Origin of the sequence: Pontibacter silvestris (genome assembly GCF_020907275.1) — a bacterium.
GTDB classification, from domain to species: domain Bacteria; phylum Bacteroidota; class Bacteroidia; order Cytophagales; family Hymenobacteraceae; genus Pontibacter; species Pontibacter silvestris.
This window is the reverse complement of sequence record NZ_JAJJWI010000006.1, coordinates 57,672-227,422: the sequence shown is the minus strand read 5'-3', so window position 1 is coordinate 227,422 and position 169,751 is coordinate 57,672. Positions and strand designations below refer to the sequence as shown.

The window sequence follows — 169,751 nt, the reverse complement described above, 5'->3', positions numbered from 1 at the left end:
TTGATCGTAGTAGAGATGTAGAAAGAAACCTGATTTGTTGGAGGAGCAATATTCAATATGCCATTATTACGCTCTTCTATATTACATCCTATTATGTAGGTTCCGTCTGCAGGATATGTGTACTCCCAATAGAAGACTTCTCTATCTGTTTCGTTACCAATATCTGAGATAGAATATCGATCTACTCGTTGTGTTGTGCCATCGCCATTAGCAATAGTAACCTGTTCATCAAAAATAGGAGATCCCTGGTCCCTGTAAATAGTCATGGTAAAGAAGAAGCGACGGGGATTTGGGTTAGGCGTTGTGTCTCTTTTTGCCGTGATGTCTCCTGCTCTAAGGTGTGTCGCCTGAGCCTCTGTAAGAGAGCCCAGCAGCAAGATTACTATCCACAACAAACAACCTTGCAGCAGACACTTCTTACGTAAACTGTATGGCATATATGTAGCGTTTGACGGTAAACAAGATATAAAGTAAACTAAATATTCCTGTTTTTTAGTATCAACAGACTATTATTCTGCAGGTTGATGTGATTGTAGTTCCTTGTGGTACGAATAACAATTTAGATTGATTCGAAATATGATATTAAAATTGTTTTATAGGAAGGCCACCACTACCTTTGAGAATTAAAAACGCTCACATATTTAACCTTTAACAAATACAGATGAATTGGTTTACTAAAACGTTTTCCAGTACAATCGGCCGAAAAATCGTTATGTCTATAACGGGCCTTTTTCTGTGCTCTTTTCTGGTAGTCCACTTGCTCGGTAACCTTCAGCTCTTTAAAGATGACGGAGGTGCAGCTTTTAACATTTACTCCGACTTTATGGCGCATAACGGTATTATCCGGTTTATGGAGATTATCCTGGTACTAGGGTTTCTCTTCCATATTTATGATGCTATAGTACTAACCAGGAGAAACAAAGCTGCCCGCCCAATCGATTACGCAGAACAGCGTCCGCAGGAAAACAGCACCTGGTCTTCCCGAAATATGGGTTTGCTTGGAACTGTTATTCTTGTTTTTCTTATTATCCATCTTTGGAATTTCTTTGTACCTGCCCGTTTTGGAGGCCTTGAAGGAGTTGTGATTGAAGATGTAGAATATGAGAACCTTTACCTACGCGTAATGGAGTCTTTCAATGTTTGGTGGTATGTAGCGATCTATGTTATTTCTATGGTAGCCCTGGCTTACCACCTGATTCATGGATTTCAAAGTGCCTTCCAGACACTTGGTCTTGATCACAAGAAATATACTCCTTTCATACAGGGTTTTGGATACTTTTTCTCTGTAGTGGTTTGCCTTGCTTTTGCCGCCATTCCGCTGTATTTCTTTTTCTTTAAATAAAAACTAACTATTATAGTTGCTATGATATTAGATTCAAAAATCCCGGAAGGCCCTTTAGCGGAGAAATGGGACAAACATAAATTTGACGTAAAGCTGGTTAACCCGGCCAACAAACGTAAATACGATATTATTGTTGTAGGTACTGGTCTTGCAGGAGCTTCTGCTGCAGCAACTTTTGCCGAATTAGGCTACAATGTTAAATCATTCTGCTACCAGGACAGCCCAAGACGAGCACACTCTATTGCTGCACAGGGTGGTATTAATGCTGCTAAAAACTACCAGAACGACGGAGACTCTGTATTCCGTCTTTTCTATGATACTATCAAAGGTGGAGATTACCGTTCCCGTGAAGCGAATGTTTACCGTCTGGCACAGGTATCAGTTAACATCATTGACCAATGCGTAGCTCAAGGCGTGCCTTTTGCACGTGATTACGGTGGGTTGCTGGCAAACCGTTCATTCGGTGGAGCGCAAGTATCCCGAACTTTCTATGCCCGCGGCCAAACTGGTCAGCAGCTGTTGCTAGGAGCTTATTCTGCTCTTAACCGCCAGGTTGCTTATGGTAAGATAAAAGTTTACCCACGTACTGAGATGCTTGACTTGGTAATGGTCGATGGCAAAGCCCGTGGTATTGTCACCCGTAACCTTATTACAGGTAAAATTGAGTCTCACAGTGCACATGCTGTCGTACTAGCAACTGGTGGTTACGGAAACGTATTCTTCCTTTCTACCAATGCTATGGGGTCAAACGCAACAGCTGCTTGGAGAGCATATAAAAAAGGTGCATACTTCGCGAACCCTTGCTATACACAGATTCACCCAACCTGTATTCCAGTATCTGGAGGACATCAGTCTAAACTGACACTAATGTCTGAGTCGCTTCGTAACGATGGTCGTGTTTGGGTACCGAAAACAGTAGAACTGGCTCAAAAGCTTAGGAAAGGTGAAATCAGAGTAGCTGACATTGCTGAAGCAGATCGCGATTACTACCTGGAGCGTAAATACCCAGCATTCGGTAACCTGGTACCACGTGACGTGGCTTCCCGGAACGCTAAACTCGTGTGCGACGAAGGCCGTGGTGTTGGCTCATCTGGCCTAGCTGTGTATCTAGATTTTGCTGATGCTATTAAACGTGATGGCCTGGCAGCTATCAGTGCTAAGTATGGTAACCTCTTCGATATGTATGCTAAGATTACGGATGAGAACCCGTATGAAGTACCAATGCGTATCTATCCTGCTGTACACTACACCATGGGTGGCCTTTGGGTAGATTATAACCTAATGACAAACCTTCCTGGTTTATATGCTGCCGGAGAGTGTAACTTCTCTGACCACGGTGCAAACCGCTTAGGAGCATCTGCCTTGATGCAAGGTCTTGCGGATGGATATTTTGTGCTTCCTTATACTATTGGTGATTACCTGGCCAAAATGCCGTATGATAAAGTAAGTACTGACCACCCAGCTTTTAAAGAGGCTGAGCAAAATGTAATGGACATTACGAACAGGCTCCTTTCTATCAAAGGTACACGCACAGTAGATGACTTCCATAAAGCCCTAGGACACATTATGTGGGAATACTGCGGTATGGCACGTAATGCAGAAGGCTTACAAATAGCTAAACAGGAAATCCGTAAGCTGCGCAATGAGTTCTGGAGAGATGTAAAAGTGGTAGGTGTTAACGAAGAGTTGAACGTCACACTGGAAAAAGCACATCGTGTAGCAGACTTCCTGGAGCTTGGTGAGTTGATGGTAGAAGATGCCCTGCAGAGAAATGAATCGTGCGGTGGTCACTTCAGAGAGGAATCTCAGACACCAGAAAACGAAGCATTACGTGATGATGAGAACTTTGCTTATGTTGCAGCATGGGAGTTTGCAGGTGTTGATAATGCCCCAGTGCTACACAAAGAAGACCTGAAGTTCGAAAACGTTAAACTAACGCAGCGTAGCTATAAATAAAAAATTAGAAATTAGAAATTATGAGTTAGAAATGAATGTTGAGTAAACAGTGCTCCTTTAACTAATTCGTAATTCGTAATTCGCAATTCATAATTTGAGATAAAATGGCTGGAAGTAATCCAAATGCTAAACCAATGGACCTAACACTAAAGGTTTGGCGCCAAAAAGATAGAAATACACCAGGCCAACTGGTAACATATCCTGTAAAAGGAGTTTCTCCAGATATGTCTTTTCTGGAGATGCTTGACGTGCTTAACGAAGACCTGCTGCTTAAAGGGGAAGAGCCTGTGGCTTTTGACCATGACTGCCGTGAAGGTATTTGCGGTATGTGTAGCTTGTTCATTAATGGTCGGGCACATGGCCCGGAGCGTGGCACTACTACTTGTCAGCTTCACATGCGCCACTTTAATCACGGTGATACAATTACTATTGAGCCTTGGAGAGCAGCAGCTTTCCCCGTACACAAAGATTTAGTTGTTGACCGTTCTGCTTTAGACAGGATACAGCAAGCTGGTGGATATATATCAGTAAACACAGGTGGTGTTCCTGATGCTAACGAAATTCCAATTCCAAAAACTATTGCTGACAAAGCTTTTGACGCTGCTACCTGTATTCAGTGTGGTGCCTGTGTGGCAGCTTGTAAAAACGCTTCAGCCATGTTGTTCGTAAGTGCAAAGGTGTCTCAGCTGGCTCTGTTGCCACAAGGAAAAACAGAGCGTAAAACTCGTGTTGAGAACATGGTTGCCCAAATGGATATTGAAGGTTTTGGAGCATGTACGAACACAGGTGCCTGCGCTGCAGAGTGCCCTGTAGGTATCTCTCTAGAAAACATTAACATGCTTCGAAGAGAGTTCATCGCAGCTAAAGCTACTTCAGAGAATGTATAGTATAAGCTAGTTCTTTTTTTAACAGTAAAATAAAAAGGCGAGGCATTTACTGCTCTCGCCTTTTTATTTTACTGAAAGACAGAGCTTGTAATGTCGTAGATTTACATGTCACATAGCAGATTGCTTTATACCAAAACAAGAATTATAAAGTAACTTGTAAAAACATTGAAATATGATTACACTTGTTTCAAGCACAAACAGACCTAACTCAAAAACAAGGGCAATTGTAGACCTCTATGCCTCCCTACTAAAGGAAAAAGGTATTTCTTATCAGGTATTAGATTTAGCTGATTTACCGGAAGATTTTACTGTATATGCCCTGTATAGTTATACCGGTAAAAATGAGCAGTTCAACAAACTCACCAGCATGGTCTCTAACTCGGATAAATTCATCTTTGTAGTGCCAGAATATAACGCATCTTTTCCTGGCGTGCTAAAGGCTTTTATTGATGGATTAGACTATCCTTATACTTTTAAAAATAAGAAAGCAGCTTTGGTAGGTATTTCTTCCGGAATGCAAGGCAGCAACTTAGCCTTAAGCCATCTTACCGACATTTTCAACTACTTGGGTATGCATATTCTCGCTCTTAAGCCGAAGTTAGCTCATATTGAAAAGAACTTTGATGGGCAAATTATAACCAATAAACTATATCAGGAATTGATAGAACAGCAGATAGAGCAGTTTCTGGAGTTCTAAGATGCACGATAAAAGCAAAAGAGGCTGTCTTTATTTATTAAAGACAGCCTCTTTTGCTTTTATCGTGTGATTAGTACAGACAATCAGTCAACATTATCGTGTAAGAAACGATTATCACCTAATATTTCATTATCATCATTCAGATTAAAGCGGGAAATATTACGTTCTGATGAGTGCACAACTTTATCCAAGGCTACATTACGGCGCAGATAAGCCGGTACATCCAGCTTCTCTTTGATAGCCTCCGACGTAATTTCAGAGCTTAACATACGCAGGCGCTCCCGGCGCTCCTCTGCCCGGCGTTGCATTAACTCACGCTCTTCTGCCAGCCTTGCTGCCTCACGGGCTGCACGATCATCTTCACGAGATGTATAAGAATTATTATCGTGTGTGTTCCCATCAAGTTCAAAAACGATACGCTGCGGCTGCTCTATTGGCCTTCGCACCTCAGGCTGTTGCTCCTGTGCATAATACTGTTGAGACTGAGATGGTGCAGCAGGTGGCGGCGTAGGAGTAGGTGCTGGCGTAGGTGTTGCTACTGGCGCTATTACAGGCTTCGGCACAAATGCAGCAACATCGGCAGCCTCTGGTTTAGCAGGCTCAGTTACCTCTATTTTTTTTTGGCTCTCTAAGTCAAAAACTGTTTTTTTAGGTTCAATAATACCTTCAGAAGCACTTGCAAAACCTGTTGCAATAACTGTAACACGAATGCTTTGTCCTAAGGTAGAGTCTATACCATGTCCAAAGATAACTTCAGCCTCTTGTCCGGCCTTATCCTGGATGTATTCTGTAATTTCAGTCAGTTCATCCATTTCAAGCTCAGCCTGCTCACCTGACATTATAGAAAGCAATATTTTCTGTGCTCCATGAATATCGGTGTTGTTAAGTAACGGAGAAGAAAGAGCTTCTTCGGCAGCACGTAATGCACGACCTTCGCCTTCTGTAGTGGCAGATCCCATTACGGCAGCGCCTGAGTCCTTCATTACTGTTTTCACGTCTTCAAAGTCCACGTTTACTTCAGCAGTAACCGTAATGATTTCTGCAATAGACTTCGCAGCAGTTGTTAATACGTTATCTGCTTTGGCAAAAGCTTCGCGAATGGTTAAGTTACCGAACATTTCGCGTAGTTTGTCATTCAGAATTACCAGAATCGTATCGCAATTTTCGCTCAGGTCTTTTACTCCGTTTTCGGCAGCTACCTTTTTCTTTTTACCCTCAAAAGCAAAAGGCGCTGTAACTATACCCACTGTCAGGATGCCAAGCTCTTTGGCTACTTTAGCAATAACCGGAGCGGCACCAGTACCGGTACCACCTCCCATACCTGCTGTAATGAACACCATCTTTGTCTCGGCGCTCAACATCTCGCGGATTTCCTCTTTACTTTCTAAGGCTGCCTGTTTACCTTTCTCAGGGTTGGCACCAGCACCAAGTCCTTCGGTCAGGTTGGTTCCTATTTGTAATTTGCTAGGTACTGCGCTGCTTTTCAAAGCCTGTGCATCAGTATTACAAATGATGAATTCTACATCTTTTATACCCTGATTGTACATGTGGTTCACAGCGTTACTACCACCGCCCCCGACGCCAATCACCTTGATGATGGACTTACTGTTGGTTGGTAAGTCAAAAGTGTACATTGAAGTCATGCTAAATTCTCCTGCTCTAATGGGTTAATAACTTTGTTTGTTGTCTATATCGTCTGATAAAAAGCCTTTCAACTTCTGGAAGAGATTGCTTCCGCCCCCACTGCTTCCAGAGCTCTTAGGCTGCTGCTGTTGCTGAATAGGTCTGTTGTATTCCTCCTGCTGAGGAACCTCTACATGATGCTCATCACGTTGATCGATTGGCTGGTAACCGGCAAGCACCAGTCCTACGCTTGTGGCATACATCGGGCTCTTTACAGCGTCTACCTTAGATCTTCCTAAGTGCTCATTCGGATAACCTATACGGGTATCCATACCTGTAATGTACTCTACAAGTTGCACAAGGTTTTGTAATTGGGCACCTCCTCCGGTAATAACAATACCTGCTGCCAGGCTATTAGCAAATCCTGATCGAACAATTTCTGCATACACCAACTCTACAATCTCTTCCATTCTTGCTTCAATAATATAGGCAAGGTTCTTCAAAGAAATCTCTTTTGGCGTACGATCACGCAGCCCTGGAATAGAAACGATCTCGTTCTCAGAAGCTTCGTCAGCAATAGCTTTTCCAAACTTCACCTTTAGCTGCTCTGCCTGGTTTTGCATTACCATGCAGCCTTGCTTAATGTCAGAGGTTATGATGTTCCCTCCAAAAGGTAAAACAGCTGTATGGCGTATAATATTGTCTTTAAAGATTGCTAAATCAGTTGTACCACCACCAATATCAACCAAAGCCACACCTGCTTCTTTCTCTTCATCGCTAAGCACCGACATACAAGATGCCAATGGTTCCAGAATGAGATTGTCTATTTCTAAACCAGCACGGGTGATACATTTATTGATGTTGTTAATGGCGTTTGATTGAGCTGTAATGATATGAAAATCACCTTCCAAACGCACACCAGTCATACCGACAGGGTCTACAATACCTTCTTCGTAGTCAACCTTGTATTCCTGAGGCATTACATGTATGATTTCGCTACCCGGAGGTGTCACCAGACGGTACATATCATTTGTAAGGCGGTTTACATCCTCCACCGTAATCTCATTATCTGTTACCTGACGCGTAATGCTACCATTATGCTGAAGGCTTTTGATATGCTGACCGGCTATACCTACGTTAACCACTCCAATATTGATACCTGACTGCTCCTCTGCCTGCCGGATTGCTTTCTTTATAGCGTCAACAGTTTTGTCGATGTTGCTCACTATGCCACGCACTACTCCTTCAGAAAGTGCTTTGCCCATCCCCAAAATCTCCAGCTTCCCAAACTCATTCCTCCGACCAACAAGTGCGCAAACTTTGGTTGTGCCAATGTCCAAGCCTACTACTATTTTGTCGTTCTGCATATCTTATGTATTATTCGCAAATTATCTGATCTTCGTACTCTACGTTAACTCTTTTATATTTGTCCCACCCCATTACAGGCAGCACTTCTTTATAAAAGACCATCAATTTTTTAAACTTTGTTTCTAACTCGGTTGGCTTTCCAAACTCAATGGTATGCTCTCCTACCTGAGGTAAAAACGATATTTTTCCTTTCCCATCAATGTGCATCTGGGCTAACTGTGCTTTCCAAAACTGGTCATTCTCGATGAACTGTAGCAAAGAAAGGTAGGCCTGACCTGCTGAATCCTGAAAAAACCCCTTGTCTAGTGACTTAATATTAGCCGACTTTGTAATAGGGATTACACGAGCAGTGTACCTGTCTGAAAGCGGAAGCACATTTCCCTCCGCATCTAAGTATACATCTTCACTTGATCGTATGATTCTGGCAATAGGCCTGTTTTGCTTTACGCTAACATGAATATCACCATCAAGCCCTCTGAATACATCCGCCTCTTTAACAAAGCTATGTGCTTCAATGCGCTTCTCAAGGTTCTTCAGATCTATTTCCTGATTCGGAAGCCCCTCTAGATTTCGCTCTCCCTCCCGGGTTAGTAGGTCCCTTACCTCCGTATCCCCAATAAAGTAATTGTTGTACTCATTATCAATTATTATTGACACTTTTTTACAAGTTTTTTCATTTTGCCGTGATGAAGCAAAACCTGCCAATGCGCCAATTGTAATAATGCTACAACCTGCAAAAATTAAAGATTTTATTCTACTATTCAAGCCCATAGCGATTATTTTCTAAAAATTTTCTAATAGGGCTAACAAGTGTATCTATATCTCCGGCACCAACTGTGGCCAGCACATCGAAGCTAGAGTTATTGGACAATTTTTCTATCACTTTTTCTTTAGGCACTAACTCTTTTACCGGGCAGTTAGTAAGTTCCAATAACATCTCAGAGGTAACCCCTGGTATAGGTTTTTCGCGAGCCGGGTATATTGGTAAGAGAACCAGCTCATCGGCCTTGTCAAGGCTTTCTGCAAACTCCTTAGCAAAATCTCTTGTGCGCGTGTACAGGTGTGGCTGAAATAGTACTTTTATTTTCTTATCAGGATACAAGGCTCGTAATGAAGTCATAAATGCATCTATTTCTTTCGGGTGATGCGCATAGTCGTCTATGTAGACTTTGCCATTTCCTTCAAACACAAACTCAAAGCGTCGCTTTACACCCCTGAAAGTTTGCACACCTGCTTTTATAATTTGCTCTGGCACCTGTAACAGCTGGGCAACCAGCACAGCCGCTAATGTATTCTCCACGTTATGGAAGCCCGGCAAACCAAGACGCAGTTCCTCTATGCTCCCTAATGGACTCACTGCATCAAACTCAAACCAACGATCCCTTATATTCAGGTCTTGTACATGTGCTTGTCCTTTTTTCAGGCTATATCTTATAACCTGTACACCCTCCTTAATTTTATCCGTTAACCTAGGGTCAGTATTCTCATGCAGGATAAGGTAACCGCCTGGTTTAATCTGGCTGATAAACCGCTGAAAAGTACGTATCAGTTCTTCACTATCCCCATAAATATCCAGGTGATCAGCATCTGCTGAAGTCACAATAGCAACATCAGGATAAAGTGTCAGGAAAGACCTGTCATACTCATCAGCTTCAACTACCACAGTTTCTCTTTCTGCCTCCCCTTTTCCAATGAGAAGATTAGAGTTAAGATTTGTGCTGATGCCTCCCAGAAAAGCTGAACAGTCTACACCTGAATGATGCAGCAAATGCGTTACAATAGACGAGGTAGTGGTTTTGCCATGTGTGCCAGCCACCGCAACTGTAAAAGCTGAAGCCGTGATAATGCCCAATACTTCTGAACGTTTGCAAATCTGATAATTCTGCTCTTTCAGATAAGTCCATTCCTGGTGCTCTGCCGGAATAGCTGGCGTTAATACAACCAGTGTCTCCTGCTTATGCTCTAATACCTCGCTAGGCAATTGGCTCAGGTCATCCTCGTAATGTACCATGATGCCTTCTTGCTCCAGAGCCTCTGTAAGAGATGTGCGGGTTCTATCGTAGCCCCAAACAGAATAACCTTTGGACTTGAACCAGCGGGCAATAGCGCTCATACCAATGCCGCCAATGCCTAAAAAATAGATATATTTATAGTTATCCAGTTTCACTTGATCAATTCCAAAAGTTCTTTTACAATATCGGCAGCGGCATTTGGCCGCGCCATTTTCTGTATTCTCTGCTGTAACCGTTTCTGCTCCTGCTCATTTTGTAACAGCTGCAAAGCTGCTGGTACCAACTCCTGTTGTGCCGCCTGATCACGCACTAGTATTGCAGCCTGCCTGTTTACGAGTGCCATAGCATTCTTTGTCTGGTGATCTTCAGCCACATTAGGCGAGGGGACCAGTATAGCCGGTTTACCTGCCAGGCACAGTTCAGAGATAGACAGAGCTCCAGCACGTGAAACAACTATATCAGCGGCAGCATAAGCTAAATCCATTCGCTTGATAAAATCAAAAGCACGGATGCCTTGCTCCAGGTAAGGTTTCTCCAGTTGCTGAACTTCGGCATAAAAGCCTTTGCCTGTTTGCCAGATTAGTTGGTACCCTGCCTCCGCAATTTGCTTCACCCCTGCAGCTACACTTTGGTTGATCGTACGGGCACCTAAGCTTCCGCCAATAACCAGTATCGTTTTCTGCTCTGATATTAACCCGAAATGCAACAATGCCTCACGCCGCTTATCCTGTATCTCCATGATATCCTGTCGCACCGGGTTGCCCGTCAAAACCAGCTTTTCAGCCGGGAAGAACTGCTTCATATTATCATAAGCTACACACACTTTATCAACACGCTTGGCCAATAGCTTATTTGTGATACCGGCGTAGGAGTTTTGCTCCTGAATTAAGGCCGGAATATTTCTGGAAGTAGCAGCATAAAGCAAAGGGCCACTTGCATAACCTCCCACTCCAACTACTGCATCAGGTTTAAACTCTTTAATTATTTTATGCGATGCACGTACACTGGACAGGACCTTAAGCGGGAAAGATAAATTGTCTAATGTCAGGCGGCGTTGAAGCCCGCTAATCCATAAGCCAACAATTTTATACCCTGCCTCTGGCACCCTTGTCATCTCCATACGCCCTTTTGCCCCTACAAACAATATCTCAGCATCAGGGTTTATGGCCTTGATCTGATTAGCAATAGCCACAGCCGGGTAAATATGCCCGCCAGTGCCGCCACCGCTGATAATAATGCGATATGGTCTGTTATTCTCAGGCATTTACAGGTGAGTTTGTATTTGTTGGTACTTTTGGAACAGGAGCTCCAGCAGCTGCACGCTCAAACTCATCATCGCTACGACTTACACTTAGAATAATACCCAGTGAGATACCTGTAAAGATCAATGAAGTTCCCCCCATACTTAACAGGGGCAAAGGCAAACCTGTGATTGGCCCCAGCCCCACGGCAACTCCCATATTAATCATGCCCTGCATGACCAAGCTAAAACTCAGACCTGCAGAGAGCAAACCGCCGAAAGCACCATTACTTTTACTTACCGTTACCAAACCTCTGTAGAGCAGTGCCAGGTATAAGAACAACACAGCGCCCCCTCCCAGTAAACCATATTCTTCTAAAATGATTGAGTATATAAAGTCTGAATATGGGTGAGGCAAGATATCGCGCTGATCGCTGTTTCCAGGACCCTTACCTACAATACCACCTGTAGCAATGGCAATGTAAGACTGCTCTAACTGGTAAGCTGTCTTGTTAGGGTCCATGAAATCTTCCACACGACTAATAGCCGTACTCATACGTTGCCCCACAGCCAGGGCAACCCCTCCAAAAAGAATACCTGCCACTATTACTGCCATTAGGTACTTCATGGGCACGCGGCCGATAAACATAAGCAGCAGGCATGTCAGGAATAGTAAAACAGCTGTGGATGTATTAGTTAAAGCAATTAAAGCACATATTACTACTGTCCATGTAAAGATGGGTATCAGCGTGCGCTTTACATCGTGCAGTATCTGCTGCTTTTTAGAGAGCATGCTTGCCAGGTATGAAATAAGGGCAAGCTTTGCTAAGTCAGATGGCTGAAACGTCTGATTGATAACAGGAATAGTAATCCAGCGACTGGCATCGTTAATATTGGAGCCGTAAAAATACGTAACTATAAGAAGAGGCGCTGAAATAAACAGTGCCAGCAATGATAGCCTGGAGTAAAAGCGATAGTTAATTTTATGCGCCGCCCACATAAATGCCAATCCAACCATTATAAGCGAAGAATGCTTAAACAGAAAGTACTCTGTATTGCCGTCTCTGTTTCGGTACGCAAGAGTACCGGTTGCAGAGTATACTACTGCTACGCTTAAAAGGGAGAAAGCAAGCACGATGCCCCAAAGCACCGCATCACCTTTCAGGTTTTGCTGTAACCACTGCTTTATCATAACCTTTGGCTTAATGTTATGTATGCTATTTCTTTAATACTATTCTTTCTACAGCTTCTTTAAAACGCTGTCCCCGATGCTCGTAATTGTTAAACAAATCAAAGCTGGCACAAGCCGGAGAAAGTAAAACCACATCTCCTGCCTCAGCCAGCGAACGGCCGAGACGTACCGCGTAATTGATAGAAGTTGTTTCGGCAATAACCGGAACTATTCTGCCGAAAGCCTCTTTTAGTTTATCATTATCTTTTCCCAGGCAAATCAAGACCTTTACTTTTTCACGTGCAAGGTCTGCCAGGGTACTGTAGTCATTACCTTTGTCTACGCCACCGGCAATCCAGATAATAGGCTTCTTTATTCCTTCCAATGCGTACCATACTGCTTCCACATTGGTAGCCTTAGAGTCATTTACGTAAGTAACTTCTTTCGCTACTCCTACTTCCTGCAGCCTATGATCAGCATTTTTAAAAGTCTCCAGAGCTTTCTCTATCTGCTCATCAGACACCTCCAGAAGTTTAGCTACAGCTACTGCTGCCATGGTATTGTACTGGTTGTGCTTGCCAATTAAACTGGACTTAGAAGTATTGATCAAACCTTCATAAAACTTCACCGCCACCTTTACAGACTTATCCTCCAAAGTCACTTTAGCAGCCTTAGCCCCCTGTAAAGAAAACGGTACTGTAGTTCCTCCAAATGTTTCAGAATGAAAAGCTTTTTTTATGTTTTCATCATCTGCATTATAGATAAAGAAATCACTCCCCATCATATTCTGCGCCACCCGCAGCTTAGAGGCTGCATACTTATCCATGCTGTACCCATAGCGATCTAGGTGGTCAGGAGTAACATTGAGCAACACAGCAATATGAGCTTTAAACTGATACATATTATCGAGCTGAAAGCTGCTCAATTCTACTACATAGTACTCATACCTATTATCAATAACCTTCTCTGCAAGGCTCTCCCCAATATTACCAGCCAAGCCAACTTTTAAACCAGCTTCTTTAAGTAAGTGGTAAGCCAGCAGAGTTGTTGTGGTCTTGCCATTAGTACCAGTTATACAAATAAACTTTGCATTCGTGTATCTGCCGGCAAACTCTATTTCAGAGATAACAGGAATCTCTTTCTTTATCGCCTCCTGAATAATAGCAACTTTGTCAGGTATGCCGGGGCTTTTAATGATTTCATCAGCTTCCAGAATACGTTCGAATGTATGTGCTCCTTCTTCAAAAGGAATAGCAGCTGAAGCAAGCTTTTCTTTATACTGTTCCTTTATCTGCCCCATGTCTGACACAAATACATTAAGCCCTTTTGCCTTTGCCAGCATAGCGGCTCCTACTCCACTCTCTCCTGCCCCAAGTACTGCTATTTTCATAGTTAAGATAATTGTTAATAGTTGTTCACTAGCTGTTGACTGTTCTTAAAACTGAAACCACCAACAGCATGTTAGCGAAGCTTTAATGTAACCAGCGAAAAAATGGCCAGCATAATACCTACTATCCAGAACCTGCCTACTATTTTAGACTCATGATAGCCTTGCTTCTGGTAATGATGATGCAAAGGTGACATCTTAAAGATGCGTCGGCCTTCACCATACTTCCTTTTAGTATACTTAAAGTAGCTCACCTGCAACATAACAGACAGGTTTTCTATTAAGAAAATACCACAAAGAATAGGTATAAGCAGCTCTTTACGCACAATTAAAGCAAGAACAGCTATAATACCTCCGATTGACAAACTACCCGTATCTCCCATAAACACCTGTGCCGGATAGGTATTATACCACAAAAAGCCAACACAAGCCCCCACAAAAGCCAGACAAAAGATAGCCAGTTCACCAGAATTAGGAATGAACATTATATCTAGGTAATCGGCGAATATTGTGTTACCTGATACATAGGTAAAAATAGCCAGTGTCATACCTATAATGGCAGATGTACCTGCTGCCAAGCCATCAATACCATCTGTAATATTAGCCCCGTTTGATACCGCCGTAATTACAAGAATCACAAATGGTATGTACAGATAACAGGACCAGTCCTGAAAAATGGCTCCTGCAAAAGAAAACAGGTTGCAGTAATCCAACTCATTATTTTTCCGGAACGGCACTGTCGTTATCATCGATTTCACGTCCATGAATCGGGTTGTAGCATTTACGGCTGAAGAAGCTCCATCAGAAAACAGGTATTGTCGCACTACTACATCGTCATGGAAATACAAGGTTAAACCAACCACCAAGCCTAAACCAATTTGCCCTAATATCTTGAACCTACCAGCCAGCCCTTCTTTATTTTTCCTGAACACTTTAATATAATCATCCAGAAACCCAATCATGCCTAACCAGATTGTAGAAAAGATCATCAGCTGAATGTATACATTGTCAAGCCTGGCAAAGAGCAGGGTTGGCACCAGAATAGCTAATAAAATAATTAGTCCACCCATAGTTGGAGTACCCTTTTTCTCCATTTGCCCTTCCAGGCCAAGGTCGCGGATACTCTCGCCAACTTGTTTGCGTTGCAGTATTTTGATTAATCTGCCACCAAAAATCATGGCAATTAATAATGATATCAAAGTCGCCATACCTGCCCGGAAAGAGATGTATCTGAATACACCCGCTCCAAAGACATCAAACTCGCGATCCAGGTATGTAAAGAGGTGGTAAAGCATTAATTGTATTCGGTTTCCTTTGGCTTAATATTTTGTTATTTTCTATTTTCCTAACTGTCGAAACGTTTCATGTAACACCAGCTTATCATCAAAAGGATATTTTACTCCCTTCACTTCCTGATATGTTTCGTGCCCCTTGCCTGCTACCAGAATAATATCTCTTGTCTCAGCCAGCATGCAGGCTGTTTTTATGGCTTCTTTCCTGTCTAACACAGATAAAGTTTTTTTATAATCCAGCGGCTTCACACCTTTCTGCATATCTTCCAGAATGGCCTGTGGTTCTTCAAAGCGAGGGTTATCAGATGTCAGAATAACTTTATCGCTTAGGCGGCAGGCAATATCAGCCATTACTGACCGCTTGGCTGCATCGCGGTTCCCGCCACAACCTACTATAGTGATTACTTTCTGATTAGGATCCCGTATTTCCTGAATTGTGTTCAACACGTTTTCCAATGCATCAGGCGTATGTGCATAATCTACAATACCTGTAATCAGCCCATCAGAAATAGTGTAATCGAAGCGCCCGGCAGCAGAGCTTAAGCTAGAAAGTACTGTTAAGACCTCCATTGGGTCCTCTTCCATTAGAACACCCACCGCATAGGCACCTAGTAAATTGTAAGCATTGAAAGCACCTATCAGTTTACACCATATTTCAATTTCATTCACCTCCAGATGCAAGCCTTGTAATGTATTATCGATAATACGTGCTTTAAATTCCACTACTTTGCGCAAGGCAAAATAATGTACACTGGCTTTTGTGTTCTGCACCATTACCGGCCCACGTTTATCATCGGCATTTATCAGAGCAAAGGCATTCTTTGGCAACTGATCAAAGAAAAGCTTCTTTGCTTTAATATACTCCTCAAATGTCTTGTGGTAATCCAGGTGATCGTGTGTGATGTTTGTAAAAACGCCACCGGCAAACACCAGACCTGCCACACGCTGTTGCACCATAGCATGTGAGCTCACCTCCATGAAGCAATGCGTACAACCTGCTTTCACCATCTGCGCTAGTAACTCGTTCAGCTTAACGGCATCAGGAGTAGTATGCGTTGAAGGCATTATATCTTCATCTATCTGGTTTTGTACGGTAGAAAGCAAGCCGACATGATAACCGAGTTCCCTGAATAACTTATGCAGCAGTGTAACAGAGGTTGTTTTACCATTAGTACCTGTTACACCAATCAGCTTTAGCTTTTTAGACGGATAATCATAGAAAGCTGAAGCCATATTACCCAAAGCTTCTCCAGAATCTTTAACCAACACATAAGTTATACCTTGCGCTACTTCCTCAGGAAACTGTTCGCAAACAATAACTGCAGCCTCTGCCTCTACAGCTTTACCTATGAAATCATGCCCATCGGCCTGCACCCCACGCACTGCCACAAACACCACCCCTTGTTTCACCTGACGCGAATCAAAAGTAATAGCAGCTACAGGCACCTCCAGCGAACCTTTGGTTTCCAGCACTTTTACATCTTTCAGTATGGTTTGCAGCAACTGCATCAGCTTAATACTATAATTATTTGTTTTTCTTTATTGATAATTGTACCCGGGTCCAGCGACTGCTTCTGTACTCTTTTACCGGCACCTTCCACTTTAACTCTCAGGTTTTGGTTACCCAATATAAAAAGTGCATCACGCAATGTCATACCCTTCACATCCGGCACCTGCCCCTGCACAACAGGGCTTGGTGTTAGGTTCAATGAACGAGAATGTGACTGTGGCTCCACCTTTACCCAATCCTCCTCTGTTGTTTTGGCATGTGTACTGATGCCAATTTTGTTACAGATATAGGTTAAGTCATCCAGGCTTCCGGCTCCTGTATGTGGCAGGCTGTTTTTATTAGGTACTACACGTGCCATCAATGGCTTGTGCATAGCCAGGTCACGGGCATAAGCTTTATCGGCCAGTTCTTTGAACACAGGAGCTGCTACATCTCCTCCATACACATTCACGCCTTTTGGGCTATCTATGATTACTATGCAGCTGTATTTAGGATTATCAGCAGGAAAGTAGCCTGCAAAAGATGTAGAATACTCTCTTACATAGCGTCCATTCTTCACTTTTCTTGCAGTACCAGTTTTACCTGCCACCTTATAATCTGCATTTAAAAGGTTCTTGGCCGTTCCATGCTCCACTACGCCTTCCAGCATAGCCCGCAGTTTCTTCAGCGTTTCATCAGAGCAGACTTTATCTACCAATACTCTAGTTTTAAAGCTTTGCACTACATTATCTGCCTTGCGAATTTCTTTTACAATGATAGGCTGAATTTTAACTCCATTATTTGCTACTGCATTATAAAATGCCAGCGTCTGCAAAGGAGATATCTTAAGTTCATAGCCAATTGCCATGGAAGTAAGTGTCGTACCATACCAGTTTCTATCGCTTGGGCTCTTCATATAAGGACGTGCCTCGCCATCCATCTGAAACCCGAGTGTCTGATCCAAACCAAAACTGCGTAGATAGTTTACATAAGCTGTCTGGTTGTCGCTAAAGTATTTCTCCATCAGTTTAGCCACCCCAATGTTAGACGACTTTTCAAATACCTGCTGCACGGTTAGTTTACCAAACCCACCATGGTGAGCATCAGTCATGGTCGTGTTTTTAATGCGATAGCTACCATTACCTGTATCAACTGTGTCTGTCAAAGGAACCTTAGCATGCTCAAACAAAGCCATCATAGATGCTAGCTTAAAAGTTGATCCAGGCTCCGTACGTCCCTGGTTACCAACAGCGTAGTTATAGTCTTCAATGTAGCCTCCTTTGGTTTTCCCGAGGTTTGCAATAGCTTTGATCTCACCGGTTTTCACCTCCATCATAATAACACAACCATACTCTGCATTTGTTTTTTCTAAAGCTTTGTACAGCGCGTTTTCAGCCACATCCTGCAGGTTAATATCAATGGTAGTCTTGATGTCATACCCATCAAGAGGCTTTACTTCCGTGCCATCATAAATAGGTTTATTACCACCTGCAATGCGTTCAAACAGAGCCTCACCATCAGTACCTGCCAGGTCACCATTAAAACTGTATTCCAGACCGGCTCCGTTTTTATCTTCGTTTATAAACCCAATAGTGCGCTCTGCCAGAATACCAAAAGGTTTAAAGCGCTTCTCTACTTTTTCAAATATAACACCACCTTTATTCTTGCCAGACCTGAAAATAGGCCAGGACGCCATCATTTTCTTGTCTTGATAGTTTATCTGCCTGCTGCTCAAACGCACATAACGGCGACCGGCATGGCGGGCATTTTTTAATTTGCGACGGTAATAGTCTTCTGACTTATCGCCGTAAAAACGAGACAACAGGTACGCCAGAGAGTCTACACCACCATTGAATAACTCTGTACTGGCCACAGTAGGGTCAAAAGCAACACGATAAAAAGGCAACGAGGTAGCCAGAATGCTTTCATTGTCCGAAAAAATATTGCCCCGGGTTGCACGCACTGGCTGATAGTGAATGCGACGCTCTTTGGATATTTTCCTCCACTTATCCCCGTCTCTGTACTGAATCTGCACTATTTTGTAAACTATAGCGCACGCAAAAAGGCAGATAGCCAGAAAAGCTACCCGCACCCTTAGCACTATGGACTTCTTAATATTCATCTGCAGGCACTATAACTTGAAAAGGTGGAGATGAACTTTCTATAAGACCAAAAGGCGCCACGTTACGTGCCACCTCAGATTGTTTACTTGCCTCCATGTAGTCAGACTTGAGCGTAGTATAATCAGCACGCAAGTCTTCTGTTTCTACTTTCAGGCGGTCTATCCGTCTAATTGTTTTTTCAGCATAATGTGTGTTGCCGATATAAAACAGAGTAATGCCTGTTATAAAAAGAATATACGGCATGTACTTAACCGGCACCCCCTCCTCAAATAACGCATCTACACTTGCATACTTGTTCAGAAAACCAAACAAACTAAAGCCCGGCTTTCTTGTTTTCTTCTCTACCCTGGGTGCCTCTACTTCTGGCTTCACGCGTACCGAGTTAGCCTTGGGCGCGCTGGTTTTCTTTACTAAAAGGTTAGAAGCCATATTCTATTCAATATTTACTTTCCGGCTAAAGCAGTATCAGCCTTTAATTTCTTTCATTTCAATCTCTTTTTTCAGCGACTCTCAGCTTAGCACTTCTGGAGCGGGTATTCTCCAGCAACTCCTGACCTGTTGGAGTAATTGGTTTTCGGTTTACAGCCTCCAGTGGCTTTACCTCGTTTCCAAACAGGTCTTTTTCAACCTCTCCAAAAAACTTACCTTTCGCAATAAAATTCTTCACCATCCGGTCTTCCAGCGAATGGTAAGATATCACCACCAATCGGCCGCCCGGCTTCAGCACTTCAACAGTCTGCTCCAGCATCTCCTCCAGTGCTTTCATCTCATCATTCACTTCTATGCGGAGGGCCTGAAACACCTGAGCCAGGTATTTATTCTCTTTCCCCTTTGGCGTGACAGAACTTATTGCCCTCTTAAAGTCCCCGATAGTTTCAATAGACCTTACAGCGCGCTTCTCTACTATTGTCCGGGCTAGTGTACGGGCATTTTTCACCTCTCCATAAATCCCCAGAACCCGATGCAACTGCTCTTCTGAATAAGTTGCCACCACATCTTTAGCCGAAACCTCTGCTTCAGGATTCATACGCATATCCAGGGGGCCGTCAAAGCGGGTTGAAAAGCCCCGATCCGGCACATCGAACTGATGCGATGAAACACCTAGGTCTGCCAGAATACCATCCACAGCATTTACGCGATACAACCGAAGGTACTTTTTCAGGTCCCGGAAGTTTGCTCGCACAAACTGAAAAACCGGGCTCTCTATTTTCTTAGATTGCTCTTCCGCGTCCCTATCCTGGTCAAAACTGTACAACTTACCATCTGTAAGCTTACTAGCAATCAGCGCCGAATGGCCACCTCCTCCAAATGTCACATCAACATAAACACCATCTGGCTTAACCGCCAGCGCCTCGACCGACTCCTCCAATAAAACAGGACGATGATATTCCATTAATTAAATACTCGGTTCCTCTGCCGGTTTATCACCCAAAAACTTCTGGGCAAGCTGTGAAAAATTCTGTTGATCCTTAATCAGGAACTCCTCATACTTATCAGGGTTCCAGATTTCTACACGATTACCAAGCCCAACCACTATCGCCTCTTTCTCCAGCTCTGCAAAACGTGCCATGGTTTTCGGAACTATAAAACGACCAGCACCATCCAACTCTATCTCGGTATTTCCCCGAAAGAAGTTCCGTTGAAAGTGACGATACTCCTCGTTGAACTCATTCAACCCTGCCACCTTATCGTAAATCACCTTCCACTCAGCCTTCGGATACAGCACCAAGCAAGGCTCAAATCCTCTCGTGAGCACCACATGGTTGCCTGATGCCTCCGGCAGGTTGGCTTTTATCTTTGCAGGTAAAACCAACCTTCCCTTCGGGTCAATCTTGCACTCATATTCACCGGAGAGGAAGTTCATACATATTACAGTTTCGTCCGTGTAGATTTCGGAGTATACAAATGTAGCGATTCAACAAAACACTTCAACCACTATCTACCACTTTTCACCACTTTGTGGATAAATTATGGTTATCCACTCCACTTATCCACATTACCTACACCACTTACACGCTATTTTGGGTATAAGTTTTTTTGCAAGAGATCAGTAAATTCATTAAAATTCGAGGATATAAATACCCAATATATTGATAACCAATAAATTACCTATAAAATATACGCAATTACATATGTTTAATATATTTCCAAATGAAAAGTGGAAGAAAGTGGGCAAAGTGGGAGAAAGTGGAAAAGAGTTGCTAACTTTTTATTGAAAAAGACGGGAAGCTTATTGTTTTGCTCCTGCTATCCCTATTTGGCCTGATGAATTTAGCGGGCAAAATACAAGTTAAAATGCAGCAGAAAGCCAGAAACAGGCTAAAAAGGCTGGCTTCAGTTTGGCAACTGCCTAACAAATTGGAATTATTAACAAGAACTCACATTATTGAAAGCTATGGGCAGGAGCGATAGTCACAAAAACATATAAAATTATCTCTTCACAGATAACTTAACTGATACGAGCGAGGAGGATGGAGCAATAATTTCTATTAGCTCTCTTTCGTTTTATATAACTGCCACCAAGGCAGGTAAGGTTTATCGTGATGCTCAAAATGATACCCGAAGAAATAGCAGCTTACAAAAGCCCAAAGGTGGTTCTTATGCTGCGAAGTAGACTTATGCAGGTTATTTTCGAGGTGTTCTCCTTTATGTGGCTGGTAAGTACCAAAGTAGAAAAGCTGAAAAGTAGCCAGTATAGCCGGAAGCATCCAGAAGAGTATAATATTTTCCAGCGGGAAAAACAGTTGAAGCACATTGAAGGTAACAGCCATAAGCAGTATCTGCCACCAGGTGATGTATTGTTTAAGAAAGCTCAAGTACCAGGGCCAGAATCCGCCTCCATGATAGTCAGGGTCATCAGCAGTAGCCACATGCTGATGATGCAGGTGATGCCTTGGCAAGAGGCGTGGATACCAGTTGTAAGCAAATAACAAAGCTGTTACCGTACCTATTGTTTTATTTAACTTAGGTTTACCGGGTGCAGCCACCCCATGCATGGCATCATGGGCTGTAATAAATAAGCCAGTGTACAAGTGGGTCTGCAGTAAAACAAAGAGAAACGTTAAAGGCGACGTAAAATAAACAGACCAATGCAACAGGTAAACGAGCAGCGTAAACCAACAAACAACAATAACTGTTGCTATCACAATCCCTCTATAGTCGTTGCGTTTTGGCATTTGTAAATGTATAAATAGCTAGCTTTTTAGTAACAGTATTAGCTTAAGTTCACAGAAATAAGGTCTACCTTTATAACGATAAAGCAAAGTTCTACAGGGCTAACTCATAACTTAGTAACCTGCTTCTCACCTCCTCCATTAACCACATAGGAGTAGAGGTAGCTCCACAAATACCTACTCGATCCCCGTCTTTAAACCACTCTTCCTGCAACTCATCTACTTTAGAAACAAAAAAAGTATCAGGATTCGTGCTTTTACATACCTGATACAGGACTTTGCCATTAGAAGACTTTGTGCCAGAAACAAACACTACTTTATCAAACTTACTGGCAAAGTTGCGCAGTTCCTTGTCACGGTTAGACACCTGGCGGCAGATCGTATCGTTAGCGTTTATCTCGTACCCTTTTGTTTCCAGCGTCTCTTTGATTTTATAGAAGCTATCGGTGCTTTTGGTGGTCTGGCTATACAGTGTAATTTTCTGTGGCAACTCATACCGCAAGAGTTCATCCATGTTTTCGAAAACAACAGCTTTATTATGTGTCTGCCCTAAGAGCCCCATCACTTCTGCATGACCATGTTTGCCGTAAATAAAAATTTGCTCCTCTTTATCAAAAGAAGTTTTAATGCGATTCTGCAGCTTCAGCACCACTGGGCAGGAAGCATCCACTAAGGTCAGGTTATTTTGCAGTGCCGTCTGATATGTTTCAGGAGGTTCACCATGCGCTCTAATCAGCACAGATTCATTTCGTAAGTTTCTGAACTGCTCATGATTAATAATGCGCAAACCTAACTGCTGCAAGCGCTCTACCTCCTCATCGTTATGTACAATATCACCCAAGCAATACAGGTATCCCTGCTCCTTTAGTATATCTTCTGCCATTTGAATAGCATAGACTACTCCAAAGCAGAAGCCAGAGTTAGAGTCAATAGTAACATGGAGGCTTTTCATATAGTTGTTATACAACTAAAGGCTTATATTGTTTAAGAGCAAAGCGTTGTTGTAATCCCTCGTATACTGTTATGGGTAATAACAACATCAGCATAGAGTACATCGTGTCTTCTACAGGAATAGAAACAATCCTTAACCCGAGAATGTAATTGTTATTATACCACACAACAGGCAAGTAGGTGAGTACACCATTCACAAGCAAAAATGGCACAAGGTGCACCAGGTAAGCCAGGTAGAACCGCCCCAAAAACTTATCCCGGAAGAAGCGCAGATGCAACAAGTGCATCACAACTAGAGAGCAAAACGTAACAGAGGTATAAAGTTTGCCACTATTAAAAGCAGCAATACATGACAACGAAAGCATTAAGAGAACCGCAATAATTTTAGCGTAAGGTCGCAGAATATCTTTTGTGATATAAGCATTCAGCACTGCGTAAATAAATACACAGGCATAGGGCACGGTAACAAAAAACAACACCTCTTCTAAGGGCAGGTTAAACACGGTAATCCCAAGCAAATACTCCTCGTTAAACCCCCATATGCCAAGATCAGTAAACAGCACGTCCCAAGCCATGAACACCAGAACATTCACAAGCATAGCCGGAAATAAGGCGGGCCAGCTTTTATAAAACGCCACCTTCTTATCAAAAGAAAGCAGTAAAGGAAACGTAATAGTAAAGATGTTCAGATACAGGTAGATATACATGCAGTAATTATCAGTTATCACTCAATACAACAACAGCGCCCCTTTCCTTTATCAAAAACAGTTACATACCGCTTTTTGTTTATGACAACTGTCAGATGCGGACGTTTCGCAATATTTTTTTCTCATCTTCTGAGGTAAGATCTTCAGAAAGCATTATGTCTCGCATGATTTTGGCCAGACCTGGTGACAGACCTGAGGCAGGATAATTCTTCAAGCTGTTTATAATGATCTTTTTATCTTCATTCAGATGCTCACTCAACTTAAGGTAACGCGGTACATAATGCTCTACTGTGAACCTTAAAAAACGGATTTCAGGCTCATCTTTATCTAATTTAACAGCCTTCTCAAAAATGGAAGCAGATGTTTTAAGGTGCTTTAACTTGCTGTAAGGGTTCCAGACATACTTGGCCATACTTGCCTCTGAAGCTGCTTTATAAGCCAGTATAACCGGGTGATTCCCGTTATACTTATCCATAAACTTATGGAATTCTTTACCAGCCTCTTCGTCTTGAGTAGCTTTCAGGTACAGCCCTCTTAACTCGGCAATTTTATATTGGCTTGTATCGCTACCTGCTTCAGACATAGCTGGCAAGACAAGCATCACCATAAATAGAAATAATATTTTCAAATTAGATTACATTAAGTTTATACTTGAAGTACGAGCTTACCAGCAAAGCAAGTTTCGTATTATCAGGTACTCTTACGCGCTCTTTTAGAATATGGGTTGCAGGCAGGTTCTGGATTCTTCTAAATAGCTTTCTGTAGTAAACATAGGCCAGATACACTCCCATCCGTGCTGAGCGCGGCAGAGCCATGATACCTTTTAATGCATCATCAAAATCTTTTAGAATATCAGCTTCAATCTCTGCTTTGCAAGTATTATCGAAACACGTAAAGTCTACCTTCGGAAAATATACCCGCCCCCGCTCATCATAATCACTTCTCATGTCGCGGAGAAAGTTTACTTTCTGGAAAGCAGCTCCCAAACTACGTGCCGAATTTTCTAATTGCTTAAACATTTCTTCATCCCCCTCACAAAAAACCTTCAGACACATAAGCCCCACCACCTCTGCCGAACCATAAATGTAGGTATTATACAGCGCACGGTCATACGCATGCCCCTCCAGGTCCATCTCCATACTTAACAAAAAGGCATCAATATATTTTTCATCTATGCCATACTGTTTTACCACCGTCTGAAACGAATGCAGCACTGGGTTCAGACTAATGCCCTTCTCTATAGCTTCATAAGTTTGTTTTTTGAAGTCAGCCAACAGCTCACGCTTGTTGTAGTCGTGAAAAGTATCTACAATTTCATCGGCAAAGCGCACAAAACCATAAATGGCATATATAGGAAAGTGAAGCTTTTTGTGCAGCGTTTTAATGCCTAGTGTAAACGAGGTACTGTATGACTCTGTGACAACTCTACTGCACTTCAGGCAAGTTTCTTTAAACAGCTCCATGCATTTGGGTTTTTGGGTTGATGTATATTTTATCCGGAGCTTTAAATTCTTTTTCTACCTCTTTCGCTACCACCTGCCCTGATATAAGAGAAGGTGGCACTCCGGGCCCGGGAACAGTTAACTGCCCCGTGTAAAACAAGTTCTTTACTTTATTGCTTTTCAGACGAGGCTTCAGTAATGCGGTTTGCTTTAAAGTATTTGCTAATCCATAAGCATTACCTTTAAAAGCATTATAATCGCTGATAAAGTCTTGGTGCGCATAGCTGCGCTTATATATAACAGCACTGCGTATCTCCTGCTTTGTTAGTCGCTCCAGCCGGTCCATTACAAGGTTATAATATTTTTCACGCTGCTCTTCAGTGTCCTGCAAGCCAGGTGCCACTGGTATCAGCAAGAACAGGTTCTCACAACCCTCAGGCGCAACAGTTGGGTCTGTTACAGAAGGCGCACAAACATAAAACAGTGGCTTTGTTGGCCATTTTGGGTGCGTGTATATTTCACGGGCATGCGGACCAAAGTCTTCATCAAAAAACAGATTATGGTGCTGCAGATTTTTCAGGCGTTTATTTACGCCAATGTAAAACAGTAAAGACGACGGTGCCATCACTCTGTTTTCCCAATAGCTGTCGGAGTAACTCTGGTAAGATGGTGGCAGCAACTCCTTTTCTACATGATGATAATCTGCACTCGCCACCACTACATCTGTATAAAAGGTATCTGTAGCAGTTATCACGCTTGATACCTGTCCATCTTCCACATCAATACCCTTCACATCCTGGTTGTATAGAAAGGTTACCCCTTTTTCCTCGGCCAACTGCACCATCCCTTCCACAATTTTATACATTCCTCCCATAGGGTACCAGGTACCCAAGATGATATCGGCATAATTCATCAAGCTGTAAAGAGCCGGTGTGTTTTCTGGCAAAGCCCCCAGAAACAGTATAGGAAACTCCATCAGCTTAATAATTTTACCATGGCTAAAAAACCTCCTGATATGCTTATGGAAAGATTGAAAAACATCCATCCGCAGCACATCAAAGAGCAGCTTTAAACTCATAAACTCTGTTAGCGAACGCCCGGGCTTATATACCAGCTGGTTAATTCCCACTTCGTATTTATAGGCTGCCTGTTCTAAAAAAGCATCAAGTTTAGCAGCACTACCCTTTTCAAGGCTTTCAAATAATGTACGCAGCTTATCCAGCGAGGCAGGAATATCTACAAAATCATCCTCTCCGAAAGCTACTGTATAAGAAGGATCTAAACGTTTAAGGTTATAGTAATCAGAACTTCGTTTACCAAATTTATTAAAATATGACTCAAAAACATCAGGCATCCAATACCAGCTTGGCCCCATATCAAACGTAAAGCCCTGAGCTGAGAAACTTCGTGCACGTCCGCCGGGTGTGGAATTTTTCTCCAGCACCGTTACACTATAGCCTTTATCAGCCAGGCTTGTAGCTGCCGACACCCCAGAGAAGCCCGAGCCTATTACTATTACTTTTGTTTGAGTCATAAAAATGGTTGCTACTACCTGTTTTACTAAGCCTCCTACCTGTATACCTCCAGCATAAGCTTCAGTTCTTTACGGGCAATATGAATGCGGTTCTTTACAGTACCTATCGGAAGATTAAGCTGGTCGGCAATTTCATGATATTTATAGCCAATGTAATACATCATGAAAGGCTTACGGTGTTCTTCACTTAAGTTGGCAATAGCCTTGTTAATGTCATTCATGACGAAAGAAGCCGCCCCTTTGTTTTGCGCAGTGTAGTTTTGATTAATGTTTAAGTACTGCAAGTACTCAGAAGTATCGATACTACTTGTGCGTTTGGTTATTTTATTGTAGTTGTTGATAAAAGTATTACGCATGATAGTGTAAAGCCATGCCTTTATGTTCGTACCTGATTTAAATTTCTCCCTATTCGATAAAGCCTTGAGAAGTGTCTCCTGTACCAGATCCTTGGCATCATCTGCATCGCGTGTCAGGTTCATTGCCACAGGTCTTAAAGATAAGGCTACACTTTGTATAAGAGAGGTATATTCCAGAGCAGTCATTTGTTTATTATTAAAACTTAAATATTAAACAAATGTACGTCATTTGATTCCAATAGATTAATTTCGTTTAATATTATTTAAAAATAAATAAACAAAATTAAAACTAATCCCTTTAACTTAACATTAATGCAACTCTTCACTAACTCAAGGCTTAAACTTTAGGAAGTATAACAAGCAAAAACCCGGCACCTGTCTTAGATGCCGGGTTTTTGCTTGTTAAATCAGCGAAGCTTATTAGCTGAATAAAGTAATAAAGCTTCTCATATCAGGTATGACTTTGATATTAGGAGGAAATATAAGTTCATCCTGCTGTATCAGAATTCCATAGACAAAAACAGTACAGCCTGGAAATGCCGCAGACAAGTTATTTAAATATTCCTGTACCTTATCCCGCTCTGGCGCCGATGTCATCACAGTGCAAATAAAATCAGGTTTGCATTGCTCATAAGTTAACTTTAGGTCTTCAAAAGGCAGGTTCTGCCCCAGGTAAAACACGTGGCAATGATGAGACCTGATAATATAATTCATGTACAGCAATGCCAGTTCATGCAGTTCCCCCTCCGGCAGATACAATAAATAAGTAGGAGCCTGTGCATGCTTGCGCAACACTTGTCCGTCTATTGCCACAATTAGTTTCTGACGCACCAGGTTACTCACAAAATGCTCATGCGCCGGACTGATATTGTTTGTCTGCCAAAGAATACCAATTTTGTTTAGGAATGGATAAATGATGTGCAACATCGTCCACTCAAAACCCATTTGCAAGGTAGCAGTAGACAGCGTTTTGTCGAATTGCTCTTCATCCATATCAATCATGGCCGCCACCAATGTATTTATCTGGTGTGTGCCTTCCTGGTTTGGCTCGTCGCACAGCTGCTGCACTGTCTGCAGAATCTGCGAGCGGTCCATCTGAGCTATCTTTGAAATTTTGTATCCCCGCTCATTCAGCAGAGAAATATTAAGTAAAGCTTTTAAATCAGCATCGCTATAATACCGGATATTTGTTTCTGTTCGCTGAGGGGTAAGAATATTATAACGCTGCTCCCAAATTCGTATCGTATGTGCTTTTACACCTGACAGATGCTCAAGTTCTTTTATAGTGTACTGTGCCACCCTTCTCGTTTTGCTGTTTTTGAACTATGTCGTAAGCTGACTTAAAATATTTCGGAGCCACCCACAACATCCCAAACGCTTCGGAGCCATATTTACCCGGCGTTTTATGGTGCACCTTGTGCGCCATGTTTAAGGCTTTCAGATAAACATTAGACGTTTTACCAAACAGCTTTAGTCTCCTGTGGATAAAAACGTCGTGTATCAGAAAGTAAGCCACGCCATATAATGTAATACCCGCTCCTATCCAGAACCTATAGTCTAAAGGTTCGCTGCCAAAAATAAAGAACAGCATAGCCAGTGTACCATAGTAGGCAAAAAAGAGGTCATTAAGCTCAAAAGCATGGTTGTGACGTGTGTGGTGAGACTTATGCAGGAACCACATAAAGCCATGAAGTACGTACTTATGCATACCCCAGGCAACACCTTCCATTGCCACAAAAGTAGCTAACATAATTCCGAAACCAATCAGCATATCCGAAGAACAGCAAGTTTAGAGAATTGTTTTAAGATTTAAACAGAATTTTACCACTTCAACGTTTCTTTGCTTAAAAAAGCGGCAATACCTCGTTGGCAGTCTTCGCTACCACGGGTAAGTGCATTCATTTCTGCAGCATAAAGCAACCCATCTTCCAGTGTTTTTTCCTGCACACGGGCAACCATTTCTTTTGTCACCTCCATAGAATAGCGGGAATTCTGAGAGCAAAGCTTCTGGGCAAAAGCAAAGACCTCCTGCTCCAGTGTTTCAGGTGAAACAACAAAATTAATAAGCCCTATACGCTGCGCTTCACCAGCTGAAATAAGATCGCCGGTGAGCAGCAGTTCTTTGGCACGCGCCTCACCTATTTTCCGCAAAAGAAACACAGTGACTATAGCAGGTATAAACCCTATTCTGACTTCAGTGTATCCGAATTTAGCCTCTGGCACAGTAAAAGTAAAGTCGCAGACAGTAGCAAGACCACAACCACCGGCAATAGCATGGCCATGTACCTGAGCAATAACCACCTTCTTTAAGGTATAGATCAGGCGAAAGAGCTCCATCAGGTGCGTAGAATCAACAAGGTTATCATGGTAGTTGTATTGCTGCAGAAGTTGCAAATATTCTAAGTCTGCTCCGGCACAGAAAACTTTGCCCTCAGCCCGCAGCACAATTACCTTACAAGTTTCGTCTTCTTCGGCCATGGCAAAAGCCTTTTTCAGGTCTGATACCATTTCAGCATTCAATGCATTACGTTTTTCTTCTCTGGCAAGGGTGATATAGCCGACGCGGTCTCTAACCTCATAATGAACGTATTCCAGCGTCAGTTCTTTAGCAGTTGTGGTCGTATCCGTCATAGTAGCTTTATTATTTTAGGTATTTGCTCTTGGTGTTGGTCTGATTCTCATATACGCAAGCATTCTTATTAAGCTCTAAAACTTTAGCCTCATTTCATGTCTTTATTAAAATCAAAAATCCAACACAACTTTAATTATACATTAGCAATAAATAAGCCATCTTGTTAATTTTTTTTAGCCTTTAATATTTTTTAGGCGTAAAATTTAGTATTTTGCACCCAAAATATTAACTATCGTTTGTATTAAAATAAGTTAACCTTAGCTTTAAGCTATATTGCGGCTTTTTAATACAAAAAATACAAACAGAAATTTGCTAACATTCGTTAGGTATATTATATTTGTTTTAACTAACTTTATTCGCAGAAACTTTGAGCAGAAAAGAACAAATAGAGGAAACAGCCACGGCCTTATTCAAAGCAAAAGGCTATTCGGCTACATCAATGCGCGATTTAGCAAATGAGCTAGGTATAGAAGCTGCCAGCATCTACTCGCACATTAAGTCAAAAGAAGAAATCTTGCAAAAAGTTTGCTTCAGAATGGCACGTGAGTTTTTCGAGGCCACTGACGCTGTTGATTCTCCACAGGCTTCTGCTACTGAGCGACTGACCAAGGCAATTGCTGCCCATGTTAAGGTAATGACGCAAAACACAGAAGCATCTGCCGTCTTCTTGTATGAGTGGCGTCACCTGAGCGAGCCTTACCACAGTTCCTTCCTGTCACTTCGTGACAAGTATGAAGCTCATTTTAGAGGAATTATTAGATCAGGTGTGGAGAGTGGAGAGTTTAAGGTGCCTGATGTAAAATTTGCCACCATGACTGTGTTCTCTGGCCTGAACTGGATACACACCTGGTACAAGCCAGAAGGAAAAATGACACCATCTGAAATTGCTGAGAACCTGACTTACATGATGCTGAACGGCATGAAAAATAATTAATCTACGCCCTGTTACCCTACTAACCCTTAATAAATTACCAGGCAGCACTGTTACCAGTGCTGCCTGGTAAAAAGAGAAAAGCCCAAGATATGACACCTTGGGCTTTTCTCTTTTTATTTTAGTACTACTTTCTTTTACAGGCTATTCATTTCTTCCTGAACAAAATCTGCGAGACTCTTTATATAGTCTGTACTGAAATCGAATTTAATACCTGCTGCCTCATATACCTCTCCAATAGAAACCGTATACCCAAGGCTAAGGGCACGTTTATAAGCGGCAAGGCCTTCATGTGGGTTCTCTTTGTAGTTCTTCCAAACGGCTATAGCCCCAAGTTGTGCCATGGCATATTCAATATAGTAAAACGGCACTTCGTATAAGTGCAGCTGTTTCTGCCAAATGTAGGGCTTGTATTTCTCCAGCCCCTTCCAGCTTACCTCCTTGTGGTTGAAAGTCTCAAAAATGTTTACCCACTCATTATGACGCTCTTCCTGCGTATGCTCCGGGTGCTCATAAATCCAGTGCTGGAACTTGTCGATTGTAGCTACCCAAGGAAAAGTTTCCAGTACGCTTTCCAGGTGAGTTTTCTTGGCTCTGCGTAGTTCGTCTTCATCCTCAAAAAAATTGTCCCAATAATCCATAGAGATCAACTCCATAGACATAGAGGCTAACTCAGCCACCTCTGATGGTGGATGCTTATAAGCATTCAGGCGTAAATCGCGTGTCAGGAAAGAATGTACTGCGTGACCTCCTTCATGTAATAGCGTAATTACATCCCGTAGGCTGGATGTAGCATTCATAAAGATGAATGGCACTCCAATTTCATCTAAGGGGTAATTGTATCCTCCCGGAGCCTTTCCTTTTCTGGATTCCAAATCTAGATGCCCCATTTCGCGCATGGTAGCCAGGCAGTCGCCCAGGAAGGTATCTAATTGGTAAAATACCTGCACTGTTTTCTCTAGCAGCTCCTCACCTGAGTTAAAAGGCTCTAAGGGAGCTTTGCTACTTGGATCTACATCCAAATCCCAGGGCCTGAGCTCCTCTACGCCCAGCTTTTCCTTTCGCTCTTGATCCACGTCTGTAAATAGAGGCACAATGGTTTCTTTAATGGACTGGTGAAAGTCGAAGCAGTCTTGAGGTGTGTAATCGAAGCGCCCAAGGGCAGCAAACATATAATCGCGGAAGTTCTCGAAACCAGCATTCTTAGCCACCTGATCACGTAAGCGCAAAAGCTCGTCAAACAGATCATCCAGCTTCTGGTGGTCTTCCATACGGCGCTCCTGTATAGCAAGCCATGCCTCTTGGCGTACCTCACGATCAGTGCGTTTTAAACGATCAGCGGCACGCTGCAGGGTAACTTCCTCCCCATCTAGGGTAACTGTCATGGCACCTGTAACGGCTGCATATTGCTGTTGCTTTGTACTGATTTCTGTACTAAGCGGAATGTTTTCTTCGCGGAATATCTCTAAGGCACGTTTTACGCCCCGCAGAAATATCCGGTACTTGTCCTCGTCCACGTTCTTTACATAAGGAGACTCCATTAACTTTTGGTTAAGCTCATGGTCATAAGGGGCTACCTTGGGCTCTATCTCCTCAACAAAATACTGAAAGGCTTTGGTTACTTCTTCATTTTGTGTATCGCAGGTCATCCGGATGTAACGCCACCCAAGTTCTTCTGATAATACGCTTTCTAACTCACTCCTATCAGTCATCCACTTCTCTAAGTCCTTTACACTGTTAATTTCACGGGCTTTAAGCTCTTCAAAGTGTGGCTGTATTTTTTCCCAACTTTCAACACTGAAGTCTTCAGGCAGAAAGGTACGCGGTTTACGCTGCGGTATTTTTATACTAGTGTCAGTTGAACTCATATACAAAAGTTAAAGTCGTAATTTATGTACAAACATTGTAACGCACAAAAAAAGCAAAGCCACATTGTGTCTCATGTGGCTTTGCTTTTTATACGGGATTTTTTTTTATCCGATTTCTATTATCACATCATTAGTTAAGGGATGGCCTACACAATTTAGCACATATCCTTCTTCTAACTCCGCTTCAGACAACCCCTCTCGCTCATCCAGGTGCACTTTACCACTGAGGCACTTGCCTCTACAGGCTGTACATAGGCCTGCCTGGCAGGAATAAGGCAAGTCAATGTTCTGCTCCAAACCCGCTTCCAGTATAGTCTGGTTCGGCTTCACCTCTACATTGTATTCAGCACCCTCATAAATAAGCTTTACTGTCTGGGTTTTAATCTCTCCATCATCCGCTGTAGCACTTACATCTCCATGATGCTCTTCCTGGTCTTGCTGGATTAATTTGCTGCTCACAAAGCTTTCTCTGAAAACCCGCTCTGCGGGCACATGCAATACCTTCAGGGCTTTGTCCACCTCGTCCATCATTCCCTCTGGCCCACACATGTAATATAAAGCATCAACAGGTTTTGTAAGCTGTAGCCGCTCCAGAATTTTAATAACCATGCTCTGGTTCATACGCCCGTGGTGCTCATTGTCCTGCGTAGGCAGACTAACTGGCTCCTCCTCTTTGGGTTTTACCAGTTTCAGGCGCTCCAGCAAGCTTAATTTCTTCTTGGGCTGGTTACTTTGTGGCTGGCTGTAAATGTACTCTACATGCAGCCGGCCTTGGTTTGCCTCTTCCAACTGCTTCAGTTGCTCACTAAAAATAACAGCCTCTTTATTGCGGTTCCCATATAACAAGGTAACCCGGCTCTGTGGTTCTTCGCGCAACACTGCTTTTAAAATAGAAATTAGCGGGGTGATACCACTTCCTGCACCAAACAGAATAATGTTGCGGATATTGCTGGTTTCGCAATTGAGGCAAAAATTACCAATTGGTTCCATCACCTCAATATTTTCACCTACTCTTACGTTATTGAGCAAATGGTTTGATACTAAACCACCATTTACACGTTTAACAGTAACAGATAAACGTGGGGCTTCCTGTGGAGTGCTACTGAGAGAGTATGATCGGCGTATTTTTTTGCCATTGATGGAAAGTATCAGCGTCAGGAATTGACCAGGTTTATAGTCAATTATTTGCTTAGCTGGGTGTTCGAGATGAAGGGTAACGGCATCGGCTGTTTCCTGTGTAATCTCTACCACTTTCAGGTTATAATATTGGCTACTCATTATAATATGCTTACTATATAATTTAATACATTGACTATCGTTTTTCGACTGAAAGTTACGACTTTATGTTATGTTCACGGAAAGAACCCTTAAAAAAGTAGCCACAAAAGACGAATCAAGCGTATTGTTTATAAATCCGGTAATATTAGCAGTAGCAGATATAAAAAAATACATGCAACTTTACAGCATGCTGTACAGCCAGAAGTAATGAGCTTTCATGTCTGGTAGCTCATACCTGCTTCCTATTACAACTCAATCACTTAAAAACAAGATGCTTTACAAACTAACACTAAAGAACTGTGAAAAAACCGTAGTTGTAGATGATCGAACCTACGAGTATATTCAGAACAATGCTTACCTCCAGCAGATAGAATTTCTGAAGCACCTTCGCATCCACTCCAACGGTTACGCCTTTTTCCAGAAGAACTGGCCACTAAAAAGTGGCAAGTACAAGAACGAAACAATTTATCTCCATAAAATGATCGGAGAGCAGTTGCTTGAGAAACCAGAAAGCAACAACAAACTCTATGTTCACTTCAAAAACGGGAATAAGTTAGACTGCCGCATTGAGAACCTTGAGTGGGCACCGCTTTGTAAAATTGTTCGCAACACAACCAAAACCGAAAATAAACTCGGGGTACGTGGTGTACATAAAGAAGCTCAAAAGTATCGCGCTATCATTCACTTCAACAAACAGCGCATTAACCTAGGCACTTTTGAAACACTACAGGAAGCAGCACAGGCTTATAGCAAGAAGTCAGAAGAACTTTTTGGCAAAACTAAAAGCCTGAAAACACTTTCTAAGGCAATGCAGGAAAAGTATGTTGAAGAACTAAGCTAATTCTTCTTATACTTGCAAAGGTGGTAACACTACCCACCTTTACTTTTATGCTAAACTCAAGTAACCTTAGTGAAACCCTAAGCAGGCATAGCCATGCTTTTGCCCCTGTATTAGATGCTGATTTAAATGCAGCAGATGTTTGCGCACTGGACTTTTCTGCCGCAAACGAGCTACTGCGCCATATTGACCTTAAAGATACAGCTACTTTTAACGAAGCTGTGCAGCAAATGCTACAGCTTCAGAAAGCAACAATAGGGGTAGGCGGTTATATGGAGAACAGATCGATATATAGCCGCAGTTCACATTTCGATAAAGAAGCCAAGAGCCGCAATCTTCACTTAGGCATTGATGTCTGGTTGAATGCTGGTACAACTGTATTTGCACCTCTGGATGGGGTTATACATAGCTTTCAGGATAATGCTAACTTTGGCGACTACGGCCCTACTATTATTCTGGAGCATGAGTTAGAGCATGTAACGTTTTATACGTTATATGGCCACCTCACACGCACTTCTCTGGAGGATTTACAGGTCGGAAAACCTATCAAGAAAGGAGACAAAATTGCGGAGGTTGGTCCTTTCCCGGAAAATGGTGACTGGCCGCCACACCTGCACTTCCAGGTAATAAGTTCTATGGAAAATAAATCCGGAGATTACCCAGGAGTGGCCATGCTAACTGAAAAAGCTACCTATCAACAACTTTGCCCTAACCCTAACCTGATACTGCAGTGCCGGCACTTGCCTCTGTAGTTGTCATTCCTTTATTTTTTGCCCATCTTTAGGCTTTGGCATAAATATTAAGGGCGTGCCAGGCCTTTTTTATTTTCTTACATCACTTTTAATTTTATGTTCGAGTTCGACAATCTTGGGCAATTAAGCAATTCTATAACTGATTTTGTAGTACTGTATGGCCTCCGGCTGCTTGGCGCCATACTCACCCTTCTCATAGGGCTTTGGGTAATAAACCGCATTGTTCAGGTTACTTACAGCCTGATGCAACGCAAAGATGTAGATATTTCGCTACGTCCGTTCCTGAAAAACCTGCTATCTATAGCGTTGCGCATTTTACTTATTATATTAGTTATAGCGCAGCTTGGTGTTGAAATGACTTCTTTTATAGCCGTGTTAGGCTCGGCTGGTCTGGCTATTGGCCTGGCTTTGCAAGGCAGCCTTTCCAACTTTGCAGGTGGAGTGTTAATCTTAACCATCAAGCCTTTTAGAGTAGGAGATTTTATTGAGGCACAGGGTCAAATGGGCACTGTACACATGATCAACATCTTTAACACAGTTATAAAAACGGGCAACAATCAGGTTATTTATATGCCTAATGGCCCATTAGCAAATAGCGTGGTTGTAAACTATTCGGTGGAGCCAACTAGGCGAATGGAGTTCAACCTGGTAATCAGCCCACAAAATGACCTTAGTGCTGTTAAACAGCTGCTGCAACAGCTAGTCGATACTGATCAGCGTATTCTCACAGACCCAGCCCCTTTTATTGCCGCTACTGGCTTTACAGAATATTCTATAACGATCAGCATGCGCCTGTGGGCAAAAAAGGAAGAGTTCTGGCCGCTTAACTGGGAGATGACTGAACGTATAAAAATTGCTTTTGAGCAGAATGAAGTTAAAATGCCAGCGCCAATTCAGAAGCGTGAGGTAATTAATGTGCAGCAGGCATAGGAAAGCTTATTAGCTCATTTTTACAAACTAAAGGCACCTAACAAAGACCTTTATCTAGACTTTGTTAGGTGCCTTTAGTTGTGCGTTTTCTAAAAAATTAGTAAGCAAAAATTGATAGGGGCAAGTTTCACAAGAAAAAGACGCTACAAAACTTCAGATACAGAGCTATCTATTATTAATCAAACTTAATAGCTTTTACTGGTTTAATACGTGCCACCATAGAGGCAGGAATCAGAATAGCTAGCATTGTCAGTAATAGAGTAATCACATTTAAAATAATAATCATCCCTATATTCCAACTTATCGGTACGGTGTCCATATAATAGTTGTCCGGGTCAAGCGGTATTATTTTAAAATAGTCCTGAATAGCACAAAAACCAATTCCAATCAGGTTTCCCCATAGTAAGCCTTTAATTGTGAGGTTAAGCCCTCTGAAATAAAATACTTTCCTTATCTGGTTATCTGTAGCTCCTACCGCTTTTAGTACACCAATCATATTAATGCGCTCAATAATCATAATAAAAACGGTAGATACCATATTGAAGGTAGCCACAAAAATTATCAGAATAAGGAAGATGATTACGTTCTTACGCAAAAGTTGCAGCCAGTCGAAAAGCTGTGCGTGCCGATCAGTTATTTTCTCTAGTTGCAGGTCATAATTCATCTGCTCAAATACTTGGTCTGCCACTTGGTCTATCTGGTCAAAATCCTTCAGCACTATTTCAACGCCACCCACTAATGTGTCCGGCCAACCATTCAGGTCGCGTATCAGTTGTAGGTCCCCTATCACAAAAACCTCATCAAACTCCTCTAAACCTGTATTATAAATCCCGGTAACGGTTAACTTCCTGGCACGCGGCGGATTCTGGATAAAGTAAAAAATGGCATCATCCCCTACACTAAGCCTAAGTTTACTGGCAATGCGCTGGCTTATCAGGATTTCTTTTGATGAGGCTGTATCGTTAAATGTAATCAGCTTTCCTGCTTCCAGATTCTGCTGCATTGCTTGCAGGTCATAATCTTTCCCTACCCCTTTTAGCACTACGCCCAGTACTTCATCATCTGTTTTAATAATAGCTGTTTTGCGGGCGAAAGATTGAATATGCTTAATTCCTGGAATAGAGGCAGTATCACTGATTCCGATTGTTCTGCTTATTGGTGCCCCTTCAAAAGAATTGTTCGTGTCATACTTACTCACCTGCAGATGTGAACTAAAGCTGAAGATCTTCTCCCGTATCTCATTTCGGAAGCCTTCGAGTATGGCAAACGACACAATCATAATACCAATGCCAGCTGCTATGCTGATAATTGCTATTTTTGTAACCGACGAGGTAAATGAGCCGGCTTGTACTTCTGATATCTTATCGGATATATATTTGGAAATATTCACTCGCCTTTTTGCTAAACTGCCTTAAAGATAGGTATGAATTTTGACTTCTTTCTTATTACTATGATACAGCCCCTATTTATACTTTACACTTCGCTTCTGCTTGCACTGGGCAGCTGCTCTCAGTACCAACCCTCAACTGCTGCCGATGCGATAGTAGTAATTGATTCCACAGAAACAGCTAGTGCATTGCCCCAGACACAGCCATTGAAGACAGGTGCTGAAAGAACAGAAATGTACCTGAAGTTGCTCCAGGGCAAACGTGTCGGTATGGTGGTAAACCAAACTTCTGTAATTGGACAAACGCACCTTGTTGACTCCTTATTAAGCCGGGGCATACAGATAAAAACCATTTTTGCCCCGGAGCATGGGTTTCGTGGCGATGCAGATGCTGGTGCCCATGTTAAAGATGCAAAAGACATTAAAACAGGTCTTCCAATTATATCGCTTTACGGAAAAAACAAAAAGCCGCTGCCAGAACAACTGCAAAATTTAGATATAGTTGTATTCGATATTCAGGATGTAGGGGCTCGCTTTTATACCTACATCAGTACGATGCATTATGTAATGGAAGCATGTGCCGAAAATAATAAACCGCTACTTATACTGGACCGCCCAAATCCGAACGGCCACTATGTAGATGGCCCTGTGCTGGAGCCTGCCCTAAAATCCTTTGTTGGAATGCACCCTATACCTATTGTACATGGGCTAACAATAGGCGAGTTAGCTAAAATGATAAACGGAGAGAAATGGTTAGAAGGACAACGTCAATGTAAAGTAACCATCATTCCTGTTGTCAGTTACACCCACAATACAGCTTATACTTTACCTATAAAGCCATCTCCGAACTTACCTAATGCGCAAGCTATAGCACTTTATCCATCACTGTGCCTTTTCGAGGGCACTAGTGTAAGTGTAGGTCGTGGTACTTCTTATCCTTTTCAGGTAATTGGAAGCCCATACTACAAGCACAAAGATTATTCTTTTATGCCTGAAAGTATGCCAGGAGCCGGAGACCCTCCTTATAAGGGACAGAAGTGCTATGGTTTAAACTTGACAGACACTGAAATGGCTCAACCTTTTACGCTTACTTATGTGCTGGACTTTTATAAGAACTCCACCAACCAGGACAAGTTTTTTAACAGCTTCTTTGAGAAGTTAGCAGGCACACCACAGCTTCGCGAACAAATAAAAGCAGGTAAGACCGAGGCAGAGATAAGAGCCACTTGGGAACCTGCACTTTCAGATTATAAGAATATGCGTAAGCAATATTTACTTTATTCAGATTCAAAATAAAACTATGCCTAAAAATCTCCGCATCGTGTTTATGGGTACGCCTGATTTTGCCGTGCCTACCCTGCAAGCACTTGTTGAACATAATTATAATGTAGTTGCTGTTATTACCGCACCAGACAAACCAGCTGGTCGTGGGCAGAAACTAAATCAGTCGCCTGTAAAGGAGTATGCTGTGTCGCAAAATATTCCGGTGCTACAGCCAACCAACCTGAAATCGGAAGCTTTTCTGGAAGAGTTACGCAGCTACAAAGCCAACTTACAGGTTATTGTTGCTTTCCGGATGTTACCAGAAGTAGTGTGGTCCATGCCTGCCTTGGGTTCTTTTAACATACATGCTTCGTTATTACCACAATATCGTGGAGCTGCTCCTATTAATTGGGCCATTATTAATGGTGAAAAAGAAACGGGCGTTACTTCTTTCTTTTTGAAACATGAGATTGATACGGGAGACCTCATTTTTCAAGAAAAGGTGCCAATATTAGAAGAAGACGATTTTGGTAGTCTGTACGAGAAGCTGAAGCATGAGGGCGCTAAGCTGGCTGTTAAAACTGTACAAGCTATTGAAGAAGATAAAGTTCAGTCGCAAGCACAGCTAACTTCGGCAGAGACAAAACATGCCCCTAAAATCTTTAAAGACACCTGCGAAATAAACTGGAACCAATCAGCTCAGCAAGTACGCGATTTTGTGCGTGGCCTTTCTCCCTATCCTGCCGCTTGGGCACGTTTTAATGAAAAAAACTTTAAGCTGTTTAAAGTAGAAGCCCTAACTGACACAGCGTACTGCCTGGAACCTGGCCAGATTGAGACAGATAACAAAACTTATCTGCATGTGCAAACCGCTGCTGGAGCCATTGCAATACTTGACCTCCAGATGGAAGGAAAGAAGCGTATGCCTGTACAGGATTTGTTGAGAGGTTACAACTTTAACGTATAATAAAATGATAGCTATAGTAGTAGCCGCCGCTGAGAACAACACCATTGGCAAGAACAACGAAATGCCCTGGCATCTTCCGGCAGACCTGCGCCATTTCAAGGAAATCACGATGGGGCACCCTATTCTTATGGGTCGAAAGACTTTTGAGTCCATTGGCAAGCTTTTACCAGGGCGCACTTCCATCATCATTACAACACAGAAAGATTATAAAGCAGAAGGTTGCATAATTACTCATACGTTAGAAGAAGCCATTGAACGAGCCAAAGAACTGGATGAGCAGATATGTATCATCGGTGGTGCGAAAGTTTATAAGCAGGTACTCCCGTTGGTTGATGTGATTCACTTAACCAGAGTGCACCAAACTTTTGAAGGTGATGCCTTTTTCCCTGAGTTGGACATGGATGAATGGCAAGCAGTATCGGAACTGCATCATGAACCCGACGAGAAGAATAAATACAGCTATACTTTTTTGGAGCTTCACAGAAAGTAGCTAAACAGGAAAGGCAGCGACTAAACGCTGCCTTTCCTGTTTAGCTACTTTTACACTGTTTCACACTTAGCGCAAAATATATAATTTGCCATAGCCGTTTTTAAAGGCTTTGTCGCCAAAGGTGTTGCGGTGCTTCATATCCTCCACTCCTTGCTGGCTCATTACCACACGGTATAAATAAACGCCATTGGCTAATTTGTCTCCGTACATATCGGTGCCATCCCAGGCATATTCCGATTTGTTGTTGCCTATACGTATGGGACCAATTTCTTCTTTCATGATCTCTTTTACCACTTTACCAGTTACAGTCAAAATCTGAATTTTGAAGTTATCCGGAATGGTGGCACCAGTTAGTGTAAATATGAAGTTAGTCTTGGTGGAGAAAGGGTTGGGGAACGGGTAAAAGTTTGTCACACTGGACTCATTGACCACCTCAAAACTTATTCGATATGGAGATACTCCGGATAGCTTACCGGTTACATCACGAGCTTTCACCTCCACAGTATATACGCCATCTTCTAGTTTCGATGGTTTATACTCCAGCTTAAAGTCATTCTTTTCATCTGCCGGATAATATCTAACCTCAGAATTAGACATCAAAGGCACCTCCTGACCTTCGCCTTGTGGATCAATCATGATAACAGACATAGCAGAAGGATCTTGCAGGTAAACGCCCTTACTCTCGTCTTTCAATGTTATACTGATCGTAGGACTTGGCGCTACCAATTCTCCATCCATTATATGTATACCGTCAAACGCAACGTCTAAAATGGGGTGAAGCCTGGCCTTAACATTGAAAGGCACCTCATATACATTATTAAAATAATACTGTTCCTGTTGCACTGTCGGATTCACATACATACTTAGCTGATAGCTCCCCTCCAGTTCATTAGTTAGTAAAGTATAATTGAAATAAGCTGTTTTATTAGCAGTTAAAGGTTCAACTTTAAAACTATCAACCCGTGATTGAATGCCATTCCCAGTTAACGTTACCTTCACCAGCAAGGAATCAGTAAAAGCTGTGTTGGAGATATTTTCAAACGCCATTGGTAAAGAAAGACTTCCTTTATCTGCTTGTTCAGATAAAGTTTCTTCGTTTACCTGTACCAGATCAGGCCTAATAACGCCTTCTGGCACTGCATCATAATACACAAACCATTCCTTGAGCTGTGGAGCCGTACGCTCCGTTTCATCGGACAAAAACACAGACAATTGCAGTTTTGGGTATGTTTTTGCATCAATCGCTGAAAGGTCAAAAGCTTTAGTATTTACTTTCTCGACCAACACCTCTTGCTGCCCTGTTGTATCAATCCCTGTTACACTTAAAGTATACTCATCTTCGCCACCTTTATACTCTTCTACATTATGATACAGGGTTCCCCAATTTAAAGCAGGCCCTATAACAGCAGAAGTAACTGTGCCTGACTGCTGATTGGCACTAAGGATTGTCTGAAGTGATATATCCTGAGATAAAGGAGAAAGCTCATCATCTAAAGAAGCAGTAAGTTCATTTGCAGTACCCGGTGTCCCCCCCTTTTGTCCTACAATTGCAAAAGGATAACCATTTTGAAGGTTATCAATTGCTTCGGAGCCAATGCTTTTGAAAGCATTTTTAAGTTCCGCCGTAAAACTACCATATGGAACAGCATTGATACCAATGGCGGCAACATAATAACCATCAGGTACAGCTTTTAAGAAATTCTCCAGCTTAATTCTGTTTGCTACAGTTCTCATATCTCCAAACTCATATAGCTCCGGCATATATGAACAGGCTCCAGAAGAAAAAACACCTGAAACAGTTGTTAATGATTTGTTGTCAATAGCAACTAAATAAACTCTTGGAGTGGCGCTTCCTGCAGGATTACTACATTGCGCTACCACCATAGGCTTTCCATTGATGAACAATCCATAGGAGGTTTCTTCAAACCTTATGTTACCACCAGCTGTTCTAATAGCAATTTCCATTTGCACAGGATCAAAAGTCCATTTTATATTCTCTTTTCCTGTGTTTGTTACTTTATCTGTCTGAACTTCATCAAACTGTCCGTAGTGGCTCTGAGACCATCCGCTTTTCCCGTTAGGGACATACCTGAAAGAGCTTTCGGCCCAGACAGTATCTTCTTCTGCCTTAAAAGTATTAAACCTTGCCCGCCAATAATAAACAGTACTGTCACTAGTTGTAACACTAGGTAATGTTACCTCCCATGTTGGTAAGAGGGAGCTATTAGCCGTATAAGATTGCTTCAGATTGCTGTTAAAGGCTTGTGTGGTATCCAGTTCAAAATAATATTCAGCTCCTGTAATTTGGTTCGTACTACCCTGTGCAACCAGTTTTACTTTATTTGAATTAACTATTCCATATTTAGACGGGCTTAATGTAAGTAAATTACTGGAAGGGAAATAATACTGATACTTCTGAGCGTTGTTACTTTCATCTAACTCTTCAATTTCATTCAAACCATCAAGTGTAACCTCAAAAGAGTTCATGCCAATTGCTGTTACTCCTTCGTTATCGATCTCCAAACGAATAGTATCATGGCTTTGGATCGAATTAACTACAAATGGCTCATAATTTATAACAGTAGTTTGATCAGCCAGTGTTCTGTTAACCTTCACAGATACCGATTCAGTTATAACTTTCCCTAAGTTGCCAACATTAACTTTAAGAATAAATTTGGGAGAAGATGCAGTTACAGCACTTCCGTCCTCATTCTTGATGGAGAAAGCATTTTCCTTTATATAATAGTCTGGCTTCTCAGGAGAGTAAAGTTTTATAGCAGGATCTCCTTGTAAAAGCATATTTAGCACCACAGCAGTTGCCATATCGTTAGATGAAGTCTGCTTTACTTTCCGTATTACTTCTTTCTGGATATTTCCTATCGAGCTGCCATATGTTTCCGGATTCTGAAATGAAGCTGTATAGAAATTTGATGTATATAAATGAAGATAACTAGGATAACCATAATCTGTACTAGCAATAAAGGCTATAGCTCCTCTGTTGGGAGTAATCACCCAATCTTCACCAAAAGAGACAGAATTTGGAATAAAGGCATTTCCTATGTTACAGCCATTCAGCAACATTACTGGGTATTTCCCTTTATTTTTATAACCATTTACATCTCTGGAAACAAAGCCTATATCCAGGTCAGTAATGCTTGTTGAACTATGCCCAAAAAAAGTAATTAATGAAAGGCCGGTATTGACTTCCTCTGCAACATTTACAACCTCAACAGCTTCGCTTACATTTTTCCTGTACTTCTCAATTACATTGGCATCGAGCAAAGGCCCTGAAGCAATATTTTTATAAGAGCTTAAATAAGAAGCAATAGTGTTGATTTCAGACACAGTTTTTCCACCACCTAATTGTAAGATGTTCTTTCTCCAGGCAAGGCCCTGTGGCTGGCTTTCATATTCTTTTACCTTATCCAGATAATTCATTACTTCACTTGCTGATGTGGCAGGTATTCTTCCTGTTGGCACCTGAGGCACAAAAGAGTTATTTCTAAAATCAGCTGAGAAAAAAACATCTGAAGCAGGCACACCTCCTGTGGGAACTAAATCTAAAGCGGCTTCCCCAGAACTTCTGTAATTAATTCTGTCATATTCAAGCCCCTTGCCGATTATAAATAGTTGCTTGGCATTAGATGACGAACTCATAAAGCTCAGGAAATGCCTTACAGCATTAGCAGAATGTTCACCATAATGAAACTGGTTTACTATATCATCAATAAACACTAATAAAGTATCGTAATTTCCTCCAGCCTCAGAAGCTCTGTATTCAGCATAAGCCTTAGGAGCCGGCAAAGTATAATCGCCAACTTGCTGCATCAGGCGCTTATTTGTAAGCACAATGTAATTATGAGCAGCAGGATTTATATTTCTAAAACTGATTCTTTTAGCTACTGGTGGCGTGAGAGCTTTCGAGGCATCGGCAAGCAGTATTTTATGAGTTCTACCATCCTCAGCTCTGATAACATAACCACGGTTTGATGCTGCATCATATCCAAGAGTGCGCACAATATTTTCCAGATTTGTAACATCATAAGCAACAGTTGTTGCGGGAATGTTGCCAAACTCAAAATAAGGAGTGGTTGAACGGGTAGAGTCTGTATAAAGAACCATAGGATTACCCGTAAATAGGGGCTTTTGTGGGTAAGTTACAATACCATAAGCAAAGCTAATAGCATTTCCTTTTGTGGTTGTAGAAACAGGAACAATTTGAAGAGTTACCTGTCCATTAGCAACCTCGCTAAAATTAACAATCTGTTTATCAACCTCATGTGCAAAAAAATCATACTGATAGGTTTTTAATTTTCTTGTAGTTCCTCCAGATGTAACATTAACATCAAGAGTATGGTATTCCTGATAAGCTCCAACTGTAGCAAATTCAACTACAGGTTTAGGCCCACTCGTTTCAATGTTTTTAATACCTGTTATTGAATAACTTCTAGCACCAATCCAACGGTTTGACATATACCCTTCCCCTTGATCCATCCATGGCATTGCATTCTCTCCATATAGCTTGCCCCGAAAGTAAGTTTCATTCAGTACAGTAACAGCTTTTTGCAAATGATACGACTCTGGAATGCGCCCATTTACAGCAGGGTTAGTCTCACGCATACGTTTTCCCCTTTCTGGAGCATAAGTAAGAAAATAAGCAGCTGTATCAGTATAAAGGCTCCTTAGCTGATGAACTTGGTCAGCTGGGTTCTTATAAAGTTCTTGGTCTAGTGCACCGTCATTTTTCTCGCCAAAAAATTCTATATAATCCTGCGTGTCTAGTTTACCGTCACTTTCCCCTGCTATATAAATAGCTACTTCTTTACCTCTTCTGTACAATTGTAAGTTTTGCGGGTTAATGTTCGCAAGACCTAAGTTACTGAGGTAGTCATAATCTAATTTGTAAAGCCCGGTCTCTGCTATTCTTATTTTATAATATGTTTGAGAATAGTTTATCCACTCATTTCCATACGCATTCTGTGCCTGAACAGAACTACCTGCAAGGCTCAAGAGCAGCAAGGAGAAAGAAATAAAGAAACGCCTGTATTGTAAAATAGTATGCATTGCTGTTTGGCTAAACAGTTTACTTTAATTGAAAGAATACCCTAGAGAAACTATGACTGAGGAAGTGCTAGTGCTGGAAATAGCATTACTCTCTTCGTCACTAACACGCGACAAAGCGAGGTCGAGGTTAAAACCATTAGTTTTGAAGCCAATGCCAAAATTTGGCTGCATATGCTTGGCAGTACCACCATCGAAACTTTTGGTCTCCTGGTAGTTGTTAATACCTCCACGAACAAAAATGGTATGAGCATAGGCTAACTCTAATCCCATATGTGGGTCTACCGAAACAACATCGGATTTTAACAGTACATTGCGTTTGCCATCAAAAGTAAAATCTATATCTGTGGCTAGCAGGGCAGAAAATTTGTCGTTAAACTCAAAGTTCTTAGCGACACCTAACACCAGTCTTGGTAAAGTAAGCTCTGCTGTATTTTCCGGCAGTTCATTCCCCGTTTGATAATAAGCCTCTTCGAGCGCCTCTACATTGTGCATCCAAGCAGTGAAAGTGGTGGTTACGTCTTTTGCCATAAGTCCAAACTGCCAGCTACCCCGTTGCAGTTGAGCCCCGGCATCTACTCCAAAGCCCCAGGCATTGGCAAACTCCCCCACATTACGGTAAATGATTTTTGCAGAAGCTCCTAAACTTAACCCTTCTATTAAGGTGCTGCGGCGGGCATAAGACAAAAGCATAGCATAATCAGCCACTGAAAAAAATTTAATACTGTCGTACTGAATATAGCCATATTCATTCTGCAGGCGGCGAGTGTCGGCAATATCGTCCACACCAAGTCTTATAACAGATATAGCTAATGCACTACTGGAATCCAGAGGCATGGCAAAACTGGCAAAATCGTTTTTCGCTATTCCTGCAAAAAGTTCGGAGTGCATCAGTGTCACGTTGTACTTGTCTTTGAGCAGCAGAAGCCCTGCAGGGTTCCAGTAGCCAGCTGTTGCATCGTTAGCGATAGCAGCCTGTACATTGCCCATACCCAGGGCACGCCCTCCTACTCCTATGTTAAGAAACTCATTGCTGTACTTTGGGGTGAATACTTGAGCTGAGGCAGCAGAGTAGCCAAACAGTATAAAAACAGCTACCAAACAGCGAAAGGTAAGTTTTGTCATTACTAGTAAACGTTATCGCATTCTCCCTAAAATATAATTATTAAAATCATATAAACTCCTCCGTTCTTCTTTCCGGAAGCAAAAGCGTCCCCTCTAACATCAAAAGGAACAGATTAGTTAGCAAGTATGCAATCATGTATTTTGTACAAAACTAATCATTTACAACAATAATCAGCATCCTTGATAACTATAAAAAGGACTGCCCGTAAATATTTTTATACAGTACCTTGCTTTACATAGTACCTTATAATATCTTTGACCAAAGATTAAATGAAATCATCATGAAAGTTGAAAACACACAAGTACAGATGCGGAAGGGTATTCTGGAATTCTGTATTCTGGAGATTATCTCTCGTGGTGAAGTATATGCGTCTGATATGCTGGAAGAGCTTACAGCGGCTAAAATGATTGTTGTAGAGGGCACGTTGTACCCACTGCTCACCCGCCTAAAGAATGCATCACTTCTCGATTATACCTGGGTTGAATCCACCTCCGGGCCACCCCGGAAATACTATACACTAACTGAAACAGGCCGCGAATTTTTAGAGCAACTCCGCGAAACCTGGCAAGAACTGGTTAACTCAACTGAACATATCATCCAAAACAAGAAAGATCAGCAGTCATGAAAAAGAACATAAGTATCAACCTGCAGGGCATAATCTTCCATATAGAAGAGGATGGATATGAGCAGCTGAGCAGATACCTGGCCTCTATCCGGACTTATTTTTCTAATTATGAGGGGCATGAGGAAATCATAGCTGACATTGAAGCTCGTATTGCAGAAATATTTTCTGCCCGCCTGTCTCCAGGCAAGCAGGTTATTACAATGGAAGATGTACAATACCTGATAACCAGAATGGGCAATGTAACAGATTTCGAGGTAGTAGAGCCAGTAGAAGCAGAGATGCCACCTTACTCAGCAACAGACACAACTACTGGAACAAACCCTGAAACTGAAACCGAAACCGAAGCTGGACCGGAGGAAGAAGCTTATTCTGAGCCAAGGCATAAAAAGCTGTACCGCGATATAAACCGCAAGGTAATAGGAGGTGTGTGTGCCGGTTTAGCCAACTACCTGAACATTGACATTGTCTGGGTAAGGCTATTTTTCCTGTTCCTGCTTTTTGTTATTGCACCGTTAACAGCAGGCATATCAGCAGCTCCCATTGTCATAATTTACATTATATTATGGATTGCCCTGCCTGAAAGTGCGCATCTTCCTGAAACCAAAGTTAAAAGACTGTACCGTGACCCTGAAGATAAAAAGCTTGCAGGAATAGCCAGCGGCTTAGGTAAGTATTTCGGGGTTGATGTATCCGTAGTACGTATTCTGTTTTTAGCCTCTGTCCTGCTTGGAGGTTCTGGTGTAATCATATACATTATTTTATGGGTAGCAGTACCTGAAGCTGTTACCCTTACAGAGCGTATGCAAATGCAAGGCGATCCGGTTACATTAGCAGGTATAGAAAAAATGCTCCGGGACAACCTTAATATGAAAGGGCCGGACGGAGAAGAAAGCACCTTAGCTAAAATTATTCTATTGCCTGTACGCCTGGTGTCTCAGTTGTTTACCTGGTTAGGCCATGCGTTGGGTCCAATACTGGCTTTCCTGATTACGCTGATACGAGTTGGCGCAGGCATTTTTCTACTGCTGCTCTCCATAGGACTTACCATAGCCCTTCTCTCCACGTTTTTTGTATCACTTGGCCTTGTTGACGTATCCTATTTTGACTTTAACGATTTCCCGGCCTCCGTTTATATCGGGGGCTTTCCCAGGCTCGGACTGGTGGCAGGTTTCGTGGTAGGGCTTATTCCCATACTTTTACTTTTCTTTTTAGGCGTTGCCTTATTGTCTAAACGCTTTTTTCTGCGCCCCATTGTAGGCTGGTCTATGTTTGGCGTGTGGTTAGTAAGCTTATGTGTTATGATAGCAACCATAGTTATGTTCTCCAACAACTTCAGACGCAGCGGCGAAGTGTTAACAACAAAGACGATACCCGTAAGTGCTTATGGAAGTTTAACCTTAGATGCTTATGATACCAATAACAGCTACGACCACATATATGTGGATGTACGGGAACATAATGGACAAGACGTTGAGGTTATTCAGCGTGTAGAGGCAAGAGGCCGCACAGAAGAAGAAGCGCAACGTAATGCACACATGGTTTCTTATCGTGTAATTCAGCGCGACTCCGTTATCAGGTTCGACAACAGCTATGAGTTTAGAAGAGGAGCCGTTTATCGTGACCAGGATCTGGAAATAACCCTGATGCTACCTAAAAATAAAAAGCTCCGCCTGACCCGCGGTTTCGTTCATATGTTACCAGGCGCTACTTTTGACAGAGACTATAGTACAAGCAAAATTGTTCGCAATACCTGGCAGGTAAAGGGAGATATGCTGGAGTGTCTAACCTGTGCCAGCGATACGATTTCAACAGATGAAGACAGTTCTTATGATAACTCCGATTCTGACATAGATATAAACCTGACAGGCCTTGATATTGGCAGCAGCGTATTACTAGACGAAGATGCATACAGCAGCAACTCTGAAACATTTAACTTCAATGACTTTGAGGAGATCACCGTCAGCGGCCCCTACCATGTGCAGCTTAAGCAGGGAGATAACTATAGTATCCGTGTCAGAGGTGAGCGCAGTGACTTACGCCGGCTAAAAATAGATCAGGATGAGAATGAGCTTAACATTGGGTACACTGAAAAGTCTATTAACCTTTTTGATAACCGTGAGCCAATACTCGTGCAGATTACAGCACCTAATATTCGTAAAATTGATTTAAGCGGTGCCATTAAAGCAGATGTTGGCAACCTTACAGCTAATGACTTGGAAGTTAATTTATCAGGAGCAACCAAAGCGGTTATAGATGTAAGAGTCCAGAACCTGAAAGTAGATATTGCAGGCGCATCAGCCAGCTCGTTTACAGGTACCACCGAAACATTAGAGTTAGACGCATCTGGTGCCTGCAAAATAGAGGCAGAAGAGCTGCGGGCAAACTCTGTGGATATTGAAGTTAGTGGCGTGGCAGTTGCCAATGTATACGCTACAAATACATTACGTGCAAATGCATCTGGTGCCAGCAAAATAGAGTACAGAGGCACACCGGCCAACGTAACTATTGATACTTCCGGCCCCAGCAAAATAAGCCGTCGCTAATAACTACACCCGGAGCTGCTTTAGCTCTTTAGTAACATGTTAAACCCGACTGAACTAAAACCCGCTCTTGTTCAGTCGGGTTCAGAAACCGCCACTAGTACAAAATAAAACAACCATGAAAAAAGTAGTACTCGCCGTATTTACAATGACTTTGTTATTTTCCTGTGCTACTAAAAACCAAAGCTCATCTGCAACACATCCTCCCTCCGATGCTTCTAAAGTGCAGATACTTATGCTTGGCTCTCTACATTTTAACCAGTTCTACAATAAGGATATCCCAAATAAGAACTTCTTTAGTGATAGAAGACAACAGGAAATAGCTGAGGTAAACCAACTACTAAAGGAGTTTAACCCGGATATGATTATGGTGGAAGTATCCCCAGAGCACCAGGCGGAGTTGGACAGCCTTTATGATCTTTTCAGAAAAGACACTAGCATTTTAGAGAAGCTGGAGGATGGTAGTAGTGAAATATACCAGTTTGGTTTTAAACTAGCAAAGGAATTAGACCATGAACAACTGTATGCTATTAACTACTATAACAGCACCTCTCAGAGCCTTTTAGCTGCAGGGCAGAACTTCAAGACATTTCAAAACGGACTGGAGAACTTTCAGAAATATTCAAGGGGAGTTACAACAGATTTCACAGATGGTAAAACTACTTTCAGGGATTTTTTGATAACGCTTAATAAACCTGAAACAATTGAGTTATCGCACTATCAGTTCTATAACCTACCTGCTTACGTACAAAACGGCTCGTTTAGAAGCTACAAAGGCTTAAACAAAAATGCATTAGACACTACTCAGATCGGTGCTGAGTTTATCAGCCTATTCTACAACCGCAACTTAAAAATATATTCGAATATCCTTAACAGCCAATTAAGAAACCATGGCAAAAGAATATTACTCATTATGGGGCAAACCCATATTGGAGTGTTACAGGATATAACCGATAACAATCCTGGTTTTGAGGTAATTAATGCTAACACCTATCTCAATAAGCCTGCTGCTTTATAAGTATTCATAATATAAAATACTTAAAAGCAATACTAACCTTACAAAACCGTTTAGATGTTGTACCGCCGTTAGTATGCGCTATATTTAATTGTTCAAGGCTTAGTTTATGAAGTTACATTTCCAGGAACAATTGAGCGTTTGTAACTGCGGGAATAGAATACAATTTGTTTAGTTGTTTGACGAGTGAACTTGGCGGAGCCCCATCTGCTTTCCTTTTTCTAAAAGGTAAGCGTAGGCTTCGTCAGGCTCATTTTTCACTTTTCCTTCCAGTATAGCCTCTGTCAGTATTTCTTTAAGTTCTCCTACTGTTTTAGAAGGCTTCAGCCCAAAGGTCTCCATAATTATTTCCCCGGTTATAACTGGCTGGAAGTTCCTGAGTTTATCGCTTTCCTCTACCTCTACCAGGCGCTTTTCAACTTTATCAAAATTCTGCAGGTAGCGCTTTACCTTATTGTCATTTTTAGAAGTGATATCGGCACGGCAAAGCATCATTAGTGCATCTACGTCGTCTCCAGCTTCAAATAACAACCTTCTGATAGCAGAATCTGTAACAGTGTCTTTCACTAAAGCAATAGGCCGCAGATGTAGCCTTACCAGTTTCTGCACAAATTTCATGTGTTCGTTCAAGGGCAACTTTAATTCTTTGAAAAGCTTAGGCACCATGCGTGCTCCCCTGTCTTCATGGCCATGGAAAGTCCAGCCTACTTTCGAAGAATAGCGTTTTGTATCGGGCTTGGCAATGTCGTGCATAATAGCAGCCCAGCGCAGCCACAAGTCTGCTGAAACCTGCGCCACGTTGTCCAGAACCTGTAATGTGTGGTAAAAGTTATCTTTATGTGAGTTACCATTAATGGTTTCCACACCATGCAGTTCCACCATCTTTGGAAAAATAAGGTGCAGCAAACCTGATACGAACAACAGCTTAAAGCCATAAGAAGGCGTTGGCGACAACACAATTTTATTCAACTCATCTGTTATTCGCTCCTGTGATAAAATTTCGACCCGCTCTTTGTAGTCTACAATGGCATCAAAAGTATCTGGAGCAATATCGAACCCAAGCTGGCTGGAAAAACGAATAGCACGCATCATACGCAGAGGGTCGTCAGAGAAAGTTATGCCAGGCTCCAGCGGTGTACGGATAACCTTTTTTTTGATATCCTTTAGGCCATCGAAGCGGTCTATTAGCTCACCATAGTTCTGTTTGTTCAAACTGATTCCCAAAGCATTAATGGTAAAATCTCGTCGCTTCAGGTCATCCTCCAAAGTACCAGCCTCTACCTCTGGTTTGCGGGAATGCTCCCTGTAAGATTCTTTCCTGGCTCCAACAAACTCTACCTCCCAGTCTCCTGCCCGTAGCATGGCCGTACCAAAATTCTTAAAAACAGAAACTTTTGGCTTATTTGGCAACCTGCTTGAAACAGCTTCTGCTAAGGCAATGCCATCTCCTACACATACTACATCAATGTCTTTAGAAGGGCGCTTCAGCACAAGGTCGCGCACAAAACCGCCTATTACATAAGCATCTGTACCTAAATCGGCTGCGGCGGCGGCCACTACTTCAAATATGGGGTGTTCTGGTAACTGTATTTTATCCATTATAAAAAATCAAAAGCCTCAGGTAGTAATTTTATACTGTCCTGAGGCACAAAAGTAGTCAATAAATTGGAAGCATGTAGGCTTAAGCCGCACTGTTGCTACTCCCGCAAAACTGTTGTCTCTCCGTTGGTCTCTATTTTTACCACTCTGGAAGGTTGGGTGTTCATTTCTTCCTCCTGTCTCCAGCGTACTACATAATCCACACGTTCTTTGATTACTTCTGATATTTCAGAAAAGGATTTTGGTGCAGGCTGCCCACTTTCATTCGCAGAGGTAGACACTAAAGGGCGGCCTATCTGCCTGATCAGCCGGTGGCAAAACTCATCATTAACTATACGGATACCTACACTGCCATCTGATGAAATTAATTCCTTTGGCAGATTTCGGGCACCGGGAAAAACATAAGTTGTTGGTCTGTCCTGCTTTTGCAGCATTGCTTCAAAGTCTCCCGGAATTTCTTTGACATACTGCTGCAGCATTTCCAGGTCAGCCACCAGCACAATCATCGCTTTGGCTTCATCCCTGTTCTTTATTTTGAAAATCTTCTTTACCGCATCGGCACTTTCAGCATCACAGCCAATGCCCCAAACCGTATCTGTCGGATACAAGATTACGTTTCCTAATAAGATTTCCTCTTCTGCTGCCTGTACGTCTTTCAGCAATTCATTCATAACGTTTAGTTTTAGTATTACCTTTTTCAGTACTTCTTGCCATTGTCTCTCAGGTTTCAGCGAGCTTCCTGAGTTAGCTCCACCAGCACTCCATTAGCACTTTTAGGGTGTACGAAACACACCAGTTTGTTATCAGCTCCTCGCTTTGGCAGTTCATTCAACAGCGTAAACCCCTCCGATTTAAGCCGCTCCATCTCAGCCAGAATATCATCTACCTCAATGGCTATATGATGTATCCCTTCCCCCCTTTTTTCTATAAATTTACTAATAGCACTATCAGGTGTAACACCTTCTAACAGTTCAATTTTAGTTTGTCCAACTTTAAAAAAAGAAGTATTTACATTTTCAGATGCTACGAACTCTGTTTTATAGGCCTCAACACCCAAAAGTTTACTATATAAGCTATTAGCTTCATCAAAATTTTTAACAGCAATACCTATATGTTCTACGTTTTTCATTTTGAATTTGTAATTAGTCTAAGTAACCTTTTTTCCCTATTTTTGCAACGATTTAAAACTAATAATTATTCATACTGTTCAGTTAACAGAAGAAAATTAAAGTGCTATGCTTACACTTCCTATATATTTAGATAATAATGCCACTACACCGCTAGACCCGCGTGTGCTGGATGCTATGATGCCTTACCTGACAAATATGTTCGGTAATGCCGCTTCCCGCAACCATGCATTTGGCTGGCAGGCAGAAGAAGCTGTTGATTATGCACGTGAGCAGATTGCTTCGCTTATCAACTGTTCCCCAAAAGAAATCATTTTTACATCTGGCGCAACTGAAGCTGATAACCTGGCGATCAAAGGGGTGTTCGAGATGTATGCTTCTAAAGGTAACCATATTATTACGGCTACTACAGAGCATAAAGCTGTGCTGGATACCTGTAAGCACATCGAAAAATTAGGAGGTAAGGTTACTTACTTACCTGTAAATGAAGAAGGGCTAATTGACCTGCAGCAATTGGAAGAAGCTATCACTGATAAGACGATTCTGATTGCTCTAATGTTTGCCAACAACGAGGTTGGTGTAATTCAGCCTGTGCGTGAGATATCTAAAATCGCTAAAAAGCACGGTGTTCTGTTCTTTACTGACGGTACACAGGCAGTCGGCAAAATACCTGTAGATGTAGAAGCTGATAGCATTGACCTGATGGCATTTTCTGCTCATAAGATGTACGGGCCAAAAGGTGTTGGTGCTTTGTACGTGCGCCGCAAAAACCCAAGGGTAAAAGTTACTGCCCAAATGGATGGTGGCGGACATGAGCGTGGCATGCGTTCTGGCACACTTAACGTTCCGGGAATTGTAGGACTTGGCAAAGCTGCTGAGCTGGCTAAACAAGACATGGAGGCAGATACAGCCCGTATTTCTGCCATGCGTGATCGCTTGGAGAAAGAACTGACTACTATTGAAGAGTCTTATGTAAATGGTTCACGTGAGCACCGGCTGCCACACGTGTCTAATATCTCCTTTAAATATGTTGAAGGAGAAGGCCTGATGATGGGCGTAAAAGACCTTGCTGTGTCTTCTGGTTCTGCCTGTACATCTGCTTCTCTGGAGCCATCTTATGTACTGAAAGCATTAGGATTGAGTGATGACTTAGCACACTCTTCGCTGCGCTTTGGTTTAAGCCGCTTCACCACTGATGAAGAAATTGATTTTGCAATAAACCACGTAAAAGAAGCTGTTTCTAAGCTTCGTGAACTGTCTCCTCTATGGGAAATGTTTAAAGAGGGTATCGACCTGAACTCTATTGAGTGGGCTGAACACTAAAATTAAGATTCAGAAATAATGAATGACTGGTAAAGCAAGCGTCATACTTCATAGTTTCTGATTCAATTCATAATTCTTGATTCATAATTCGTAATTATACATAGCTATGGCTTATTCAGATAAAGTAATTGATCATTATAATAACCCACGTAACGTAGGTACATTAGATAAATCTAAAGCAAGTGTTGGTACTGGCCTTGTAGGTGCCCCTGAATGTGGTGACGTGATGCGTCTCCAGATAGAGGTGGACGAAAACCAGGTGATTACTGACGCAAAGTTTAAAACATTCGGATGTGGTTCTGCTATCGCTTCATCATCTCTGGCAACAGAGTGGCTGAAAGGTAAGACTGTTGACGAGGCACTTGCTATTGATAATATGGCTATTGTAGAAGAGTTGGCTTTACCTCCTGTTAAAATCCACTGCTCTGTTTTAGCTGAGGATGCAATTAAATCTGCTATCAACGACTATAGAGTAAAGAATGGTTTGCCTGCTTTAGAGATAGCTAAATCACATCACTAATTATTTCTTAACCTTGATGAAATGCTTGTAATAAGCAGCGCTTCTCTAAAAAGCAGATTGAAACTCCTTAGCTTATAAGTGGGAACAATCTGCTTTTTTTAAATGTAATCAGTATAAACTCTGAGATACTTTGGTCTTACTGCAGGCCTTGTTAGTGAACTAAGCTTATGATCAGCTGCAGACAAGAGCAGGAGAAGGTTCAGAAATCATAGCAATACTTATTATCTTTATGCCCGTAATAATAAGGTATTGACATTAATAAAAGATATACAACAGAGACACGCTTAAGCATCTTTATTTAATTTTTTTAGCTTAAGCTTATTATTTGTCTCTTAAACTATAAATAGCATGATTACAGTATCAGAAAAAGCAAAAGAGAAAGTGATCAAACTGAAGCATGACGCCCAGTTAGACGACACATTTCGTTTACGCGCTTCTGTTGCGGGTGGTGGCTGTTCCGGCCTTTCCTATAAGCTCGACTTCGACGATGAGGTAAAGCCTATGGACCAGGAGTTTGAAGACAGAGGCGTAAAAGTTGTGGTCGACATGAAAAGTTTCCTTTACCTGGCTGGTACCGAACTAGATTTCTCGGACGGCTTAAACGGCAAAGGCTTCTTCTTCAATAACCCTAATGCTACCCGTACCTGTGGCTGTGGCGATAGCTTCTCGGTATAAATTTCTTAATGTTTAAAATTAAGTAAAAAGGGTCGCTAGCTTTAGCGACCCTTTTTTTATAACCTCATAAAACACAAGATTTCCTGTCCTACAGAACAGAAACTCATGTTAATAGTAGATTTAGTAAGCTCTGGCTAACTTGTTTTCCATAAAGTTCATAAAAGCTCTGTTTACTACGCCTGTTCCACCAGGTGTTGGATAATTACCAGTAAAATACCAGTCGCCTTTGTGCTCAGGGCAAGCTTGGTGCAGATCTTCTATACGCTGATAAATAACCTGCACGTCAGCATTTACGTCAGGAGCTTTTACTATCTCAGATACTTTATCAGATATTTCGTCTGTATCGAACATATCATAGAGTTCCTGCACAAAATTCACCTGCTTGAACTCTGGTGTACCTACAGCAGCCAAGCACTTGTCATATGTTTCTTGCAGCTTAAAAGACAAGCCTCGCTCTTTTAAAAGCTCAAGCAAAGCCCTGAATGCCACAAACTCCTTCATGCGAGACATGTCAATACCATAACAGTCAGGGTAACGGATTTGCGGTGCACACGAAACAATAATAATCTTCTTAGGCTCCAGCCTGTCCAGCATTTTGATAATACTCTTCTCTAACGTAGTACCACGTACTATTGAATCGTCCAGCACTACCAAGGTATCTATCCCTTTCTTTACAACTTCATAAGTGGTATCGTACACGTGCGTTACCAGTTCATCGCGGCTGTCGTTGTCACTAATAAAGGTGCGTAGTTTCGCATCTTTTATGACTAGTTTCTCGGCACGGGGCTTAAACTGCAAAATATCATCCAGTTGTTCTTCAGTTAGATTCTGGTTTAATATAGCCTTACGACGATACCCCCGCAGATACTGCTCTATGCCTTTCATCATGCCAAGCCATGAAGTTTCGGCTGTGTTAGGAATATAAGAGAATACAGTATCTTTTAAGTTATAGTCAATAGCCTCCAGAATCTGGCGGCACAACAGCTTACCCATGTTCTTACGCTCCATGTATATTTCCGGGTCATTTCCACGTGAAAAGTAAATGCGTTCGAAGCTACAGGAAGTTTTCTCTCTTTGCGGAAGGATCTCTTTAAGAGAAGGGTTCCCAGCCTTATCCACAATAAGGGCATGCCCAGGTGTGATTGGCTTTATTTCGCTGTATTCTATATCAAAGGCTGTTTTAATAGCAGGCTTTTCAGAAGCCACCACTACCACTTCGTCATCAATATAATAATAGGCCGGGCGTATGCCATTAGGGTCACGTACTACGAAAGAGGCACCGTAACCTGTGAGACCAGCCATAGCATAACCTCCATCAAAATCACGACAGGAACGCTGTAATACACGTTGCAAATCAAGGTGCTGCTCTATCTGTTGGGTAATTTCCTGGTTAGAATAGCCTTTGGCTTTATGCATGTCAAACTGGCGCTGGTTCTCCTCATCAAGGAAGTGACCAAACTTCTCCAGAACAGTAATGGTATCTGACTTATGCTTTGGATGCTGCCCCAGTTCTATCAGTTTCTGGAACTGCTCATCTACGTTGGTCATGTTAAAATTACCGGCTACAGCAAGGCTTCGGCTACGCCAGTTATTCTCCCGCACCATTGGGTGGCAGTTATCTACGCTGTTAATGCCATGTGTACCATAACGCAGGTGGCCCAGATAAACATCTCCCAGAAAAGGCATTTTCCCCCAAACCCATTCTGTATCGCTTACCCTGTCAGGATACTCTTCCTTCAGTTTTGAATAAGTCTTCCCGATCTTGCCAAAGATGCTGTCTATGGCACGTGTTTTCACAGAGCGGAAACGGCTGATATATTCAATACCTGGAACTGCATCTATCTTAATACTGGCAACTCCGGCACCATCCTGGCCACGGTTATGCTGCTTTTGCATTAACAGGTACAGCTTGTTGATGCCGTACATGGGAGTACCATATTTTTCTGTATAGTACTCTATCGGTTTTCTAAGCCTGATTAAGGCTATACCGCATTCGTGCTTAATTGAGTCGCTCATGGGTGCTGTTAAAGGGCTTTTGTTAGCAACTGGTTAATATATTGCAGCAGCAGGTCAGGTTTAAAGAACAGTACCAGCAGCGGCAATGCAAACGCTGCTAACAGCAGCTTATTAGACAGTGAAATAACTAATTTTTTATCAGTTTGATTCCCTTTAAAGAAAAGGTAATATGGTATTTTGATATAGTAAAATAAAGCAACACCTGTCAGCAATACTCCCGCTACAAGCAGCATCAACAGCACCATGTTGTTATGAAGTGTATAAGCCTCCCATACATTGCTGAAGATAAGCAATTTACCCATAAACCCAGCCAACGGAGGTAGGCCCGTGAGAGAAATAAGGTATAGCACAGCCATTACTCCCAAAAAAGGATAAGCACGCCCCAGCCCTGAAAATCCTTCCAGCCTATTTATTTGTAGCTCATCCTCAGCAAGCTGTAGTATAAGAAAAGTACCGAAGTTCATAAACAGCAACACGGTCAGGTAGAATAAAACACTCGCTTTATAATCGACTCCAAAGGCAAGCAGCCCTACCAGAAGAAAGCCTGCATGAGATATGGACGAGAAAGCAAAAAGCCTGCGCGGTACCTGCTGCCACAAAGCTGTAAAGTTTCCTATTGCCAATGTAGCCAAAGCTCCTAAAGCTAAAAGTAGCTGAACATCTTTGAAATAAGAAGCCATTACAGGGTCAGCAAAGGCAGACAAAAAACGCATAATGACAATAATACCAGCCATTTTAGGCCCTGTAGAAAAGAGTGCGACTATTGGCAGCGGTGCTCCCTGGTAAACATCAGGTGCCCAGAAATGGAAAGGCGCAGCTGATATTTTAAAGAAGAAGCCAGCAAAAACCAAAACAGCAGCTAGCATTACCATCAGTGGGCTAACCTGTATCATAGATGCCCAGAAGTCATTATCGGAGTAAGTTAGCGTTCCGGTTAATCCATAAAAGAAAGACATACCGTACAACATGACTCCCGCCGACAAAGTACCATACAGGATGTACTTTATGCCCGCTTCTACTGATCGTTTCTTCTCTTTTAGCGTGATTGTAAGTATATAAGAAGCAATAGAGACAACTTCAATAGCAAGAAAAACCATTAACAGGTTCACAGACTTTGCCATTAGGTTGAGGCCCAGCACGAGCATCAGGATCAAACCGTAATATTCCCCCTGCCCTTTCTTCAGCCTGTCTATAGATTTATTAAGAACAGAAAGCAAAACAGAAAATGTACCTACCGCACTAAAAAGAATACCTGCATAATGTGCTATGCCGTCAGACACCAGCAACTCTAAAAAAAAAGTTGTTTCAGCATTATTGCCAGCCTGTATCTGAACTACCATTGAGGCGAAAAATGCTGTAAGAGCTATCCAGGGCAGCAAGCTTTTTATCTTAACAGATCTAAAGAGATCGAGCGTAACCAGCAGCAGAAAGAAACCCGCCAACAGTAGTTCGGGTAGCAGAGAGCCAGCACCGGATACTATGGCGTTGATGGTTTCGGTTAAATAAGCTGCCTGTTCGTTCACGGGGTGCTTTACAAAATCGAAGATAAAACAATATTTAACTGCTCCTGCCCATTCTGCAGTACCAGTTCAGAGAAACCTGTAACGGCCACACCTATCTTGTTCAGCAACAACGACGGGAAAATACCAAACAGCAAAGCCAGTATTGCCAATGGCACAAGCATAAGGTATTCCCGCAGGTTCAGATCACTGATAACCGCCTGCTCTCTTAGCTCCGGAAATATCCAATACTTACCAAAGAACATGCGCTGCAGGGCCCACAGGTAATAAGCGGCAGCCAGTAATAAACCAATAACAGCCACAATAGTCAGCCAGCGAGGGAGTAAGCCTGTGGCTTCAGGAGCCCTAAACCCTCCTAACAGCACCAGTAACTCAGAAATAAATCCAGAGAAACCTGGCAAACCTAAAGAGGCAAAAAAAGCAATAACAACGAAAGCTGTATAGGCAGGCATGGCACTTGCAAGGCCTCGAAAATTCACAATCATACGATTATGTGCTCTATCATAAATAACACCTACCACCAGGAAGAGCATTGCCGAGATAATACCATGGCTAAACATCATGTAGATAGCCCCGTTTACGCCTTCGGTAGTTAGTGAGGCTAAACCTAGCAGCACAAAGCCCATGTGAGATACCGAGGAATAAGCAATCAGTTTTTTCAGATCGTTCATAGCCAGTGCACATAGCGCTGCATAAATAATAGACAATACTCCCAAGCCTCCTACAAACACAGAAAAATAAGCTGCTGCATCCGGGAAAACAGGGTACACAATGCGCACTAAGCCGTAGCCCCCCACCTTCAATAACACAGCTGCCAATAGCACTGAAATAGGCGTTGGTGCTTCCACGTGTGCGTCAGGAAGCCAGGTATGAACCGGCACAACCGGCACTTTGATAGCAAAACCGGCAAACAGTAATAAGAAGGCTACAAAACGAATAGGTTTATCCCACAATGTTACATCTGACATAATGTGCAACAGGCTATCAGGTATAAAGTTCGCACTGTCCATCATGGCCGGTATGCTAAAGGTTCGTACCAGATCTGTAGTGGCAATTGTATTATCCTGTAGCATTTGCTGTACTTCCAGTATTACCGCTACCGGCACAGGCACACCATTACCTACTAAGCCTAATTGCCTCGCTGTTGCCTGCGGGTCAATAACAGAGGTGTACAACCCAATCATCACTATTAAGATGAAAAGGGACCCTACTAAAGTGTAGATAAAGAATTTTATAGCGGCATATTCCCTCTTTGGTCCGCCCCAAATACCAATCAGGAAGTACATTGGGAGGAGCATAAACTCAAAGAAAAGGTAGAAAAGGAATAAATCAAGCGCCAAGAAACAACCCATGACACTTGTAAGCAGCAACAGGTACAGTAGAAAGTATCCTTTTACCTGCTTTTGTATAGTCCAGGAAGAGATAACTCCAATAACGCCCACTATACCTGTGAGCAACACCATACTCACACTTATACCGTCAACACCAACAAAATATTCTATCTGGAATTGCCCCAGACTGCCCAGGCTTAAACCAATCCAGTTGAGTTTCTCTACATACTGATACCCGCTTCGACCATCGGCATAAGCATTCCCATCAAAAGAAACATAAAGAAGCAGCGATAAGCCCATCTGCACCAATGTGCCCAGTAAGGCCACTGCCTTAATTGGCTTTTGTAAATAGCCAGGCATAAGTAGAACGACAAGTGCTGCAAGCAAGGGTGTACAAATAAGGCTACTGAGTATAAAATTCATCTATCCGTTGAATCGAAATGCAAACTTAAACATCAAAACACGATGATGTATAGTATAATCAAAATAAATCCGAAAAGTGAGTAAACAAAGTATGATTGAATCTTACCATTTTGCGGATAAAGGCCAACGTAACCGAACAACCTCGATAATGCCCCTACTAACCAGACAGTACCATCTACAATAAGTGTGTCGAAATACTTTATTACTTTCGAAAACACGACCAATGCTTTACTGCCATTATTCAAAAGGCTGTCTATAACCCATTTGTCATTTCGGTAAAGCACACGCCCAGCCAGTAAAGTTGGCTGCACCAGCGCCCTGTTATAAAATTGATCGAGGTAGTAATGGTTATAAGATAGTTTGGCAAAAGTGCTTTGTGGTTTTTCCTGGCTTAAAGCTTCGCGGGTTTTATTTCTGTACTTGCTGATAGCAAAACCTATACCTAACACTCCCAATAAAGCTGACACCACGCCAAATACTATATGTGCGGTATGGTTAGCCTCGTCCTGCCTATGTACTGCACCGATAAGACTTTCTGCCAAAAGTCTGCTATCGGCAGACAGCACCTCTAAGCTAATGCCATTCATCAGCCAGCTATCGGCAAAGCTAAATGGGTTGGTAGAGAAAACCAGCCCTAAAGAAAGAAAAGCCAGCAACACTACAGGCAATGCCATGACATGCTCAACTTCTCTTTTGGCAGTTAGCCTTAATTCTTCCACATTAAAAGGCAACCTGAAATTTCCGAAAAACATAAACCACATGTGGCGGCCCATGTAATAAGCTGTCAGCAAAACTACTGTAAAGCCAACGACCGGAACTATATAATAAAAACTATTGCCATTAAGGCTCATGGTTTGAGCCCAGGCCCAGCTACCAGCCAAAATAGCATCTTTGGAGAGGAAACCTGAAAACAGTGGTAAACCTACCAGGGCAGCCGCAGCTAACAGGTATGTGTAAAACGTAAGCGGCATTACTTTTCGAAGCCCGCCCATGTTCCGAATATCCTGCGGATCTATATTTTCCGGTTGGTGCGTATGGTGCAGCCCCCGATGCATGGCATGAATAATAATACCAGCATTCAAGAACAGCGCTGCTTTGAAGAAAGCATGTGTCGCCAGGTGAAAAAGTGAAGCATCATGTGCACCTGTCCCCATCCCCATCACCATATAACCTAGCTGAGAAGTGGTAGAAAAGGCAAGTACTGCTTTTATATCATATTGTGTGAGGGCGGCAACAGCACCAAGTAATGCCGTTATAGCTCCTACAACAGCAATAACAGTAAGTGCATCTATTGTAAAAAATGCATAGCAACGGGCAAGCAGGTAAACACCAGCCGCCACCATGGTAGCCGCATGAATTAAGGACGAAACAGGCGTAGGCCCTTGCATGGCATCAGGCAGCCACACCTGCAACGGAAACTGAGCAGACTTACCCACACACCCCATAAACAAGCCTAAACCAGCCAGCGTTAATAGCAATGAACTTAACTCTACCAGCCAGGGCTGCCCATTTAAAATATAGGAAAGTGTAAACACTCCCCCAGCCCAGTTACCTGAATTGATCAGGGTACGAAGCGCTTCCAAATCAAAAGTCCGGAAGTAAGTGTACAGCGTAAATAACCCAATCAGCAGCCCAATGTCCCCTACTCTGTTCACTAAGAAAGCCTTTTTGTTTGCCGCCACGGCCGCAGGGCGTTTAAACCAAAAACCTATCAGCAGGTAGGAAGAAAAACCTACCAGTTCCCAAAACATAAATAATAATAGCAGGTTATCTACCAGCACAATCCCCAGCATACTGAACGTAAACAAACCGAGGTAGGCAAAATAGCGGCTATAGCCTTCGTCGCCATGCATATACCCTACTGAGAAAAGCTGTACTAAAGAGGAGATAAACGTCACGATAACAAGCATTAGCACTGCTAGGTTATCTAAAAGTATTCCGGCTGTAAAATATGCGAATGTGCCATTGAAAGCTGGTAAACTAAACCAGTTTATACGACTATGGAACATTGCGGTATTCCAGGTTAAAGCAAATAGCCAAACAGATACAGCAAAAGCCAAAAGCATCATACTAATGCCCAGCCAGTCGCCGTGGCGCGGCAGGCGCTTACCAAAGAAGATCAACACAAAGAAGCTCAGTAATGGCAGCAACATCACCACTAAAGCTAGTGCGGTTTCTGAGGTGCCAGCCAGTGGCTCTAAAAGTGAGGTAAGCTCCACGTATAGTTAAGGTTTGGTTATTTCAACCTCTGTTTTAAGATTAAGAAAGTAATCACTGCCTTGTAATGAGGGGGCAAAGTTAATGATATTGTATAAGTTTTTTCAACATTAACTTTCAGAAAGGTACCAGGGTGAAAGTAATCGCAAATGTAAAAGAGCATCGCTTTAAGCTTAAGAAGTTAAAAGCAAAAGCACTATAACTGTTGAGGTGTTCAACCGCTATAGTGCTTCGTATCTAAAATAATGGTCTAAAAAGACGAGGTTTCTTTAGGTAAATATTTTCAAATCAGAACATGCTTAGTTTCTTACCGCAATCATAAGCCCCAGTTCTTTATAGCGCATACCAAAACGTTTTGCTATATGCGCATTCGTTAGGCTGCCTTTATAGATGTAGACACCTGTGCGATAATGATCGTTAGTGAACAGTACCTCATTAAACCCGCCATACTTGGATATGTCTGTAAAAATTGGCGTAAAAATATTGCTTAATGCGTTTGTCGCAGTGCGTGGAACACGAGAGGCTATATTAGGCACACAGTAATGAATAACATCGTACTTCCGGTAAATAGGGCGGCTGTGAGAAGTAACCTCAGATGTCTCAAAACATCCTCCCTGGTCTATACACACATCTATAATAATAGATCCGGGGTTCATTTGCGATACCACATCTTCCTCTATCATACAAGCAATGGTTCCGTCTTCAGCACCCAAAGCTCCTATCACCACATCTGCCTGCTTTATTTCATTGTAAAGAACAGCCTTATCCAGGGTAGAAGTAAAGATCTGAGAACTGATATTATTCTTTAGACGGCGGAGCTTATAGATCTGATTATCGAAAACCTTCACTTCTACACCTAAGCCAAGAGCAGCTCTGGTAGCATATTCAGCTACTGTTCCGGCTCCCAATATTACCACCTTAGAGGGCGGCACTCCCGTAATACCTCCCAGAATAACCCCCTTGCCTTCGTGGCTGCTGCTTAGATATTCAGCGGCAACAAGCATAACAGTACTTCCAGCAATTTCACTCATGGCACGAACTACTGGCTTCGCTTCCGATTTGTCACGAATAAGCTCGAAGGAAATGGCATTGATTTTTTTGCGAAGAAGCGCGTTGATGTATTCTGAAGTAAGGCTACCAAATTGCAAAGCCGAAATAAGCGTTTGTCCTGGGTGCAGATACTCAATTTCTTCATAGGTAGGGGGCGCTATCTTCAAAATCATATCAGCCTCGTATACCTCTTCTGTAGAATATACTATTCTGGCTCCGGCCTCAGAATATTCGTGATCAGAATACTTAGAGGGGCTTCCGGCTCCAGCTTCAATCCAGATGCGGTGCCCCTGGTCTGCCAGCTGCTTTACAGCATCCGGGTTCAAGCCAATACGGTTTTCCTGAAAAGAAGACTCTTTGGGCAATCCAATAAACAGGCTACGGCGACGCTCTTCTACAGCCAACATTGACTCTTTGGGATAAAGCGCCTGACTGGTGGCTATTTTCCCAAAATCCATGGCGAATTTCTCCGGCATACTATACTTTTTTAATAATCATGGTACGGGCCTCACCTTCGGCGGCAGGCTGAAGCAAAACTAACAGGTAATGATCTGGTAACAGGTTCGGAATCAGTGACGGCCACTCAATCAGACAAAGCGACCCTGAGTCAAAGTATTCCAGAGCTCCTACGTCCAGTGCTTCGCGTTCATCATTAATCCTATAAAAATCAAAATGGTAAATTAGTTTCCCAGTTTCCGCTTCGTACTCATTAACCAGTGCAAAGGTAGGGCTGCTCACGTTATCCTTAACACCTAATTGGCGACAAAGTTCTTTGATAAGCGTAGTTTTACCAGCCCCCATTGGCCCCTCAAAAAGAACAATAGGTTCTTCTCTTACCTCCTCTAAAAGAACAGATGCCGCCGCTGGCAAATCAGCCAACGACGACATCTCTATATGGGCCTTTTCCACTGCGGTATTGTACATTCTTACTTAGGCGAAAGCGTTACAAATGGTATGATAACCTCTTCCAACGACACTCCCCCATGCTGGAAAGTATCTTTGTAATAGTTTACGTAATAGTTATAGTTATTTGGGTACGCAAAGAAATGATCTTCTATCGCGAATACAAACGTAGTGGAAACATTGGCTTTAGGCAAGAAAAATCGTTCCGGCTTTTTAACCGTGAACACATCTTTATCGGTGTAGCCCAGGTTTTTACCGTGCTTGTAGCGCAGGTTGGTGTTTGTATTTCTGTCTCCTATTATCTTGAAAGGCCTTTTCACGCGAACTGTACCATGGTCGGTGGTAATAATAAGACGGCCTCCTTTCTCAGCAATTAACTTTAGAGTCTCAAACAAAGGCGAGTGCAGGAACCAGGATTTGGTAATAGAGCGGTAAGCAGACTCATCCGGCGCCAGCTCGCGCACCATGTTACTGTCTGTGCGGGCATGCGACAGCATATCCACGAAGTTGTACACAATAACATTTAATTTATTGTTATCCAGATTACTAAACTTGTTTAAGAGATCTTTACCAGCTGCAGGGTTTGTAATTTTATGGTAGCTGTACTTTTCGTTAATGCGATTTTGTTGCAGCTGTATATCCAGAAACTCTGGCTCATTCAGATTCTTACCCTCTTCCTCGTCATCGTTTACCCACAGGTTAGGGTAGCGTTTGGCAATTTCAGAAGGCAGCATACCAGAAAAAATGGCATTACGCGCATAAGCGGTGGTAGTAGGCAGTATAGAATAATACATCTCCTCGCTGTCTACATTAAAATAATCTGTTATGAGTGGTTCCAGCACTTTCCATTGGTCGTAGCGCAGGTTATCTATAAGCAGGAAGTAAACAGGCTGCTTCGACTCTTTCATCATTGGGAACACACGCTCCTTAAACACCTGGTGCGACATGAGCGGAGCCTCATCCGACTCTCTGTTAACCCACTCTTCGTAATTGTCCATGATAAACTTGGCAAAGTTGGAGTTCGCCTCGTCTTTCTGCATGTTTATCACGTCGGCCATACTTTTATTTTCGGTCTCGTCTATTTCAAGCTCCCAATACACCAACTTCTTATAGATATCAGTCCACTCCTGCGGGCTCAGGCGCTCGCCAAAAGCCATTCCCAATGTACGAAAATCGCGCTGGTAACTCATGTTTGTACGCTCCGATACCAGACGCTTATTATCCAGTATCTTTTTTACAGAGAGTAGCACCTGGTTCGGGTTAAGCGGCTTAATGAGATAGTCACTAATCTTAGCACCAATAGCTTCTTCCATAATGTGCTCTTCCTCGCTTTTCGTAATCATGACAACAGGAACAGCAGGGCGAATAGTTTTAAGCTCATTCAGGGTTTCAAGTCCACTAATGCCGGGCATATTTTCATCCAGGAACACGACATCAAAGCTTTTTTCCTGAAACTTCTCAATGGCATCGGCTCCACTGTTTACAGGTGTGATATCATAGCCTCTGTCTTCCAAAAACAGAATGTGCGGTTTGAGCAGGTCTATTTCATCATCAGCCCATAAAATATTATATCTTTGCATAGTTCTCTTTTGTTTTAGCAAACTTACTGTAATAAGTACAGTTTATATAGCTTTTTAGTTGATGGTTAATTTGTTAAAAGACTTTTATAAGTAACTATTATTCCTTTGGCAAAAGTATCACGTATCAAAAAAACAAAAGGCCTTTTATTAGGCAAATGAGAAAAATAGGCTAATGAAGCGGACAATGACAAAATTGAAGTGCCTTAGCTTTAACCTCTTCATCTCTCTGCCTGTTGCCTATGCCTTGGTTAAAACAAGAGCGACACAAACAACACGAATAACGAAACCCTGTTTCTTTTGAACAAGAAAAAAATATTCAACGACCCTGTATACGGTTTCATCACTGTTCCGTCAGAGCTTATTTTCGATATCATTGATCACCCTTACTTCCAACGGCTGCGCCGCATTAAGCAGTTAGGCCTTACGGAGATGGTTTATCCGGGGGCGCTTCACACACGTTTCCATCATGCGCTTGGGGCTATGCACCTTATGAACACAGCCCTGAACACGCTCAGAAGCAAGAATAACCAAATCAACGATGAAGAGTTTGAAGCCTCCCTCATTGCTATTCTGCTGCATGACGTAGGCCATGGGCCTTTTTCCCATGCTCTGGAAACAGCTATTTTTAAAGAAGTTCACCACGAAAACCTCTCGCTACACATCATGCACATGCTAAACGAAACCTTTAAAGGCAGACTGAGCATGGCAATCAATATATTCAAAGGTACTTACGAGCGAAACTTCTTTCACCAACTGGTATCAAGCCAGCTGGATGTAGACCGCCTTGACTACCTGAACCGTGACAGTTTTTATACCGGAGTATATGAAGGCAAAATTGGTGCCGATCGTATCATAAAGATGCTGGATGTGGCAAATGATAAGCTCGTAGTGGAAGAAAAAGCCATCTACAGCATCGAGAACTTTCTGGTAAGCCGCCGCCTGATGTACTGGCAGGTGTACTTGCACAAGACAGTTATCAGTGCCGAAAACATGGTTTTACGCACAGTACAGCGTGCCCGCCAGTTAATACAGCAAGGCGTAGAAGTACCCGCCAGCCCCTGCCTGAAATTTTTTCTTGCCTCGGACCTTACAATGCAAGACTTTCAGTCAGACCATAGCATTCTGGAGCGTTTTGTTTCACTAGACGACCATGATATCTGGAGTGGTATAAAAATGTGGGCCTCCCATGATGACATGGTTTTATCCTTTCTGGCAAAAAGCATTTTAAGCCGCAGACTGTTCAAAGTAGTCATATCCAGCAAGCCTATAGACCCAGAAATACTGCTCGGTATCAGCGAACTGGTGCAGGAACAATTTAAAGTAGCGGAAGAAGATGTGAAATACCTGATGATTGCTGGTAAGATAAGCAACAACGCTTACCAGGCTGGTGGAGAATCAATAGACATATTAACCAAGTCAGGATATGTAGTTGATGTAGCTGAAGCCTCAGACTTGCCTAATATTCGAGCTCTAAGCTATGACGTAGAAAAATTTTATGTATGCTATCCTAAAGAGGTAGCGCATTAGTTCCTCTTTAGGCAAATTCGAAGCAGTTTAGTTTAAGTCTCTGAACAGCATTAACAGGATATTTGGGCACAAAGGTGTTGGATGAAAAAGACACTTAATGAAGAGATAGCAATGCGCTGATGTTCTAAAACGGATAAACTATACGAAAATATAATAAAAGTTTGTTGTTTTGCTTGATCCCAAAACTATTACTAAAAAACCTTAGCTGATATCAAAATAACAGCAAAACAAACAAGACTTTAACAAGTTTATAGGCAAGTCTATCTAGACTTAAAACACACTCTTGCTTTTATTCATTTCTATCTGATAGATGTTCTGTTTTTAGTATTGAACAAATTCTATTGAGCAGATATAACTTAGTTTAAAATAGCAACTCAGTTTACTTTTTTAGTATGTTTGCGCCCCCAAATCATTAGCACATTAAATATTTTGCTATAATTTTACAGAATGGAATTTACGGTTCAACAGATAGCTGAGCTCCTGAAGGGCAAGATAGAAGGTGACAGTACAGTAACAGTCAGCACACTAGCAAAAATTGAGGAGGCTCAACAAGGTGCCCTCGCTTTTCTTTCTAATCCTAAATACGAACCACACCTATATACTACCAATGCCAGTGCTGTTATTGTTGCTGAAAAGCTGGAACTGAAAAAGCCTGTAAATACAGCGCTTATAAGGGTTCCTGATCCTTATTCGAGCTTCTCGACACTTTTACAGTACTATCAGGCAGCCATAATGGCCTCTAAAACAGGTGTAGAAGACCCTTCCTTTATCGGGAACAATAGCCATATTGGAGACGGACACTACAGAGGGGCTTTCTCTTATATCGGGTCTAACTGCAAAATCGGCGATAATGTACGCATCTTTCCGCAAGCCTTTATTGGTGACAATGTTCAGATTGGTGATAACACAACTATTTTTGCAGGTGCCAAACTTTATGCCAACACTGTTGTAGGCAACAACTGTACAATACATGCCGGTGCTGTTATTGGAAGTGATGGTTTTGGATTTGCGCCTCAGCCAGATGGAAGTTATAACGCAATTCCTCAAATCGGTAATGTTGTACTGGAAGATGAGGTATCTGTTGGGGCCAACACAACAATAGACTGTGCAACCATGGGGGCTACTGTTATCAGGAAAGGCACTAAAATTGATAACCTGGTACAAATCGCCCATAACGTGGAAGTCGGCGCTCATACGGTTATTGCTTCGCAATCCGGGGTTTCGGGCTCTTCCAAAATAGGAAAGCACTGTGTAATAGCTGGCCAGGTAGGTATAGTAGGACATATAAGTATAGCCGATAAAACCACTGTAGGTGCACAATCGGGTGTTTCCAAATCCGTGAAAGAGTCAGGTACTATTATACAAGGCTCACCTGCGTTTGATTATAAGCAGAATTTACGTGCCTTAACAGTTTTCAGAAAGCTACCAGAATTACAGCGCGACCTGGAAGCGCTTAAAGCAGGTAAATAAATTACTTTCTACAAGCAGCACAGGGCGCTCTTAAAAATAAAGTGGCAAGGCCAAATATAAAACCTTATGTTTGCAAGCATAAAGAGGACAGCAGTATTTATTGTTTGCTGCATCAGAAGCTGGCAGTCACACGGTTGCTATTCTAACTAAAATAAAGCTAGCACTTTTATAAGACTACTGATACGTTAAATGAACGATAAACAGCATACCATAAAGGCTCCTGTAACGGTATCGGGAATAGGATTGCATACTGGCGTAGAATCTAACATGACTTTCAAGCCTGCACCTGTAAACCACGGTTACAAGTTTCAGCGAATTGATTTGCCTGAACAGCCTATAGTTGAAGCAGATGTTGACAATGTGGTAGACCTGTCCAGAGGTACTACTATTGAGAAGAATGGGGCTCGGGTAAACACAGTTGAGCATACACTCGCAGCTTTGGTTGGTCTGCAAATCGATAATGTTCTTATAGAGCTAGACGGCCCAGAGCCCCCTATTATGGATGGCTCTTCTGTTGATTTTGTAAATGCTCTTTTATCAGTCGGCCTGGAGGAGCAAAATGCGCACCGCAATTACTTTGAAATCACCAAAGGGGTAAGCTATAAAGACGAAAAGCGAGGAGTAGAAATAGCAGCTCTTCCGCTGGATGACTACCGCCTGACGGTTATGGTTGACTATAACTCCCCAGTGCTAGGAAGCCAGCATGCCTCTCTTACAAATATAAATCAGTTTGAAGAGCAGATTGCCTCCTGCCGCACTTTTGTTTTTTTACATGAATTAGAGGCTCTTTATAAGCAAAACCTTATTAAAGGCGGTGACCTGGATAATGCCATTGTAATTGTGGACCGTGTTGTAGAGGATGGTGAATTAACGTACCTGGCTGATTTGCTTGGCAAAAAGAAAGTAGAGGTAAAGGCTGAAGGTATTCTGAACAACACCAAGTTACGCTATAAAAATGAGCCAGCCCGCCATAAACTGCTGGATATGCTCGGCGATCTTGCCCTGATAGGACGCCCGATAAAGGGGCAGATTCTGGCAGCCAGACCAGGACATGCTGCTAACATAGCGTTTGCCCGTAAGGTAAAGAAAATGATCCAGGAGGCTTCGGTAAAAGCAATACCTACATACGACCCAAAGAAGCCGCCTATTATGGATATTAACCAGATAGCGGCCATTTTACCACACCGCTATCCATTCCTGCTGATTGATAAGATAATCAACCTGGATGCTACTTCTGTTGTAGGTGTTAAAAATGTAACCATGAATGAGCCTTTCTTTACCGGCCACTTTCCTGAAAACCCTGTTATGCCAGGTGTAATTCAGATTGAGGCAATGGCACAGACAGGCGGCATTTTGGTTTTAAGCACTGTAGATAACCCTGATGATTACTGGTCTTACCTGCTTGGTATTGACAGGTGCCGCTTCAAGCGCAAAGTGCTTCCAGGTGATACAATAATATTTAAATGTGAACTGCTGGCTCCCATCAAGCGTGGTATTGCCAAAATGTTTGGTCAGGCTTTTGTAGCGGGCCAACTGGTAATGGAAGCGGAAATGTCGGCAATGATAGTAAAAAAAGACGCATGAACCAGCCATTAGCATACATTCACCCAGAAGCTAAAATTGCACAAAATGTAGTAGTAGAGCCTTTTGCCACTATTCATAAAAATGTAGAGATTGGTGAAGGCACCTGGATCGGGTCAAACTCTGTTATTATGGAAGGTGCCCGAATCGGTAAAAACTGCAAGATTTTTCCTGGAGCGGTTGTCGCCTCTATTCCACAGGACCTCAAATTTGTGGGCGAGGAAACTACCGCTGTTATTGGTGACAACACCGTAATCCGGGAGTGTGTTACTATTAGCCGTGGCACTGTTGATAAAATGAAGACCGTGGTTGGTAAAAACTGCCTTATCATGGCTTATGCTCACGTAGCACACGACTGCATAGTTGGCAACAACTGTATTATTGGCAATGCTGTACAAATGGCCGGCCATGTGGAAATAGATAATTTTGCTATTATCAGTGCTACCAGTGCAGTACATCAATTTGTAAAAATAGGAGCACACGCCTTTATATCCGGTGGCTCTAAAGTACTTAAAGATGTTCCTCCTTTTGTAAAAGCAGCACGTGAACCTTTATCTTATGCTGGTATTAACTCCGTTGGCTTGCGCCGCAGAGGCTTTACAAGCGAACAGATAAACGAAGTGCAACAGCTGTACCGTATCCTGTTTATGAGTGGCCTGAATAACACGCAGGCACTTGATAAAATAGAGCTGGAGCTTTCACCAAGCAGTGAGCGTGATGAGATTAGCAACTTTGTGCGCAACTCTGGCCGAGGAATAATAAAGAGCTATTTTTCTAAAGATGCAGATTAGCCTAAGTAATTTAGGTAAACGATATAACTACGAGTGGATTTTCCGGAACCTGACTTATACCTTTAAGCCAGGCACTTCCTACGCCATATTAGGACATAACGGCTCCGGAAAGTCCACTCTTCTCACAATTCTGGCAGGCTATAACCTGCACAGCGAAGGCGATATAACTTATACTGAAAAAGATAAAACAGTAGCCCCTGAAACCGCTTTCCGCCATCTCTCGCTTACAGCACCATACATGGAACTGGTAGAAGAGTTCACCCTACTGGAAATGCTTGATTTCCATACCCGCTTTAAGCCACTTCGCCTTAGTCTGACAAACCAACAATTAGTAGAACGCATGGGCCTGCAAAAAGCCCGCAATAAGTTTGTGAAGGATTTCTCGTCCGGGATGAAGCAGCGCCTTAAACTGGGGCTGGCAATTTACTCTGACACCTCACTTCTACTGCTTGACGAACCGACCACTAATCTTGACCAGGAAGGAATCTCTTGGTATCAGGAGCACGTGGAGCAAAATAAGAAGGACAGACTGATTATAGTAGGCTCTAACATTTCACATGAATATGCTTTCTGCGATCAGCAGCTGAACATTACTGATTTCCATCCGGTACAGAGAAAAAATAAGCTTTTTTAACTTAGTTGCTTTCTTGATTGAAAGCCTTTACATCAAGCCTGATATCACATTATTCCAGTACTTTTGTTTTACGTAACCAATTTCAGTTTCTAACTCTTCCTGATTAAGGCTTTGAATTCTGTATGTAAAGAAGCTATTGAGATACTTTTTGAGTAAAAGCTTAACCTGATAACAGCAAAAAGCTTAGGCTACCTCTAGCCCAGGTAATGGTCTAAAGCCCAAAGGCTAAGCAAAAATTAACAGGTACAAACAACGATTTTAGCTCTGGTACTACCAAATTACAAGCAAGCTCGCTAACTTTGTAGCATATCTTTAAACATACACTATGGGACGCGCATTTGAATTTAGAAAGGCTCGTAAGTTTAAGCGTTGGGACAAAATGTCTAAGGCATTTACCCGCCTAGGCAAAGAAATAGTTATCGCAGTAAAAGAATCAGGCCCAAACCCTGAAACTAACTCCCGCCTCCGTACAGCTATCCAAAACGCAAAAGGCGTAAACATGCCTAAAGACCGCATTGAAGCGGCCATCAAAAGAGCATCATCTAAAGAAGAAAAAGACTACGAAGAAGTAGTATATGAAGGCTACGCACCGCATGGTATTGCTGTAGTAGTAGAATGCGCTACTGATAACCTGAACCGTACTGTTGCCAATGTGCGCATGCACTTCTCAAAAGGTGGAGGGTCTTTAGGTAAAACAGGTTCTCTTGACTTCTTGTTTGACCGTAAAGGGATTTTCAAAATTCCTGCTGAAGGTATTAACCTAGAAGAACTGGAGCTGGAACTGATTGACTTTGGTGCAGATGATATTTATGAGCATGAGGAAGAGATTATCATAGAAACTCCTTTCACCGAATTTGGCACTATGCAAAAAGGGCTTGAAGAAAAAGGCTTGAATGTGATCAGTTCAGAGGTGCAACGCATCCCCACAACCAGAACAGAGTTAACAGAAGAGCAGGAAGAAGAAGTAATGAACCTGATTGAAAGGCTGGAAGAGGATGACGACATACAGGCGGTATACCATAATATGCAATAACCGCTCCTGATTTTAAATATAAGTGGCTGCTCAAGGCGATCTGCAGAGAGCAGCCATTTCTTTTACAAGGCTGTACAGCCGGATAATTGTTTTACCTAAGTTAGCACTGCATGCTTGTTTATATATTGTTCATAATAGGCTTTGTTTTACTAATCAAAGGCGCTGATGTTTTGGTGGAGGGAGCCTCCTCTATAGCAAAACGTTATAACATATCTGAAATGGTAGTAGGACTTACTATTGTTTCTTTTGGCACTTCTCTTCCAGAGCTTATTATAAACATCCTATCCAGTATGGCCGGGCAGTCTGAGTTGGCAGTAGGTAACGTATTTGGCAGCAATGTAGCTAACTTACTTTTAATATTAGGTGTAACGGCCCTTATTTGCCCTTTACCTATTCAGCGGAATACTATACTTACCGAAATACCTTTCTCACTTATTGCTACCTTACTGGTTGGTTTTTTGGCTAATGCTGTGTTGTTCAGTAACGATTCAGAGCTGCACATTAGCCGCCCGGACGGCTTTATCCTGCTGTTCTTCTTTTTGCTGTTTATGGCTTACATCTATAATATATCCAAAACCAATAACGATGGGTCTGATCAGGATGAGGAGATAACAGTTATGCCAATGGGTAAGTCTGTTATGTTTATACTCTTAGGAGGCTGTGGTCTGTTTCTGGGAGGCAAATGGGTTGTTGATGGAGCTATAAATATAGCACAGACATTTGGCCTTAGCGAATCCTTTATCGGGCTCACTATTGTAGCCATTGGAACATCATTGCCGGAACTGGTTACCTCTGCTATGGCTGCTTACCGCCGGAACATCGATATTGCAGTTGGCAATGTCGTTGGGTCCAATATTTTTAACTTACTCTGGATACTTGGTATAAGTGCTGTCATCAACCCCATACCTTTTAGTGTCGTAAGTAACTTCGATATATTAATGATGATCTTTGCCAGCACTCTTCCTATTCTCGCCATGCCAATTGGCAAGAGAAACACCATCGATCGCTGGAATGGCATTCTTTTTTTGTTTATCTATATCGGCTATATTTTCTTTCTAATACAAAGAGGCTAGACCTTCGCTGATTTTCAAAAATAGTCCCGCTTTCATACTCATATAAGCAGGTTTTATAAGTGACAGGTTTTAGAGGCGACAACTTGGCCTGTTCAGTAAAATCACCTTTTAGCGTAGCCGCAAAGGCAAAATAACATTACGCCAGTTAACAAACTCACAAGCCACTCCTGGCAAAGCTTACTAGCATAAAATCATGCTCTATTGTTTCAAAAAAGCCCATAGCAGGCCAAAAAGCTAATATGAAGTAGTAATGACGGAGCCCTAAAGTAGCTAAACCGCACCCTAACATTCGTAAGCAATCAACATCTTTACTAGCTTTGCATTACTAGTTCTCTTATAGCATGTTTAAATTTTAAGTATCTGACAATTAACTTATTCTAGTTAATGTGATTTGACAATTATGCCACAGTACCCAACTTTGAGCACTTTCAGGTGTCTTTTCGTGGTCCTTATCCAGCCTGAGGAAGAAGTTGAACATGCCGAGAGCCCGCTCCGTGACCCACCTCCACTTGACGGGCACGAAGCCTTCCGTGCCTGGTGGTTTGGAGCTAATCTCCAGTTCCACTCCCAACAGGTTCTCTTCAACCCATTCCCTAATTACCTGCTCATAGGCCGCATCAGCCAGGATTTCCCCCATCCGGTGCAGATAGTGAGATTCCATAAGCTTTACAGTTTGGTCACTTTTAGCTTACGGACTGACTCGCACTTTTTCACCCCTTTCTAAAATTTAAACATGCTCTAAGAATAAAAACAGTTGCAAAATTTATACCCTTAAACTTTTATTAAGTAAGGCACGCTTCATCTACCTAACGATCAAACATATGTAAATATTAAAATAGAATATCCCAACACTATTGAAAAAACAAAGGACCTTTTAAATTCAACTAAAAGTTTATGAGAAAATATTTCTACATAGCAGTTAACTATGCAATTACAACAACCTGTATAAACACAGTTTCTTATGCAGAAGACATAAGTAAAACTTACCCAATGGTTAACATTAGTAGTTATGCCAGTACTGTTACAGGTAAAGTAACTTCTGAGGAAGGTGAGCCTCTAATTGGTGCAAGCGTAGCTTTAAAAGGAAGTTCAACAGTCATCATAACAGATGCAAGAGGTAATTACACTATCGTAGTACCCGATGAAGGAGGTACATTTGTAGTATCTTACATAGGATTTGTTACTAAAGAAGTTTCTGTAGCACCTGGTACAACTTCTGTTAATATCACCTTAAATACCGATGCCAAAGCTTTGGAAGAGGTGGTTGTTATAGGTTACGGAGAACAGAAAAAAAGCGTGGTTACTGGAGCTATTTCCAAGGTTGGTGCTGAAGACCTGGAAAACATGCCTGTTACACGTGTAGAGCAGGCATTGCAGGGAAGAACATCAGGCTTAACCATTACCTCTAGTTCAGGGCAACCTGGAGCGGCCTCTACTGTAAGAGTACGTGGTACCACTACCATTACCACTTTATATTGTGGATGGTGTACAGGTTGGCGGTGGTATTGACTATTTGAACCAAGCTGATATTGAGTCGATTGAGGTACTGAAAGATGCTGCATTTGCTGCCATTTATGGTGCCCGAGCAGCAAACGGTGTGATTATAGTTACCACCAAAAAAGGTAAAAGCGGCCAAATGACAGTTAACTATAATGGTTATGTCGGCACTCAGGCGCCTTGGCGTAAGCTGGATCTTCTGAACGCACGCGAATATGCTACACTATATAACGAAGCAAGCGTTGCAAACGGAGGAGGCATACGCTTACCTGATCCTGCAGCACTTGGCCAAGGTACTAACTGTCTTTAGCGACGATGCTCGCATTCAGAATAATGAACTAAGCCTTTCTGGCGGAGGAGAAAAATCTACGTTTTATGCCTCTTTCGGCTACCTTGATCAGGAGGGAAGTGTAGCGCCATCCAACTCGCAGTATGAGAGATTTACTTTAAGGCTCAACTCAAACCATAAGATAACCAAGGCCATTACGTTTGGCAATAACATAGGCTATACCCGCACCTCCTCCGTAGGTATAGACCCTAATAGCGAATGGGGAGCTCCTCTTAACAGAGCTATCAACATGGCCCCACTCACACCTGTTGTTGAAACAGACCCATCCCGGTTAAACGCCCCTCCTTTCACCGACCAGCCTGTCGTACGAGATGTCTATGGCAGACCTTATGGTATATCTCAGAACGTATTCTCTGAGATTCTGAACCCGGTTGCAGCACTGGCAGTTGCGCAAAGTAAAGGCTGGTCTGATAAAATTGTGGGTAATGCTTTTGCTGAAATAGAACCTACTACGGGGCTTCGCTTAAGGTCAAACATAGGTGTAGACCTCTCCTTTTGGGGCGATCAAAGCTTCTCACCTGTCTACTATTTAAGTGGCACGTTTAATAACACCTTAAATGATTATACCCGTAATGCCAACAGGGGCATGTTTTGGCTCTGGGAAAATACAGCCTCTTATAATCGCTCATTTGGCTTACACAACTTTACAGCACTGATTGGTACTTCTGCGTAATGTAACTATGGAGAAGAGCAAGGCGGTACAAAATCTGGTATTCCGGTAGAACATTTAGATGATGCATCACTGGCTTTCCCTGTATCGAATGAAAACCAGTTTTTCTGGGGAAGTGAGTATCAGGAAACACTTGCCTCGCTGTTTGGCAGAGTCATCTACAACTATAATTAAAGGTAACAATTGGCTTAAGCAAAGGGACCTGCCTGCATAAGCTACCTTAGTTTATGTTTGTCTAGCAACGTCACACCTCCAGTCAGGCTGCATCAGTACACCGACAGGCGGTTTCAAAAGTTTCCACAAAGAAGCCAAGAAACACAGAAGATGTAAAATAGATTTCCGAAGTGCCCTGCTCCTTGTGTATCTGGGGAAATAAATTCATGAGGACCTTCTGACAGAAACACCGCTCCACCATAAAGAGAACCGGTTTAATGCTTTTAAAGCTGTTTATGCTTATAATTTTTCAATGTGTTTTACCGATTGCAACTTTCAGAGTATATACCCATTATAACTGCTTTTGCTTTTGACAACCACGAGTCCCTTATTTGGCAGGCATGAAACTAATTAGATCAGAAATAGCCACTTCCAGTTTCCCTTGCAGTTCAAAGGAAAGCGACACATGATCTGGCATAGGAGTAATATCATGTACTTGAATCTCATTTACAGTTCCCAAAAGATTAAGCCCTTTCAGATCAAGCCCTTTTTTCAACAGTTCGTTGACCTTTTTCACTTCTCCAGCTATGATCTCTGCCAAGTTAGCCTTTGCCTTTTTTAAGATTTGATTATAAGCCACCTTATTTGCCAGTACTTCTAATGCTGTATTATAGAAACCGCTAGAGGTTTTAGATTCCAATCTAAACTTCCGGACAAATAGCTGTTGCATTGTATTATCATAATCGAGGCTTACCTGTACTTGCAGATCAACCTGATCCCGTTTCAATACTGTGCGGAGAACTCTTAATCTAATCCTAAGGCCAATATTATAAGCATCTGAGTTGGTCTCTTCGAGTCTAACATCCAGAATTTGCGCATATGGTGCTATACTATCTCCTTCATCTGGTTTAGGAATATATTCACCAACCACTTGCTTCTTCAACACATCTTCCAAAGCCGAGTATGTAACTTTTACCGGCACATAAATTTTAATCGGATTATCCATAGGTAAATGCAGATGGCACTTTGTCAGTTAAAGAAATATAGTACTTTACCAACTACTGCCCAAAGTCTTATAGACTTGCCAAATGTAGAAAAAAAAAGCCTCAAACGAATGTTTGAGGCTTAAGACATCGTCTTGCCATGCTAACTTCTTATATACTTTATATTAATTATCAACAAGTTTTAAAATAAATCAAGGCATATATAGACTAAAGAGAAGCGCCCTACTTTTACAGAAACCGGCACTTTTACCAGGAGCATCAGTTGTTTCTGGTATTAGAAGGCAGAGGAACCCGCTTTGCAGGAGACAACACAAAGACTTTCAAAGAACACGACCTGGTCCTTAAAGGCCTAACCTGCCTCATTTGTGGCGGAATGACAACAAGTGCTTTGAGGAAACAAGCAGTTTATCAAGCAGAGGTATCGTCATCTATTTTCAAGAAAACTTTTGGGGAGGATGTATTCAGCAAAAGAGGAATTAAAGAGTATTCATCGTTTATTTCATAGAGCTAGACTAGGTTTAGAAATAAACGGTAAGACAAACCGCTGCATTAGCCGGATGATGATTGATTTGCTGCACCTGAAAGGAGTAGAAAGTATTATTCAGCTGTTAAAGATACTTCATATACTTGCCCTTTCAACAGATTGCTCTTCAATTGCCCATTCAGAATATGTTAAACTGATCAAGGAATCGGGGACAGACCAAATGAGCCGTGTTTATGAACACATTATAAAGAACTTTAAGAAAAAAGTAAGTTTAGAAGAGGTTGTCCCCATAGCTAATGTGTCTTTAAGTTCTTTTACCCCTACTTTAAATTCAGGGCGAACAAAGCTTTTTCTGACTTCCTTAGTGAATACGGATAGGCCATGCCTGCAGCGCTTAAATGAAGAAGATATAAACATTATCCAAATGGGTTACGATAGTGGCTTTAACACGCTTTCTAACTTCACTAAGCAATTTAAAGACATAACAGGTTGTACAGGAGCATCTAAAACTGCTGCACACATTCGAACTCTGAATTAAGTGCAGGTGCCTTCTATTATACTTTATGATAAAATACTAAAAGGCACCTGAACTACAGCATTTATAGCTTATTTCCATTATCCATTAAAAGGGCTTAAAGATAAAGCTGTTACCGGTTCCACGGATATAAATCAGGTTCTTTATTACTTCCTTTGTTTTTCATGTGCAATGGGTGAACAGCTTCCGTTTCATCAAAGTACAGAAAAGCATCATACCTTTCCGGAATAACAGTAGGCACGTAATTGCCATACTGCTCAAACTTTGCATCATACACCACGCCTATGGCCCTATGACCAATTCGCCTCTGCAGTTCTGGTATTTCCTTTAGGTCTTTGGAGAGAATGATTTTATCATCCGTACTCAGGCTGTGAAGCATTTCTTCCCAGCTACCTTTGGCAGCAGGAGGCACTTCCATTTTCTGCATAGGTGCTCCCCATGATTTACCAGCAATAACAGAGCCTTGGTAAGTTCCAAAGCCTACCAGCTTCACATTTTCTCTGCCGTATTTCTCCCGGGCCAGCTGCCCTATATTATACATGCCATCATCGGCCATATCGGTAGCACTGGCATCGCCAATGTGTGTGTTGTGCTCCCAAACAATGGCTTTGGATTCCGGACCATGAAACTCCAATAGGCGGTCCAGTGTCTCCATCATGTGGCTGTCGCGCACGTTCCAGGAGTCTGCTCCTCCCCTTATCATTGCTCTGTAATATTTTTCGGCATTTACCGCTACCAGGGCATTTTGTTTCGTGTTAAAGTCATTCTCCGGATCATCGGTAAACGTAGGCTGCTTTGAGATGCGCTGCAGCATTTCTATTACTTCTTTCTCGCAGTCAGTTGGAACAAAAGCGGTGGCACGGGCATAATTCTGCGGATCTCTGTTGAATGGCTCAAAACAATTAATGGCATTACGGGCAGCATCGGCTGTTTGGCCATCGTTCCGCTCCAGGTAATTCAGTATCTGGTCCAGCGACTCCCAAAGACTGTACACGTCCAGCCCATAGAAACCAACTTTATTATTCCCGGTACGCAGGTGGTTATTTTCCCGCATCCATTCTATCAGTGCAGCTACTTCCCAGTTCGCCCACATCCACGTAGGCCAGCGCCTATATACCTGCAACACATCGGCTATCTTGCTGCCTGAGTCCCGGTAACCTTTTACCAGGCGATTAACAGCATAGCACTCCGGCCAGTCTCCCTCCACTGAGATAAAGCTAAATCCTTTTTCTTCAACCAGGCGTCTAGAGATGGCTGCTCGCCAGGTATAGTACTCTGATGTACCATGAGAGGCTTCCCCCAGCATAACAACCCGTGCATCGCCGATCTCTTCAATTAGCACATCCAGATCTCTCTCTTTGGTAATAGGATTATATTTTATTCGTTTGTTTTCCATAGCTAATTTGTGCTAGTGCTGTTATGTACCTTAAAATTGGTGTATTGTACTTTTATTGAGCACTTTATGTTCCATAAAAAAGCCCCCGCTTTACTTTTAAGTAGAGCGGGGGCAAAACAGACAAAAGTACTTTAACTAAGCCTAAGACTGATTCTGACTTGAGAACACCCTTTTTAACAACTCCGTTGTTCGGGCAACCGGATTCTCGCGAATATTCTCCTCTTCCTGCGCAATCAGCACAAAGAGACCATCTATTGCTTTTTGTGTAGCATAATCATCCAGATCAGGGTTTACTTTCTGTACCAACGGCACCTTATTATACTGCGTCACAATATCGGCATAGTATTTTGTGGCATTTGTTTTTTCCAAAGATTTTACCATCACCGGGTTAAAGGCATTATAAAGTTGCTGTGACGTTGTACGCTTCAGATATTGTGTGGCCGCATCTTTATCACCTTTCAGAATAGCCCAGGCATCAGCTATGGTCATTTGTTGAATAGCACTGACAAAAATGGGTACAGCACTTTTAGCGGCATCCTCGGCTCCACGGTTTAAGGTAAGCACAAATTTATCTACCTGGTTACCTAAGCCTATTTGCCGCAATGTATTCTCTACCCGCTGCACATCTTCCGGAAATGGAATGCGAATAAGGGGGTTTCTGTAATATCCATTTTCCTCTGAAGCCTGATCAGAGCCTTTTTTTATACCAACTTCAAGAGCTTGTTTCAATCCATTCGCTACCTCATCACGGGTAAGAGTACCTCCTGTACCTGCCAACACACCATCTACAGTGCGTTGTACATCAGCCACAGTACATGCAGCCGCAGACATAGCCAAAGCAATAAAGGAAGCGTAAACTAGTTTTCTCATAAGTAATAATTTATTAGTAAAAATTGAAGGAGTCTATCTTAAAGATTTTTTTATAACCCTGATCAAAACAAAAAGATGCACTGCCAGACTTTTACGGAAACACAGGCAAAAGTTAATGCCAGCTAAAACAGCTTATAATGCTTAGACAACATCTAAAGTCTTGTTTCCTGCACTTTTTTAACTGAACATATTTAACTTAAAGCAGTTTTGATACTAAAACATAAATCAGACCAAAAATAAATGGAAGCGGTAATCGCAGAAATAATAACGATAGGCGACGAGATACTCTACGGCCAGATTGTTGACACGAACTCTGCCTGGATGGGTATGGAGCTAACTAAAATTGGTATAAAGGTAAAGCAGATAACCTCTGTTTCTGACAGTGCAGCCCATATAATAGAGGCACTGGACAACGCTAAAACCAGGGCAGACATTATGCTTATAACAGGTGGATTAGGCCCTACAAAAGATGATCTCACCAAAAATATTCTGACGGCTTACTTTAACACAGAGCTAAAACTACATGAGCCGTCGCTGGAGGATGTAAAAGCTATTTTCAGCAGAAGAGGCATTGAGGTAAGCGAACTAAACAGGCAACAGGCCTTCTTACCGGCAGCCTGCACACCTGTGCGTAATATATTGGGCACAGCACCAGGCATGTGGTTTGAAGAGGAAGGGAAAATTTTTGTTTCGATGCCGGGGGTTCCTTTTGAAATGAAACGCATGATGACTGATATTGTATTACCTAAACTACAGGAGCATTTCAAAACGCCTCAGATCATCCACAAAGTTGTACAAACGGCAGGCGTACCGGAATCTACGCTGGCAGATACCATAGAGCAATGGGAACTTACCCTACCGCCACATATCAGGCTGGCTTACCTCCCGCATTTAGGAGGTGTGCGCCTACGGCTTACCGGTCAGGGCGATAATGAAGAAGCACTAGAGAAAGAATTACAACAGCAGGTGGATATTCTCTCACAGATAATACCGGATTACATTTTTGCTTATGGTGAAGTGAAATTAGAAGAAGCCGTGGGGCAACTACTAAAAACGCAGAAGCTAACAATAGCCACAGCCGAAAGTTGTACGGGAGGTTTGTTGGCACACAAGTTTACCAGCGTGCCTGGTAGCTCTGCTTATTATATAGGCAGCGTGATAGCCTATCATAATCATGTTAAAACAGAGCAGCTAGGTGTTAAACCCGATACGCTTGCCCAATATGGTGCTGTTAGCGAAGACACTGTGCGACAGATGGCAGAAGGCATACGCATGAAGTTCAACACAGACATTGGGGTAGCTACAAGCGGTATTGCAGGGCCTGATGGAGGCACCCCGGATAAGCCAGTGGGTACTATATGGATAGCCTACGCTGACAAAGACAAAACAGTAACTAAACTTCTCAGTTACAACAAAGACCGGATTCTAAATATAGAGTACACCACCATAGCCGTTCTGAACCTCATGCGCCAAAGTTTATTGGCCACGGTTGAGGAATAGGTTAAAATACTTAACTTTGTCCAGAACTAGAACCTAGATTTTAGACAAACAGTAAAATTATGTCTTAGCATAAAGTTCAGGATGCATACATTTTATACTGCTAAAATGTTAAGTATCTAAAATCTAGTAGCTATCATCTTAACACATGAACATAGAATAACAACGCATGGCTTTTGTAGAAATGGTTATGCCCAAAATGGGCGAAAGTATCATGGAAGGTACCATTTTGAAATGGCTCAAGAATGTGGGAGACACAATTGAGGAAGATGAATCGGTATTGGAAGTAGCAACTGATAAGGTAGACACAGAGGTGCCTGCTATTGAAGGTGGCACACTGAAAGAGATTTTGGCAAAAGAAGGTGATGTAGTAGCTGTTGGAGCACCTATCGCTATTATTGCCACGAATGGTGAAGACACTACAGAAACTCCCGCTGCTACTGCCACTGAAGAAACTACCACTGCTCCTGCTGCAGAGGCTGAGCCTGCTTCAGCAGAGCCTAATACTGTGTCAGCAGCCAATCCAACTGTAGCCAGACTTGCTCAGCCTGCTCCAGGTCGTTTTTACTCTCCGCTGGTGCTGAACATTGCCCGTGAAGAGGGCATATCTATGCAGGAACTAGAATATGTACCAGGTACTGGTCAGGAGGGCAGAGTGTCTAAAAAGGATATTTTGGCTTATGTAGAGAGCCGTAAAGGTACTCCGGAACAAGTACAGGCTTCTACTGAAGCAAGCACAACAGCAGCGCCTGTTACTAACTCGCAGCCTCAGGCTGCACCAGCAACACAAACGCAGACAGCGCCGGCAATTGCATCTAAGCCAACTTCTTCTTTCAGCAGTAACGATGAAATTATAGAAATGGACCGCATGCGCCGTCTGATTGCCGACCGCATGGTGGAAAGCAAACGTATCTCTCCGCATGTTACTTCTTTTGTAGAGGCTGATGTAACTAACCTGGTTAACTGGAGGAACAAACATAAAGAAGCTTACAAAAAGCGCGAGGGAGAGAACCTTACCTTTACACCGCTTCTGATAGATGCTATTATAAAAGCTATCAAAGACTTCCCGATGATTAATGTATCTGTAGACGGCAATAACATTATCCGCCACAAAGACATTAACGTAGGCATGGCCGTTGCTTTGCCTAGCGGAAACCTGATTGTGCCCAATATTAAGAACGCCGACCAGATGAACCTGAACGGTTTAACTAAAAAGGTGAACGACCTGGCAAACCGTGCCCGTAACAACAAACTTACACCAGATGATCTTTCAGGTGCTACGTACACGGTTTCTAATGTAGGATCTTTTGGCAACGTAATGGGTACACCTATTATTATGCAGCCACAGGTAGCTATTATGGCACTTGGTGCGATCAAGAAAAAGCCTGCCGTTATCGAGACTCCAGAAGGAGATCTGATTGGTATCCGCCACTTCATGTTCCTGTCGCACTCTTACGACCACCGTGTAGTAGACGGCTCTCTGGGAGGTATGTTCGTACGTCGTGTAGCTGATTACCTGGAAGACTTCGACCCTAACACCGTTATCTAAAGATGCGGATAAAAAATAGTTGCTATAAAACCACAGCGCCTGCCTCCAAACCGAAGCAGGCGCTGTGGTTTTATTCTTCGGACTCTTCCAAAAGAAGTGGCACATCAAATATCCAGCACGTTACCTTTGTTATAATTTTAACCATCTGATTCCATTACTTTTCGTTTAAGTCAGAAATCTAAGTAACCATAAATCATGAGAACTGTATTACCTTGGATACTAGCTGCTGCTTTCCTCTTTCTGGCCGTGTACTTTTATTGGCAGAAGCAGGAAGCTGAAAGTCGCTTGGCTATAGCCGATAATAAATTAACTGAAACAGACCAGCAGCTGGATCAGCAAACTGAAGCAGTAGACTCCCTGGAAGATATAGTTATTCCGCCTGATACTATGGAAATGGTACCTCCTGGTGGTGTTAACTTTGTAGATCAATTGGGTGCTTTAAGTGAAAATGACATTCAGAAGCTGCAACAGAAAGGCTTAAAGAATCCGGAGTCGGATCTGATGAACGACCTGAACCGTAAGCAAAGCCAGCTGATACCACGGGAGGGAAGGTTAGGCGGCACCATGGCCATAAGAGACAGCCGTATCTTAAACGACCGATATGCCCTCGCCTATTATGAAGACGGCCACAACGGCGGCTATATGCTTTTGAAATATACCGTTGATAACGGCAATGTAAACTGGCAGGTTCTAGATAGTTCAAGCTTATAAACAGCCTAATCATTAAGAGCTAAAACAACAATAGGCACAACATTTGAGTAGAGGATGTATTATAGCGAAACCATGATATTATTAAATACCATATTACCTCTATTCTTTTCTTTTATACTTGCTGATACCAGTACACTGCAACTACAGGAAACAATAGAAAGTAACCTGACTAAACTAGAGGAAACAAATGCTTACTTTATTAGTGACAATAGCTCCCAAAGTCCCTCTATACAAACTATAGCAACCGATATGCAACTGTTCGGGGTTATAGCAGGCCTTGATCTGAATAATGCAAAATATGAGCAGCACCAGCAAGGTTCTCACCAGGTACAGCATTGGACCTTTGAGCAAGGCAACATCAGAGATATCTACCAGATTGAAAGCACGATGCACCTGGACAGTGTCGTGACACAACGTTACCTGGACAATCGACCTCCTACTCAGCAACGCATCGTTAATGATTTCAATTTCCGTACCTACATAGTCTCTACTGCTACAGAGCCTGCAAAGCTTTACTATATGGCAGAAACAGAACAAGGTCTGCTTTCTTACAGGCTGGCCTCAAAGCAGGTGGAAATAAGCTATACTTCCCCCAAAGAAGGGCTGAATGATATCTTACCTAAAGCCAGAAAAGAAATTAAGCAACTGCTTACCTCTCATCAGGAGTAAAGCTCCAACATAACGGCACAAGAAAAGCTGCACTCTTATAGCAACTTGATTATCAGCTAATGTTTTTAACCGAATACTCTAGAAACAGCAGTGGCTGCTCCCTTATCAGGAGCAGCCACTGCTGTTTTTGAAATAACTACAGCGCTATACTTACAAAGAAGCTAAGCTTTGCTCAATGGCTTTAATTTTAGCTTCGGCATCGGCTTGCTTTTTACGCTCATTGGCAATAACTGCCTCTGGTGCGCCATTTACAAAACGTTCATTGCTAAGCTTTTTCGCAACAGAGTTGAGGAAGCCTTTGGTATACTCCAGTTCTTTCGTCAGGCGTTCACGTTCAGCAGCTACGTCTATGTTACCAGCCATCGGGATAAAGAACTCGTCACCAGCCTCTATAAAGCTGATAGCGCCTTCCACATTATCCTCTACAAAGCTGATTTCATTTATATTAGCCAGCTTACGGATAATGCTTAGGAAAGCATCATAGCTGTTCTGCGTCATCACCTTTATTAACAGGTCGAGCTGTTTATTGTTCGGGATGTTTTTAGAATTACGAATATTACGAATGGCAGCAATTACTTTAAGCACACTGTCCATCTGCTCAATAATCTCCTTGTCGAACGTATCTTTCTTAGGCCATGCTGCTACAATAAGAAATTCTTTCTCCTTGCGCTCTTTCAGGTCATGCCATATTTCTTCTGTCAGGAACGGCATGAACGGGTGCAGTGCTTTCAGAACGTTTTCCAGGAAGCCAACTGTAGCGTCTATAGTTTGCTTGTCTATCGGCTGCTGATAAGCCGGTTTAATCATCTCCAGGTAGCTTGAGCAGAAATCATCCCACACTAGCTTGTAAACGGCCAGCAAGGCATCTGAAATGCGGAATTTCTCGAAATGATCTTCTATCTGAACAAAAGCTTCGTTGAATCGTGATTCAAACCATTTAATAGCCGTTTCATTAGGGCAAGGTAAGGTCTCATCAACTTCCCATCCTTTTATCAAGCGGAAAGCATTCCATATCTTATTACTGAAATTACGCCCCTGCTCTACCAGTTTCTCATCAAACAATAAGTCGTTACCAGCAGGGGAGCTAAATAACATACCGGCACGCACACCATCAGCTCCGTACTGCTCTATCAGGTCAAGCGGATCAGGAGAGTTACCTAGTGATTTAGACATCTTACGGCCCTGTGCATCACGCACAATACCTGTCAGGTACACGTTACGGAATGGCGGTTCCTTACGGAATTCATAGCCGGCCATAATCATACGAGCTACCCAAAAGAACAGAATTTCCGGTGCTGTTACCAGGTCGTTGGTTGGGTAATAGTACAGAATATCTTTGTTATCAGGATCTTTGAAACCATCAAAAACTGAGATAGGCCATAACCACGAAGAGAACCAGGTATCCAGCACGTCCTCGTCCTGGTGCAGGTCAGAAACCTGTAGTTCATTATTTCCACTTTGCTTACGGGCCAACTCAAGAGCTTCTTCTGCCGTAGTGGCGACTACAAAAGAACCATCTGGCAGGTAAAACGCAGGAATACGCTGCCCCCACCACAACTGGCGCGAAATACACCAGTCGCGGATATTCTCCATCCAGGAACGGTACATGTTCTTAAACTTAGGCGGGTGCAGCTTAATCTGGTCCTCCATCACAGACTCCATCGCAGGCTTTGCCATGGCATCCATTTTACAGAACCACTGCATCGAAAGCTTAGGCTCAATAACAGCATCCGTACGCTCAGAAAAGCCCACGTTATTAGTAATATCTTCTACCTTGGCCAGTATACCTTTCTCTTCCAGTTCTTTTGCAATCTTTTTGCGCACCACAAAACGATTTTCGCCTACATAAAGCAACGCCTTGTCGCTCAGTGTACCATCATCGTTCAGTATGTCGATGCTTGGCAGTTTGTGCTTTATACCCAACTCGTAGTCGTTCAGGTCATGGGCAGGCGTTACTTTTAAGCAGCCTGTACCAAACTCCATATCGACATATTCATCGGTAATAATTGGAATAGAACGGTTGATAAGCGGCACCAGAACTGTTTTACCATGCAGGTGCTTGTAGCGTTCATCGTTCGGGTTTACGCAGATTGCCGTATCACCCAAAATTGTTTCAGGGCGTGTTGTTGCAATGGTTAAAGTGTCGTCGCTGCCTTCTATCTGGTAATTCAGGTAGTAAAGCTTGGAGTTTACCTGCTTATAAATTACCTCTTCGTCAGAAAGGGCTGTTTTACCTTGCGGATCCCAGTTTACCATGCGCACACCACGGTAAATGTGTCCTTTGCGATACAGGTCTACAAACACTTCAATAACTGCAGCAGACAAGTCATCTTCCATCGTAAAGCGGGTACGGTCCCAGTCGCAGGAGGCACCCAGCTTTTTCAACTGATCCAGTATAATGCCACCGTATTTATCTTTCCACTCCCAGGCATACTTCAGGAAATCCTCGCGGGTAAGGTCCTTTTTGTTGATGCCTCTTTCTTTCAGCATCGCTACCACTTTTGCCTCTGTCGCTATAGAAGCATGGTCAGTACCGGGCACCCAGCAAGCCTCTTTGCCCTGCATCCGCGCACGACGTATCAGCACATCCTGAATGGTGTTGTTCAGCATGTGGCCCATATGCAGCACCCCGGTTACGTTTGGCGGCGGAATGACAATGGTATAAGGCTCTTTATTAGGATTAGGCTTGGAACGGAAGAAGCCGCGCTGCATCCAGCTATCGTACCACTTCTTCTCTATTTCTTTGGGGTTATACTTTGTTGAAATCGACATCTTAACTATAGAATTCCTGTATAGTGGCAAAAGGCAAAATTAGGTATTTTTTGTGATCAATCCTCACAGCACCTTTAAGACCTGTAAGTGTTTCGGCTATAGACACAAATCTTCGCTTAGTTTAACACACATTATGCAACCTTTAAACCTGATGATAACAAGAAAGCCTGCCGGAGAGGCAGGCTTTCTAAAGCTTTAATGCTTTTTAATATTAACTAGCCTGGTGTAACCAGTCTTTCTTAGCTAATAGTTCCTCCTCTGTCTCACGGTAGTCTGGGTCATCCACACAGCAATCGACAGGGCAAACAGCAGCACATTGCGGTTCTTCATGAAAACCCATGCACTCTGTACATTTATCTGACACTATATAGTAATACTCCTCAGATATTGGTTCCTGTGGTGCATCCCCAGGTATAACATCTCCTCCATCAATTTCTACTTCCGTCAAAGAAGTACCGCCACCCCAGGTCCACTCCATAGCTCCTTCATAAATAGCAGTGTTAGGGCATTCTGGTTCGCATGCACCACAATTTATGCATTCGTCAGTGATCATTATCGCCATAATCGTATCTCCTGTATATTTTTTATACTTTTGTATTTCTTTAGTAATCGAACAACAAAATTAGGAACATTAAGTATCCATATCAAATATTTTTTTAAAGTTATCGTTAAGCCATGACATTAGAGAACAGGATAGAGGCCTTTGTACAGCTTGGGAAACAGCTACAAAGCCTACCTCCAGAAGAGCGTACAGCATTAGCACAAATGGCCTCTGCCAGAAACCCATGGTTTGATAAAGACAACGTTTCTTTCGCCCTGGACGGCATCGTCACACTTTTAAATGAGCAATACCTCCGTGAATGGCTTTACCCTTATCACTTAAAACAGGTTTCACCTAAAAAGGTTGGCGTAGTGATGGCAGGTAATATCCCGATGGTAGGTTTTCATGACTTTTTAGCTGTACTGATAAGCGGGCACTACCTGATGGCCAAGTTAAGCTCAGACGATGAAATGCTGATTAAATACATAGCTAACATGCTTGTTGCTATAGAACCTGCCTTTGCCAATAACTTTGAGTTTGTAGATCTGTTAAAAGAAGCAGATGCCATTATTGCCACAGGTTCTGATAATACTGCCCGCTACTTTGAGTACTACTTTGCCAGTCGGCCACACATTATCCGGAAAAACCGCACCAGCTTTGGTATTCTGACAGGCCACGAAGAACAGGACGACCTGAAGGCACTTGGCGAGGATATTTTCCGCTACTACGGGTTAGGTTGCCGTAATGTATCAAAGTTTTTTGTGCCGGAGGGATATGTATTCGATAAATTCTTTGAGGCAAATGAGCATCATAACACATTGCTTAACCACCATAAGTACCAGAACAACTACGACTATAATAAGTCTTTACTGCTGGTAAACCGTGTGCCGCACTTCGATAATGGTTTCCTTTTGGTAACGGAGAGCGACCAGACTGTATCTCCTATATCTGTTCTTTTTTACGAAACATTTAGCTCTCTTTCTAACCTGCGTCAGAAGCTGTCAGGTGCTAAAGACAAAATCCAATGTGTTGTTTCAGCACATGGCTGGTTTGAGGGCAGCATTCCTTTCGGGGAGGCACAAAACCCTATGGTGTGGGATTATGCCGACGGTGTGGATACACTGGACTTTCTACAGAAGCTGTAACCTGTAAGAAAGATGCGTAAGGGGTTTCTGGTATTAGCAGTAGTTGTGGTAGTTGCCTTAGCTTGTTTAGCAGGCGTTACTGCATTTCGCTATTGGAAAACTGACTATGCTTACCATACCCCCCCAACAGCATCTTTTGTCATCAGCTTTGATGACCGTAACATAACAGACTGGTATCAGGCACGGGACCTCTTCAGGAAATATAATGTTCATGCCACATTCTTTTTAACGCAGCCAGACTCGCTTATAGCAAAAGAGTTACAAATGCTGAAGGAGTTAGAAGCAGATGGGCACGAGATTGCCTGCCATGGCTATACGCACTCTAACTCCCTTACATATACCAAAGAACATGGTATAGCTTCTTATATAGCGTACGAAATTATTCCCGCTATAAGAGAAATGCATGCCAGAGGCTTTGCACCAGTTACCTTTGCTTACCCCTATGGAGCTAATTCCAGAGTAATTGATCGCGAGCTTCTGAAGTACTTTTTTCTGTTGCGAGGTGACTCCTGGAAAGTGAAAGGCAAAGGCATACATGAACTTGACAGGATATTTTACAGCTTCGACGGAGACAGAGTAATAAACAGCTTAGGCATTGATGCAGGCAGTGGTGTCACTCTTACAGATATAGAGGATGGCTTCAGACGGGCACATAAGAATAAAGAGGCTATTCTGATTTATGCCCAAAGCATCAATAACAGTAATGAACCTTATAGTATTGCACCTTCTACATTAGAAAACATTTTTAGAGTAGCTAAAAAATATGAGCTAGCTTCTTTAACCTTTAAAGACCTGGTGCTGTAGGAACTTCATTCTGTTATAAAATCTGTAATTCAAAAATAAAACTGTGTTGCCACAACAAGTTTGGTGTATCTTTTGCGTTAGTATTCAATATTAACTATATTAGTTAACGTTGTTTTAGCAATGGATCCAATAACTAATTCCATTCCTTTAATTGAGAAAGAGCAAATTTCTCAACTACATTTTTCTCGTGAAGATGTGCTGCAAGATGAAGCTGCACGTAAAAAACGCTTATGGGACCTGAATAGAGCCAACTCTTTAGGTAATGCTTATCATGGCAAAGTAGAAATTACTTTCCAAACTTCAGACGGCAAGAAGAAAAGAGTAGATACTACTATATTGTTATGACCCTTAAAGCTGGAAGCTTTATTTCTATTATTTCGATTCTTGGCGTAGAGTTTTTCTAAAGATTACTCCAGGAAGATCTTGTTTTAAACTCAAAGAGCTGCAACAGAATAAATAAACTCTCTGTTGCAGCTCTTTGAGTTTAAGTACGCACAGCTCATGAATACGCTGTAAGGCTTGTGCATAAGCCAGTTAAAGAATATCGCTGTTTCTGAACTAAACCCTTTCCAGCACCTTTACAATCAGGCCATCAATTACTTCTTCTGCATTCTTAGCAAACTCTTTTGTAACGCGATTGGCAACAATGGCATTTAGCGACAGTACCTCATGCCCTAAAAGACGGCCCATGCTATAGTAACCAGCGGTTTCCATCTCAAAGTTAGTAAACCTGAAGTCGTTCATCCGGAAATCTTTGTACACATTCAAAAGCTCCTCACTACGCAAGCCTGCACGTAAAGCTCTGCCTTGCGGCGCATAAAACCCTGGGCAGGTAAGGGTGTTGCCCGGAATCATGTCGTAAGCTATTTTGCTGATAAGAGATTCCGAGGCGTTTACCATGTAAGGCTGAAAGCCAATTCCTAAAGCACTTTGCAAAGCTAATGTAAGACTTTGTTCTTCTTCGCTCTGCAGAAGCGGATAAAACTGCATCAGCGTATCCAAGCCAACAGCGGTATGAGAGGCCAAATGGCTACCCAACGGCACTGTGTCCTGCAAGGCACCTGAAGTGCCCACACGTATTATTCGAAGGTTAATTCTCTCCTCGTTTGGCTCCCGCGACACAAAGTCTATGTTTACCAGCGCATCCAGTTCATTCATCAGTATGTCGATGTTGTCTGTTCCCATACCTGTTGAAATAACGGTAATTCGTTTGCCTTTGTAGTAGCCTGTATGCGTTACAAATTCCCGTTTTGCGGTGATAAACTCTATCTCATCAAAATATTTGCTTACCATAGGCACACGGTCAGGATCGCCAACGGTAATAATAGTATCTGATATCTGCTCTGGCAATAAGTTAAGATGGTAAATTGTTCCGTTACCGTTTATGATAAGTTCTGATTCTGGAATTGGAATAGCCATTGGTTTCTTTTTTAAACACTGTATGTAAGACACTAAAAGCAACTCTTAGCAAATCTATCTCTGATAAGCTGCGGTTTTGTGCTCTTTATTGCAACTAAATAGTATCAGTTGCAATAAAGTAAATTTTAATATTCTCTTATATAGCTTACACCTCTTATTGAAAACGAAAAAGCGTGACTGTTGGGCCACGCTTTTCCAAAGATATGAGAATACGTTAAGCAGATACGTCTGTTTTCTTCCGGCGATTAAATCCTTTTAACGGATTATAGCCATTCATTTCTTTCTGGTAATATCCTGTGCCGTCGTATGGGCGCTTTTCTGGGTGCTCTTTGCATTCAGTAGAGCAGGCACCATCCAGTTCCCAGCCGCACTTCTCGCAGATAGGCACATGCAGGTTACACACTGGGTTTGCACAGTTTACCATGCGATCACTTTCTGTACCACACACGTGGCAGGTAGAAATAACTTTTGGGTTAACTTTGTTCACATCTACTGCCACACGGTTATCGAACACGTAGCATTTGCCTTCAAAATCTTCGCCGCCTACTTCCATGCCGTATTTAATAATACCACCATGCAACTGGTACACGTTTTCGAAGCCTTGTTCCAATAGAAAGGCACTGGCTTTTTCACATTTAATACCTCCGGTGCAATAGGTCAGTATTTTCTTGTCTTTATACTTTTCTTTCAGTTTCCCTACTTTATCAGGAAACTCCCGGAAGTTCTCGATATCCAATGTAACCGCATTCTTAAAACGGCCCACGCTATATTCATAGTCTGAGCGAACATCCAGCACTACCACATCATCCTGGTCTTTCATCTCCTTAAACTCTTTAGGAGATAAGTGTACACCAGTACGTAGGTTCGGGTCTATGTGCAGCAAGCCAGAGTGTACAATCTCCGCCTTGGTGCGCACATGTAGTTTGGTGAAGGCATGTGTTTCAGACTCGTCTACCTTAAAGTCAATTTTTGCAAAGCGAGGATCTGCTTTCATCCTTTCCATATACTTCTCGCAGTCTTCTTTAAGACCGGAAATAGTACCGTTCAGACCTTCTTTTGAAACAATGATACGGCCGAGCAGATTCAGCTCCAGGCAAAGTAAATGGTGTTCTTCCCGAAACGCCTCAGGGTCTGCTATTGGCGAATAACAGTAGTAAAGTAAAATGCTATAGGGTTTGTTCATAACTGCTTAGTTTCTCGCTAAGTGTTTTTAATATCAGTAATTCATTTCTTTGAACGTTTCGCAAAGATAAGAAATTCAATTCTTAAATTTTACTCCCTGTTCTCAACAACCATTCATCTCCTTTTCTTCAGTTCTTAAAAGGATAGATGCGATAAAGAAAGCTATAGAATTAGCCTGAAGAAGTTCACAAAGGGATAAAACAACAGAGCAACGCCTTAAGACATTACGCATAATTTATTTTGATAAAATCTATTATATTAGAATAAATATAAATGAACGCTATGAGGCAATTCACAAAGGAACAAATCATTCAGTATTTAGAGGGCTTGCAAAAAAGGAAAAAACAATTAGAGTTTGATATCAAAGGGTTAAAAACACGTGAAGGCACTACGTTCTATTTACTAACTGCTCGTTATACCACTTTATTAGAAAAAATAAAAGAAACTACTGAATCACTTGAGCAACTAGCCAAGGAGAGCCCTATTCCTTTTAGTTTTGATAAACTTCCACAAATCCCAATCGTTAAGAATTCCCCCACATCACCATATTGGAAATTCAGAGCAGTTAATGACTTCACTTTTAAAATGTTATTGATAAAATGTTATTGAATGAAGAACTGTGGTTTTCTCACCCAAACTACTTTAATGATCCATTTGACACTAATTTAGATATTAGAAAAGTTGTAAAGAAGATAGAAGATAGGCTTAATTTTGCTCCTCTGTTATATCAAGAAATCGAGAAATTCTTGCCGACGTATGAAAATGATTTAAAAAATCGATTCGTCTTTTCTACAAATAGAGGAGCGCCAGATTTTGAGCCTTTTAAGGAGGTGTTAATGTGGAGCCATTATGCTAAAGACCACACTGGAATATGTGTAGGACTATTAATGAGTTCAGTGAAAGTGAGAATAATGGAACGCTCAATGAAGTCCAGAAAAAAGACAGGATATGGGATTTTTGATGGGCAATCATATCTAGATCACTTAACAGATTTACCGGTTGTATATGATACTAATTTTTTAGAGTCAAATACAATCCCTTAGGTAGATGCTTGTGTTGGGCACGCTACTATTAACAGAATTGAAAAATTATTTGAAACTACTTTTGTTAAAGCACCAAATTGGGCATATGAAAAGGAACATCGCTTTATCGTATTCGATAAAGAAAATGAAGGCAAAGTTGGACTTGCCATTCCTTTTGATGGGAATGATATAGAGAATATTATTTTTGGACTCAGGACACCCCTGGAAGATCAAAAAGCTATTATAAATATAGTCAAAGAAAAAGGGTGGTATGTTAAGCTTTGGAAGGCAAAGGAGGGGAAAGGATTATTTGAATTAGAATTTCATGAAGTTTAAAACATACAAGCCTACTACAGATATCTATAGCAGGCTTGTACATCTATCCACTAGTTTAGTGATATCACCTTACTTCACAGGAGCAGCAGGATTACCGAACACAGTAGCTTTGGCTGGTACGTCAGCTATCACCACAGACCCAGCGCCCACACGTGCATTCTTACCGATCTTAACACCAGATACAATAACAGCACCGCTACCTATAAAAGCACCGTCTTCTACCACTACCTCTGAGTTAAGAACAGCACCAGCACCTACCTGAACATTATCGCCTAATTCAGCTTTTGTGTCTATCACGGCACGAGCCTCTATTAGGTTATAGTTCCCAACTTTCGCATTATTATTAACAATAGCACCAGCCGCAACCATGTTTCCATGGCCTAACCAGGCAAACTCTGAAACAGAGCTGAAACGGTGAATGGCATTAACAGGAACAACTTTATACTCATCCTTCAGCATTTTAATGAGTCCTTTACGAGCTGCGGAGTCTTCCACTGCCACAAACACATCGCACTTCTTGCCAATAAGTTTCAAAAACTCACTGTCTTCCGTTTTGCTCATTACCGACACATTATTTATTTCCTGTTGCTGCAGTGCTTCGCTGTCATCCAGGAAACAGTAAACAACAACACTGTTACTGTTGAAGACATCAAGTGCCGCTGTGCCTAACTTCTGGGCACCAAGTATTATTACCGGGTTTTGCATAACTTCTCTTAAATAAGTTGCAAAGGTACGAATAAGCAGATTAGTTTAAAAGGATGAACTAAGGCAAGCGTTGAAGCCTGTTAAGTAGCTTTTGTGTGTAATAATTTTGCAAAAGCAGGTAAACCAGAAAAGGCAGAAACACGACACGATAGCGGCTAAGAGAGCCGAAGTTAGGTGTACTAAGACCAATTATTCCACCTAAAACAAAAATAAACAGCAACAAGGCTACATACAGCAGCTCAACTTTTACAGGAGCTTTCCGAAATAGTGAAGCTAACGACAGAGCCATTAATATAAACAGCAACAGGTTCTCTAATCCCATAATTATATATAGCCACTCCCACGACTCCCCCATAAAAGGCCTGAACACTGCATTTATCAAAGCTTCCGGATAATGAGCAACCATACTTGCCAAAGTAGGCTTTAGGCTTAGCACCATGTGCGGCCCATGCAACGAACGTTGTAGTAAATCTTCATAAGAGAAGAAGACCTGCTCCACTATAAACTCTATACTAAGAAAGTCCCTTAGCTGCGTAGCCACTAGCACTAGTATGGTAAAAGCAGTTATAAACACCGCCACTTGCACTGTTCTTTGCTTTAATGCTACGACAAACTTCGACAAGCCCATAATGACCAGATAACCTAAAAGCAAGGGTAGCAGCAAAGCAGCATAGAAAATTTTTATTCGTACAAAGAGGTACAACATGAGGGGCAACAACAGAACTTCCTCCACTCTTACAGGCTTACTGTGTGCTCTATTCACTGCAAAGGCTACAAGCCAGCACATACTGCCAAACATGATAGCATCTTTTGTAAGCCCTGCGCTCCAGAACACTACAGACGGAAAGAAAAGAAAAGCAACAACTGCCGCTTCTTTCGTGCTGGGAAAGGCAGTGGCTAAAGCTGCGCTTAAACGGCCTGCCCCCCAAAAGCTAAATAAAGAAAAATATAAAGTATTTAAATAATAGGCCCCGTTGGTGAAAAGGTTTAGCACACTAAGAAGCTTGATCAGGTAAAAAGAATTCGAGAAATCCGGCAAACGCGAAAAAGGAATGGTAGCTCTGAAAGCTTCACTTTCAAACTCATTGAACAGCAGGAGCCACACATAATTCCCAAAGTCGTTTTTAGCATAAGCTGTTAATCTAAGCGAGGCTTTATAATAAGTTACAGTATCGCCTGCACCACCATAATACTGAAAATACAGCAGCCCCAGTAAAACCCCACAAAGCAGTTTAAGCACTAAAGCCGGAAAAAAATAAGGCTGCAACTCTTTTACCCACGGCTGTCTGTACAACCACCATACCAGCCCCGCCAGCAACAAAATGTTCAGCAAGTACACTAGTACACTCACGCAGCTAAGCCGTTTTGTTTCATTACTTTATTGCCAATAGCACAGCGAAGGCAGTTTACAGGCTGGCAATATTTTTTATAAAGACTCAAAGCCGCCTGGTTATCAGCAGCCGTCTTGGCCTGCCAGCCTAGTTCCTCGTATTGACGAGTATATTTGTTAGAAGCTTCTTTTAACTGTTCCAGTAGCCATACAGCTTTCTCCAAGTAAGCACGTTCACCACTAAAATTCGCATAGGCGGCCATCAGCGGCACCGCCACATTTATCACCAGGTTCTGTGCACTACTTTTGCCTAAAGCTTTCTGTACGGCTTTTGTTTCTTTCCCTGGCAGGTAGTGTTGCTGCCAGTAAACTGAAACCGGCACCATAAACAGGGCTTCATAAGTCTTTACATCTTTGGCCTCTACTAATTTCGTGAAGAGTGCCTGATGCTGATGTAGTACAGCCGCCAACTGTGCCAGCCTGACCGTTGGAAAATTAGCAGGACGCATGCGCAGGAAGTTCCATTGATGACGCTCCACAACATTTGACTGCAAGCCGTACTTATGGCTCAGAAAAGCATGCTCTTTTTGTAGTTGTTTGACATAAGCATCTTCTGCTTCTTCCAAAAATCCCGCCTGTCCAAATAAAAGTGCCTCCACCTGTAGTAAGGACTGATGATGCCTCCTTACCACAGTCTGAGGCAATGCCTTTGCCAACTGATCAAACGCCTGCTGATTTATTTTAAAGCCAAAGCCTTTTAATAATGTGTTGTAAGTTGCCTGCTCCCAATCGTTCCCATAACTCCGGTAAACCTGTAGCACTTCCTTCCCTTTCTGTTCCAGTCGCTCTGCCAATGTCCGTTCCAGCATTATGGTTTTCGTAATACCAGGCACATTGGGCCAGAAAGCAGCACAAGGTATAGTACTTTTTGCCAGTTGTAGCTGCTGGTAAGTTTGCAGCAGCTCCGGCTTCACACGGCTTCTTAATTCCAGCACAGGCACTACGCTTTCATCATCTATTCGATGTACCGCCTTATCCGCCTCCCAGACCACATGCAGTACCACCTGGTCGTACTTGGGGTCAGACTGATGCTGATGTCTGAACCAGTCTGAAGCCTTTAAATGTATTTCCACACTTCCTGACCACTCTACTTCCCCTATTTTCAGAAGTGCTTCTTTAAAGTCAGGACCAGCATCGGTGTTATAGAAGCCTGTATGCAAAACCTGCAGTAGATCGCCTTCAGCAGTAGCCAGAGCGGTTTTATCAAAGTATTGATGCTGCCAGATGTAGTGCAAAAAGTCTTCCTTCATTCCTTCTGTATTGATGTGCTAACAGAGCAACATTACTACTCTGGTTGCAAGAGAGTAAACACAATATAGGCTCTAAAAAGCATGGTTAAAATAACACATTAACAGTTACGGCAAAAACAAACTAAGCAACTACATAAAATATGGCTAGACAGGAAGATGTTAAGCATTTTTGGGCTAATACAGAAATACTATAGACTTATAATTACTCAGGCACTATTTGTCTTAACTCCCATATATTCTGTTTGTTCAGCAGTATTATTCCAACTGTTTTGTAGTATTTGTGAGCGTTCCAAGTCTGCGGAGATTGTTTTCCGTTCAGCTATAAGGCGCATGATAGATGGAAAGCTTATAGATGCTGTACGTACTGTTCCAGGTATTTTTCCATTTCCTGTTGCAGTTTCAGGGCTTCTTCACGCGCTTTTTTAGCAAAATCACGCCCGGAAGATGCATAAATAATGCCTCGTGTAGAGTTTACCAGTAAGCCGCACTGCTGATTCATGCCTAAGCGGGAAATTTCTTCCAGGCTACCACCCTGAGCACCTACACCAGGCACCAGCAGAAAATGCTCCGGCACCAAGGCTCGTACCCGTTCTACATAATCTGCCTGGGTAGCACCAACTACATACATCATTTGCCCTGCAGTAGCCCAGGTAGAACTGGTTTTAAGCACCTGCTCAAACAAGTACTCTTCGTTTCCATCGGCCAGCGTCAGCACCTGAAAGTCCTGGCTCCCAGGGTTAGAAGTCAGCGCTAGCAGGATTACCCATTTACCGTCCTGCACCAGAAATGGCTTCACTGAGTCTGCTCCCATATAAGGCGCTACCGTAATAGAGTCAAAATTCATGGTTTCAAAAAAAGCACGAGCGTATAACTCCGAGGTATTGCCTATATCACCACGTTTGGCATCGGCAATGGTAAACACTTCTTCCGGTATTACCTGCAGTGTTTTCTCAAGACTTACCCAACCTTTAGGTCCCTGTGCCTCATAAAAAGCAATGTTAGGTTTGTAGGCCACGCATAAATCGGCAGTGGCTTCAATTATCTGACGGTTGAACTCAAATACCGGATCTTCATTATCCAGCAGGTGTTCTGGCAGTTTTTTAGGATCAGTGTCAAGACCAACGCACAGGTAAGATTTCTTTTTAAGGATTTGCTCGAAAAGCTGCTCTCTAATCATGAAGTGTCAGGTAAGTTAGAACTACAAAAGTATCATCTTAAATGAAGAGGTAAAATAAAATTATAGAGGGCATTACACTTTGCTGCAAAAGGTACAGAACAGATGCAACCATTCTTGGCTCAAAATGGTCTTCTTTTAAAGAGTGATTTTATGAAAGCTGCCTATACAATACTTGTACTCACAATTTCTGTGTTACTTCTGAACGGATGTAGCAAAGAAGATGAAACTGTTACTAACCAATGGGTAAACGATACTGCAGCGCTTTACCAACTTAATAACAATAAAATATCGATAACAGAAGGAGTTGCAGGAACATTAACCTTGTCTGAAGGAAATTGTATGCCCATTGTTGATGAAAACAGTACCTGTAAAGTGTATCCCGTGAAAAGAACAGTAAAGGTGTACCCTTACACTACTATGGCAGAGGCTGGCCAAAACGAGCATGTATACTTCACTCCTCAGGCAGAACCTGTTGCAACTATAGAAAGTGATGCAGAAGGCTTTTACCAAGCCAGTCTGACTCCTGGAATTTATTCTGTCTTTATACAGGAGAACGGTAAACTTTATGCAAACAGTTTTGATGGACAAGGAGGGATAAACCCTGTTCAGGTGCAACAAAGAACTGTAAGTAACCTTAATTTAAAGCTTGACTATGCTGTTTATTAAAATAGTTAAGAGGCAAATTAAACGTACGCTAGGTCATAAATAGAAAAAGGCTGCTCTAACAAAGGTAAAACAGCCTTTTTCTATTTATGCTAAGTTTATTCTTTATCTTAAATCTACCACTTCTACTCCTTTATAATTGGCTTTGTTAAAAGTAAAAGTATCAGCTGTGAGTGTTGGGTTAGCCTGGAAGTTTTTAATAGTATAGGTGTAACGGCTTCCATTATCGCGGAACATCTGCCAGCTTTTAAGGCTCTTATCTTTCTGGTTGATGTACAGACGCACCTTAAAAATCGGGCTCTTACGGTCTTCTGGCGAAAGCTCTATCACATCGTATTTAGCACCGTTCATTGTTTCAGAACCTGCATAAGCATACTTATAGCCCTTTTTATACATGTCGAAGATTTTGCTTGGTGCCATAGCTTCGGCCTCTGCATCGCTTTCGGTAATAGTTACCTCGTTTGCATCTTTCAGGTATGTCCAAAGCAGCTTTCCATTGCTGATTACTTCCTGGCCACTTACTTGAAGCCTGTACTTATCTCCACTTACCAATACATTACCTTCCAGGCTTTCTTTAACGCTGGAAGATGAGTTCTCTACAGTCTGAGCAAAAGTAGCCTTAAAGGTTTTCATGGCTTTGTACTTTTGGCTCATTGCGTTCAAAATCTGGCTTGCTTTCGGGTCTTGCTGGGCATTAGCCAGATTCACAAACAACATTACAAGCAGCAGAACGAAAAATATCTTTCTCATGTGTTTAATACTCGTTTATTCTTACTGCATGGTACTCAATAACTGTTCCAAACTGTACTCATCCGGAATTAAAACTTCTCTTGCTTTACTTCCTTCAAACGCACCAACCACGCCTGCAGACTCTAACTGGTCAATCAGTCGGCCCGCACGGTTATAGCCTAGTTTCAGTCGACGCTGCAACAGCGAGGTGCTACCCTGCTGGTGCTGTACAATTATACGGGCAGCTTCTTCAAACAACGGATCGCGTGAGCTAGGATCAAAGTCGGCTTTCTCATTTCCTCCTTCATCACCTACAAACTCTGGCAATAGGTATGCATCGTTATACCCCTGTTGTTCCCCTATGTAATCGCAGATGCGATCTACTTCAGGTGTATCCACAAAGGCACACTGTATACGAATCATATCAGAACCGATGGAGAAGAGCATATCACCCTGTCCGATCAGCTGATCCGCTCCACCTGTATCCAGAATAGTACGCGAGTCTATTTTAGAGGTAACTTTAAACGAAATACGTGCCGGGAAGTTAGCTTTAATAATACCTGTAATAACATTTACAGACGGACGCTGCGTAGCCACTACCAGGTGAATACCAATGGCACGAGCCAGCTGCGCCAGACGGGCAATCGGTGTTTCCACCTCTTTTCCGGCAGTCATCATCAGGTCGGCCAACTCGTCTATGACCAGCACAATGTACGGCATAAACCGGTGCCCTTTTTTCGGATTCAGCTTACGCTCCACAAACTTCCGGTTATACTCTTTCAGGTTACGACAGCCAGCATCTTTCAGCAGGTCGTAACGCATGTCCATCTCCATACAAAGCGAATTCAGCGTGTTCACCACCTTTTTTGTATCCGTGATGATGGCTTCCTCACTATCCGGAAGCTTAGCCAGGAAGTGCCGCTCTATTTTATTGAATAGCGAGAGTTCTACCTTCTTAGGGTCTACCAGCACAAATTTCAGCTGCGATGGATGTCGCTTATACAGCAATGAGGTAAGAATTGTGTTCAGGCCAACTGACTTACCCTGACCAGTAGCACCGGCCATAAGCAAGTGCGGCATTTTGGCAAGGTCTGTAATAAATACCTCGTTGGTGATGGTTTTACCAAAAGCGATTGGCAAATCCATTTCACTCCTCATGAACTTCTCTGTAGAAAGGATAGACTTAATAGAAACCATCTCTTTCTTAGTATTTGGCACCTCAATACCGATAGTTCCCTTACCCGGAATAGGCGCAATAATACGAATACCAAGCGCTGCCAAACTCAGGGCAATATCATCTTCAAGGTTCTTGATCTTAGAAATCCGCACCCCGGCATCCGGCACAATTTCATAAAGTGTAACTGTTGGGCCAATCGTAGCTTTAATACTGGCAATACTAATGTTGTAATTACCCAGTGTTTCTACAATCTTGTCTTTGTTGGCCTCCAGCTCCTCTTTGCTTACCTGTATTTTACTGCTGCCATAGTCTTCCAGCAGTTCAATGTGTGGGTACTGGTAGCGAGCCAGATCAAGCGTAGGGTCATAGTTTTCACCAGCTATGGCATGTTCCTCTTCCGGAGTTTCCTCTATCTGTAAGGCCATGCTTTCGTCCTCCTCAAGTACCTTATCCTCTGAGTTCTCCTCTTCCTCGGCTTCATCCTCCAGCACCACATCATCTCCTAAATCGATGTCCAGTTCCAGCGAAGGAACTTTAGACTGAGGAGGCTCTGGTTTTGGAGGTTCTGGCTTCACAGGCTCTTGCTTCAGCGAACGTAGCTCCATCTCTAAAGCCCGGCTGATTTCCTCTTCGTCATCTTCCTCCTGCTCTTCTGTATCCTCAACATCTTCTTCATACTCTTCATCGTCTTCCAAAGAAGCGGTAGGATCAGCCGTATGGTTGATACCACGGGCAGAAGAGTTAAGCACGTCTCCCAGGGAAGAAGCATGAGAATGCTCTACATCTACATCGGCACCAGCCACTGCTAAAGTTGGCTTACTCCAGTTCAGGCTCGTTATATTAAAGAAGAACACCAGGAAGATAGTCAACAGGAAGCCCAGCAGTAACCAAGTTCCCCAGCCAACCAGGCTACTTAACCAGATAGCAGCCTCTATACCTATTCCTCCTCCCAGAAAGCCAAGCTTGTCCACTGTATCGGTTGCCAGCACTACATATCCCATTGTAAGGCAAAGCCACAGCATGCTAAAGCTGCAAAGCCCCAGTACATACGACACAGAAATATTTAACCGCTTAAACACTATGCGGGCCCCGGCAAAAAATAAGATAGGAATAAAAAAGAAAGCGCCAATGCCCACCCATTCATAAATAAATAGGTGCGACAGCCAGGCTCCTGATAAACCTAGCCAGTTTTCCGCTTCCTGCCCCGACTCTTTTAGAACAGAGCTGTTCACCGACTCAACCACACTTTGGTCGGCATTGCCCGTGAATAGATAAGATACAAAAGCAATTGTCAGGAAAAAAGAAAAAAGAAGAAAAGTGAAACCAACAGCCAGCTTAAAGCGCCTGTCCTGTAAAAAGCCTATTCTAAAGCTCGGCATTTTAAGCTCCGGCAGCTTAAAGTTGAAAGACTTCTTAGCTTTCTGCTGCTTTTGCTTCTCCCCTATTGGCACATTACCCTTACGTGGCTCATTGCGTCCCCGTACTTCGTTCCTGCGCCCTGCATTAAGCGTTTCGTTTCTGTAAGTGTTCTTTGCCATACCCTCTACTAAACATTAAGATCTCAAATTTACACTTTTTCGCTTCACTGCACGCAGCAAAGTAGCAGGCATTTGAAATTATCTGGTGAGTAATTTTTTATTAATTCCTTTAATGAGCCAGGGCCCTTCGTAAATAAACCCTGTATATAGCTGTATTAAATCTGCTCCTGCATCTAGCTTTTCTATGGCATCATCTGCCGACATAATACCACCTACCCCAATAATCCGGGTTTCCTGCGGCAAGTGCTGACGCAGGTATTTAATTATTTGAGTGGAATGCTGCGTAAGCGGCTTTCCACTAAGCCCTCCTGCTCCCATAGCTGTAACCTGCTGATCAGCTGTTGTTAATTTCTCACGGCTAATGGTGGTATTGGTGGCAATAAGGCCACTTAGCTTTGCTTCTGTCGCAATCTCTATAATGTCATTCAACTGTGGCTCGTTCAGGTCTGGAGCTATTTTGAGCAGCAGCGGCTTGGGTTTAGCCATTTTGCTATTCTGCTCCTGCAATGTAAGCAGCAATTGCTGCAGTGGTTCTTTTTCCTGCAAAGCCCGTAGGTCTGGCGTGTTTGGCGAGCTTACATTTACTACAAAATAGTCCACTACATCAAATAGAGCTTTAAAGCAATAAAGATAATCGCTGGTAGCCTCCTCGTTTGGAGTTACTTTATTTTTGCCAATGTTACCACCTACTACAATATTGCTCCTGCGCTGTCGTAAGCGCTCTACGGCTGCATCAACTCCCTCGTTATTAAAACCCATTCTGTTAATGATGGCCTGGTCCTGCGGCAAACGAAACAAGCGTGGCTTCGGGTTCCCAGACTGAGGTTTAGGTGTAAGCGTACCTATCTCAATAAAGCCAAACCCAAAATTTGAGAGTTCATCAATCAGGCGGGCATCTTTATCAAATCCTGCTGCCAGGCCAACTGGGTTCGGGAACTTCAAGCCAAACAGTTCACGCTCAAGCCGCTTGTCCTGCACCTGAAACATACTGCTGCTAACACCTTTGGTAAAAGGTAATTTATAGGCAGCTTTTAACGTGTCAGCTGTTAAATAATGAACTCTCTCAGGATCAAGCTTAAAAAGAAGCGGACGGATAATATTTTTGTACACGGCAGCTAAAGTGAAATGTTGCTTGCAAAGATAGAAAGTGAAAGGATATGGTGCTTACAAAATGGAGGCTTTCTGTATTTCAACTATACAATAGCCTCTGTTTTAGTTGCTTGCTATGGTATTAGCAGCACCCAAGGTCTTTACACAGTATTCCCGGAAAACCTTCTTATAAATGATAAAATGTAAATTAGCCATGGTTAATCCTCTTAAAACCTGGAATTTCACATATTTTTTTGTACCTTTGCAATGGAAGGCTTTGTAACATCCTCACATAACTCCGTTTAAAGATACGGTAAGTTCTTGTTCCTTCAGCGCATTCAAAGAATCAGCTCTTCATGCTTTTTCTTGATTTAACTTAAAAAAAGAATGCAAAATAATGCCTCTCTGAACTTCACTTTTTAAGGAGTTGAAGCGGTAAGTTTAGGTTTCAAGAAACAGGATGCAAAATGCCTGTGGCACAATTTCAGAAGCCTTCCTCCTGTTAGGGCGCATCGCGTCTATCACCAAAGCCCTGCCCTGAGTTTGTAGTATTTTCCTGAGCAGCAGGGGCAGCATGTATAACCTTTAAGATATAACCTATGGCTAGATCTCAAAACACCTTCATGAAGAAGCAGCGCGAAAAGAAAAGACTTAAGAAGAGAGAAGAAAAAGAGCAGCGTAAACAAGAGCGCCAGGAAAACTCTACTGGCGGAAGCCTGGAAGAGATGATTGCTTATGTAGATGAGTTTGGCAATATAACCTCCACTCCCCCGGAAGAAAGAAAAGAAGATTCCTCATCGGATAAAGTGGAGTAGTTCTGATACAGCAGCATTACTATGCTACATGCTCTGAATGTGCTTTTTGCAATAATTTACTTATCTCTCTTGTTGGTACTGTTATAAAGCTCCAACAATGGCAGAAACTCTTAACTAAAGTTGCAATAACAATGGTGCCTGTTTAGTTTAAACAGGCACTTTACTTTTACCATGTCTGATTCCCTTGCGGCCTCTTAACGGGCTGTTATAAACGCAGTAGCACCTTTTATGTACTAAATTTCGATTTATAACTAACTTAAACCTTATTCACTTACTTTGGCACTATCTCCGCTATTGCGTTTATACATTATTACCTGCCATATTTATTACTTTTCTAGTGAATGTTTTATTACACGCTTGTTGCTTTGTCAAATATTCGGCTATAATTCTTACCTCCGATTTTAGCTATTTCATTTTCTGTGAATCCTGACTTCAACATAGCATCAACTACGGTGTAGAAGAAACTGCCTTTTTCGTTTTTCCAGGCTGTATTCGTTTTATTCCCGGATTGCGCATTAGAATTTGCAGGTACTGCCATTTTAGTATCTGTTCCTATACAAACGTGTTCTGTTCCAATCACGTCTACCATGGCACGTATATTTTGTGCGTATTCCAGGGGAGTGTCCGCAAGATGTGTCCAAAGACCAATAACACCACCAGCATTTGCTACAATTTTAGCTTGTTCTTTACTAATGAGCCTCGGCATCATCATTTTTGCCATTTTCTCATTTTTACCTAATTGTGTATTTAGCCCTGTATGAGATATGAGTATTGGCTTAGTTGTTACTTTAAGTGCATCATCAATGGTCTCATTGCTACAATGTGCAAGGTCAACGAGAATACCGAGTCTATTACATTCTTTAATTACATTAGCTCCAAATTCGGTGAGTCCTCCAAACTGTGCCGGGTTGGTATAAATGTCGCCTAATGGCACGAAAGATTGGTTGTCGTGCAGCAATCCTAAATGTCTTACCCCTCTATTATAGGCAACTTCTAGTCGTTCTATTTGTCCTTCAATAAAATGTCCGCCTTCTACTGATTGAATAACTATTGGCTTGTTTTGTTTTCGAGCTTTTTTTAAATCTAAAAAGTTAAGGGCTCGTTTCATGTTGTTGTCCTTCAGAATTTCATCCATTTCGTCTAAACAGCTTATGAATCTTTTATAAGCTTCTCCTGGTTCAGTTAGTTTCGGACGATCAACTTGAAATGTCATACAGATAGCGGATAAACCAGACTTTTTAATCTCTCCAGCCAAATCATATTTTTGACAAATAAAATCTTCTGCCTTAAAAGGAACATCAATATGATTGTGTGTGTCAATGCCGGTAGTTTTTGCTATGATTTTAGCTACTCGTGAATCTGCGTTTTCATTGTTAGCCAAAGATGAAAAAGTGTTTAACATCATTGCTGCTCCTGCACCTGACACAGTTGCGATAAACTTCCTCCTTGACCATTCTTGGTTTGTACTATCCATAATTTCTTTTTCTTTACACCTTTATGAGCACGAAATGCTTGTTCTCAAATATATCAGTACCTACTCCTGCTATCTGCACTATGAATAAATCAATGCATCTTCCTCACCAACACGTGTCGCATCGCTAAGCAGCCTTTTCATTAAAAAGGCACATGTAACAAACAGAATAACAGCCAGGCTATATACCACGCAAAAAGTAGTGGCATTACCAATTAGCACGTATAAACTGGCAAAGGGATCTACATTCTTGGGCAGAAGATAAGGAACAATGGTAGATACTAAGTTATTGGTAAAATGAAAGAATACACAAGGCCAGAGCGAGCGCGTTTTGTAAAAAATCCAGCCTAAGAATAAGCCATGCACAAAAGAACCAACTCCCTGGTAAAAGTTAAGGTGTAGAACAGCAAACATGATACTAGACCAAATAATAGCTTTGCCTGCACCAGACGTTTTAAGCATGCCACGCAAAAGTAAGCCCCGTAATAATAGCTCTTCCAGCACAGGTGCTGCCACTACTACTGTTAAAGACACCAACCAGCCACCTCTGCTCATATCATCCTGCACCATCTTTCTTAAAAAATCAGGTAAGGGAAGTAAACTAAGCAGTGGATCTAGAATTATTCCTGATGTAACTATGATTGGTGGAATCAGCAAGTATAAGCTGATTGGCACCCGCTTTTGATTGGTTTCAGGCAGAAAAATTACTGAGAGCTTCCTTTTACGCTTCAAATATAAGGCAAAGCCTAAAAACGGCATTACATAAGCCAGGAACATAAAAAGAGAACTTTCTATTTCTATTAATTCAAGACTAGGCAAGGCTAAAAGAGCAACCAGGCCCGCTCCCAACATGCTAAACAAGGAATAAATCCCTAAGTACCCCCAGGCTCTTTTTACACTAATAGATAAGTCTTCTGTGGCTGGTACAGCCTCAACCAAAGGAGCAGTTGTAGTAACCTCCATGCTTAAGTTTGTTTAAGTTAGGTGAATTAAGATTATTAGCTACAGCCAGATACAGGCGCGCCTACTATTTATAGCTATTCACATATATATAGTAATATATATTAAAACCTAATCTTTTCTGCTAACTCCTCGGATGGAAGTCCTTGATCACCTGCTTTAGATAGTCTCTGTCGAGGTGCGTGTAAATTTCTGTGGTAGTGATAGACTCATGCCCCAGCATTTCCTGTACGGCACGAAGGTCGGCACCTCCCTCAATTAAGTGGGTCGCAAAAGAATGGCGGAAGGTATGGGGGCTTACTGTTTTCTGAATCCCTGCTTTGGCAGTAAGGTCTTTAATGATAGTAAACACCATTACCCGCGTTAGCTTGGCACCACGGCGGTTCAGGAAAACGTAGTCTTCGTAACCTTTCTTAATAGTCAGGTGGCAGCGTACCCCATCCAGGTACAGGCGGATATGCTTCAGTGCATCCCGGCCAATAGGCACCAGGCGCTCCCGGTCACCTTTACCAGTTATCTTCAGAAAGCCCATGTCTTCATACAGGTTACTGATGCGCAACTCTAATAACTCTGACACACGCAGACCAGAGCTGTAAAGCGTCTCCAGCATAGCGCGGTTACGCGTTCCCTCCGGCGTAGACAGGTCTATGACAGCAAGCAGTTCTTCTATTTCATGAAAGGCAAGTGTGTCAGGCAATTTACGATCCAGTTTAGGAGCTTCTATGGTATCGGTAGGGTCATGCGCGAGCATATCTTCCATAATCAGGAACTTATAAAAAGCACGAATACCGGACAGAGTACGTGCCTGAGAATGGGCAGTCATACCTAGTTCTGTTATCCACTCCAGAAAATCACGCAGTACTTCAGGTGTTATCTGCTCAGGCTGTACTTCCAGGCCTTTAAAACTTAAAAATTCTGTCAGCTTCCGGATATCGCGCTGGTACGCCTCTACAGAGTTGCCCGACAGCGACTTCTCAAGCCGAAGGTATTGTTCAAATTGCTTTATACAGATTGGCCAGTTCATAATCAGGAGGAAAGACTCGTAAAGATAAAAGATAGAATATGCATGGTTTGTCATATTCTATCTTTTATATGACTTTCTTTTATCAATGATAACAGCAAAGATAGTTAATCCTTACCTTTGTACCTTTGGAAATCAGCTATAACGCATACTTAAACCCAAATGAAGATACTCATTCTGAACGGGCCTAACCTGAACCTGCTGGGCACCCGGGAAAAATCTATTTATGGTAGCCGCTCTTTTGAAGATTATTTCGAAGAACTGAAAGAAGATTTCTCAGACCTGGAACTAACTTATTTTCAGTCTAACACAGAAGGTGTTCTGATTGATAAACTGCATGAAGTAGGTTTCTCATACAAAGGTATCGTGCTAAATGCAGGGGCCTACACACATACCTCTGTTGCTATTTCTGATGCTATAAAGGCAATAGATTGCCCTGTAGTAGAAGTGCATATTTCTAATGTTTTCGCCCGTGAAGCTTTCCGGCATAAAAGTATGATTGCTCCTTACTGCACAGGCAGTATTAGTGGCTTTGGGCTTGACAGTTATCGGCTTGCATTACAATACTTTGAGCGTATGAAGCCAAAACAAATCGGATTTGGTGTAAAGAATTCGTAACAATTCCTGTACAGCTACGTCTATTTAAAACTTAAAAACCTATTATATAGCACTTGTGCTATACTTTTGCTACTTTCGCCTTTATGCTTAACTTTTATCCAGGCCCATCTAAAGTATACCCTGAAGTACGTAACTATATGGTAGATGCGTATGACGATGGTATATTAAGCGCGCCCCATAGAGGAGAGCATTTTGTACAGTTGTCGCGTACGCTGCTAGGCTTAATAAAGCGTAAGCTTAACATTCCGCAGGATTACTATATCTTCTTTACTTCTTCTGCCACTGAATGCTGGGAGGTGCTTATTCAGAGCCTTACAAAGCACAAAAGCTTCCATATATACAATGGCTCCTTTGGCGAGAAGTGGTGCGAGTATGCCCGGAAACTACGTCCAAGTTCTGAAGGTACTGCTTTTGACCTGAATGAGCCCATGCCTGTCGAGCAGCTAAACATCTCCTCCGATACAGAACTGATTTGCTTTACCCAAAACGAGACCTCTAACGGAACCCAGGTATCGCCGACAACCATACTTAACCTGCACAACCGTTACCGCGACACACTAATAGCTGTAGATGCGACTTCATCTATGGCTGGTCTGAACCTGAAGTTTATAAAGGCTGATATCTGGTTTGCCTCTGTTCAGAAGTGCTTTGGTTTGCCAGCCGGACTGGCGCTAATGGCCTGCTCCCCCCGCTCAATTTTCAGAGCCAAGCAAATGGGGCAAAAGGCACATTACAACAACCTGGTATCGATGTATGAGAAAATGCTCAACTACCAGACCACACACACGCCCAATGGGCTTAACCTCTACCTAATGAAGCGGGTGCTGGAAGACAGAGTATTTATAAAGAGCATCGACAAGCAGCTAACAGAGCGGGCTCTGGACCTCTACACTTTCTTTGAGCAATTCACCGATTTTAAACTATTGGTAGAGAACCATGAAGTTCGCTCTAAAACAGTTGTAGCCATTCAGGCGCAGGAACGGATAATAGACGAGATGAAGAAGCGGGCAATGCACCACAACATAAGGTTGGGGAATGGCTACGGCCCGTGGGCTCGGAATACTGTTCGTATTGCTAACTTTCCTGCCATACTCGACGAAGAATACGAAGAGCTAAAACGCTTTTTCCTTCATTATTACGCCTAGTACGTTACCTTTGCTTTTTTATTGTTCGCTGTAAGCTTCTATAGCCAAAGCATGGTAAACAACCCGTAATTGGTATAAACAAAAATGTTTAGCTTAAAGGAAATTGCCTCTGTTACGCTTACTCTCTTTGCCGTAATTGATATTATTGGCTCAATCCCTATTATTATTGACCTTCGTAAGCGTGAGGGGCACATAGAGTCAGAGAAAGCCACGCTTATTTCGGGGGTACTAATGATTAGTTTCCTGTTCCTGGGCCAGTCAATTCTACAGTTATTTGGGATTGACTTTCAGTCCTTTGCCATGGCAGGTGCTGTTATTATTTTCCTGCTGGGTTTAGAGATGATTCTTGGTAAAGATTTTTTTCATTCAGATCCTGAATCGAAGAGTGGCTCTATTGTACCTCTGGCTTTTCCACTAATTGTTGGCGCTGGTACCATGACAACCTTACTGTCTTTACGGGCAGCCTATTCATTGCCAAACGTACTGATCGGAATAGTCATAAACCTTATTTTCGTGTACATTGTGCTAAAGGCTTCCAGCTGGATAGAACGTAAACTTGGTAAAGACGGAGCCAATGTTTTACGTAAAGTATTCGGTATTATATTGTTAGCCATTGCTATCAAACTTTTCAAGACAAACCTTTAATCAACTTTGAATGAATAGAGTAGCTGAATAATAGAATATGTACTTCTTTAGCAAAGTGCAGGTACTATGATTATATAATTCTGTTATTCAATCATTCATAATTTCAGTTACTTCCTAAATGATCGAGCTTTTTACAGATGGTGCTTCACGTGGAAACCCTGGCCCGGGTGGCTATGGCGTAGTCCTGCGCTGGAAGCAGCATGTTAAAGAAATATCCGCAGGCTACCGCAAAACAACCAACAACCGTATGGAGTTGCTGGCTGTAATTGTGGGGCTGGAAGCCATAAACAAACCGGGCATTCCCGTTACCATATTCTCTGATTCTAAATACGTAGTGGATGCCGTAGAAAAACGCTGGGTATTCGGCTGGCAGAAAAAAGGATTTGCCGGAAAAGCCAATGCAGACCTGTGGCAGCGCTTCCTCCGTGTGTACGCTAAGCATAATGTTAAATTCGTCTGGATTCGCGGCCACGCCGGCCACCCCGAAAACGAACGATGCGACGAGTTAGCTGTTGCCAGTGCCCTCTCTCCGAACCTGCTCATAGATGAAGGCTTTGAGTCAGGAGCATTTAACAGTAAGTAATTGAGCTTTGAACAATAGAATTGCGGTTGAAGTTATTCGTAATAAGCACTTAAGAAAGAGTTAAACATAGTTTTACAACCAGTTCAATTCATTTAATCCATTTAAAGTTAAACGTGGCAAACTCCTACTTTCAGTTTAAACAGTTTCGGGTAGAGCAGGACAAATGTGCCATGAAAGTCTGTACCGATTCCTGTGTGTTCGGAGCCTATGTAAATGTAGCACAGGCAAAACGGATATTAGACATTGGCACAGGCACAGGTTTGTTAGCTTTAATGGCAGCACAACGAACAAATGCTACTGTAGATGCTGTTGAGATAAATCCGGATGCACAAATTCAGGCTAAAGAAAATTTTTCCAACAGCCCGTGGGCAGCGCAGTTGCAATTACATGCTGAAAGCCTGCAGCAGTTTGCAAAGCATAGTCAACAGCATTACGATCTTATACTTTCCAATCCACCTTTCTTTCTGTCTTCACTTAAGTCTGACAATACAGCAAAGAATATGGCCAAGCATACCGGTGAACTTTTATTTGAAGACATACTAGTTTTCACAAAACAGCACCTAATACAGCAGGGTAAACTTTGCTTGCTCTTACCTCCTCCTGAAGCAGCCTACTTTGCAAAACTAGCTTCCGCTTACAAAATACACTTATCAGAAACAGTAGAAGTTTACACCCGCATCGGAGGGAAATGCATTCGCCACATCCAGACTTATGCTTTTGAGTTGTCAGGTGAGCCTATCGTAAAAAAGTTGTTCATCAAAGATGAAAACGATGTAGACTATACTACAGGTTTTAAAGAATTACTGCGAGCTTATTATCTTTTTATAGATTAGAAAGCACCTCTCAAGTCAGCTATTTCTGCTAAGCAGAAGCCAAGACCGCAAGCTACATAAGCCTTTTTTTCTCCACAAACTCAATTTCTAAACTGCTTTAGCTCTTCCAGCCACTGGTTTATATAAGTCCGGGTAAACAGGTATAACAACGCCATGCCGTTTCACTTTACCCTGCAACAACAACTTAGTCAGTACACCTACAGGCAAACCAACTGTTTTAGCCATAGCAGTATGCACCTCATCTTCACCGGTTATAACCAGTGTGGAAGACTGCTCATGCTTTTCCCCATTCAGCTCATATTCAATAAAATGCTGCATCACGACCATGTCCTTATCTCCAGGCTCCAGTAGCCACTTCTCTTTTAGTATCTTTTCCAGTACCTGAGCGGGAGTAGCATCAGTAAGTAACACAGGAGTATCTGTAAGCAAATCGAGCCACTTTAGCTTTTGCATCACCTCGCCACCTTCCATAACACCTAAATAGGTACTTAGCCGCTGTTCAGTTGTCTGGTGCATTTCAGCAGTAGGAGGCAGAAAAGACTCCACATTACGTTTGTATGTCATGGTCTCTGAGCCACTTAAGGTGTAACTATCATCGGTAAACCCTAACTGTACAAAAACATTCCAGGCTTTGCAGTAGCCTTTACGGCGCAGAGTACCACGCAGCATCGTTGGGATATCCTGCAAACCATACAACTCTCTATAATTTAACGAGTACTGGTTAGCATAACCCTCAAATGAACCGTAACCGTCTACATATAAATCCTCTGCCTGGCTGAATAACTGGTGGTACGGAATGTATTTATATAACCCGTCTTTGATGTACTTTGCAGTTCCCTGCCCGGCCAATACCACATTCCGGGGGTTCCAGGTAAACTTGTAATGCCAGGGGTTGTTGTCATATTCCGGGGCTACTAAGCCACCTGTATAAGACTTAAAAGCTAATAGCTTACCACCTTTCTCTTTTACCTGTTGTATTGCCGCCATAGCCGACATGTGGTCAATACCAGGGTCCAGCCTACACTCCATAAGTAGTGTCAGTTCTTTCTCCTTTGCTTCCTCGTGCAGCTCCTGAAAAGCGGGGCTTACATAAGATGCCGTAATAAGATGCTTTTTAAGCTTTACACACTCCCGCGCCACCTGTATGTGGAAAGCTGCCGGTAACAGAGAAATCACAAGGTCTGCTCTACTTATCTCTCCTGATTGCTGCTCCTCGTTATGTACATCAAAAATAATGGCTTTGGCGAAAGGTAAAGGCTCTACTGTAACCTGAAGGTGTGCGACAGTTATATCTCCTATAGTTATTTGCCAACCTTCAGCAGGGCGTTGTTCAAGAGATACTTAATAAGAGAGGAGGCCGAACGACCAGCGCCCAGCAGCAGAATATCTTTCATAGTTGGATGAGGTTTAGGTTTTAAATTAACTATTAGAGAGGCAAAGCCAAAGAATTAAAGTGGTATTATCAACATATTAAGTTATATTTATAGCCCTTTTCTAATTTTGACTCTTAATAGAAGAAATGGTAAATAAGCTAAATATAAATATCAGTGTGGATGTGCTGGCTCCGGGTGAGCTAAGTGAGCAAGAACTAAAGGCCATGCAGTTGGCCCAGCAGGCTGCTAATGATGCTTACGCTCCTTACTCAAACTTTTTAGTAGGTGCTGCACTTGTATTAGAAGATGGCAGCATGTTTAAAGGTAGTAACCAGGAAAATGCTGCCTACCCATCTGGTTTATGTGCAGAACGTACAGCACTGTTTGCTTGTAGTGCTCAGTATCCTGATAAAAAAATAAAGATGCTTGCCGTTACGGCCCGCCGCAGAAGCGAATCAGAACACGTACCGGCAATGCCATGTGGTGCCTGCCGGCAGGTAATGGCAGAATACGAGCACAAGCAACAAGAACCCATACCAGTGTTACTGCAAGCTCCTGATAAAAAATTCTATCGCTTTAAATCGGTAGCTGACATGCTTCCATTGCTGTTTACGAAAGATAACCTCTAGCCTGGTACCACATAAAGGCCACAATTTCAGGTTTCTACTCTACTGCCTATGCAAGAAAGCAAACTGATCGTTTCCCGCACTGCCCGTTATTATACGCAGGGTACTCCATCAAAACAAATAAAACACTTGTGGATTGTGTGCCACGGATACGGCCAATTGGCACGCTACTTTCTGCGGCAGTTTTCTGTATTGGAAAATAAAGATACATTAGTGGTAGCACCGGAAGCTCTTTCCCGCTTTTACCTAGAAGGGTTTTCAGGTCGTGTCGGCTCCACCTGGATGACTAAGGAAGATCGCTTATCAGAGATTGAAGATCAGGCGAACTACCTTAACCTACTTCTCAAAGAACAGTTGCGGCAACTCCCCGACGATGTAAAAGTAACAGTACTAGGTTTTTCACAGGGAGGTGCCGCCGTTTCCCGATGGCTGGCTTCAGGTCAGGTGCCGTGCCATCGGCTCATCTTATGGGCTGCGTCCTTTCCGGAGGATATTACCTTTGATGCTAACAGCCATGCGTTCAGAGATGTTCCGGTTTCCGTGGTATATGGTACACAAGATGCATTCATAACTCCTGAGACACTGCAAAAGCAACAGCAACTCATGCAAAAACTGGGTATCATTCCCTCCACTTATACGTTTGAGGGCGGCCATACCATAAATAAGGAGATGTTATCAAGGCTAAATAAACAAATGATTTAATTTGACCAGTTATATACTTTATTCAATCATTCCGTATTAATTCGCTCTCTCCCACATTCCTTCCATTACTACTTCAAGCAAATGACTATCCGGGTCCCGAAAGTAGAAAGACAGGTAACCTCCTCCCCAATCATATTCTTGTTCAATAGGGATATCCTGCTCCTGCACTTTATGCTTTAAAGATTCATAAGCTGTCTGTTCTACCTCAAAGGCTAAGTGCAATTGTCCTGCGCCAAAGTGCGGAGGTAAAGTCCCTCCATCTTTAGAGACATCTGCTATAAAGCAAAGCAAAACTGAACTACCCGCTCTGAAAAACACATGTCGCCCTTTTACCTCTCCTATCATGTCTAACCCTAGCTTACCATTATAAAAAGCTTTGGCACGTTCCAGATCAGCGACATAAAGGCAGGTTTCTTTTATCTTTTTAATATTCATGATTGAGAAGTTCTTAACATCATGCTCCTTTTACCTACGGAGAAACAACAGGCTGAGTACTTTTTCCGGTAAAATCAACTTTAATTATAAGGCTGCAAAGCACACTTATGAGCCTGGCTTTGTTAAAAGCAGCTTTACCAGTTTTATCAATATCAATGTTTTAACTATATTAACGTTGCCATAATAGAACCTTACCTGATTATGATACCTTAAGATGTATATGCAGCTTTATTGCTGTTGATTCATATTTATAGGTTCTATCAGTAAAATAAACAGCATTACAATTAACTAAACAACTCTAATTCTAACTAATTACCCTCACAATGCTTAAACCTTACAAGGCCCTAAGTTTACTATTGCTTACGGCTCTGATTCAAACATCCTGTTCTACTTCCAGATCATCTGCAAACACAAACCAGGCTGTAACCGCAACGCAGGGAGCTGAAAAGCCGAAGCCTACCTCTAAAAACGGCATCAAAAATTACGCTGATGTTATTACTAAAGAGGCCGTGTCTGACAAGGGTGTGTTTACAGTACACAAAGTAGCAGACAAATATTACTATGAGATTCCAGACTCCCTCCTGCAGCGCGACTTTCTGTGGATAACCCGATTTGCCAGCTTACCTTCAGGGCTTGGTAACGGTTATATAAACGCAGGTTCCTCCGTAAATGAGCAGATGGTTGTGTGGCAAAAGTTTGAGAACAAGCTCCTCCTGAAAACTAAATCCTATAATAGCATTGCCGCAGACTCGCTGCCTATTAATCTTTCGGTGCTAGCAAACAACTATCAGCCTACCATTTATGCTTTTGATATTGCGGCACTTTCTAACGACTCCTCAGCTTATGTAATTGATGTTACCAAGTTCTTTTTAAGCGATATTAAAACTTTCAGCGGCTTAAGTGCCGACATGAGACGGAACTATAAAGTAACGAAGCTGGACGATAGCCGAAGCTTTATCAACAGTGTCAAGAGCTTTCCGCTGAACATTGAAGTAAAGCAGGACTTTACTTATGATGCCACTGAGCCACCTTCTAATGCAACCACTGGCTCCATTAGTCTGCTGATGAACCAGTCGATGGTACTTTTACCGAAAGTACCTATGCAGGCCAGAATAAATGATTATCGTGTTGGCTATTTCAATATCAGGCAGATTGACTATGGTTCTGAAGCACTGAAAGCAGACGAGAAATCCTACATTCGTCGGTGGAGACTGGAGCCTAAAGATGTGGAGGCTTATAAGCGCGGTGAATTGGTAGAACCTATAAAGCCCATTGTATATTATCTTGACCCGGCCACGCCTGATAAGTTACGACCTTACATTAAAGCTGGTGTAGAGCAGTGGCAAAAGGCTTTTGAGACAGCCGGTTTTAAGAACGCAATCATAGCCAAAGATCCGCCGTCACCGGAAGAAGACCCTGATTTCAGCCCGGAAGATGTACGTTACTCTGTTATCCGGTACGTGGCCAGCACTACCAGAAATGCTGTGGGCCCGAGCGTATCTGACCCTCGTTCGGGAGAGATTATTGAAAGTGACATTATCTGGTACCATAACCACCTCCGATCGTACAGAAACAGGTATTTGCTAGAAACTGGTGCTGCTAACCCTGGTGCCCGCACCCTTAACACACCTATGGATGACCTGGGAGAAATGATGCTGGAAGTGATCACGCACGAGGTAGGCCATGCGCTTGGTTTACCTCATAATATGAAAGCCAGCTCGGCCTATCCTACCGACTCGCTAAGATCGGGCAACTTTACACAGGAGTATGGTATCGCCGCCACTATTATGGACTACGCCCGTTATAACTACGTAGCACAGCCTGGTGACAAAAACATTCGTTTTATACGGCAGCTAGGCCCTTACGACCACTACGCTATTAACTGGGGCTACCGCTATTTACCAGATGCCAAAAGCCCGGAAGATGAGGTACCGGTACTTTCGGCATGGATCAAAGAAAAGACAGGCAACCCTATATATCAGTTTGGCAGCGGTAGCGGAGGCTACGACCCCGACAGCCAGACAGAAGGCATTGGTAATGATGTGGTAAAAGCCAGCAATTATGGTCTAAAGAATCTGAAGCTTGTCGCTCCTAAGCTATATGGCTGGACTGCCGCACAGACAAATGACTATGATGACCTGGATGAGTTGTACGGAGAACTGTTAGGTGTGTGGAGCCGCTACATCGGGCATGTGGTAACGAATATAGGTGGCGTGCATGAAAACCGCCTGAAGCCAGACCAGAAAGGCTATATTTACACGCCTGTTACTGCCAAAGAAGAGGCTGCCTCTTTAGACTGGCTTTTAAAGAATGCTTTTTCTTCGCCGGAATGGCTGCACCAGTCAGAAATAAGCCGAAACATTCACCATGCAAACCATGTGGAAAGCGTACGTAACCTGCAGGTAAGGCACCTGGACAACCTGCTTTCCTCTGCCAGAATGGCCCGTTTAATGGAAAACGAGGTAAACAAGGTAAATTATAATGCCTTAGATATGGTAAAGCAACTGCAGCGAGGCATCTGGAGTGAGATTTACAGCGGAGCCCAGATTGACATCTACCGAAGAAATCTGCAAAAAGCTTACCTAGACAGAATGGACTACCTACTGAACAAAGAAGAATCGAAACCAACCAGGTATAATAGCACAACTGTTGAGATCAGCCAGTCAGACATCCGTTCCATTTTACGCGGAGAGTTAGCCAACCTGCAAAAGCAACTAAGAGCTGCTCAACGGAACTACTCCGGTGACCTTAGCAGGTACCATATTGATGATGTATTAGTCAGAATAGACAACATACTAAACCCCAACAAGAATTAGCTGCATGAAGCATATTTTGAAAAGAGCTCCTTTAACAGGAGCTTTTTTTATACTCTTTGCTTAAAGAACTTGCACAACAGGGGCAACAACAGTTTTATCAACAAAACAAATGCTTAAATATTACTATTTGAAACAAACACGCAGCAGTTTTCCGTAAATAATAAGCTTGGGCTTTACTGGCCCTACCATTCAACTAACTATTTATGAAACTTATGTGGAAAGTAATATTGGTATTTATGTCGGTGCTTGCGCTGGTTTTCTTTTTTACAGGTGACTTCTTTTTATCAGCCCCAGCAAGTACTGAAAACACAGCTAATAAACTTGAAACACTCGCAAAATTAGACAAAGAGGTAGAAGAAAGTTCTGGCATAGAGCAAATACCAGGAACAAATAATAAATACCTAACGCACAACGATGCAGGAAACAAGCCTCGCCTTTACCAGATAAATGAGCAGGGAGAAGTAGAGCAAACGTACAAACCTGATTTACCAAACGTAGATTGGGAAGATTTAACCCAGGATAACAGCGGCAATTTTTACATTGCAGATACAGGTAACAACAGTAACAAACGTAGAGAACTGGCTATTTATAAACTTAAGCTAGGTAATTTGGAGCAAGCGCAGGCCATTCGATTTTCTTATGAGGATCAGGATGAATTTCCCCCATCTAAGAAAGACCGCAACTTCGATTCTGAAGCTATCTTCTGGCATAACAATAAGCTATATTTGATATCAAAAGACCGGGGACGTAGTGAAACTGCCAAAGTTTACCAGTTACCTGACCAACCAGGTAAGTATCAGGCAAAGCTAATCGGAAGCATCAAAGTTAAAGCTCAAATAACAGGCGCTGCTATAAGCTCTAACGCTGAAACTATCGCGCTGCTGAGTGACGAAAAGCTGCATATTATTAACGGCTTCAACTCTGTTGAAAACTTTTATGAGGGCGAACTACAGAACATTTCTCTTAAAGAGGCAGGCCAGACAGAAGGTGTAACTTTTATAAATGATAATACTTTGATGTTGACCAGTGAAGGGGGGAATCTGTACAGATACAGTTTACAAACCGCTTCGAGTGCCACTCACCAGTAGCTTATAAATGAAGAAGCCCTGCCTTAACTAAGGCAGGGCTTCTTCATTTATAAGGAGTTTTTATTTGCTTTTAGCAGGGCTATCAGGTAATCGTCCTCCAGGAAGAGCTGGTTTAGGGTTTATTATTACCTTTATCAGTATCGCGATTCCTACTAAAATCAGAGGTATACTTAGCAATTGCCCCATATTAAGCGCCATGGTATCTTCAAATGCTTCCTGGTTCTCCTTCAGGAACTCCACCAAAAACCGGAAAGAGAACAGCACTGTAACGAAAATACCAAACAAGAGACCACGAGGCAGTTCTGATTTCTTTTTAAGCCATAGCCCGTAAAGTAGCACAAACAATAAAAACGCTGCTAATGACTCATAGAGTTGTGTTGGGTGGCGAGGCACTTGCGAAAACTCAGTGCTGCGCAAAAATATAAAGCCCCAGGGTAAATCTGTAGGATGACCGAATATCTCCGAGTTCATCAGGTTACCTAACCGGATAAAAGCGCCACCTAATGCTACCACAACTACAATGCGGTCCAGTACCCACATGTAATCAAACTTTTGTTTGCGGCTGAAAAGCCAGAGGGCTAATAAAATACCAATGGTTGCTCCATGGCTGGCTAATCCTCCCTCCCATATTTTTAAAATCTCAATAGGGTTACTCAGGTAATAATCAGGAGCATAAAACAAGGTGTGTCCTAAGCGGGCTCCAATAACAGTACCTATAATCATGTAAAGCGTGAGTACATCAACGTCTCCCTCGGTGCGACCTTCAGCCACATACATTTTTGACATGATTATCTGACCGAATACAAAGGCAAGGGCAAAAAACAAACCGTACCAACGTATAGTCAAAGGGCCAAGACTGAAAATCTCTGGATCAACATTCCAGGTGATATAATGTAGTAAACTCATGTGCAGGATTATGTTCAGCCAAAGTTACAAGAATTCAGGCAGTGAAAAAACGGAAAGCTTAGATCAATATTATCTATACCCTATGCTCTGATACAAAAAGTAGTAGAATACTTAAATTTCTAGCAGAATGGCTCTTAAAACAACAGACTAAGCACACATTTTATTAGTATTGCCTGGTCTGTTATTTTATTATATTTCAGATCAGCGGGTAATGTTATCCAATTTACCAAGTTCGTCTTTGAACCCTCCGCTCAGTATTGGGAAACGGAGCCAACTGCGAGGGTCCAGGTTATAATCATCTAAATGAAACGACGGTGCAAAACGCTCACGCTTCCACTGGTTTCTTCCCCATAGTGTATAAAACTTTTTTACCCATTGCTTTAGTGTTTCAGGAGAGGCAACTCCCTGATCCAGCAACTGCTGGTATACTTTATCCGGTGCTAAGCGATCATAAAACGCTAACCGCTCAATCTGGTTCAACACTTCATATGGCATCAGGTCCTTTTCGTCTGTCTGTGCTTCCTCAGACGGACGAAGCTCTGCACTTGGCTGCAAACTATTCACATACTGCAAGCCTTCATAGCTTAACTCCTGCTGAGCCCACAGTAGTAACTGTCGTATAAATGCTTTATCTATACCTGCTATGGGTGATATACCGCCAGCAGTATCCCCATCCATAGTCGTATAACCTACAGCACCCTCACTTCGGTTAGAGGTAGCCATTAACAAAGCATTCTTAATATTTGTGAGCATCCAGATGCCAGGAGCACGCACACGCGCTTGTATATTTTGCAGTGTTATATCATCGTGCTCCCAGGTTAGCGGCCTGTGTAGTGCTGACTCTATTTTAGAAGTGTAACTTTGTACTTCTTCATCAATGGTCCAATTATAAAAGGCGGCGCCTATTGAATCAGCCAGTCCTTTAGCTGAATTAAAAGTATCATCAGAAGAATTGACAGTACCTTGGTAAGCACAGGTAAGTAACCTGCTTACCAACTCTTTTACCGCCTGGCCTTCTGGCATAGCCTCAAATTCAGCCATTTCCGCAGCTGAAAACATTTTAGCCTTAGCCACAAATGCCGATACACCTAAGCTTTCAATACCTCTTCGCACCATTTCAGCTACTGCCACGGCACATAACGAGGAATCTGCACCGCCACTTAACGAAAGTACAAAGCCACGGCTATAGGTCTTTCGCATATAGTCGAACAAGGCTAAAGTAAGAGCGGCAAAAACTTCTTTGTTCTCATCAATAGGTGGCAAATATTCTATCGTTTCTTCTATGGTAGGGTTATCAGAAAAGCATACTTCAGCACACTCCATATCCACATTTTTGTAGCACAGCAGCTCATTACGCCTGATCAGCTTTCCATTCTGAGCTATCAGCACCTCCCCATCATAAATCATTCGCCCAGCCTCATTGCCTAATAAATTAGCATATACATAGGCACATTGGTACTTCTTAGATGCATCTACTACTAATCTGTAGCGAATATCTGTCTTGCTTAGTGCAAAATGACTGGCACTTGGGTTTAGTATCAGCTGAACTCCTTTGAGCACGTGGCGCTCAGCCGGACGGTTTGGTCGCCAGGCATCTTCACATATCTCAAACGCATACTTAACTCCCTGCTCTTCATAAATTATATCTCCAACAGAGTAAATATTGCCAAGCATTTCAAACTCTTGCACTACATCGGCTGGCCAGGGTGTAAACCAACGAGGTTCATAATGTACCCCGTCGTTGGCTAAGAATTGTTTAGCCGTAAAACCTACAATTTCTCTGCTTTTTATAACACAGGAAGTGTTATAAACATTATTTTCAAGCCAGAGCGGAATACCAACACAAACTGTTATGTTCTCGCACCATTCCTTTATCTCCAGCAGCTTAAGAAAGGCTTCCTCAGCGAGCCAGGTACTCAAAAATAAATCTTCACAACCATAGCCTGTTATGCAAAGCTCCGGTAACACCAGAATGTCTACATTATTACTTATAGCTTCTGTAATGGCATCTTTTATATTCTGTAGATTGTTTTCCCAATCAAGAGGGGTTTGATTTAAGGCGGCACCAGCCAGCATTAATCTTGTTTCTTCCATGGAGTTCTATAACGCAACTAAGTGAAAGCAAGTTAAGTGATGTCTGCAAAAAAATATAACGGATACGAAAGAAAAAGAAGCTTAAAGAGAACATAGCAGCACTTTCTCCTTAAGGAGAAAACTTCTGATATCAATTGCTAGTATCAGGAAAATGGGTTGGCGGGAAAGTTTAAAGCACAGAAGCAGTTCACTTTGTGAATTAGCAGAGTATAAGCTTCTACGTCAGAGATAGGTTTGGTCAGTTCATCTCTATGTTAGTAGAACTTCCAACCATAAATCTGTTCAAGCTCATTAAACTAATAAGATCCGAAAAACTGAACGACTCAAAATAATATAACACAGCAGTTCAACTTATAAACCAAAGCCTATAGTAGCTAACTGATTTTCAGGAACTCCAAGCTTTTTTCAGCGGCTGCCTGTTCTGCTTTCTTTTTAGAAAGTCCTACACCTATCGCAATAGGTTTGTCGTCTATATAAACTTCGGACGTAAATTCTGTGGTGTTGCCCTGCTGCCTGCGCTTTACTATTTCAAAGCGAATATCAAGGTTCTGGCTCTGTGCCCACTCTATCAACTTACTCTTAAAGTTAGAAGTGGTATTAACCAGTTTGTGCAGGTCCACGTGTGGCTTTACAAGCTTATTTAATATAAAACGGCGGGTATCATTATATCCTTTATCAAGATACACAGCGCCTACCAATGCCTCCAGAGCATTGCCATTTACAGACTTATGGCGCATACCTTGGTTAGAGGTATCTACCTTAACCAGCAGGTTTAAGCCAATTTTCAAGGCTATCTGATTCAGAGACTCACGGTTTACAATTCGTGAACGTATTTCAGTCAGAAAGCCTTCGTCTTCATAAGGAAATTTATTAAAAAGATGCTCCGCTACAACTGAACCTAATATCGCATCACCCAAAAACTCCAGTCGCTCGTTTGTCTCATGCTTGCTAACAGCAGCCTGACGGACAAACGAGGTATGGGTAAGGGCAAGTTTATATAAGCGGATATTATCGGGTGTGTAACCAATAATGCCGGCAATCGCGCGTACTAAATCTTTGTCCTTTGTAAAAACTTTTTGATAAAAGCGCCGAACCGGTTTAAATGGGCCAAACACTAATCGTTCAATTGACGGAATACAACAGAGGTATTATGACCACCAAAGCCAAAGGTATTACTTAAAGCAATTTTAACTTCACGCTCCTGCGCTTTATTAAACGTCAGGTTCAGACGAGGATCAAAAGCTTCGTCGTCATTGAAATGGTTTATCGTTGGCGGAATAACATTATTCTGAATAGCCAGGATAGATGCAATAGACTCAATAGCACCAGCAGCACCCAACAAATGCCCAGTCATAGACTTTGTAGAGCTTATGTTCATGTTATAGGCATGATCACCAAATACACGCTGAATTGCTTTTACCTCTCCCACATCACCTAGTGGTGTAGAAGTACCGTGTACGTTGATATAGTCAACATCTTCAGGTTTAATATTGGCATCACGCAGTGCATTTTTCATCACGTTAAACGCGCCCAAGCCTTCAGGGTGTGGTGCCGTAATATGATGAGCATCGGCAGACATACCGCCTCCGATTATTTCAGCATAAATTTTGGCACCGCGTCTTTTAGCATGCTCATATTCTTCTAGAATGATAGCACCGGCGCCTTCTCCTAACACAAAGCCATCACGGTCTTTGTCGAACGGTCGGGAGGCAGTTTCCGGAGAGTCATTTCTTTCTGAAAGGGCCTTCAAAGCATTAAAACCACCGATACCGGCCTCCGTTACAGCAGCTTCAGAGCCACCACTAACCACCACATCAGCCATTCCTAACCGGATATAGTTAAAGGAATCAATCAGGGCATTTGTAGCAGAGGCACAAGCAGAAACTGTTACAAAATTAGGACCACGGAAGCCATATTTAATTGAAATATGCCCCGCACTAATGTCAGCAATCATCTTCGGAATGAAGAAAGGATTGAAGCGTGGAATACCACCGCCATTGGCGAAGTTCACACACTCCTCCTGGAAAGTACGTAAACCGCCTATTCCAGATCCCCAGATAACGCCAATGCGATCAAGATCAACATTGTCTTCGATCAGTCTGGCATCTTTTACAGCCTCGTCGGCTACAACCATCGCAAACTGAGTAAAAGGGTCCATTTTACGGGCCTCTTTTCGCTCGAAGTAGTTTTCTGCCTCGTATCCTTTTACTTCACAGGCAAACTGCGTTTTAAACTTACTTGCATCAAAACGTGTGATAGGCGCAGCCCCACTCACGCCGTTAGTCAGACCATTCCAGTATTCAGAAACAGTATTTCCAACTGGCGTGAGTGCGCCTAGCCCAGTCACTACAACTCTCTTAAGCTCCATAAGCTGCTAGTAGAGGATAGATAGTAGATTTTTTGAATAAAATAAAAAGGGAAGTTCTTATTTCGCGTGCTCTTCAAGGTAGCTGATAGCTTGGCCTACAGTACCGATGTTTTCAGCTTGATCATCTGGAATAGAAACGTTGAACTCTTTCTCAAATTCCATGATAAGCTCAACGGTATCCAATGAATCAGCGCCAAGATCGTTAGTGAAGCTCGCCTCCGGAGTTACCTCTGACTCTTCAACACCAAGCTTATCGATAATGATAGCTTTTACTTTTTCTGCGATTTCTGACATTTTTCTTATAGTTAATTAAAACACTGTGCAAAGAAATATATTTCAGCAGACAATGTCAAAAAAAATTACTCTATTCGTCCTTGTGCAAAAGTTTTATGCAATATCAGCCATTTTAATCTCAGACCTTCTTACTTTTGGGATTCGGTATGGCATTATATGAAAACGTTGAGCCTAGATGTGGAATATGATTATAATTTTGACCTGTATGGAATGGTATCGTCAGGAAAAGATTATAAATTAGCGTGGTCATTAAATAAATTGCTTGGGTTGCACCTTACAAAGCAGCAAGACCTGATTTACAATCTGTTTGATAAAGAGCAACTGGTAATTTCTAATTATGAGCACAGCAGCGAACACAGCGTTGTGCGTTTGTTTTGTAATAGAGCATTAGGCACCAGTACATTAAAGAAGCCTTATTTGCTCCCAGATATAAAAGAGTATGATTACTTGCTGCAAATTACAGGGGCTTTGCAGGAGTTGTGTACCCAAGATTTTATTACTAACTTATTACGTATACCTTTAGTACAGTACATTAAAAAATTTGACCCTCTTACACTTAAGTTTAAGGAAAACCTTTTATTCTAATTTATGGAAGTATCTTTTAACAAGACAAAAGTTCTTGCTACAGTAGGCCCTGCTAGCAACAGTTATGATATGCTTTTGGCGCTTGTACAGGTAGGTGTTGATGCATTCCGCCTCAACTTCTCACACGGAGCGTACTCTGAGCATCAGAAAGTGATTGATCATGTACGTAAAATAAATAGTGAACATAACACAAACATATGCCTTGTTCAAGACCTTCAGGGGCCTAAAATAAGATTGGGCGATGTTGAAAATGGCAGTGTTGAGATAGTAGAAGGCCAGCACATAAAATTAGTTTGTGATGGCTCTGTTAGTACTGCTGATAGATTATCTACTATTTATACAGGCCTGGCCAAAGATGTAAAAGAAGGTGATGCCATTCTTTTGGATGATGGTAAGCTTGAATTAAAAGTTCTGTCTACTGACAAAGAACTTGAAGTAGTAACGGAGGTTGTTTATGGTGGTATTGTAAAGCCTCGTAAAGGTATAAACCTTCCTAACTCTAAAGTTTCTGCTCCGTCATTAACTGAAAAAGACGTTGAAGACCTTCACTTTGGCCTTGATAATGATGTAGAATGGGTGGCGCTATCGTTTGTGCGTACTGCAGAAGACATTCATGAAATTAAACGCATTATTGCTGAGCGTGGAAAAGACACACGTGTAATTGCCAAAATTGAGAAGCCAGAGGCTATCACTAACATCGACGCCATTATTGAAATCACAGATGCTATTATGGTGGCCCGCGGTGACCTTGGTGTAGAAGTTGGAATGGAGCAAGTACCAATGATTCAGAAAATGCTGATCGAAAAATGTAACAAGGCTGCCAAACCTGTTATTGTCGCTACGCAGATGATGGAAAGTATGATTGTGAACCCTCGTCCGACACGTGCAGAGACAAACGACGTTGCGAATGCTGTAATTGATGGTGCTGACACTGTAATGCTTAGCGCAGAGACAGCCGTAGGTGCATATCCTATTGAAACCATCCGCAGCATGAACTTAACTATCAGCAATGTAGAGAACCGTGCTAATATCTTCTATAAGCAATATACACCAAACCATAACTCTGAGACATTCTTGCACGACAGCCTGGTAGCTAATGCCTGCAGCCTTGCCCGCGACACAAATGCAAAAGCAGTTATCGGCATGACGAAGTCTGGTTATACTGCTTTCCAAATTATCAAGCACCGACCTAAGGCAGATGTATTCATCTTCACACAAAACCCTAGGCTCCTGAACACATTAAACCTGGTTTGGGGCGTTCGAGGTTTCTATTATGATAAGTTTGAAACTACTGATGCTACTATCACTGATATAAAAGAGACTTTGCTGCAAAGCGGACACATTACTACAGGCGACGTATTTATCAACATGGCCAGCATGCCTCTTAATGAGAAGAAGCGTACTAATATGATTAAATTAAGTATTGCCTAAACATAAAATTATACACATCAATAAAAAAAGCGGGAAGCGTTATAAACGCTTCCCGCTTTTTTTATTGATGTAAACGTTAACTACTAATTATCCAGGTTAAGATCTACTCAATCTGGTTATGTCTTCTGATGTATAACTCTACCCTTAGGCTTCTAGTTAAGAATAATTGGTTTGCCTGATAAACATGTGTTAATCAAGTTACTGCCTTTTAAAGGCTGTTACATATCTTTCTAAAACTAGTCATTGATGCTACTGGCTGCGTTATTTCAAGCGAAGCGATGATTGATTCGACAAAGAAAAGATTGTTCAGGCACCACCGCTTTGAAAATGTATTTCTGCACCATTCCATAAGAGAGCATATTTATCTGCTCTCTCAGAACTTGGATTACAAACCTTATCCCCTTCCTTGAAAAGGCAATCGTTATTATTTGTAAACTGGCACAAATTGTCTTTGTCGTACTCACTTGAATAACCATGCAGGTTATAGCTTCCGTTCCCCTGATTATCAATAGTATAAATTTTTGTTCGTATCCATGTCCAGATAAGAACTAGGCTCATCCTCGTTCTTATCACAGGCTATTAAGGTTATGACAGCTAAACCTAAGTAAACAGCTCTTCTCATACACAGAAAGCAACTGTTTAAGCACAAAAAGCCTTACACGGAAAGTGTAAGGCTTCACAATAGGAGTTACCAACAAAAACTAAGCTGCAGTAGCCAGGCTATTAACGTATTTCGCTAATCTTGACTTATTGTTAGCTGCTTTGTTTTTGTGGATGATGTTTTTCTTAGCCAGACGGTCAATCATAGAAGAAACTGTCTTGTACAGTTCTTGCGCCTCGGCTTGATCAGTCGTGTTTGTCAGTCTTTTGATGAAAGTACGAGTAGTTTTCGCCTGATATCTGTTACGAAGACGTTTTGCGTTGTTCGCTCTGATTCTCTTTAATGCCGACTTGTGGTTAGCCATATTATTCTATAATAATTAATTCTTTTACTTCCGTTCCTTGAATGAGTTTGCAAAGGTAAAGTGTTTACTTTTAATATCAAAGAGTATCCTAATATTTTTATTATACCCTTATTTATAAGCTTTTACACCTGTAAAGCTTTCTTGCTACAGATGCTATCTTTTACAAACAGTACTTAAATAGCTCACGCTATTTGTAAAGCAAAACTACATATTCTAAACATTATTTCCCAACAAGTGCCATTTATAAAGTCACAAAACATAAAGTCAGCTTCAAGGGAAATTCGCTCAAAGTAAATTAACTAACTTTACTTTAATGAGCAATAGCTTATGTTCTGGCGCTTCAATATTGGTAACAACATTCATGTAATGCCTGAACTTATCGGCTATAAAAGACCGTTAAATAAATATTGATCAGCTTTTTACCTTATTTTTGGGAGCTAAGGAAGACACAAATGCCAGTTGTAGCATCAAATTACAAACCACCATTCTATTTTTTTAATGGCCACCTTCAGACCATAATTCCAGGCCTTTTCCGGCAGGTTGAGGGCGTGGAGTACGAGCGGGAGCGCATTGTAACACCCGACAATGATTTTATTGATGTAGATTGGTCAAGAGTTGGCTCTAAATCACTCTTGATTCTTTCACATGGTTTAGAGGGAGATTCAGGCAGGCCTTACATTCTGGGTATGGTGAGGGAGTTTAACAAGCGCGGCATAGACGCTCTAGCATGGAACTACCGCAGTTGCAGTGGTGAACCTAACAAGTTACTCCGCTTCTATCATCTTGGTGCCTCTGACGATCTCAATTCTGTAGTACACCATGCACGCGGCAAAGCCCACTACGATACTATTTATCTGGTAGGTTTTAGCGCCGGAGGCAATATTACCCTTAAATATCTAGGCGAAGCCCCTAACCTGGTACCAAAGGAAGTAAAGCGTGCAGCGGCTTTTTCTGTTCCTATTGATCTCAAAGCTTCTACAAAAAAAATATCTAAGGTGTATACGCGTCGGTTTATGAAGACACTGGTACAAAAGCTAGAGCAAAAAAAGCAGCTTTTCCCAGGCCAACTAGACCTGAATGATTACAGCCTGTCCTGGTCTTTTCCAGAATTTGATGATCGTTATACGGCACCTCTACATGGCTTCAAAAACGCTGATGAATATTATGCCCGCTCCAGCAGCAAACAATTTCTGACAAACATTCAAATACCAACGCTTTTAGTTAATGCCCAAAACGATCCGTTTCTTGCAAAAGAATGTTACCCTATAGAAGAAGCCAACCAAAACCCCAACTTCTATTTTGAAGCTCCAGAGCAAGGAGGGCATGTAGGTTTTCCGGAAGGCTTCCGCAATAACATTTACTACGCTGAGGCAAGAGCGGCGGCATTTTTATTAAAAGAAAAATAATTTCAAGCTACTCCTGACAGATAAGTAAGCTACCACAGCCCTAAAAGGCTATAGCATCGTTACATACACTACTTTTTTGGTTTCAAAGAACTCCTCTGCAAAGAAATCTTTCAATTCAAAGGTTTCTGTTATCAGGCCAGACTCTGCTAGTTCCTCGGTTAAATCGCCACCTTTTAAGTAATAAATTCCTTTGTTAGGAATATCACCTTTTTTAAAGCTGTTTGCCACCCACGGGTAAAAGTTTGCCAAGCGAGTTACGGCACGGCTCACCACATAATCAAACTTCTCACGCACTTGTTCTGCTCTGGTGTGAGAGGCTACTACGTTTTGCAAATGCAGCTCACGCGCAATCTCCTGAACCACATGTATTTTTTTTCCGATAGAATCTACAAGGTGAAAACGCACTTCCGGAAACATAACGGCCAATGGCAAGCCTGGCAAGCCTCCTCCTGTACCTACATCCAGCACATGCGCCTGATCAGGGAACTGAATAACCTTCGCTATACCCAGTGAATGCAAGATATGGTGTACACCCAGTTGCTCCATATCTTTTCGTGAGATCACGTTTATCTTCTGGTTCCACTCCTGGTACAGTTCACCCATCTGCTCAAACTTTTGGAGTTGGTCTTCAGTCAGATCAGGAAAGTAACTAGATAGTAACGTACGAATAGTGGTAGAATGAGACATCCTTTAAGTTATAAAGTAAGAATTATGAAGTATAGGGCTATCAAGCCATTAAAAAATATAAAACAGCGGCAACAAAACTTACTATCGCCACAACAGCTAAAGCCATAAAGATATCAGCTAAAAGCACAACTCCTGCATTCCTGAACTGCCCTTCAAACTTTCTCTCTAGCTCCTGCTGCACCTTTTTTTTGTTCCGGTAGCGAAGGAATAAGTATCCTCTGCCGAATAATGAAAGTATCTTTTTGCCAATCATAAATTCCATAGAGAAGTAAAGTTCCGCCGGAAAAACGATAATAACTGCAAAAGTATAAAATACCACAGACACAGCGAAAACATAAAGCCTCCGCTAATGTATAGCGGAGGCTTCATCAAAATTATCAACCTTAATTCAATTTCTTATTATACTAAATAAGGTGCTTCTTATTTTTCACCATATCATATAGTAGCTCACGGGCACGGTGCAGCTGCGCTTTCACTGTCCCCAGGGGTGCATTTAGTTCGGTAGCAATTTCTTCGTAGCTCAGCTCGTTAAAATAACGCAGCGTAACCAAGCGCTGGTATTTGTCCGGAAGTTTAGCCACAACATACTGCATAATCTCAATCTTCTGATTCTTGATCGCTTCTTCCTGCGGGTTAAGGTTTTTATCTTTGAAGTCTATTGTTATCTCATCACCATTATCAATTTTAATAGCAGAGTCTATAGACATAGTCTTAATTCGGTTTTTACGAATAAAGTCGATGCAGTTGTTGGTAGCAATACGGAAAAGCCATGTACTGAAAGCATACTCCGGGTTAAACTTATGCAGGTTACGGAATGCTTTGGCAAAAGCCTCTATGGTTAAGTCTTCAGCATCGTCGGCATTGCGTACCATTTTAAGCACTACGTGGTATACTGGCTTTTTATATATGCTCATCAACTCAGCATAGGCTTTTTCATCGTTTTCTTCTACTGCTGCCTGAATCAGTTTGAAGTCGTGTTTAGCTTTTGCAGAGAATTGTTTATTTACTTCCATCTGAACTTTTTATACATTAATACAGATACCCCAAGGAAGAGATAGTTGAAAAAATAGACTATGTCGAGAACAGGTAGCAGCGGTATAGACAATTTATCATCGAGCCTGTGTGAAGCACGCACATAAACCGGAAAAACCATTAAGTACCGTACGCCTATTAGCGCCCCTAATATAGCTAATTGAACATTTGTAAAAAGAAGTATTATAGAAAGTACATAAAAAAGAACGTTTGATGCTACAAATGCTCCTATCTTTCTTTTATCAGCTGCTTTATACTGTCTCCCAACGGACATATGCCTTCTTTTCTGAATCAGCCATTCCCGAAACGTCTTTTTGGGAATGCTGGAGGTCTGCCCTTCCTTGTTGATAACAATGTTTGCTTTACTATTTCTAACAGCGTCGCGAATAAAAAGATCGTCGTCGCCGCCTACTGTTTTTATATGGGATGCAAACCCCTTGCTCCTAAAGAAACATGCTTTTGTGTAAGATAAGTTTCGGCCTACGCCCATGTAAGCATGACCTTTGTATGCATGAGACAAATACTGAATTCCGGTAAGCAAGGTTTCAAATCGGATAAGATGATTTAAGAATCCCTTTATCTTTATATACGGAGAATAGCCCAGTACAATTTCTACACCGCCTGTGTAGCCACTTTGCATCTTATAAATCCAATGCCTGCTACACGGGCGGCAGTCGGCATCAGTAAACAGCAGGTGCTCATATTTAGATGCTCTTATGCCCAACGCCACTGCGTATTTCTTAGAATTCAGATAATCTGGCGTCTTTTTTATCGTAACGACTTTTAAGTTGGAATATTGCCGTTCCAATTCATATAAGTAGAACTCTGTGTCATCTTCTGAGCGGTCATTTACCACTACTACCTCAAATTCCGGATACTCCTGGTCTACTAGTTGAGGTAGTAGTTCCATCAGATTCTCCAATTCATCATGGGCAGCTACTATCACTGATACAGGCCTCTGCTGGCCACCTGTTTCAGGATCATTATACTTTGTAAAAGGTAAAAAATAATAAAAAGAAAAATATAGCTGCACCAGCACACAAAGGCCTAGCAGCACCAGCAGTATAGTTAAGATCAATGGGAGTAATAGTTATTATTTGTTATTTACTGGCTGCCAATTATGCTCAGCCTTACTATTAAAATTTCTATGTCATAGAACATTAACATACGAGGCACCCAGCACTGATTTTATATTCAAATTTAGCTATTATACAATCATTTCCGAAGCCTTGTCTAATTTTATAGTAAGCTATGTTTTGTGCTACTGATGTTCTTATCTTTGCCGATTATTTTAAACAGTTTAATTAACCATAAGCCAGCACCTTAACTGGCGCATGATTGGCGCTGTTCTTGCAGTAGATAGCGCTGACAACCTGAACTATGCAATTTTCACTATTAGCCAAAGATACACAGTCTAAAGCCCGTGCGGGTGTTGTACAAACAGACCACGGAGCGATTGAAACACCGATTTTTATGCCGGTAGGTACAGCGGGCACTGTTAAAGCCGTTCATCAGCGTGAGTTGAACGAAGATATAAAGGCCGAGATTATACTTGGTAACACCTACCACTTATACTTGCGCCCTGGCATGGAAGTACTTGAAAAAGCAGGAGGTCTGCACAAGTTTAACGGCTGGGACAGACCAATTCTTACAGACAGTGGGGGCTACCAAGTGTTCTCATTAGCAGGAACACGCAAAATAAAGGAAGAAGGCGTTAAGTTCAGATCTCATATTGATGGTTCTCTGCTGGATTTTACACCAGAATATGTAATGGATGTGCAACGTACCATCGGAGCCGACATCATTATGGCTTTTGATGAATGCACCCCCTACCCTTGCGACTACGGCTATGCTAAAAACTCGATGGAGCGCACGCACCGCTGGCTACAACGCTGTGTTGACCGCTTTGACAGCACTGAACCCAAGTATGGTTACAGCCAGACACTTTTCCCTATTGTACAAGGCAGCACCTACAAAGACCTTCGTGTAAAGTCGGCAGAAACTATAGCCAGTTTTGGCCGGGAAGGCAATGCCATTGGAGGTTTGTCTGTAGGAGAACCTGCTGAAATGATGTATGAGATGACAGAGCTGGTATGCGATATATTGCCAGCTGATAAGCCTCGCTACCTGATGGGTGTAGGTACGCCAGCTAACATTCTGGAGAATATTGCTTTGGGGATAGATATGTTCGACTGTGTGTTACCAACCCGAAATGCCCGTAACGGCATGCTGTTTACTACACAGGGTATTGTAAACATACGCAACAAGAAGTGGGCAGACGATTTTTCTCCTATAGATGCTGAACTGGGCGGTTATGCCAGTACGTTTTATTCCAAAGCCTACTTACGCCATCTGGTACACGCCGGAGAAATGCTCGGGGCACAGATTTCCAGTGTGCATAATCTTACATTTTATCTATGGTTGGTAAAACAGGCACGTCAACAGATCATTAACGGAACTTTCCGCGATTGGAAAGACATAATGGTAAAGAAACTAATGACAAGGCTCTAATAATTAATTAGATATAAAAGATTATGAGTTAGAAATTATAGTATGCCGCTAGTTGCCTTCTCTCAACGGGCATTTATAATTTCTAATTTTTGATTCATAATTAAGTAAAGCGTGAAACTGCTCGACAAATATATATTAAAGAAATTTCTGAGTACGTTCGTATTCACAGTACTTATATTGGTAGCCGTTATTTGTGTAATTGACTTTACGGAGAAAAACGACGACTTTATAAAGCATGACGTGGCCGTATCGGAGATTCTGTTTGACTATTATATAAACCTGATCCCTTTCTGGGCCAATATGCTCAGCCCGATCACCGTATTTATTGCCACTGTTTTTGTAACAGCTAAACTGGCTTCACATACCGAGATAGTGGCCATGCTGAGTAGTGGCATTAGCTTCAGGAGGCTATTGGTCCCTTATATTATGGGGTCAACCATTATTGCGGCAGTCATATTTGTATTAATAGGATGGGTAATTCCCAAGGCTAATGAAAAAAGCGTTGCTTTCCAGGTAAAGTATGTTAAAAGCCCTTATACTTACGATGGCCGCAACGTACACTTTAAAATAGCTCCTAAAACGTATGTCTACATGGAGAGCTATAATAATACAGCTAAAATTGGCTATAATTTCGCATTAGAGTATATAGACGGTACAGAATTAAAGAAAAAGCTATCCTCTAACCATGTTACCTGGAACGAAGAGAAGCAAAAGTGGCACGTAGACAGTTATGTACTGCGCACCTTTAACGGAGAGCAGGAAACCATTCTGAAAGGTGGTGCATTAGACACAACCCTTAATCTTTTACCAAAGGATTTTGAAAGCACTTATAAATTAGAGCAAACGCTTACCATTACGGAACTGAACGACTATATCAATGAAAAAATTGAACGCGGAGCTGACGATATTGAAGTTTACCTGATCGAAAAGTACGAGCGTTTCAGCTACCCGTTTGCCATTATTATACTTACTGTTATAGGGGTTATTGTAAGCTCCCGCAAGGCCAGAGGAGGTGTTGGTTTCCAGGTTGCACTGGGCTTCTTTCTTGCTTTTGTTTTCATCATTTTTGTGATTACCAGTCGTAGTCTGGCGCAGGTAGGTGATATTCCGCCACAAATTGCCGCCTGGATACCAACTATCGTATTTACAGGAATAGGTTTCTTACTGTACCGTTACGTTCCACGCTAATGCCTCGTCTGAAAGATTTTATTGAGCTGCACTTTATCATTTTCCTGTGGGGTTTTACGGCCATTCTGGGCAAACTAATAAGTATACCTGCTGTAGAACTGGTATCTGTTCGTACACTTATAGCTACCCTAGCGCTAGGAGCCATCATTTACAAACGCGGCACTCCTTTCTGGCTGGGCAGCCTTAATATCTTAAAGATTATGGGAGTAGGCTTTTTAATAGCAGCTCACTGGATATTGTTTTTCACCTCAGCACGAGTGGCATCCGTGTCAATCTGCCTGGCAGGCATGGCAACCTGTAGCTTATGGACGGCTATTCTGGAGCCGCTAGTCAGCAAGAAACAGATAAAACCTCACGAGGTGTTCTTAGCTCTTCTCATCATAGTGGGGCTTTACATTATTTTCAGGTTTGAGTTTGACCATGCGCTTGGCATTCTGATGGCAGTAAGCGCTGCTTTACTAGCCTCTGTGTTTACTATCATAAACTCAAAGCTAGCTAAAGTCCACCCCAGCACTACTATCACCTGCTACGAAATGGCAGGTGCCTGTATCGGGTCTGTAATTTTCTACCCACTTTACACACAGTTCTTTGCGGAAGACGGAGCCCTTAACTTTTGTTTAACCGGTAGGGATTGGGTGTACCTGCTTTTACTTTCTCTAGTATGTACGGTGTATGCCTATACAGCTTCTGTGCGCCTGATGCAGAAAATATCGGCTTATGCCATGAACCTTACCGTAAACCTGGAGCCAGTCTACGGAATAATATTAGCATGGTTCATTTTTAACGAAGGCGAAAAAATGTCTACAGGCTTTTATTATGGTGCCGGTGTTATTTTGTTAAGTGTATTTGTCTACCCCATTTTAGATGCTTACTCAGAGCGCCAGAATAAACTAAAAAAGTCCTTGCCAAACGATGTAGTGATTGGGGAAGACTAAATCTGTTGGCGCATCTCCTTTAAAAAGCCCAAACACTGCTGAGCCGGAACCTGTCATAGAAGCATAAGCGGCTCCGGCATCATAGAGCTTTTCCTTTACTTTAGGCAGCTCCGGGTACTTAGGGAACAAAACCTTCTCAAAATCATTTTCCAGAATATTTTTCCACACAGGCACCTCCTGCTTTAGTAGTATTTCCATACCACAGCTAGGCTCTTCAGGCACAACGTTGCCGTAAGCCTCAGCAGTAGATATATGTATACCCGGATGTACTATAACACAGCTATAGCCTTTCAAATCCAGCGCTACAGGCTGAAATATATCTCCTTTTTCAGAGACTACTACAGGCTTGTTCCGCACAAAGAAAGCACAGTCGCTACCTAACTTACGGGCATACTCTTCCAATGTATCAGCATTTAAATCCAGCTCAAACAGCTTATTAAGTATACGCAGGGTAAAGGCAGCATCGGAAGAACCACCGCCTAAACCTGCTCCCATAGGTATTACCTTATGTAAATGCATGTGCACCGGAGGCAACTTAAAATCCTGCTGCAAAAGCTTATATGCCTTATAGCAAAGATTCGTTTCCAGCTTACCTGGCACCGAAAGACCAGTTATATCAAAGCGCTCTTCTTTCGAAGGCAGAATTTCCAGAGCATCACACCATTTAACCGGATAAAAGCAGGATTGCAAATTGTGGAAACCATCAGGCCGTTTAGAGGTAATATATAAACCCAGATTTATTTTTGCGTTAGGGAAATCAAGCATCAGCTTACGTTTACTTCTTAATTATACTGCAATCTATAAATTTGTACCGACATGGCAGATGCAGCCTGTGCCAAATCTGAATTTTGTACGTACTACAGCTGTTGCGGTATAGGTGATTATTGTATATTGAAGACCTAACTAATAAAAGAAGCACTTTCCTATGTACAAAAAGTATGGTAAGCGGTTATTAGATATTGTAGTAGCTACAGTACTGCTGCTATTAAGCCTGCCGCTATTTTTACTGCTGTACCCTTTCTTGTATGTAATTTATGGTGGCAATGTGTTCTTCAGGCAAAAAAGACCAGGCCTGTATGGGACACCTTTTTATATATACAAGTTAAAATCCATGACAGATTGCTGTAAAGAAGACGGCACTCTACTACCTGATGCTGAACGCCTTACTGTTACAGGGAAAATTATTCGAAAGTTTTCGCTCGATGAGCTACCTCAGCTTTACAATGTTCTTCGCGGAGAGCTAAGTATAGTAGGGCCACGCCCCCTACTCACGGAGTACCTCCCGCTTTATACAAAAGAACAGGCGCAGCGGCACCATGTAAAACCGGGCATAACAGGTTGGGCACAAGTGAATGGCCGTAATGGTATCAGTTGGGAACAGAAGTTCAGCTATGATATTTGGTATGTAAGAAATTTGTCCTTCAAAACAGATTTGCTTATTCTGTTTAGGACGGCGATAAACCTTCTCCGCCCTAAACACATTAATGCACCTGGCCAGGCCACTGTAGCTCCTTTTACAGGCAGCCGAACCTCCAGCCCTTCCCTCTCATGCTAAAGCCTATTGCTATAGTCGGAGCCGGTGGCCTTGGAAAAGAAATACTGGTGCTGCTACACCAAATAAACGAAGTAACTCCAGTTTGGGATATAAAAGGCTTTTATGATGATAACACAGAACTACAGGGCCAGTTAATTAATGGCTTTCCATGCCTGGGCACCATTAATGATTTATCCTGTACTACTTCAGAACTATATGTTACTGTTGCGCTGGGTTCTCCTCATATAAAGGCCCAATTGGTGAATCGTCTTCAGAATCCAAAGTTACATTTTCCAGTACTCGTACATCCAACTGCAGCACTAAAGCCTTACCAACATATCTCCATAGCGGAAGGTACAGTAGTACTACAAGGAGCAGTGCTGACAACAAATATCAAAACAGGAAAACATGTACTGATATACCTGAATTGCACCGTAGGCCATGATGCCGTTATTGGTAATTTTTCATCATTGATGCCCGGTACAAATTTAGGTGGTAACACTATACTTGAAGATCAAGTATTTATGGGTGCTAATGCAACAGTGCTACAGGGAATAACCATTGGCACTGGCGCTATTGTGGGAGCCGGGTCAGTCGTAACAAAGAACTTACCAAACAGGTGCACAGCTGTCGGTGTGCCTGCAAAAATCATAAAGCATGACCAACTATAGTCCAGGAAGAATATTTTTGTCTGCGCCTCACATGGGAGGCCACGAGAAGAATTATGTACAAAAGGCAATAGAAGACAATTGGGTCACTACGGTAGGCCCTAATATCCAAGGCTTTGAGCATGATATCTGCCAGCATACAAATGCCCGCCATGCAGTAGCGCTTAACTCTGGAACAGCCGCCATACATGTAGCCTTACGTGTAGTAGGTGTTAAAGCCGGGGACGAAGTATTGTGTTCTACTTTTACTTTTGTAGCTACTCCTAACCCTATATTATATATAGGTGCCACACCTCTTTTTGTAGACAGTGAGCCTGACACCTGGAATATGAGCCCAACAGCTTTGAGAGAGGCTATTGAAAATCGGCTCAAGAAGGGGAAGAAGCCATCCTGCCTCCTACTGGTTCACTTGTATGGTATGCCAGCCAAGCTGAAGGAACTCATTGAAATAGCGAATGAGTTTGAAATACCTGTTATTGAGGATGCCGCAGAAGCACTAGGTTCTCGTTACGGGGGACATCAGGTGGGAACGCTGGGACAGGCTGGTGTTTTTTCTTTCAATGGGAATAAGATTGTCACCACTTCAGGAGGCGGCGCTTTAGTAACGGCAGATAAAAACATAGCAGAACAAGCCCTGTTCCTGGCTACGCAGGCAAAAGATCAGGCTACACATTACCAGCATTCACAACTTGGCTATAACTACCGCATCAGCAATATAAGCGCAGGCATTGGGCGTGGGCAAATAGAGGTACTGGAAACACGCGTAAAACAACGCAGAGAAATTTACAATTACTATAGAGAAAAGTTACAAGACATTGAAGGCATCATTTTTAAGCCCGAACCCAAAGGTTGCTTCTCCAACCGCTGGCTTACCACTGTGTTGTTATCGGAAGACCTTAAGGTAAGCCCTGAGGAAGTGAGGCAAACACTAGAAAAGGAAAATATAGAAACCCGCCTCCTCTGGAAACCAATGCACCTGCAACCTCTCTTCAAAGATAGTTTGTACTATGGTGATGGTCTTAGTGAAAAGCTTTTCAACAGAGGCCTGTGCCTGCCCAGCAGCAGTAACTTATCAGAGGAAGAGCTTGACAAAGTAGTAAAAGCACTGAAGCGGCAATTTGAAGTATAGGTGCTTCTTCTTGGCATTACTGCTATAATGCCTTTGAAACTGAAGCAGTCTGAACAGGAAGAAGCGCTCTCAAGACTGCCTCTTCCTGTTCAGACTGCTTATATACATTATTAATTAATGTTATCCAGCGCTGCTTCCAACTCAGCTATAAGCTCTTCAGGTTCTTCTATCCCGACAGATAGCCTTATTACGCCAATTGTTATTCCCATATTCTGTTGCTGCTCCGAAGAAAGAGATCTATGAGAGGTACGAAGCGGATGAGAAATGGAAGTATTAACTCCAGCCAGCGACGGAGCAAAAGGAATATGTTCCAGTGCCCTCATAAACTTGTTAACAGCTTCCTCTGTATCATCTTTTAACCGGAAAGAAAGCATTCCCCCGAACAAGCCTTCTCCTTGCTCTTTAGCCAACTCATGTTGTGGATGTTGCTCTAAGCCCGGGTACCAAACCTGTTCTACTTTTGGATGCCCCTGTAAATAAGCGGCTATAGTCAAAGCATTTGAGCAATGCTGCCGCATACGTATCCAAATTGTTTTAAGTCCTCTTACTGCCAGCCAACTGTCGAATGGGCTTAAATTTAAGCCATAGGTCATCATAACTTTCAATACACGCTGTGCATCTTCAGCCTCTTCGCATATAACCACTCCTGCTGTTACATCACTATGACCGGAGAGGTATTTCGTTACACTATGTACCACTATGTCGGCACCTAACAACAGTGGCTTAGTCAGTATCGGCGATGCAAATGTGTTATCAACTATCAACTTAATGCCTTGCTTCTTTGTCTCCTGTGCCAGACGCCTTACATCCAGTACCTGCACCAAAGGATTGCTGATTGTCTCAGCCAGCATCATACGTGTATTAGGCTGCACATACTCATGTAAAGAATAGGTATCAGAGGCAGGCAAAAAACTCACTTCTATTCCCATTCGTGTTAGCTCTTGCCTTATCAAAGCAGACGACCCTCCATATACCTCCTCAGCACATAAAATATGATCCCCAGCTTTGCAGAACCCTAGTATAGCAGCTAAAATAGCCGACATGCCCGATGAAGTAACCACAGCCCCAGCTCCTTGTTCCAACTTATTTACTTCCTGTGCCAGTTCGTCAGAATTAGGATTGCCATAGCGGGTGTACATATAGCTTTGTCCTGGTTGTTCAAAATACAGTTCCAGTTCATTCAGGTCTTCGAAGTTGAAAACGGAAGTCTGGTATATAGGCGTAATTTTTGGCTTGATATCCACTACTATGAGTTTTGGTTTAAAATGTGAGGTCTCTACAAAAATAGAAAAACCTGCTATTTTCACACTCGTCTTTAGTTTTATTTCAGCGGATACAACAAATAAAATTTGGCTGTGGTCTAGAATGTATGATATTGGAATAAGTATGGCAGCAAGGGTATTCATAGGAAGTTATGTGCGAGATAACTATCCAGGTAAACTGCCCCTACTGCCACAGTATGAAGGTAGTCAAAAACGGGGGAAAGCGCACGGGCAGGCAGAACTTTCTGTACCGAGGCTGCGGCAAACAGTTCCAGTACGCCTACCAGAAGGCAGGCTGCCGACCTGAGGTAAAGCGGCTGGTGTTGCACATGCTGGTGCGCAACTCCGGCATCCGCGACATTGAAAAGGTGACGGGCGTGCACCGGCAGACGGTGCTCAGGTGGCTAAACCAGCAGGCTGCCCAATGCCATTTCAAGCACCGCCTCAAAAGCTACTCCTCTGTGCAGATAGACGAGGTGTGGACCTTTGTCGGTCAACGCAAGAAGCGCAAGAGATGGCTTTTCTACGCCTATGCTCCAGAAACCGACGAGGTGCTGGCATGGAGCTGGGGGAACCGCAGCCAACAAACTGTCAGAAGGCTTTACCGGCAGCTCCAGGCGCTCGATATTGGCTGGCTGTGCACTGATGACTGGCCCGCCTTCGGCAAAGTGCTGCCAGTCGAAAAGCACCTGTGGGAAAGACTTACACCAGGAACATCGAGGGGGTGAACCTGTGCCTGAGAATAAGAAACAGAAGACTAGTCAGAAAAACAGCCTGCTTCTCTAAAAAAGAGCAGAATCATTACAGTGCCATGAAGCTAATATTCTATTACCGAAACCATCATACATTATAGACCAAAACCTAAAATTTAAACAATCAATAAACAATTATTTCTCCCCTTCTCTGCTTTACCGCTTAAAACGGTAGAATTTACCAACCAATTAAATGTGACAGTTACATAAAAAAAGCCTTCTGCTTATAAAAAACAGAAGGCTTTTTTTATGTAGTACTTTATTTCTTTACACGATTACAGACTCAGCAAGCACAATAATTTTATTGTTCAGTACTTCTACCACACCACCATCTACAGTAAAGAACTCCTGCCCTTTATTAGTAGTGATACGGATAGTGCCTTTTTCCATCGTGCTGATGAGTGGCGCGTGCGAGTTCAGCACTTCGAAAGAGCCATTTGCTCCAGGAAACTGTGCGGTCTCCACCTCACCGGCAAAAACCTTGTTATCAGGTGTGATTATTTCTAAATACATCTTTAGTAGTTAAGAGTTTAGAGTTAAGAGTTAAAAAAGAATTGGCGAACACAACTCAGAACTTTTAACTCTTAACTTTTAACTATAAAATCTATCTTGCTTCGGCTAACATTTTCTCACCTTTCGCAACAGCATCTTCAATGGTACCTACCAGGTTAAATGCTGACTCAGGAAGGTGGTCATGTTTACCATCCATAATTTCATTGAAGCTTCTGATAGTATCCTTGATATCAACAAGCACACCTTTCAGGCCAGTAAACTGCTCTGCCACGTGGAACGGCTGAGAAAGGAAACGCTGTACGCGACGTGCTCTGTGCACCACCAGTTTATCCTCGTCAGAAAGCTCATCCATACCAAGGATGGCGATAATATCCTGAAGTTCTTTGTAACGCTGCAGAATTTCTTTGACACGCTGCGCTGTGTTGTAGTGCTCATCGCCCAACACATCAGCAGATAGAATACGTGAGGTAGAATCCAGAGGGTCTACCGCAGGGTAAATACCTAGCTCAGAGATTTTACGGGAAAGTACTGTAGTAGCATCCAAGTGAGCAAAGGTTGTTGCTGGAGCAGGGTCAGTTAAGTCATCCGCAGGTACATAAACAGCCTGTACAGATGTAATTGAACCACGTTTTGTAGACGTAATACGCTCTTGCATGGCACCCATTTCAGTTGCCAGCGTTGGCTGATAACCTACCGCAGATGGCATACGCCCCAGAAGGGCCGAAACCTCAGAACCTGCCTGAGTAAAGCGGAAAATATTATCAATAAAGAACAGGATATCACGACCAGCACCAGCAGTGTCTCCACTGTCACCATCACGGAAGTTTTCGGCAACAGTAAGACCGGCAAGAGCAACTCGGGCACGTGCCCCAGGCGGCTCGTTCATCTGACCGAATACCAGGGTAGCCTGAGACTTAGCCAACTCATCCATATCTACTTTAGCGATGTCCCATGCCCCCTCTTCCATAGCGTGTTTAAAAGCATCGCCATATTTAATTACACCTGATTCAATCATCTCACGCAACAGGTCATTACCCTCACGTGTACGCTCACCAACACCGGCAAACACAGAAAGACCAGAGTAAGCTTTTGCAATGTTGTTGATCAACTCCATGATCAGTACTGTCTTACCTACACCGGCACCACCGAAAAGACCAATTTTACCACCTTTTACATAAGGCTCCAGAAGGTCTATTACCTTGATACCTGTATAAAGCACTTCTGATGAAGTAGCAAGATCTTCGAAACGAGGAGCTGCTCTGTGTATCGAAAGGCCACCAGTGCTTACTGGTTGTGCAATACCATCAATGGCTTCGCCAATCACATTGAAAAGGCGCCCTTTAATACCTTCGCCTGTCGGCATTTTGATAGGAGAACCCAGATCCAGTACTTCAGCTCCACGAGTAAGACCTTCTGTAGAGTCCATCGCGATGGTACGTACACGGTCTTCGCCAAGGTGCGTCTGACATTCCAGTATAATTTTCTGGCCATTGTCTTTCGTCACTTCAAGGGCATCCAAGATATTTGGTAGCTTAGTGTTTTCACCCACAAAGCTAACGTCCACAACCGGGCCGATAACCTGGGTAATTCTGCCAATATTCGCCATTTGACTTTTTATATTGATTAACTTTTTGTATAAACGGAGTTGTATTAGGGTGCAAAATTAAGGTATAAATCTTGTAAAACCATACAACCCAAAGAAAACTTTTGCCTTCTTTAGTATTAATCAATAATAGTTTAAGGCTTATTCGCTTAAGCATTAATTATAGTCCAAACCATGAGCCTTACATATGTAGCATAAAGTACAGGTTTATGAACCGCTTAAGCACAAATGTTCTACACTTACTTTTAGGACAGTCAGTAATAATCTAGAATTAAGAATTGAAGAACAGACAACTATCACAGGTTCTTTAGTTCCTCGATCTGCTCATCATTCAACAAGATGTACCTGTTGTTAAAGGGATTAGCATAAAACTTCTCTGCGATGATATACTCACCGGACTTAAGCTTATGGATGTTGTAGCTAAAAAGCGGGTTAGAACGCTCAATTACAAGCTCTGTATGGCGAAGATCAAGCTCTTTTCCACAAGTAGTAATAACGATATCAGGATTTATAGTCATATTGAAACCCGGTAATAAAAATAGGTAATGCTGAATTCTTTACGAAAAGAAACCTAGCTTGTGACACCATATTACCAGAAAAAAACATATATCTATTATAAAAGAAGATATATACTAAATACTCTAAATAAACTTATATAAGCAACATTATTCTTACCCTTTCTCCTGCAAAAACATGTTAAATTGTATTGGCTCCTTACATTCTTAACTATCAGTTTTGCATTCCATCCAACTAAGCCAAATAAACGTGAGATAAGAACTCACAACAGTAGAAACAGCACAAACCCTGTTCCTCTGAAAGAGGAAATTGAACCTATTGAGCAAATTTAGGGCGTCAACAAACTTTACGGGGCTAAGCGTTTTTCTGTAGTCTGGCCGGAGCACTGTCCAATTACCTAACTTAAGGCTACCTAAAACATCGCCTCGTGTATTAGTAGAGGCAGGCAAAATAGACAGGTTCCTTTATTCCTTATCAATCCTACTAGACATGCTGAATGTAATAGATAACAAAGACACCAGAACGGCTCTGGTTTTCCAGAACGTTGGAAACCTTAGTAGTCTCGTAGGACACGTGCAGCCCCCTCTTCTGAGTGCTGCATTCTTACCATAATATAAAACTATCTCCTGCCCCGTTCTTTAATAACAATAGAGCAATAGCAAAAAGTACAGAATACTATAAAAGAAGTAATCGCTCAGAAACTGGTAAGACCAGCGCACTACCTTACTGAAGCAAGTTTATATTTCGCTTCTTAGTCAGCCATGCCAAATTAGTTAGGTTTTGACGTGGAGGCAGAGAAAAAATTCAGAAAAGATGAATTTTTATTTGGAGAAAGTAAGAGCCGTGTTGTTCTGTCGGTAGTACTGGAGCAATAAACTGCCGTTGAAAAAGCTACCCAAAATAAAAGGGTGAATCTCACTAAATTAGACAATGTAACAGGCCTTAACTGCCATATATATGGAGACCTTTCCCACAGTATCAGTGTAGCTAAAAAGTACTTTGACACCTCTCTGGAGCAGATTTCAGATTAAATTTTAAAAAAAATTTTACAGCAAATGTTTGCAGTTTAAAATCGTCTCTCTATCTTTGCATCACCAAACGACAACAGAACAACAGTTCTAAAGTTTAGTAGGGAGATTGTCCGATGGTGTAACTGGCAACACGTCTGATTTTGGTTCAGAAGAGTCCAGGTTCGAGCCCTGGTCGGACAACTTAAAAGAGAACAACATGCGGCGAGTGTGTTGTTCTCTTTTGCTTTTATAGCAGCCTGTAACTATTTAAATACCAGTTTTCTGGTGCCAAGTATCAGGATTGTTCGTAGCTTTGCAGGCATAATAAACTAAACCTAAACCCAAAATTCTTTAGTATTTAGCACCATTATGCCACAGGTTAAAATTTTCTCTGGTACCGCTTCCAGATATTTAGCTGAGAAAATAGCTACTGCTTATGGGCAGCCACTCGGTGATCTGACCGTCTCCAGTTTTAGTGATGGAGAAATAGGCGTACACTTTAACGAGTCCATTCGTGGAGCAGAAGTATTTCTTGTACAATCTACTTTTCCGCCAGCTGATAACCTGATGGAGTTAATGCTGATGATTGACGCAGCAAAGCGTGCATCAGCTCATAAAGTAATTGTGGTAATGCCTTATTATGGCTACGCACGACAAGACAGAAAAGACAAGCCACGTGTATCTATAGGTGCTAAAGTAGTGGCTAACGCTATACAGTCTGTAGGCGCAGACCGCTTGATGACCTGTGATTTGCATGCCGGACAGATACAGGGCTTTTTTGATATACCGGTAGATCATTTAAATGGCTCTGCTATTTTTGTACCCTACCTGCGTAGTCTGAACCTAGGCAGTGATCTTATTTTTGCATCTCCGGATGTAGGTGGCGTGGTTAGAACCAGAGCTTTTGCCACTAATTTTGGGGCAGAAATGGTAGTATGCGATAAGCATCGCAAGCGTGCCAACGAAATTGCCTCTATGCAGGTAATTGGTGATGTAGAGGGGATGGATGTAGTTTTAGTGGACGACATGATAGATACAGCAGGTACTATCACAAAAGCTGCGCAACTGCTGAAAGAAAAGGGCGCTAAAACAGTACGCGCCATAGCAACGCACCCAGTACTTTCTGGCCCTGCTTATGAGCGCATAGAGAACTCAGTACTCGAAGAACTTGTTGTATCAGATACAATACGTCTGAGGCAGGAATGTTCTAAGATAAAAGTACTTTCTTTCTCACAGTTATTTGCCAGAGCGATTAATAGTGTAGTAACGCACGACTCAATCAGCTCATTATTTATTTAACAAGGCTATACTTTTGTAGCAATAAACAATTTAAAAACAATTTTTATGAAAACGTTAGAGATTATAGGGTTTAAAAGAGCAAATCTCGGCAAGCAAGTTTCTAAAGAACTACGCAATGAGTCTTATGTACCAGGCGTACTTTATGGCGGTGCTGAGCAAGTTCACTTCTATGCACCAGCTATTCTGTTCAGAGACTTGGTTTATTCTCCAGAAGTATACGAAGTAGACCTTAATATCGAAGGTACTCATTACAGAGCAGTTCTTCAGGATGCACAGTTCCACCCAGTAAACGAAATGCTTCTGCACGTTGACTTCCTTCTGCTACAGGACGACAAGCCAGTTAAACTTGATATTCCTGTGAAATTAGTAGGAACATCACCTGGTGTGATTCTTGGTGGTAAGCTTGTAACAAACCTGCGTAAGATGAAAGTAAAAGCACTTCCTGCTAACCTTCCTGATTATGTAGAAGTTGATATTTCTGATCTGGAACTTGGAAAGTCTATCAAAGTTAACAAGGTTAAGCCTGTAAACTACGAGATTCTTAACAACCCAAGCGCACCAGTTGCAACAGTTACTATTCCTCGTGCTCTTAAGAGTGCACAGATGGAAGAAGCTCGTGCCGGTAAAAAATAAGCCAAATATAGCTTTCTTATTAAATCCTGTCCTGCCCCGTGCAGGGCAGGATTTTTAGTTTAAACCTGCTTTTGAGATGCTATATATCCAGGCCTTGCACCTAAATTCTTTAACTGCTACTAAATTTAGTTTGTTTTAACAGGCAAAATACAACTCTAAAACTAAACAGCCATAGTCTAACGTCTTATAGAATGTTACAAACTGTAAAAAGGTGGCTGGGCTTAACTAATGAACAACCTGCTACTTCTGAAGATACAACCATGAAATACCTGATCGTAGGCCTCGGAAATATTGGCCCTGAATATGCTGAAACTCGTCACAACATTGGCTTTATGGTACTTGACTACCTGGCACAGAAATATGGGCCTGCCAGTTTTGAAGTTAACCGCCATGCTTTCGTGACAGAGATAAAAACCAAAGGCCGCACCTTTGTATTGGTAAAACCTACTACATACATGAACCTGAGTGGAAAAGCAGTTGGTCATTATTTAAACAGCCTGAAACTGTCGCCAGAGCAAATGTTGATTATTACAGATGACATTGCACTCCCTTTCGGTAAAATCCGCATTCGTATGAAGGGAAGTGCCGGTGGTCATAACGGGCTAAAACATATTGAGCAGACACTCGGGCATAATAACTACCCTCGCCTCCGCTTTGGTGTAGGTGACGCCTTTTCAAAAGGCAAACAGGTCGATTACGTATTAAGCACGTTTACAGCAGATGAACAGGCAGAACTACAAACATTAATAGAAAAATCTGCTGATGCCGTTGTTTCATTTGGTACTATAGGGTTGGAACGAACGATGAACTTCTATAATACAAAATAAAAATTGCTGTTCTAAGTTTACATCGGTAGTCCACGTACTGTATTTCCTCTACAGCCTGCTTTTCAAAGCCATCATTTGGTAACCTGTTTACTAAATAAATAAAGCCTCTGCTGCTAGTATCAGCAGAGGCTTTATTTATTTAGCTGGCTGAAATACATACATTTGTACCAATGCCACCTTACCGACTTCTTAAACTATGAAAAGAGTTTTTCTTCTCTACCGCAATGCCTTTGGCGGCCTTTCCAAACCCGCCTGGATGATGTCGCTGGTAATGCTTATAAATCGAAGTGGCGCTATGGTAACGCCCTTCCTGAGCGTTTACCTTACAGAAGTGCTGCATTATAGTTTAAAAGAGACAGGGGCTGTACTGAGTATCTATGGGCTGGGCTCTGTGTGCGGAGCATTTTTAGGCGGCTGGTTAACTGATAAAGTTGGTCACTTTAAAGTGCAGTTCATTAGCCTCACACTGGGAGGTAGTCTATACTTTGTGCTCCTGAACTTAAGGGAGTTTGAGTACATGGCTGCAGGCGTGTTTATACTGAGCTTAGTAAACGACTGTCTCCGCCCTGCCAACGCCTCCTCAATTGCCTCTTATGCCAAACCTGAAAATGTAACCAGGGCCTTCTCTCTTAACAGAATGGCCATTAACCTGGGTTTTTCAGTTGGTCCGGCCATAGGAGGCTTGCTGGCTGCTTTGTCGTACAAGTGGCTTTTTCTTGCTGATGGCGTTACCTGTTTAGGTGCAGGTGCTTTCTTTTTCTTTTATTTCCGCCATAAACAAGGCCATCAGCCACAGCATGAGTCAAAGCAGAAGCAGCAAGTTGCCACAACTGCCCGCTCACCTTACAAGGATTTAACTTTTATGCTTTTCGTATTGCTCTGCTGTAGTTTTGCAACTATCTTTTTTCAGTTGTTTTCTACCTTGCCGTTGTATTATAAGCAGGTGTTTATACTTTCAGAAAGTAACATAGGTATACTAATGGCTTTGAACGGCTTTATTGTTTTCCTCCTGGAAATGATTCTGGTATACCTGATAGGAGATCGCGTAAAAAAAGCTGTGATTATAGTGGCTGGCGTATTGCTTCTCGGCTTTTCCTTTGTACTCTTTAATATGATACAGCACATTAGCGTACTCTTCCTCTCTATGCTGCTTTTAAGTATAGCAGAGATATGTGCCATGCCTTTTATGACTACCATCACTGTAGAACGCTCCACCACCAGTAACCGTGGTGCCTATATGGGGCTTTACACAATTGCCTATTCTGCGGCACACGTTATTGCCCCATTTTTAGGCACCCACATTATTGCAGCGTATGGCTTTTCCACACTTTGGTGGGCAACTGGCGGGTTAGCAATAGTTACAGCCTTGGGAATTTATTTTGTAGTACAGGCAATGGAAAGGCACAGATCCGACAGAGAGACTATAGCAGCCTTAGCAGTAGACAACAAGATGGTAACAAGTTAAGGAATGCAGTAAAACATAACTTTTTAAATCCCATCAAATCCCTTTAGGTTTTATAAACACACTGCTTACTTAGCCATGTCACAACTTACAGTACAAGAGGTTTTGGCTAAGTAAGCTTCTTGTACTATAAGCTGTTGATTTCTTTTGATGCTCTGCTTTTAATTACAAGGGCTGCTTTTTGTAGTATCTTCATTAATTGTTCCAGTTCGATGGGCTTGCTGATATAAGCATCTGCACCTGCGGCCATACATTCCTGCTCATCTTCCTTCAAAGCGTTGGCTGTAGTGGCAACAATGTAAGGTTGTACTCCAACGCCATTTTGCACCCTTATGATGCGCGTTGCTTCCAGGCCGCCCATCTCCGGCATCTGCACATCCATCAAAATAATATCATAAGCTTTCTTTTCGATGGCCTCTAACACCTGTACCCCATTCTCGGCCAGCTCCCACGCATAACCTAACTTTTCCAACACCATCTGTGCAAAAAGCTGGTTCATTGGGTAATCTTCAGCAACTAAAATCTGCAAAGGGTATTGTATGGCAAAACTATCGGTCAATTGGTTTTCTTCCAGCTCCTGCTGTTCCTCGCTTCGGAGCATTTTCAGGCAGTTTACCACTTGTTTGTGTAACTGCAACTGTTTTACAGGTTTTAGTAATATATTATAGAACAAGTTCTTCTCACTATATTCCAGCACGTTCCCGATAGAGTTCAGCAAAATAAGCGGAAGCTTCGTATCCTGCTGCCTTATGGCCTGAGCCAACGCTACGCCATCCATCTCAGGCATATTCATGTCAGTGATAATAAGATCGCACTTGTGCGTTAGCAATAGTTCTAAAGCCTCTTTTGCTGAGGCTGCCACCAATGTCTTAAACTTCCACTGCTGTAGCAGGCTTTTAAGAATGTCTCGGGTAGTAGCATTATCATCTACCACTAAAACCTGTTTCCCCTCCAACTCCAAAAGAGTCGGAGGAACATTAGTTTGAGCAGCTTGCGGACTTGCCTGCACAAGAACTGTGAAATAAAAAGTTGTCCCTTTTCCCAACTGGCTTTTTACACCAATACGCCCTTGCATCAGCTCTACCAGCCGCTTACAAATAGCCAAACCCAACCCTGACCCTCCATACTTCCGGGTTGTTGAAGAGTCTATCTGCGTAAAGGCCTTGAATAACTGGCCAGACTTTTCGTCTGCAATACCAATGCCTGTGTCTGTTATATCAAAAGCTAATTCAACCTGCTCCTTACTTAAGAAGCGTAGGCTTTTCACTCTTACTACAACCTCCCCTTCTGATGTAAATTTAACCGCATTCCCAACCAAGTTTATTAATATCTGTTTTAACCTGGTGCTATCTCCAACTACCTGTTGTGGCACATTGTGCTCCATCTGATACAGAATCTCCAACTGCTTTTGATAGGCTTTATCAGCAAACATATCCAGTACTTCTTCCAAACACTCTCTTAAGTTGAAGGGATGGTATTCCAGCTCCATTTTCCCGGACTCTATTTTAGAGAAGTCAAGGATATCATTAATAACAGCAAGCAAGCTTTTACCAGAAGCCCCAATTATTTCTGTATAAGTCTGCTGTTCCGGGTCAAGCTTCGTTTTAGACAGCAACGAGTTCATACCTATTACACCGTTAAGCGGGGTGCGTATTTCGTGACTCATGGTCGCTAAAAATATACTCTTTGCCTGGTTAGCTCTTTCTGCTTCTTTACGGGCGCTTTCAGCTTCTTCCCTGGCCTTCTGCTCATGCACTTTCTGGTTCTCAAGCTGCTGGTTCAAAACCTTTAAACTTTCCGCCTGTTGTTGCAGCTCTTCCTTTTGCCGGACTACTTCAGAGGTTCGTTGCTTTACCTGCCGCTCCAGCTCCTTCCTTTTCTGCTCAATTGATTTTACCCTATACTGATTTGAGACAAAAAAGGCACCAGCTATTACAGCGGTTACGAGTACTTTAAACCACCACGTCAACCAAAAAGGAGGCTTAATGATAATTCTGACAAAAGCACCCTCTTCATTCCAGACGCCGTCATTGTTAGAAGCTTTAACCTGAAACACATACTCTCCCGGATCAAGGTTTGTATAAGTAGCTTTGCGTTGTGTGCCCACATAATGCCATCCTTTATCAAACCCTTCCATTTTATAAGCATACTGATTCTCTTCTGGTGTCGTAAAGCTTAAAGCTGCAAACTCGAAAGACAGCACCGACTGGTCGTAGTCCAGCTCAATTACTTTTGTTTCGGCAATGTGCTGCTTTAGAGGTGAGTCTTCTGCACCAATTGCTAAGGATTTGTTGAATAGCTGAAAATCTGTAAATACAACAGCAGGCGCATACTTATTCTCTGGTACGCTGGCAGGGTCTATAACATTAAACCCATTCTGCCCTCCAAAATAAATTTCACCAGTACTAGCTCTTAAGCCCGACCCAGGTAAAAATTCATACCCCTGAAGCCCATTAAATAAACTGAAGTGTTTGCTTGTCTTGTTAACAGGATCAAACCGACAAATACCGTTATTGGTACTCATCCAAAGGTTGCCCTTTTCATCTTCGGCAAGGTAGTTAATAGTGTTGTTGGGTAAGCCTTGTTCTTCTTTATAGGAAATAAACTTCTTACGCTTTTCATCAAACATATTAAGGCCACCTCCCATAGTACCTACCCACATGTTTCCTTTTCTGTCTTCTAAAAAGGAAAGTACAATATTACTCCCTAAGTTACTGTTGCTCTTATGGTAGTGTGTAAACTTTTTAGTTGAAGGATTAAAAACACTGACTCCAGCGCCATACGTACCAATCCAGATATTCCCAAGCCTGTCCTCATAAAGGGCACGGATAACGTCATTTGCAAGGCTATCTGGCATATCAACATAGTGCCGGTACTTTTTAATAGTCTGTGTCTTATTGTTTAGTACGTTAACTCCTCCTCCGTTTGTACCAATCCAGACATTACCGTTTCTATCTTCCAACAGAGCATACACATTGTTGTTGCTTAACTGGTCCGGTCCCTCTCCCTGCTTATAATGCTTAAAGGTGTAGGTTGTCGGGTCATACCTGTCCATTCCTCCTCCATAGGTACCAATCCAGACATAGTCATTCTTTTTGCTCTGCAGCACCGTAAGTACAGAATAATTTGCCAGTGTATATTCCGGGTTAGCAGGATCAGGATTATAACGCAAAAACTGATTAGCAGACTTCTTAAACAGATTCAGAGCTCCACCATCAGTACCAACCCATATATCGCCTGCTGCACTTTCTGCAAAAGCGCTAACAACATTAAAGCTCAAGGTAAAATAATCGGCATAATGGCTGCTGTATTGCCTAAAGAAAGCCAGGTTCCTATCATATTTGTTAACTCCTCCCGAATATGTCCCTACCCACAGTATTCCCTGGTCATCCAGTAGCAAAGAGAGTACAACACTGTTATTTAAGCCTCCCTTATCAATGGGATTACTGACATATCGGGTAAATGTGCCTGTTTTGGTATTGAAGAGATTTAAGGCCTGCTCAGTGCCAACCCACAAGTTGCCGTTTCCGGCACTGATGACAGAAGCTACAGCCTGACCTCCAAGGCTTTCAGGATTTGCAGGTTCATGTTTATACTGCTTAAAAGTACCACTGCTCCTGTTAAGCAGGTTAAGGCCATTTTCTGTACCAATCCAGAGATTATTCTCTCTGTCTTCAAACATGGATTTAACAACATTATGGCTGATACTTCCTGGGCTATTTTCACTAGATAGATAATGCTTAAATCTTCCTGACTTTCGATCTAAAAGATTAAGCCCCTTGCGTGTGCCAACCCAGAGATTATCCTTCGTATCCTCAAAAACTGCGTTAATAGTGCCATGACTTAATGCATGATCTAGTGTTGAATCAGGCAGAAAATGAGTAATCTTTGTTGCTTTTTTATTTACCAGGTTCAACCCCCAGTTAGTACCTATCCATAAATTCCCCTGCCCGTCTTCATAAATGGAAGTAACATCTTTATGACTGAGACCAGGCTTGCTATCTGCACCTTCAAAGAAATGAACAAACGAATCTGTTGTTCTATCATAAAGGCTCAACCCTCCCAGATTACTACCTATCCATAAACGCCCTTGTCTATCCTCATAAAGTGTTGTAATATCGTTGGATCGCAGGCTTTTAGAATCTTTAGGATTGTTTCTGTATATTTTAAACTCATAGCCGTCATACCTGTTTAAGCCGTCCTGTGTTCCAAACCACATAAAGCCATACTTATCTTTCAGTATGCACTTTACTGTACTCTGTGAGAGACCATTTATGTTTGTCAGGTGTGTAAACCTGATATCAGGCTGCTTTGCAAAAGAGAATACAGAATAGAAACAAAACAATAAAAAAGTAAGGTAAACTTTCAGCATATAGTCGCCTGATACAGCCACAGCGGCTTATTTGTTCTTAAAAACCCATTAAGGTACTTTACCAACATACTTTCAAAACACCTTTAAATTAATAATTGTAAAATGTTATAGCCTGCAATTAAATATACAAGACACAAGCTACATAAAGCAATATTTTACAAACAAAAAATTGAACTTTTTAATTTTAATTAAATTAATGTTGCAACATTTTTATGTAAATATTTTAAGTTACAAATAAAACTTAAATTCAATAAATCAACTACTTTAAAGGTTATTTATTTTACAAAAGTCAGAGCAAAATCTTACTAAGCCAAACATCATAGCTTATACAAATTGAATTATACTAACACAAAGCGTACAAAATAATAGCCAGAATAGCAGCTGCTAAATAGGATTCTGAATGAATATGAATCTACAAGATTAACTGCTAGTAGCTAGTAGTGAAAGGATAGAATTAAAAGCCTACTAAAGCATCTGCTTTATTTTAACTGCTAGCAACCTTTGTTACAAAACATCCGGTAGTAATGCTTTTGTTATGAGACGGAGCATCTATATGTGTAACAAAAAAGGCTTGCTCTTAAGAGCAAGCCTTTTTTGTTATTTTATGTAACTTGTTACCTCACGCCGCTGCCATTCTTCAGCTCCTTACTTGGTTGCACAAAGGCCAGAGAGCCATCAGCATTTTCTGCCATCAGAATCATTCCCTGGCTGGTAATTCCTCTGATTTCACGTGGAGCAAGGTTCACCAATATACTTACCTGCTGTCCGATTATCTTTTCAGGATCAAAGAACTCCGCAATGCCACTTACTACTGTGCGCTGGTCAATACCAGTATCTATCTTCAGTTTCAAAAGCTTTTTGGTTTTGGCTACTTTCTCAGCTTCCAGAATAGTACCTATGCGGATATCCATTTTAGAGAAATCATCGAACGTGATATTTTCTTTAGCAGGTTCGGCCTCAGCATTAGCCATTTCATTCTCTTTTTTAGTATCCAGTAGCTTCTGCACCTGCGCATCTACAGCGGTATCTTCCACTTTCTCAAATAGTAATTCAGGTTTACCGATAATGTGGCCTGCAGGTAACAGCTCTGCAGAACCAGCCTGCGCCCATTTCCCCTGGTTCATGTTCAGCATACTGCGCAATTTAGCGGCAGATTCAGGTAAGAACGGCTCCATTAAAATATTCAGGCTGCCAGAGATCTGCAATGCAATGTTCATGATTGTTTGCACGCGTTCTGCATCTGTCTTAATCAGCTTCCAGGGCTCTGTATCAGCCAGATATTTATTTCCTAAACGAGCCAGATTCATCAACTCACCTAATGCATCGCGGAAGCGATAACGCTCCAGGTAAGAAGCAACTACCATTGGCATACCCTCCAGTACACCTAACACATCCTTATCGTAATCTGTCAGCTCACCCCGGGCAGGTATTTCGCCTTCGTAATATTTCTGCGTCAGCACTACAGCTCTGTTAATGAAGTTACCCAGTATCGCCAACAGCTCGTTGTTATTACGGGCCTGATAGTCTTTCCAGGTGAAGTCATTATCTTTTGTTTCCGGTGCATTAGCGGCTAAAACATAACGCAGCACATCACCTTTACCTGGGAAATCCTGCATGTATTCATGCAGCCATACTGCCCAGTTGCGGGACGTAGAGATTTTATCTCCTTCCAGATTCAGGAACTCATTGGCAGGCACATTATCCGGCAGCACGTAATCGCCATGCGCCTTCAGCATAGCCGGGAAAATAATACAGTGGAACACAATGTTATCTTTCCCAATAAAATGTACCAGTTTAGAGTCTTTGTCTTTCCAGTAAGTTTCCCAATCAGGAGTAAGGTCTTTTGTGGCAGAAATATAACCTATCGGCGCATCAAACCACACGTAAAGCACTTTTCCTTCGGCACCTTCTACTGGCACAGGCACGCCCCAATCAAGGTCGCGGGTAACGGCACGCGGCTGTAAACCTTGGTCAATCCAGCTTTTGCACTGCCCATATACATTAGGCTTCCAGTCCTGCTTATGCCCTTCCACAATCCATTCACGCAGCCATGCCTCATAGTCATTCAGAGGCAAATACCAATGTTTTGTTTCGCGCAGCACAGGCTTTAGTCCGCTTAATGTGCTTTTAGGGTTGATAAGGTCTGTGGCATTCAGGGAAGTACCACAAGACTCACACTGATCGCCGTAGGCATTTTCGTTTCCACACTTCGGACAAGTACCCACTATGTAGCGGTCGGCCAGGAATTGCTGCGCCCCCTCGTCGTAATACTGCTGCGAAGTCTGTTCTATAAACTTGCCCTCCTCGTACAGTTTCTTAAAAAAGTCAGAGGCTGTTTCACGGTGCGTTTCAGAAGAAGTACGGCTATAGATATCAAACGAAATATTGAAATCCTCGAAAGACTTCTTTATTAGCTCATGATATTTATCGACAGCCTGTTGAGGTGTGATTCCTTCTTTTTTAGCCCGGATGGTAATAGGCACACCATGCTCATCAGAGCCACAAACAAACTTCACATCACGCTCCTGCAAACGCAGGTAACGCACATAAATATCGGCTGGCAAATACACACCTGCTAGATGGCCAATGTGTACCGGCCCATTGGCATAGGGCAAAGCAGCCGTTATGGTATATCTTTTTGGATAATCTGTCATGTTTCTTCTTAAAAAAACAAATATACAAATACAGAATGGAAAGCACCGCCACCTCTGGTCAATCTCATTAAATCAAACCTATTTACGGACCATGCTTTCTCTTTTTCGTACAAAAAATATCACCTTTTAATACTTTGATTATGAACAACAGAGATAATTTCAGAACACGCAGAGACGATGGCGATAACTTGGGTAAGAAAGATCATCAGCATAAAATAGAAGATAATCCTGCTCCAAAAGATGCCAGCCATGAGTCAGATCCCACTCCATCAGAAAATGAAGTATACGTAGATATAGAGCCTGCAGAACTGCATGTGGAAGATGAGCCACTAGATGTAAGAGATGAGGACGAAGAGGATAAATAAAATAGCAAACACCCCACCTTTAAGTTTTTAAAGATGGGGTGTTTGCTATTTTAGCAACTTAGTTGCTGTATGGCCAGGCTCTTGTATTATAAGGCCAGTAAATATTGTGCCTGGTAGAGTCTACTGGCGCATGAGGCAATAAAACAGGCCGCCTTTCTGGTGGTGTCATAGCGGGGCCGTTCCGGTCGAACTCTTCTATGTTTCGCTTCCGGTTTATTTCACTTGCCTGGTTATCCATGTGTTGTCGCAATCCATACTGACTATCATCCACAAGCCGTACCCGTTGGTTTACGTTTTGCTGAATGGCTGTACCCTCCCCTCCTTCCGAAAGCGATCGGCAACTTATTATTGCCAACAACATCAACCCTATACTGTAAATTACATATATTTTCATACCTATTCATTCTATAGTTATACTCACTCCTCAGCTCAGAGTTCCTATAAATAGGTATACGAAGGAAAAGTATAATAAGAGAAAGCATTAAAGTCTGAAAACCTATTCTTATCTAATCCGGGAGCAAGTTATCAACAGCCACTACTCTACATAGCAACCAGCTACAAATGCTATCATTTTACCTTTTTAATAGCTAACATTACACTATTATTACTAAGCGAAACACTAACCATGTTATCTACCTTACTTTTAGCTGCTGTTTTAACTACCGGAGTTCCCGATAAGAAGCCTGACTTAAAAACTCCGTACGAAAAAGGCACCGGTAACCAAACAGCCACCTATAACGAAGCCATTGACTGGTATACCAAATTTGATGACGCTTACGATGAGGTAAAAATGATTCCCTATGGCATGACAGATGTTGGGCAGCCATTACATTTGGTTGTTGTGTCCACAGATAAGGATTTTGACCCGGAGTCCATACACAAAAAGAATAAACGTGTGTTGCTGATTCAGAATGGTATTCACCCGGGTGAGCCAGAGGGAATTGATGCGACCATGATGCTGGCGCGAAATTACCTTCAAGACACAAAGCTAAGAAAGCAGCTCGATAACGTGGTATTAGCCATTATACCTATCTATAACATTGGAGGTGCCTTAAACCGCAACAGTTACACCCGTACCAACCAAAACGGACCGGAAAGTTATGGCTTCCGGGGAAATGCCCGCAACTACGACCTGAACCGCGACTACATTAAAGCTGACTCCCGCAATGCACAAACGTTTCATGCTATTTTCCATGAGTGGGACCCGGATATATTTTTTGATAATCACACATCTAACGGAGCCGATTATCAGCATGTGATGACACTGATTCCGACGCAGCACAACAAGCTAAACCCGAGCTTGGCAAGCTATCTTACCCAAACCATGGCACCTGCTTTGTATGAGGAAATGAAGAAAGACAAGTTCCCAATGGTACCTTACATGAGCACGGTTGGTGAGACACCGGAGTCAGGCACTGTCGCATTCTTGGAGTCTCCACGTTACTCTACAGGATATGCCGCTCTTCATAACACCATTGGTTTTATGCCTGAAACGCACATGCTCAAGCCATTTGACCAACGTGTGAAATCTACTTATAAGCTGATGGAACACCTGATCGAAACCATACACCGTGACTCCGAAAAAATTGCTACGGCCCGAGCAAAGGCCAAGCAACAAACTGTTACGCAACAGGAGTTTGCCCTAAGCTGGGAGCTTGACACAACACAGGTAGAGCAGATTCCTTTTTTAGGATATGGAGCAAAACATAAGCCAAGTGAAGTTTCCGGGCAGGAGCGCCTTTACTACGACCGCAAATCTCCCTGGTCCTCCACTATACCTTACTACAATACATTTAAACCAACCATTACAGTACAGAAGCCAGTAGCTTATATCATTCCGCAGGCATGGCACGAGGTAATTGACCGCCTGATGCTGAACGATGTAAAGTTACAACGCCTTGGCAGAGATACTACCCTAACCCTCGATACTTATTATATTACCGACTACAAAACAGGACAGCACCCATACGAAGGGCACTACCTGCACTCTGACGTACAGCTGCGGACGCAGGAAATGTTGCGTCAGTTCTTTAAAGGCGATTATGTAGTGTACCTGAACCAGGAAGCCAACCGCTTTTTAATGGAAACACTGGAGCCACAGGCAACGGACTCTTACTTTAACTGGAACTTCTTTGATTCTATCCTGATGCAAAAGGAATATTTCTCGTCTTATGTGTTTGAAGATCTGGCGGCAGAAATACTAAAGAACAACCCTGACCTGCTTCAGCGCCTGGAGGAAGAAAAGAAAAAAGATCCTAAACTTGCCAAAAATGCTCGTGCCCAACTGGATTTTGTATACCACAACTCTCCGCACTACGAATACACACACATGATGTACCCTATAGGAAGGTTAATGCAGGACATAAAGCTGCCCTTGTAAAATATTATAAAGCAGAAAAGCCACCTTAACGGTGGCTTTTCTGCTTTATAACCAGGTTGCACTTTTAGCTAATGCTATTCGTCTTTTAAGTAAGCAGAGTACATCCAAACAAGCTTCTCCTGCTCGCTTAGGTAATCGCTCATCAAGGAGTTGGTACCTTCATCATCCGCTTCAGCAGACATTCTATGTATTTCCCGCTCTAGGCTTATTAGCGTACTAAAGCTGTTCAGCACCTCTTTTATAGCGGTATTGCCATCAGAAACATTAGATACTTCTTTAATAGCTGAGTTATTAAGATAATCTGTAAAAGAATGATAAGGCGTATGTCCTAACGTAAGAATGCGCTCCGCTATTTCATCTATCTTTAAGATAGCATCGTTGTAAAGTTCTTCAAACTTTGCATGAAGCTCAAAGAATTTGTTTCCTGATATGTTCCAGTGAAAGCCTCTTGTATTAATGTAAAACAATTGATAATCAGCCAGCAGAACATTTAGCTTTTGTGCCAGTTGCGCTGCTTTCTCAGCATCAATGCCTATCAGATTTTTGGTTGCCATAGTCTTTTTAATAGTGTTTATGAATCGTTTTATTATTATTAACGTGAATTTAAGTTAACAGAAACAGACATTCAATGATAAATGTCATCCCTTTCGTAACGTAAGTATTCCCTAAAGGATATTGATTTCATCTCTTTTAGAAATTCAGTTTCGCATGTAAAACAATTATGATTAGATTTACATGTATATACATTAAACCAAACTAACGTATCATTAATGAGCCTTATAGATAACCTGAACTGGCGTTATGCTACCAAGCGCATGACTGGCGAGAGGGTGCCACAGGAGAAAGTAGATTGTATCTTAGATGCTATTCGTTTGTCTGCCTCATCTGTTGGATTACAACCTTACACCATATTTGTTATTGAAAACGAAAAACTGCGCAAACAAATACAACCAGTAGCCTGGAACCAGCCACAGTTGTTAGAAGCTTCTCATGTAGTGGTTTTTGCTGCCTGGGACGGCATCAGCGAAGCACAGGTAGATGAGTATATGCAAAATATTGCTACCACACGCGGAGTGGCAGAAGAAACCTTAACTGACTTTAAAAAAAGCATTATGGGATCTATCACTTCCAAAAGCCAGGAGCAACAATATGAGTGGGCGGCACGACAGGCTTATATTGCCTTAGGTACAGCACTGGCGGCAGCGGCAGAACAAAAAGTAGACGCCACGCCTATGGAAGGTTTCGACCCGGCTGGGCTGGATGCTTTACTCAACCTGAAAGAGAAAGGCTTGCGCAGCGTACTTATGCTGCCATTAGGTTATCGCCAGGGAGCAGCAGACTTTTTAGCAAGCGCTAAAAAAGTACGCAGAGACAAAGAAAAGCTTTTTGTAAGGATTCCTTAAGCACCAATCCCGTTCATATAGATAAAAGCCACCGTTGAGGTGGCTTTTATCTATATGAACGGGATTACATTTTTTGTTCCCTACCAGAGCACCTATTGTAGCATAGAAGCTGTATTTGGCGTAGACAGTAACTCCTGAAACACTTCCCAACGCTTTTCCGGGTTATCGGCTGTGCCGCCGTGTGCTTCTACATATTCTCGCACCAGCTCCTGCCCCAGGTTGTAGTTAATAACGTAGCTTCTGTAGCGATCAATGAACCGGGTGCGCTGCAGGGCTTTTCCTTTTTCGTAAAAGTTGTACTTCATGAGCCAGTCCGCAGCCTCTTCATGACTTATGTTACCATCTAAGTAAAGCCGTGCTGCTTCGTTACCTGCAAAGTTCAGCTGGTTTATCTTCGACAGGATACTATAATACCGTTCTGCTTCGGCAGTATCCAGGCCTGCTAAGGGAAACAGTACCTCTTTCTCAAATGCCAGGCGCTCCTCAGCAGGAAAGGCAACCTCTATTCCGTAATTAGCACTCCCTTCTGCAATCAACGACTGCGGGCTGAATAACGGGTAAACAGAAAACTCTTTCCAGCCTTTAGTATTTACAAGGTGTTGCTCCAGCAAAGTGTTAAATACATGATGCCCCGGATAACCTTCGTGACAAGCCAGGTCAATGGCACGTTCAATGTTGATAGCAAAATCAGTATTTACCTGAATTAAACTATAGCCATTTCCCTGAAAGTAGTTGTAGCCCGACCAAGGTTTATCTGTCACATATTCCACCCGAAAGTTCTCGTTTTCGGGAAGCTTATAATGTGCTTTAGTTCTTTTGCGGGCTTCGGTAATGGCAGCCTGAAACACAGCATCCAGTTTCTCTTTCGGTATGATAAACTCAGCACTGTAAGTACTCCATCTATCGGCTATGTTGCCTTCTCCTGGCAACTCTTTATCTATGGCGTTAAGCAAAGAATCAAAGTGAGCCACCTCATAATGTGGCGGCATAGCATCGTAAAGCAGTTCTGCTTCCTTATCAAAACTAAACTCTCTTCCTTGCATCATCTGCACCTTGGTAATAATGGCCAGCACCTGCTTCTTAAACATGATAAGCCTCTTCTTTTCCAGTTCGGATAAGGTATCTGTGCTTTGATTTTGCAGGTTTTCCTTAATCAATTGCAGCTCCTGTAACAACCCTGATACTGGCAGTGAATCAGTAGCAGGCTGTTCCTGAGGCTTCCACTCTTCAGGGCCATAATAGGCATCCACTACATCGCTGTCGTACTGGCCAAGTTTCAGAACGACCTTTACATAACGCTCAGCCAGTTCATACATTGGCAATACCTGTAGTGCTGTTTCTTTTTCTTTAGTAGATGTACAGGCCCAGAAACAGGTAAATAAAATAAGGAAGAAGGTCTTTCTCATTGATATGCAGGAATAGACAGCGGCAGGTTTAACGCCTGCCGCTGCTCTTTGTTTGTAGTTTTATAACTGATTAAACATCAATTTCACCTGTCAGATAAGCTACTGCTTTACCAGAGATATTTACTCTGTCGCCTAGCAGCTCGCACTTCAGGTCACCATGGCGCTTAGACAGCTGCTTGGCTGTTAATGACTTTTTCCTTAGCTTATCGCTCCAGTAAGGAATAAGTGTCGTATGAGCAGAACCAGTCACAGGGTCTTCGTCAACACCTACCTGCGGCGCAAAAAAACGTGAGACAAAATCCACTTCATCTCCGGGAGCCGACACAATAATACCGCGAGCCTCTACCGTAGCAAGCAGGCGCAAGTCAGGTTTCATAGCCTCGATATCCTGTTGTGAGGCAAAAACCAACAGGTAGTCTGTTTTTCCTTTATAGGTTGCTGTTGGTGTATTTCCTAGGGCTTCTACCAGAGCTTTAGGTGCCTCTGCCTTCTCTATAACATCAATTGGGAAATTCAGCGTCAGCTCCTCTCCTGTTTTTTCAACTGACAACATGCCGCTTCTGTGCGAGTAAAGATTTAATCTATCAGTAGCATGATTATAGAAGTTAAACAGCACATAAGCAGAAGCCAGCGTAGCGTGTCCGCAAAGATCTACTTCCACGAGAGGAGTAAACCACCTGATCTCATAGTCATTTTCTCTTTTAACCAGGAAAGCTGTTTCCGCCAGGTTGTTCTCCGCAGCTATGTTCTGCATTTTCTCATCTTCGAGCCACTCGTCTAACACACAAACAGCAGCAGGGTTGCCTCGAAATACTTTATCAGTAAAGGCATCTATCTGGTATAGCTTTATTTTAGGCATCTGTTCCAATTATGTTTTTAAACTGATATCTGGCGAAAAATACAACAAACATTGGGAAACATGCTTATTAAAGCTCTATTAATTCATTTGTATATAGAATAGAGGTAAATGAAAAAAGCCGTTTAGCAGGAGCTTTGCTATACGGCTGTGATATTCAATAACAGTCTGCTTCTTGTTATATATCAACTGAGTCATAAACAACCACTTTAGACCACAAGTGAGAGTAGTTATCGACAAACTTTAAATGAACAGGGTGCTTCTGGTACATTTCCTCCTCTTCCAGATTATCAAAAAGAAGCATCCAGGAGATATTGTAACCTTTTTCTATAACATCGCGATTTGTACTGGCTGGCACACCGATGTGTGCGGTGCGTATTACATCAATTGTTTTTAGTGTGTTAAGTCCTTCCACCAGCTTTTCTTTGTCAGCTGCAGCATCCGGATTCTTCAACCAAAAGTAGACGTGGTGTATAAACACCTTCTTTTGCTCTTGCCGCCCCCTATACAAAGAGGGCATTAGCCCTAGCAAACCAGTAAAAGACAGAAGAGTGGTATTTCCCAGAAACGATCTTCTTGATAGCTTTTTCATATAGTTTCATCTTGTTTAGGCTAAAATACTCTAGGCTAATAAGGCTACTCCCCCTCTACCTGCCTCCTCTGATTTGCCTTCAGCTTGTATGAAGATAGTCATTTATCCTGATAAAACAGCATTAGCCCTGCTGCCTTTCCTGCATTGAAGGAAGTTAGTTAACAGGCAACTGTAACTGATAACTTGGGCGGCTTGATGTAATAGTTAGCTTGTAATCTTTTATCCAGGGGTTATACAGGCGTAAGGTTTTGTAGTTGGTGCCATTGTCTAACGCAAACTGCGGTAAATCAGGAATAGATTCCTCTACTGTAATAGAACGGCTTTGGGTTGGAGAATATCCTTTAATATTATTTACATCGAAACCATAGCGCGCGGGGTGCTCTAATACTTCTTTTAAAGCCAGCACCCGAAACATATACCGGGACGTTTCAGGGTTCAGATAGAGGTCATAATAGGAGGTAACATGCTGGTCATCAAAGGCGCGTTGTAACCCATTCATACCGCGGTTATAGGAGGCGGCAGCGTTAGTCCAGGTGCCAAATTTATCTTTTGCCTTTTTGAAATAAGCAGCAGCGGCAACTGTTGCTTTAGCTAAGTGATAGCGTTCATCAATCTCACTGTTAACTATGATGCCATAGCCCCGGGAGGTTTCCGGCATCAGTTGCCAGACACCAGCGGCACCGGCAGGCGAAACTACATTACCTAACAGGCTTTCTGCTAATGCCACATATTTGAAATCATCCGGCAAACCTTGCTCCCTTAGCGATGCCTCAATTTCAGGTAAAAAACGGGTAACACGCTTCAAAGCTAATATAGTGTTGGAATGGAAATAAGCATTGGATTGCAACTCCCGGTCCAGGCGCTCTGCTACGTCTGGTATGTCTAAGGGAACAGGCTCGCCTGCAAAAGTCATTTGGGCTGGCACAGGATAAGACTTGTATTGCCTGGACACAAATTCGGGAGGTGCTGCCTGCTGGCTGCAAAAGTTAATCGTTCCCATCAGGCCAAAACAAAGTAAAGCAGGTTTCCAGTAACGTGGGGTAAGCATAAGCGTAATATTGAGGATTTTGGTAAGTCTGGTTTAAATTAGATGCAGACAGAAGTTGAATCATAAATATACGAAAAGCTGGCCGTTTAAGAATGGTAAGTGCTTTCTTTTTAGGATATTTCGGCAGACTTTAAGCAACATAAACAAGGAAGCACTTTGTTAAAACTGGCAACTACTGCAACATTATAAGTCTAAATTCTCAGCTTAAAAACTCTTTTAAACGCTTAATGCTTCAGAGAACAAGCTTTAAAAAGTTAACATCCCTGATAGAACAATACAAAAAATAAAAGGCATTCAAACTGTAGAAGCCTGAATGCCTTTTAGTGCTATGTGCAGCAGCTCTTAATTAGCTACAAAAGTGATAACCCTTTCCAGCCATTGTTATTCCATCTTAGAGGAATAACAATGTAGATCACCTGATTCTACTCTGAAAAATCATGAGCCATTTCCTGTTGCGTTACCATTTCAGTGGCTGGGTTTTCGTCTTCCTCCATTTCCAGCAGTAAGTTCGCTACCAAGGCAGTCCAGCCGGTTTGGTGGGAGGCGCCAAGCCCTTGGCCAGTATCACCATTAAAGAATTCATAAAACAGGTGATGCTCCTGAAAGTGCTCGTCTTCCGCAAATTCAGCATGATCAGAATGGTAACGGTACTTACCTTGCTCGTCCTTTTCAAAAATCTTCAACAGCCTATTTGTAAGTTCCCGGGCAATTTGCTTCAGATTTAACTTATTACCTGACCCTGTTGGAAACTCATATACATAAGTAGGACCATAAAAGCTATAGAACTTCCGAAGCGCCTGAATGATCAGGTAGTTTAACGGAAACCAGATAGGGCCCCGCCAGTTCGAGTTACCTCCAAACATATAGGAAGAACTTTCGCCAGGCTCATACTGAATAACATGCTTCCCGTTATGGTCGAACTCGTAAGGGTGCTCCAGATGGTGCTTTGACAAAGATCTAATGCCATATTCTGACAAGAATTCTTCTTCATCCAACAATCTCTTTAAGAGGTGCTCTAAACGGTAACCTCGCATAAGCGAAAGTAAAAAATCGCCGTTCTCGTTCTTCTCCTCAAAGCGGGAAATCAGGGAAGCCAGGTCAGGGCGGGTACGCATAATGTTGATCGTCCTGATCTTAAACTCATAGGAATGGTCGAATATGTTTTTGCTGATCAACTCCACAGCAAACAATGGTATAATGCCTACTAAAGAGCGGATCTTAAGCCGCTGGCTTCCCCCATTATCAAACTGCACGACATCATAGAAGAAGTTGTCTTCATCATCCCACAGAGAAATGTCCCCCTCCCCTATGTGGTGCATAGCCCAGGAAATGTTCAGGAAATGACGGAAAAATTTAGCTGCAGATTCTTCATAAGCAACATTATGCCCGGCTAGCTCCAACGAAATCCGCAACATATTAAGGGAAAACATAGCCATCCAACTGGTAGAATCCGCTTGCTGCATATGCTTAATGCCTGCAGGCATCTTGCTACGGTCGAATACACCGATGTTGTCCAGCCCCAGAAAGCCACCTTCAAAAAGATCTGTACCATTCTCATCTTTGCGGTTTACCCACCAGGTAAAGTTCATCAGCAACTTCTGGAATGCTCTTTCTAGGAAATCCCAATCAGGAACACCGGTCTTCTGTTTGTCTTTATTATACACTTCCCACACAGCCCAGGCATGTACAGGAGGATTCACATCACTAAAATTCCACTCATAAGCTGGTATCTGCCCATTTGGGTGCATGTAATACTCCCGTAGCATCAGTTGCAGCTGGTCTTTGGCAAAATCAGGGTCTACATGAGCAAAAGTGGTGGCATGGAAAGCCAGATCCCAAGCAGCATACCAAGGGTATTCCCATTTATCAGGCATAGAAATAATGTGCCTGTTTGTAAGATGGCTCCAGTCAGTGTTTCGCTTCTTGAGACGGTCAGGTGGTGTATGGCCCGGTTCTCCGTGCAGCCACTTGTACACATCCATATAATAGAATTGTTTTGTCCAGAGTAATCCACCGAAAGCATTCCTAACCAACTTTTTGTGCTCCTGCTTCAAACCTTTAGGGGTTAGCTCGTCATAATAGCTGTCTGTTTCAGACTTACACTGCGCAACAATATTATCAAACTCAACCAGGGCATCTGTTAAAGGTTGCTTGCTTAACCTCACTCGAAAAGTTTGTTTTCCTCCTGCCGGGATTTCCTTTTTGTACCATATAGCTGCCTTCGTACCATATTTTTCAGGGTTTACAGTTGGCTCACCTGTTACTACATAGTTATTGATACCATCCTTAACATAAGGGTATTCATTGGCAGTATGGTAAATATGCTGGTTATTGGTTTCATTCTCACAGAAAACCTGCTCCCCTGCCTCATGATAAAAGAACAGGCTCCCATTCCTTGTAGAAGCAGTTTTTATATAATCCAAGGCTTCAGATGTAATCTGAGGCCTCGCAAAACGCGGGTTATGCTTCCAGTAGTTACGGAACCATAAGTGTGGCAATACATGTATAGTAGCAGCTTCCGGTCCTCGGTTATACACCGTTATTTTCATCAGTACATCGTCTACATCAGGTTTTGCATATTCGATATAACAATCAAAATAACGGTTCTCCTTAAACGCTTCTGTATCCAACAATTCGAACTCCGGCATTGTACGGCTTCGCTTATTCTTTTCAATTAACTCATCATAAGGGAAGGACGCCTGCGGGTACTTGTACAAATATTTGCAATAGGAATGGTTAGGCGAAGAATCGAGGTGGAAGTAAAGCTCCTTTACATCTTCTCCATGGTTTCCCTGTTCATTTGTTAATCCAAAAAGCCTCTCTTTTAAAAGCGGATCGTTACCGTTCCAGAAAGCCGGGGCCAGGCACAGAATTTGGCGGTCGTCACAAAAGCCGGCCATTCCCTCTTCCCCCCAACGGTAGGCAATGCTGCGCGCCTTTTCATGTGTAATACAGTTCCACGCATCTCCGTCAAAGCTATAATCTTCTCTTACAGTACCCCATTGCCGCTCAGTCAGATAAGGTCCCCACTTCTTCCAATTCTTTTTATCTTCCAATTTTAAAGAACTATTTTTCTCCACAATACTATTTGTCATTGCAATAAAAGTTATAATAAGCTAACTGAAGCTTATTATAATTAAAATAATATTCAAATTATAAGATTACTAATATTCAGCACTTTAATATACAGCCATAATCATGAAACAACCTAACAAAACAATCAATTTATTAATTCAATGCTTAATTGCCCCCTACCTCCTGCTTGTATAATTACCTTATCGCATAATTTCAAAAACTGTATTTAAGCCAAATTTACTTTTTAAACTCCAATAACAGGAGCCATATTTTTTTATATTTCCAACATACTTCTTAAAAGCCGGCTTTGCTTAGGCTTATCTGCCTATAATCTATCCAGAACTTACACTGCTATATCAGGCTACAAGCAATCAGACACAACTTTTCACTTAGCTTACTGAGTATAACTTTTGTATATCCATCTATCAAACTAAAGCAACTATTATGCAAGAAGTAAGTGTCAAACCTATTGTTCTCCAGCCAAACGGTCCTATTCCTAATAACCCAACGTTACCTCTGCTTCTTTACCAGCAAGTAGTCTCTGGCAGTAAGGATACTGAAACCTGGTTTAAAGAAGTTTTCAAACAAAACAGCTGGACTGGCACTTGGACGAATGGGGTATTTAATTATCACCACTATCACAGTTTGGCCCATGAAGTGTTAGGAGTTGCAGCAGGTTTTGCTACACTTGTCTTCGGTGGCCCAGGAGGCGAAGAAGTTGAGGTAAAAGCTGGAGACATAGTTGTTTTGCCTGCCGGCACAGGTCATTTCAAAAAAAGTGCATCATCAGATTTTAGTGTAGTTGGGGCTTACCCCAAAGGGCAGGAAGATTATGATATCTGTACTGAGGATGATAATATGGAAGAAAAAAAGCAGAACATTAAGCTGGTCGCTCTACCCACAACTGACCCTGTTGCCGGGCAAGACGGACCACTCATGCAACACTGGAAGAAGTAGCAGTTATTCTCCACTCCTGCTTAGCTTCATAACACATTGATTAGTTTAACAGGCTCAAGTTAACTACTCCTGCCCTTATTCAACGTGTTCTTTGCCAACAAAAGCACTTCATGTTTAACCTCCGCTGCCTTATTATAGTAAACTTTAAGAGGAACGATATAAATAAGATAGAAATATGAAAGTACTTATTGCAGGAGCACATGGAAACACAGGCAAAACCATAACAGAATTGCTTAGCAAAAGCAACCAACACGAGGCCTATGCCATGATTCGGAAAGAAGGACAAGCAGACGAGCTAAAGAAGCTTGGCACAAACAATATTGTACTGGCTGACCTGAAAGATGATTTGTCAGAAGCTGTTAAGGATAAGGATGCGGTCATTTTTGCGGCTGGCTCACAGGGTAAAGATGTGATAGGGGTAGATCAGGATGGCGCTAAAAGACTGATTGATGCCTCCAAGAAGGCAGGTGTCAAGCATTTTGTTATGCTTAGCTCTTACAGCGCCGACACCCCACAAGGAGAGTTGAAAGAGTATTTGAAAGCAAAAGGCGAAGCAGACAGGTACTTACGCGAAAGTGGTCTTACCTATACCATTGTTCGCCCCGGTGGTCTCGGTTCTGATGAACCTATCGGTAAAGTAGAAGTAGCAGAGCACTTCGAAACAAGAAAAGAAACACCTATACCACGCGCTGATGTAGCTCAGGTGCTGGTCGGCTGCCTGGAGGTTGATAAT

The 169,751-nt window shown here is 42.3% G+C and carries 149 protein-coding genes, 1 tRNA gene and 2 pseudogenes (1 of these 152 only partly in view); 69 read left to right on the top strand and 83 right to left on the bottom strand.

The window, feature by feature from the left end:
* Positions 1-437: pseudogene (locus LN995_RS07770) on the bottom strand (gliding motility-associated C-terminal domain-containing protein); the annotation flags it as partial.
* A 224-nt stretch (positions 438-661) separates the two neighbouring features.
* Here LN995_RS07770 and LN995_RS07765 point away from each other — a divergent pair.
* From LN995_RS07765 to LN995_RS07750, 4 genes are all read left to right on the top strand, one after another.
* Positions 662-1,342, top strand: a complete 681-nt coding sequence (locus LN995_RS07765) for a succinate dehydrogenase cytochrome b subunit (RefSeq protein ID WP_229960043.1) — start codon at positions 662-664, stop codon at positions 1,340-1,342.
* Positions 1,343-1,363: 21 nt separating this feature from the next.
* Positions 1,364-3,298 (top strand): fumarate reductase/succinate dehydrogenase flavoprotein subunit, encoded by a 1,935-nt coding sequence (locus tag LN995_RS07760; RefSeq protein WP_229960041.1) that lies wholly within the window; start codon positions 1,364-1,366, stop codon positions 3,296-3,298.
* A 134-nt stretch (positions 3,299-3,432) separates the two neighbouring features.
* Complete coding sequence (locus tag LN995_RS07755; protein WP_229960039.1) at positions 3,433-4,185, top strand: succinate dehydrogenase/fumarate reductase iron-sulfur subunit; 753 nt, start codon at positions 3,433-3,435, stop codon at positions 4,183-4,185.
* Between the two features lie 172 nt (positions 4,186-4,357).
* The gene (locus LN995_RS07750; protein WP_229960037.1) at positions 4,358-4,882 is read left to right on the top strand and encodes an NADPH-dependent FMN reductase; all 525 of its coding nucleotides are present in this window, start codon (positions 4,358-4,360) and stop codon (positions 4,880-4,882) included.
* 83 nt (positions 4,883-4,965) lie between these two features.
* On the opposite strand, the gene ftsZ is transcribed toward LN995_RS07750, so the two are convergent.
* The 23 genes from ftsZ to LN995_RS07635 all read right to left on the bottom strand — a co-directional run bounded on the left by ftsZ (position 4,966) and on the right by LN995_RS07635 (position 29,381).
* Positions 4,966-6,525: a cell division protein FtsZ gene (gene ftsZ / locus LN995_RS07745; protein WP_229960034.1), complete on the bottom strand. Its 1,560-nt coding sequence runs from the start codon at positions 6,523-6,525 to the stop codon at positions 4,966-4,968.
* Between the two features lie 24 nt (positions 6,526-6,549).
* A complete protein-coding gene (ftsA, locus tag LN995_RS07740; protein WP_229960032.1) occupies positions 6,550-7,872 on the bottom strand; it encodes a cell division protein FtsA in 1,323 nt (440 codons plus the stop codon).
* 10 nt (positions 7,873-7,882) lie between these two features.
* Entirely contained in the window at positions 7,883-8,530 is a 648-nt protein-coding gene (locus LN995_RS07735; RefSeq protein ID WP_229960030.1) for a cell division protein FtsQ/DivIB, read from the bottom strand.
* A 100-nt stretch (positions 8,531-8,630) separates the two neighbouring features.
* Positions 8,631-10,040, bottom strand: coding sequence for a UDP-N-acetylmuramate--L-alanine ligase (murC, locus tag LN995_RS07730; protein WP_229960028.1), 1,410 nt, complete (start codon positions 10,038-10,040; stop codon positions 8,631-8,633).
* The gene (murG, locus tag LN995_RS07725) at positions 10,037-11,149 is read right to left on the bottom strand and encodes an undecaprenyldiphospho-muramoylpentapeptide beta-N-acetylglucosaminyltransferase (protein ID WP_229960026.1); all 1,113 of its coding nucleotides are present in this window, start codon (positions 11,147-11,149) and stop codon (positions 10,037-10,039) included. The genes murC and murG overlap by 4 nt, the downstream gene beginning before the upstream one ends.
* Positions 11,142-12,317, bottom strand: coding sequence for an FtsW/RodA/SpoVE family cell cycle protein (locus LN995_RS07720; protein WP_229960025.1), 1,176 nt, complete (start codon positions 12,315-12,317; stop codon positions 11,142-11,144). Before LN995_RS07720 ends, murG begins: the two co-directional genes overlap by 8 nt.
* A 25-nt stretch (positions 12,318-12,342) precedes the next feature.
* Entirely contained in the window at positions 12,343-13,686 is a 1,344-nt protein-coding gene (gene murD, locus LN995_RS07715) for a UDP-N-acetylmuramoyl-L-alanine--D-glutamate ligase (RefSeq protein ID WP_229960022.1), read from the bottom strand.
* A gap of 71 nt (positions 13,687-13,757) precedes the next feature.
* Positions 13,758-14,978: a phospho-N-acetylmuramoyl-pentapeptide-transferase gene (gene mraY, locus LN995_RS07710; RefSeq protein ID WP_229960021.1), complete on the bottom strand. Its 1,221-nt coding sequence runs from the start codon at positions 14,976-14,978 to the stop codon at positions 13,758-13,760.
* 42 nt (positions 14,979-15,020) lie between these two features.
* Positions 15,021-16,484, bottom strand: coding sequence for a UDP-N-acetylmuramoyl-L-alanyl-D-glutamate--2,6-diaminopimelate ligase (locus tag LN995_RS07705; RefSeq protein ID WP_229960019.1), 1,464 nt, complete (start codon positions 16,482-16,484; stop codon positions 15,021-15,023).
* Positions 16,484-18,586 (bottom strand): penicillin-binding protein, encoded by a 2,103-nt coding sequence (locus tag LN995_RS07700; protein ID WP_229960017.1) that lies wholly within the window; start codon positions 18,584-18,586, stop codon positions 16,484-16,486. The genes LN995_RS07705 and LN995_RS07700 overlap by 1 nt, the downstream gene beginning before the upstream one ends.
* The gene (locus tag LN995_RS07695; protein WP_229960015.1) at positions 18,576-19,016 is read right to left on the bottom strand and encodes an FtsL-like putative cell division protein; all 441 of its coding nucleotides are present in this window, start codon (positions 19,014-19,016) and stop codon (positions 18,576-18,578) included. Before LN995_RS07695 ends, LN995_RS07700 begins: the two co-directional genes overlap by 11 nt.
* 58 nt (positions 19,017-19,074) lie before the next feature.
* A complete protein-coding gene (rsmH, locus tag LN995_RS07690; protein ID WP_229960013.1) occupies positions 19,075-19,980 on the bottom strand; it encodes a 16S rRNA (cytosine(1402)-N(4))-methyltransferase RsmH in 906 nt (301 codons plus the stop codon).
* 3 nt (positions 19,981-19,983) lie between these two features.
* Positions 19,984-20,451 carry a division/cell wall cluster transcriptional repressor MraZ gene (gene mraZ, locus LN995_RS07685; protein ID WP_229960011.1) on the bottom strand — a complete coding sequence of 156 codons (468 nt, stop codon included), beginning with the start codon at positions 20,449-20,451 and terminating at the stop codon, positions 19,984-19,986.
* Positions 20,452-21,076: 625 nt separating this feature from the next.
* Positions 21,077-21,763: a fatty acid desaturase gene (locus tag LN995_RS07680; RefSeq protein ID WP_229960009.1), complete on the bottom strand. Its 687-nt coding sequence runs from the start codon at positions 21,761-21,763 to the stop codon at positions 21,077-21,079.
* 91 nt (positions 21,764-21,854) lie between these two features.
* The gene (locus tag LN995_RS07675; RefSeq protein WP_229960007.1) at positions 21,855-22,712 is read right to left on the bottom strand and encodes a 4-hydroxy-3-methylbut-2-enyl diphosphate reductase; all 858 of its coding nucleotides are present in this window, start codon (positions 22,710-22,712) and stop codon (positions 21,855-21,857) included.
* 7 nt (positions 22,713-22,719) lie between these two features.
* Entirely contained in the window at positions 22,720-23,418 is a 699-nt protein-coding gene (locus LN995_RS07670) for a lycopene cyclase domain-containing protein (RefSeq protein WP_229960005.1), read from the bottom strand.
* 91 nt (positions 23,419-23,509) lie between these two features.
* On the bottom strand, positions 23,510-24,046 hold the full coding sequence (locus tag LN995_RS07665; protein WP_229960003.1) for a hypothetical protein: 537 nt from the start codon (positions 24,044-24,046) through the stop codon (positions 23,510-23,512).
* 1 nt (position 24,047) lies between these two features.
* Complete coding sequence (locus tag LN995_RS07660; protein ID WP_229960000.1) at positions 24,048-24,881, bottom strand: phytoene/squalene synthase family protein; 834 nt, start codon at positions 24,879-24,881, stop codon at positions 24,048-24,050.
* Entirely contained in the window at positions 24,868-26,394 is a 1,527-nt protein-coding gene (locus LN995_RS07655) for a phytoene desaturase family protein (RefSeq protein ID WP_229959999.1), read from the bottom strand. The genes LN995_RS07660 and LN995_RS07655 overlap by 14 nt, the downstream gene beginning before the upstream one ends.
* Before the next feature lie 35 nt (positions 26,395-26,429).
* Positions 26,430-26,936, bottom strand: coding sequence for an RNA polymerase sigma factor (locus LN995_RS07650; RefSeq protein ID WP_229959997.1), 507 nt, complete (start codon positions 26,934-26,936; stop codon positions 26,430-26,432).
* A 234-nt stretch (positions 26,937-27,170) separates the two neighbouring features.
* On the bottom strand, positions 27,171-28,049 hold the full coding sequence (locus LN995_RS07645; protein WP_229959995.1) for a MerR family transcriptional regulator: 879 nt from the start codon (positions 28,047-28,049) through the stop codon (positions 27,171-27,173).
* Positions 28,021-28,521, bottom strand: coding sequence for a sterol desaturase family protein (locus tag LN995_RS07640; RefSeq protein WP_229959993.1), 501 nt, complete (start codon positions 28,519-28,521; stop codon positions 28,021-28,023). Before LN995_RS07640 ends, LN995_RS07645 begins: the two co-directional genes overlap by 29 nt.
* Before the next feature lie 50 nt (positions 28,522-28,571).
* Positions 28,572-29,381: an enoyl-CoA hydratase/isomerase family protein gene (locus LN995_RS07635; protein ID WP_229959992.1), complete on the bottom strand. Its 810-nt coding sequence runs from the start codon at positions 29,379-29,381 to the stop codon at positions 28,572-28,574.
* A 368-nt stretch (positions 29,382-29,749) separates the two neighbouring features.
* On the opposite strand from LN995_RS07635, the gene LN995_RS07630 reads away from it, so the two are divergent.
* Positions 29,750-30,316 (top strand): TetR/AcrR family transcriptional regulator, encoded by a 567-nt coding sequence (locus tag LN995_RS07630; RefSeq protein WP_229959991.1) that lies wholly within the window; start codon positions 29,750-29,752, stop codon positions 30,314-30,316.
* 134 nt (positions 30,317-30,450) lie between these two features.
* Here the strand turns inward: LN995_RS07630 and LN995_RS07625 are convergent, their stop codons facing one another.
* Together LN995_RS07625 and LN995_RS07620 are read right to left on the bottom strand one after the other, a co-directional pair.
* Positions 30,451-32,181, bottom strand: a complete 1,731-nt coding sequence (locus LN995_RS07625) for a M3 family oligoendopeptidase (RefSeq protein WP_229959990.1) — start codon at positions 32,179-32,181, stop codon at positions 30,451-30,453.
* Between the two features lie 105 nt (positions 32,182-32,286).
* Positions 32,287-33,459: a ferredoxin--NADP reductase gene (locus tag LN995_RS07620; protein WP_229959989.1), complete on the bottom strand. Its 1,173-nt coding sequence runs from the start codon at positions 33,457-33,459 to the stop codon at positions 32,287-32,289.
* A 271-nt stretch (positions 33,460-33,730) separates the two neighbouring features.
* Between LN995_RS07620 and LN995_RS07615 the strand changes: the two genes are divergently transcribed.
* The 3 genes from LN995_RS07615 (at position 33,731) to LN995_RS07605 (ending at position 35,979) form a co-directional block, all read left to right on the top strand.
* Positions 33,731-34,300, top strand: coding sequence for an HNH endonuclease (locus tag LN995_RS07615; protein ID WP_229959988.1), 570 nt, complete (start codon positions 33,731-33,733; stop codon positions 34,298-34,300).
* 47 nt (positions 34,301-34,347) lie between these two features.
* A complete protein-coding gene (locus LN995_RS07610; RefSeq protein ID WP_229959987.1) occupies positions 34,348-35,049 on the top strand; it encodes a peptidoglycan DD-metalloendopeptidase family protein in 702 nt (233 codons plus the stop codon).
* A gap of 96 nt (positions 35,050-35,145) precedes the next feature.
* Entirely contained in the window at positions 35,146-35,979 is an 834-nt protein-coding gene (locus tag LN995_RS07605; protein WP_229959986.1) for a mechanosensitive ion channel family protein, read from the top strand.
* 175 nt (positions 35,980-36,154) lie between these two features.
* On the opposite strand, the gene LN995_RS22025 is transcribed toward LN995_RS07605, so the two are convergent.
* A complete protein-coding gene (locus tag LN995_RS22025; RefSeq protein WP_229959985.1) occupies positions 36,155-37,369 on the bottom strand; it encodes an ABC transporter permease in 1,215 nt (404 codons plus the stop codon).
* A 60-nt stretch (positions 37,370-37,429) separates the two neighbouring features.
* On the opposite strand from LN995_RS22025, the gene LN995_RS07595 reads away from it, so the two are divergent.
* The 3 genes from LN995_RS07595 to LN995_RS07585 are packed head-to-tail and all read left to right on the top strand — an operon-like array spanning position 37,430 to position 40,086.
* Complete coding sequence (locus LN995_RS07595; protein ID WP_229959984.1) at positions 37,430-38,662, top strand: exo-beta-N-acetylmuramidase NamZ family protein; 1,233 nt, start codon at positions 37,430-37,432, stop codon at positions 38,660-38,662.
* 4 nt (positions 38,663-38,666) lie between these two features.
* Positions 38,667-39,596, top strand: a complete 930-nt coding sequence (gene fmt / locus LN995_RS07590; protein ID WP_229959983.1) for a methionyl-tRNA formyltransferase — start codon at positions 38,667-38,669, stop codon at positions 39,594-39,596.
* A gap of 4 nt (positions 39,597-39,600) precedes the next feature.
* Positions 39,601-40,086 (top strand): dihydrofolate reductase, encoded by a 486-nt coding sequence (locus LN995_RS07585; protein WP_229959982.1) that lies wholly within the window; start codon positions 39,601-39,603, stop codon positions 40,084-40,086.
* A gap of 66 nt (positions 40,087-40,152) precedes the next feature.
* Here LN995_RS07585 and porU2 read toward each other — a convergent pair whose 3' ends face one another.
* Positions 40,153-45,150: a putative type IX secretion system sortase PorU2 gene (gene porU2 / locus LN995_RS07580; RefSeq protein WP_229959981.1), complete on the bottom strand. Its 4,998-nt coding sequence runs from the start codon at positions 45,148-45,150 to the stop codon at positions 40,153-40,155.
* Positions 45,151-45,174: 24 nt separating this feature from the next.
* Positions 45,175-46,272 carry a putative type IX sorting system protein PorV2 gene (locus LN995_RS07575; protein ID WP_229959980.1) on the bottom strand — a complete coding sequence of 366 codons (1,098 nt, stop codon included), beginning with the start codon at positions 46,270-46,272 and terminating at the stop codon, positions 45,175-45,177.
* 281 nt (positions 46,273-46,553) lie between these two features.
* Between LN995_RS07575 and LN995_RS07570 the strand changes: the two genes are divergently transcribed.
* The 3 genes from LN995_RS07570 (at position 46,554) to LN995_RS07560 (ending at position 50,456) form a co-directional block, all read left to right on the top strand.
* On the top strand, positions 46,554-46,898 hold the full coding sequence (locus LN995_RS07570; protein WP_229959979.1) for a PadR family transcriptional regulator: 345 nt from the start codon (positions 46,554-46,556) through the stop codon (positions 46,896-46,898).
* Positions 46,895-49,441 carry a GIN domain-containing protein gene (locus LN995_RS07565; protein WP_229959978.1) on the top strand — a complete coding sequence of 849 codons (2,547 nt, stop codon included), beginning with the start codon at positions 46,895-46,897 and terminating at the stop codon, positions 49,439-49,441. Before LN995_RS07570 ends, LN995_RS07565 begins: the two co-directional genes overlap by 4 nt.
* A 115-nt stretch (positions 49,442-49,556) precedes the next feature.
* Positions 49,557-50,456: a DUF5694 domain-containing protein gene (locus LN995_RS07560; protein ID WP_229959977.1), complete on the top strand. Its 900-nt coding sequence runs from the start codon at positions 49,557-49,559 to the stop codon at positions 50,454-50,456.
* A gap of 168 nt (positions 50,457-50,624) precedes the next feature.
* On the opposite strand, the gene LN995_RS07555 is transcribed toward LN995_RS07560, so the two are convergent.
* The 3 genes from LN995_RS07555 to mce form a co-directional block, all read right to left on the bottom strand.
* Complete coding sequence (locus LN995_RS07555) at positions 50,625-52,052, bottom strand: CCA tRNA nucleotidyltransferase (protein WP_229959976.1); 1,428 nt, start codon at positions 52,050-52,052, stop codon at positions 50,625-50,627.
* Between the two features lie 98 nt (positions 52,053-52,150).
* Positions 52,151-52,723 (bottom strand): L-threonylcarbamoyladenylate synthase, encoded by a 573-nt coding sequence (locus LN995_RS07550; protein WP_229959974.1) that lies wholly within the window; start codon positions 52,721-52,723, stop codon positions 52,151-52,153.
* Between the two features lie 56 nt (positions 52,724-52,779).
* Positions 52,780-53,181, bottom strand: a complete 402-nt coding sequence (gene mce, locus LN995_RS07545; RefSeq protein WP_229959972.1) for a methylmalonyl-CoA epimerase — start codon at positions 53,179-53,181, stop codon at positions 52,780-52,782.
* A 106-nt stretch (positions 53,182-53,287) separates the two neighbouring features.
* Between mce and LN995_RS07540 the strand changes: the two genes are divergently transcribed.
* The 3 genes from LN995_RS07540 to LN995_RS07530 all read left to right on the top strand — a co-directional run bounded on the left by LN995_RS07540 (position 53,288) and on the right by LN995_RS07530 (position 55,697).
* The gene (locus tag LN995_RS07540; RefSeq protein WP_229959970.1) at positions 53,288-54,502 is read left to right on the top strand and encodes an IscS subfamily cysteine desulfurase; all 1,215 of its coding nucleotides are present in this window, start codon (positions 53,288-53,290) and stop codon (positions 54,500-54,502) included.
* A gap of 106 nt (positions 54,503-54,608) precedes the next feature.
* On the top strand, positions 54,609-55,022 hold the full coding sequence (gene iscU, locus LN995_RS07535) for a Fe-S cluster assembly scaffold IscU (RefSeq protein WP_229959968.1): 414 nt from the start codon (positions 54,609-54,611) through the stop codon (positions 55,020-55,022).
* 348 nt (positions 55,023-55,370) lie between these two features.
* Entirely contained in the window at positions 55,371-55,697 is a 327-nt protein-coding gene (locus LN995_RS07530; protein ID WP_229959966.1) for a HesB/IscA family protein, read from the top strand.
* Positions 55,698-55,817: 120 nt separating this feature from the next.
* Here LN995_RS07530 and LN995_RS07525 read toward each other — a convergent pair whose 3' ends face one another.
* The 7 genes from LN995_RS07525 to porX all read right to left on the bottom strand — a co-directional run bounded on the left by LN995_RS07525 (position 55,818) and on the right by porX (position 66,737).
* Positions 55,818-57,713 (bottom strand): amidophosphoribosyltransferase, encoded by a 1,896-nt coding sequence (locus tag LN995_RS07525; protein WP_229959964.1) that lies wholly within the window; start codon positions 57,711-57,713, stop codon positions 55,818-55,820.
* 8 nt (positions 57,714-57,721) lie between these two features.
* Entirely contained in the window at positions 57,722-59,236 is a 1,515-nt protein-coding gene (locus LN995_RS07520; RefSeq protein WP_229959962.1) for an NADH-quinone oxidoreductase subunit N, read from the bottom strand.
* Positions 59,237-59,244: 8 nt separating this feature from the next.
* Positions 59,245-60,987: a complex I subunit 4 family protein gene (locus LN995_RS07515; protein ID WP_229959960.1), complete on the bottom strand. Its 1,743-nt coding sequence runs from the start codon at positions 60,985-60,987 to the stop codon at positions 59,245-59,247.
* 32 nt (positions 60,988-61,019) lie between these two features.
* Positions 61,020-63,206, bottom strand: a complete 2,187-nt coding sequence (nuoL, locus tag LN995_RS07510; RefSeq protein ID WP_229959958.1) for an NADH-quinone oxidoreductase subunit L — start codon at positions 63,204-63,206, stop codon at positions 61,020-61,022.
* Between the two features lie 297 nt (positions 63,207-63,503).
* A complete protein-coding gene (locus tag LN995_RS07505) occupies positions 63,504-64,730 on the bottom strand; it encodes an alanine dehydrogenase (RefSeq protein WP_229959956.1) in 1,227 nt (408 codons plus the stop codon).
* A gap of 1 nt (position 64,731) precedes the next feature.
* Positions 64,732-65,178: a tRNA (adenosine(37)-N6)-threonylcarbamoyltransferase complex ATPase subunit type 1 TsaE gene (gene tsaE, locus LN995_RS07500; protein ID WP_377468898.1), complete on the bottom strand. Its 447-nt coding sequence runs from the start codon at positions 65,176-65,178 to the stop codon at positions 64,732-64,734.
* A 2-nt stretch (positions 65,179-65,180) separates the two neighbouring features.
* Complete coding sequence (gene porX / locus LN995_RS07495; protein WP_229959954.1) at positions 65,181-66,737, bottom strand: T9SS response regulator signal transducer PorX; 1,557 nt, start codon at positions 66,735-66,737, stop codon at positions 65,181-65,183.
* A gap of 297 nt (positions 66,738-67,034) precedes the next feature.
* On the opposite strand from porX, the gene LN995_RS07490 reads away from it, so the two are divergent.
* From LN995_RS07490 to LN995_RS07445, 11 genes are all read left to right on the top strand, one after another.
* On the top strand, positions 67,035-68,264 hold the full coding sequence (locus LN995_RS07490) for an HD domain-containing protein (RefSeq protein ID WP_229959952.1): 1,230 nt from the start codon (positions 67,035-67,037) through the stop codon (positions 68,262-68,264).
* A 447-nt stretch (positions 68,265-68,711) separates the two neighbouring features.
* Entirely contained in the window at positions 68,712-69,734 is a 1,023-nt protein-coding gene (gene lpxD / locus LN995_RS07485; RefSeq protein ID WP_229959950.1) for a UDP-3-O-(3-hydroxymyristoyl)glucosamine N-acyltransferase, read from the top strand.
* A gap of 189 nt (positions 69,735-69,923) precedes the next feature.
* Positions 69,924-71,318 (top strand): bifunctional UDP-3-O-[3-hydroxymyristoyl] N-acetylglucosamine deacetylase/3-hydroxyacyl-ACP dehydratase, encoded by a 1,395-nt coding sequence (locus LN995_RS07480; RefSeq protein WP_229959948.1) that lies wholly within the window; start codon positions 69,924-69,926, stop codon positions 71,316-71,318.
* Complete coding sequence (gene lpxA / locus LN995_RS07475) at positions 71,315-72,106, top strand: acyl-ACP--UDP-N-acetylglucosamine O-acyltransferase (RefSeq protein WP_229959946.1); 792 nt, start codon at positions 71,315-71,317, stop codon at positions 72,104-72,106. The genes LN995_RS07480 and lpxA overlap by 4 nt, the downstream gene beginning before the upstream one ends.
* Positions 72,096-72,740: an ABC transporter ATP-binding protein gene (locus tag LN995_RS07470; RefSeq protein ID WP_229959945.1), complete on the top strand. Its 645-nt coding sequence runs from the start codon at positions 72,096-72,098 to the stop codon at positions 72,738-72,740. Before lpxA ends, LN995_RS07470 begins: the two co-directional genes overlap by 11 nt.
* A 325-nt stretch (positions 72,741-73,065) precedes the next feature.
* Positions 73,066-73,773, top strand: a complete 708-nt coding sequence (locus LN995_RS07465) for a YebC/PmpR family DNA-binding transcriptional regulator (protein ID WP_229959943.1) — start codon at positions 73,066-73,068, stop codon at positions 73,771-73,773.
* Positions 73,774-73,883: 110 nt separating this feature from the next.
* Complete coding sequence (locus LN995_RS07460; protein ID WP_229959941.1) at positions 73,884-74,846, top strand: calcium/sodium antiporter; 963 nt, start codon at positions 73,884-73,886, stop codon at positions 74,844-74,846.
* Between the two features lie 442 nt (positions 74,847-75,288).
* Positions 75,289-75,570 carry a hypothetical protein gene (locus LN995_RS07455; RefSeq protein WP_229959939.1) on the top strand — a complete coding sequence of 94 codons (282 nt, stop codon included), beginning with the start codon at positions 75,289-75,291 and terminating at the stop codon, positions 75,568-75,570.
* 170 nt (positions 75,571-75,740) lie between these two features.
* The gene (locus tag LN995_RS21870) at positions 75,741-76,355 is read left to right on the top strand and encodes a carboxypeptidase-like regulatory domain-containing protein (RefSeq protein ID WP_262910432.1); all 615 of its coding nucleotides are present in this window, start codon (positions 75,741-75,743) and stop codon (positions 76,353-76,355) included.
* Positions 76,324-76,653 (top strand): TonB-dependent receptor plug domain-containing protein, encoded by a 330-nt coding sequence (locus tag LN995_RS21865; protein WP_317206934.1) that lies wholly within the window; start codon positions 76,324-76,326, stop codon positions 76,651-76,653. Before LN995_RS21870 ends, LN995_RS21865 begins: the two co-directional genes overlap by 32 nt.
* On the top strand, positions 76,628-77,365 hold the full coding sequence (locus tag LN995_RS07445) for a hypothetical protein (RefSeq protein ID WP_229959937.1): 738 nt from the start codon (positions 76,628-76,630) through the stop codon (positions 77,363-77,365). Before LN995_RS21865 ends, LN995_RS07445 begins: the two co-directional genes overlap by 26 nt.
* Positions 77,366-77,903: 538 nt before the next feature.
* Here LN995_RS07445 and LN995_RS07440 read toward each other — a convergent pair.
* Positions 77,904-78,521 (bottom strand): DUF4403 family protein, encoded by a 618-nt coding sequence (locus tag LN995_RS07440; protein ID WP_229959935.1) that lies wholly within the window; start codon positions 78,519-78,521, stop codon positions 77,904-77,906.
* A gap of 453 nt (positions 78,522-78,974) precedes the next feature.
* On the opposite strand from LN995_RS07440, the gene LN995_RS07435 reads away from it, so the two are divergent.
* On the top strand, positions 78,975-79,541 hold the full coding sequence (locus LN995_RS07435; protein ID WP_229959934.1) for a hypothetical protein: 567 nt from the start codon (positions 78,975-78,977) through the stop codon (positions 79,539-79,541).
* Positions 79,542-79,650: 109 nt separating this feature from the next.
* Here the strand turns inward: LN995_RS07435 and LN995_RS07430 are convergent, their stop codons facing one another.
* Entirely contained in the window at positions 79,651-80,934 is a 1,284-nt protein-coding gene (locus LN995_RS07430; RefSeq protein ID WP_229959932.1) for an erythromycin esterase family protein, read from the bottom strand.
* Positions 80,935-81,075: 141 nt separating this feature from the next.
* Positions 81,076-81,804 carry a DUF4197 domain-containing protein gene (locus tag LN995_RS07425; RefSeq protein WP_229959930.1) on the bottom strand — a complete coding sequence of 243 codons (729 nt, stop codon included), beginning with the start codon at positions 81,802-81,804 and terminating at the stop codon, positions 81,076-81,078.
* Between the two features lie 240 nt (positions 81,805-82,044).
* Between LN995_RS07425 and LN995_RS07420 the strand changes: the two genes are divergently transcribed.
* The 4 genes from LN995_RS07420 to LN995_RS07405 all read left to right on the top strand — a co-directional run bounded on the left by LN995_RS07420 (position 82,045) and on the right by LN995_RS07405 (position 86,230).
* Positions 82,045-83,304: a competence/damage-inducible protein A gene (locus LN995_RS07420; protein ID WP_229959927.1), complete on the top strand. Its 1,260-nt coding sequence runs from the start codon at positions 82,045-82,047 to the stop codon at positions 83,302-83,304.
* 166 nt (positions 83,305-83,470) lie between these two features.
* Positions 83,471-84,850 (top strand): dihydrolipoamide acetyltransferase family protein, encoded by a 1,380-nt coding sequence (locus LN995_RS07415; RefSeq protein WP_229959925.1) that lies wholly within the window; start codon positions 83,471-83,473, stop codon positions 84,848-84,850.
* 195 nt (positions 84,851-85,045) lie between these two features.
* Positions 85,046-85,561 carry a hypothetical protein gene (locus LN995_RS07410; protein WP_229959923.1) on the top strand — a complete coding sequence of 172 codons (516 nt, stop codon included), beginning with the start codon at positions 85,046-85,048 and terminating at the stop codon, positions 85,559-85,561.
* Positions 85,562-85,633: 72 nt separating this feature from the next.
* Entirely contained in the window at positions 85,634-86,230 is a 597-nt protein-coding gene (locus tag LN995_RS07405; RefSeq protein WP_229959921.1) for a hypothetical protein, read from the top strand.
* Between the two features lie 150 nt (positions 86,231-86,380).
* On the opposite strand, the gene LN995_RS07400 is transcribed toward LN995_RS07405, so the two are convergent.
* Together LN995_RS07400 and LN995_RS07395 are read right to left on the bottom strand one after the other, a co-directional pair.
* Entirely contained in the window at positions 86,381-89,002 is a 2,622-nt protein-coding gene (locus tag LN995_RS07400; protein WP_229959919.1) for a valine--tRNA ligase, read from the bottom strand.
* A gap of 211 nt (positions 89,003-89,213) precedes the next feature.
* The gene (locus tag LN995_RS07395; RefSeq protein ID WP_229959917.1) at positions 89,214-89,564 is read right to left on the bottom strand and encodes a 4Fe-4S dicluster domain-containing protein; all 351 of its coding nucleotides are present in this window, start codon (positions 89,562-89,564) and stop codon (positions 89,214-89,216) included.
* 113 nt (positions 89,565-89,677) lie between these two features.
* On the opposite strand from LN995_RS07395, the gene LN995_RS07390 reads away from it, so the two are divergent.
* From LN995_RS07390 to LN995_RS07380, 3 genes are all read left to right on the top strand, one after another.
* Positions 89,678-90,688: an acyl-CoA reductase gene (locus LN995_RS07390; RefSeq protein WP_229959915.1), complete on the top strand. Its 1,011-nt coding sequence runs from the start codon at positions 89,678-89,680 to the stop codon at positions 90,686-90,688.
* A 12-nt stretch (positions 90,689-90,700) separates the two neighbouring features.
* Complete coding sequence (locus tag LN995_RS07385) at positions 90,701-91,492, top strand: polysaccharide deacetylase family protein (protein WP_229959913.1); 792 nt, start codon at positions 90,701-90,703, stop codon at positions 91,490-91,492.
* A 120-nt stretch (positions 91,493-91,612) separates the two neighbouring features.
* The gene (locus LN995_RS07380) at positions 91,613-91,837 is read left to right on the top strand and encodes a hypothetical protein (protein WP_229959911.1); all 225 of its coding nucleotides are present in this window, start codon (positions 91,613-91,615) and stop codon (positions 91,835-91,837) included.
* A gap of 213 nt (positions 91,838-92,050) precedes the next feature.
* Here the strand turns inward: LN995_RS07380 and LN995_RS07375 are convergent, their stop codons facing one another.
* Both LN995_RS07375 and trhO read right to left on the bottom strand, forming a co-directional pair.
* Positions 92,051-92,911, bottom strand: coding sequence for a nucleoside phosphorylase (locus LN995_RS07375; RefSeq protein WP_229959909.1), 861 nt, complete (start codon positions 92,909-92,911; stop codon positions 92,051-92,053).
* A gap of 214 nt (positions 92,912-93,125) precedes the next feature.
* Positions 93,126-94,094 carry an oxygen-dependent tRNA uridine(34) hydroxylase TrhO gene (gene trhO, locus LN995_RS07370; protein ID WP_229959907.1) on the bottom strand — a complete coding sequence of 323 codons (969 nt, stop codon included), beginning with the start codon at positions 94,092-94,094 and terminating at the stop codon, positions 93,126-93,128.
* Positions 94,095-94,375: 281 nt separating this feature from the next.
* Between trhO and LN995_RS07365 the strand changes: the two genes are divergently transcribed.
* Both LN995_RS07365 and LN995_RS07360 read left to right on the top strand, forming a co-directional pair.
* Positions 94,376-94,702, top strand: coding sequence for a hypothetical protein (locus LN995_RS07365; RefSeq protein ID WP_229959905.1), 327 nt, complete (start codon positions 94,376-94,378; stop codon positions 94,700-94,702).
* Entirely contained in the window at positions 94,699-95,136 is a 438-nt protein-coding gene (locus LN995_RS07360) for a DUF2971 domain-containing protein (RefSeq protein ID WP_229959903.1), read from the top strand. Before LN995_RS07365 ends, LN995_RS07360 begins: the two co-directional genes overlap by 4 nt.
* A 384-nt stretch (positions 95,137-95,520) precedes the next feature.
* Here the strand turns inward: LN995_RS07360 and LN995_RS07355 are convergent, their stop codons facing one another.
* From LN995_RS07355 to pyrF, 4 genes are all read right to left on the bottom strand, one after another.
* The gene (locus LN995_RS07355; RefSeq protein WP_229959901.1) at positions 95,521-96,156 is read right to left on the bottom strand and encodes a NeuD/PglB/VioB family sugar acetyltransferase; all 636 of its coding nucleotides are present in this window, start codon (positions 96,154-96,156) and stop codon (positions 95,521-95,523) included.
* Between the two features lie 58 nt (positions 96,157-96,214).
* Positions 96,215-97,507 carry a hypothetical protein gene (locus tag LN995_RS07350; protein WP_229959899.1) on the bottom strand — a complete coding sequence of 431 codons (1,293 nt, stop codon included), beginning with the start codon at positions 97,505-97,507 and terminating at the stop codon, positions 96,215-96,217.
* Positions 97,504-98,796 carry a DUF2851 family protein gene (locus tag LN995_RS07345; protein WP_229959897.1) on the bottom strand — a complete coding sequence of 431 codons (1,293 nt, stop codon included), beginning with the start codon at positions 98,794-98,796 and terminating at the stop codon, positions 97,504-97,506. Before LN995_RS07345 ends, LN995_RS07350 begins: the two co-directional genes overlap by 4 nt.
* A 346-nt stretch (positions 98,797-99,142) precedes the next feature.
* Positions 99,143-99,973 (bottom strand): orotidine-5'-phosphate decarboxylase, encoded by an 831-nt coding sequence (pyrF, locus tag LN995_RS07340; protein ID WP_229959895.1) that lies wholly within the window; start codon positions 99,971-99,973, stop codon positions 99,143-99,145.
* Between the two features lie 102 nt (positions 99,974-100,075).
* On the opposite strand from pyrF, the gene LN995_RS07335 reads away from it, so the two are divergent.
* Positions 100,076-100,639: a hypothetical protein gene (locus LN995_RS07335; RefSeq protein ID WP_229959893.1), complete on the top strand. Its 564-nt coding sequence runs from the start codon at positions 100,076-100,078 to the stop codon at positions 100,637-100,639.
* Between the two features lie 102 nt (positions 100,640-100,741).
* Here LN995_RS07335 and LN995_RS07330 read toward each other — a convergent pair whose 3' ends face one another.
* The 3 genes from LN995_RS07330 to LN995_RS07320 form a co-directional block, all read right to left on the bottom strand.
* On the bottom strand, positions 100,742-101,386 hold the full coding sequence (locus tag LN995_RS07330; RefSeq protein ID WP_229959891.1) for a LolA family protein: 645 nt from the start codon (positions 101,384-101,386) through the stop codon (positions 100,742-100,744).
* A 21-nt stretch (positions 101,387-101,407) separates the two neighbouring features.
* The gene (locus LN995_RS07325) at positions 101,408-104,080 is read right to left on the bottom strand and encodes an FtsK/SpoIIIE family DNA translocase (RefSeq protein WP_229959889.1); all 2,673 of its coding nucleotides are present in this window, start codon (positions 104,078-104,080) and stop codon (positions 101,408-101,410) included.
* Positions 104,081-104,158: 78 nt separating this feature from the next.
* Complete coding sequence (locus LN995_RS07320; RefSeq protein ID WP_229959887.1) at positions 104,159-105,190, bottom strand: quinone-dependent dihydroorotate dehydrogenase; 1,032 nt, start codon at positions 105,188-105,190, stop codon at positions 104,159-104,161.
* Positions 105,191-105,768: 578 nt separating this feature from the next.
* Here LN995_RS07320 and LN995_RS07315 point away from each other — a divergent pair.
* Positions 105,769-105,984, top strand: coding sequence for a cold-shock protein (locus LN995_RS07315; RefSeq protein WP_229959885.1), 216 nt, complete (start codon positions 105,769-105,771; stop codon positions 105,982-105,984).
* Between the two features lie 349 nt (positions 105,985-106,333).
* On the opposite strand, the gene LN995_RS07310 is transcribed toward LN995_RS07315, so the two are convergent.
* The 3 genes from LN995_RS07310 to xerD all read right to left on the bottom strand — a co-directional run bounded on the left by LN995_RS07310 (position 106,334) and on the right by xerD (position 109,439).
* Entirely contained in the window at positions 106,334-107,458 is a 1,125-nt protein-coding gene (locus LN995_RS07310) for a dipeptidase (protein ID WP_229959883.1), read from the bottom strand.
* A 78-nt stretch (positions 107,459-107,536) separates the two neighbouring features.
* The gene (locus LN995_RS07305; RefSeq protein WP_229959881.1) at positions 107,537-108,418 is read right to left on the bottom strand and encodes a CPBP family intramembrane glutamic endopeptidase; all 882 of its coding nucleotides are present in this window, start codon (positions 108,416-108,418) and stop codon (positions 107,537-107,539) included.
* A 121-nt stretch (positions 108,419-108,539) separates the two neighbouring features.
* On the bottom strand, positions 108,540-109,439 hold the full coding sequence (xerD, locus tag LN995_RS07300) for a site-specific tyrosine recombinase XerD (protein WP_229960053.1): 900 nt from the start codon (positions 109,437-109,439) through the stop codon (positions 108,540-108,542).
* A gap of 159 nt (positions 109,440-109,598) precedes the next feature.
* Here xerD and aroQ point away from each other — a divergent pair, with 159 nt between their 5' ends.
* The 5 genes from aroQ to LN995_RS07275 all read left to right on the top strand — a co-directional run bounded on the left by aroQ (position 109,599) and on the right by LN995_RS07275 (position 113,260).
* On the top strand, positions 109,599-110,054 hold the full coding sequence (aroQ, locus tag LN995_RS07295) for a type II 3-dehydroquinate dehydratase (protein WP_229959879.1): 456 nt from the start codon (positions 109,599-109,601) through the stop codon (positions 110,052-110,054).
* 83 nt (positions 110,055-110,137) lie between these two features.
* Positions 110,138-111,199, top strand: coding sequence for an aminotransferase class V-fold PLP-dependent enzyme (locus LN995_RS07290; RefSeq protein ID WP_229959877.1), 1,062 nt, complete (start codon positions 110,138-110,140; stop codon positions 111,197-111,199).
* 84 nt (positions 111,200-111,283) lie between these two features.
* Entirely contained in the window at positions 111,284-111,844 is a 561-nt protein-coding gene (locus tag LN995_RS07285) for a MarC family protein (protein WP_229959875.1), read from the top strand.
* A gap of 118 nt (positions 111,845-111,962) precedes the next feature.
* The gene (gene rnhA, locus LN995_RS07280) at positions 111,963-112,427 is read left to right on the top strand and encodes a ribonuclease HI (RefSeq protein ID WP_229959873.1); all 465 of its coding nucleotides are present in this window, start codon (positions 111,963-111,965) and stop codon (positions 112,425-112,427) included.
* Positions 112,428-112,540: 113 nt separating this feature from the next.
* A complete protein-coding gene (locus LN995_RS07275; RefSeq protein ID WP_229959871.1) occupies positions 112,541-113,260 on the top strand; it encodes a tRNA1(Val) (adenine(37)-N6)-methyltransferase in 720 nt (239 codons plus the stop codon).
* 87 nt (positions 113,261-113,347) lie between these two features.
* Here LN995_RS07275 and LN995_RS07270 read toward each other — a convergent pair whose 3' ends face one another.
* Positions 113,348-114,550, bottom strand: coding sequence for a saccharopine dehydrogenase C-terminal domain-containing protein (locus tag LN995_RS07270; RefSeq protein ID WP_229960051.1), 1,203 nt, complete (start codon positions 114,548-114,550; stop codon positions 113,348-113,350).
* Between the two features lie 229 nt (positions 114,551-114,779).
* Between LN995_RS07270 and cdd the strand changes: the two genes are divergently transcribed.
* Positions 114,780-115,262, top strand: a complete 483-nt coding sequence (gene cdd, locus LN995_RS07265) for a cytidine deaminase (protein ID WP_229959869.1) — start codon at positions 114,780-114,782, stop codon at positions 115,260-115,262.
* 48 nt (positions 115,263-115,310) lie between these two features.
* Positions 115,311-115,961 carry an alpha/beta hydrolase gene (locus tag LN995_RS07260; protein ID WP_229959867.1) on the top strand — a complete coding sequence of 217 codons (651 nt, stop codon included), beginning with the start codon at positions 115,311-115,313 and terminating at the stop codon, positions 115,959-115,961.
* Between the two features lie 36 nt (positions 115,962-115,997).
* Here LN995_RS07260 and LN995_RS07255 read toward each other — a convergent pair whose 3' ends face one another.
* Complete coding sequence (locus LN995_RS07255) at positions 115,998-116,396, bottom strand: VOC family protein (RefSeq protein ID WP_229959865.1); 399 nt, start codon at positions 116,394-116,396, stop codon at positions 115,998-116,000.
* A gap of 323 nt (positions 116,397-116,719) precedes the next feature.
* Here LN995_RS07255 and LN995_RS07250 point away from each other — a divergent pair, with 323 nt between their 5' ends.
* Together LN995_RS07250 and LN995_RS07245 are read left to right on the top strand one after the other, a co-directional pair.
* Positions 116,720-119,212 (top strand): zinc-dependent metalloprotease, encoded by a 2,493-nt coding sequence (locus LN995_RS07250; RefSeq protein WP_229959863.1) that lies wholly within the window; start codon positions 116,720-116,722, stop codon positions 119,210-119,212.
* 212 nt (positions 119,213-119,424) lie between these two features.
* Positions 119,425-120,300 (top strand): hypothetical protein, encoded by an 876-nt coding sequence (locus tag LN995_RS07245; RefSeq protein ID WP_229959861.1) that lies wholly within the window; start codon positions 119,425-119,427, stop codon positions 120,298-120,300.
* 60 nt (positions 120,301-120,360) lie between these two features.
* Here the strand turns inward: LN995_RS07245 and lgt are convergent, their stop codons facing one another.
* The 5 genes from lgt to LN995_RS07220 all read right to left on the bottom strand — a co-directional run bounded on the left by lgt (position 120,361) and on the right by LN995_RS07220 (position 125,962).
* The gene (gene lgt / locus LN995_RS07240; protein WP_229959859.1) at positions 120,361-121,206 is read right to left on the bottom strand and encodes a prolipoprotein diacylglyceryl transferase; all 846 of its coding nucleotides are present in this window, start codon (positions 121,204-121,206) and stop codon (positions 120,361-120,363) included.
* 201 nt (positions 121,207-121,407) lie between these two features.
* The gene (gene nadE / locus LN995_RS07235) at positions 121,408-123,300 is read right to left on the bottom strand and encodes an NAD(+) synthase (protein WP_229959857.1); all 1,893 of its coding nucleotides are present in this window, start codon (positions 123,298-123,300) and stop codon (positions 121,408-121,410) included.
* A 374-nt stretch (positions 123,301-123,674) separates the two neighbouring features.
* Positions 123,675-124,415, bottom strand: a complete 741-nt coding sequence (gene rnc, locus LN995_RS07230; RefSeq protein ID WP_229959855.1) for a ribonuclease III — start codon at positions 124,413-124,415, stop codon at positions 123,675-123,677.
* A complete protein-coding gene (fabF, locus tag LN995_RS07225; RefSeq protein WP_229959853.1) occupies positions 124,415-125,668 on the bottom strand; it encodes a beta-ketoacyl-ACP synthase II in 1,254 nt (417 codons plus the stop codon). The genes rnc and fabF overlap by 1 nt, the downstream gene beginning before the upstream one ends.
* A 57-nt stretch (positions 125,669-125,725) precedes the next feature.
* Positions 125,726-125,962 carry an acyl carrier protein gene (locus LN995_RS07220; RefSeq protein ID WP_026462992.1) on the bottom strand — a complete coding sequence of 79 codons (237 nt, stop codon included), beginning with the start codon at positions 125,960-125,962 and terminating at the stop codon, positions 125,726-125,728.
* A 156-nt stretch (positions 125,963-126,118) separates the two neighbouring features.
* Between LN995_RS07220 and LN995_RS07215 the strand changes: the two genes are divergently transcribed.
* A complete protein-coding gene (locus LN995_RS07215) occupies positions 126,119-126,547 on the top strand; it encodes an IPExxxVDY family protein (RefSeq protein ID WP_229959851.1) in 429 nt (142 codons plus the stop codon).
* A 3-nt stretch (positions 126,548-126,550) separates the two neighbouring features.
* The gene (pyk, locus tag LN995_RS07210; protein ID WP_229959849.1) at positions 126,551-127,978 is read left to right on the top strand and encodes a pyruvate kinase; all 1,428 of its coding nucleotides are present in this window, start codon (positions 126,551-126,553) and stop codon (positions 127,976-127,978) included.
* 306 nt (positions 127,979-128,284) lie between these two features.
* Here pyk and LN995_RS07205 read toward each other — a convergent pair whose 3' ends face one another.
* Positions 128,285-128,551: a hypothetical protein gene (locus tag LN995_RS07205; RefSeq protein ID WP_229959847.1), complete on the bottom strand. Its 267-nt coding sequence runs from the start codon at positions 128,549-128,551 to the stop codon at positions 128,285-128,287.
* A gap of 128 nt (positions 128,552-128,679) precedes the next feature.
* Positions 128,680-128,943 (bottom strand): 30S ribosomal protein S20, encoded by a 264-nt coding sequence (gene rpsT / locus LN995_RS07200; RefSeq protein ID WP_229959845.1) that lies wholly within the window; start codon positions 128,941-128,943, stop codon positions 128,680-128,682.
* 452 nt (positions 128,944-129,395) lie between these two features.
* On the opposite strand from rpsT, the gene LN995_RS07195 reads away from it, so the two are divergent.
* Positions 129,396-130,349 (top strand): YheT family hydrolase, encoded by a 954-nt coding sequence (locus tag LN995_RS07195; protein WP_229959842.1) that lies wholly within the window; start codon positions 129,396-129,398, stop codon positions 130,347-130,349.
* Between the two features lie 48 nt (positions 130,350-130,397).
* Here LN995_RS07195 and rsmG read toward each other — a convergent pair whose 3' ends face one another.
* The 4 genes from rsmG to LN995_RS07175 all read right to left on the bottom strand — a co-directional run bounded on the left by rsmG (position 130,398) and on the right by LN995_RS07175 (position 133,146).
* Entirely contained in the window at positions 130,398-131,036 is a 639-nt protein-coding gene (gene rsmG, locus LN995_RS07190; protein ID WP_229959840.1) for a 16S rRNA (guanine(527)-N(7))-methyltransferase RsmG, read from the bottom strand.
* 40 nt (positions 131,037-131,076) lie between these two features.
* Entirely contained in the window at positions 131,077-131,355 is a 279-nt protein-coding gene (locus LN995_RS07185; RefSeq protein ID WP_229959838.1) for a hypothetical protein, read from the bottom strand.
* Positions 131,356-131,440: 85 nt separating this feature from the next.
* Positions 131,441-132,049 carry an RNA polymerase sigma factor gene (locus LN995_RS07180; protein WP_115567331.1) on the bottom strand — a complete coding sequence of 203 codons (609 nt, stop codon included), beginning with the start codon at positions 132,047-132,049 and terminating at the stop codon, positions 131,441-131,443.
* Positions 132,040-133,146: a glycosyltransferase gene (locus tag LN995_RS07175; RefSeq protein WP_229959836.1), complete on the bottom strand. Its 1,107-nt coding sequence runs from the start codon at positions 133,144-133,146 to the stop codon at positions 132,040-132,042. The genes LN995_RS07180 and LN995_RS07175 overlap by 10 nt, the downstream gene beginning before the upstream one ends.
* Before the next feature lie 302 nt (positions 133,147-133,448).
* Here LN995_RS07175 and tgt point away from each other — a divergent pair, with 302 nt between their 5' ends.
* The 3 genes from tgt to LN995_RS07160 all read left to right on the top strand — a co-directional run bounded on the left by tgt (position 133,449) and on the right by LN995_RS07160 (position 136,702).
* Positions 133,449-134,579 carry a tRNA guanosine(34) transglycosylase Tgt gene (gene tgt / locus LN995_RS07170; protein WP_229959833.1) on the top strand — a complete coding sequence of 377 codons (1,131 nt, stop codon included), beginning with the start codon at positions 133,449-133,451 and terminating at the stop codon, positions 134,577-134,579.
* A 111-nt stretch (positions 134,580-134,690) separates the two neighbouring features.
* On the top strand, positions 134,691-135,767 hold the full coding sequence (locus LN995_RS07165) for an LptF/LptG family permease (RefSeq protein ID WP_229959831.1): 1,077 nt from the start codon (positions 134,691-134,693) through the stop codon (positions 135,765-135,767).
* Complete coding sequence (locus LN995_RS07160) at positions 135,767-136,702, top strand: DMT family transporter (protein ID WP_229959829.1); 936 nt, start codon at positions 135,767-135,769, stop codon at positions 136,700-136,702. The genes LN995_RS07165 and LN995_RS07160 overlap by 1 nt, the downstream gene beginning before the upstream one ends.
* On the opposite strand, the gene ispE is transcribed toward LN995_RS07160, so the two are convergent.
* Positions 136,658-137,467, bottom strand: a complete 810-nt coding sequence (ispE, locus tag LN995_RS07155) for a 4-(cytidine 5'-diphospho)-2-C-methyl-D-erythritol kinase (protein WP_229959827.1) — start codon at positions 137,465-137,467, stop codon at positions 136,658-136,660. The two genes, LN995_RS07160 and ispE, sit on opposite strands and share 45 nt — an antisense overlap.
* 160 nt (positions 137,468-137,627) lie before the next feature.
* Between ispE and LN995_RS07150 the strand changes: the two genes are divergently transcribed.
* From LN995_RS07150 to LN995_RS07140, 3 genes are read left to right on the top strand one after another with little or no spacing between them, the layout of a single operon-like run.
* Positions 137,628-138,257: a sugar transferase gene (locus LN995_RS07150; protein WP_229959825.1), complete on the top strand. Its 630-nt coding sequence runs from the start codon at positions 137,628-137,630 to the stop codon at positions 138,255-138,257.
* The gene (locus tag LN995_RS07145) at positions 138,251-138,907 is read left to right on the top strand and encodes an acetyltransferase (RefSeq protein WP_229959822.1); all 657 of its coding nucleotides are present in this window, start codon (positions 138,251-138,253) and stop codon (positions 138,905-138,907) included. Before LN995_RS07150 ends, LN995_RS07145 begins: the two co-directional genes overlap by 7 nt.
* Positions 138,894-140,033 (top strand): aminotransferase class I/II-fold pyridoxal phosphate-dependent enzyme, encoded by a 1,140-nt coding sequence (locus tag LN995_RS07140; RefSeq protein ID WP_229959820.1) that lies wholly within the window; start codon positions 138,894-138,896, stop codon positions 140,031-140,033. Before LN995_RS07145 ends, LN995_RS07140 begins: the two co-directional genes overlap by 14 nt.
* Positions 140,034-140,143: 110 nt before the next feature.
* On the opposite strand, the gene LN995_RS07135 is transcribed toward LN995_RS07140, so the two are convergent.
* Entirely contained in the window at positions 140,144-141,340 is a 1,197-nt protein-coding gene (locus tag LN995_RS07135; RefSeq protein WP_229959818.1) for a trans-sulfuration enzyme family protein, read from the bottom strand.
* A gap of 107 nt (positions 141,341-141,447) precedes the next feature.
* Here LN995_RS07135 and LN995_RS07130 point away from each other — a divergent pair.
* Positions 141,448-142,148 (top strand): annotated as a pseudogene (locus LN995_RS07130) (IS1 family transposase).
* 166 nt (positions 142,149-142,314) lie between these two features.
* On the opposite strand, the gene atpC reads toward LN995_RS07130, so the two are convergent.
* The 3 genes from atpC to LN995_RS07115 form a co-directional block, all read right to left on the bottom strand.
* Positions 142,315-142,560, bottom strand: a complete 246-nt coding sequence (atpC, locus tag LN995_RS07125) for an ATP synthase F1 subunit epsilon (protein WP_229959813.1) — start codon at positions 142,558-142,560, stop codon at positions 142,315-142,317.
* Between the two features lie 91 nt (positions 142,561-142,651).
* On the bottom strand, positions 142,652-144,166 hold the full coding sequence (atpD, locus tag LN995_RS07120; RefSeq protein ID WP_229959812.1) for a F0F1 ATP synthase subunit beta: 1,515 nt from the start codon (positions 144,164-144,166) through the stop codon (positions 142,652-142,654).
* 293 nt (positions 144,167-144,459) lie between these two features.
* Complete coding sequence (locus LN995_RS07115; protein ID WP_229959810.1) at positions 144,460-144,681, bottom strand: hypothetical protein; 222 nt, start codon at positions 144,679-144,681, stop codon at positions 144,460-144,462.
* A gap of 1,136 nt (positions 144,682-145,817) precedes the next feature.
* Between LN995_RS07115 and LN995_RS07110 the strand changes: the two genes are divergently transcribed.
* From LN995_RS07110 to LN995_RS07090, 5 genes are all read left to right on the top strand, one after another.
* A tRNA-Gln gene (locus LN995_RS07110) sits at positions 145,818-145,890 on the top strand.
* Positions 145,891-146,058: 168 nt separating this feature from the next.
* On the top strand, positions 146,059-146,988 hold the full coding sequence (locus LN995_RS07105; RefSeq protein ID WP_229959808.1) for a ribose-phosphate pyrophosphokinase: 930 nt from the start codon (positions 146,059-146,061) through the stop codon (positions 146,986-146,988).
* A 45-nt stretch (positions 146,989-147,033) separates the two neighbouring features.
* The gene (locus LN995_RS07100) at positions 147,034-147,621 is read left to right on the top strand and encodes a 50S ribosomal protein L25/general stress protein Ctc (protein ID WP_229959806.1); all 588 of its coding nucleotides are present in this window, start codon (positions 147,034-147,036) and stop codon (positions 147,619-147,621) included.
* 260 nt (positions 147,622-147,881) lie between these two features.
* Positions 147,882-148,448, top strand: a complete 567-nt coding sequence (pth, locus tag LN995_RS07095; RefSeq protein ID WP_229960049.1) for an aminoacyl-tRNA hydrolase — start codon at positions 147,882-147,884, stop codon at positions 148,446-148,448.
* A gap of 196 nt (positions 148,449-148,644) precedes the next feature.
* On the top strand, positions 148,645-149,913 hold the full coding sequence (locus LN995_RS07090) for an MFS transporter (protein ID WP_229959804.1): 1,269 nt from the start codon (positions 148,645-148,647) through the stop codon (positions 149,911-149,913).
* Between the two features lie 124 nt (positions 149,914-150,037).
* Here the strand turns inward: LN995_RS07090 and LN995_RS07085 are convergent, their stop codons facing one another.
* Positions 150,038-154,303, bottom strand: coding sequence for a hybrid sensor histidine kinase/response regulator (locus LN995_RS07085; RefSeq protein ID WP_229959802.1), 4,266 nt, complete (start codon positions 154,301-154,303; stop codon positions 150,038-150,040).
* Positions 154,304-154,896: 593 nt separating this feature from the next.
* Positions 154,897-156,936, bottom strand: a complete 2,040-nt coding sequence (gene metG / locus LN995_RS07080) for a methionine--tRNA ligase (protein WP_229959800.1) — start codon at positions 156,934-156,936, stop codon at positions 154,897-154,899.
* A gap of 140 nt (positions 156,937-157,076) precedes the next feature.
* Here metG and LN995_RS07075 point away from each other — a divergent pair, with 140 nt between their 5' ends.
* Positions 157,077-157,301 carry a hypothetical protein gene (locus tag LN995_RS07075; RefSeq protein WP_229959798.1) on the top strand — a complete coding sequence of 75 codons (225 nt, stop codon included), beginning with the start codon at positions 157,077-157,079 and terminating at the stop codon, positions 157,299-157,301.
* A 58-nt stretch (positions 157,302-157,359) separates the two neighbouring features.
* Here the strand turns inward: LN995_RS07075 and LN995_RS07070 are convergent, their stop codons facing one another.
* A complete protein-coding gene (locus tag LN995_RS07070; RefSeq protein WP_229959796.1) occupies positions 157,360-157,695 on the bottom strand; it encodes a hypothetical protein in 336 nt (111 codons plus the stop codon).
* A gap of 231 nt (positions 157,696-157,926) precedes the next feature.
* Here LN995_RS07070 and LN995_RS07065 point away from each other — a divergent pair, with 231 nt between their 5' ends.
* Complete coding sequence (locus tag LN995_RS07065) at positions 157,927-159,681, top strand: M14 family metallopeptidase (RefSeq protein WP_229959794.1); 1,755 nt, start codon at positions 157,927-157,929, stop codon at positions 159,679-159,681.
* Positions 159,682-159,755: 74 nt separating this feature from the next.
* Here the strand turns inward: LN995_RS07065 and LN995_RS07060 are convergent, their stop codons facing one another.
* On the bottom strand, positions 159,756-160,235 hold the full coding sequence (locus LN995_RS07060) for a Dps family protein (protein WP_229959792.1): 480 nt from the start codon (positions 160,233-160,235) through the stop codon (positions 159,756-159,758).
* A gap of 216 nt (positions 160,236-160,451) precedes the next feature.
* On the opposite strand from LN995_RS07060, the gene LN995_RS07055 reads away from it, so the two are divergent.
* Positions 160,452-161,084, top strand: coding sequence for a nitroreductase family protein (locus LN995_RS07055; RefSeq protein ID WP_229959790.1), 633 nt, complete (start codon positions 160,452-160,454; stop codon positions 161,082-161,084).
* A 92-nt stretch (positions 161,085-161,176) separates the two neighbouring features.
* Here LN995_RS07055 and LN995_RS07050 read toward each other — a convergent pair whose 3' ends face one another.
* From LN995_RS07050 to LN995_RS07030, 5 genes are all read right to left on the bottom strand, one after another.
* Positions 161,177-162,490 (bottom strand): DUF885 domain-containing protein, encoded by a 1,314-nt coding sequence (locus LN995_RS07050; RefSeq protein ID WP_229959788.1) that lies wholly within the window; start codon positions 162,488-162,490, stop codon positions 161,177-161,179.
* A 70-nt stretch (positions 162,491-162,560) separates the two neighbouring features.
* Positions 162,561-163,349 (bottom strand): PhzF family phenazine biosynthesis protein, encoded by a 789-nt coding sequence (locus tag LN995_RS07045; RefSeq protein WP_229959786.1) that lies wholly within the window; start codon positions 163,347-163,349, stop codon positions 162,561-162,563.
* A gap of 175 nt (positions 163,350-163,524) precedes the next feature.
* A complete protein-coding gene (locus tag LN995_RS07040; protein WP_229959784.1) occupies positions 163,525-163,938 on the bottom strand; it encodes a Dabb family protein in 414 nt (137 codons plus the stop codon).
* A gap of 154 nt (positions 163,939-164,092) precedes the next feature.
* Complete coding sequence (locus tag LN995_RS07035) at positions 164,093-164,986, bottom strand: lytic transglycosylase domain-containing protein (RefSeq protein ID WP_229959782.1); 894 nt, start codon at positions 164,984-164,986, stop codon at positions 164,093-164,095.
* Positions 164,987-165,408: 422 nt separating this feature from the next.
* Positions 165,409-168,081, bottom strand: a complete 2,673-nt coding sequence (locus LN995_RS07030; RefSeq protein ID WP_229959780.1) for an MGH1-like glycoside hydrolase domain-containing protein — start codon at positions 168,079-168,081, stop codon at positions 165,409-165,411.
* Positions 168,082-168,505: 424 nt separating this feature from the next.
* Between LN995_RS07030 and LN995_RS07025 the strand changes: the two genes are divergently transcribed.
* Positions 168,506-169,018, top strand: coding sequence for a cupin domain-containing protein (locus LN995_RS07025; RefSeq protein ID WP_229959778.1), 513 nt, complete (start codon positions 168,506-168,508; stop codon positions 169,016-169,018).
* A 175-nt stretch (positions 169,019-169,193) separates the two neighbouring features.
* On the top strand, positions 169,194-169,751 hold the 5' portion of the coding sequence (locus tag LN995_RS07020; protein ID WP_229959776.1) for an SDR family oxidoreductase. The gene runs 75 nt beyond the window's last position; 558 of the gene's 633 nt are visible here — the first part of the coding sequence; the start codon lies at positions 169,194-169,196; its stop codon lies beyond the right edge, outside the window.

Excerpts from the sequence above, each read along its gene's own strand:
- LN995_RS07420 (WP_229959927.1), top strand. The coding sequence starts at position 82,045 with ATGGAAGCGGTAATCGCAGAAATAATAACGATAGGCGACGAGATACTC.
- LN995_RS07045 (WP_229959786.1), bottom strand. The coding sequence starts at position 163,349 with ATGCCTAAAATAAAGCTATACCAGATAGATGCCTTTACTGATAAAGTA.
- rsmG (WP_229959840.1), bottom strand. The coding sequence starts at position 131,036 with ATGTCTCATTCTACCACTATTCGTACGTTACTATCTAGTTACTTTCCT.
- LN995_RS07195 (WP_229959842.1), top strand. The coding sequence starts at position 129,396 with ATGCCAGTTGTAGCATCAAATTACAAACCACCATTCTATTTTTTTAAT.
- LN995_RS07675 (WP_229960007.1), bottom strand. The coding sequence starts at position 22,712 with ATGAAAAGCCTCCATGTTACTATTGACTCTAACTCTGGCTTCTGCTTT.
- LN995_RS07395 (WP_229959917.1), bottom strand. The coding sequence starts at position 89,564 with ATGGCGATAATGATCACTGACGAATGCATAAATTGTGGTGCATGCGAA.
- LN995_RS07610 (WP_229959987.1), top strand. The coding sequence starts at position 34,348 with ATGCTAAACTCAAGTAACCTTAGTGAAACCCTAAGCAGGCATAGCCAT.
- LN995_RS07540 (WP_229959970.1), top strand. The coding sequence starts at position 53,288 with ATGCTTACACTTCCTATATATTTAGATAATAATGCCACTACACCGCTA.
- LN995_RS07050 (WP_229959788.1), bottom strand. The coding sequence starts at position 162,490 with ATGAGAAAGACCTTCTTCCTTATTTTATTTACCTGTTTCTGGGCCTGT.
- LN995_RS07635 (WP_229959992.1), bottom strand. The coding sequence starts at position 29,381 with ATGACGGATACGACCACAACTGCTAAAGAACTGACGCTGGAATACGTT.
- LN995_RS07310 (WP_229959883.1), bottom strand. The coding sequence starts at position 107,458 with ATGGATAGTACAAACCAAGAATGGTCAAGGAGGAAGTTTATCGCAACT.
- trhO (WP_229959907.1), bottom strand. The coding sequence starts at position 94,094 with ATGAACAAACCCTATAGCATTTTACTTTACTACTGTTATTCGCCAATA.
- xerD (WP_229960053.1), bottom strand. The coding sequence starts at position 109,439 with ATGAACTGGCCAATCTGTATAAAGCAATTTGAACAATACCTTCGGCTT.
- LN995_RS07325 (WP_229959889.1), bottom strand. The coding sequence starts at position 104,080 with ATGGCAAAGAACACTTACAGAAACGAAACGCTTAATGCAGGGCGCAGG.
- LN995_RS07575 (WP_229959980.1), bottom strand. The coding sequence starts at position 46,272 with ATGACAAAACTTACCTTTCGCTGTTTGGTAGCTGTTTTTATACTGTTT.
- iscU (WP_229959968.1), top strand. The coding sequence starts at position 54,609 with ATGGCTTATTCAGATAAAGTAATTGATCATTATAATAACCCACGTAAC.
- LN995_RS07255 (WP_229959865.1), bottom strand. The coding sequence starts at position 116,396 with ATGAATATTAAAAAGATAAAAGAAACCTGCCTTTATGTCGCTGATCTG.
- LN995_RS07650 (WP_229959997.1), bottom strand. The coding sequence starts at position 26,936 with ATGACTGCTCTGGAATATACCTCTCTTATACAAAGTGTAGCCTTATCT.
- LN995_RS07430 (WP_229959932.1), bottom strand. The coding sequence starts at position 80,934 with ATGGAAAACAAACGAATAAAATATAATCCTATTACCAAAGAGAGAGAT.
- LN995_RS07160 (WP_229959829.1), top strand. The coding sequence starts at position 135,767 with ATGCCTCGTCTGAAAGATTTTATTGAGCTGCACTTTATCATTTTCCTG.
- LN995_RS07670 (WP_229960005.1), bottom strand. The coding sequence starts at position 23,418 with ATGTATATCTACCTGTATCTGAACATCTTTACTATTACGTTTCCTTTA.
- pyk (WP_229959849.1), top strand. The coding sequence starts at position 126,551 with ATGGAAGTATCTTTTAACAAGACAAAAGTTCTTGCTACAGTAGGCCCT.
- LN995_RS07075 (WP_229959798.1), top strand. The coding sequence starts at position 157,077 with ATGAACAACAGAGATAATTTCAGAACACGCAGAGACGATGGCGATAAC.
- LN995_RS07335 (WP_229959893.1), top strand. The coding sequence starts at position 100,076 with ATGCAACCATTCTTGGCTCAAAATGGTCTTCTTTTAAAGAGTGATTTT.
- LN995_RS21870 (WP_262910432.1), top strand. The coding sequence starts at position 75,741 with ATGAGAAAATATTTCTACATAGCAGTTAACTATGCAATTACAACAACC.
- LN995_RS07470 (WP_229959945.1), top strand. The coding sequence starts at position 72,096 with ATGCAGATTAGCCTAAGTAATTTAGGTAAACGATATAACTACGAGTGG.
- mraY (WP_229960021.1), bottom strand. The coding sequence starts at position 14,978 with ATGCTTTACCACCTCTTTACATACCTGGATCGCGAGTTTGATGTCTTT.
- LN995_RS07365 (WP_229959905.1), top strand. The coding sequence starts at position 94,376 with ATGAGGCAATTCACAAAGGAACAAATCATTCAGTATTTAGAGGGCTTG.
- ispE (WP_229959827.1), bottom strand. The coding sequence starts at position 137,467 with ATGCTTGATTTCCCTAACGCAAAAATAAATCTGGGTTTATATATTACC.
- rpsT (WP_229959845.1), bottom strand. The coding sequence starts at position 128,943 with ATGGCTAACCACAAGTCGGCATTAAAGAGAATCAGAGCGAACAACGCA.
- LN995_RS07060 (WP_229959792.1), bottom strand. The coding sequence starts at position 160,235 with ATGGCAACCAAAAATCTGATAGGCATTGATGCTGAGAAAGCAGCGCAA.
- atpD (WP_229959812.1), bottom strand. The coding sequence starts at position 144,166 with ATGGCGAATATTGGCAGAATTACCCAGGTTATCGGCCCGGTTGTGGAC.
- mce (WP_229959972.1), bottom strand. The coding sequence starts at position 53,181 with ATGAAAAACGTAGAACATATAGGTATTGCTGTTAAAAATTTTGATGAA.
- LN995_RS07660 (WP_229960000.1), bottom strand. The coding sequence starts at position 24,881 with ATGGAGCTGTTTAAAGAAACTTGCCTGAAGTGCAGTAGAGTTGTCACA.
- LN995_RS07565 (WP_229959978.1), top strand. The coding sequence starts at position 46,895 with ATGAAAAAGAACATAAGTATCAACCTGCAGGGCATAATCTTCCATATA.
- mraZ (WP_229960011.1), bottom strand. The coding sequence starts at position 20,451 with ATGAACTTCCTCTCCGGTGAATATGAGTGCAAGATTGACCCGAAGGGA.
- LN995_RS07530 (WP_229959966.1), top strand. The coding sequence starts at position 55,371 with ATGATTACAGTATCAGAAAAAGCAAAAGAGAAAGTGATCAAACTGAAG.
- ftsZ (WP_229960034.1), bottom strand. The coding sequence starts at position 6,525 with ATGACTTCAATGTACACTTTTGACTTACCAACCAACAGTAAGTCCATC.
- LN995_RS07425 (WP_229959930.1), bottom strand. The coding sequence starts at position 81,804 with ATGAGAAAACTAGTTTACGCTTCCTTTATTGCTTTGGCTATGTCTGCG.
- murD (WP_229960022.1), bottom strand. The coding sequence starts at position 13,686 with ATGAAAATAGCAGTACTTGGGGCAGGAGAGAGTGGAGTAGGAGCCGCT.
- fmt (WP_229959983.1), top strand. The coding sequence starts at position 38,667 with ATGCCTAAAAATCTCCGCATCGTGTTTATGGGTACGCCTGATTTTGCC.
- LN995_RS07385 (WP_229959913.1), top strand. The coding sequence starts at position 90,701 with ATGCGTAAGGGGTTTCTGGTATTAGCAGTAGTTGTGGTAGTTGCCTTA.
- LN995_RS07035 (WP_229959782.1), bottom strand. The coding sequence starts at position 164,986 with ATGCTTACCCCACGTTACTGGAAACCTGCTTTACTTTGTTTTGGCCTG.
- LN995_RS07260 (WP_229959867.1), top strand. The coding sequence starts at position 115,311 with ATGCAAGAAAGCAAACTGATCGTTTCCCGCACTGCCCGTTATTATACG.
- LN995_RS07595 (WP_229959984.1), top strand. The coding sequence starts at position 37,430 with ATGATACAGCCCCTATTTATACTTTACACTTCGCTTCTGCTTGCACTG.
- LN995_RS07465 (WP_229959943.1), top strand. The coding sequence starts at position 73,066 with ATGGGACGCGCATTTGAATTTAGAAAGGCTCGTAAGTTTAAGCGTTGG.
- LN995_RS07375 (WP_229959909.1), bottom strand. The coding sequence starts at position 92,911 with ATGGCTATTCCAATTCCAGAATCAGAACTTATCATAAACGGTAACGGA.
- LN995_RS07220 (WP_026462992.1), bottom strand. The coding sequence starts at position 125,962 with ATGTCAGAAATCGCAGAAAAAGTAAAAGCTATCATTATCGATAAGCTT.
- tsaE (WP_377468898.1), bottom strand. The coding sequence starts at position 65,178 with ATGTACAATACCGCAGTGGAAAAGGCCCATATAGAGATGTCGTCGTTG.
- LN995_RS07105 (WP_229959808.1), top strand. The coding sequence starts at position 146,059 with ATGCCACAGGTTAAAATTTTCTCTGGTACCGCTTCCAGATATTTAGCT.
- LN995_RS07245 (WP_229959861.1), top strand. The coding sequence starts at position 119,425 with ATGTGGAAAGTAATATTGGTATTTATGTCGGTGCTTGCGCTGGTTTTC.
- LN995_RS07140 (WP_229959820.1), top strand. The coding sequence starts at position 138,894 with ATGACCAACTATAGTCCAGGAAGAATATTTTTGTCTGCGCCTCACATG.
- LN995_RS07760 (WP_229960041.1), top strand. The coding sequence starts at position 1,364 with ATGATATTAGATTCAAAAATCCCGGAAGGCCCTTTAGCGGAGAAATGG.
- LN995_RS07560 (WP_229959977.1), top strand. The coding sequence starts at position 49,557 with ATGAAAAAAGTAGTACTCGCCGTATTTACAATGACTTTGTTATTTTCC.
- cdd (WP_229959869.1), top strand. The coding sequence starts at position 114,780 with ATGGTAAATAAGCTAAATATAAATATCAGTGTGGATGTGCTGGCTCCG.
- LN995_RS07585 (WP_229959982.1), top strand. The coding sequence starts at position 39,601 with ATGATAGCTATAGTAGTAGCCGCCGCTGAGAACAACACCATTGGCAAG.
- rsmH (WP_229960013.1), bottom strand. The coding sequence starts at position 19,980 with ATGGAATATCATCGTCCTGTTTTATTGGAGGAGTCGGTCGAGGCGCTG.
- pth (WP_229960049.1), top strand. The coding sequence starts at position 147,882 with ATGAAATACCTGATCGTAGGCCTCGGAAATATTGGCCCTGAATATGCT.
- LN995_RS07145 (WP_229959822.1), top strand. The coding sequence starts at position 138,251 with ATGCTAAAGCCTATTGCTATAGTCGGAGCCGGTGGCCTTGGAAAAGAA.
- LN995_RS07605 (WP_229959986.1), top strand. The coding sequence starts at position 35,146 with ATGTTCGAGTTCGACAATCTTGGGCAATTAAGCAATTCTATAACTGAT.
- lpxA (WP_229959946.1), top strand. The coding sequence starts at position 71,315 with ATGAACCAGCCATTAGCATACATTCACCCAGAAGCTAAAATTGCACAA.
- LN995_RS07055 (WP_229959790.1), top strand. The coding sequence starts at position 160,452 with ATGAGCCTTATAGATAACCTGAACTGGCGTTATGCTACCAAGCGCATG.
- LN995_RS07680 (WP_229960009.1), bottom strand. The coding sequence starts at position 21,763 with ATGCCAAAACGCAACGACTATAGAGGGATTGTGATAGCAACAGTTATT.
- LN995_RS07640 (WP_229959993.1), bottom strand. The coding sequence starts at position 28,521 with ATGCTGATTGGTTTCGGAATTATGTTAGCTACTTTTGTGGCAATGGAA.
- LN995_RS07755 (WP_229960039.1), top strand. The coding sequence starts at position 3,433 with ATGGACCTAACACTAAAGGTTTGGCGCCAAAAAGATAGAAATACACCA.
- LN995_RS07380 (WP_229959911.1), top strand. The coding sequence starts at position 91,613 with ATGGATCCAATAACTAATTCCATTCCTTTAATTGAGAAAGAGCAAATT.
- LN995_RS07030 (WP_229959780.1), bottom strand. The coding sequence starts at position 168,081 with ATGACAAATAGTATTGTGGAGAAAAATAGTTCTTTAAAATTGGAAGAT.
- LN995_RS07695 (WP_229960015.1), bottom strand. The coding sequence starts at position 19,016 with ATGGCTTCTAACCTTTTAGTAAAGAAAACCAGCGCGCCCAAGGCTAAC.
- LN995_RS07290 (WP_229959877.1), top strand. The coding sequence starts at position 110,138 with ATGCTTAACTTTTATCCAGGCCCATCTAAAGTATACCCTGAAGTACGT.
- LN995_RS07615 (WP_229959988.1), top strand. The coding sequence starts at position 33,731 with ATGCTTTACAAACTAACACTAAAGAACTGTGAAAAAACCGTAGTTGTA.
- rnhA (WP_229959873.1), top strand. The coding sequence starts at position 111,963 with ATGATCGAGCTTTTTACAGATGGTGCTTCACGTGGAAACCCTGGCCCG.
- fabF (WP_229959853.1), bottom strand. The coding sequence starts at position 125,668 with ATGGAGCTTAAGAGAGTTGTAGTGACTGGGCTAGGCGCACTCACGCCA.
- LN995_RS07525 (WP_229959964.1), bottom strand. The coding sequence starts at position 57,713 with ATGAGCGACTCAATTAAGCACGAATGCGGTATAGCCTTAATCAGGCTT.
- LN995_RS07550 (WP_229959974.1), bottom strand. The coding sequence starts at position 52,723 with ATGAATGAATTGCTGAAAGACGTACAGGCAGCAGAAGAGGAAATCTTA.
- LN995_RS07405 (WP_229959921.1), top strand. The coding sequence starts at position 85,634 with ATGATATTATTAAATACCATATTACCTCTATTCTTTTCTTTTATACTT.
- aroQ (WP_229959879.1), top strand. The coding sequence starts at position 109,599 with ATGAAGATACTCATTCTGAACGGGCCTAACCTGAACCTGCTGGGCACC.
- LN995_RS07620 (WP_229959989.1), bottom strand. The coding sequence starts at position 33,459 with ATGAGTAGCCAATATTATAACCTGAAAGTGGTAGAGATTACACAGGAA.
- LN995_RS07625 (WP_229959990.1), bottom strand. The coding sequence starts at position 32,181 with ATGAGTTCAACTGACACTAGTATAAAAATACCGCAGCGTAAACCGCGT.
- LN995_RS07440 (WP_229959935.1), bottom strand. The coding sequence starts at position 78,521 with ATGGATAATCCGATTAAAATTTATGTGCCGGTAAAAGTTACATACTCG.
- LN995_RS07100 (WP_229959806.1), top strand. The coding sequence starts at position 147,034 with ATGAAAACGTTAGAGATTATAGGGTTTAAAAGAGCAAATCTCGGCAAG.
- LN995_RS07070 (WP_229959796.1), bottom strand. The coding sequence starts at position 157,695 with ATGAAAATATATGTAATTTACAGTATAGGGTTGATGTTGTTGGCAATA.
- LN995_RS07330 (WP_229959891.1), bottom strand. The coding sequence starts at position 101,386 with ATGAGAAAGATATTTTTCGTTCTGCTGCTTGTAATGTTGTTTGTGAAT.
- LN995_RS07090 (WP_229959804.1), top strand. The coding sequence starts at position 148,645 with ATGAAAAGAGTTTTTCTTCTCTACCGCAATGCCTTTGGCGGCCTTTCC.
- atpC (WP_229959813.1), bottom strand. The coding sequence starts at position 142,560 with ATGTATTTAGAAATAATCACACCTGATAACAAGGTTTTTGCCGGTGAG.
- LN995_RS07505 (WP_229959956.1), bottom strand. The coding sequence starts at position 64,730 with ATGCCGGAGAAATTCGCCATGGATTTTGGGAAAATAGCCACCAGTCAG.
- LN995_RS07305 (WP_229959881.1), bottom strand. The coding sequence starts at position 108,418 with ATGGAGGTTACTACAACTGCTCCTTTGGTTGAGGCTGTACCAGCCACA.
- LN995_RS07400 (WP_229959919.1), bottom strand. The coding sequence starts at position 89,002 with ATGTCGATTTCAACAAAGTATAACCCCAAAGAAATAGAGAAGAAGTGG.
- LN995_RS07355 (WP_229959901.1), bottom strand. The coding sequence starts at position 96,156 with ATGCAAAACCCGGTAATAATACTTGGTGCCCAGAAGTTAGGCACAGCG.
- murG (WP_229960026.1), bottom strand. The coding sequence starts at position 11,149 with ATGCCTGAGAATAACAGACCATATCGCATTATTATCAGCGGTGGCGGC.
- LN995_RS07435 (WP_229959934.1), top strand. The coding sequence starts at position 78,975 with ATGTATTCAGCAAAAGAGGAATTAAAGAGTATTCATCGTTTATTTCAT.
- porU2 (WP_229959981.1), bottom strand. The coding sequence starts at position 45,150 with ATGCATACTATTTTACAATACAGGCGTTTCTTTATTTCTTTCTCCTTG.
- LN995_RS07555 (WP_229959976.1), bottom strand. The coding sequence starts at position 52,052 with ATGGATAAAATACAGTTACCAGAACACCCCATATTTGAAGTAGTGGCC.
- lgt (WP_229959859.1), bottom strand. The coding sequence starts at position 121,206 with ATGAGTTTACTACATTATATCACCTGGAATGTTGATCCAGAGATTTTC.
- LN995_RS07315 (WP_229959885.1), top strand. The coding sequence starts at position 105,769 with ATGGCTAGATCTCAAAACACCTTCATGAAGAAGCAGCGCGAAAAGAAA.
- metG (WP_229959800.1), bottom strand. The coding sequence starts at position 156,936 with ATGACAGATTATCCAAAAAGATATACCATAACGGCTGCTTTGCCCTAT.
- LN995_RS07700 (WP_229960017.1), bottom strand. The coding sequence starts at position 18,586 with ATGAATATTAAGAAGTCCATAGTGCTAAGGGTGCGGGTAGCTTTTCTG.
- LN995_RS07285 (WP_229959875.1), top strand. The coding sequence starts at position 111,284 with ATGTTTAGCTTAAAGGAAATTGCCTCTGTTACGCTTACTCTCTTTGCC.
- LN995_RS07415 (WP_229959925.1), top strand. The coding sequence starts at position 83,471 with ATGGCTTTTGTAGAAATGGTTATGCCCAAAATGGGCGAAAGTATCATG.
- LN995_RS07570 (WP_229959979.1), top strand. The coding sequence starts at position 46,554 with ATGAAAGTTGAAAACACACAAGTACAGATGCGGAAGGGTATTCTGGAA.
- tgt (WP_229959833.1), top strand. The coding sequence starts at position 133,449 with ATGCAATTTTCACTATTAGCCAAAGATACACAGTCTAAAGCCCGTGCG.
- LN995_RS07765 (WP_229960043.1), top strand. The coding sequence starts at position 662 with ATGAATTGGTTTACTAAAACGTTTTCCAGTACAATCGGCCGAAAAATC.
- LN995_RS07750 (WP_229960037.1), top strand. The coding sequence starts at position 4,358 with ATGATTACACTTGTTTCAAGCACAAACAGACCTAACTCAAAAACAAGG.
- LN995_RS07390 (WP_229959915.1), top strand. The coding sequence starts at position 89,678 with ATGACATTAGAGAACAGGATAGAGGCCTTTGTACAGCTTGGGAAACAG.
- LN995_RS07460 (WP_229959941.1), top strand. The coding sequence starts at position 73,884 with ATGCTTGTTTATATATTGTTCATAATAGGCTTTGTTTTACTAATCAAA.
- LN995_RS07720 (WP_229960025.1), bottom strand. The coding sequence starts at position 12,317 with ATGATAAAGCAGTGGTTACAGCAAAACCTGAAAGGTGATGCGGTGCTT.
- LN995_RS07705 (WP_229960019.1), bottom strand. The coding sequence starts at position 16,484 with ATGCAGTTGCTGCAAACCATACTGAAAGATGTAAAAGTGCTGGAAACC.
- LN995_RS07345 (WP_229959897.1), bottom strand. The coding sequence starts at position 98,796 with ATGAAGGAAGACTTTTTGCACTACATCTGGCAGCATCAATACTTTGAT.
- ftsA (WP_229960032.1), bottom strand. The coding sequence starts at position 7,872 with ATGCAGAACGACAAAATAGTAGTAGGCTTGGACATTGGCACAACCAAA.
- LN995_RS07040 (WP_229959784.1), bottom strand. The coding sequence starts at position 163,938 with ATGAAAAAGCTATCAAGAAGATCGTTTCTGGGAAATACCACTCTTCTG.
- nadE (WP_229959857.1), bottom strand. The coding sequence starts at position 123,300 with ATGGAAGAAACAAGATTAATGCTGGCTGGTGCCGCCTTAAATCAAACC.
- LN995_RS07025 (WP_229959778.1), top strand. The coding sequence starts at position 168,506 with ATGCAAGAAGTAAGTGTCAAACCTATTGTTCTCCAGCCAAACGGTCCT.
- LN995_RS07515 (WP_229959960.1), bottom strand. The coding sequence starts at position 60,987 with ATGAATTTTATACTCAGTAGCCTTATTTGTACACCCTTGCTTGCAGCA.
- LN995_RS07150 (WP_229959825.1), top strand. The coding sequence starts at position 137,628 with ATGTACAAAAAGTATGGTAAGCGGTTATTAGATATTGTAGTAGCTACA.
- LN995_RS07410 (WP_229959923.1), top strand. The coding sequence starts at position 85,046 with ATGAGAACTGTATTACCTTGGATACTAGCTGCTGCTTTCCTCTTTCTG.
- pyrF (WP_229959895.1), bottom strand. The coding sequence starts at position 99,973 with ATGATTAGAGAGCAGCTTTTCGAGCAAATCCTTAAAAAGAAATCTTAC.
- lpxD (WP_229959950.1), top strand. The coding sequence starts at position 68,712 with ATGGAATTTACGGTTCAACAGATAGCTGAGCTCCTGAAGGGCAAGATA.
- LN995_RS07215 (WP_229959851.1), top strand. The coding sequence starts at position 126,119 with ATGAAAACGTTGAGCCTAGATGTGGAATATGATTATAATTTTGACCTG.
- LN995_RS07180 (WP_115567331.1), bottom strand. The coding sequence starts at position 132,049 with ATGGAAGTAAATAAACAATTCTCTGCAAAAGCTAAACACGACTTCAAA.
- LN995_RS07480 (WP_229959948.1), top strand. The coding sequence starts at position 69,924 with ATGAACGATAAACAGCATACCATAAAGGCTCCTGTAACGGTATCGGGA.
- porX (WP_229959954.1), bottom strand. The coding sequence starts at position 66,737 with ATGCAAAGATATAATATTTTATGGGCTGATGATGAAATAGACCTGCTC.
- LN995_RS07115 (WP_229959810.1), bottom strand. The coding sequence starts at position 144,681 with ATGACTATAAATCCTGATATCGTTATTACTACTTGTGGAAAAGAGCTT.
- LN995_RS07250 (WP_229959863.1), top strand. The coding sequence starts at position 116,720 with ATGCTTAAACCTTACAAGGCCCTAAGTTTACTATTGCTTACGGCTCTG.
- LN995_RS07065 (WP_229959794.1), top strand. The coding sequence starts at position 157,927 with ATGTTATCTACCTTACTTTTAGCTGCTGTTTTAACTACCGGAGTTCCC.
- LN995_RS07655 (WP_229959999.1), bottom strand. The coding sequence starts at position 26,394 with ATGACTCAAACAAAAGTAATAGTAATAGGCTCGGGCTTCTCTGGGGTG.